This is a genomic window from Nonomuraea sp. NPDC050478 (assembly GCF_044458265.1).
Taxonomy (GTDB): Bacteria; Actinomycetota; Actinomycetes; order Streptosporangiales; family Streptosporangiaceae; genus Nonomuraea; species Nonomuraea ferruginea.
In genome coordinates this window covers 1-222,702 of record NZ_JBITHT010000001.1, presented here as the reverse complement: position 1 = coordinate 222,702, position 222,702 = coordinate 1, and the positions used below count along the sequence as shown (strand labels likewise).

Sequence of the window (222,702 nt, the reverse complement as noted above, 5' to 3'; positions counted from 1 at the left end):
CTGTGCCAGCCTTCCAGCGCGGCCAGCGCGGTGTCGATCTCGTCACGGTTGAGCAGCTCGGTCATGATGTGCTCCCTGCTGTAAGTGGCCGTCACCCTTGGCGTACCACCGGAACGGACCTTCACACACCGGGTAGATTGGCCGCCCATGCGAAGCTTCCGCGTCGTGACGGCGGCGGCGGTGCTCACGGCCGCCGCGGGCTGCGCCGCCCAGGAGAGCGCCGCCCCGCCGTCGGTCCCCGCGCCCACCACCGTCTCCGCCACCCCGGAGCACACCCCGACGCACACCCCGTCGCCGGAGCGCGACCTGCCCGATCCGGACGAACGCATCCCGAAGGATCCGGCGAAGCTGGCCGCGGCGCTGGAGAAGACCACCGAGGCCCTCGCCGAGGCCATCGACGGCTGGGACAAGAAGCGGGAGCCGCCCGAGGACGTCGAGCTCCTCGCCCTCCACCACCAGCGCATCCACCGGTTCGCCGCGCGCAACCCGGAGATCGCCGAGAAGGCGTTCGCCCGCCTGCCCGAGCGGCTGGCCGCCGGAGCCAGGGACGACACCCGGGCCATCCGCGAGCTGCTGGCCCTGGCCCACCCCGTCAAGAGCACGTCGGTCATCAGGACCCGCGACGCCCGCCCCGCCGCCGAGCTGCTCCGCTACTTCAAGCAGGCCGAGCGCCGCTTCGGCGTGGAGTGGGAGGTGCTGGCGGCGGTCATGTTCGCCGAGACGAAGTTCGGCCGGGTCAGGTCGGCCAGCCACGTCGGCGCGCAGGGGCCGATGCAGTTCATGCCCGCCACCTGGAAGGCGTACGGGATGGGCGGCGACGTCCAGGACCACCGCGACGCGGTCATGGCCGCCGCCAACTACCTGCGCGCCACCGGCGCGCCCCGCGACTACGGGCGTGCGCTGCACGCCTACAACCCCTCCCAGCGGTACGTGAACGCCATCCAGTCGCACGCCCGCCAGATCAAGCGGGATCCCCTGAACTACTACGTCTACTACAACTGGCAGGTGTACGTGATCACCACCAAGGGGGAGCGGCGCATCACCGGCCCGTCAGAGGGCTGACCGGACCGCCTCCTCGGTGCGGGCGACCACGGCGGCGCCGTCGGCGGCGGTGATGATCGGGCGCTGGATCAGGATCGGATGGCCCGCCAGCGCGCCGATCCAGCGGTCGCGGCTCTCCGGGGTGCGCGGCCAGGTCTCCAGGCCCAGCTCGGCGGCGACCGGCTCGCCGTGGCGGGTGATGTCCCACGGCTCCAGCCCCAGCCGGGCCAGCACGTCGCGGAGCTCCTGATCGGTCGGCGGATCGTCCAGGTAGCGGCGGACGGTGTAGCCGGCCTGCTCGGCGTCCAGGATCGACAGGGCGGCGCGGCACTTCGAGCAGTCGGGGTTGATCCAGATCTCGATCATTTCGGCAGTCCCGTGAGAGCGAAGAACTCGGCCCGGGCGCGGGCGTCGTCACGCAGCGTACCGAGCAGCGTGGAGGTGAGGGTGCGCGATCCGGGAGCCTGCACGCCGCGCAGCGTCATGCACGTGTGGTCGGCCTCGATGACGACGCCGACCCCCTCGGGGTCGAGCTGGTCGTGCAGCCATCCGGCCACCTGGCGGGTCAGCCGTTCCTGCACCTGCGGGCGGCAGGCGAAGTGCTCCACGACCCTGGCCAGCTTCGACAGCCCCACGATGCGCTTGCCCGGCAGATAGCCGACGTGCGCGAGCCCGGTGAACGGCAGCAGGTGGTGCTCGCAGATCGACCGCAGGGGGATGGACCGTACCAGGACGAGCTCGTCGTAGCCCTCGTCGTTGGGGAAGGTGGTCAGTTCGAACGGGCGCGGGCTCAGCATCTCGGCGTACGCGTGCGCCATCCGGCGCGGGGTCTCGCGCAGGCTCTCCTCTTCGGTGTCGACGCCCAGCGCCGCCAGGAACCGCTCGGCCGCGTGCTCGGCCTCGGCCAGGTCCATCAAGGGACCACCTCCTATTTTCACCAACAAGTGTTAGTCATATCCCTATATTTGGTCAATAGTGACCTGTTTCGCCAGCGGTCTTGGGTGTTAAACTGACGGCGTGACGATGTCGGAGCAGGCCCGTGCGGCCGTCGCGGTGCTCAGCGACGACCTGCGGCGGCGCATGTACGACTTCATCAGGCGCGCCGACCGGCCCGTCACCCGAGACGAGGCCGCCGAGAGCGTCGGCATCTCGCGCAAGCTCGCCGCCTTCCACCTCGACAAGCTGGTCGCGGTCGGGCTGCTCTCGGCCGGCTACGGACGTCCGGGGGAGCCGCGCCCGGTCGGCCGGGCGCCCAAGGTCTACCAGCCCACCGGCCTCGACGTGCGGGTCAGCATCCCGCCGCGCGAGCACGAGCTGCTGGCCGGCATCCTCCTGGAGGGCCTGCGCGTCCAGGGTCCGGAGGAGACGGGCCGCGAGGCCGCGCTCCGCGCCGCCGCAGCGCGCGGGCGCGAGCTGGGCGCGGCCGAGCGCGACCGGGCCAAGCCGGGCAGGCTGGGCGCCGAGCGCGCGCTGACGTGCGCCGGGCAGGTGCTCGAACGCCACGGGTTCGAGCCCGTACGAGAGGGCCCGACCCTGCTGCGGCTGCTCAACTGCCCCTTCCACCCGCTGGCCGCCAAGGACCCCGATCTGGTGTGCGCGATCAACCACGCGTTCCTGGCCGGGTTCCTCGAAGGGCTGGACGCGTCCACCGCCGAGGCCGTGCTGGCCCCGCGGCCGGGCGCCTGCTGCGTCGAACTGAGAGGAGCCTGACCGATGACCTACGTGATCGCCGGCGGCGGCCTGGCCGCCGCCAAGGCCGCGGAGGCGCTGCGCGAGCAGGGCTACGACGGCCGCCTGGTCCTGGCGGGGGCGGAGCCGCACCTGCCGTACGAACGTCCCCCGCTGTCGAAGTCCTACCTCCAGGGCAAGTCCGAGCGCGACAAGATCTTCGTCCACGACGCGGCCTGGTACGCCGAACAGCAGGTGGAGGTGCTGACCGGCACCTCGGTCACCGCCGTCGACCGCGCCGCCCACCAGGTCACCCTGTCCGACGGCGCGCGGCTCGACTACGCCAAACTCCTGCTGGCCACCGGCGCCACCCCGCGCCGCCTCCCGGGCGACGCCCTCTACCTGCGGTCGGTCGACGACAGCGAGCGCATCCGCGACGTGCTGGCCCGCGCCTCCCGGGTGGTGATCATCGGCGCCGGCTGGATCGGCCTGGAGGTGGCCGCCGCCGCCCGCGCCGCTGGCGTGGAGGTGACCCTGCTGGAGTCCGACGGCGCGCCGCTGCTGCGCGTCCTCGGCCCGCGGCTCGGCGCCGCCTTCGCCGACCTCCACCGCGACCACGGCGTCGACCTGCGGCTCGGCGTCAAGGTGGAGGAGATCGCGGGAGGCGTCCGGCTGGCCGACGGCACCCGCGTCGAGGCCGACGCCGTCATCGCCGGCATCGGCGTCGAGCCCGACACCCGGCTCGCCGTCGCGGCCGGGCTCAAGGTCGACGACGGCGTGGTGGTCGACGCCTCGCTGCGCACCTCCGACCCCGACGTCTTCGCCGCCGGCGACGTGGCCCGCGCCTACCATCCGCTGCTCGGCACCCACATCCGGGTCGAACACTGGGCCAACGCGCTCAACCAGCCGGCCGTCGCCGCCGCCGCGATGCTGGACAAGGAGGCGTCCTACGACCGGCTGCCCTACTTCTACACCGACCAGTACGACCTGGGCATGGAGTACACCGGCTACGTCCGCCCCGGCGAGGCCGACGACGTGGTGATCCGCGGTGACCTGGACTCCCGCGAGTACATCGCGTTCTGGCTGGCGGAGGGCAGGGTCGTGGCCGGCATGAACGTCAACGTCTGGGACGTCACCGACGACATCAAGACCCTGATCCGCGCCGCGGCCCCGGCCGACCGCGCCAAGCTGGCCGACCCGTCCGTCCCCCTCACCGAGACCCTGGCATGACGAGACGGCCGGGAAGCCAGGGCTACCCTGGCTTCCCGGCCGCCCGCGTCACACGGTGATGGCGATCTTCGATCGGGCGTGCCGTTCCTCGAAGTGACGCAGGGCGTCGGGGACCTCGCCCAGCGGGTACGCGCACTCGACGTGCGGGCGGACGGCGCCGGACTCGATGAGCTCCTTCAGCGTGGCCAGGTTGCCGGCGCTCCGGCCGGCGACGGACGACCGGAGCGTACGGTCGCCGAACGGCGACATCACGACGGCCCGGAGGATGCGGCCCATGGGCCCGAGCCACGTGCCGCCGCCTCCGGAGGAGAGCACGAGCACGCCGCCCGGGTTCAGCAGGCGCGTCAGCTCCCGCAGCGACCGGTTGCCGACCAGGTCGAGGATCACGTCGAAGCGCCGCCCCGCCTGAGCGAAGTCGGCACGGGTGTAGTCGATCACCTCGTCCGCGCCGAGCGACCGGACCAGCTCGACGTTCCTCGTCCGGCACACCCCGGTGACCTCGGCGCCCAGCGCCTTGGCGACCTGCACCGAGAACGTGCCGACGCCCCCGGAGGCGCCGTTGACCAGGACCGACTGCCCGGCCCGCAGCCTGCCCGCGTCGCGCAGGCCCTTCAGCGCGGTGTTGCCCGCGACGGGGACCGCGGCCGCCTCCTCGAAGCTCAGCCCGCCGGGCATGGCCGCCAGGAACTTCTCCGGCACCCGCGCGTACTCGGCGTAGGCCCCGGCCACGACCTCGCCGTACACCGCGTCACCCGGCCCGAACCGCGTCACGCCGGGCCCCACCGCCTCCACCACGCCGGCCAGGTCGTGGCCGGGCACCCGATGCCGGGGCCGCCGCGGGCCCAGCACCAGCCGGGCCGCGTACGGCACGCCCCTGGTGGTGACCAGGTCGCCGAAGTTGACCGACGAGGCGCGCACCCGTACCAGCACCTCGCCGTCACCGGGCACCGGCTGGTCCACCTCTCCGACTTCTAAGATCCCGGGCGGGCCGTACACCCGCTGCACGATCGCCTTCATGCCTTCCTCCTCCGTGCCCGGACGAACCCGTTGATCGAGTCGTTGACCGCCATGAGGACCACAACGATCACGACCACCCACGTCACCACGCCCTCGGGCCAGCCCATGGCCTCCAGGAACGCGTCGTTCAGCAGCGCCCCGCCCGCCGTCACCCACACGCCGAGCACGACGAACGCCAGTCCCATCACCGCGTGCGCCACCGCCTGGGGGACGCCCCAGCCCACGTAGTAGCCGACCAGGTCGAAGCCGATCCGTACGGCGGCGAAGACCACCGCCAGGTACAGCCAGCCGGACTCCCACAGCCCCGGCGAGATCACCGGGACCGGCCCGTAGAGCTGGACCAGCACCAGCAGGCAGATCAGCACCGTCGCGACCGAGGTGCCGCCGATCAGCGACGTGCGGTCGATCCGCCGCGCGGGCAGCTCGGGCAGCGTGGCCGGATCCCACCGGGCCGGCCGTCTGTCGCGCATCGACGGCGCCCGCTGGACGGCCGCGAACACCAGCGTCACCCAGAACGCGACGTGCATCGCCACCGTCAGCGCGATCCCGGTCGCCTCCCACAGCGCCCGCCCGGCGGGCCCGCCCCGCGCGAACCCCACCACGCTCGCACCCAGGAACACCAGCGGGACGGCGGTCGTCAGCAGCGTCTTCAGCAGGCGCGTGTAGCTCAGGTAGAGCGCGGGCCCGATCAGGTGGAGCGGCCGGCCCGCGTACTCGGCGGCCAGCCGGGCCGGGTCGCCGAGCGCGGTGAGCGCCTCCACCTCGGCCCGCGACTCGTCCTCGCCCGTCCGGAGCCGCACCTCGACGGCGTCCGCGATCGAGGAGCGCAGCTCCAGCTCGATGTCGCGGCGCTGCCCTTCGGGGATGCCGCGCAGCGCCTCGGCGACGTAGCGGTCGGTGAGCGTGGTCATTCGTCGTCCCTGAGCTTGGTGAAGGCGGTGTGCAGCTCGTCCCAGTCGCGGGACAGGATGTCGGCCAGCTCGGCCCCGTCGGGGCTGGTCACGTAGTACTTGCGCGGGCGCGACTCGTCGGTGTTCCACTCGGCGGTCAGCAGTCCCTGCTTCTCCAGCCGGCGCAGCAGCGGGTAGAGCGTGTTGGCGTCGACCGCGAACCCGCAGCTCTCCAGCGTCTCCAGCAGCGCGTAGCCGTAGCCGGGGCGCCGCAGGATCAGCAGGCAGGCCAGCACGATGGTGCCGCGCCGGATCTCCTGGCGGTGCGTGGCCAGTACGTCATCCTCTATCACGTCTCACACGATACTGTGTGCCGCACAGTACGGACAAGAGGGAAATTCCCGGCATGCCGCGGACGTTGATCAGGTCATGACCCAAGGACCGGCGCCTCGGCCCCTCTCTGACGAAGCCCTCTCCGACCTGCTCGGCAAGCAGCGGTTCGGCACGCTCGCCACCGTCAAGCGCAGTGGCCACCCCCATCTGACGACCATGTTGTACAGCTGGGATCCCGAAGCCCGCATAGTGCGCTTCTCGACGACGGCCGACCGGATCAAGGTCCGGCATCTGCGGCACAACCCGCGTGCGGCACTGCACGTGCAGGGCGGCGACGTGTGGTCGTTCGCCGCCGCCGACGGCGAGGCCGAGGTCTCCGAGATCACGACGGTTCCGGGCGACGCGGTGGGGCGGGAACTGCTCGCGATGATCCCGGAGGACGCGAGGCCCGAGGACGGAGACGCGTTCCTGGAGCAGTTGGTCGCCGAGCGCCGGATGGTCATCCGCTTGAAGGTGGACCGGTTGTACGGAACGGCGCTCGACGGTTAGGACCTGTCGCGTCCAGTCAGGCTCTCATTGATCCACAATCTGCTTCCAAGGCCGGCCGGAGATCCTTTCGTGTGTCTTACTCACGAAAGGAGATGACCGAATGAACAGAAAGCGCAAGGCCGTCATGGTCATGGCCATGTTCTTCTCGGTGGGCGCCGCGACCCTGATCAGCGCCGGTCCCGCCGCGGCCATGCCGCCGAACTGCGACTTCTATGTGTGCGAGGGGCAGGGCGGCGGAGGAGGCGGCGGCGGCACCCCCGGGGGTGGCGGCACCCCCGGTGGCGGTGGCGGCGGTGGTGGCGGCGGGACCCCCGACGGCGGTAGCGGAAGCCCCGACGGCGGGACCGGCGGCGGCGACCGATACCCCGATGGACCGCCCCCCTGGGACATCTGCGACATTGAGCGCAACGCCCCAGGATGTCGCTGAACGCCGACTGAGAGCACGTAACGCGTTCATCGTCGCGGCCTAGCGATACGCGGAGAGTGCGAACCCCTCCAGGGCGTCCGCACTCTCCGTCGCAGTCACCGTACGCGCAGGTCGGCGAAGAGCGCGCGGTGGTCGGAGCCCGGCACGTCGTGGACCCGCGTCGCCACCGCCGCGCCGCGGCCGTCGGTCAGCACGTGCGAGATGGCCACCAGCGGCGGCAGCACCCGATTCGGCCAGGTCGGCGCCAGCCCGTTCCCGGTGGCCGCCGCGGCGTCGGTGTAACCGGTGCCGAGCAGCCGCCGGAACACGACATGGTCCAGCGTCGCGTTGAAGTCGCCGGCCAGGACGCGCGGCGGACCCCCGGCCTGGGCGGGCGGCAGGTTCGAGAGCCCCGCCTCCCACTCGTCCACGGTCCACGGCACCGGCGCCACCGGGTGCACGACCACTACTTCCACGGCCGGGCCGCCGGGCAGTGCCACCTGCGCCACCGGCATGTGGTGCCCCACCCGCCGGAACAGCCCCGAACGCTCGCGCAGCGGGTGACGCGCGTAGATGCCGCTGCCTTCCGGCCCGCGCGGCATCGGCTGGGTGACCTCGTACGGCAGCAGCTTCTTCAGCCCCGCCGCCGTCAGGCGCTCCCGCGCGGCCCAGGTCAGCTCCTGCACGCTGAACACGTCCACGTCGAGCTTCCGTACGAGGTCGACGATCACCTGGGCGTCACCCCGGCCGCCGTTGAGGTTCGCGGTCAGCAGCCGCAGCGGCCGTCCCCCGGCGGGCGCCTCTCCCGCGACGGCGCGCGGCACCACCAGCCAGGCCAGGCAGACGCAGACCGCCAGCAGGACCGCCACGGCCGCCCGGCTCCTGGCCCACAGCGCGCACGCCAGCGCCACGAGCGCCGCCACCCCGAAGTACGGAGTGAACGACACCAGCGGCACCAGGAGGAACCCGGTCTCCAGACCGCCCAGCCGCATCGCCGTCCCGGCCGCGAACACCACCGCCACCACGACGGTCAGCCGCGCCGTCCGAGCCCGCCGCGGCCGGGCCCGCACCGGCCCCTCCACAACCTCTTGCTTGAGCACGGCCACGAATCTAGGCGGCCATTCTTAAACTCCCATGAGCGTCAGGCGGGTGCGGGCTCCTCGACCAGCGCGACGCGGACGGCCGACGGGTCGTCCCCGGTGAGCGGCACCGCGAACACCGCCGTCCGGGCGCCCGCGCTGTAGACCACGAACCGGGTCCCGTCCTCGTCCCACGTCTCCCGGATGTCCGAGGAGAGCCGCGAGGACGCCGAGCAGTACGCGGGGCTGAGGTAGAGCAGCCGCAGCGAGGTCTCCAGCGGCACGTCGCGCGGCGGCGGCGCGGAGAGCGGCCCGCGCATCCGTACGAGGAAGCGCCGCGACGGCGTGAGCCAGTAGCGGTCCAGCTCCGCCGAGAGCGCCAGCAAGATCACCACCTCCACCACCACGAGCGCCGCGACCGGCGGGTGCGGCCCCGCTGTCATCGACAGGAGGCCCGCGGCGAGAAGGAGCCCCGCCCTGCCGAATCCGCGCCGGTCGGCAGGGCGGGAGTGGGCGCCCAGGCAGCCGCACGACGAGGTGGGCGCGGCGACGTGGGCGTAGCCGAGATACGCCAGGAACCCGGCGGCGAGCACGGCGGCGGCCGCGCCCTCGGCGGCGGAGTACGGCGGCAGCACCAGCGCCGCGGCCACCGCCACCTCCACCAGCCCCACGGCGACGAGCGCCGGGACCGCGCGCGCCGCGCCGACGAGCCGGGCCAGTGCGGTCTGCCCGGCCTGCGCCCGCGTCCGGCGGCTGAACAGCTTCAGCAGGCCCGCCCAGCCGAGGAAGAAGGCCAGGACGTACGGCTGCGACGCGGCGATCCCGTGCATGCGGTGCCTCCTTAGTGGGGGGAGAAGACGGTGGCGATGTCGACCTCGTTCGTGTCGGGCCGCCAGGCGCCGAGGATCTGCACGTGCTGGCTCACCTTGAGCATCGACAGGTCGGCGGTCGGCGGCGCCTGCGCCTGGATCGCGACGGACTTGCCGGGCACGACGTGGCACAGCACTTCTTTGCCGTGGTGGTCCAGGTGGAGCTTGCCGTCGGTGATGTTCTTGATGTGGCCCTTGATGTTCACGATGTTGAGCCAGACCGACTCGGCGGCGAGCATCCCGTCGGGCATCCGCACCCCGCGGGCGTAGAGGCCGTCACCCGGCTTCGCCGCCTCGAACGGGACCGGGCCGAGCTTCCACAGGCTGGTCCCGTTCACGATCCGGATGGTGTGGAACACCATGTTCGAGCCCAGGACGAGCAGCGTGTCGTCCTTGATCGTACGGATCCTGCCCTCGGCGAAATCGGGGTCGGGGGCGCCGGGTTCGGCGTCGTACGCGGTCTCCGCGAAGGCCGCCTCCGGCCCGAGCGAGCCGAGCGCGGTCGCGGCCACGACGGTGGCGCCGCCGCCGAGCACGGCGGACTTGAGCAGATCTCTTCTGCTGGTCATCGCCGCCTCCTCAGCCGGTCGCGATCTCGCACGGCCGCAGGCCGGCGGAGAGGCTGGCGATGCGGCTGAAGGCCGCCGGGGTGAGGTCGATCAGCCGGTTGTCGGCGCAGGTGGCGCCGCAGCAGCTGCGCTCGCCGCAGAACAGGTCGGTCTGCGGCCCGCAGTCGGCGATCGTGGTGACGACGCTGGCGCCGCCGCACAACGCCGTGGTGCGGTGGCGGAAGCCGCAGGTCCGGCGCGACAGCCCGACGCCGCACCGGTCGGGCCGGGTGATCGACCAGCAGGCGTCGGAGGTGTTGGGCCAGGCGTGCTGGAGGCTGCCGGAGTTGCAGGTGCCGCACGCTCCCTTGCCGGTGCTGCTGCACGGCCCCCACGCGGTGCCGCAGCAGAACCAGGAGACTTCGCCTGTGACGGGGCCGAGTAAGTCGGCGGGCGGGTCGGGGGACTTGCTTCGAGCCATGCGAGTTCCTCTCTACGGGCGCGCTCGCTGCTGAAGGTTTCTGACTTGATCCATGAATAACATGTAAGAATTTTTCGTCAATGCCCTTTTTGCCCCGTCCCCGATCCAGCGCCACATCGGCACCGTGCCCCCCAGTTCGGCGGACTTGATGAGCCGCGCCTCGTCGAGCGCCTTGGCGTCGAAGCAGATCGGGCAGACGAGGAACGTGCCGCCCGCGTTCTGGTACCGCTCCAGCGCAGGGCAGCCCGCGCGGGTGAGGCGACCGTTACACTGAGTGTGCGATCCATCTCTCTCAGTGACTTCGGGAGTTCGCATGCGTAGGTCCCCTCGCTCGCTCGCCGTCCTCCTGACGGCCCTCTGCGTCGCCGTCACCCCGGTGACGCCCGCCGCGGCCGACCTTCTCGGCAAGCGCTACATCGCCTCCTACCACTCCGAGGCGGGCTGCCTCAAAGCGGGACAGGAGGGCGTGCGCAAGCGGCAGTGGACCAAGCCCCAGTGCATCAGGTCCTTCTACGCGCTGGGCACCTGGGACCTTTGGGTGGGCTAGCGCCCGCCGTCCGGTGGCAGGCGCGCGGCCCCCACCTCGCCGGGATGGCCGCCGCGCTGCTGCTGGCGGTGCTGGTGACCAGGGCCGCTGTGACGCTGCCGGAGTGGGGGCGGCTCTCCTCCGGCGCGGCGCTGATGACGGCCGAGGTGACCCGGCTGGTGGTGGGCCTGCCGGTGTGCGTCGTCGGGGTGCTGCTCCTGGCCGACCGCTACGCCCGGCGCAGGGGCGCGCTCGTGCTGGCCGCCGGAGTCGTGTGGATCGTTCCGCCCGCGATGTCCGACGTGCTCGCCGCCGTGGAGCGGCCGGGGACGCCCGTAGCCGCCGCCGCGATCCTGCTCGCCGCGGCCGGCACCGCCTGCCAGCCGCTGACGGTCCTGCTCTTCCCGCTGTGCCTGCTGCCCCGCCCGGCCGTGCGGTGGCCGAGGACCGCCGTGATCGTGACCGCCGCCGCCGCGAGCATCCAGTACGCGGTCGTCTGGGGGCTGGGCACCCCCGGCTCGGCCCGGTTCGCCAGCCCGTGGGCCGGCACCGCGCCCGCCATGTGGGCCGCCGGCCTGCTGCACGACAGCCAGGTCGCGCTCGACTGGCTGGCGCCGGTCGTGACGGCGGCGGTGACCGCCGAGCTGGCCCGCGCGGCGTCGAAGGCGGGGCGGGGGAGCGCGGCCCGGTGGGTGATCGCCGCGGCCTGCCCGCTCTACGCCTGCCTCCTGCTCTCCGACCTGTGGGGTGAGAGCTGGACGATGGTGGCCCGGTCGGCCGGGGTGGTGCTGTGGGTCGCGATGATCGGGCTGGCCGCCTCGCACGGCGGGCTGTGGCGCCTGGAGCGGGTGACCAGCCACCGCATGGCCCGCGCGTTCGTCCTGGCGGTGCTGGTCATCGCCGTCACCTGCGCCGCCATGGCGGCCTGGGCGGCCCTGCCCACCGGGCGCACCACCGTCACGGTCGTGGTCGCGGGCTGCGCGCTGGTGACAGGATGGGCCGCCCGGCCGCTCGTCCGGCACGCCGTCCTGGCCGTCGAACGCGCCTTCTACGGGCCGCGCGCCCGGCCGCACGAGGCGGTGCGGGCGCTGGCCGTCCGGTTGCAGCAGGCCCCGCACCCCGGCGACGTGCCCGAGCAGATCTGCCGCGGCGTCGTCGAGGATCTGGGGTTGTCCGGCGCGCGGATAGCGCTGGAGACCCGCGCCGGCGCCCGCCTGCTGGCCGCCGCCGGGGCCCCGGTCGACGGTCCGGCGCAGGTCTTCCCGCTGCGCCACCACGGGGAGGTGGTGGGCAGGCTGGAGGTGGCCCGCGACGGGGCGAGCACCCCGGCCGAGCGCGACAGCGAGCTGCTGGCGCTGCTGGCCGACCAGGCCGGGCCGGCGCTGGCCGCGCTGCGGTTCGGCGAGGAGGCGCAGGCGGCCCGTGAGCGGCTCGTGCTGGCGCGTGAGGAGGAACGCCGCCGCCTGCGGCGCGAGATCCACGACGGTCTCGGCCCTCAGCTCGCCGCGGTGCAGCTCCGGCTCGGCGTGGCGCAGGCGTGCGGGCAGGCGTCCCCGGCCGCGCGGGCCCATCTGGGCACGGCGGCGGAAGTGCTCGTCGAGGCGCTGGCCGAGATCCGTCGCATCACGGCGGGGCTGGCTCCCGCCACGCTGGTCGAGCGCGGCCTGCTGGACGCCACCCGCATCCTGGCGCACCGCCTCACCACGGACGCCGTACGGGTCACGGTCACGGCCGGGCCGCTCCCCGCGATGGCCCCGGCGGTGGAGACGGCCGCGTACCGCATCGCCGCCGAGGCCGTGACCAACGCGGTGCGGCACGCCCGCGCCCGCCACGTCGAGGTGGCCTTCACCACCGCCCCCGGCACCCTCACCGTCACCGTCACCGACGACGGGACCGGCTTCGGCGCGGACACGATCCCTGGCACCGGCCTCCTCTCGGTCACCGAACGCGCCGAGGAGGTCGGCGGCCACGCCGACCTCCGCCCCACCCCCACCGGCACCACCATCACCGCCACCCTCCCCACCCCACCCCCACCGGCCCTTCCAGACCACCCCGGACGTCCGGACCGTGGTCATCCCCCGCCCTCAGCAGTGGGATCGTGGCCGTCCCCCCGGACCTCCACCCCGCCTCCGGCGGTGGGGTCGTGACCCTCACCCCCTGCTCCTCCGGACTGACCTCGGCGGTGGGATCGTGAGCGCCGCTCTCTCGGTCTTTCGGACCGACCTCGGCGTCCGGATTGTGACCGTCACCCTTCCGGACCTTCGCCCCGTCCTCGGCGTCACCTTCCGGCTCCTCCGAACTGACCTCAGCGGTGGGATCGTGAGCGCCGCTCTCTCGGTCTTTCGGACCGTCCTCGGTGGCGGGATTGTGGCCGTTGCACTCCCGGTCCTCCGGACCGCCCCCGGTGTCCGGATCGTGATTGTCCCGATCCCGGACCTAGGCCTCGCCTCCGGCGGCGGGATCGTGACCGTCACCCCCCGCACCTCCCTGACTTCGGCGGTGGGATTGTGAGCGCTGCCCTCTCGGTCCTCCGGACCGCCCCCGGCGTCCGGAGGGTGATTGTCCCGCTCCTGAGCCTTCGCCCCGCCGCCGGCGGCGGGATCGTGACCGTCACCCCCCGGCTCCTCCGGACCGCCCCCGGCGGCGGAGTCGCTGGGCTTTCTGGTTTCCGTCGGTGTGCCGGGGTTCTTGGTTTGGGGGAGGTTGTTGATGATTGAGGGTGGGGCGATGGATGGTGCGGGGCCGTGGCGGGTGTTGGTGGTTGACGATCATCCGCTGTTCAGGGAAGGGCTGGTGGCGGCGCTGGGTCTGGACGGTGAGTTCGTGGTGGTGGCGCAGGCCGCCACCGGGGAGCAGGCGCTGGTGGAGGCCGAGCGGACGGGCCCGGATCTCGTGGTGATGGACCTGGGCCTGCCGGGACAGTCCGGCATCGAGACCACCCGCCAGTTGCTCAGGGCGCGGCCGGAGGTCAGGGTGCTGGTGATGACGATGTCGGAGGACGACGACAGCCTGCTCGCCGCCATGCGCGCCGGCGCCCGCGGATACCTGCTCAAGGGCGCCGTACGCGAGGAGATCCTGCTCGCCCTGCGCACGGTCGGGCTGGGTGGCGCGGTGTTCAGCCCGCACATGGCCGGACGGCTGGCCGGGTTGTTCGCCGCCCACTCCGCCGCGCCGGCCAGGGAGGCGTTCCCGACCCTGACCGGACGCGAGCGCGAGGTCCTCGACCTGCTGGCCCGAGGGCTCGGCTACGGGCAGATCGCCCAGCGGCTGTTCGTCACGGACAAGACCGTGCGCAACCACGTGGGCTCGATCTTCGCCAAGCTCCAGGTCCACGACAGGGCGGCGGCGATCGCCCGGGCGAGGGACGCGGGGCTGGGCTCGGGATGACCGGAGGGCCGCCATCCCGGGCCCGCCCGCCGGGTCACCGGTCGGTCCACAGGTTCCACAGCCAGCCCTCCGCGCACTGGTACCGCGACCAGTGGCCGCGGTCGATGCCCTGCTGGCCGGCGGTGATGCAGTCGCTGTGGAAGAGGAACTTGCCCCGGTGGATCGGCAGGTGGTCGGCGGCCGCGGAGGCGGCGAGAGGGGCGGCGGCCATCGTGACGACGAATCCGGCGATGGCGAGCAGCTGCTTCATGGTGATGTTCCCTTCTGGATGTCGGGGCCGGTGGTCACCGGCTCTTCCGGACATCTGAAGCTTCGCCCGCCCCCGTTCCCGGGCGCATGGGTCACCTGACCTGTCCGTTCCCGGGTTCTGATACACCCTTTTTCGTACCAGTGTTGTGACGGTGCGTTCACGAGCTGCCGCAATTCAGAGTGATTACGGTATTTGGCGTGGCAGGATTGTCGGTGAAGGGGTGGGGCGACGGAGGCATAGAGGAGCGCTTATGCCGACTTATCGCAATATGAGAGGTCTGACCGAAATTGTGGGCGGGGATTTCCAGCGGACCGGGCCGACCGCGTTGCGCATATTGGTGGGCTCGCAGCTGCGCAGGCTGCGGGAGGAGCGGAACATCACCCGCGAGCGTGCCGGTTACGCCATTCGCGGATCGCATTCCAAGATCAGCCGGATGGAGGGCGGGCGCTGCGGGTTCAAGATCCGCGACGTGGAGGACCTGCTCACCCTGTACGGGGTCGTCGAGCGGGCCGAGCGCGCGACGCTGCTGCTCCTGGCCGAGCAGGCCAACCAGCACGGCTGGTGGCACGACTACCGCGACGTGGTGCCCGACTGGTTCGAGGAGTATCTCGGGCTGGAGCAGGACGCGGAGCTGATCCGTACGCACGAGATCCAGTACGTCCCCGGCCTGCTGCAGACGGAGGACTACGCGCGCGCGGTGATCGCCAGGGGCCACGGCGGCGAGAGCCGCGAGCGGGTCGAGTCGCGGGTCCAGCTGCGGATGCGCCGCCGGGAGCTGCTGGATTCCTCCGGCCGCAGGCTCTGGGCCATCGTGGACGAGGGCGCGCTGCGCCGGCTGGTCGGTGGCCGCGACGTCATGCGCGCCCAGCTCGGCCACCTCGTCGAGATGGCCGGGCTGGCGCATGTCACCTTGCAGGTGCTGCCGTTCAGCGTCGAGGTCGCGGTCGGCGGCGTCGGCCCCGTCACCCTGCTGCGCTTCCCTCAGGCCGAGCTGGACGACATCGTCTACCTCGAACAGCTCGCCAGCGCCCAGTACCTCACGAAGGACGTGGAGGCGCATCCGTACCGGCATCTGCTGAACGAGCTCAGCGTGCACGCGCCCCCGCCGAAGGCCACGCCGGGCATCCTGCGCCGGATCATGGAGGAGCTGTAGGGCCTACGGCTTGCGGGCGACGCCGACCAGGGCGTCCACCTCCTTGAGCTCGGCCAGCGGGTCCGGGTCGGGCCGCCAGAAGGGGACGGACGCCACCCCGGGCTCCACCAGCTCCAGGCCGTCGAAGAACGCGCCGAACTCCTCCCTGGAGCGGAGGTTGTAGGGCACCGCGTCGCCCTCGTTGTAGTCCTCCTGGGCCTGGTCGAGGGCCTCCCCGGTGACGAGGTTGACGCCGTCCCACAGGGCCAGGTAGCTGCCGGGCGCCAGCCCGTCCATCAGCCTGGCCACGATCGCGTGCGCGCCCTCCTCGTCGGTCACGAAGCCCACGATGCCCATCAGCATCAGCGCGACGGGCTGGGTGAGGTCCAGCGTCTTGGCCGCGGCGGCGAGGATCGCCTCGGGGTCGCGCAGGTCGGCCTCGACGTAGTCGGTGGCGCCTTCCGGCGTGCCGACCAGGAGCGCGCGGGCGTGGGTCAGCACCAGCGGGTCGTTGTCCACGTAGACCACGCGGCAGGTGGGGTCGGCCCGCTGCGCGACCTCGTGGGTGTTGTCGACCGTCGGCAGCCCCGTCCCCACGTCAAGAAATTGGCGGACACCTGCCTCATTGACCAGATAACGCACGATACGGGCGAGCAAGTGACGAGATAGCCGAGCGATATGCACAATGTCCGGAAATGCTTGGCTGAACTGGTCACCCGCCACGCGATCGACGTCGTAGTGGTCCTTGCCGCCGAGCCAGTAATTCCACATCCGCGCGGCATGGGGAACGGTGGTGTCGATTCGGGAGCCGGGGGGAGGGGTTTCACCCGTCATGTGAGTTACTCCTCTTTTGTCGGGATGCGCCGATCTTCAACGTAGCCGCCGCACCCCTCCCTTTTCCAGCGGCCGGTGTCAGAGGGCTCCGGAGCTCTGCGCGGCCTGGTAGACCTCCATCGCCTCGTCCCCGAAGAAGGGGCCGAACATGAAGCCGGGCGCGAAGTCGTACGTGAAGCTGTTGACCGAGTTGAGCATGCCCAGCCCGGTCGACTCGTTGAACCCGAGGAACCAGCCGCCCCCGCTCGACCCGCCCGTCATGTTGCAGCGCACCCCCTGGCCCCTGGTCGCGACCGGGTCGTTGAACGCCCGCCCGCTGCAGTAGATCAGGGTCGAGCCGTCGAACGGCGCCGCCGCCGGATAGCCGAACGCGAACATCTGCCGCTGCCGCGCCTGGTTGAACGCCACCCCCTGCCCGCCCACGACGTCAGTCAGCGTCCGCCCTTGCAGCGGCGCGACCACGGCGGCGGCGATGTCGAAGTTGATGTCCTCGCGGGCGTTCCACTGCTGCGTGGTGAACAGCCTGGTCGCCACCCAGGTGCCGAAGGGGCGGCGGCCGTTGTCGAAGGCCGGCACGAAGGCCACGTTGCGGTGCGCGGCCCCGTTCAGCTTGACGCAGTGTCCCGCGGTCATCACCACGCTCTCGTTCGCGCTGGTCACGGCCGTTCCCGAGCAGGAGGCGTTGGCGCCCTCGGCGGTGGTGAAGAACAGCCGCCCGCTGGTGCGCACGACGGCCCCGCCGTCGGTCCACCGCAGGCCGGGGCTGTTGGGCACGGCCTGCTGGGTCTGGGCGCCGCGGGCCTGGTTCCCGGAGCCCTGGGTGCGCCACGGCGTCCGCTGTGTGGCCCGCTGCCCCGTCTGAGCCGCGTCGCCCCTGGCCGCCCATGGCTCACCCCGGGTGGGTCCGCTCGACCGGGCGGCGCGCCGGGGGGCCGCCATGGTGTCCATCGGCTGCGCGGCCAGCATCCGCTGCGTGGTCCAGTACTGCAGGACGGTCCTGCGCTCCGACGACGAGTCCGCGCCGGACCACCGGACGGGCCGGTGATCGGCCGTAACGGTTGCCTGTGCCTGTGCGGGGACGAGCGCGCCCGCTAAGGCGAGCGCGGCGACGGAGAGCAGGGCGACTCTGCGGTGCATGAAGTACCTCCCGAAGACCGGAATCTGCCATCAGGAGGTACGCACGGACCCGCCCATCTTTCTCAAGCCGATCACATATGGGTATGGCGGGACGCTCGGAACCAGGGCGCTCGTCGGCCCGTGAGGTAGGGTGGGTTCACCGCGCAAGCCGTTCGCTCACCTTGGAGCCCCAGCTCAGGTGACCGGCTTCGGGCAGCCGACCTCCCCGTCTTCGGCCCCGTCGCGCGCCCCCGACGCTTTTCATCTCCGAACGGAGAACCGCATGACCATCCGCACCACCGTCCAGGTGTCCGGTGAGATCGACCTTCACACGGGCGTGAAGCTGCGCCGGCAGCTGCTCAACGCGCTCTGCCACGCCACGGACACGCTCGTGCTCGACCTGTCGCGGGTCACCTTCTGCGACGCCTCCGGGCTGTCCGTCCTGGTCGAGCTCCGCAACCGGGCCCGGGCCAGGGGCGTCACCGTCCAGCTGACCAGGCCGAGCCCGTTCATGTCCCGGCTGCTGCGCATCACCGGCCTGTATGGCGGCCTCGTCGAGGCCGCCTGACCACGACCCCGCGGCGGCGGCACTTTGTCCAATCGGACGCGAAAGTCGGTCATCCCGCCGCCGATTGGGTCCTCCTCTATCGGCGTAACCCGGGTTACATTCACGTTGATCTGCCCTCACTTATCCCTCACGTTGACCGAAGGGAGAGGCATGAGAGCGAGAACCGCGATCGCGGCCATGACTGCTGCGGCGATCCTCATGCCGGCCGCGGCCGCCCAGGGCGCGGAGACCACCAGCGCCCCGCCCCCGGATGACCGGTTCCAGAAGGTGACGCTGAACGACAACCCCGGCGAGCCGATGGACCTGGCGGTGTTACCCGACTCCAGGGTGCTCCACACGACCAGGAAAGGCGAAGTCTGGTTACACGACCCGAAGACCGGGCTCAACACGCTGGCCGCCGACCTCGACGTCTACCAGCATGACGAGGAGGGCCTGCAGAGCATCGCCCTCAGCCCCGGCTTCGGGAAGGGATCCAAGAAGGACGACTGGGTCTACCTCTACTACTCGCCGCCGCTCGACACCCCGATCGACGACCCCTCGACGCCCGGCGTGAACGAGGGCGACGCCCCGTTCACCGGCGCCCCCGAGGACTTCGAGCCGTTCGAGGGCCTGATCCGGCTGTCGCGGTTCCGCTTCACCGGCGCCACCGTCGACCTGCGCACCGAGCAGCGCATCCTGGACGTGCCGGTGGACCGCGGCATCTGCTGCCACGTCGGCGGCGACATCGTCTTCGACGCCAAGGGCGACCTCTACCTGTCGACCGGCGACGACACCAACCCGTTCTTCTCCGACGGCTACACCCCGATCGACGAGCGCGCCGACCGGAACCCGGCGTTCGACGCCCAGCGCAGCTCCGGCAACACCGACGACCTGCGCGGCAAGATCCTGCGCATCAGCCCGCGCGACGACGGGTCCTACGCGATCCCGTCAGGCAACCTCTTCCGGCGCGGCACCCCCGGGACCCGGCCCGAGATCTACGCGATGGGCCTGCGCAACCCGTTCCGCATCGAGCTGAACCGGTCCAACGGTGACCTCTACGTCGCCGACTACTCGCCCGACGCCCGCAACGCCGATCCCGCGCGCGGCCCGGCCGGCACCGGGAAGTGGACGGTCATCCGCAAGGCCGGCAACTACGGCTGGCCCTACTGCGCGACCGCGCGGCTCCCGTACACCGACTACGACTTCGCGACCGGGACGTCCGGCGCGGCGTTCGACTGCGCCGCGCCCGTCAACGAGTCGCCGCACAACACCGGGCGGCGCGAGCTGCCTCCCGTCGTCCAGCCGGACGTGTGGTACTCCTACGGCCAGTCGGCGGAGTTCCCCCAATTGGGCACCGGCGGCATCGGGCCGATGGCCGGCCCCGCCTACGCCTTCGACGCGAGGGACACGCGCGGCCGCGACGCCGTGGGCTGGCCGCGTCACTACGACGGCGTCCCGCTGTTCTACGAGTGGACCCGCGACTACGTCAAGGCGTTCCACCGGGGCGGGCGGATCGAGGACGTGCTCCCCTCGTTCGTCTTCGACAACCCGATGGACATGGAGTTCGGCCCCGACGGGGCGCTCTACGTGCTGGAGTACGGCGACGGCTTCTTCCAGGAGAACCCGGACGCCCAGCTCGCCCGCATCGACTACATCGGCAACACCGGCAACCACACCCCCGTCCCGGCCGCCGCGGCGTCGGTGACCGCCGGGCAGGCGCCGCTCACCGTCCAGTTCACCGGCGCGGGCACCACCGACGCCGACGGCGACAGGCTCCGGTACGCCTGGGACTTCGACGCCGACGGCAGGGTGGACTCCCGCAGCCCCGAGGCCGCGTTCACGTTCACCGAGAACGGCCTGTACAACGCCACGCTCCGGGTCAGCGACCCGAGCGGCAGGTCGGCCTCGACGTCGGTGCGGATCGTGGTCGGCAACGACACCCCGGTCGTCGAGATCCTCCGCCCGGCCGAGGGCGACGCGTTCGCGTTCGGCGACGTGGTCGAGTTCGAGGTGCGGGTCACCGACGACCAGCCGGTCGACTGCGCCCGCGTGACCGTGGACTACATCCTCGGCCACGACGACCACGGCCACCCGCAGACCACGGCCCGCGGCTGCACCGGCTCCATCCAGACCACCGAGCCAGGCGGCCACGACCCGGAGAACGACGACCTCACCGGCGTCTTCGTCGCGGGCTACACCGACCCGGGCACCGGTGGCCTCCCCGAGCTGACCGGCACCGACCAGGTCGTCCTCCAGCCCACCCGTTAGGAGAACCCCATGTGCTACGGCTACGGCCCCAGCCGGCGGTCGCTGCTCGCCGCCGGGCTCGGCCTCGGCGCGGGCGCGCTCGCCGCCGCCTCCCCGGCCGCCGCGGCGTCGCCGCACCGGCCGCACCACAGGCACCGCGTCCCCCCGGGCCAGATCAGCATGCAGCTCTGGACCGTACGCGACGACCTCGCGCAGAACTACGACGCCACCCTCGCCTACCTCGCCGAGATCGGCTACCCGCGGATCGAGGTCGCGCTCGGCTACTTCGGGCGTACGGCGAAGCAGCTCCGCGAGTTCCTGGACGGGCTCGGCATCCGGGCCACCTCCAGCCACGACGGCATCAGCCCCGACGACGCCGCCCTGGATACCAAGATCCAGAACGCGCTGACCCTCGGCCAGACCTACATGGTCGTGCCGTACCTGAACTCCGACAGCCTGGACCAGTGGAAGGCCTGGGCCGAGCGGATGAACGTCGAGGCGCGGGCCGCCCGCAAGGCCGGGCTGAAGTACGGCTACCACAACCACGCCCACGAGTTCACCATCGACCTCGGCGGCGGCCGGACGCCGTGGGACGTGCTCACCGCCGAACTCGACCCGCGCCTGGTCCACCTGGAGATCGACATCTACTGGGCGGTGACCGGCGGCGTCGGCCGCGGTGTCCGTGACCCGGAGCGGTTCGCGATCGACGTCATCAAACGGGCGCCGCAGCGCGTGCTGCAGTACCACGTGAAGGACCGTCACCTGGACGGCGACATGGCCGACCTGGGGACGGGCACGATCGACTTCCGGAGGGTGTTCGACGCGCACCGCGTCAACGAGTACATCGTGGAGAACGACACCCCGGACGTGACGCCGAGGCAGACGTCCGAGGTCGGCTACCGCTACCTGAGGAAGCTCCGTTACTAGGGACGGCGACCGGGCGGCCCCCCTGCGGGCCCGCCCGGTCCACCCTCCGGGCGACACTGGAGCCGTGCTCGACGAACTCGGCTCCGTGCCCGCCTTCGACCGCTTCGCCACCGTCGACGAGGTGAACGCCCGCCTCGGCTCACTCGCCGACAGTCATCCCGGCGTGGCGACCCTGCGCAGGATCGGCACCTCCCGTCTCGGCGACCCGCTGCTCTGCCTCACCGTCGGCGACGGGCCGAGACACGCGATCGTCGCGGCCGGCCCGCACCCGAACGAGCCCATCGGCGGGCTGACCGTCAGCCACCTGGCCGCCCGGCTCTGCGCCGACGGCGAGCTGCGCCGCGACAGCGGCTACACCTGGCATCTCGTCGCCTGCCTCGACCCCGACGGCACCCGGCTCAACGAGGGCTGGTTCGCCGGCCCGTTCACCAGGACCCACTACGCGCGGCACTTCTACCGGCCCGCCCCGGACGAGCAGGTGGAGTGGACGTTCCCGTTCGCCTACAAGCGCTCCTACTTCGACCGGGTGCTCCCCGAGACGCTGGCCCTCATGCGGCTGATCGACGACACCCGGCCCGCCTTCTTCACCACCCTGCACAACGGCGAGACCGGCGGCGTCTTCTACTACCTGAACCGGCCCGTCCCCGAGCTGCACCAGGTGCTCAAGGAACTGCCCGGCAGGTACGGGGTGCCGCTGCACGCCGGTGAGCCGGAGCATCCCGCGGTCAGGTCGTTCGAGCAGGCGATCTACCAGGCGCCCACGATGGAGGACGCGTACGACTACCTGGAGGCCAACGGGCAGGACCCGGTCCCGCTCATCGGCGGCGCGGCCAGCGACTCGCACATCAAGAAGTACGGCACGCTCGGGCTGACCGCGGAGATCCCGTACTGGACCGACCCGTCGGCCGCCGACACCTCGCCCACCGGCCGCTCCTACCGCGACCTGATCGGGGCGCAGGCCGTGGGCCTGCGCGAGACCCACGAGGCGCTCGCCCGGACCCTCGCGGCGGCGCAGGGCGACCTGGTGACGTCCTCGCCGTTCCTGCGGGCGAGCAGGGCCTTCATCCCGATGCTGGCGGGCATGGCCGAGACCGACGCGGTGCGCGCGGGCGACCCGTCGAGCGACCGGCCGGCGACCGTGGCCGAGGTGTCGTCCTGCCGGGAGAGCCTGTCCAGCATGCGGCTGCGGTTCGGCGGGATCCTGCTGCGGGCGCTGGAGGGCGAGCTGGCCGTCGGCAACGTCGCCCCCGCCGTCCGGGCGGCGGCCGGTGAGCTGGCCGAGCTGCACGCGGCCTGGTGCGCGGAGGGCGAGAGCCCGGCCCGCGCGATCCCGATCCACGACCTGGTGGCCATCCAGTACGGCGCGGTCCTCGCGGGCGCCGCGCACGCTTGATCCGTTTTCGTACCCGTTGGTAGCTATACGCTGTCGCGCGTGACCATCGCCGTACCCGCCCAGCTGGGCTCCCGCCGCTGGACGGCGGTGATCGTGCTCGGCTTCGTCGGCCAGCTCGCCTGGACCGTCGAGAACATGTATCTCAACGTGTTCCTGTACGACACGATCAGCGACGACCCCACGGCCATCGCCACCATGGTCGCCGCCAGCGCGGTCACCGCGACGGTCGCGACGCTGCTGATCGGCTCGTTGTCCGACCGCACGGGCCGCCGCCGGGTGTTCATCGCCGCCGGTTACGTGCTGTGGGGGCTGTCCACGGCGGCGTTCGGGCTGGTCACCGTGGACACCGTGGCGAACCTCGCGCCGGCCGCGAACGCCGTGCTGGTCGCCATGGTCGCGGTCATCGTGCTGGACTGCGTCATGTCGTTCCTGGGCTCCGGCGCGAACGACGCCGCCTTCCAGGCGTGGGTGACCGACGTGACGCGGCCGGCCAACCGGGGCCGGGTGGAGTCCGTCCTGGCCATCATGCCGCTGGTGTCGATGCTGGCCGTCTTCGGCGCCCTCGACCCGCTCACCAGGGCCGGGCAGTGGCGGGAGTTCTTCGTGCTGATCGGCGCGGTCATCACGGTGGTCGGGGTGGTGGCCTGGTTCCTGGTCCGTGACCGGCCGTCCGTGCCCCGGGCCCGCGACGGCGCCCTGGCCGCCGTCTTCCACGGCCTGCGCCCGAGCGCCATGCGCGCCAACCCCGGCCTCTACCTGCTGCTGTCGGCGTGGGCGGTCTGGGGCGTCTCGACGCAGGTCTTCCTCCCGTACCTGATCATCTACGTGCAGCGCTACCTGCAGATCGAGGCGTACGCGGTCGTCCTCGGCGTGGTGCTGACCGGCGCGTCGGCGGTCACCGTCGGGTTCGGCCGGCTGATCGACCGCGTCGGCAAGGCGCGCTTCCTGCTCCCCGCCGTGGCCGTCTACGCGGCCGGGCTGCTGGCGATGTGGGCGGCACGCGGGATGGTGCCGGTCATCGCGGCCGGGCTGGTGATGATGTCCGGGTTCATGCTGGTCGCCGCGACCATCGGCGCGCTCGTGCGCGACCACACGCCGCCGGAGCGCGCCGGGTACGTGCAGGGGCTCCGGATGGTGTTCGCGATCCTCATCCCCATGCTGATCGGACCGTACGTCGGGGCCCTCGTCATCCGGGGCGCGGACGCGTACTACGAGGATCTCGGGGTGCTCAGACAGGTGCCCACTCCCGCGATCTTCCTGGCCGCCGCCGCGGTGCTGCTGCTGATCGCCGTCCCCGTCCGGATCCTGCGCAAGAGAGAGATCGCATGAGCACGCTCACCCGCTGGGGCCGGGACCTCGACCCCGACGCGGTCCTGCCCGAGTACCCGCGCCCCCAGCTCGTCCGCGACAGCTACCTCAACCTCAACGGCCGGTGGGAGTACGCCATCACCGGCGACGGCGAGGAACCGGCGACGTACGACGGGCCGATCGTGGTGCCGTTCTCGCCCGAGTCGGCGCTGTCCGGCGTCGACCGGCGGCTGATGCCCGGCCAGACCCTCTGGTACCGGCGCGGCCTCACCCTGCCCGACGGCTTCGGCACCGGCGGCAGGGTGCTGCTGCACTTCGGCGCGGTCGACCAGACCTGCCGGGTGCTGCTCAACGGCGTCGAGGCGGGCCGCCACACCGGCGGCTACCTCCCGTTCGGCTTCGACGTCACCGACCTGCTGCGCGACGGCGAGAACGTCCTGACCGTCGCGGTGCGCGACGACACCGACACCGGGCAGCACGCCCGCGGCAAGCAGAAGCTGGAGCGGGGCGGCATCTGGTACACGCCGCAGTCGGGCATCTGGCAGACCGTGTGGGCCGAGCGCGTGCCCGCCACGCACGTCGAGCGGCTCACCCTCACCCCGCACCTGGACGAGTCGTGCGTCGAGGTGACCGTGCACGCCGCCGAGGGGGAGGCGGACGTCGAGATCCTCGCCGAGGGGATCGTCGTCGCCCGCGCCACCGCCCCCGCCGGTCAGCCGGTGCGGGTCCCGATCCCGGACGTCCGGCCGTGGAGCCCGGAGGACCCCTTCCTCTACGACGTCACGGTGGAACTGGGCGCCGACCGGGTGCGGAGCTACGTGGGCATGCGCTCGTACGGGGTGGGGACCGACGCCGACGGGGTGCCCCGGCTGCTGCTCAACGGCCGCCCGTACTTCCACGCCGGGATCCTCGACCAGGGCTACTGGTCCGACGGCATGTACACGGCGCCGTCCGACGAGGCGATGATCCACGACATCGCCACCATGAAGCGGCTCGGCTTCACCATGCTGCGCAAGCACATCAAGATCGAGCCGCTGCGCTGGTACCACCACTGCGACCGGCTCGGCATGATCGTCTGGCAGGACATGGTCAACGCGGGCGGACGCTACCATCCGCTGGTGGTCACCGCCCCGGCGGTCGTGCCGTTCCATCTGCCCGACCGGTTCTTCGGGCGGGCGCACCGGGAGCGGTTCCTCGCCGAGCTCCGCGAGACGGTGGAGCACCTGCGCAACGTGGTGAGCATCGCCGTCTGGGTGCCGTTCAACGAGGGCTGGGGCCAGTTCGACGCCGCCCGCGTCGCGGCGGAGGTGGCCCGGCTCGACCCCACCCGGACCGTCGACCACGCCAGCGGCTGGCACGACCAGGGTGCGGGCGACCTGCGGAGCCTGCACGTCTACTTCCGCCGCTTCCGCGTGCCGCGCCGCCGCGACCGGCGGGTCCTCGTGCTGTCGGAGTACGGCGGATACGGTCTGCGGGTCGACGGCCACACCTTCAACGACCGCAACTTCGGCTACCGGCGCTACGACACCCCCGACCGGCTGGGCGCGGCCTTCGCCCGGCTGCACGCCGAGCAGATCGTCCCGGCCATCCCGCGCGGCCTGAGCGCCACGGTCTACACCCAGTTGTCCGACGTGGAGGACGAGCTGAACGGGCTGCTCACCTACGACCGCGAGGTGCTCAAACTCCCCGAGGACCTGGTCCGCGCGGTCAACCTGCGACTCACGCTCGACCGGACCCCCTGAGGAGAGCCCTGTGGACAACCCCCTGGACCTGCTCCGCGCCGACGACCGGACGGCCGCCTGGCTCGCCGGGCTGGAGGCCGACGACTCACCGGACGTCGAGGTCGTCCTGCCGGACGCCTTCACCCTGCTCGACCTGGCCGTGCCGCACGAGGACGTCAACGAGATCCTCGCGCTGGCCCAGACGATCAGGGCCGACCCCGGGCTGTGGTGGCTGCTGGAACGCTGCGCCCGGCGGCTGGTGCGCGGCATCGGGCTGATCGACCACCCCTTCGACCTGCCGTACCTGCCCGCCGGGCTGGGCGCGGCCGGCCGCTACTTCCACCTGTTCGTCTTCGTCGCGGCGCTCCCGCACGTGCGCGCCTACCACCGTGAGCGCGGCGTCCCGGCGGACGTCTCCCGGCACACCCTCGCCGACCTCGGCCGCAACGTCGCCGTCCACCGCAGGCGGCACGGCGTCGGCGGCGTGATCCAGCCCTCCTGGATCAAGATGCACTACCGGGGCGAGATCTACCAGCTGGGCCGGCTCCAGTACCAGCGCGCCACCCTCGGCACCCGCATGGGGACCCTCATCGAGGGCGTCATGCCCGGCGCCCCCTCACTGAATCTGCACATTCCCGACTTCTCCGGGCCGTTGACGCCCGCCGCCTGCGACGACTCGCTGGCCCGCGCCCGCGCCTTCTTCCCCCGCCACTTCCCCGACGAAGAGCCCACCGTCGCCACCTGCTACTCCTGGCTCCTCGACCCCCAGCTCGCCGACCACCTGCCGGAAAGCTCCAACATCGTCGCCTTCCAGCGCCGCTTCCGCCCCGGCTACCCGGCCGAGCAGCCCAACGACGGAGGCCCGATCGAGTTCGTCTTCGGCGACCCCGACCTGCCGCCCGACCAGCTCTCCCCGCGCACCACGCTGGAGCACGCGATCGTCGCCCACCTGCGCGCCGGCGGCCACTGGTACGAGGGCAACGGCTGGTTCCCGCTCTGACGGGGTCCGGAATCCCCCTGTCGGCAGGCCGTACAGGAGCACGCGGACGTGGTCCGTGGCGTCGTCCATGCCGCGCCGCAGGTCGCGTAGCAGCGTGTCGGTGGCGTGCGGGCAGTCCGCCGGCCCGCCCCGGGCCAGGTCGATCGTCCTGGCCATCGCGACGAGCGTCCGGCCGAGCCCGTCGTGCAGGCTGCGGCTCAACCGGCGACGCTCCTCTTCCCTGGCGGCCACGTCGAGCTCCTCGGCGCGCTTCAGCTCGCCGGCCGTCCACAGGGTGTGCGCGAGGCGGGCGGCGTACGGCACGAGCGCGGCCAGTGCCCGGTCCCGGCGCGCCCAGGGCAGGCGCCGGGGACCGACGAGCAGCCGTCCGACCCGTTCGCCGTGCCACATCAGCGGCACCTCGCGGGCCTCGGCGCCGACCCGCCCGCTCTCCACGGAGGTTTCGCCGTCCGCCACCTCCACCGCGACCCCTCGGACGGCCAGCGCGTCACGCGACACCGCCACCACCGAGGCCAGCGCCTCCTCCGGGGCGCTGTGCCGCAGACACCGGTTCAGCCGATCGGTCAGTTCCCGGACAGACATCCAGGGGAGGACCGGCAGCCGGGCCAGGCCCTTGCGCAACGGCAGGCAGAGCGTGCCCGCGAGGAGCACCGCCGCCAGGTCGTATCCGGCGAGCAGGCCGCTGATGCCGACGTAGAGGGCGCCGGCGATGGCCGCGGGCGCCAGCCGGTCCGTCACACCCGCGCGAAGAGCGGGCTGCCGATCCCGCCGCGCCACTCGGCGTCCGGCATGCGCAGCACGCGCAGCGCGATCCAGCCGTAGGCGGCCAGGTGCAGCAGGGCGCCGGTGGACTGCACGACCGGCGCCTGGTCCATGGTGACGAACGGCACGATGGTGCCCGCCAGCGCGGCGACCGGCACCCACCAGGGCGCGACCTTGACCACGGCCAGGGTCACGAGCAGCGTGATCAGGCCGACGTGCAGCAGGAACCCCGGCAGCAGCATCCCGAACACGAATCCCGGCAGCTCGCCGGCCCGCTGGGTGACCGCCTCGGCCTGCGCGTCGGGCAGGACCTGGGCCAGGGCGAGGTCGTAGAAGTCGGTGGTGAAGAGCGTCAGCCCGTGACCGGCGCCGACCAGCCCGAGCGCCGCCCCGATCCCGCTCGCCCGGGGGGCGCGCTCGCGCAGGAGGTGGGCCAGGGCCAGCACGACGGGGATGAGGGCGAGCGCCGCCCACACGTAGAGCAGCGCGCTGACCTGCACGGCCGTCTCGTGCGTACGGAAGACCTCGGGCGCGTGCTCGGCCCCGGGAGGCGAGGTCAGGAAGGCCAGGAACTCGAAGACGGGCCAGGCGAGGAGGGCGATGCCGGCGACGATCCGGCGGAACGAATCAGGATTTTTCAACACTCGCCCAGCGAATCCGAACCCCGTCCCGCCACGCCCGGGCACTCGTCCCCGTCCATCCGGGAGAAATGCCACGGAACTCCCGGGACACCGTCCCGGTGAACCGGGACACAGGACGTATACCGTTTGTCCCGAAATATGGTTTGACCAGGGCTGCGGCAGGCGTCCTGGACGGGAGGGACGGATGGCGACGGCGCGTGTCGCGTGGGCGTGGTGTGCGCTGACCCTGGTCCTGGCGGCGACGGCCGCCACCCTGGCCTTCGCCAACGGCGCCGCCCCGCTCCCGGTGGTCCACCTGCTGTTCGTGGCGGCGTGCGCGGTGGCGGGCGGGCTCATCGGCGCCCACCGGCCCGGTCACATGGTGGGCCGGCTGCTCGCGCTGAGCGCGTTCTGCTTCGCGCTGATGGAGGCCTGCGGCCACTACGCGATCCTCGGCCTCACCCACCCGGGCCTGCCGCTCGCGGCGGCGCTCGCCTGGCCGCAGACCTGGCTGTGGATACCGGCCAACCTGGCGGCCACCCTGATCCCGCTGTACTTCCCCAGCGGGCGGCTGCCCTCCCCGCGCCTGCGCCCGCCGGTCAGGGGAGTGGTGTCCGCCGCCGCGCTCGCCGCCGTGCCGAGCGCGCTCCGCCCGGGCGACAACCTCCAGGTGGGGATGGGCGCGGCGGTGCCCAACCCGCTCGGCGTCCCCGCCCTGGCCGCCCCCGCGTCGGCGGCCGAGGCGGTGCTGACCGTCCTGCTGGCGGCCGTGTTCGTGCTGGGCGCCGCGAACCTGGCCGTACGGGCCCGGCGCAGCGAGGACGCCGAGCGCCGCCAGATCGCGTGGCTCGTGTACGTGGTCGCGCTGGAGACGGTGGTGATCGGGGCGCGGCTGGTCGCCGGACTGACCGACGACGACCCCGCCTCGGTGTGGCCGTCGACCAGCGTCCTGTGGGAGCTGGTCGGCATCGCGGGCGCCACCCTCATCCCGGTCGCCATCTGCGTGGCCATCCTGCGCCACCGGCTCTTCGACATCGACCTGGTCATCAACCGCACCCTGGTGTACGCGCTGCTGTCGGGCTGCGTGACCGGCGGCTACATCCTCGTGGTCGGCTACCTCGGCGCGCTCTTCCCGGCCGGCGACCTGCCGGTCTCCGTGCTGGCGGCCGGGCTGGTGGCGCTCGCCTTCGCGCCGCTGCGCGAACGGCTGCAGAGCTGGGTCAACCTGCTGACCTACGGCGAGCGGAACGACCCGTACGCCGCGCTCACCCGGCTGGGCCGCAGGCTGGAGAGCACCGCCGACCCCGGCACCGTGCTGCCGGGGATCGCCCGGTCGATCGCCGAGGCGCTGCGCCTGCCGTACGTGGCGGTGGAGACCAGCCAGGGCGCCCGCCACGAACACGGTGAGCCGGCCAGGGCCGCCGATCCGGTGCGGCTGCCGCTGACGCACAACGGCGAGCGGGTCGGCGGCCTGGTGCTCTCGCCGCGGCCGGGCGACAGCGGGTTCGGCCCCCGTGACCTGCGCGTGCTCCAGGACCTGGCCCGGCAGGTCGCGGTGGCCGTGCACGCCGTGCGGCTCTCCGCCGACCTGCGACGCTCCCGCGAACGGCTGGTCATGGGCAGGGAGGAGGAGCGGCGGCGGCTCCGGCGTGACCTGCACGACGGGCTCGGCCCCACCCTGGCCGCGCTGACCATGCGGGCCGAGGCGGCGCACGACCTGGTCACCGACGAGCGGGCGCGGCGGCTGCTCGCCGAGATCGTGGACGACGCCGAGACCGCGCTGGCCGACGTGCGGACCCTGGTCGACGGGCTGCGCCCGCCCGCGCTCGACTCCCTCGGCCTGGCCGGGGCGCTGCGCGCGCACGCCATCAGGCAGCCGGCCGGCCTGCGGGTGGACGTGCAAGCGCCGCACGACCTGCCCGCGCTGCCCGCCGCCACCGAGGCCGCCGCCTACCGGATCGCGACCGAGGCCCTGGCCAACACCCGCCGCCACGCGGGCGCGACCCGCTCGTGGCTGCGCGTCGAGATCGCGGACGGGACGCTCAGGCTGGAGATCTCCGACGACGGCCGCGGCATCGGTCCGGAGGACCGGGACGAATCCGGAGTCGGGCTCGCGTCCATGCGCGAACGGGCCACGGAACTCGGCGGATCGTGCACGATCGAGGAACGCCCCGGAGGCGGCACCCGCGTCCGGGTCGAACTCCCCGCGGAAGCGGAGGGGACCGGCGATGACCCAGGATCCTGGTAGCCGACGACCATGCGGGCGGGGAAGGGGACGGGCGGTGACCCACGATCCTGGTGGCCGACGACCGTGCGGGCGCGGAAGGGGACGGCGATGATCAAGGTCTTGGTGGTCGACGACCATGCGGGGTTCCGCGCCGGGTTGCGGACTCTGCTGGCGACGGCCGAGGGGATCGACGTCGCGGACGAGGCGGGCAGCGGGGAACAGGCGCTCGCGCTGGCCGGGCGGATCCAGCCGGACGTGGTCCTGATGGACCTGGACATGCCCGGCATGGGAGGCATCGCGGCCACCGAGCGGCTGACCCGCGACCACCCGCACATCAGGGTCCTCGTGCTCAGCATGTCCGACGACGACGACTCGGTGTTCGCCGCCGTCCGGGCCGGGGCCCGCGGTTACGTCGTCAAGGGCGCGCGCCGGGCCGAGCTCGTCCGGTCGGTGCAGACCGTGGCCGAGGGCGGCGCCGTGTTCGGCCCGGCCCTCGCCTCCCGCCTCGTCGGCTACTTCTCCGCGGGCGAGCGCGCCGAGCCCGCCCTGCCCGGCCTGACCCCGCGCGAGCGGGAGATCCTCGCCCTGATCGCCGGCCACCTCACCAACCCGCAGATCGCCGCCCGGCTGGGGCTGAGCCAGAAGACCGTGCGCAACCACGTCTCGGCCGTCTTCACCAAGCTCCAGGTGGCCGACCGCGCACAGGCGATCATGCGCGCCCGGGAGGCGGGCCTCTGACGCTCAGCCGATGAGGCCGCGCCGGAAGGCGACGGCGACGGCCGCCGCGCGGTCGTTCACGCCGAGCTTCGCGTAGATGTGCAGCAGATGGCTCTTGACCGTGGCCTCGCTGACGAACAGGCGCGCGGCCACCTCGCGGTTGGTCGTGCCCTGCGCGATCAGGTCCAGGACCTCCAGCTCGCGGGCGCTCAGCGGGTCGGCCGGCGTGCGCACCTGCCCCACCAGGCGGGTGGCGACGGACGGGGACAGCACCGACTCGCCCCGCGCCGCCGTGCGCACGGCCCTGATGAGGTCGTCGCGCCGGGTGTCCTTGAGGAGATAGCCGGTCGCGCCGGCCTCGATGGCGGGCAGGACGTCCCTGTCGGTGTCGTACGTGGTCAGGACGAGCACCCGGGCCCCGATGCCGAGCCTGGTGAGCTCCTTGATGGCGGCGACGCCGTCCATCCCCGGCATGCGCAGGTCCATGAGGATCACGTCAGGGCTCAGCGCCCGCGCCAGCTCGACCGCCCGGGCGCCGTTCTCGGCCTCGGCGAGCACCTCGAAGTCCGGGTCGCCGGCGAACATGCCGCGGATGCCGTCGCGCACGATGGGATGGTCGTCGGCGATCAGCAGCCGGATCGGGTCGTCAGCCACGCGCCACCGCCGGGACGCTCGCGGAGATCGCGGTGCCGCCGCCGGGCTCGGTCTCGATCTCCAGGGTTCCGGCCAGGCGGCTGACGCGCCCGCGCATCGAGGTCAGGCCGAAACCGCCGCCCTCCCGTACGCGTTCGAGGTCGAAGCCCGCGCCGTCGTCGCGCACGTCCAGCGTCACCATGTCCTCCATGTAGGAAAGGGTCAGCCCCACCCGGGACGCGCCCGCGTGCCTGGCCGCGTTGGCCAGGGCCTCCTGCGCGGTGCGGAGCAGGGTCTCCTCCACCTCCGGGTGCATGGGGCGCACGGTGCCGGTGGTGGTGAAGTCGGCGCGCACCCCGTTGAGCTCGCTCCACCGGGCCACGACCTCGCGCAGCGCCTCGGGCAGCGGGGCGGCGTCCAGCTGGCCGGGGCCGACCGCCTGGACGGAGCGCCGGGCCTCGGCGAGGCTCTCCCGCGCCAGCCGCAGGGCGTTGTCCACGTTGCGGCGCCAGTCGCCGGCCTGGTGTGCCGCCTGGAGCTGGGTGATGATGCCGGTCAGGCCCTGGGCGAGGGTGTCGTGGATCTCCGCCGCCATCCGCTGCCGCTCGTCCATCACGCCCGCCTCCCGGGCCTGGACCAGCAGCTGCGCATGCAGGCCCGCGTTCTCCCGCAGCGTCTCCTCCAGCCGCGTCACCATCTGCTTCCGCTCGGCGCTGCGCGCGGCCGTGATCTCGCCGACGAAGCTGAACAGCCCGACCGCGGCCACGATGGCGGCGGTGAGCAGCAGGTACGAGAGGATCTTGGACGGGACGGGGTCCGGCGGCCCGCCGAAGAAGGCCGTGACGCTGATCGCCGCCGTGGCGGTGACCCCGGCGAAGCGCCACATCCCTTTCAGGTACTCCCATGAGTGCAGGTAGCCGATGAAGCCGAAGAAGCCGGCGAACCACACCGCCTGCGTGCACAGCACGCCGATCAGGACGATCAGCCCGATCACGTAGACGACGCCCCGCGGGACCAGCCGGAGCCACAAGGCGGCCAGCGCCGCCAGCGCCACGACCCGCCATGGCGGGCCGTCCTCCGTGAGGAGCGCGAGCATCGTGCTGGCTGCCAGCAGGACGTACGGTGCTGCCGTCAGCTGGCGCTCCAGCAGGCGCTCCCATCGATCGAGCTGCGCCGTCATGCCTTACTCCCAGCGAAAGAACCTGGCCGCGATCATACTGACGACCAGCGCGTACCCGGCCATCACCAGCAGCGGCAGCGGATCGGCCGGGCTGCCCGCCCAGATGTCCTGCAGACTCTGCCGGAAAGCCCCCAGAGGGGTGTATTCACCGACGCGCACCAAAATATCGGGCATCTGGTGCGTCGGCTGCATCAGCCCGGCCAGGAAGGCCATCGGGAAGTACAGCAGGACGCCGATCCCGTTGGCGGACCGCCCGTTCGGGGCCAGCGCCGCGATGAGCAGCCCGATGGCGAACAGGGAACCCGCCCCGAGCAGGAAGACCAGCGCGACCAGCGGCCACCGGGAGGGCAGGTGGGCCCCCAGGACGCCGCCCGCCACGCCCAGCAGCAGGCCGCAGGCGGCCACCGCGAGCACGAGCTGCAGGATCAGCTGCACCACCAGCATCCGCACCGGGCGCACCGGCGTGGCCGAGAGCCGGCGCAGGATGCCCCGCTCACGGTAGGTGGCCAGGGTGGTGGGCAGCATGTAGAGGCCGACGAGCCCCACCGCGATGGCCAGCGCCATCGGCACCAGCACGGTGTCGCCGGGCTCGATCGAGCTGCCGAAGACCACGAGGATGAACAGCGGGATGAGCAGGGCGAAGATCGCCCCGGGCTCCCTGGTGAGCAGCTTCAGTTCGACGAAGGTCAGCTTGGTCACGGGTCCTACTCCTTGGTGCCGAAGGAACGGCCGGTCAGGGCGATGAAGGCGTCGTCGAGGGTGCGCTTGTCGATGCGCAGATCGCTCACGAGGACGTGGTGCCTGGCGAGGTGGGCGGTGACGGCGGTGGCGAAGTCGGCCCGCCCGCTGACGACCACCCGGTCGCCGGTCCTGCTCACCCCGGTCACCCCCGGCAGGTCCGCCAGCCCGGCGGGCTCGCCGTCCATCAGGGTGAAGCTCATCCGGTGCTCGGCGTCGATCCCGTCGATCAGCCCCGCCGGGGTGTCGAGGGCGACGACGCGGCCGCGGTCGAAGACGGCGACCCGGTCGCAGAGCTCCTCGACCTCGTCCATGAAGTGGCTGACCAGCACCACCGTCACGCCGCTCGCCCGGACCCGCTTGATCAGCTCCCAGGTGGTGCGCCGGGCCTGCGGGTCGAGCCCGGTGGTCAGCTCGTCGAGGAAGGCCACCCGCGGGTTGCCGACCAGCGCCAGGGCGATGAACAGGCGCTGCTTCTGGCCGCCCGACAGCTTCCCGAACCGGGCGTCGCGCTTCTCGTCCAGCCCCCACTCGGCCATCAGCTCGCGCCAGTCGCGCGGCTGGGCGTAGAAGGAGGCGTAGAGGTCCAGGGCCTCCCACACCTTGATGTTCTCCGGCAGCTGCGTGTGCTGGAGCTGCACGCCGATCCGCTCGCGCAGCCGCCTGCCGTCCTTGGCCGGGTCGAGCCCCAGCACGCTGATCGACCCGTCGTCGGGCTGCCGCAGCCCTTCCACGCACTCCACGGTGGTGGTCTTGCCGGTGCCGTTGGGGCCGAGGATGCCGAAGATCTCGCCCTCTTCCACGGAGAACGACACCCCGTCCAGAACCGTCAGCTCCCCGTACGACTTGCGGAGCCCGTTGACTTCGATGACTGCCATGGCTCAAGCGTCGTCCGCCGGCGGCTCCGGCGAATCGACCCGCCGGCCATGATCCGCCGCGGATCCGGCTGGCGCGGAAATCAACCGATCGGTTGATGCGCGGCCGAATCCGGAGCTGAAAGTTTCACCGGCGGTTGACGAACGCACCGCCCGCCGCACATGATCACGCTTGTCTCCTGGTCAGGAGGAGGCGTCGAGTGATGACCGTCGAGTGATGACCGTCCAGTGATGACCACTGCCACGGCGAGGTGCACCGATGCCGAGAACCCTGCTCCGGGCCGCGTCCGCGATCGTGCTGACGCTGGCCGCCCTGAACATCCCTGCCGCCCATGCCCAGGACGCCGCCCCTGTCGAGGTGACCGTCAACACCCGTGCCGCCCTCGCGGCCGTACCCGAGACAGGCATCGGCACCAACCATGCCATCTGGGACACCCACCTGGGCTCGGACCAGACCGCCGACCTCCTCAAGGAGGCGGGCGTGAAGCTGCTGCGCTACCCCGGCGGCTCGTACTCCGACATCTACCACTGGGCCGACCACACCGCCCCCGGCGGCTACGTCGCGCCGAACACCGACTTCGACACCTACATGGCCGGCGTGCGCCGCACCGGGGCCAAGGCGATGGTGACCGCCAACTACGGCACCGGGACGGCCGAGGAGGCCGCCGCCTGGGTCAGGTATGCCAACGTCACCAAGGGCTACGGCGTGAAGTACTGGGAGATCGGCAACGAGAACTACGGCAACGGCCACTACGGCGCCGCCTGGGAGGCCGACGACCACCCCGACAAGAGCCCGGCCGAGTACGCCCGCCACGTCGTCGCCTACGCGGACGCCATGAAGGCCGTCGACCCCACCATCAAGATCGGCGCCGTGCTCACCACCCCCGCCAACTGGCCCGACGCGATCGTGGCCGAGGGCGACGCGGGAAGCTGGAACCAGGTCGTCCTGTCGGCCGCCGGATCCAAGATCGACTTCGTGGTCCTGCACTGGTATCCGGGGGCCCTCGACCGTACGGGACACGTACCCGACATGGTCCAGCTCGCCCGCGAGCAGATCGCCCGGTACGCCGGCCCCGGCGCCGAGCGGATCGGCATCGCGATGACGGAGTTCAACACCGGCTCGAGCAGCAACGGCACCAACACCCAGCCGGGCGCCCTGGCCGCCGCCGACGCGTACGCGACGCTGCTGGCCAACGGCGTGTTCACGGTCGACTGGTGGAACGTGCGCAACGGCATCGGCGCCGTCACCGAGGTCGAGGGGCACACCGACTACGGCGACTTCGGCCTGCTGTCGAGCGCGGCCTGCACGTCCGACGGCTCGGTCTGCGAGCCCGCGCTGAACACCCCCTTCGCGCCCTACTACGCGCTCCAGATGGTCAGCCGCTTCGCCCGTCCCGGCGACCAGTTCGTCCGGGCGGCGGCCGACCAGCCCGCGGTCTCCGCGCACGCCGCCCGCCGCCCCAACGGCGAGCTGGCGGTCATGCTGATCAACACCTCGCGCGACACCTCGTACGCGGCCGCCCTCGACTACGAGGGCTACACCCCCGCCGCGGGCGCGCCCACCGTGCTCACCCACACCAACGGCGCCACCGCGATCACCACCGAGACCGCGGGCACTCCCGCCGGCCGGCTCCTGCCGCCGCTGTCGCTCACCACGATCGTCCTGCGTCCCGCCGTCCCGCCGTCCGGCCCCGGCGCCCCCGGTCAGCCCACCGCCACCGCCGTGACCGACACCACCGCCACCATCACCTGGCCGCGCGCCACCCCCGGCGCCCGCCCGGTCGCCAAGTACGAGATCCACCGCCAGCACGGCGCCGTCACCGAGCAGCTCGGCGAGACGGGCGGCACCTCGTTCACGGCCGCCAACCTCAGGCCCGGCACCCGCTACACCGTCAACGTGATCGCCCGCGACAGCGGCGGCGGCCTCTCCTGGTCCTCCCCGCCGCTGACCTTCACCACCAAGGCCCCCGCCACAAGCTCCTGCACGGCGAAGCTGACCGTCCAGTCGGACTGGGCCAGCGGCTACGTCGGCAGCATCGAGATCACCAACACCGGCGCCCCGGTCAACGGCTGGACGCTGAACTTCGCCTGGCCGAGAGCCTGGCAGAGCCTCGGCAGCGGCTGGAGCGCGACCTGGACCCAGAACGGCCAGGACGTCAAGGCCGTCAGCGAGCCAGGGAACGGCGCGCTGGGCACGGGCGCGACGACCACGATCGGCTTCGTCGGCAACTACACCGGCCCGAACGTCCTGCCGTCGGTCTTCACCTTCAACGGAAGGGTCTGCGGCACCGGCTGACGCGTCATGAAAGGGCATCGAAGGCCGCCATTCGATCGACGGCCTTCGATGCCCTTCAAGTCTTTTTGAAACCGGTGGATTTGTAGTGATTGATCCCCATTTGGGTGCTAGCGTCCTAATTGAAGGATCAATCGAAAAGGGGGAGACGTCGTGAGTAGCGGATATGGCGGCTGCCGCCGCCGTCGATACCGTCGCTGCCGCCGCAGAAGGTGGTGGGGCTACTGGAACGACTGGGACTGGGACGACGACTGGGGCTACTGGTGGTGACCGCAGTCCCGATCTGACGGATCGCGACGGTCAACGCTCGGCGTCAGGTCGCCGTGATCCGTCCTCAACACCGGCCGGCTGCCGTTCGAGCAGGGTCTTGAGTTCGGACAGCAGGTCCGGCCATCCCCCCTTGATCATCTCCAGAACGGTGCTGCCCGGCTCGAACCCGTCGTGGACGACGGTGAGCTTGACCCGCTCCCCGGCCGGTTCGAGATCGAAGGTCACGCGAGAGCGGGGCTCGGCGGCGATCTCGGCGAGGACGTCCGGGGCGACGCCGGCGTCGTCGGCCCACTCCCGGGTGAAGGTGTGCCAGCTGTACGAGAGCCGCCGGTAGGGGTCGGACTCCAGGACCACGCTGCCGCCGTCGTCGACGACCGAGCCCTCGGTGCGCCAGACGACGGGGGCGCCCTTGGTCCAGGCCGACTCCAGGGTGAGACCCCAGTAGGCCCGGGTGAACTCCGGCTCGGTCAGCGCGCGCCACAGGCGCTCCGGCGTGGTGACGATGTAGGACGTGTAGACGAACTCGGGCTTGGACACAGCCGTCTCCTCAAGGGCTCGCTTCAGCGCCGACAGCGACTGGACGCGCCGCCGGTCGTAGCGGCGGATCCAGCGCTCGGCGATGTCGTTGATCGGGGCGGCGTTGAGGTAGTGGAGCTTCTCCCGGCCGTGCCTGACCGTGGTGATCAGCTCGGCGGCCTCCAGGACGGCCAGGTGCTTGCTGACCGACTGGCGGGCCATGTCCAGCCCGTCGCAGAGCTCGCTCAGGGTCTGGCCGTCACGGGCGTTGAGACTGTCCAGGAGCATGCGGCGGCTGGCGTCGGCCAGCGCCTTGAACACGTCGTCCACAGCTACCACCTCGAATGCGCAGCCGTTTGGCTGCCTATGAACGATAGGCAGCCAAACGGCTGCATGTCAACAGGTGCGCAGCATGTTGAGCAGGGCCGTCTTCTCCTTGCGGGTGACGAAGAGCCGGTAGTGACGCTTCACGGTGATCCATGACGTCGCGTACCGGCACCAGTGGGCGCGGCGCGGCGGACGCCAGCTTTGCGGGCCCTTGGCGCCCTTGGCGATGTTGGCGGAATGGCTCACGGTGAGCAGTTCGGGCCGCCTGATGTCGTTGGCGAACGCGCGCCGCTTGGCCGGGCTCCACCGCTTGGCGCCCGACCGCCAGGCGTACGCGAGCGGCACCACGTGGTCGACGTCCACGTACCTCTCGCTCTTCAGCTTCTTGCCGTCGTACGGGCTGAACCAGACTCCCTTGACCGGGTGGCAGGCCGCGTTCCGGCGGACGCGCCGCCCGTCGCGGGCCAGGACGAGCTCCCGCGTACTGCACCTCCCCTTGCGGTCCGCCCAGTGGGGACGGAACTTCTCGCGGCTGTAACCGCGGATGGACAACGGCCTGGCGACCTTGAGCTGCGCCAGCATGCTCCGGGCCCGGGCGGCGGCCTGCTTGCGGGATTCGGCCGCCGCGGGCGGGGCAGTGAGAACGGCGGTGATCGGGAGGACGAGGAGAGTGAGCACGGCGACGTTGGTCGCCCGCCGCAAGAAGATCATGGTTTCACCCATGACGAGCGGCATCCCCGCTCGCGGCGCGGCTAACCTCGCCGTGAAAGGATCGATGACGTGACGCGCCTGCTGATCGTGCACCACACCACCTCGCCCACGCTCCGCGAGCTCTTCGAGGCCGTCCGGGAGGGCGCCACCACCGACGAGGTCGAGGGCGTGGAGGTCGTCACCCGCCCGGCGCTGGCCGCCACCGCCGTCGACGTGTTCGCGGCCGACGGCCTCATCCTGGGCACCCCGGCCAACATCGGCTACATGAGCGGCGCGCTCAAGCACTTCTTCGACACGATCTACTACCCCTGCCTGGAGGAGACCCGCCGCCTGCCGTACGCCCTGTACGTGCACGGCAACAACGACACGACCGGCGCCGTCCGCGCGGTGGAGTCGATTGCCACCGGACTCGGCTGGGAGCGGGTCCGGCGCCCGGCGTCGGTGACGGGCGCCCCCGGCAAGGACGACCTGGAAGCCTGCTGGGAGCTCGGCGCCACGGTCGCCGCCACGATCAGCCCCGGCTGACGGCGGCTCAGCGGCTCACCGCGGTCTCCCGCTCCATGCGCGACAACTTCTCGGGATTGCGCACGGCGTAGAGCCCGGTGATGAGGCCGTCCTCGACGCGCACCGCCATGACGGTCTCGACCTCGCCATCGGCACGGATGACCAGCGCGGGGCAGCCGTTGACCAGCGCCGGCTGCGGCGACGCCGTGCGGGCGACCCTTTTCAGCAGCGCGGCCACCTGACCGGCTCCCACGACGGGCGCGGGCGCGGCCGGCACGAGCCCGCCGCCGTCCGCCAGCAGGACGACGTCGGGCGCGAGGACGTCGAGGAGCCGCCGCAGGTCGCCCGTCTCGACCGCCCGCCGGAACGCCTCCAGCACGTCGCGGGTCTCGGCCGGTGAGGCGGCCCCGCGCGGCCGGCGGGCGGCGACGTGGGACCGCGCCCGGTGGGCGATCTGGCGGACCGCGGCCGCGCTCTTGCCGACGGCTTCCGCGATCTCGTCGTAGGCCAGGTCGAACACCTCACGCAGCACGAACACCGCCCGCTCGGTCGGCGTCAGCGTCTCCAGCACCAGCAGCATCGCCATCGAGACGCTCTCGGCCAGCTCGACGTCCTCGGCCACGTCGGGCGCGGTCAGCAGCGGCTCGGGCAGCCACGGGCCGACGTAGGACTCCTTGCGCCGGCCGAGCGTGCGCAGCCGTTTCAGCGCCTGCCGCGTGACGATCCGTACCAGATAAGCACGCTGATCCCGCACCGTACCGAGATCGACGCCCGCCCACCGCAGCCAGGTTTCTTGCAGGACGTCCTCCGCGTCGGCGGCCGAGCCCAGCATCTCGTAGGCGACCGTGAACAGCAGGTTGCGGTGGGCGAGGAACGCCTCGGTCGCCGGATGCTCGCTGCCTTCGCCCATCACTGCTCCTCGCCTGTCCGTTCCCGACCGTGCCACGCATACGATCCCGGCCGCCGCCGCCGTGTGACACCCGGACTCGGTGACATACGTCACACCCGCCGTGCTGTCACAAGCGTCGCGCCGCCGGGATCTCTTGCTCGTCAGACCGCGTACGGAAGGAACATCATGAGTTCAGCACTGGAAACCCTGCGCCGCGACTTCGGCGGCGACATCGTCGAACCGGGATCGGCCGAGTACGCGTCGGCCAGTCGTTCCGTGCTGGTGACGGGCAGTCCTGCCTGGGTCCTGCGGCCCAGGAGCGTCGGGGACGTGCGGGCGGGTGTGAGATTCGCCGCCGGCGCCGGCCTCCGGCTGTCCGTACGAGGAGGCGGCCACGCCTTCGCGGGCTTCGGCACCAACGACGGCGGCGTGGTGATCGACCTCGGCGCGCTCGCGAGCGTGGAGGTCACCGACAAGGAGCGTCACCTCGTACGGATCGGCGGCGGCGCCACCTGGGGCCAGGTCGCGACCGCGCTGGCCCCGCACGGCCTGGCGATCTCCTCGGGTGACACCAAGGGAGTCGGGGTCGGCGGGCTGACCTTGAGCGGGGGCATCGGCTGGAAGGTCAGGAAGCACGGCCTGGCCCTGGACAACCTGGTCGCCGCGGAGCTGGTCACCGCCGATGGGGAGACCGTGCGGGCCTCCGCGCGGGAGAACCCGGAGCTGTTCTGGGCGATCCGCGGCGGCGGCGGCAACTTCGGGATCGTGACCGCCTTCGCGTTCGCGGCACACCCGACGACGGACGTCTTCTTCGGCCGGATCGCCTTCCCCGCGCGGGAGGCGGCGGCCGTGCTCCAGGGCTGGGCGGACCTCCTCCGCACCGCCCCTGAAGAGCTCACCTCCGTCGCGGAGTTCGCCAACCCCTTCGCGGGCGGCCCCGAAGCGCCCGTCGAGATCCGCGTCGCCTTCGACGGCGACGACCCGGAGCGCGCGGCCGGAGCCATCGACCCGATCCGCCGCCTCGGCACGGTCATCGACGACGACGTCGCACCGCGGCCTTTCGCGGACACGCTCGTGGAGGGCGCCACCCCGCCGCCGGGTTTCCGCGTGTTCACCCGGAGCGCCTTCACCGGCGGTGACGCGGCGCCCGCCGCGCTCAAGGTGCTGGCCGAGGCCGGGGCGTCGGAAAGGCCGCCGTTCATCGCCGTCCGCAGCGTCGGCGGCGCCGTGTCCCGCGTGGCCCCCGACGCCACCGCCTACGCGCACCGCCAGGCGGAGCTGATGTTCACGACCACCGTCGCGGGCCCCGAGCCGGTCGTCGAGGCCGCGCGTCCCGCCCTGGAAGCGCTCTGGGCGAAACTCGCGCCGCACGCCGGCGGCGCCTACGCCAACTTCCTCGCAACCGCCACCGAGGAGGACGTCGCCGCCGTCTACCCGGCGCCGACCTACGAGCGGCTCGCCGCGGTCAAGCGTCAGTACGACCCCGGCAACCTGTTCACCGGCAACCACAACATCCGGCCCCGGTAGACAGGAACCGGCCGGCCATGTCAGTGGCCGGCCGGCCGCGTCACTGGCGTTTGCGATCGATGAAGCGCTGGAGCACCAGGAGGACGATCGGCAAGATCAGCCCGAAGGCGAACTCCGTCAGCTGGATCAGCCGCGTCGCCAGCCCCACGGCTCCTCCCGCCACGAAGAGCGCCAGCGACACCCAGGCCCAGTGCCTCCGCAACCACCGCAGGGACCCGGCCCACCGGCGCCGCGGCAGCAGAGGACGCAGGACCTTCTCGATCGGCAGGTTCTTCCCGTCCTTCTGCCGGATCACGATCGCGCCTTCCATCCAGACGATCTGATCCCCGGCACGAGCGAGCCTGACGCTCCTGAGCGACGCCAGAGCCTCCACGCAGGGCCACACCCCCCACAGAGTGATGTGCGTGCTCATGCTGTTGGGCCAGGACCCGTCCTGACACTGCTCGGTGACGATCGTGTCGAAGGACTGCGCCAGCTTCCCCGCCACGTCGATGCTCTGGAACCGCGGATGGTGCATCAGCGCCGTGGTCGCCACCGGCAGCGCGTAGTGCGTCAGCGACGGCGGGAGCCAGTATTCCTCGCCCTTGTCCGTACGCAGGAAGAGGACGTTGGACCGTTCCTCCCGGTTGCCGATCTCCACCAGGGAGGAGGTGTCCAGGTTGGCGAGGAGCCAGTCGAAGCCCTTGGCCACCTTCTCGGACGCCGGGTCGACGCCGGCCTTCACCAGCGTGGTGAGCGCCGACGCGGTGTGGGCGACGCGTGCCTGGTTCTGGCGGGGCTCCGGGGCCCAGCCGCCGGAGGGCAGCTGCTGCTCGATCAGCCACGCCACCCCCTTGTCGACCGCCGGGTCCTGGGGCGCCGCCTCCAGCAGGGCCCGCAGGGCCAGGCACGTCAGCCAGACGCGGGGCGGGCAGCCGTGGAAGGAGCCCCAGCCGCCGGACCTGTCCTGGTTGTTGCGCAACCAGGACACCGCCCGTGAGAGGTCGGGAGTCGTCGGCTGGTCGTCGCACCGCAGCGCGGCCAGGCACCGCACCACCCAGGCGGTCGCCTCGACCACCGGCTTGTCCTTGCTGGTGTTGGTCCACCAGCCGCCGTCGACCTTCGGGTCCTCGTCCTTGATCTGGCGGACCCTGAGGAAGTTGAGCGCGTCCTCCAGGTGGGGCGGAGACTCACCCGCGACGTGGAAGGTCAGCAACGCCACGGCGGTCGCGGTCGCCCCCGGCGGGACGGTGTCGAGCAGGTGGTACCAGCCGCCCCCACCCGCGGGACTTTCGTTGTACATGTGGCGCAACAAGTCCATCGACTTGTTCAACGCGCTCTCGGACTGTGACAGATCGATCTCGTGCAACAAGGCCGTTCCCCCGTCGCCGCTTTTCCCGGAGCGTACCGTTCCCCCCATTGCAACTAACGTCACGCTTTGATATAGCCGAAGTGTCCGGTCGCCATACCTCATTCGGGACGGTGCAGATCGGTGGTTTCTGGCTTTCATATTGAGGACGGCGATATCCTCGCGATCGGCGGCACGACCGAGTGGGCCCGATCCCTTCCCCGGCGGGCTTCCCTGGCCCATCTCACCACCGCCACCGGGACCTGGGCCGCGGAGGAGGGCATTGTTACCCGCCCGATCCCGGGTGCCCTGCCGTATCCAGCGGGTTTCTACCGGCGCATTCACTGCGACATGGAGACGGCCGGTCATCTGCTGCCGGAAGCCTTCGAACTTCTCCCGCCCGGCGGAGTCCTCATTCCACGGTACGGCACGCCCGAAAATCGAGACGGCGCCGTCATGCTTTCTGAAAACGTGTCAAAAACCGGCCAAGAGGAGGATTGTGTATTTTGCGGTCGTTTCCGGTTTCGGATGAACCAGGACGCCGGTGTTCCCGGTGCGGCCGCCCTGCTGTGGGGTGACGAGTTCCTGTGGTGCGCGCCGGATCTGGCTCCTCTCACCGAGGGCCATCTCCTGCTGGTCTCCACCCGCCACTTCCCGTGCTTCGGCGCGTGCCCGCCCGGCCTGGCGCGGGAGGTCGCCCGGCGGAAGCGGGAGGTCACCCGGTGGCTGGAGGCGGTCTACGGCCGCCCCGTGACGGTCTTCGAACACGGCCCGGCCGGCCCGCACGGCGCGGGCTCCTGCATCGACCACGCGCACCTGCACTTCCTGCCCGGGGCCGGCCCGGTCCGCGCCGGGATCGAGCGCGAGGCCCTGTCCGGCACCTCCGCCGGCCCGGCGGAGCTGTTCCGGAGCGGCGTCTCCTACCTCTACCTGGAGGACGCCGAGGGAACGACCACCTACCCCTGCCCGGGATCGTTGCCCACGCAGTTCCTCAGGATGTGCGCCGCGCCGCCCGGCGAGCGGTGGCGCTGGCAGGACATCTACGGGCTGCCGGAGACGCGCGAGCGGTTCATGGCGACGCTCCGGAAGCTGCTCCCGTCCGCGGAGGCCGGGGCGAGCCCCGTTGACAGCAGCCAGCGCAGCTCACGCGCGGTGAGCAGGTCGCCGAAGCCCATGGGATCGGAGACGCGCTCGTAGCCGGTGGGGTAGTCGACGTGCAGGCGGTCCTGTTGGTAGATCGTCGACCGGCTCGCGCCACCGGCCCCCGAGCGGATCATCCACACCGGTGCGGCCTTGTGCACCGCGTCGAGCAGGGGAAACAGAAGTTCGGGGCCGCCGTCAGGGGCGTCCACCACGCCACGCAGCGTTTCCAGCTCGCCCACCACGACGTCCGCCGCCTCCAGGAGCGGCAGCAGCCGGGCCGGGGGGATCCTGCGGTGGATGTCGTGCGGCACCAGGTCGAGGCAGATCACCGTGGAGTGCGACCGGGCGACGGCCGCGGCTTCCAGCACGGCTTCGGCCGACCGGGCGTGCAGCAGCTCGTATCCCGTCAGGAAGAGGGCGTCCGCCGCGGCGATCTCCCGGATCGCCGCCCGCACGTCCGACACGCCCAGCATCTGGAGGTCCGACAGCGGTTCGGCGACCATCAGGCGGACCCCGTGCCCCTCCGAGGTGTCACGCATGACGAGCACCCGCGCGGTCGAGGCGCCTTCCACCACGGTCAGCCGCGGCGTCACCCCCATCGCGGTCACCTGGGCCCGTATCGGATCGGCGAACTCGTCACGCCCGATCCTCGACACCAGCGTGACGGTGGCGAAGAGGCCGATCGCCTGGCGGGCCATCTGCAGCGCGACGCCCGCCGGAGTGATGCGCACCGGCGCGTAATGGAACTGGTCGCCGCACACGTCGCGAAAGCGAAGGGAGTCGACCCGCACGCGGACGTCGATCCGGATCTCACCGATCGCGACCAGACTGAACCGGCGCTCTCCGTCGGCGGGAATCATGGTCAGCGGCGGCAGACGGCTTCGGACGGATGCGCGCCGCGCAGCCGCAGGAACCGCTCGACCGCCCCATCGATCCCGGGAATGAGCGGATAGCGGGCGACGGCGTCGAGCGGCACCCACCTCACCTCGTCGATGTGGTCGCCGGAGATCTGGCCGGAGGTGGTCACCTCGTGCGACAACGCCCGGCACTGCCGGGCCACGGCGATGACCCGGACACAACCGCCGTCGTCGGCCGGCATGGCCCAGTCCCACATGTGAAAGGGAGGGCCGGGCTCGATCTCGATGCCCGCTTCCTCGCGGACCTCGCGCACGATGTGCTCGTCGAGCCCTTCGTCCGCGCCCCGCATTCGCCCGCCGGGAACCTCCCACAAACCGGGGTTGTAGGGGTCGGATGGCGATTTGCGGACGAGCAACAGGCGGTTCCTGTCGGCCATGAAGGCTTTCTGCGCGACGACGATGCGCACTTTTTCCTCATTCGCCAGATCAGCCTCTGTCAGGCCGCCCAAGAGCCGGTCCACCATAGACTTCACCTTCGCCGAGTGGGAACGCCTGAACGCCGGTCGCGACACGGCCGGCGCCCCACACTAGCGCTTCTACCTCGTCCGTCAGGCAGTTTCCACCAGTCGTGAAGCGTTCGACAGCGCCTTGGCGGCGGTGGATCATCCGAAGTGCGGCTTTTTCAGTGTGGCAGTTCGGGTCGCCGACATCCAGACTCCGCAATAATGTTGCCCGAAAGCGACTTTATGTTGCCTGCCCTCTGAAGCCCCGTTTAAGACGCCCTTTCCGCGCTGCATCCGGGAACTCTTCGACGCCGACGAGCGTGAAGCCCTTCACCTATCGCCGGCCGCTCGGCCATGAAAGTGAAGAGGGCCGGGCGCTAGCGAGGCCCGAGCCCGGTCTTCCCGTCGATCAACTCGCGCACGACGTCGAGGTGTCCGGCATGACGGGCGGTCTCCTCGATCATGTGCAGCGCGATCTGCCGTAAGTCGGTGATCTGATCTCCCGGCGGATGGGGATGGCGCCCCCGGGGCCGCATCGACAGCGGCATGGTGGCGAGGACGGCGTCGGACCGCTCGCACTGGGCGCGGTAGAAGGCCAGCACCGTCGACGGCGAGCGCGGGGTCGTGAGCGGCTCGTGGTCGTCGGCCGGCCAGGGCAGGGGCTCGGCCGAACCCAGGGCGACCTCCTGGAACCAGTGCCGCTCGGCGTGACCGAGATGCTCGACGAGACCCAGCGGCGTCCACCCCGAGGGCAGGACGGCGGTCGTCAGGGCGTCGTCGCCGAGACCGTCGATGATCGCCAGCACGGCGGCGCGCTGCGCCTCCAGGAATGTCAACAGGGCCTGCTTCTCGCTGTCGCCCACCGGCCCACACCCTTCGCCGACCAGCCCGCCGCACCGCAGGCTAGCGGCCGCCCCCGACAGTTCTCGGGTTACGCGGTTGTGGTGGCTGGGCGCGGTGGATAGGTTGGCCCACCGTGCACTATTTGGACGTGGCCTGTCGGCTGCTGCTCGCGGCGGTCTTCGTCACGGCGGCCTGGACCAAGGTCTCGGGGAAGGCCGGCTGGGCCGCCTTCGTCGGTTCGCTGCGCCAACTGGACCAGGTGCCGGGCCCCCTCCTGCGGCCGGCGGCGTTCGCCGTGGTCGCGACCGAGATCGTCGTCGCCGTGCTGCTGCTCGTCCCGGTGCGGGTGGCGGGGTGGGTCGGCTTCGCCCTGGCAGGCTGCCTCCTGCTGTCCTTCACCCTGGTGATCGGGCGGGCGCTGTCGCGCGGCAACCGCGCCCCCTGCCGGTGCTTCGGAGCGTCGAGCACGCCTCTGGGCCCGATCCACATCGTGCGCAACCTGATCCTCGTCTGCGTCGCCGTCCTCGGGCTGGCCGCCGCCTCCGCGCCGGGCGCGTTCGAGGTGCCGTACGCCCTGCTCGCCGGTGTCGCCGGACTGGTCGCCGGCATCCTGATCACGGCGTTCGAGGACCTCGTCGCGTTGTTCAGGCCGACGGCGAGATAACAGCCGGTTTGATCCCTATGTCGTGTTATGCGCAGAGAATGCCCTGTCGATAATCATGGACCGCTTCGCCTGACTAGACCTGTACTATCCTGGCCGCTCCGAAAACGATCAACTCGGAGGATTACGCCGTGTCAGTCTTGTGGGCCGCGTTAGCGATCGTCTTCATCATCTGCCTGCTCAACCTGGTGCTCACCGTCGCGGTGATCCGGCGCCTGCGCGAGCACACCGAGCTGATCAACCGAGGGGGCGGGCATCCCCCCGGACAGGAAGAGATCACCCTGCCCGCCGGCGCCCGCGTCGGCGAGTTCAGCGCCGTCACGGGCGACGACCGGACGGTGACCCGGGACGATCTGCGACCGGGGATGCTCGTGGCCTTCTTCTCGCCGCGCTGCCCGACCTGCGAGGAGCAGAAACCCGCCTTCATCCGGTACGCGTCCGGCCTGCCGGGCGGACGCGACCAGGTGATCGCGGTGCTCCTCGGCTCGCCCGAGGAGCTCGGCGGACTGCGCGAGGAACTGGGCGGGATCGCGCAGATCGTCATCGAAGGGGACGTCGACGGCGCCATGGCCGCGGCGTTCGGCCTGCGCGGATACCCGGCCTTCTGCCTCATGGGCCAGGACGGCGTCCTCCAGGTGACCGGTTTCAAGGTCGACGTCCTTCCCGACTCCGTGGCCCTGTGACGACCGGTAGGCGGGTTGCTCTCGCCGCCTGGCGGCTGGCCTGGCGGTTCGCGGCGCGTACGACCATCGCCCAGCTCGTGCTCACGGTGCTGGGCGCGGGGGCGCCGGTCGCCGTCGCCTGGCTGACGAAGATCGTCTTCGACCAGCTGAGCGCCCCGGGCGGGCCCGCGGACCTGACGGGGCCGATCGCCGGCCTGGTCGCCGCGGGCATCCTGACGGCCCTGCTTGCGCAGGTGCTGCGCTACCTGCGGGCCGAACAGGGACGGATCGTCGCACTCGCCGCCCTCGACCAGCTCTACGCGGCGGTCAACCGGCTGGTCGGTCTGGGACGGTTCGAGGACCCGCAGTTCGCGGACCGGTTGCGCTTCGCCCGTCACGCCGGCGGCTCAGGACCGGCCGAGATCGTGGCCGTGAGCCTGAACCTGCTCCAGCAGGTCCTGGTGACCGCCGGGTTCGTCGTCTCATTGGTCACGGTCAGCCCCGTTCTGGCGGTCGTCGTCCTGGTCGGCGCGCTCCCCGCGGTCGGCGCCGAGTTCGCGCTCGCCCGCCGGCGGGCCGAGACCATGAACACCGTGGGGCCGCACGAACGGCGCGAGCTGTTCTACGGCCAGCTGCTGTCCGACGTCGAGGCGGCCACCGAGGTGCGGCTGTTCGGCGTCGGCTCCTTCCTCCGGGGACGGATGCTCGGCGAACGCCGTACCGCGAACCGGGTGGAGCGGGCCATGGACCGGCGGGCCCTGAGCACGGAAGCGCTGCTCACCATGCTCTCGACCGGGGTGGCGGGCGGCTGCCTGGTCTGGGTGGTCAACGCCGCGGCCGCCGGAACGGTCACCGTCGGTGACGTGGCCATGCTGGTCGCCGCGGTGGCCGCGGTGCAGGCGGCGCTGCTCGGCGTCGTGCGCGACCTGGCCGGAGCGCACACCCAGCTGCTGATGTTCGGTCACTACCTCGCCGTCGTGGAAGCGGAGCAGGACCTGCCGGTGCCGGCCCGCCCCCGTCCGGTGGAACCGTTGCGGCACGGCATCGAGCTGCGTGACGTCTGGTTCCGCTACCGGGAGGACCTCCCGTGGGTGCTGCGCGGCGTCACCGTGACGATCCCGAAGGGCCGGGCGGTGGCCCTCGCCGGATACAACGGCGCAGGCAAGAGCACGATCATCAAGCTCCTGTGCCGCTTCTACGATCCGGACCGCGGCGAGATCCTCTGGGACGGCGTCAACCTGCGCGACCTCGACCCGGCGCAGCTGCGCGCCCGGATCGCGGGCGTCTTCCAGGACTTCGTCTCCTACGAGCTGTCGGCCGCCGAGAACATCGGCATCGGTGACGCGGAGGCCCTGACGGACCGCCCACGCATCGAGGCCGCCGCGCGGGACGCGGGGGTGCACGACATCCTCAGCGGGCTCCCGCACGGGTACGACACGCTGCTCAGCCGCATCTACTTCGCCGGCGACGAGCTCAACGGGACGACCCCGGGCACCACGCTCTCCGGCGGGCAGTGGCAACGGGTCGCCATCGCCCGCAGCTTCCTGCGCGGCGGCCGTGACCTGCTCATCCTCGACGAGCCGAGCGCCCGCCTCGACGCCGAGGCCGAACACGAGATCCACCAGGGCTTCCGGCGGCTGCGCGACGGCGGCACCAGCCTGCTGGTGTCGCACCGGCTCGGCACGATCCGGGACGCGGACCTGATCCTGGTGCTCGACGGCGGCACCGTGGCGCAAGCCGGGCGGCACGACGAACTGGTCGAGGCAGGAGGGCTCTACGCCGAGCTGTTCTCCCTCCAAGCCGCCGGATATCGGGATTGACCCGGACCTGAATGGATCTTTACTGTAGGTCGAAACGGGTCAAGATCGGGCGACGCCTACCGGCGTCAAGGAAACGGCCCGTGAACCTCACAAGGGAGTAGAGCATGCTGCGACTCTTCAACACCCTCGGCGACCGTATGTTGTCGGCTTTCGTGCCCAAGGTCACCGCTCAAGCCGCCTGCACGACCTGGAAGGAATTCTGCTACTGCAGCGGCGTCTATTCCATTTCCCGGTGGTGCGACCGCGGTTGCGACAGCAGCCAGACGACCTGCGGCCCCTGCAACGTGAGAGGGGCCAAGTACAGCTGCTAGCCGACACGTAGGCGCGAGTGGCCGCCGGCACGGAGCCGGTGGCCGCTTCCGCGTCAGTGTCCCCCTACCCCGCAGTTCCGCCGACGAGTGAGGCGCCTTCCGTGCAGGTCGTGATCGCAGTGCTCCTGGCCGGTGCCGGCGTGGCGGCCTTCGCCGCGGTGCTGCGGCGCAGGTTCGTGCTGGCCACGGTCGCGGGCTTCAGCATGGCGCCCACCTTGCGCCCCGGCGATCGTCTCCTCGTACGCCGCACGCCCCTGTCACGCCTGAGCGTGGGCGACATCGTGGTGGTCGTGCCGGACGCCCGGATGGCGGACCCGCGCCACCCCGCGGGGTACGTGATCAAACGGCTGGCCGCCGTACCGGGGGACCCCGTACCGGATCACGTACCGTCGCCCGCGCACGAACGCATCCCACCGGGCCGGATGGCGATCCTGGGCGACAACCCCGACGCCAGCCGCGACTCGCGGGACTACGGCCTGGTCACCCAGGAGCAGCTCGTCGGCGTCGTCGTACGCGCCATCGGCACCTGAACCCCTGACGCCGATTCTGCGGCGAGAATTCTCGCGGAACCTGTCGAGGATCGGTGCCGCCCGTTCGTCACCCGGACGACGCAGTTCTGTCGACCACGAGGAGTGACGATGAAGTACGCGATGCTGATCTTCGGCGACGACCGCGAGTGGAGCGGGCTGTCCCCGGCCGAGGAGCAGGACGCGATGAAGCAGGTCTACGACTGGTACGAGCGGTGGCAGCCGACCGGCAAGATCGCTGACGGCGGCGCCGAGCTGCAGCCCCGGGAGACGGCGAAGACCGTGCGCGCCGACGGGACCGGTCAGCCGATGATCAGCGACGGACCGTACCTGGAACTCAAGGAGGTCATCGGCGCGGTCGTCATGCTGGAGTGCGACGACATCGACGAGGCCGCGCGGATCGCGGCCACCTGGCCGCTCACGGCCGGGATGAGCGCGCTGGAGGTCCGTCCCGTGATGAGCCGCGAACAGCTCTGACGCTGGGCGCCGGTCTCACAGCCGGCGCCTCAGCTCACCCACTCGACGCGACATCAGCTCCCGTTCTGCCGGGTTGGTCGCCAGCTCCAGAGCCCGCTCCGCCGCCGTCAGCGCCTCGGCCGTACGGTCGAGCGCGGCCAGCAGGTCGGCCCGGGCGGCGTGCCACAGGTGATAGCCGGCGAGCCGGGCCCCGAGCGCGTCGACCTCGTCCAGCGCCGGAGCCGGGCCCACCGCGAACCGCGTTGCCACCGCCCGGTTCAGCAGCACCACCGGCGACGGGTCCAACGCGTACAGCCGGTCGTACAACCCCCGCACGCCGGCCCAGTCGGTGGCCTCGTACGAGACGGCCAGGGCGTGGAGCGCGGCGATGCCCGCCTGCACCTGGTACGGCCCGGGCCGGCCCTGGCGCACCGCCGCCCGCAGCCGCAGCGCCGCCCGTCCGATCGCCGCCCTGTCCCACAGTCGCCGGTCCTGCCGGCCGAGCAGCACGATGCGGCCCCGCGAGTCGAACCGCGCGTCGACGCGGGCTTGGTGCAGCTCCAGCAACGCCGCCAGACCCGCGGCCTCCGGCTCACGGGGCAGCAGCCCGGCGAGCTGGCGCGCCAGCTCGACCCCCTCGCGGGCCAGCTCGCGCCGCTGGGCGGACCGGCCACTGGACAGATAGCCCTCGTTGAACACGAGATAGATCACCGCGAGCACGGTCGGCAGCCGGTCGACGTACTCATGCGGCTGGGGCACCTCGAACCGGATGCCCCGCTTCCGCAGCAGACGCTTGGCCCGGGAGAGCCGCTGCGCCATCGTCGGCAGCGGCACCAGGAACGCGGCCGCGATCTCGGCCGTACTCAGGCCACCGGCGGCGTACAGCGTCAGCGCGACCCGGGCCGGCTCGGGGAGGTCCGGGTGGCAACACGCGAACACCATGGCCAGCCGATCGTCCACACCCGGTTCAGGCGGCGCTTCCGCCGCCAGCCGCGCCATCTTCTCCCGGCCGACGGCGTCTCGGCGCAGCCTGTCCAGCGCCCTGCGCCAGCCCGTGGTGACCAGCCAGCCGGTGGGGCTGTCCGGCACGCCCTCGTCGGGCCAGCGCCTGAGCGCCTCGGCCAGCGCGTCCGACAACCCCTCCTCGGCCCGGTCGAAGTCGCCGAGCCGCCGGCTGAGCGCGCCGAGCATGCCGGCCGCGTCCGTCCGCCAGATCCGGTCCAGCAGTTCCGCCACGTCACTCACCGCACCAGTCTGCAGTCCTCGCAGGACGGCGCGATCACCTACCGCGGACGCGGTAGATTCGCGGTTCGTGCGGCGTCCGCGGTAGGGAGAGATGTCTCCATCAGTAGGATGACCGGCGGCGGGTGCAGCGGACATAGTTCTTGGCGTCCAGTCGCGGGAAGCGGAGGAGCGCCTCATGTCCGTCCTATTCGACCTCGCCGCACAGGTGGCCTCGCCCGTGTGCACGACACCGACAGAATGCGCGGGTCAAGGTGTCGACACGTTCCTCGGGACCCCTGAACGCGTCTGGGCCAGCGTGGCCGCACTGGTGGCGGTGGGCGGCGTGGTCATCGGCTGGCTGGCGTGGCGCTCCGTCCGCCGGGCCGGCAGCGGCGGGAGGAGGAGAGCCATCGCGGCCCTGGTGATGGGGCTCGTCGGCGGGCTCAACGGCGCGGTGAAACTGGCCGTCGCCGACGGCGGTCTCGGCACCGGCAACGGAGTGTTCGGGGCGGCCATGGCCCTGGCGCTGGGGCTGGCCGGCGCGGCCCTCGGCGGGCTGGCCCTGGCCCGCTCCCGCCGCGTTGAGACACACCCCGCGTCTCCGCGGGCTTCTGCCGGCAAGTGAACGGCCGACCGCCCATGACCGCGCCGCCACGGAGATCGCCATTACATTGGCCGCATGACCGACCCCGGACCCGTCGCCTGGCCGCCCGCCCCCATCAGGACCGAGCGGCTCGTCCTCCGTGAGCCCGAGGCCCGCGACCGTACAGCGATCATCGAGCTGTTCACCTCGCCCGAGGTGGGCGCCTACCTCGGCGGCCCTCGACCGCGTGACGAGTTCGAGCGCGCGTTGCCTGCCGTGCCCCGGCGCCGCCCCGGCCTGTTCGCGGTCGATCTCGACGGGTCGATGATCGGCGTCGTCGACATCAAGCGGCGCGAGGCCGATCGTCCGGGTCGCCTCCGCCCGGACGGCGGTGAGGTCGAGCTCGGCTACATGTTCCTGCCGGAGGCGTGGGGATTCGGATACGCCGCCGAGGCGTGCGCGGCGGCACTCGACTGGGTCGCCGGCGCGCTTCCCCGCGAGCCGGTGGTGCTCACCACCCAGACCGCCAACGACCGTTCGATGCGCCTCGCGGCGAAGCTGGGGTTCACCGAGGTGGCACGGTTCGAGGAGTTCGACGCCGAGCAGTGGTTCGGCGTGTGGTCCGGTTGAGCGGGGCCGGTACGTCACGCCCGCGCGGCCACAGGAGCCCCGTCGGTCGTCTCCAGCACGAACAGCCGTGCGGCCAACGGGGCCAGCGCGACACCCATCAGAGCGAACATCATGATCCCGGACACGGCGTCCGGCGCCGCGAAGTCGGCTGCCAGCGCCACCACCAGCGTCACCGCCGCCCACCGCGGTGCCAGCCGCGTCCGCCAGAAGGCGACGGCGAGGGTGAGAGTGCCCACGACGGTCGTCAGCAGCACCGGGACGATGAGCACGGCGAAGGGCGGCGCCGCGAACATCGCCCCGGCGATCTCGGCCGCACCCGCCCGGTCCGTGTGGTGGGCGAGCGGGTACTGGGCCATCACGTACGCGACGGGACCGATGTGGAGCGCCCACCCCAGCGCCGCGAGGACCGCCCCCGTGACGCCGAGCCGCGAACCCTGGGCGCGGAAGAGCCCGGTGAGCCCGAGCAGGGCACCGGCGAAGCACAGGAACGAGACGACGAGCAGCACGTTCGCACCCATCCAGAGGGCGGGCCGAGCCTCGATCAGGGCGAGCTGGCCGGCGGCGTCGGCGGACGACGGCAGGAGGATCGTGCCGGCCAGGCCGGCGACGGCGGCGGTGAGCAGTGCGACGGCGGTGCTTCGGCGTGACATGTGGACCTCCGGGGGAGCAGTGGTGGTGCCGCCGACGCTAGGGACGACCGGCGCCGGAATCGTCGGAGGTCACGCCGAACCGCGTACGAGCCCGCTCGTACGCGCCTACCTCCCCGGGGCGATGCCGCACGGGCAGCGCGCCGCTATGGTTCGTGCCATGACCGACGACGGCGCCGGCGCCCTGGCGCGGTGGCTGCGGGCCCGGCCGCGGCTCGTCGACTTCACGGTGGCCGCCGTCCTCGTCGCGCTCGGCGCCGGGCAGGTGATGGCCGGGGACGGCGGCGCGACGGCGCTGATCTTCTCGGTCGCCATGACGGCGCCCGTCGCGTGGCGGCGGCGACGGCCCCTGCCGGCCGTCCTGATCGGGTGGTCGGCCCTCTTCGTCGCGGAAGGCCTGGGCGCGGACGTCACGAGCCAGGGGTACGCGGCGGTGATCGCGCTCGTCATCACCGTCTACTCGGTCGCCGCCCACGCCCCGCTCCGCCAGGCGCTCGCCGGCCTGGTCGCGGCCCTGGCCCTGGTGTGGGGCGCGATCCCGTTCGCCGCGTCACAGACGGTGGCCGACTTCGCGTTCACCGGGCTGATCACGCTCGCGCCCTGGCTCGCGGGCCGCACCATCCGGGACCGGCAGCTGCGCATCACCGAGCTGCGACGCCTGGCCCGCGAACTGGAGCACGAGCGGGAGGAACGGGCCCGTGAGGCGAGGGACGCGGAACGTTCCCGCATCGCCCGGGAGATGCACGACGTGCTCGCCCACACGGTCAGCGTCGTGGTGGTCCAGCTCGGCGCGGTCGAGCGCATCGTGGAGTCCGATCCGGCCAAGGCCCGCTCCGTGGTCGCCTCGGTGCGCGCCACCGCGAAGTCCGCGCTCTCCGAGCTGCGGTTCCTGCTGGGCCTCGACGGCGTGCCCGCGGCCGGGCCGCGTCCTTCCCTGGCCCGGCTCGGCGACCTCGCCGACGACATGCGCGCCGCCGGCGTGCCGGTCGAGCTGACGGTCACGGGTCCGGTCGGCGGGCTGCCGCCGGCGGTCGACCTGGCCGCCTACCGCATCGTCCAGGAGTCCCTCACGAACGTCATGCGCCACGCCCCGGGCGCACCCACCCGTACCCTCGTGGTCGTGGACGAGCATGCCGTGCGTCTCACGATCGAGGACGACGGCGCCACCCGGCCAGGGACACCCGAGCGGGCCGGCTACGGCCTGATCGGGATGGCGGAGCGGGCCCGGCTGTGCGGGGGCGACCTCGAGGCCGGGCCCCGGCCGGGCGGAGGCTTCCGCGTCCACGCGCGGCTGCCCCTGGTGCGGGCCGTGAGCGTGGCGTGATCCGGATCCTGCTGGCCGACGACCAGTCACTCGTACGCGCCGGGTTCCGGCTCATCCTGGAGACCGAGGAAGATCTCGAAGTCGTGGGCGAGGCCGCCGACGGCCGGCAGGCGGTCGCCGCCGCCCGCGAGCTCCGACCGGACCTCGTGCTCATGGACATCCGGATGCCCGTGCTCGACGGGATCGGCGCGACACGTGAGCTGGCGAGGGCCGGCGCCACGGCCAAGGTCCTGATACTCACCACCTTCGACGACGACGCCCTCGTCCACGACGCGCTGCGCGCCGGCGCCAGCGGGTTCCTCCTCAAGGACGTGGACCCTCCCGACCTCGTCCATGCCTGCCGGACCGTCGTCCGTGACGAGGCGCTGCTCGCGCCGGCCATCACCCGCAGGCTCATCGAACGGTTCCTCGCCACCCCGCCTCCGGGCCGCCCGCCGGCCGCGTTCTCCCGGCTGACGGCGCGCGAGCTCGAGGTGTTCACGCTGATGGCTCGGGGCCTGGACAACCAGGAGGTCGCCGACCGGCTGGTGATCTCCGCCACGACCGTCCGGACCCATATCACCCGCATACTCGCCAAACTCGGCCTGCGCGACCGGGTGCACGCCGTGGTCCTCGGCTACGAGTCCGGGTTGGTCCGCCCCGGCGAGGGCGGCTGATCAGCCCGCTGCCGGTGATCGGACCTCGCTGCGAAAGCACTCCTGGAGCGCTTTTCAGTACTGCCACTTCTCATTTCGGCGGTGCCTGGTCGGCTCCGGCTCCTCACCCCGTAGCAGGGTCAGCCGCACGCGCTGCCGGGCCTTCCGCTCAGCGATGTTCGCGTCTTTCCCGATGCCCTCATAGGACCCGCCGACGTCATGCCTGAAGCGGCGGCCGTCCTGCTCCTGAATGCGTAGCGGCATGGTGTTATCGGTCCGGCTCACACCGGGAATTCTGGCAGCCGCACAGATGCACATGCCACCACCTGTTGCCGTCAACACAACGCAAACGCCCCGGAGCGACAATCGCTACGGGGCATTCTTGCTGTTCAGATGAGGTGGTCAGGGGCGGGGCCGAACCGCCGATCCGCGGCAACGTGATCAGTCGACGCACATCGCGTCATGGGTGGACTCGAAGACCCATGTGCCGCCACCTGGAGAGGAATAGATCAACAGCGTGCTATAGGTCCCAGGAGTGCAGTCGTGGCCGACCGCGAGGACGTCTTGTCGAGCCCGCTGTTCGGCCGCCGCTAACCCGGCCGCGTAGGTGTTGCCCGCCCCCCGAGCAGTGGCGCTGCGGGGAGTGTCATAGCCATCGGCGTGCGCGGCCATGGGCGCGGTCGCCAGGCCGACCGCCACCACCGCTGAGACGAGACCGAGCCGGCGGAGCCAACTGACTTTCTGCATGCTTCTCCTTACGAGGGACGGGCATTTGATATCGATCAAAACAGATTTAGCGCATATCGATCTAGCGGCGGTATCGGCCACTTCGTCAATAAGAATCCGGCGGCCGTTATCCTCACGGTGAAACGCATGGCCAAGGGCACTCTGGGGAGTCAGTCTTCGATTGTTCGTACGGGCCGGTTTCCGCACCCGATGATGTAAGTTTCATCCGCCGTTGGAAGTCATGCGGGGCAAGTGGAACGGCGGGTAGCTGATGCGCGGACGCCCTCAAGCTCGGTGGTTCATGGTGCTGCCCGCTGATCTCGGAGAGCTCGTCCAGAACCTTCGGGCGCTGGATGTGGACATCAGGCGACGTCGAGGTCAAGAAGGCGGAGGGCGGGCAGGGCCTGTATCGGAAGTCGGTCGGGAGTCGCTGAGCTGTGGCGGTCAACCCACCCGACCGGTTTCCTGCGATCTTCTGGTCGATCTTCACGTAGAGTGCGACCAAGAGGGTCCAGAGGCTTGTCCTCATGCACGGATCATTGAGGCCCTCGCTCCTGTCGCGGGCCGGAACTCGGGATCTCCTCCTCCGGATGACCGCCGATCACACCATCTGACAAAGCGGGCTGGGCCGCGTCCATGTCCGAGACATACGAAGGCGGTCGATGAAGCGCTACATCCTGACCGGCACCCCTGGAGCCGGGAAGACGACGATCCTGCGTTGGCTGGAGTGTGACGGCTGCACCGTCGTCGAAGAGGCCGCGACGGACGTCATCGCCCTGGAGCAGGCTCGGGGTGAACCTGAGCCATGGACGAAGCCGTCCTTCGTGGGGGCGATCGCCGCCTTGCAGCGCCGCCGGCAGGAACAGGCCGCGGCCCTTCCCGGTGATGTACAGATCTACGATCGATCGCCCGTCTGCACCTACGCCCTGGCCACTTACCTCGGCCATCCTGTCTCTCCGGCTCTGTCCCGCGAATTGGAACGCATCCAAGCTCAGCGGATCTACGCCAAGAAGGTGTTCTTCGTTCAGAGCCTCGGGTTCGTCAGACCAACCGAGGCGCGATCGATCACCTTCGAGGAGTCCCTGCGATTCGAGCAGATCCACCAGGACACCTACACCTCACTCGGCTACGAGTGCGTGCCGATCGCTCCAGGCCCGCTGCCGGACCGGGTGGCGACGGTCAAGAAGCTGCTCGAAGCCGCATCTTGACCGACCCACGGACCTGCGCAGTTTGTCCTGCCAGCTCGGCTTGTCCCAGGCCGAACTTCCACCTCAGCCAATAGGCTCTCGGCAAGCTGGAAGACGCCACCGTGCCGTCCACGCAGCATGTGGAAGCCGCATCTTCGTAGGCAGGCTGTTCAACGAAGGTCGGGGATGCGTTGGCCATTCTTCGCAGGGCTCCGGTTTGGCGATGAAGCCGGCCACGCAACGTCGTCGATCGCGAGCCACGGCGCGGCGGCCACCGCCGTGGGCGTGAGCCCGGCGAACGTCTTGACCTCACGGTGGAGGTGGGATTGGTCGACATAGCCGCTCTCGGCGGCGACGCCGGCGGCGGCGTTACCCGCCGCGAGAAGGTGGGCGGCGTGGTCGAAGCGCACCAGTTGGGCGGCGCGTTTGGGGGTGATGCCGAGCTGGGACCGGAATCGGGACCACAGGCGTTTGCGGCTCCAGCCGACCTCGTCCGCCAGGCCGTCGACTCGCACCCGCCCCCGGCTGGTGAGCGTCCGCCGCCAGGTGTAGGCGACTTCCGGATGAACCGGCGGGCGGGCGCGCAGCCGCCGGCCGAGGACATCCGCCACGATCGTGAACCGTTCGTCCCATGACGCAGCGGCGCGCAGCCTGTCCTCGGCTTGCTCGGCGTCGCGACCCCAGACATCCTCAAGGGCTACCAGCGTCCCGGTGAGCTCGATCGATGCGCCGAACACCGCGGCCGCCGCCACCGGCTCGAACCGGATCTGGAGGCACTGTCCGACTCCTCGGCCGGTTGCTCGAAAATCGCCTGGGAGGAGCCCGACGACGACACTGCCGCGCTCGCGTCGGCCGTGGATGTCGTAGACGATGCCTTCTCCGTCGCTCAGATCGACGAGCAAGGTGACAGACGGGTGCGCGACCATGGCGATGTCGACGAGTGCGGGGGAACGGTGATGGAACCCGGCCATGCTGATCCCCGGCAGCCGACCTGATGGGCGCGGGACGGCGACCTCCACCTGCGCCCAGTCGGGTGGTGCCCCTGTCGACAGCACATGACCACTCTAGGCGTCAGGGATCGCGGGCCTGGTGTCAGTGGTATGTTCCCGTGAAGTCCAGCAGCAGTTCGCTGGTCGTCTCGGGGGCTTCCAACATCGGTAGGTGCCCGACGCCGGGCAGCAGTTCGACCCGGGAGCTGGGCACCGCGTCGTACTGGTGTGCCGACGACGGCTCCCAGCGGGGGTCGGCGGCGCCGAAGATCACCATAACCGGCACCTGGAGGGCGGCCAGACGCTCGGGCACGCTTCGCTCGGCGATGTACGCGCTGTTTCGGCGCAGCGTCGTCCTGAACGCGCGGTAGGAGATCCCTCGCAGTTCGGCGACCATGTCGTCCGGGATCTGCACCGGGCGAGCGGCCGTCGCGCTGAGCCCTCTGCGGATCATCGCGTCCGAACGCCTCGACCACAACAAGGGACCGAGAGGCGGGCCCAACAGGACCCGGAGGATGAACGGCTGCGGAAGCAGCGCATCGGGACTCGGGCCGGTGCTGATCAGCACGAGCGACCTCACCAGGTCGGGGCGCTGTTCTGCCAGCGCGGTGGCGACGTAGCCGCCGCTGGAGTGCCCCACCGCGGCGACGGGACCAAGGCCGAGGTCGTCGAGCACCGCCGCCACCCGGACTGCTTGGTCGGGCACCTCGTACGATGGCGCGGGCAGGGACTGGCCGCAGCCTGGAAGGTCGACCCGGATGAGGTGATGGTGGCCGGCGAGTTCCGGGACCATCGGGCTCCAGGAGGCGCCCGAAGCCCCCGATCCGTGGATGAGCAGCAGTGGCGGCGCCTGTCGCGGGCCGTTGTGGACCACGTGCATCCGATGCGAGCGCTCGAACTCGTACTTACTCATGCATGGGACTATGCACGGACGCTCGACCATCAGTCTTGGACGAATGTTCCCGCAGGCTCGACGACCGACGGACCAGCATGGGGCACGATCGATCAACCAGCACTGCGTGCCCGCGGGCAGGGCGCGTGGGGACGGTGGCGCGGATGCGTCGGTGTGTGGGGACGTTGCTGTCAGCGCTGTGTCACCGCAGCCATGGTCACCGGATGACCAGCCACGGCGAGCGGCTGTTCGTCTTGGGCTGGGCTTGGGCGTTGTGCCAGCGTACGCAGGCGCCGATCGCTGTGTTCCGCTCGTCATGACTGCGGTGGTCGGTGCAGTTCAGCGCGTGCGACTCGGCTCCGTCTCGGGTCGCACCTCAGTGGCATGTCGGCTGACGGTCGCCGTCGGCGCCGAAGGTCAGCAGGCGCTCGGCCAGGCGCTGGACGGCGGTCCGCAGTTCCCTCGGCGACACGATCGTGAACCGGAAGCCGAGCCCGGCGAGCATGGCGGCCATGCCGTCCAGGGACTCGGCCCGCATCCGCAGGAGGACTCCGTCCGGGGCCTCGGTGAGGGTGGCCACCGACGGCGGGACGCGTCGGGCAGCCTCGGCGAGGGGAACGTGCAGGACGACCTCGACGACGTGCGCGTACGGCACCTGGGCCAGCGACGCGGTCACCTGGCGCACCGGGTCGGACTCCTCGGGAATCTCGTAGGAGGCAGCCCCCGGCACGACGGTGGAGATCCGGTCGAGCCGAAAGGTGCGGGTCTCGCCGGACCGGTGGTCGTGACCGGTCACGTACCAGCGGCCGGAGTGGAAGACCAGGCCGTGGCCGTCCAGTTCGCGTTCGGTCTGGTCGCCCTTCCAGGAGCGGTAGCGCAGGGTGACCCGGCGGCGGTCGCGGATCGCGGCGGCCAGGGTCAGCACGGCCCGGCTCGCGGGTGCCGGCGCCGCACGTTCGGCGAGGGTGAAGCCCAAGGTCTCCTCCAGCGCGCCGACCTGTTCCCGTAGCGTGATCGGCAGCACCCGCCGGATCTTGGCCAGGGCGGCCTCGGTGGCCTCGGCGGCGAGGCCGAGGCGGCGTCCGGCGAGCAGGCCGAGAACCACGGCGGTGGCCTCGTCGTCGGTGAGCATCAGCGGGGGCAGCTTGTAGCCGGGCATCAGGTGGTAGCCGCCGTAGCGGCCGCGCTCGGCGGTGACCGGGATGCCCAGTTCGGCGAGCCGGGCGGCGTAGCGCCGGACGGTCCGCTCGTCCACACCGAGGCGCTGCGCCAGGTCGCGGCCGCCCAGCTCGTGGTGTGCCTGGAGCAGTTCGAGCATCGCCAGCATCCGGGTCGCCGGGTATGACACAGGTCACCTCTTAATCCGGGCGGTTTCTGTCCGCTATCAGCTTTAGCGTAGCGACGTCGGCTCACTGGAAGGACGATGAGATGGCGAACTACGTGCTGGTTCCCGGCTTCTGGCTCGGCGCCTGGGCCTGGGACGAGGTGGCGCAAGAGCTGCGCGCCGCGGGACACCAGGTGCGGGCGGTCACCCTGACGGGGTTGGCGGAGCGGGCCGGGGAGCTGTCGCCGGAGGTCGGCGTGGAGACCCATGTCCTGGACATCCTCGCGGCGATGGACGGATGGGAGGAGGTGGTCCTGGTCGGGCACAGCGGGGCGAATGTCCCGGTGACCGCGGTCGCCGACCGGCATCCCGAGCGGCTCAGCCGGGTGGTCTATGTCGACACCGCGCCGCTGCCGTCCGGTGTGGCGGTGATCGACTTCAATGACGAGGCCACGCAGAAGGCCTGGCGCGCTCAGGTCGGGGACGGCTGTGCGCTCGACCCGCCCGCCTTCGAAGAGGGAGAGGGGATGTTCGCCGGACTGACCCGGGAGTATTGGGCGCAGATCAGCGCGAAGGCGACGGCGGAGCCGTGGGGCGCGGTCACCCAGTCGGTTCAGCGGCCGGGGCGGATCCCGGCGACGCCGAAGACCATGGTCGCCTCGACGATGCCGGTGGCGGTGATTCGCGAGCTGATCGCCTCGGGGAATCTGGCTTTCGCCGAGCTCGGCACACCCCAATGGACCTTCGTCGAGCTGCCGACCGGCCACTGGCCGATGTTCACGCGACCGGCGGACCTCGCCGCGTTGCTCTGACAATCTCCTCGTTCACCCTCGGGAGAAGCCCTTACGTGATGACGCGGACGAACCTCAGTGAACAAAGCCCACAGCGATTGCCACGATCGTGGGTGCGGCGTTGTTCGGCGGGCCGTCTCCTCCGCGCACGTCGGTGGTAGCCATCGCAGTCCGAACGTCCGATACCGCCGCACCCAGCAGGAACCGCTCTTCCCCCCACGCAGCGCAAGCGTCGACACCGCGCTCCGCCTCGGCCTGCGCCGTGGGGAACTCCTCGGGATCACAAAGCTGTCTGACTATATTGATTTACCACTCTATAAACCGATGTCAAGATATTGATTGCCCCGTAAACACATGAAATATCGGAGGCATCCCCTCAAGTAAGCACAGAGGAGCCTCCGGTGAAAATCCCCCCAATCACCGCACGCCTGGCCGTGGCGCTGGGAGTCGCCTTCGCCATGGTCGCAGTAGGCGCCGTCCAGGCCACCGCAGCCCACGCCGCCGTCAAGGACGCCGCCGACACCGCCGAGGTCCCGGGTGGTTTCGCCTCCTGGAAGGATCTGGTGGCCACCCAGGAGAAGCTGGTCAAGGCCGCCGACCGCGTCACCGCCGCCGTCAAGACGCGGGGCGACACCGGGTTCGCCGGCATCGTCGCGGCGCCGGAGAACCGTGAACTGCGCGTCTACTGGAAGGGAGACACCCCCGAGCGCATCGACGACCTGGTCGGCCGACTGCGCCGGGACGTCCCGGTCAGTGTCCTGCCCGCGGCCTACTCGGCCCGGGAACTGGAGAGCGAGATGAACCGCCTAATCCGCGCCTCCGGCGGCGCGATCACCTCGATCGCGCCGAACGTCGACGGCTCGGGCCTGACGGTCTCGGGCGCCGACCACGGCCTGACCCGCTCGAAGGTCGCCGGCTCGGCGGTGCCGGTCACCGTGGAGGCCGGCGTCACGCCGGCCCCGGCCAGCCGCTGGAACGACGACGCACCCTGGCTGGGCGGCGCGGCCTGGCGCAACGCCGGCACCGGGCTCGGCTGCTCGACGGGCTTCGCCGTCACTCTCGGCGGGGTGAGCTGGATGCTGTCCGCGGCCCACTGCGGCAGCGTCGGGCAGACGGCCACCGACCCGACCGGCCAGGTGATCGGCCCGATCGCCTACGCCAACACCAGCCGCGACGTGATGCTGATCCGCGCGAACACCGCCGGTCGTGTCTACAACAACGACCCCGCCGCCACACCCCAGGAGTTCAGCAACCCGGTCGTCGGCACCTCGGCCTCCTACGTGGGCATGTGGCTCTGCACCTCCGGCGCCTACTCGGGCACCGTCTGCCTCTGCCAGGTGAAGGCGATCAACGTCACGATCTTGGGTCCCAGAGACACATTCCGTGGCCTGGTCCGCGTCGAGAGTCCGACGTACAAGAACGCGGCCGGCCAGGGCGACAGCGGCGGCCCGGTGGAGACTCCGGAACCGTCCGGCATCACCCAGCAGTACGCGGTAGGGGTCATCTCCCTCATCGACACCAGTGCTCAGGTGCCCTGCACCGGCTACGTCGTCACCGGCCGGGTCTGCTCCTGGCGGCTGTACTACGCGCCGTGGAGCAACGCGACCTCCGCATTCCCGGGAATCGCCATCATGACCGGCTGACGTCTCGACCTGACGAGAGGCCGAACGGGTACGCGGGCGGGACCGAAGAACGCTCTTTGAAAACCGTCGGGTGTGGTGATGAGCAGGACGGGTGTGCCGATCGTCGTCGACGCCGCCCGTGCCCCGTTCGTCACCGTTGTTCCTCCTCGGCTCGTCGGTGCGCGTCGCTGCCCTCTCGGTAGAAGAGGTAGCCCCCGTGGTGCAGTACGTCTCCGTCGAACGTCCCGTCCGCGCTGAATCCGGTGTCGTCGGCGTACTCGATCCGGGTCCCGGAGACCACATAGGAACCCGTGTAGGCGCTCTCCCGCTCTCCGCGGGCCTCGTCGTAGCGGCCGTTCGCGAGCAGCTCCTGGCGGATGTGCCCGTCGGCCGTCACCCACATTCCGACGTACGGGTGCGGTGACGCCTCTCCGTTCTCGTCCGGGCGTGTCCGTGGTGTCGCCGTGGCGGGTGACGGCGTCTCCTGCCGGCCGTGCTGCGCCGCGTTGTCAGGGCCTGCGAGTCCTTCGCTGTCCGGCCCCGCGGAGCACGCGGCGAGACCTCCGGCGAGGAACACGGCGACGCCCATGCCGCCGACCATGGTTTCGAGGCGGGTCTTCACGAGGTCCTCCCTCGCATATCGTCCCGGTCTCCGGAGCGAGTCACCGTCAGCGAGCCGAGCAGACGCAGCGCGTTCGCGGTCCGGGTGCCCTCCTGAGCGTGGTAGACGATCAACTGCTGCCCTGGAGCGGAGCGTACGTCGAAGGCCTGTAGCTGCAGGGTCAGCTCGCCGACATCGGGATGAAGCAGGACCTTCGCGGCGTCACTCTTGCCGCGTGCGTCCCGCCGCCGCCAGAGGTCGGCGAACTCGCGGCTGTTCTCCATGGCAGTCCGCAGCACCTCCTGGATCCTCGGGTCGTGCGGCCAGGCGCCTTCGAGGAAACGGAATCCCGCGACCACATTGGCCGCGGCCTTCTCCCAGTCGATGTAGAACGAGCGAACCGACGGGTCGAGGAAAATCGTGAGCAGCAGGTTCGTGCCGGGTTGGAGGTGGTCGAAGACCGCGCGCCCCAACGTGTTCGCGGCCAGGACGTCGTAGGCCCGTCCCAGGAGCAGGGCCGGCGTGCGGTCCCACAGCTCGGCCAATGCCAGCAACTGGGGGGCCGCCTGCTCGATGCTGCCCTGCCGGCGTGGGGGCGGGATCACGCCCCCGATCCGGTACAGGTGCAGCCGGCCGTCGTCGTCCAGCAGCAGAGCGTCACTCAGTGCGTCCAGGACCTGCGGCGATGGCCGCCGCTCACGCCCCTGCTCCAGCCGCAGGTAGTAGTCCACGCTGATGCGGGCCAGCATCGCGACCTCTTCGCGGCGCAGGCCGGGGACGCGCCGCCGCCCGTCCTCGGGCAGACCGACATCGGGCGGTGCCACCTGCGCGCGCCGGGCCTGTAGGTAGTCACCCAGTCTTGAGGTTGTCATGCCGACCAGGCTATGTTTCCCCGCGGCCGGGAGCCTGGTCCCAGTGCACCCAGGACGAACACGGCCTTCTCCCCTGACCAGGCCCTGTCAACAATCAAACGCATGACCGAAATCTTCACTCCCGCTGACCTTGACGCCGTCCTCACGGGCGCCGCTCGTCCACTGCTGCTGACCGATGCCACCGTGCACACCCTCAACCCGGTCATCGGGACCATGGAGCACGCCGACGTGCTGATCGGCGCGGGACTCGTCGTCGGCGTCGGCCCGGGCATCATTACCGCCGCCGAAGACGACGACGCCGTGGTGATCCGTGCCACGGGTACCACGATCATCCCCGCCGTCCTGGACATCAGCGCCATGCTCGCGCACGCCCCGCACACGGAGGGTCCGGGCACAGCGGGTTCGGGCACGCTCACCCCGGGTGTCCCGGCGCACCTCGCCGTCCTGGACGACGCCGACGCGCCGGACCTGCCCACGGCGCTGCGTACCTCGCTGACCGATCCGGGGCGGCTGCGCGCGGTCCTGCGTGACGGCGTGCCGATCGCATGGGGCGGGACCGTGCTCGCCCCGTCGTCGCGGCACCCCGCGACGACGGACGCCGACGGAGGCGTCGCGGGCCGCGTCGACCCGGACCGGGTCGGCGTCTGGATCGACACCGAGGACTTCCTGCACCAGGAGCTGACCGCCGACGGCCGCTACGACGAGACCCGCGGCGGACGCGCGCACGCGTACCAAGGCCGCTACTGGATCGACGGCGAGCGCATCGACTATCTCGATGACCTCGGATTCTGGGCCTTCGGCCAATTCGACGGGGACACCCTGCACCACGCCGGCTACACGATGCGCCGTAAGGACGTCCGATGACAGAGAACCTCCTGCCCACCCTCGAAACGCTCACCACCGCCGAGCGTGATCCGGACCGTCTGGTCCTGCTCACCGGCGGTACCGTGGTGACCGTGGACCCCGCACTGGGGACGCTCGAAGACGCCGACGTGCTCCTGCGCGGCGATCGGATCGCGGAGGTCGGCCGCGGCCTGACGGCGGCGAACGCGATCGTCATCGACGTGTCGGGTTCCATCGTCGCACCCGGGTTCGTCGACACGCACCGGCACTCCTGGCAGGCCCAGATGCGGCGCACCATCCCCGACGTCAACGACCTCGCGGGCTATCTCCAATCCACGCTCATGCAGGTCGCGCCGCTGTACCAGCCGCACGACATGTACGTCGGAACCCGCCTGGCGGCGCTCACGGCGCTGGACTGCGGGATCACCACGATGCTCGACTTCTCCCACAACTCCCGAACCGGCGCGCACTCCGACGCCGCGATCACCGCGTTGCTCGAATCCGGCATCCGCGGCGTACACGCGTCGATGAGCCCGCATTTCGGCGACTGGGACCAGCAGTGGCCGCACGACCTGGCACGACTTCGGACGACCTACTTCTCCACCGACGACCAGCTGGTCACGCTGAGACTCGCCGCTCTCGCCACCCCTGATATCGCCGGGGCACGCCTCGCCTACGGCCACGACCTGGCCCGGGTCTCGGCTGACCTCGACATCGGAGTGAGCCTCGACGTCATGTTCGGGGCGGCGGCGTCCGAGGCGATCGTGCGGTGGGAGCGAGAAGGACTGCTCGGACCGCACATCGAGTCGATCCACTCGACGGCCCTGTCCGGCGACGCGTGGTCCGCGATGCGCGACACGGGCGTCACCGTGTCGCTCGCGCCGACCTCCGACATGCAGATCGGCCTCGAAGACGCCGTCCCACCGGTCGACGAGGCGCTCGAACACGGCATCCGGCCCGGTCTGTCGGTGGATGTCGAGGTCGCGCTCGCGTCGGACATGTTCACGCAGATGCGCACCCTGCTCGCCGTCCAACGCATGCGCGCCGTCCACGCCGCCTACGGCACCGACAACGAGCCCGTACGCATCACGACACGCGACGTCCTGGACTTCGCGACGCTGTCCGGCGCCCGAACGCTCCGGCTCGACGACACCACCGGGTCCATCACACCCGGCAAACAGGCGGATCTCATCGTCGTCGACGCGGAGGACCTCAACACCATGCCGCTGCACGACCCGGTCGGGACTCTCGTGCTCGGTGCCGACCGTGGCAACATCACCTCGGTCTGGGTCGCCGGTCGCGTCCGCAAGTGGGCCGGGCGCCTCGTCGGCGTCGACGTGGACGACCTGCGCACCCAGGTGCACGACTCGGTCGACGCCATCACCGGTCGGCAGGCCGCTTGATGCCCTGAGCGCCCGGCCTGATTCCGCCGACGGGTAGCGAGACGTTCGGGTCTTCATCAACCGCGTCCGGAAGGAATGCCAGTGCTGCAAGCACGGATGGGACGCCTCCCGTGAGCGGCCCACGTGCTGCGCCCTTGAGGCTCCGAAATGCTGCGGGGTCGTATCTGTCCACACGGATGATCCAGTCCATCCACGAGGTCCTTCGGAACGCACTCGAACGGGCCGTACGTGAGGAGATCATTCCGCGGAACGTCGCGAAGCTCGTCACGGTCTCCGTGCCCACGTACAAGGTGAACCATGGTCTGACGACCGAGCAGGCGCGACGCGTGCTGAAGGTCGCTCTGCCTCGGCCTGCGGCGCGGGGAACTGCTCGGCCTTCGATGGGAGGACGTCGACCTTGACGCGGGCACTTCGGAGGTGGTCCAGACTCTCCAGCGCGTCGATGGCGAGCTCCGGTTCGTCCGTCCCAAGACGGAGAACTCCGAGCGCACGATCCCGCTGCCCGAGATCGGTGTCGATGCTCTCAAGGAGCACCGTAGGCAGCAGTTCGCCGAGCGGTCAGACGCCTGGCCTGGCTGGGAGGATCATGGGCTCGTCTTCCCGTCTCGGCGGGAAACGCCGATGGAGCCCGACCTTTCCGCCGACGCTGGGGAGTAGTCCGCAAGGCCGCCGGCCTCGGTGGGAAACGCCTCCACGACATGAGGCACACCTGCGTGAGCCTCCTCCTGGACCTCGGCGTCCCGCCGCACATCGTGCGGGAGATCGCCGGCCACAGGACGTCGAGGTCACCATGACGATCTATGCTCACGCTTCTCTCGACGAGAAACGGAAAGCACTCCGACGGCTCGGAGATTCGCTCCAGTAAGAGATAAGGGCCTTCCCCGCTTGGGGAGGCCCTTATGTCTGTGACCTGGGGGCTCAGGCCGCCAGGATTACCAATCCTCTGTTTTCGGGCACGCTCAAGCCACCAAAGATGCTAGGACTTTTTAGGGCAACACCACGCTTGGACGACGATTTATCGCCGTGTCTCCACCGCGCCCCGCGCCAGGCGATCCAGCTGGTCATGCTGCCGGAGATGAGCATGAACACTACCTGGGATGGCGTCGGCACTTCATCGAAGCCAGCGGCTGCGGCGCCCATCGCGGCCAGGCCCGGTATGAGGGCATCGACAGGCCGCGGTTGTGTGGACCGCCGGTTCCGGCGGCGCGCGCGACCTCCCATAGATCACATTATGCCCATATCTCCCACGGGCCGCGCGAACTCTATGGAATCTCTCAACTGCTCGCGAGGCTGTAGGTGGAGGACGTTGCCGTCAGGGTTGCCGTCAGCAGACACAGAAACGCCCCGAAGCGATGATCGCTACGGGGCATTCTTGCTGGTCAGATGAGGTGGTCAGGGGCGGGGTCGAACCGCCGACCTTCCGCTTTTCAGGCGGACGCTCGTACCAACTGAGCTACCTGACCTAGAGCGGTCCTGACGGGACTTGAACCCGCGACCTCCACCTTGACAGGGTGGCGAGCACTCCAAACTGCTCTACAGGACCTTGCTTCGTTCGTTTTGCGCTCGCTTAGCTTACCAGCTCCCCGGTGGCCTCAGACCATCCGTTTCGCGGTGCGCTTCGCGCTCGCAGTGCCCCCAACGGGATTCGAACCCGTGCCGCCGCCTTGAAAGGGCGGTGTCCTAGGCCGCTAGACGATGGGGGCTCAGGATTCCCTGTCGCCTTCCGTCGGAGACCTCTGAAGCATAGGGGACGATCGCCCCTCATGCCAAAGCGGCATTCCGTTGGCCGGCGTGGTCGGGCCGTTGACCGTTCCCGATGGCGACGGGGCGCTCGTTGGCTCTGGGGAGATTGTACGTGCCGGGTCGGGTTCCACGTGACGTTGGACGTACACCGATTGCTCGCCGAGGCCGCCGAGGGTGATGTCGTCCCAGGCCTGCAGGCGTTTCGTCTCCTTGTCGAAGTACAGGACGGAGGCCTGGACGGGGGTGGGTTCCTCGTGTTCGAGTGCGCGCAGGCCGGCGCCGCCCGTGGAGCCTTGGACGATGACGCGGGTGCCGGTGGGCAGCATGGTGGTCTTGCGGACGTGGGCATGGCCGGACAGGACGAGCGGGGTGGTGCCGGAGAAGCCGCGGGCGACGATGTCGTCGTGCACGGCCACGAGGTCGGCGTCCTCGACGGCGGCCCGGTGGTCGCGGCCGAACTGTTCCATCGAAGCGGGGTCCGGGTTGACCGCGGTGGTCTTGTCGGGGGTGAAGCGGGGGTCGCCGAGGCCGTAGATGTCCAGGCCCTCCACGTTGCGCATCTTGTCGTCGAGGACGATGGCGTTCTTCTGTTTCGCGACCGCGCGCTGGGTGGCCTTGGAGTCGTGGTTGCCGCGGACGAACACGTAGGGGACGCCCAGGGTGCCGATCTCCTCGACGAACTTGTTCTCCGCCTGCGTGCCGTGGTCGGAGATGTCGCCGGTGTCGATGATCAGGTCGACGGAGAACTGGTCCTTCAGGGAGCGGATCACGTTCCAGGCGATCGGGTTGATGTGGATGTCGGAGACGTGCAGGACCCGGATGGACCGGTCGTCGGCGTCGTACAGAGGAAGGGTCGAGACGGCTTCGTACAACTTTGAGACATTCGTCACAAGCTTGGTGAGCTGCGCGCGGTACGACTCGAACCTGGTCACGATGGCCTCCGCGCTGCCCACCAGGGAGGGCGCGGCGGCGATCAGGCCGGAGTAGCGGGGCTCGACGAGCGAGCTCGGCTGGAATGTACGGACCGCGAACATCCCCGTGCCGGCCAGGGCCACCGACGCCGCGATCAGGCCCGCCAGGGCCACCAGCGGGCGTCTGAACACCATCAGGACCGCGAGCAGCGCGCCGGCGCCCGCGCACAGCAGTGAGCGGATCGCGAGCTCGCCCACGCCGTCCATCAGGTCGCGCTCGATGATGCCGGGCAGCCGGTCGGTCAGCCTGGGGTCCTCCAGGAGGAGGCGGGCGCGCTCCTGGTCGATGTTCTCCAGGGTGATGCGGAGCGTGAGGGGCGCGTCGTGGCTGCGGAACGTGAGCGTGCCCAGCGGGCTGGCGTCCACGATCGTCTCGCCGGTCCACGACGGCCGGACGGTCATGCCGGTCTCGACCGGGCCGATCTGCGCGCGTACGGTGCCGCTCAGGAAAATGCCCAGCCAGGCGCCGGCCGCGGCCACCAGGAGCACCGCCGCAGCCTTGGTCACTCTCGACTGGATGACCTTTTTGAGCACGTCCGAGAAGTTCATACGCTTTCTTGGATACCCGAGCCGAGAGGCAGAATGACAATTGTGATCGAGGTTTCGCCGGAGAAGTTCGATGAGCTCGTGTCCGAGGCGCTGGACACGATCCCGCCCGACCTGACCCGGGTCATGAGCAACGTCGTCGTGACCGTCGTCGACGATCCACCGGAACCCCACCTGCTAGGCCTGTACACCGGCATTCCTCTCACCGAGCGCGGCGACTGGTACTCAGCCGTTTTGCCCGACCGGATCGAGATCTACCGCAATCCGATCTGTCAGATCTGTGACACCGAAGAGCAAGTGATCGAGGAAGTACGGATCACGGTGGTTCACGAGATCGGCCACCACTTCGGCATCGACGACGCCCGCCTGCACGAGCTGGGCTGGTAACTCTTTGCACAGGACGCGCTGCTTTGGGTTGCACGTTGCCGATTGATCGGGCACCTTAGGTGACATATTCAACACTGTGAGTCAGGCACAGCGGAGTCCAGTGGGGGCCATGCGGGCGCGACGGCTGACGGGGCGGCACAGGCGATCCACTGAGCGCCAGGCCACCTATGGCGAGGTCATCGCCGTCAAAGAGTTCAGAGCGCTCTGGTACGCACAGGGCCTGTCGCTGCTCGGTGACCAGCTCGCTCAGGTGGCGCTGGCCGTGCTCGTCTACGACCGCACCAAGTCGGCGCTGGCCACCGCCGCCGTCTACGCGCTCACCTATCTGCCGTCGATCCTGGGCGGGCCGCTGCTGGCCGGGCTGGCCGACCGGTTCGCGCGGCGGAGCGTGATGCTGGTCTGCGACCTGCTGCGGGCCGGGCTGGTGTGCGTGATGGCGCTGCCGTTCATGCCCTTCCCTGTGCTGTGCGCGCTGGTGTTCCTCGTCGTGCTGCTCAGCGCGCCGTTCTCGGCCGCGCGCGCGGCCGTGCTGCCTGAGGTGCTCGCAGGCGACCGGTACGTGGTCGGCTCGGCACTGCAGAACATGACGAACCAGGCCGTGCAGATGCTCGGCTTCGCCGCGGGCGGCGCGATGATCGCCGCCATGGGCCCGTACCGCGCCCTGGCCCTGAACGCCGCCACCTTCCTGGCGTCGGCGCTGATCCTGGTCACCGGCGTGCGGCGGCGGCCCGCTCCGGGCCGTCCCGGAGCCAGGCCGTCCATGTGGGCGATGACCAGAGCCGGAGCCAGACTCGTCTTCGGTGACCGCAAGCTGCGCACGCTCGTGCTCTTCGCCTGGCTGTGCGGCTTCTACGTGCTGCCCGAAGGCATCGCGGTGCCGTACGCGGTCGCGCTCTACACCGGCGTCATGCCCATCCCCGTGATCACCGGTCTGCTGATGGCGGCGATGCCGGCCGGCACCGTGGTGGGCGCGTTCCTGTTCAGCCGGTTCGTCTCGCCGCCGGGCAGGCTGCGGCTGATGGGGTGGCTGGCCATGCTGAGCTGCGCGCCGCTCGTCGTGACCGCGATGCGGCCGCCGTTGGAGGTGGTGCTGGCGGCATGGTTTCTATCCGGGGTCGGGGGTGCCTACCAGCTCGCGGCGAACGCGGCGTTCGTCCAGCGGGTGCCCGACGGCCAGCGCGGGCAGGCGTTCGGCCTGGTGCACTCCGGCCTTATGGCGGTGCAGGGGATCGCCATCCTGATCGGCGGTTACGCCGCCGAACGACTCGGCCCCGAGCCGGTGGTCGCCCTGTCGGGCATCACCGGCCTCACGGCCGCCGTCGTGCTGACCGTGATCTGGGCCGACGCGCGCGGCGCCAGGATGCGCGCGCAGGCCACTGCCTGATCACTGCCGCGGCTTGTGGTCGTCCTCGGTCCAGGGGCTGCCGGTGCTGCTGCTCTTCTGCTGCTGCTTGGCCAGCAGGTCCTGCACGATCGAGGTGTCCTTGCCCTCCTCGGGCAGGAGCAGCCAGCCGATCGCGTAGACGCCGATGCCGAGGCCGCCGAAGAGCGTGACGATCGCCAGGCCGATGCGGATGATGTTGGGGTCGATGCCGACGTACTCGCCGACGCCGGAGCAGACGCCGCCGAGGATCCGGCCCTTGTGGGTCCTGCGCAACTGCTTGCTGCTGTGATATTCGCTCATGACTCAAGACTGCCCTCAACCCTGGCATTCGCACATCAGGATTGCCCCTGGTAGAACCCTGGTAGCCCCCTATAACGAGGAGAGGAGCACGTCATGGACGATCTGCTGCGCCTGGACGACCGCCTCGACGGTGACCAGAGGCTGATCAGCGACACCGTCCGCTCCTTCGTCGCCGACCGCGTCCTGCCGCACGTCGGCGACTGGTTCGAGGAGGCCACGTTCCCGGCGCGCGAGCTCGCGCCCGAGCTCGGCTCGCTCGGCCTGCTCGGCATGCACCTGCAGGGCTACGGCTGCGCCGGCACGGACGCGACCTCGTACGGGGTGGCCTGCCGCGAGCTGGAGGCCGGCGACTCGGGGCTGCGGTCGTTCGTGTCGGTGCAGGGCTCGCTGGCCATGTTCCCCATCTGGCGGTACGGGTCGGACGAGCAGAAATCGGAATGGCTGCCCCGGATGGCCAGTGGTGAGGCGATCGGGTGCTTCGGCCTGACCGAACCCGACCACGGCTCCGACCCCGCGAGCATGCGCACATACGCCAAGCGCGACGGCTCCGACTGGGTGCTCAACGGCTCGAAGATGTGGATCACGAACGGATCCGTCGCGGACGTCGCGGTGGTGTGGGCGCAGACCGACGACGGCGTGCGCGGCTTCGTCGTCCCCACCGACACCCCGGGCTTCTCCGCCCCTGAGATCCACAAGAAGCTGTCCCTCAGGGCATCGGTCACGTCATCGCTCTACTTCGACGACGTGCGCCTGCCCGAGTCGGCCGTGCTGCCCGGGGTCCGAGGGCTGAAGGGCCCGTTGTCGTGCCTGTCCGAGGCGCGCTTCGGGATCCTGTGGGGGGCGGTGGGCGCCGCTCGGGCCTGCGTCGAGGCGGCGGTCGAGTACGCCCAGACCCGCGTCCAGTTCGGCAAGCCGATCGGCGCCTTCCAGCTGACCCAGGAGAAGCTGGCGTGGATGTACGTGGGGCTGGCCCAGGCGGGGCTGACCGCGCTGCACCTGGGGGCACTGAAGGACGCGGGTGAGCTTGAGCCCCGGCAGATCAGCTTCGGCAAGATGGCCAACGTGCGCTCCGCCCTGGACATCGCCCGGCAGGCCCGGTCCATTCTCGGCGGCAACGGGATCACGCTGGAGTACCCTGTGATCAGGCACATGAACAACCTGGAGAGTGTGCTCACGTACGAGGGGACCCAGGAGATCCACACCCTGGTGCTGGGCGAGGCGCTGACGGGGCTGGCGGCATACCGGTAAAGGGCGTCGCGGGGTTGGCGGTAACCTCGGTACGCTTGGCTGTTGCTAGGGGGCGTTAGCTCAATTGGCAGAGCTGCGGACTTTTAATCCGTAGGTTCCGGGTTCGAGCCCCGGGCGCCCTACCAGCTATTACGTCTCTCCTTGATCTTGTCGGGTGGAGTCGTACAACCAGTTTTACAGCCAAGAGGGCCGGATTCCCGTGGAGGGAGTCCGGCCCTTGATCGTGCTGGAGATCATCCGAGCTGTGGCCGAGTGTCTTCATGACCGTGCGAGGGGACGCCCCGCTTGCCAGAAGGTAGGACGCGCAGGCAGGTCGCAAGTCGTGCAGCCGCAGCCAGTCAAGCGATGGCGCGGGGCATCGCCGCACGCCCGCCACGCCGCAACCCAACAAACGCGTCGACCACCGCCCTGCCGCCGCATGACTCCAGAACACTCACTCCGAACTCAATCGTCAACAACAGTTGACGCCCACGCGCTGGTCAATCTAAGTTGACGTCATGGGAAGGGATGAGAAACCCGGAAACAACGATGTACCGACGCCGGTACTGATCGACCTAGGCGATCATGCACTATGCGCCCAGGTCCGCGGGAAAGGCCCCACAGTGGTTCTCGAATGCGGTGGCTCAGGCCAGGGCGTGGGAACCTGGGGAGAGGAACTGGAACTCGCGTTGGCCGAACGTGTCACTGTAGTGACCTACGATCGGGCCGGCGTCGGCCGCTCCGGCGGATCGCAGGCCCGTACCGTCACCGAGATGGCCGACGACCTGCGTAGGCTTCTTCGCGCCCTGCACCTTGAACTGCCGGCGGTATTCGTGGGCTGGTCCTACGGTGGGCTCGTGACCCAGCTTTATGCCGCCCGCCATCCCACTGATGTGGCGGGGCTGGTCTTCGTGGATCCGACCGCCAGCGGAACACCGCCGGGCTCGGCGCTCGTACGCGCCCTCTCCTTCCTCCTAGCCCCAAGGCTGCTCCGTCTGCGTGCGATGTTCGGCGGCACCGATGCGCGGTCGCTGCGCGAACTGGCCGACACCCTGGCCGGGATGCAGAATGCCATGAACGAGGCTGCACAGGCGCGTCAGGAGAGCGGGTTGCCGCCTGTGCCCATCCGTGTGATCACGGCAGGCAAGCGGCCGCGCATGCCCAAAGCGCATCTGGAGCATCTGAACGCCGACCATCGCGCTCTGGCCAGCCAGTCCCCACATGGGCAAGTGATGGTCGCCGAGCGGGCCAGTCATCAGATTCCGTTCGAGCAACCCGAGATCATTATTCAGGCGGTCGATGAGGTGTTGGGCTGCCGCCGACATCACAGGAAGGCCTGAACGGGTGAGCCGCTGGATTTTCCGACGCGGCCCACCGAGCGCCGGGCTGCCTCGTGGGCCAGCTCCGGAAGCACTGTCGTGTACGTGTTCTCGGTCAGAATCGTCGAGCCGTGGCGCAGCATCGTGGACACCATCTCGTGTCGGCGCCGGCCGCATGAGCGAGCGTCGCTGCGCAGCGCCGTAGGTCGTGCAAACGGATCGGCGGCAGGCCTCGCCCTCCTCCAACTCCCATCCGACTTGGGCGAGTCGCTTCGCCACGACCAGCGTGCGCTCGTTCGTGTCGAGGTCCTCCCACCGGACGCCACAACCCTCGCCACGGCGCGGGCCACGGAAAGCAATGAGGGGGAAGAAGGAGTACAGCCGATGCTGGGCCGCGACGTCGAGGAATGCGCCGAGCTGGACCGGTGTCCAGACCATCACGGGTGACGGCGGCAGTTCGAGAGCCTCCCGGACCCGTACGGCGCTGATCTTCTTGCCGCCCTTCTCCGCCTTCACGGCCGCCAGGCGCTCGGCGAACTCGGCGACGAATGTCTCCCCCCGTTGCTTGGTCCACACCAGAGCCTGGGGCCGCTTGGCCTTGTCCAGCTTGATGGCACCGGCATTGTTGATGCTGCTGATCTCTTGCCGGACCGCTGGGAGTCCCCCACGCGCCGCTCACCCATTCGTTACAGCGACATGCTGCCCAAGATCATCGGAGTGCTGTTTTTGTGACCATTCCAGGAGCCAGGCCATGAGCCACCCTTCCACACCCGCCATCACCGGGGAAGCAGAGTCTCGCCCCGGAAGCCGGCACCCGACACTTTGATCAACTCGACCCCAAGAGGGCTCGGTCGCGATCGTGAGAGATCAGGGCCGAAACGCGCCTGCTGGGATTACCTCAATGAATGGCAGCTCAGAACACGAAACCGTTCACCGAATCGAACGTCCTTCAGGACCGGTCTCCCTCTTGCACCCTGATGAAGATGCGAGCTTCTCCACGCTCCGTTTTCGCCACCACACGCCAGCAACCTGGTGAAGGGAACTGCAACGACGCCGGTATGGGGCCCGGCAAGCCGTCCGCCGTAGGCATCAGCTGAGCCGAGCCCACGTTGTCACCCGCCACTTCTTCAACGGTAACCGTGGGAAGCCTCGTGCCGGTCGTCCATAGTGGACGCTTGATCTGATAGCCCTCCGGGACCCGCACGGCCGAGGAACTCCAACCTCCTGACACAGGAGCGACGAACCAGATGTCGGTTGCGCCTACCCCTGGCTGGCCATCGCTTCCGGGAATGTCCACGCGATCGCGCACCGTGTCATCACATGGTGCCGTGGCGGCATCTGTGGCCTCCGTGCGCGCCCCTCCTTGCGAACAGGCCGTCAGGCTCAACGCAGCTATGGTTCCGCATGACATGAGCGTTATGGCGGTAGCGGTTCGGTAGTTCAAAGCAGCCATGCGGAAGCCATCCATCCCGATATTGCGACCATGACGAGCACGCCGAGCGCCTGTGCGTAACGAACGCAGTGCCACCAGCGGTCCATCGCTCTCTTGCCGAGAGCTGAAACATCACCGGCGGTAACCGAAATGATAAGCGGAACGGCGAAGAACAGGCCGTAGACCGCGCCTGACCGCGACGGCGCTATCCCCAAGACGGCCGAAAGCAGGACCAGCCAGGAAGTGAACGACACTCGATAAAGAGCAAGGCTCTTCGCGGTTTGCCGACGCCATCCTATGGACATCGAGCCACGAAGAATCGCCCGGGTGTCGACGATGACTCCCTTGGCAGCGACAAGGGCGAACACTTTGAGCGCGTTTTCCACAGGGAGGACAAGCGCTACCGCCTGACCGATCTGCGACAGGAAGAACACCGGGCACGCCCTGGCACTGCCGGCCCGGGCATACCGGCCAGGTCATCACCACGCTGCGCAGGCCGCCACAGCCGTCGCGCCTGAAGCTCCGCGCTCTGATCGCCAATGGTGATCTCCACGACTCCTGGCGTTTTCACCTCGCCCGGCAACACGAACGGGTCCACCGGAGCGGCTACCAGGACGGATACTCCCTCACGGCTTGATCGATCAGTCACTGCGGAAGAGCTACACCCGTCCGGTTTGGTCGGCAGTGGGAGGATGGGGGGCATGTATGTCCGTGAGGCCGGTGACGCACACGCTCCTCCTATTCTGTTACTGCACGGTGGCGGCGTCGCGGGATGGATGTGGCGACCGACGCTGGAGCGGCTCGGAGCGAAAGCCCGAGTGATCGTTCCCGATCTGCCCGGTCACGGACGCAGTGCGGAGGAAGCGTATCGGTCACACGAGATGACCGCCCAGGCCGTGGCCAGGGTCCTGGAAGAGCGCGCACCGGGCGGCGCGATGGTCGCGGGGTTCTCGTTGGGTGCGCAGCTCACGATTCTCCTCGCCGCTACCCGGCCTGATCTCGTCACCAGTGCCGTCGTCGTGAGCGCGCAGGCGAAGCCTCTTCCGTTCCCGCAGGCGACCCTGGGGCTCCTCGGCGCGACCGCACCGCTCGCACGGCAACGGTGGTTCGCGAAGCTCCAGGCGAAGCAACTGTTCATCCCGGACGAACTCCTGACCGACTACCTTCGCGACAGCGCTCGCACAAGCCGTGAGACTCTTCTCGCGAGCGTCGGCGAGAACATCCGTTTCACCCTTCCCACCGGCTGGGCCGACTTCAAGAACCCGGCGCTGGTGATGGTGGGCGAGCACGAGCGGAAGCTCATGCACGACTCCGCACGGAACATCCACGACTCCCTTCCGGGCAGCCAAATGACCTTCGTGCCGGAATGCGGCCATGGCATACCCCTGCAGCGCCCGGACCTGTTCGCTGAGATTCTGGCCGACAGAATGTGAGTGTCCTGTTCTTGGGCTTCCGCGCCATCACGCTGCCTCCCGGGACCAACACGCCCAAGCTGAATCGGGCGACGTAAGCGGCAATGCACCCTGGCCCACGGCTATCAGGGCCGCCTCCTGCCAAGCCGCCAGGGCCGCCGCAACCGTGCCGGGCCACCTGCGGGTGATTCCGAGGGTGATCACCGCGGCCACTCCGCACGCGGGCGGGATGTCGATCCGCGCCCTGGCCGCTCGACGCGTCAGCAAGAGCAGGACATGAGGAATGCCGAGTCCTCAGAACGCGTGGGAGGGGCAACGTGCTCGCGTACAACGGCGTACCGGTGGACGGCCAGGACCAATCAGAACTCGCCGACGGCCGAGGGGACAAGGAGTTCGCGGAGCCGGCATCCGCGTTGCGCTTGGCGCGCTGTGTGGCCGTCGTCGTCGGCGTGGGATTCGCGCTCGGTGGTCTCGCCGGCCTTCTCGCGAACGAGCCGCCCGGCGTTCTGCTCGCGGCCGGGATCGGCGCCCAGGCAACGATGTTCGCGCTGTATCTGTACAGTTGCGTGCTGCCGGCGCGTGGGCGACGGCCGCGAGGCTGGCGCTGGTCGCTGCTTGCTCAGACCGCGCTTACGGGCGTCGGCCTGATCTGGGAGGCCGGCTCCTGGTGCGGCACTTCCGGCTTCCTGGCGGCCGCGGTCCTGCTGCTGGTCAGGCCGGTCCGCCTCGGTTGGGCGGGGTTCGCCGGCGTGCTGGCGGTGCAGGGATGGTCCTGGTGGACGGTCGATGCCTCTCCGGGCGAGGTGGCGAATCTGGTTTTCGGACATACCGCGTTCGTCGCCATCGCGCTGTACGGCAGCGTCCGGGTGGCCGATCTGGTTGCCGACAGGTACGACGCCCGTGCTGAGCTGGCTGCCGCCGAGGTGACGCGGGAGCGCCGGGCCTTCGCCGACGAGCTCAACGGCCGGGTGGGGAACAGCTTGCGTACGGTGATCGCCGCGGGCGAGGCCATGCTGGCCTCGACCGGCACCGAGCAAGCCCGCGGCCAGCTGGAGCGGGCACTGGATACGGCTCGGTCCACGCTCGATGAGACCAGGGCGATGTCACACGCCCGTCGCGACTCGCATGCCCGGGTCCGGCCGCCGGCCGATGACATGAGCCCGGCGTACGTGCACTTCCTCGGCGGTGTCACCGTTTGCCTGATGATCGTCCCGGAGTCGGCGCGTTTCGCGGTCGAGGCGGGGCTTTCCGCCGCCGGAGGATGGGCGTTCGGCCTGCTGCTGGTGTCCTTCACCGCGCTCTATCTGTGGCACTGTCTGATGGACGGGACTGGAGGGCGGCCTCCGCACTGGCCTTGGACGCTGCTGATCCAGGCGGTCATCGCGTTCGTTCCCGTTGCGTTCTACGGTCTGCAGGCGTGGCACGTCGTTGCCTTCTTGCCGGGGCTCACCCTGATATTGCTGCGTGGATGGCTGCGCTGGGCGGCCACGGGGCTCCTGCTTGTGCAGAACGCCGTGTATCTCTTGTGGGGTGGCGGCCTGGGCGAGGCCGACGTGTTCGACCAGCTCTCGCGGGTGGTGTGGGGTGGCGAGCGCGCTCTGGTCGTCTACGGCCTGGCGCGGATGGCGCGGATGACCTGCGAGTTGCGTGGTGTGAGAGAGGCGCTCGCGCGCACGGAAGTGGCTCGCGAGCGCCTGCGTTTCGCTCGTGACCTCCATGATCTGTTCGGCTACAGCCTGTCGGTCGTCGTGCTCAAGGCCGGCCTGGCAGGACGACTGCTGACGGTGGACAGGGAGCGTGCCGAACGTGAGATGGCCGAAGGCGTCGCCGCCGCACGCGAGGCCCTGGACGACATCCGGACCGTTGCACACGGTTACCGGCAGGAGTCTCTCGCGGAAGCCTTCGAGTCGGCCCGGTCCCTGTTGCTGGCAGGCGGTTTCGACGTGCGTGCCCACTACACCCATGTGCCGATGTCCGCTCATTTCCAGACAGAGCTGGCAGCGTTGTTGCGCGAGGGCGTCACGAACATCCTGCGGCACAGCAGCGGTGACAGGTGCGAAGTCCGTATCGAGCGCGATGGGAATCACGTCCGATTGGCGCTGTCGAACAATGGTGCGGGGGCGGGTGCCGGGAGCCAGGGCCTCGGCATGGAAAGTTTCGCCGCTCGCGTGCGCGTCCTGCACGGGTCGTCGGACCGGCGCGTCGTCGGTGACGTTCATGTCCTCACCACGGAGATCCCGCTCGACGACGGGTCAGAGCCAGCCCTCGTCCGTGGCGATGCGGATGGCGTCTATGCGGTTCCTGGCACTCAGCTTGACGACCGCGGAGGTGAGATAGTTGCGGACGGTGCCCAGGCTGAGAGACAGAGCGGCGGCGATCTCCTGAGGCTCCGCACCGGTGGCGGCCATCCGCAGCACGTCGGTTTCTCGCTCGGCGAGAGGGCTGGTCATCGTCTCCAACGCCCTCATCGCGAGTGAAGAGTCGACCACACGATCACCGGCGGCGACTTTGCGAATGGCCTTCACCAGATCCTCCGGCGGCGAGTGCTTCAGGAGGAAGCCGGCCACCTGCGCGGTCAGGGCGCGACGCAGATAGCCCGGCCGCGCCATGCCGGTGAGCATCAGGACCCGGCAGGAGGGCAGCAGCTCATGCACCTGGGCGGCGGCGGTCAAGCCGTCGATGCCGGGCAACTCGATGTCGAGAAGGGCCACGTCGGCGCGTAGGCGCGCGGCGGTCCCGGCCACGTCGTCCCCCCGCTCGACGGTGGCGACGACATCGAAATCGTCCTCAAGGCCGAGGACGGCGGCAAGGGTGTCACGCAGAATTCGGACGTCTTCCGCAATGATGATTCTTATCATATCCGTCCCCGACGAAAGAGGCTGGGTGACTTCAGTATTGACACGTTGATTTTAGCGCCTCGCTGCCAGGCGAAATGCATCACCTTTTGATTGACTCACAGGCGCCTCCGTGACGTATTCATCAAGGGCTGGTGATCAGCGCACTTACCTCCTTACCTGCTGCCGGGGGAAGCTCACATCGGTACACCTGAAATCACTGAAAGGATCGATGATGTTGCTGGCGAAAAAGAACATCGTCATCTACGGCGGCAGCGGGCCGATCGGCAACGCATTCGCTCTGACCTTCGCCCGGGAGGGCGCGCGGGTGTTCCTGGTGGGACGGACCCGGAAGCCGCTTGAGCGTACGGCGGCCGAAGTGGAGGCCGCGGGCGGCAGCGCTCACGTAGCCGTGCTGGACGCGCTGGACGAGCGATCGGTGAACGAGCACGTACAGGAGGTGCGAACGCTGGCCGGTTCGGTCGATGTGTCGGTGAACTTGGTCTCGCGTGGCGATGTGCAGGGCATTCCGCTGATCGACATGGCGACCGACGACTTCGTCCGGCCCATCACCGCAGGTCTGACGGCGGCGTTCGTCACCGCCCGGGCCGCCGCGCGGGTGATGGCCGACCAGGGCGATGGCGTGATTCTGACACTGAACAGCGGCTCGGCTCACGGCAGCCCGATGATGGGGGCCAGCGGCCCGGCCGACGCCGCCACCGACACCTTCATCCGCAATCTCGCCGCCGAGGTGGGCCCGCGCGGGGTGCGAGTGCTGGGCCTGTGGACGGCGGGCCTGCCCGAGAGCTTCGCCCCGCGATTCCTGGAGCACAATCCCACGCGGCGGGCCTCCGGCATGTCAGCCGAGGACATCGACCGGGTGATCAGTGGGCTGAGCATGCTGGGCCGCGCTCCACGGCTGGCGGATGTCGCCGAGACGGCCGCCTTTCTGGTCTCCGACCGGGCCGGCGCGATCACCGGCGCCTTCGTCAACGCCACCAGCGGCATCTTCCCCAGCTGACCCTTCCAGCCAGGCACTCGAGCAGAGATGAGAACGATGAACCACGGACACGACGAGACCGTCGCCTTCGAAACCGTCGCCCCGCAGCCCGTCATCAGCGTGCGTCGCACGGTCCCGGTCGCCGAGCTGCCCCGGACCCAGGCAGAAATCCTGGCGGCGCTGTGGGCTCACCTCGGCGAGCACGGCGTGCGCCCGGCCGGGCCGCCGTACGTGCGCTATCACGCCTTCGGCGACGTCGAGACCGACGTCGAGGTCGGTGTTCCGGTGCAGGGTGTGGCCGCGAGCCGAGGAGAAGTCGCCATGGGCGAGCTTCCCGGCGGGCCGGCCGTCACCACCTGGCATCTCGGCGCGCACGACCGGCTGGGCGGCGCCTACGACCGGCTGCAGGCGTGGACGCGGACCGCACCGTACAAGCCGGAGGGCGGCGCGTGGGAGATCTACACCTGGATCGACCTCGCTCACCGCCCTGATCCCGCGGCGTGGCCGGCCCCGTCCACATGGCGCACTCAGCTCGTCCAACCCCTCAACAGCGCATGACAGACATGATCGCCAGGTCCACGGCGGGCCGCCGGGAATGGCTCGCGCTGGCCGTCCTGTGTCTGCCCACGATGTTGACCATGCTGGACATCAGCGTGCTGTTCCTGGCCGTGCCTCAGATCACCGTGGATCTGGGTGCCGGCGCGACCGAGCAGTTGTGGATCACCGACATCTACGGTTTCCTCATCGCGGGCTTCCTCATCACCATGGGCAGCGTGGGGGACCGGATCGGCCGTCGCCGGCTGCTGCTGCTCGGGGCGACCGCGTTCGGCGCGCTGTCGGCACTCGCGGCGTACGCCCCCTCGACGGAGGTGCTCATCGCCGCGCGCGCTCTCCTGGGGGTCGCCGGCGCCACGATCATGCCCTCGACCCTCGCGCTCATCATCGGCATGTTCCGCGACCCGCGACAACTGGGCGTCGCCATCTCGGTGTGGGCGTCGGCCCTGACGGCGGGGGTGGCCCTGGGACCCCTCGTAGGAGGAGCGCTGCTGCAGGCATTCTGGTGGGGTGCGGCCTTCCTCGTCGCGGTGCCGGTGATGCTGCTGCTGGTCGTCACGGGTCCCCGGCTGCTGCCGGAGAGCCGGGACCCGGGCGCGCCCGGCGTGGACCCAGTGAGTGTGGTGCTGTCCCTGGTGGCGGTTCTGCCGCTGGTCTACGGGCTCAAGGAGCTGGCTCAATCCGGCTGGTCGCCCGGTCCGGTCGCGCTCACGCTGGCAGGGGCCCTCGCGGGTGTCGTGTTCGTGGTGCGCCAGGGCCGGCTGGCGCACCCGATGCTGGACCTCGGGCTCTTCCGGATCGTGGAGGTGAGAGGCGCGCTGCTGATCTCCCTGCTGGTCGGCGCCTTGCAGAGCGGGAGCGGCTTCTTCGTGGCCCAGTATCTGCTGTCGGTGGAAGGACTGAGTCCGCTGGCGGCCGGCCTGTGGATGCTGGTGCCGACCTTCGGCCTCGTCATCGGAATCTTCGTCAGCCAGGGGATCGCGCAGCGGGTACGTCCCGCCCACGTGGTGGCGGCCGGAGCGGCGATCGCCTCCGCAGGCATGGTCGTCCTGACGCAAGTGACACCCGGCGGCGGGCCGGCGATCCTGTTGCTGGGATTCACCGTGGTCTACGTCGGCGTCAGCCCGGTCGGTCCGCTGGCCGGACGTCTCGTGGTCCCTGCCGCGCCGCCGGAGAGGGCCGGCTCCGCCTCGGCCATGCAGTCCATGAGCGGGGAACTCGGCGTGGCCCTCGGCATCGCCGTCCTGGGCAGCCTCGGGGCAGCGATCTACACATCGGCGGTCGAGGTTCCCCCGGCGCTGGCGAACACGGCGCCGGGCAGAGCGGCCGCCGAGACCATGGCCGAGGCGGTGGCCGTGGCACAGCGACAGCCGACCGGCATCGGCGACGCACTGATCAGCTCGGCACGCGACGCGTTCGCCTCCGGCCTCAACGTCACAGCGGCGGTGTGTGCGCTGGCATTCGCCGGCATCGCGGTGCTGGCGTTGACGACCCTGCGGCGCATCCCACCCTTCGGACCGCCTGCCGCCCAGTAGAGGGTAGGAAGAACGACATGACAGCCCTCCCCACCAGTGACGTCTTCACCGAGCGATTGACGGCCCTGCCAGTGCCGGAAGGGCGCCGTGTTCGTATCTCAGAGCAGGGCGCCGTGCTCGGTGTCCGTATGCGCGACGTCTTCGCTCTCGCCAGAGAGTTCATCGACATGCCTCCGGACGAGATCGCCAATCTCCTCGAACGCGACGTGCACGAGGTCAGGGTCGGCGCGTGCAGCATCATGGACAAGCAGGCCCGCCGCAAGCGCACGCCCCAGTCGCGTCGCGCGCAGCTGTACGACCTCTATATGGGCCGCCACGATCGCATCAACACCTGGGACCTGGTGGACCTGGCCGCGCCCCATGTCGTCGGAGGCTATCTGTACGACAAGTCGCGTGCCCCTTTGTATACGCTGGCCCGTTCCCCGCAGTGGTGGGAGCGGCGCACCGCCATTGTCGCCACCTTCTACTTCATCCGGCACGACGATCTCGGCGACACCTTCGGCATCGCCGAGATCCTGGCCGATGATCCTGTTGAACTGGTGCAGAAGGCCTACGGCGGATGGATCCGCGAGGCCGGCAAGCGGGAGCCTGCGCGCCTGCTCGCCTTCCTTGACCGGCACGCCGCAACGATGCCCCGCACCGCCCTGCGTTACGCCGTCGAACACCTCGGCAGCGACCTCAGAGCGCATTACATGGGAGCGGCGAAACGATCTGCCGGGTCTCAATAGGCTTCGTGCTCAGTGCGCATCAGAGGCATTCCGGCGAGTCACGCCAGGGCCTCGATGCGCACTGCCATACTTCTACCCCGACGCCCACTCGCCGGCCCGGCACAGGAACACGGCGAGCCCACTCGACGGCCTCCGCTCTGTCCTTTGCTTGGATCAGCCAGAATCCGGCGATCCATTCAGTGTCGAGCGATGGCCGGGCAGTCACGACGGCCTCGCCACCGTGACGCGCGATCTGCGCCACCAGGCTCTCTGGACGCAGCCTCCCGGCGGTCAGAAGCACTCCGGCCCTGATCAGGGTCTCGTCATAGACCCGCAGTCTGGCGGCGAACTCGCGGCCGGGTGGAAAGCCCGCCTCGGTGTCTGCCCCGGCCCGGCGAATGATCATGAATCTCATCGATCTTCTCTCAGCTCGGCAGGCCGTTTTCTTTCATGTCGAAGTTCGTCGGGGCGTCTAGCTCCTGCCTCAGATTGCCGCTTCATCCGAGGGTTGTGTAGTGCGCTCTTCATCGGACACCAGTGAGATATTCATGTTCAGCCGGTTACTCATAGCGATGATTCCGTCACCTTATGCAGAAGGGGAGGGAACCGTTGCGACAGGAGTTGCCCGGCGTGAGGCCGGGGACGATCGGGGCATGGCGAGCACATTTCAGCGGGGCAAGGTGCAACTCGTTTTCGGTGCGATGGACGTCGACGGTGACGGCGTGCTGCGCGAGAGCGATTTCGATGCCCTAGCGGGGCGTTGGGCGTCCATCCGCGCGGCCGGTGATGAGGAGCACCTCATGGCGATCATGCATGGCTGGTGGGGAACGCTCGCCGAGCGCTCCCGCGACCCCGAGTCGGTCACGCTCGACGACGTCCTCACCGTCGTGGATCTGCTCGGCCGGACGCCGGACGCCGTGGACGCCACCGCCGAGGCCATGTTCGAGGCCATCGACGAGGACGGCGACGACCGGATCTCGCCGGCCGAGTACCAACGCATGATCGAGGCGTGGAACGGCAGCCCCACCGACACCACCGACGTGTTCGTCCGACTCGACGCCGATGGTGACGGCACGGTCTCCCGTGCGGAGTTCGTCCGCCACTGGAGAGAGTTCTGGGTGGGCGACGACCCTGCGGCGCCCGGAAGCCACGTCTTCGGGATACCTCCCGCGGCCTGATTCCTAGGAACAGGTCTCGAGCGATCGTCAGACGTTGGTGCGTGACCACTGCTGGTTGGTGCCGGTGTTGCACGGATACTGCTTGAGGATCACGCCGTCCGCGGTCGACGCGGCCGGTACGTCCACGCATTTGCCGCTGTGTCGTGCCCGGAGCTGGAAGTAGCTGCCGTTGGCGACCATCTGGAACTGCTGGTTGGTGCCGGTGCCACAGGTGTACTGGATGAGTTCGGCGCCGTCGGCGGTCGACGCGCTCACCACGTCGAGGCATTTTCCGCTGTGGCGGCTGACGACGCGCCAGTAGCCGCTGCCGGCGTCCTGGAACTGCCACTGCTGCCAGGCGTTGCCGCCGTACGTGTACTGGCCGACGCGCGCGCCGTTGTCGGTGTTCGGCTGCTGGACGTCCATGGCCTTGCCGCTGTGGCGCACGTCGATCCGGTAGTACGTCGGCGGGGGAGTGGGGCCGACGGCGTCGCCCCAGGCGTACCGGATCCGGTCGGCGCCGGAGGGGTTGCGGACGGTCAGGCCGAGATCGGTGCCGCTGCCGGTCAGGCCGTACATCGAGTAGTGGTCGTAGCCGCTGGTTCCGGTCGGTTTGCCGCCGAGGGCGGGCCAGTAGGTGCCGCCCATCTGGTTGTCCCGCATGACCTGGGCCATGGCGCGGATGTGGCGCACGAAGTTGTCGGCGCTGTTCGCGTCGCCGTAGTCGAGGCCGGTGGCCATCGGCGCGCCGAACTCGGTCGCGACCGCGCGGGAGGCGCAGTTGCCCAGACGCGTCTGGATGTGGCTGCGGAAGGCGTCGTAGGTCATCGCGCTGTAGAAGAAGGCGTAGTGGTGGAAGGACAGCAGCGTCGCGTTGAAGCGGCTGTCGTTGCAGACGTCCCGCAGGTCCTGGCTGTAGCCGGTGCCGCCGATGAGCACCCGGCCGGGCACCGCCGAGGTGTGATAGCCGAGCCAGTTCGCCGCGACGTCGCGCCACTCCGCCGAGGTGTAGCCGTGCGGCTCGTTCATCGGCTCGAAGTAGACGTTGCCGTTCGAGCCGTACGTGTTGGTCACGCTGGACCACATCGTGTTCCACGCGGCGAGGTCGGTGATTCTGCCGCCGGAGGCGGCGCCGTCCTCCCAGTACGCGAGGATGACCTTGAATCCACGGGCAGTGGCGGCGTCGATGGCGCCGCGGTAGGCGTTCCACCAGGTCGTGTTGGCCACGGTGTGGGTGTTGATGGGCAGCCGGACGGTGTTGACGCCCATGGTGGAGGCCATGTCGTCGTAGAGGGCGTTGGCTTTCGCCCGTACTGTCGCGTTGCTGTCGGACTGGCTCAGGCCGTGCAGGACGAGCGTGCCGGTGCTGAAGTTGTCACCCAGCACGGCCCAGTTCATGCCCCTGAACTGGCTGGTGGCGGCAGCGGCCGGCGACGCGGGGATGACGAGGCTCGCCGCCGCGGTGAGCGCCGCCACCACGAGGGCGATCAGCGACCGGCGTGACGACCGGGTGTTTCCCGAGGATAAGCAGCTGATCAGTCTCATGGCATGCCCAATCACTGGATCTGAATTCCTGGGTCAGACCTGGGTGCGGCTCCACTGCTGGTTGGTGCCGCTGCCGCAGGCGTACTGCTGGATGTCGGCGCCGTCGCCGGTGCCGGAGCCGACGACGTCGAGGCACTTGCCGCTGTGCCGTGCGACGATCCGGAAGTAGCTCCCGGTGGCCTGCCACTGCCATTGCTGGTTGGTGCCGCCGCCACAGGTGTACTGGATGACGTTGGCCCCGTCGGCGGTCGAAGCGCCGGCCACGTCCAGGCACTTGCCGCTGTTCTGGTTGACGACGCGGAAGTAGCCGCTGTCGGCGTCCTGGAACTCCCATTTCTGGTTGCCGCCGCCGTTCCAGGTCCACTGTTTGATCTCGGCGTTGTTCGCGGTGGAGGCCGACACGACGTCCATCACCTTGCCGCTGTTGCGGTTGGTCACGCGGTGGACCGGCGCGGGGGCGGGCACGTCGGCCACCGGCAGGATCGTGCCGTGGCGGCAACCGGGGCAGGTGATCTGGCTCAGGCCCGACCAGGAGTTCAGATTCGAGCTGGTGGCCGTCCAGATGCCGCCGTTGGTGTACTTGTCGATCCAGATGCGCCAGGAGCCGTCGCTCATCCGCAACACGGCCGGTCCCTCGTAGCCCGAGCTCCACAACTGGCCCTGGTTGCTCCACCCGCTGGTGAGGCTCGTGCTGGTCCAGTGCTCGATGTACTTGGAGGTCTCGTTCTTGGTGAAGGCGTGGTAGGTACTACCCGACTTCACCACGTACGTGTCGATGTAGTTGTAGCCGAGACCGCCCATCTGCGCCGGTCCGCTCCAGGAGGTGAGCGACGCGTTCTGGGCGGTGAAGATGTACGGACGGAAACAGTTGGAGCACGTCGTCTGGGCGATGCTCACGATGATCCGGACGGTGCCGCCCTCGACGTAGAACTCGGGCGCCCAGGTGAAGCGCGTGTTGGCGACGCCGGAGCTGACGCTGGTCACGTGGGTCCAGTTGACCAGGTCGGGGCTGGAGGCGATGTTGAAGTGGGTGGAGTTCGTGGTCCATGACTCGACGGTGTGGGCGATGTAGTAGAGCCCGTTGTGCTGGATGATGCTGGGGTCGCGCAGCACGCCGGACGGGCCGCGGTAGTTCGTGTCGGCCAGCACGCCGAAGTTCGTGCCGTTGGCCGACGAGTAGACCCAGAGCTCCTGGTCGGCGGCGGCGTCTCCCTTGAACGTGGTGTAGACGTAGCCGGGCGCGGCCTGTGCGGGTGAGGCGACCGACGCCCCGGCGGCGGCGGCGGTGAGCGCCACGAGGCAGAGCCGGGCCAACCAGCGTCTGACCTTCAGTCGTCTGTTCACGGGTGAATTCCCTCGCCATGAATTGTTAGCGCTAACATCATGCTGATCCATTCACGAAGGCAGTCGAATGGTGGTCGGTGCGCCAAGCGTGCGCGGGGATGCGGTCGTTACGTCGGCGTTACATCAGTGTGTTCGCTCATGTCGAGCCGGTCAATACCCCGTTCATTCGTGGACGGTTGACCGCAGGCGGAATCGTCTCGAGGCGAGGTATTGACAACCGGGCTGTCAGCCTTTTCCATGTGGGAAACACATCGTAAACACGCATGTGACCCTCGGGCCGGTGGTGATGTTAACGCAAACATTGTGCCCCCGTGGAACACCCGGTCGCCACGCCAACCGCCGGAACAGAGGGAAGTGATCAGCATGAACCGACTCGTGAGCTTACGCCGCTCGCTCGCGGCCATCCTCCTGCTCGCCGGTGCCGTCGTCGGCCATACCGCGACCGCGGCCCCGGCCGGCGCGGCTCCGGTGACCATCACCAACGGCACCCAGTTCCTGGACACCAGCGGCAACGCGCTGCACGCCCATGGCGGCGGCGTGCTGCGGGAAGGCGGCTACTACTACTGGTTCGGGGAGAACCGCAATCCCGACAACACCTTCCGGGCGGTCTCGGTCTACAGGTCCACGGACCTGCGGAACTGGGAGTTCCGCAACGACGTCCTCACCCAGTCGTCGCACCCCGAGCTCAACGTCGCGAACATCGAGCGGCCGAAGGTCATCTACAACAGCTCCACCGGCAGATTCGTCATGTGGATGCACAAGGAGAACGGCACCGACTACAGCGAGGCCCGCGCCGCCGTCGCCTCCTCCGCCACCGTGGACGGCGCGTACACCTACCACGGCAGCTTCCGTCCGCTCGGGCACATGTCGAGGGACATCACGCTCTTCAACGACAACGGCACCGCCTACATGATCTCGGCCGCGGACGAGAACTACGACCTGCACATCTACCGGCTCACGACGGACTATCTGAACGTCAGCACGCTGGTGGGCAATTTCTGGAACGACGCCCACCGCGAAGCCCCGGCCATGTTCAAACGAGGAAGCGTCTATTTCCTGCTGACCTCAGGGGCGACCGGGTGGAGTCCGAACCAGGCTCGATACGCGACCGCGTCGAGCATCTCCGGTCCATGGACCGGGTGGACCAACGTCGGCGACGGCACGACGTTCAGCTCCCAGCCGACGTACGTGCTGCCGATCCAGGGCTCGTCGACCACCAGCTACCTGTACATGGGGGATCGCTGGGCGGGGGCCTGGGGCGGGCCGGTGAACGATTCCCAGTACGTCTGGCTGCCGATCACGTTCCCGTCCGCCACCAGCATGAGCCTGACCTGGTATCCCCAGATCACCATCGACGCCGCCACCGGCGTCGTCTCCGGCGGCGGCACCTCCCCGTACTACCGGATCACCGGGCGCGGCAGCGGAAAGGTGATGGACGTCGTCAGCTCGTCGACGGCGAACAACGCCGAGGTGAAGCAGTATCCGTGGAACGGCGGCGGGAACCAGAAATGGCAGTTCCAGGACATCGGCGGCGGCTATCACCGGCTGGTCAACCAGAACAGCGGCAAGTGCCTGGACGTGGCCGGCGCTTCGACCGCCGACGGGGCCAACGTCATCCAGTACACCTGTGGCGGTGGCTCCAACCAGCAGTGGCAGTGGGTGGCCACCGGCAGCTACTTCCAGCTCAGGGTCCGTCACAGCGGCAAGTGCCTGGACGTCGTCAACGCGTCCACGGCTGACGGCGCCGACATCCAGCAGTACGCGTGCGGCAGCGGCACCAACCAGCAGTGGTCCCGTACCCAATCCTGATCCTCGGCCGTAGCGACATGACCAGGAAGCCATGCCATGAGAAGACTCGCACTCGCCGCGGCGCGCCTGCTCGCGGTGTGTTCACTGGTGGCGGCGACGTTGGTCGCCGGACCCGCCGCGCCTGCCCAGGCGTCGAACCCGATCGTGAACCGGTTCGCCGCCGATGCGTCGATGCACGTCTACAACAACCGCGTGTACGTCTACACCACGGACGACGAGAGCAACAGCGGCACGTACTGGGACTCGAACGCCTGGCGGGTGTACTCGTCGGCCGACCTGGTGAACTGGACCGACCACGGCGCGCCGTTCTCGGTCGGCGGGTTCGGGTGGGCGACGCGGTACGCGTGGGCGCCCTCGGCGACCCAGCGCAACGGGTACTACTACCTGTACCTGCCGACCGACCGGACCAGGATCGGCGTGGCCAGGAGCACGTCGCCCACCGGCGGGTTCAGCGACCCCCGCGGCACCCCGCTGATCGAGAAGGGGCGGGACGCCAACACCGGTGAGGAGCCCATCGACCCGGCGGTGTTCGTGGACGACAACGGGCAGGCGTACCTGTACTTCGGCGGCGCCCGCGCGCCGAAGGTGGTCCGCCTGAATTCGGACATGATCTCCACCACGGGCGCCATCCAGAACGTGACGATCAGCGGAGGCAGCGGCTTCGCCGAGGCCGGCTTCATGCACAAGAGGAACGGCGTCTACTACTACTCGTACTCCACGGGCTGGCCGGGTCAGATCGCCTACGCCACGGCGAGCAGCCCGCTGGGCCCGTTCACCTACCGCGGCGTCATCCTCGAAGGCGTCAACGTCAACACCAACCACCATTCGATGGCCGAGTACAACGGCCAGTGGTACATCGCCTACCACCGCAACGCCCGCGCCGGCGGTGGCGACTACAAGCGGTCGATCGCGCTCGAGTACCTGTCCTACAACGCCGACGGCACGATCCGCCGGGTGACGCAGACGAGCGCCGGGGTCGGCACCCCGACCATCGCCGCGAATCGGCTGCAGTCGTACAACTTCCCGGACCGGTACGTACGGCATGCCGACTACGACGTACGGATCGACCCGAACGTGAGCCCGGCGGCGGACGCGGAGTGGCGGATGGTGCCGGGGCTGGCCGACACGGGCGGCGCGTACGTGTCGTTCGAGGCGGCGAACCTGCCCGGCTACTACCTGCGGCACTACGACTACGACCTCGTGCTGGCGCGGAACGACGGCAGCGCGACGTTCCGGGCCGACGCGACGTTCCGGCGGGTGATCGGGCTGGCCGACTCGTCGGCGGCGTCGTTCCAGTCGTACAACTTCCCGGACCGCTACCTGCGGCACGCCGACTACCTGCTCCGGATCGACCCGGTCAGCACCACGACCGCCAGGGCCGACGCCACCTTCCGCGTCACCGGCTGAGACCAGAGGGCCGGAGTCCCGCCGGGGAGTCCGGCCCTCGGTCAGCGCCGGCGGGGATCCGTTGAGGATCTGTCAGGCGCCTTGCGGCAGGGCCTTCTCGGCGGCGGCCGTCTCCATGGCCGACGGGCCTTCGCCTGGGCGCCGGGGAGACGTCGGCGGCTCGCGGACGACGATCGGCATCCCCGCGGCGTGCCATGCCTGGAAGCCGCCGATCACGTCGGTGCTGCGGTGGAGGCCGAGGTCCTGGAGCGAGCGGGCGGCGAGGCTGGAGGAGTATCCCTCGTCGCACAGGATGATCCACTGGATACGGGTGTGTTCGGCCTCGGGGATGCGTGCCTCGCACCGGGGGTCCAGCCGCCACTCCAGCTGGTTGCGCTCGATGACGATGGCGCCAGGGACCTCTCCCGCGCAGCGCTGGAAAGCGGGCCGGGTGTCGACGATGAAGCTGTCGGTCCGGCCCGCCGCCGACCATGCCTGGGGTGGGCTCAGGCGGCGCAGCCCCGTGCGGGCCTGAGCCAGCACCTCGTCGATGTCTATCGAAGCTCCCTGGTCGGCGCGGGCGGACGGGAGTCGGACCCGCCACCTTGACGATCAACAAGGTTACCCGCGCGGGGCCTCAGAACGCGCGCGCGCCGCTCGTGGCGGCCGGTCCGTACGCGCCGCCGCTGTCCGCGACCGGCATGCGGCGTATCGCGATCATGGCGGCGTCGTCGCCGAGACGTCCGCCGGTATAGGCGAGGAGGTCGTCGCACACCCGTTTCAACAGCCCTTCCGGGGCTTCCTGCGTCCAGGCGCCGATCCGGTCGGCCAGCGGGTAGAAGACCCCGGCGGCGTCGCGCGCCTCGGTGACGCCGTCGGTGTAGAGCAGCAGGAGATCGCCCTCGTCGAACGGGAACGAGCAGACGGCGTACCCGTGGTCGCACAGGTCCCCCAGACCAAGCGGTGGCGCCGGGTTCTCGCACTGCAGCGGCGTGACCTCCCCGGCGTGCACCAGCAGCGGCGGCGGGTGGCCGCAGTTCACCAGGGTGAGCGCCGGTTCGTCGTCCGCGATGTCGAGGGCGATCGCGGTCACGAAGGTCTCTTCGCTCGCCGGCCATTCCCCGGCGAAATCGTACGGATTGAACCCGGCGCTGTCCTCAAGGTCGGCGACGAGCTCCGGCAGGGACAGACCCCGGCGGGCGGCTTCGCGGAAGGCGCTGACGAGAGCGGCGGCGTCGGAGATGGCGGTGAGGCCCTTGCCCCGGGCGTCGCCGATGATCAGGCGGGTGGCGTTCACGGTGCGTACGGCACCGTACAGATCCCCGCCGACCCGGGCCTCCGCCGCGGCGGCCAGGTAGACGGAGGCCAGCCGGAGCGTGCCCAGCGATTCCGGCAGTGGCCGCAGCAGAGCCCGCTGCGCGGCTTCGGCCACCGAGCGCACCTGCACCAGGACCCGCCGCTCGCGGTCCCGGATGAGGCAGAAGACCACCACGAACGCCGATACCGCGATCATGGCGATGAGCTGTGCCTGCATGTTCTCGGTGCCCAGGTGGTTGTGATGGACGCCGATCATGATCTCGGCGGCGATCGCGAGAAGCCCGATCACGCCCGTGAACCATGCTCCCGCGAAGGAGGCCGTGATCGCCGGGGCCGCCACCAGCAGAGATCCGAAGTGGATGTCGCTGGGGGACACCAGATCGGCGACCGTGATGACCACGATCATGGCCAGCGGAATCACCGCCAGCGCGTGATTCCGCAGTGAGAGACGCCCCCGAAGATGCGGGTTTCCCCCATATTTCACAGTTTCTGTCTACATGTTCCGATACGGGTGCCAAAAGGTAGATGGACAGGTCTTGGGAAAGGCTTTCATCCCAGTCGCTCACCTCTCGTGACGTCGCGATGACATTCGGTGGTGGCGTGCCTAGGCTCTCCCCGTGATCGGCTTTGCGGAAGTCGTGAAGCGTCTGCTGGTCGGCAGGGCGCTGCGCAGCGAGAAGCTGCACGAGAGGCTGCTGCCCAAGAGGCTGGCGCTGCCGATCTTCGCGTCCGATCCGCTGTCGTCCGTGGCCTACGCCACCCAGGAGATCCTGCTGGTCTTCTCCGTCGCCGGGCTGGCCTTCCTGCATCTGACGTCCTGGGTGGCCACAGCGGTGATCGTCCTGCTGGTCGTGGTGGTCGTGTCCTACCGGCAGGTGGTCCGCGCCTATCCCGGGGGCGGCGGCTCGTACGCGGTCGCCTCCGGCAACCTCGGCCCGACGGCCGGCCTGGTGGTGGCCGCGGCCCTGCTGGTGGACTACGTGATGACCGTGGCGGTCTCGGTCGCCGCGGGAGTGGACAACATCATCTCCGCGTTCCCCGGCCTGCACGAACACCGGGTGAGCCTGGCCGTGGGTCTCGTCGCCGTGCTCGCCACGGTGAACCTGCGCGGGGTACGGGAGTCCGGCCGCGTCTTCGCCGTACCGACGTATCTGTTCATCGGGGCCGTGCTGGTGATGTGCGCGACCGGCCTGTTCGGCTGGGTCACCGGGAACGCGCCGGTGGCCGAGTCCGCCGGGTGGGAGCTTCGTCCCGAGGCGGGGTACGAGCAGCTGACGGGCCTGACGTTGACCGTGCTGATCCTGCGGGCGTTCTCCAGCGGCTGCACGGCGCTGACCGGAGTGGAGGCGATCTCCAACGGGGTGCCGGCGTTCCGCCGCCCCAAGGCCCGCAACGCCGCCACGACCTTGGCCGTCATGGGCCTGATCTCGGCGACGATGTTCGCCGGGATCACGGCGCTGGCGCTGATCAGCCAGGTGCGGATCGCCGCCGACCCCTGCCAGTTCAGCGGCACCGGCCCGGACTGCGCGGACCTGCCCCAGCGCACCGTGATCGGCCAGCTGGCCGCCGCCGTCTTCGGCGGGCACGACAGCGTGGGGTTCTTCGTCGTCCAGGCGGCCACCGCGCTGGTGCTGGTGCTGGCCGCCAACACGGCCTTCAACGGATTCCCGCTCCTCGCCTCGCTCCTGGCCCGGCACCGTTACCTGCCCGAGCAGCTGCACATGCGCGGGGACCGGCTCGCCTTCTCCAACGGGATCATCGCCCTGGCGGCCATCGCAGCCGCGCTCCTGTGGGTCTTCCACGCATCGGTGACCGACCTCATCCATCTGTACATCCTGGGCGTCTTCACCTCCTTCACCCTGTCCCAGGCCGGGATGGTCCGCCACTGGGGCCGGGCGCTGGCCGTCGAGTCCGACGCCGGAGTGCGACGCCACCAGCGGCTGGCACGGACGATCAACGCCGTGGGGGCCCTGACGACCGGCCTGGTCCTGATCATCGTGCTGGCCACCAAGCTCACCGAGGGCGCCTATCTGGCGCTGGCCGCGGGCGTGCTGTTGTGGTCGCTGATGCGGGGCATCCGCCGTCACTACGACGTGCTCGCCACCGAACTCGCCGTCACCGACCCGATCGAGGAGTCCGTCGCCCCCGCGCGGGTCTTCACCATGGTCGTGGTTCCCCGGATGGACGCGGCGACCATGCGCGCCCTGGGCTACGCCCGTGCGCTCAGGGCCGACCACGTGGAGGCGGTCACGGTGGCCATCGACCGCGAGGACGCCCAGGACCTGCTGAGGCGGTGGGACACCTCGGGCATCAACGTCCCGCTGAAGGTCCTGGACTCGCCGTACCGCGAGCTCACCCGTCCGATCACGGCCTACGTACGCTCCCTCGTACGGAAGAGCCCGCGTGACGTGATCTACGTCGTCATCCCCGAGTACAGCGTCGGACGATGGTGGGAGAGCCTGCTGCACAACCGGACCACGCTGTGGCTCAGGAGCCGGCTCATGCTCATCCCCGGGGTCGTGATCATCAGCGTCCCCTGGCAGCTGCCGTCCTCCCGCCGTCTCACCCGCCGCCTGACCCGCCGGCCCCTCCGCCGGGCCCCGGGAGCCGTACGACGAGGCGAACCCGACCCCAGAGCGGACCGTGGCTAGAGCGAGTCGGCCGGGTCCCAGACCTTCACGGTCGCCCGCATGTTGTGGTACGAGTCGTCCTTCATCTTCATCGCCGCGATGCGCCCTTCGGAGGTCCGCAGGCAGAAGATCGCTCCGGTCTCCACCTCTTCCTTGCCTGACTCGCCCCATTCCGTCGTGCCCTGGGTCGAAAGTGCCTCGACGCACTGCTGCCGGGTGGGCGCGGTGGAGTCGCTCCACGGGGCGAGGGATTGTTCGTGCGCTTTGATCGAACTTACGAAAAAGGACGAGGACTCAGTGATGTCCGCGTTCTCGTCGGATGTGCGAATGGTCGGCGGGAGCTGGTCGAGGTCGACACCGGCGCCCAGGCGCACGACTCCGGTCCACCGGACGGAAGGCGCTGCCGACGGTTCTGGTGACGGGGTCTGGCTCGGCGTCGGAGCCGAGCTGCTCGGGGCCGTGCTGGAGGGGTGAGCCGAGGGGCTGGTGGTCGCGGCCGCCGGCGGTGGGTCGTCCTCGCCGCGGAACCATCCGTCACCGAAGAACAGGACGGTCACCGCGAGGGCTAACGACAGGACCGCGAGGATTGTCTCCTTGGTCCATTTTCTCGATGGCTGCTGACTGGGATCGCCGTAGTAGTGGCCTGAAGGGTCTGCCTGGTCGCCATCTTGTCGAGTCTGGCTCATCCGAGCATTCCCATCGCCGTCAGATGTTCCTTCGAAGTCCGGTGGACCCCAGAGTGCCACATCTGAGCTGTCGGCTTCGGGTCAGGCCGCGAATTCGCCCGGCCGGTCCGCCTTCCATGAGTAAGGCTGACCGGCGGGCGCCGAATGGTCTGGGCGTGTGGTGCCGCCCAGATTTTGTTAGCGCTCACATTCCGCGCTGCGGTCCTCCTTCGCACTCCGGCGTCTTCCGGTGGTGATGGCGGCGAGTAAATACAACACGCCGGGTGTCGTCAAGGGGTGGTGGTCTGGTGCGCGACGTGTCAGGTGGGTGTCGGGGCAGGTCTGCGGGTCCGTAAGTTGCGGGGATGGGTGAAAGTTTCATCTCCGCCGTCGCGGGGTGCTCGTACGATATCGCTCCTGGTGTCCGTGGCTCCGTGGCATCCGTGGTCAGGCATCGACCCCGCGTCGGGCGTTCCGAAATTTTCGTGAAAACGTTGACATGTTTCGGTTACGTTCCCACACTGATCTCCGAGGCGGTCGGTCCTGCCTGATGTGGTGATCGGCCAGGGCCGCCGGTCATGACGCCATCGTGGTGTGCGCCTCCGGCCTGGGGTGCGGCGTCGTCCGCCGGGGTTCCCGCACATCCCTCGTTCCGTAACTTCAGTATGGAGTCAGGCATGGGCTTGAAGGCTTTACCTTCGTCCGCGTACGAACGTTTCGGTGTCCTCCGCGGCATCGTGGGCGCCGTCGGCGCCCTGGGGATCGTAGGCGCGGCGCTGATGGTGTCCGTTCCCGCGGACGCGGCGGAGAGCACGCTCGCCGCCGCCGCCCAGCAGAGCGGCCGGTACTTCGGCACGGCCATCGCCGCGGGCAAGCTGGGCGACCAGCAGTACACGACGATCGCGAACCGCGAGTTCGACATGATCACCGCCGAGAACGAGATGAAGATCGACGCCACGGAACCCAACCGGGGGCAGTTCAACTTCAGCGCCGGCGACCGGATCTACAACTGGGCGGTGCAGAACGGCAAACGGGTACGCGGCCACACCCTCGCCTGGCACAACCAGCAGCCGGGCTGGATGCAGTCGCTCTCCGGCGGCAACCTCCGCCAGGCGATGATCGACCACATCAACGGCGTGATGGGGCACTACCGGGGCAAGATCTACGCCTGGGACGTCGTCAACGAGGCCTACGCCGACGGCAACTCCGGCGGCCGGCGCGACTCCAACCTCCAGCGGACCGGCAACGACTGGATCGAGGTGGCCTTCCGCACCGCGGCGGCCGCCGACCCGTCCGCCAAGCTCTGCTACAACGACTACAACATCGACAACTGGAGCTGGGCCAAGACGCAGGGCGTCTACAACATGGTCCGCGACTTCAAGCAGCGCGGCGTACCGATCCACTGCGTCGGCCTGCAGTCACACTTCAACAGCAACAGCCCCTACAACAGCAACTACCGCACGACCATCCAGAGCTTCGCCGCCCTGGGCGTCGACGTGCAGATCACCGAGCTGGACATCCAGGGCGGCTCGGCCACCACGTACGCCAACGTCGTCAACGACTGCCTGGCGGTGCCGCGCTGTACCGGCATCACGGTCTGGGGCGTCCGTGACAGCGACTCCTGGCTCGGCGCCGGCGCCAGCGCGCTGCTCTTCGACGGCAACGGCAACAAGAAGGCCGCGTACAACTCCGTCCTGAACGCGCTCAACAACGCGGACCCGGACCCCGACCCGGACCCGACCACGACGCCCACGCAGACCCCCGGCACCGTGGGACAGATCCGGGGTGTGGCGTCCGGGCGGTGTGTGGACGTGCCGAACGCCTCGACGGCCGACGGCACGCAGCTCCAGCTGTGGGACTGCCACTCCAACTCCAACCAGCAGTGGTCCTACACCTCCGCGCAGGAGATCCGCGTCTACGGCAACAAGTGCCTGGACGCCGCCGGCAGCGGCAACGGCGCCAGGGTGCAGATCTACTCCTGCTGGGGCGGCAACAACCAGAAGTGGCGCGTCAACTCGGACGGCTCCATCGTCGGAGTCCAGTCGAATCTGTGCCTCGACGCCGTGAACAACGGCACCGGTAACGGGACCCAGCTCCAGATCTACTCCTGCTGGGGCGGCGACAACCAGAAGTGGTCCTGGAACCGGGGCTAGGAGGTCAGATCATGAGACGGCACCAGCAGGTGCCGATCGGGTCAGGGACGGTGATCGCCGCCGTGGTCACCGCGGTGATCACCGTCCTGGCCGGTTGCGTCGCCATGGCGCCCCAGGCGAGTGCGGCGACGCTGACCAGGATCGGCGACTTCGGGGCGAACCCCGGCAACATCCAGATGCACCTCTACGTCCCTGACAACGTGGCCGCGCGTCCCGGCATCCTGGTGGCGATGCACGGCTGCAACGGCCGGGCGACCGACTTCCACCAGCAGACGGAGTTCGCGTCCCTGGCCGACCGGCACGGCTTCGTCGTCATCTACCCGCAGGCCAACAAGAGCGCCAACGGCCTGTCGAACTGCTTCGACGTGTGGTCGGACGAAGCACTCCGGCACGGCGGCGGCAGCGACCCCGTGTCGATCGTGTCGATGGTCAACTACGTCGTGCAGCGCCACAACGGCGACCCCGAGAAGGTGTTCGCCACCGGCTTCTCCTCCGGGGCGATGGAGACCGTCAACCTGCTCGCCACCTATCCCGATGTGTTCAAGGCCGGCGCTCCCTTCGCCGGTGTGCCCTTCGGCTGTCTCGGCCCGCCCGGTTGCGGCGACCGGACTCCGCAGCAGTGGGGCGACCTGGTCCGCGGCGCCTACCCCGGTTACACCGGTCCCCGGCCCCGGCTGATGGCCTGGCACGGCACCGCGGACGACGTGCTGAACTTCAGCATGTTGCAGAAGGAGGTCGACCAGTGGACCGACGTGCACGGGGTGAGCCGGACGCCCACCTCGACCACGAACCCGCAATCGGGGTGGACGCGCAGAGTCTTCGGGACCGGCCAGGTCGAGGCCTACACCATCAGCGGAGCGGGGCACAATCTGCCGCATCCCGGGATGGCCGTGCACGCGATCCGGTTCTTCGGCCTCGACGGCGCCGGCCCCACGCCGACGCCGACCCCTGGCGGCGACGGCCAGATCAGGGGCGTCGCCTCCGGGCGCTGCGTGGACGTGCCGAACTCGAGCACCGCCGACGGCACGCGGCTCCAGCTCTGGGACTGCCACGGCGGCGCCAACCAGCGGTGGGCCCTCACCTCGTCCCAGGAGCTGCGGGGCCTCGGCGGCAAATGCCTCGACGCCGCCGGGACGGGCAACGGAGCCGGCGTCCAGCTCTACTCGTGCTGGGGCGGCGCCAACCAGAAGTGGCGCGTCAACTCTGACGGGTCGATCGTCGGCGTGCAGTCGGGGCTGTGCCTGGACGCCGCCGGGACGGGCAACGGCGCCCGCCTCCAGCTCTACTCGTGCCACGGCGGCGCCAACCAGCGGTGGAGCCTGGGCGCCGCGTGACGCACCCCGGGTCTGGGCGGTCTCTTGTGGATCGCCCAGACCCGGGTCATGGCTCAGAGGCGGGTCCACCGTTGGTTGGCCGCGCCGCTGCACGTCCAGATCTGCAGGTAGACGCCGTTGGCGGTGGCGTTGCCCGGCACGTCCAGGCACTTGTTCGCACCGAGCGCGGTGATGCTTCCGTCGGTGTTGAAGCGCCACTTCTGGTTGTTCTGGCCGTTGCAGTCCCAGATGATCACGCTGGTGCCGTCGGCGGTGCCGTTGTTGTTCACGTCGAGGCACTTGTTCCCGTAGACCCGCAGTTCGCCGGCTGCCGTGGAGGTCCACTGCTGGTTGACCTGACCATGGCAGTCCCAGATCGCCACCCGGGTCCCGTTGGCCTGGGAAGCTCCGGTGACGTCGAGGCATCTGCCCGACCCCACGCCCTGGATCCGGGACACCGGGTTGGGCGTCCCGCCGCTGACCCGGAACACGACGGTGCCGTGGGACGGCACGCTCGCCGAGATGGCCCCGGTCGTCGAGGTGACGGCGTTCGTCCAGGCCTCACGCATGCTGAAGGAGCTGCCGGACAGGCCGATCGCCGAGGCGGTGGTGCTGATCGTCGTCGTGCCGCCGCCCTGGTTGAACAGCGCGACCGCGACGTCGCCGTTGCTCAGCCGTTTGGCCAGGACGCGGCGGGTGCCGTCGTTGCTGATCTGGGTCGCCTGGAGGCCGAGCGGGTCCTGGTTGATGGCGATCAGGTTCTGGTTCTTCATGATCGTGGCGGTCGCGGAGTCCATGTTCCGCATGTCGTTGCCCGCGATCAGCGGTGCGGCCATGATCGCCCACAGGGCGAAGTGGCTGCGCATCTCGGTGTCCGTCATGCCGCCACGGCCGACCACCATCATGTCGGGGTCGTTGAACTGTCCCGGCCTGGCGTAGCCCGACAGGGGCGCGTTGACGTTGACGATGTTCTGGATGCCCATCGGGTAGCCGTTGGTCTGACCGGAGTTCCACACGTTGGTGATGTCCTCGGTCGTACGCCAGATGTTGGCGACGTCACCCCAGTTCCGCTGCGGGCCGGTCTTCTCGTGGATGCTGTTGGGGTTGATGCTGTAGAGGATCGGCCGGCCGGTGGCCGCCAGGGCGTCGCGCATCTTCGCGAAGGTGCGGACCTGGTCGTCGATGGTGCCGGTGGGGGAGCACCAGTCGTACTTGAGATAGTCGACGCCCCAGGCGGCGAACTGCTGGGCGTCCTGGACCTCGTGGTTCAGGCTGCCGGTGGCGCCCGGGTAGGCGCCGAAGTACTGGGCGCAGGTGCGGTCCAGGGGTGCCTGGTAGAGGCCGAACTTCAGGCCCCGGGCGTGCAGGTAGTCGCCGAGCGCCTTCATGCCGCTCGGGAATCTCGACGGGTTGGCCCGCAGGTTTCCGGCGGAGTCGCGGGCCGGGTCGAACCAGCAGTCGTCGACGACGACGTACTGATATCCGAGGTCGCGCATGCCGGAGGAGACCATCGCGTCGGCGGTCTGGCGGATCAGCGTCTCGTTGATGTTGCAGCCGAAGGTGTTCCAGGTGTTCCACCCCATCGGCGGGGTGCGGCCCACGCCGTTCTCCAGCGCCTGCGCCTGGGTGGCGGGGGTGAGCGCCACGACCAGGGCCACTGCGGTCAGCAGCGCGCGGGTTCGTTTCCCGTTCATGGAGATCGCTCCTCAGGGGGTCGAAGGGAGGGCACTGCCGGTGAACTGCCACCAGTTGACGTTGAACAGGTAGCCGCCGCCGCCCGCGAAACGCAGGTAGAGGTCACGGGTGCCGGTCGCGCCGGACACCGGGCAGGTGACCGTGGTCCAGTTCTGCCAGCCGCCGGTGCCGTTGACGGCGCAGGTGCCCACGAGGGTGCCGGTGGCGCTGCCGAGCCGCAGCTCGATCCGGCCGCCGCTGGTGGCCGAGGCGACGCGGGCGGTGAAAGCGGTGGCCCCGTTGCCGAAGGCGACGCCCTTGACCTTCAGGTAGTCGCCGTTCTCGATGTAGCCGACGTTCATGCCGCCCTCGCTGGAGGGTTCGGTCTCCACCCCGGACGCCCAGGCGACGGTCTCGGCCTCCTGCCGGACGAACGGGTTGAGGGTGCCGACCTGAGGCGGACCGGCGGTGGTCATGTTGATCGTCGGGATGCTGCCGTCGGCGTTGTAGGTGAACTTCTCCACGGCCACTGACCTGGTGAAACCGCCGCCGCCCGGCAGGGCGCCGTTGTGGTAGAAGAAGTACGATCCTCCGGCGTAGTCGATGATCCCGGCGTGGTTGGTGAAGCTGCTGCCCTGCCGGGGCATGATCGTCCCCCGGTACGTCCACGGCCCGGTGGCGCTGGGGGCCGTCGAGTAGGCGATGAACTCCGAGCAGCATTCCGCGGCGAACACGTTGTAGTAGAGGCCGTTGCGCTTGTAGACCCAGGGCCCCTCTTCGTAGAGCGTGGGACGGCTGGGGTTGCCGTTGCGCGTGCCGAATCCCGCGCCGGTCAGCTGGATGTAGGTGATGCCGCCGGAGTAGGAGATCATGTCGTTGTTCAGGCGTACGTACGCGAGCCGGGGGTTGCCCCAGTACAGGTAGGCCTGGCCGTCGTCGTCGATGAGGACGTTGGGGTCGATCTCGTTGTTCTCGACCAGCGGGCGGCCCAGCGCGTCACGGAACGGCCCGGTCGGGCTGTCGCCGACCGCGACGCCGATGGCCATGCCGCCGGTCCTCCGGTTCCGTACGGGGACGTACCAGTAGAACTTGCCGTTGCGGTAGGCGACGTGGCCGGCCCAGGCGTTGGCGTCGGCCCAGGCGAAGGTGGCCAGGCTCATGGGCGAGCCGTGGTCGGTCCAGTTGGCCATGTCGGTCGAGGAGTAGACGCGCCAGTCGCGCATCGTGAAGTACGTGGAGCCGTCCTCGTCGTGGCCGGTGTAGAGGTAGACGCGGCCGTTGTGGACGAGCGGCGCGGGGTCGGCGGTGTAGATCGTCTGGACGATGGGGTTGTCGGCCATGGCCGGTGTCGCGGGCAGGAGGGACATGATGCAGAGCACGCTCATGATCCAGGCCAAGCGGCGTGATCGCGCGGGTCTCATGGGGTCCTTTCGGGGCGGCTTCGCGGAGTGTTAGCGCTAACATCAAATCGTGGAGTGCGTCGTCGCGGAGTACATCCGATGGCCCGGCGGGCGTCAACGGAGGCGACCCCCGCCGTGTGGGCGTCGTCGCCTGGACGCTTCCCGGCCTGCGGTTCCGTTCGGGAAGAGATCACGGCGCCGCACCGTCACGTGAAAATTTCACGTGACGGTGCGGCCGGCCCGTGGATCAGGCGATCTCGATGTGGTCCAGCTCCGCCCAGCGCGTCCGGTGCTGCAGGCGCAGGGTGTTCCAGCCGGCGTTCAGCGTGAGCGGGGCCCGGACCTGCGTCCAGTTGTCCCAGCCGCGGTCGGGGTAGTCCAGGGTGAACCGCGTGGTCCCGTTGACCGTCACCAGGTGCTGCGCGTCGCCGTAGCCGGCCGCGTAGGCCACGTGCGCGGTGTAGGCCCCGGCGACCGGCGCGAACACCCGGACGTCGACCCAGCTGTCCGCATGGTCGATCTTGGCCACGACGGCCCCCTGGGACGCCCCGGCCGCGCCGGTGCGGACGGTGGCGCGGTTGAGCGTGCCGCGCTCGGCCTCGTACCGTACGCGGCTGCCGCGCACGACCGGATAGTCGCCGGCCCAGCCCAGCGCCGCCGTGTACAGGTGGCGGGCATCGCCCACCCAGCCGTGGAAGAAGGCGCGGTCGCCGAGCACGTCGGTCCCACCGGGTCCCTGTACGGCTCCGTCGAAGGTGGCGGTCGTCATCAGCGGCCGGTACGCCTTGGTGTAGCGCCCGGTGAGCGACGGGGACACGGCGTAGCCGGTGAAGTAGCTGTTGCCGGTGTAGGAGCCGCCCGAGTAGAAGAGCACGTACTGGGAGGGCCGCTTGACGAGCACGGGCGCCTCGATGACGCCGGCCTCCTCGGCCCGGTCGTTCCGGATGAGCTCGGTGCGGCCGCCGACGAAGGTGACGCCGTCGGCCGCGACCTGCTGCAGCCACAGGATGGTGGGCCGGCCGACGGCGTTGCCGTCGTTCTTGTAGAGCAGATACCGCTTGCCGTCGGTGTCGACGAAGCTGGACGGGTCGATGTCGCCGCCCTCGTCCGCGTCGCAGACGAGCGGCGAGCCGCCGGCCGGCTGGAAGGGGCCGAGCGGGTTCGCCGAGGTCGCGGCGCCGACGCACATGCGCCCCGTGGCGGTGCTCGGGCCGGTGAAGTACATCAGGTAGCGGCCGTCGGAGAGACGGGAGACGTCGGGCGCCCAGAACCCGCCGTCGCCCGCCCAGGACGGCTTGGCCGGCAGCGCGTCCCCGCGCACGGTCCACGGGCCGGTGGCGGACGGGGCGCTGGCGACCGGGATGCGGCCGGGTCGGCTGCTGGTGGAGTAGGCGTAGAAGGTGGAGCCGACCTGGATGACGTCCGGATCGGGGAAGTCGGCGCGGATCACGGGCGCCGGGGCCACGGTGTCCGCCGCCGCGCCGGCCGTGGGGAGACAGACTGTGGCCGCGGTGAACGCCAGGAAGAGCCGGCCGAGGAGCCGCATGAGGACCTCCGATCATCCGTAATCAGTTCAGGTCCCCAGTGAAGTCCTCCGGCCGAGGTGTCCGACAGGGGTTCGGACGCACTCGGACAGACTCGGCCTCCCGTCGCGCTATGTCTCGGTCAGGAAGGCGCGGATGGCGGGGACGAACCGCTCGTGGGCGTCCTCCAGGAGGTAGTGGCCGGCTCGCCTGCAGACCTCGACCCTGGCGTGCGGCAGGCGGCGCCGCCACTCGGCCAGCATGGCGGGGTCGAAGACCGGGTCGCGCAGCCCCCAGCCGACGAAGGCCGGCAGCCCGGCGAACCGGTCGAGCCGCCGGCCGGTGCCTTCGAGGAGCGGCCACGCCCGGTCGCCCGGCCGCAGCGGGATGTCGTGCACGAACCGCTGGACGGCCACCCGGTGCTCGGGCCGGTCGTACGGGGCGAGGAAGGCGGCGCGCACGTCGGCGGGCATGCGGCGGCGCACGCCGAGCGGACGCCAGGTCGCGCCGCGGGCGAACAGGTTGTGCCGCAGGAACAGCCGCGCGCCGAGCCGGGTGCGGCGCAGCACCCACAGCGGCGCCCGCAGCGGGAGGCGGACCCGCTCGCCGTGCGGGCTGGGGAAGGCCGCCGTGTTGAGGACGACGAGCCGGGCGACGCGCCCGGGGTGGCGGCAGGCCCACGCCATGCCGATCGGCCCGCCCCAGTCGTGCATGACGAGCGTCCAGCCCCGCTCGGGGGCGCCCCGGGCGATCAGGTGCCCGACCAGCGCGTCGAGGTCGTCGACGCGCGAGGCGAAGGTGTGGTCGTACTCCCGGGCGGCCGGCTTGTCGGACAGCCCCATGCCGATGTGGTCCGGAGCGACGCAGCGGAACCGGTCACGCAGGGCCAGGATCGGCCGCCGCCACAGGTAGCTCCAGGACGGGTTGCCGTGCACGAACAGCACCGGGGCACCCGCCCCTTCGTCCACGTAGTGCTGGCGCAGCCCGCCGGGGTGGGCGTGCCAGTGGGAGGCGAACGGGTAGCCGGGGAAACGCGTCACGGGGACTCCGAGAGGTGGGCGGTCAGGCGGGCGAGCCCTTCGGCCATGCTCACGCGTGGCCGGTAGCCGAGGTCGCGGCGGGCCGCGGAGATGTCGAACCAGTGCGCCGTGGACGCCTGCTCCACCAGGAACCGGGTCAGGGGCGGCTCCCAGCCGCCCTGCGCCGCCAGGCGTTCCAGCATCCCGGCCGCCGCCATCGCCGGCCCGGCGGGCAGCCGCCGCCGCACCGGAGGCTGCCCGGCCGCCGCGAGCAGCGCGTTCACCCAGACGCCGAAACCGCACGGCTCGCCCTGGGTGATGAAGTACGCCCGCCCGCACAGCGGCGACCCGGGCCGCAGCCGGTCGAGGGCCAGCACGCAGGCGTCGGCCGCGTTGTCGACGTAGACGGTGTCGATGGTCTTGTCCGCCCTGCCCAGCAGCCACAGCCGGTGCCGGTTCGCCACGAACCGGGGTAGGAAGTGCGGGTCGCCCGGCCCCCAGATGAGGTGCGGGCGCAGCGCGACGGACGGCGCCGGCCCGGCCAGCACGAGCCGTTCGGCCGCCGCCTTGGTGCGCGGGTAGGGCGCGGTGAACCGGGTGGCGTACGGGACGGACTCGTCCACGCCGTCCAGGTCGCGCCCGTTGTGCACGACGCTCGGCGACGACACGTGGACCAGCCGGGCCCCGGCTGCCGCGCAGGCGTCCACCACGTTGCGCGTACCGTGCACGTTGACCTCGGCGAAGTCCCGGGACGCGCCGTGCGCCCCGGCCTTGGCGGCGCAGTGGACCACGGCCTCGCACCCGTCGACGGCGGCGCGGACGGCCGCCGGGTCGCGGATGTCGGCCAGGTACTGGGTGACGCCCAGCGCGTCCAGTTCGAGACGCGGGCGGCGGTGCAGCGCGCGCACGGTGTCGCCGCGCGCGACCAGGCGGCGGCACACGGCGCGGCCGAGGAACCCGCCGCCCCCGGTGACCAGGACGTTCACCGGCGGCCTCCGCGCGACCGCCGGGCCGCCCAGGCGGCGAGCACGTCCCGGCGGATCTTGCTGTTGTGCCGGGCGTCCACCGGGAAGCGGCGGTGGAACAGCACCTCGCGCAGGCCCGCCGTGCGCGGGTGCCGCGCGGCCTCCGCGAGGATCCCGGCCCGTACGAGGTCGCGCCGGAAGCCGGGCTCGGGCTCCACCACGAGGACGGGTCGGGAGCCGGCGCCCACCAGGGCGACGCGGCGCGCTCCCGGCACTCCGGCCAGGAGTGTCTCGACGTGGTCGGTGTAGAGGTCGCCGTCCGGGGCGCGGACGCGTTCGGACTTGCGGCCCGCGAACCACAGCCGGCCGTGCTCGTCCAGCCGGCCCAGGTCGCCCATGCGGTGCCAGACCCGGTCGCCGTCCGGGATCCTGGCCAGGGCGGTGGCCCCCGGGTCGTCCAGGTAGGGATCGCTGACGGCGGGGGAGGAGACGACGAACTCCCCGACGGTGCCGGGCGGTACCGTCAGGTTCTCGTCCCATCGGGCGATCGGCCCGTCGGTGACGCCGATGACCCGGACCTCGACCCCGGGCAGGGGCGGGCCCAGGCATGTCCCGGCCCCCCGGTGTGCGGCGTGCGCCGCGACCAGTTCGGCGCCCTCGATCGCGGCCACCGGCAGGCACTCGGTCGCCCCGTACACCGACAGCACCCGGGCCGCGCCGGGGACGCAGGCGCGGACGCGGTCCAGCGTCGGCAGCGGCAGCGGCGCCCCGGCGACCGCCACCGTCTCCAGCGAGTCCAGCACCAGGCCGCGGGCCACGCAGTGCCGGGCCAGCCGGTCCAGCAGGGCGGGCGCGGCGAACAGGGTGGACACCCGGTACCGGCGGATGTCCGCGGCCAGCGCCGCGGGGTCGAACCGCAGCGGGCGCCGCGGGTCCAGATCCGGCAGCACGGCGGTCGCGCCCAGCGCCGCCGCCCCCAGCGCGAAAGGGATGAACGTCGACAGCACGGGCGCGCCGGCCCGGATGAGCTCCAGCCCGGCCAGCAGGTCGAGCTGCGCCGTCAGGTGCCGGTGCCGCAACGGCACCCCCTTCGGCGGCCCCGTCGAACCGGAGGTGTACGCGATCAGCGCCAGATCACCGGCCCCCGGCGCCGGCGGCCCCGGCATCGAGCCACCGGCGGCGGCTCGCGGGTCCGGGGTCGGTCCGGCGTCGGTGACTCGCAGATCTGGTGTATGCGGGTCCGGGGTCGGTCCGGGGTCGGCAGCTCGCAGGTCCGGTGTATGCGGGTCCGGGGTCGGTGCGGGCGCGGCGGCTCGCGAGTCCCGTGTCAGGTCGCGGGCGGCGGTTCGTAGGGTGGCGAGGGTCGGGCCCGGCCAGGAGCGGCGGTGTCCGACCGTGATGACGACGCGGCTGGTGCGCCGGGCCCAGCCCAGGGCCAGCCGGGCCGCCTGGGCGAGCGGCACCCCGATGAACGCCTCCGGCGCGGCCCGCTCCAGGCACCGCCGGACGGCAGCGTACGGCAGTCCCGGATCGACCATGACCGGTACCGCCCCCAGCCGCAGCAGCGACAGCACCAGCACGCCGAGCTCCACGCCCGGACGCACCAGCAGCACCGTCCGCATGCCGGGCCGCACCCCGCCGAGCGCCAGCGCGGCCGCCGTCTCCTCCACCGATCGCGCCATCTCCCCGTAGCTGGCCGAGCGCGGCGTCCGCCCGCCGACCTGGCAGGCGAGGGTGTCCGGCCGGTCGGCGGCCCAGCGTTCGGCCCGGGTGACCAGCTCGCTCACCGGCACCGGGGTCACCACCGCACCACGACGGTGCCGGCGCTGAACCCGCTCGCCAGGCCGACGAACGCCACCAGGTCGCCGCGCCGCACCCGTCCGGCGGCGACCGCCTGGGCGAGCTGGACCGGTATCGTCGCCGCCACCAGGTTGCCGTGCTGGGCGATGGTGACGACGACCTTCTCCGGCGGGATCCCGACGTGGGCGCAGAACTTCCACAGCGCGGGCAGCGACGCCTGGTGCACGCACACGACGGCGAAGTCGTCCCAGGTGAGGCCGAGGTCGGCGAGCGGATCGGAGAAGACGGCGTGGTCGGTCGCCTCGATGCCGCGTATCAGTCCGATGGCGTCGACGGTGAGCGGGCGGATGACCGGCCAGTCGGTCGCCGGGTCGGACGTCAGGTTCCGCAGCGCCACGGTGGCGGCGTCCCACCCGTGGGACTGGGCGGCGAACCGGTGACCGAGCACCCCCGGCTCCGCCGCGGCCTCCAGCAGCAGCGCGGCCCCGGCGTCCGACACCGTGTAGGCGGCGGCGACCGTCATGAACTCGTCGGCGCCGGAGAGCGTCCACGGCATGAACGCGGTCGGCAGCTCGCCGCAGCAGATCAGCACCCGCCGGTGCCGGCCGGTGACGATCAGCGCCTCCGCCACCTGGATCGCGTTCAGCACGCTGTTGCAGGCGTTGCGCACGTCGAACACCGGGCAGCCGGCGCCCAGCTTCGCCGCCACGACGTGCGCCGTCGCGGGCTCGACGAGGTCGATGGTCACCCCCGCGTAGACGAGCAGGTCGAGGTCTCGGGCGTGCAGGTCCTGCTCGTCCAGCAGCGCGCGGGCGGCGTGCGCGGCCAGGTCCGACGGTTTCTCCCCTGGCGGGGCGACGTGCCTGCGGCGGACGCCGCTGCCGTTGTGGATCACTCCCCGGGGCAGGACCAGCCCGGGGTTGCGGGCGGCGAGCCGGTCCTCCACCTCCGCGGTGGTCATCGTGGTCTCGGGCAGGTGGGCGGCCACACCGGCCACCCGGGCGTGCACGGAAGCCATGGCGGTCTCCTCAGGAAGCCGGACGCGTGGAGTGCAGCCCCAGGTGGAGGAGCACCGTACGGGCGATGTCGGTGACGGTCCCGGCGCCGCGGATCAGCTCCATCGGCGGGATGTCCACCCCGAACGCGTGCCGCATCGACAGCAGCAGCTGCGTGGCCATGAGCGAGTCCAGGCCGTACTCGTCCAGCCGCCGGTCGGGGGCGATGTCGGCGGCCGGGACGAGCAGGACCGCGGACAGCAGGGCGGTGATCTGCTCGACGACGTGCTCGTGCGCCTCGTCGCCGGTCATCGCGGCCAGCTCCGACAGCAGGTCGCCGGTGTCGGGGGCCTGATCGGCGCCGGGCGGCAGCACCGCCGACAGCCACGGCCGTCGCAGGCCGGGGAGCGTCTGCCGCAGCCTGGCCCAGTCGCAGCGGCCCACCACGGCCACGTCGGCCCCGTCGGCCAGCATGGCGTCCACGGCGGCGAGCGCCACGGCGGGGTCCACCGAGTCGATGCCGAACCGCTTCAGCGCCTCGGCCTGCGTGCCGTGCGCCAGCACGCCGGTGCCGGCGAGCGCGCCCAGGCAGACCGCGAGCGCGGGCAGGCCCCGGGCCCGCCGCCGTCGCGCCAGCGCCTCCAGGAACAGGTTCGCCGACACGTACGGCGACTGCCCGATGTTGCCGATCGTCGTCAGCGACGAGTACAGCACGAACGCCTCCAGCGGCAGGTCCGCGGTGAGCTCGTCCAGCACCAGCGCGCCCGCGACCTTGGGGCGCAGGACCGCCCGGATCCGGTCGTCGGAGAGATCGGCCAGCGCCGCGTCGTCGAGATGCATGGCGGCGTGCACGACGCCGCGCACGGGGTGGCCGGAAGCGTCCAGTTCGCGCAGGATGTCCCGCATGGCGTCGCGGTCGGCCACGTCGGCCGCGTGCGCGGTGGCCTCCGCGCCGAGGCCGCGCAGCTCCTCCAGCAGCGTGTCCGCGCCCGGCGTGTCCGCGCCGCGCCGGCTGACGAGCGCCAGCCGGCGCACCCCGCCCCGCGCCAGGTGCCGCGCCGTCTCCGCGCCGAACCCGCTCAGCCCGCCCGTGATCAGGTACGTGCCCGCAGCCGGACGCCGGGTGGGCCGGGACCGCACCGTGACAGGGTCACCGAGGGAGACGACGACCTTGCCGATGTGCCGGGAGTGCCGCATCAGCGCGAACGCGTCGGCCACCCGCTCGGCCGGGAACACCGTGTGCGGCAGCGGGCGCTGGTCGTGCACGTGCTGGAACGCCGCCGTCATCCGCTCGGCCATCAGCGCCGGGTCCTTCCACATGAGGGTGCCCACGTCCACGCCGAAGAACGCGAGGTTGTCGCCGAACGGCCGCAGCGCCACGTGCCTGCTCTCGTAGATGTCGCGCTTGCCCAGCTCGACGAACCTGCCGCCGTGCCGCAGGCACTCCAGGCCGCGGCTGATGGCCTCCCCGGCCAGGGAGTTGAGCACGACGTCCACGCCGCGGCCCCCGGTCAGCTCCCTGACCTGCTCGCCGAAGCGCAGGCTGCGCGAGTCCAGCACGTGAGCGGCGCCCAGCGCCCGCAGCAGGTCGCGCTTGGCCTCGCTGCCCGCCGTGGCGATCACCCGCGCGCCGGCGTGCCTGGCGTACTCCAGCGCGGCCAGGCCGACCCCGCCCGCGCCGCCGTGCACCAGCAGCGTCTCGCCGGGCCGGAGCCGCGCGCACCCGTGCAGCGAGTGGTAGGCGGTCGAGAACGCCATCGGCAGCGTGGCCGCCGCGGCGAAGGTGAGACTGTCGGGGATCCGGACGGCCGTCCACTCCTCGGCCACCGCGTGGCTGCCGAAGCCCACCGGGCCCGCGGCCATCACCCGGTCGCCGGGCCTCAGCCGGACGACGCCCGGCCCCACGGCGGTGACGGTGCCGGCGCACTCCAGGCCCAGCTCGTGGCCGCCGAAGACCGCCTCGACCGCTTCCGACGGGAGCAGGCCGACCGTGAACATGACGTCGCGGTAGTTCAGCCCGATCGCCCGTACCTCGATCAGCACCTGACCCGGCCCGGGCTCCGGGATCTCGGCCCGTTCCCAGCAGAGCTCGTACGACAGCCCCGGGTCACGCACCGCCAGCCGGTACGCCCCCCGGCGGCCGGCGGGGACGGACGGCGGCGCCGACCTCACCAGACGCGGCGTGAACCGGCCCCGGCGAGTGAGGAGGATCTCGTCGTCCTCCCCGGCCGCCACCAGCTCCGCCACCAGCCGCGCCGCGTCTCGCCGGACGTCCCCACCGCGATGCAGGCACACCCGCCGGGCGTCCAACTGCGGCTGCTCGTTCCCGAGCGACCGCACCGTCCCCCAGGTGGCGGCATCCTCGGGGTGAATGGTCTGTACGGGATCGGTGGCGTTTTCAGGGTGGACGGTCTCTACGGAGTTGGCGGTGTTTTCGGGGTCGGCGGTCTCTAGGGGGTTGACGGTGTTTTCGAGCTGGGCAGCGCTCTTCTGGCCGGCGGCTTCGCGGTGGGTGGCGTTCTCGGGGTGGGCGGTGTCGCCGGGCGGTCCGGGCTCCGGGAGCGCGCCGCACGGGCGGGTCACCAGCCACAGCCTCACCTGGACGTTGTGCGGCAGTTGCTCGCAGGCCAGGGCGATCGCGCGGAGCGCCGCGGCCCGCCGGGTGATCCGTTCGACGGCGTCCTCCGGGCCTGTGCCGCCGAGGACGACCGCGAACGTGACCGTATTCGCCGACAAGGCCCCGGCCGCCCACGCGGCGGGATCATCGGCGAGAGGCGCCACATTCGCCCGCCCACCCCGCTCCCGCAGCGACGAAGCGAGCTCGACGGCGAGCGGATCCCCGTCGTCCTCCGCAGCGACAACCCACACGCCGTCCGCACCGCCGTCGGCGATCCTCTCCGCCATGTGGTCGGGGGGAGAAGTGGCGAGGAGTACGGAGAAGTCGCCTGCTTCCGGGTCCTGTTCAGGGCCGGTCTGGATGATGTCGGCGTATCCGGCTTCCGCCAGCAGTTCCGGCCACCGCTGGGCGGACGGCAGCGCGCCGGGGCCCCAGAGTTCCGGTGTCAGCCCCAGGAACGGCAGCAGCGGTCCGGCCCGGTGCGGTCCCGCGACGAGCAGTTTGCCGCCCGGGGCGAGGAGCCGTCCCAGCCCGCGGAGGGCGCAGGGCAGGTCACGCGCGAGATGCAGGCACCCGGCCGCCACCACGAGGTCGAACCCGCCGGTCGGCCACCCCTGCCCGGCCGGGTCGGCGTCCAGGTCGAGCAGGCCGAACTCGGCGACGTCCACCCCGGACAGCCGCTGCCGCAACCGGGCCAGCACCGGCTCGGCCACGTCGGTCACCGTGTAGCGAACCCGGTCGACCGGCAGGATCGGCAGCAACGTCACTGTGGTGCCGCCCGTCCCCGCGCCCACCTCCAGGACCCGCAGCGGCCGGTCGGCCGGCCACCCCTTGACGACCTGCTCCACCAGCGCCCGCGCGAGCCGGTTCGCGAACAGGCTCGCCGGCCCCACGTCGTGGTACTGGTCCAGCAGCTCCCCGGCCCCGTCCGCGCCGAGCACGTCGCCGACCGCGACCTCCCCGGCCAGCACCTCGCGCAGCCGCAGCCCGGCCCGCACCGCCAGCGCCGTCTGCGCGGGGAACGCCGCCCCCGCCACGGCCAGCCCCCGCAGCGCTGTCGTGACCGGTGCGGGCGGGGCCAGGCGCACCCCCCGCTCGCCGCGGCGTTCCAGCACGCCGTGCCGTTCCAGCAGCGGCAGCGCCGCCCGGACCAGCGCACGGTGGTGCGGCTCCCGGCAGGCGGCGGCCAGATCGTCGACGGTCAGCTCGCCCTCGCCGGTCAAGGCCGCCAGCGCCGCGCCGAGCGTACGGGCGAACGTCTCTTCCAGCTTGGCCGCGTACTCCGGGTAGCGCAGCTCCCGCCAGGCCGAGCGCACCTCGTCCAGTCGCGCGGAAGCCCCGGCGAGTATGCCCGCCGGATCGGGCCCCGGCCAGGCGTCCGCCGGCTCCCCGGGCCGGGGCACCGCCCGTAGTTCGACGTGGTAGCGCTCGGTCCGCGTGGCGTGCAGGCCGGGCGTCCTGCGCAACCGGACCCCCTCCATCTCGGCCGCCACCCGGCCGTCGCCCCCGGTGACCGTGATGTCCCAGCACACCTCCTCGACAGAACTGGAACGTTCCCGTACATGCAGGAAACCTTCCGGGGCCGGTCTGCCCCAGAGCCGGACCGACCCGATCGCGGCAGGCATGTAGCCCGTGCCGCCCACCAGCGCGTCCACCAGCCACAGCACGCCCGCCTGCAGGGCGCTGTCGAACAGCACGGGATGCGCCTGGTAGCGCTCGTCCCGCTGGTCAGGGCACGTGTACGCGCCCAGCACCTCGCCCGGGGCCCGCCACAACCCCGTCAGCACCCGGAACGCCGGACCCCACACCATGCGCCCCTCGGCGGCCCGCGCGTAGTAGGCGGGCACGTCCACGGGCTCGGCGACGCGGGCGCGCAGCTCCGCCAGATCGAGCGGCGCCGGGGCCGGCCGCAGCAGCGGCCGGACCCGCGCCCGGAAGTGCTCGCGCGGATGCTGCCCGCGCCGCGTCGTGCTCGCCACCGTGATCGTGCCCGTCTCGGCGGACAGCGACGTCTGCGCGCAGACCGGCTCCGCGCCCGGCCCCGGCACCACCAGCGCGCGGGTGATGCTCACCCGGTCCACCTCGACCGCCTCGGCGGCGTCCGGGATCGCCTGCCGGCCCGCCGCCAGCGCCATCTCCACGTAGCCGGTCGCGGGCATCACGGCGGCCCCGCCCGCCCGGTGGTCGGTCACCCAGGGCACCCGGACCTGGTCGATCTCCCCGTACCAGGAAGGGTCGAGCGCGGGCAGCCGCTGGCCCAGCAACGGATGCGTGATCTCGGGGTCGCCGATCGTGCGCACCCAGGTCAGCGGGCCGCCCAGCCAGTGCCGCTGCCGCTGCCACGGATACGCGGGCAGCGACCGTACGAGGCCCGGCCGCGGGAAGTAGCGGTCCCAGTCGACGTCACCCCCGGCCGCGACGACCGCCGCCACCGCCGAGCCGACGGCGGCGCTCGCGGCGGTCTCCTCCACCGCGGCACGCCGCAGGGCCGGCACCACGGCGGCGCGGACGCGGGCGGCGGCCGCGACGCGGCGCAGGTACGACTGCAGCACCGGGTGCGGGCCCACCTCCACCAGCACGTCGGAACCGTCGGCGAGCACCCGCTCGACCGCCGCCGAGAAGCGCACGGGCCGCCGCACGTTGCGCCACCAGTACGTCGCGTCGAGCTCCTCGCCGGTCAGCGGCTCGCCGGTCACGGTCGACACCATGGGGATCCGCGTCCGCGACGGCCGCAGGTCGGCCAGCGCCGCCCGGAGCGGCTCGCGCGCCCCGTCCATGGCCGCGCTGTGGAACGGATAGTCCACGTCCAGCTCGCGGAAGAACACCTCGCGCGCCGCCAGATCCCCGCCCAGCCTTCCGAGCGCCGCCCGCGGCCCCGCGACCGTGACGTCGCGGTCGGAGTTGACCGCGGCCACCTCCACCCCGGGGTAACCGGCCAGGAGTTGCCGGGCCTCGGCTTCGGGCAGCCCGACCGCCGCCATCCGGCCCTGCCCGCGTGTCGCGGCCTGCGCCAGGCCGCGCTCGGCGATCACCTGCGCGGCCTGGGCGGGCGACAGCGCCCCGGCGACGTACGCGGCGGCCACCTCGCCGACACTGTGACCGAGCACCGCCCCCGCCCGCACGCCCGCCGCCTCCAGCATCCCGGCGAGCCCGGCCTGGACGGCGAAGAGCAGCGGCTGGGCCCGCTCGGTCGCCGACAGCCGCCACCGGTCCGCGGGCAGCGTCAGCTCCTCCAGCACCGACCAGCCCAGCCGGGTCGCCAGCTCGTCGTCCACGGCCTCGACGGCCTTACGGAAGGCAGGATCACTCAACAGGCCGGCGCCCATCCCGGCCCACTGCGAGCCGTTGCCGCAGAACACCAGCGCCACCCGGCCCCGCTCCACCGCCTCCCCGATCACCGGCGACGAACCGTATAGACCGGACAGGCTGCCCGCCGCCTCCGCCGCGGACGCGGCGAGCACCACGGCGCGGTGCCGGTGCAGGCCGCGCCGCCGGGTGGCGGTGTAGGCCACGTCGTAGAAGTCACCCTCGTCCACCGACGCCAGGTGCTCGGCCGCCCGCGCGACGGCCTCCGGCAGCGCGCCCGCGGCCCGGGCCGACACGACGACAGGCACCGGCGCGGCCCCCGCCGGCCGCGCCGGCGCCGCTCGGAGGGGCGGTGCGGCCACCGCCACGTGCACGTTCGCGCCCCCGAACCCGAACGAGTTCACCCCCACCACCGTCCGGCCGCCCGTCTCGGGCAGCGGGCGCGGCCGGGTGACGACGCTCAGCCCGAGCCCGTCGAAGTCGATGGCCGGGTTGAGCGTCGAGGCGTGCAGCGACGCCGGGATCGTCCCGTGCCGCAGCACCAGCAGCGCCTTGAACAGCCCCGGCATGCCCGAGGCCGGCTCCAGGTGCCCCAGGTTCGTCTTGACCGAGCCGATCGGCAGCGGGCCGCCCGACCGCGCCGTGCCCAGCGCCCGCCCCAGCGCCCCGCACTCGGCCGGGTCGCCCGCCTGGGTGCCGGTGCCGTGCGCCTCCACGTACGCGACCTCGTCCGGGCTGATCCCGGCCTCCCGATACACCTGCCGCAGCAGCGCCTCCTGCGCCTCGGTACGGGGCAGCGCCAGCCCCATCGTGCGGCCGTCGTTGTTGGCGGCGGCGCCCACGATGACACCGTGGATCCGGTCGCCGTCGGCGAGCGCCTCCTCCAGCCGTTTGAGCACGACCACGCCGCCGCCCTCCGACCGGACGAACCCGTCGGCGTCGGCCGAGAACGCCCGGCACCGCCCGGTCGGCGACAGCATCGACGCCTGGCTGAACCCGACGAACCCGGTCGGGCTCAGCAGCACGTTCACGCCCCCGGCCAGCGCCGTCCGCGTGGAGCCGTCGGCCAGCGCCCGGCAGGCGCGCTCCACCGCCTGCAGCGCCGACGAGCAGGCGGTGTCGATGCTCATGCTCGGCCCGCGCAGGTCGAAGGCGTACGAGAGCCGGTTGGCCGCGATCGACAACGCGCTGCCCGACATCGAATAGGGGCCGATCCCGCCGGGCTCCAGCGCCTGCAGCACCCCGTACGAAGGATCGGAGACGCCGACGAACACCCCCGTGTCGGTCCCCGCCAGGCGTGCCGGGTCGATGCCTGCGTCGTCGAGCGCCTCGGCGGCCATCTCCAGGAGCAGCCGCTGCTGCGGGTCCATCGAGGCCGCCTCCTTGGGCGAGATCCCGAAGTAGGCGGCGTCGAAGCCGGTGAGGTCGTCGAGGAAGCCGCCCGCCCGCGTGTAGCTGCGGTCGGGGCGCGGGAGGGACTCGTCGACGTACCGCTCGGCCTCGAACCGGTCCGGCGGCACGGTGCCGACCAGGTCGTCACCGCGCAGCAGGGCCTGCCACAGTCCGTCGAGGTCGCGGATGCCGCCGGGAAGCCGGCAGCCCACGCCCACGATCGCCACCGCTCGCCCCGGCCACGTCCGCTCGTTCCCGCCTGCGCTCATATGCCACCTTTCCTGTTCGTCGGCGACACCCATGGCATCACAGCCGTACGTGGTCGAACAGCGACTGTTCGTGTTCCTTGCTGGTAAGCGTCATGCCTCCTGTTAAGGGATGGTGTGGTGCGCCGCGGAAACGTAAGGAATGTTGCCGAGAGTAGTCAACATTATGCAAAGAGTCCCTATACTGGGCCCGCCGGTTCACTCGTTCCGGCTTCCCCGTCCCGCGCCCGAGCGAAGGTGAGCGCCATGTCAGCCGAGACGCGGCTCGGCCGCACGCGGTGGCGGCGCTTCGCCGCGGTGCTCGTCCCCGCGCTGGCGGCGGCCGCGATCCTCGTCGGCGTGACCGGCGAAGGGGGTGTCGCGGCGTCGTTCGCGCTGTCCGGCGAGCGGTTCAAGATCTCGGCCGACCGGCTCGTGGGCAAGGGATTCGCCCAGTACGGAGACGTGGCGTCGACCGCCGAGGGGCGGCGCCCGGTCCTCGTCTCGGTGATCGGCCGGGCGCGGATCACCGGCCTGTGCCAGTCGGCGCTCGTGCGCACCCCGGTCGGCCCGGTCACGTTCCTGGTCAGGGCGGGCGACGGGGAGCGGCCCGTGGAGGCCGCGAACCTCGTGATCGACCTCCACCAGCTCTCCGGCGACGTGACGTTCGGCGACATCGAGATCGGCCGCGACGCCGCCACCCTCGACGCCCCCGCCGGTCTGGGCGGCCGTCCGGGCGACATCGGCCAGCAGGCGGCCACCGTGCGCATCACCGGCCTGCGGCAGACCGCCTACGCCGTCAACGCCGGCACCTTCCGGCTCAACGGGCTGCGGCTCAGCTTCGAGCCCGGCGACCACGAGTGCTTCTGACCATGCCTGACACCCGATTCCGCCGGTGGCGGCGTACCCGTCCCTTCTGGGGCGGGCTGTGGGTGGCCGCCGGTGGGGCCGTCATCCTGCTGGCGCCGCTCGCGCCGCTCCCGCTCCTGGTCCGGCAGGGGGTCGCCGGGATCTCCGGCTATCTGGCGGGGCTGCTTCTCGTCGCGGCCGGCCTGCTGAGCTGGTGGCAGCACGGGCAGCGGGTGTTCCTCGGGGTCGCCGCCATCGCGCTGTCACTGGGCTCCTTCGTCACGTCCAACCTCGGCGGTCTCGGCCTCGGCATGCTCGCCGGGCTCACGGGTGGCGCGCTCCTGTGCGCCTGGAGCCCTGACGGCCGCCCCGCCCGCCGTGGGGAGGAACCGCTGCGCGCGATCGCGGCCGTCCCGGTGGCTCTCGTTCTCGCCCTGCCGGCCCCCCACCCCTCCGGGCCCGCCGATTCCGGGCTCGAAGCCGCGCGGCTCACCCTGTGGGGCGGCCGGTTCGAAGGAGTGGTGAGCCGGCCCGCCGGTCCCCGTCTCAAGCTGTCCATGTCCGCCGTCGAGATCGAGGACGGCCTGCACCGGACGCGTGGTTCCGGTGCGGCCGTCCACCAGCGGTTCTCCCGGCTGCGGCTGTCGGGCGGTGTCGTCATGTACGTGACCCGGCTGCGTGCCCGGGTCGGCGGCGTCGCCCTCACGTTCACTCCCGAGCTGCCGCCGCCCCCGCTGCCGCTGCCGTCCATGACCGTCACGGACGTCGAGGCCGACCGGCTCCTCGTCCGTGCGGCCCGCGCCCGGGTCGAAGGGCTGACGCAGCGGGTCAGCTGACTCCGGCCGCCGTCTTCTCGGGCCTGTCCTCCAGGGCGGGACTGTCGGCGAGCTTGAGCCACACCACCCCGGCGATGATCACGGCCAGCCAGAAGGCGCGCGCCGGGGTCAGCACCTCGTCGAAGAACACCGGGCCCAGGAGTGCCGCGCCGACGGCCCCGATGCCGGCCCAGACGGCGTAGCCGATGCCGACGTCGATGCCCTTCAGGGCGACGCTGAGGCAGAACAGGGTGAGAAGGAAGAACACGACGGCGATCACCGACCAGCCCAGATTGGTGAAGCCTTCGCTGCCGTTCACGGTGAGGGCGTAGCCGACCTCGAACACTCCTGCCAGGAGCAGGACGAGCCAGGAGACGGTCTTGCTGGGGGTCATGGGAGAAGTCCTTCCGGGTGTGGTGTTCGTGGGACGCGCGGAGGTCATGCGCCACCGCTGAGCTGCAGGCCGATGACACCGGCGATGACGACGACGATGCCCAGGAGCTTCTTCCAGGTCAGCTGCTGGCCGAGCAGCAGGGCGCCGACGATGACGATCCCGACCCCGGCGATCGACGTCCACAGGGCGTAGCCGACGCCGACGTCGAAGGTCAGCAGCGCGAGGCTGAGGAAGAACGTGGCGATCCCGCCGGTGACGAGCGTGGCGACGGTCCACCACAGGTCGGTGAATCCCTTCGCGTTGCTCGCGCTGATCGCGACCGCGATCTCGAAGACGATGGCGATCGCCAGATAGAGCCAGCTCATGATGTTCCTTATCTCTCTGCATGTACATACATATTTATACGCGTGCGCATCTCACCGCGCCGGGCGCCGTCGCTCACGGGGTGACGACGTCCGCGATCTGTCGTAGTGCGGTGCCGAGCAGGCGGACGTCCACGTGGGGCGCCTCCGCCGACGCGCTGGCCAGGAGTTCGCCGATGCGCTCGTCATAGGACGCCCGCACCTCACGCGCGAGCGCCTCACCTTCCGGGGTGAGGACCGCATAGACCCCGCGGCCGTCGTCGGCGCAGACATCGCGCCGCGCGACGCCCTTGCTCTCCAGCCGGCTGACCAGCCGGGTGGCCGAGCTCTGGTTCAGGCCGATCTTCTGCGCGAGATCGTTGACCCGCAGCTCCTTGTCCGGCGCCTGCGTCAGATGGGCCAGCGCCCGATACTCCGTCAGCCCGATCCGATGCACATCCACGAGCCACTTGCCCAGAGCCGTGTCGATCGCGGACGTGAACGCCGCGACCTGGGACCACTGCGACCCGAGACCATCTATCTGCATGTGCATGCACTTACCGTAGCGCGACACCTGGCGCCGGCGCAAGCCGCGTGTCCCCCGTGCGAGCTACCGGCGGATGTCCACTGAGCGGTGACGATTCCGGGGCCGGCGTTGCGGTGTCCGGCCGCTTCCCGCTCCACTTGCATCGCAGAGGCATCCGTGCTGACCGCGCTCTGCGCCACTGTGGTCGGTGCGGGGCTCGCCGGCCGCGACAGCGACACGGTGGAGAACCGGGACCCGTTCGCCCCCGCCACCCAGACCGGCCCGCTCTCCGGAACCCGGAAGATCGAGGTCGCGGGCCGGTCGGTGTCCTGTTCGGAGGGCCCGCGAGCTGTGCGCCCAGAACCTAGCGGTGTTCCAGGGCCAGAACCCGGAGAAGCTCGTCATCCCCGACGGGAAAGTCCGTCCAGCAGGGGTGGAGGTGATCGAGCACGGTCAGCCGTACTTCGCGGCCGTCCCCGAGTACGGGCCGCGCCTGGAGAAGGCGTGGGTCGCCGGACAACGCGAGTGGCTCACGCTGTCCGGCGACAGCAAGCTGACCACGGCCGAGAAGAGCCGACACCACATCTATGCCGACCGGCCTGATATCGCTGTACGGGCGATCGAGCGCGTCCCCTCCCCGGCCGCACGCGCGGCGAGCGGCGGGTGACCGCCACCCAGGGCCGCCACCCAGGGCCGCCACCCAGGGCCGCCACCCAGGGCCGCCACCCAGGGCCGCCACCCAGGGCCGCGGCTCAGGACCGCGGCTCAGGACCGCCTCCTAGGACCGCCTCCTAGGACCGCCACCTAGGAGCGTCGCTCAGGGCCGTCGTCCAGGGCCGCCACCTAGGGCCGCCGCCCAGGAGCGCCGTTCAGGCCGCTCGCGGCGTGGCGTACTACGGGTGTTCGTTCGTCCAGCCCGTCTCCAGGATGGTGTGGGTGCTCCACACCGTTCCCGGCTCCAGTCCGGCCTGGAGGCCGCCCGGTTTGACGACCACGCTTTCGCGCGCCAGCGCGCGGCCGGACTTCTCGTCGATGATCAGCCGGACCTGCACCACGCCCTTGGCGGTGTCACCGGGCTTGCGCTGGGAGATGTCCGCGATGGCGATCGCGGTGCCCGGGCGCCCGGCGGCGTCGGTGACCTGGCCGAGTGAGGTGACCGACGGCAGGTCCGCCAGCATCCGGAAGGCCGCCGCGAGCACCTCCGGGCTCACCGGCATGTCGGTGATCAACCCTTCGGTCACCCGGAACAGCCAGGCGTCCTCCGCCATCGGAGCGCCGGACTCGGTGTCCTTGCCCTCGTAGAAACGGAGCAGGTCAGCCTTGAGCGCCGCCGGATCGGTCGGCAGGCTCCGCAGGTCGGCCATGGTGACATTGCGGCCGAGCCAGAAGATCTCCTGGCCCCGCGTGTGACCGGTGCGCGGCCGCTCCGCGCTCTCCTGGATCGAGATCCGCTTGCGCCCCGCGAAGGTCAGCTCTCGCGGTGATCCCGCCTTCTCCCAGGCGGCCCGGTCGGCGTCGGTCGCGGGCTTGACGCCCAGGGCGCGGGTGGAGCCCCACTGTTCGTCCGCGCCCACCCAGCTCTCGCTCTCCTGCTCTATGGAGATCACGAAGCCTTCGTTGACCGGATGGAGACTGCGGGAGCGGCTGGAGACGTGCCAGTAGTCTCCGGCGGCGGCGGGCCGGCGCTCCGCGCTGGTCGCGGCCACGAGCAGCACCTCCCTCGCCGACAGCGTAACCGGCTGCGCCGCGACGTCCGGCGCTCCCGGCGACACGACCGGGGCCGAACCGGCGGCCAGCGCGACCGCGGTCACGGCGGCCGCCGCCGCGCCCGCCAGGCCAAGGCCCAGGCCCCAGGTCAGCGACTTCCTGCCGCGGCGCGGCACCCGCGTGGGCTGGGCGAAGGCGTGGGCCAGTTCGGCCTGCCGGGTGTGCGGGTCCACCGGCCCGCCGGTCAGGTGGGCCGGGCGGGCGGCACGCAGCTCTTCCATCGGGTTCACGACAACTCCTCGACGAGCCGGGGCTGGGACAGCATGGGGGATTCGAGCTCGGCACGCAGGCGTTTTCTCGCCCGGTGCAGCCGGACCCGGAAGGCGGGCACCGAGCAGCCGAGCACCTTGGCGGCGTCTTTCGGACTCAGGCCCTGCCAGGCGACGAGAATGAGGATCTCGCGTTCGTCCTGGCTGAGTCTGGCCATGGCCTTGAGCACGCCCAGGCGTTCGGCCACGTGGTCGGCCACGTCGGCGGTGATCCACGCGCGCATCTCGCGCTGGATCCCCTCACGCCTGGCCTCGGCCCTGATGGTGTCGCGGAGCACGTTGCGCGCCACACCCAGCAGCCATGGCAGGGCGTTCCGCGGCATCTGGTCGAACTTGCGCCAGGCGATGGCGAACGTCTCGCTCACCACCTCGTCGGCCACCTGCCGGCCGGCGCGGCTGACCACGTAGGCCCACACGCGTTGTCGGCATTCGTCGTAGATGGTGGTGAAGCGCTCTCGATCGCTCGTCACCGCCCCAACCCCTCACGTGTCCCGGAACTGTTCACAGGAGGAAGTGGTCCGAGACCATCAGAAATTACAGCCGGCCGGCGATCCCGTCAGACCCGGCCCTGGGCACCTTGGACGCGTGACAGTGGTTCGCAAGGAGGCCAGTGTGAGATATGGGTCATCTCGACACCCCTGAAGCGGAGTATCGGTGCATCAAAGCATGACATGTCCGGACTGTGGGGCACCGCTGCCCGGCTCCGGTCCCGGTTCCGGCTCCGGTTCCGGTTCCGGGTCCGGTTCCGGTTCCGGTTCCGGGTCCGGTTCCGGTTCCGGGTCCTGGTCCGCGTCCGGCTCCGGGCCCCAGAAGCCGGTGTCCAGGTGCCCGAGGTGCGGCCTGACCCTTCAGGGACCCGCCGCGTACGAGCTCTGGCAGGTGGACCAGGCTCTCGCCGGGCTGCAGGACCAGCAGGCGCAGCTGCGGGCCCGCCGCACGGACCTGCTCGGCATCCTCCGCACCGGCGCAGGCAAAGGCACTGGCACCGGCACCGGCACCGGCACTGGCACCGGCACTGGCACCGGCACCGGCACAGGCACCGGCACAGGCACCGGCACAGGCACCGGCACAGGCACCGGCACAGGCACAGGCACCGGCACCGGCACCGGCACCGGCACAGGTGCAGGTGCAGGTGCAGGCGCTGATGCTGGCGTGGCGGGTCAGGCCGTCGGGGACGCGGCGCCGCCGGCGTACGGCGGCGCGCCGCATGCTGGCGTGCTCCCGCCGCACGGCGGCACGCCGTACGTCGGAGTGCTCCCGCCGCACGCTGGCGCGCCGCACGCTGGCGTGGTCCCGCCGTACGGTGGTGTGCCGCATGCTGGTGTGGTCCCGCCGTACGGCGGTGCGCCGCGCGCTGGTGTGGTGTCGCCGTATCCGGCGGTGGGTTACGCGGGCGGGGGGCCTGGTGCTGCGCCGCGGGAGGTCTCGCAGGCTGCTGCGAAGAACGTGCTGCTCATTCTCGGAGGGCTGCTGCTGACGGTGGCGGCGGTGGTGTTCACCGTGGTGAGCTGGGGGTGGCTGGGGATCGGCGGGCGCGCGGCCGTGCTGGCCGGGTTCACCGCGTTGGTCATGGTCGCGCCGGTCGTGCTGATGCGGCGCGGGCTCACCGCGACGGCCGAGACCGTGGCCGGGTTCGCGGTCGCGCTGCTGCTGCTCGACGGGTACGCGGCCAGACAGGCGGGATTCCTCGGGGCCGGCGCCCTCGACGCGTCGCATTACACGGCGGGGGTGCTCGGGGGCACCGCGCTCATCCTGGTGGCCTACGCCCGGGTCACCCGGCTGACTGGGCCGGGCCCGCGGAGCGGGGTGGCCTACGCGCGGGTCACGCGGCTTCGCGGGCCCGGTCCGGTTGCCGTGGTGCTGGCGCAGCCGGTGCTGCCGCTGCTGGCCGGGAGCCTGCCGGGGACCTGGCTGGTCGCCGCGCTGGTGGCCACCGCGGCGTTGGACGCGGCCCTGGTCCGTCACGTCCGGGGAGCGGTGCGGGTGACGGCCGCCCTGGTCGGCAGCGGGGTCGCCGCGGTCGCCCTGCTGGGTGGTACGACGTACGCGTTGGGGGCTCCGTCCGTCGGTCAGGCCCTGGTGAGGGTGGTGCCGCTGGTTGCGCTGGCTCTGCTGGGCGGGTTCGTGATCTGGCTGCTGGCCAGGCAGGGCGACGACGAGGGGGAGACCTGGGCCGCCGTGGTCACCGCCGGGACCGCGCTCACGCTGATCGCCGTGGTGGCCGCGCCCGCGCAGGCGGCGCTGGCCGGTCCGGGCGCGGGCTGGCGCTCCCTGGCCTATCTCGTGTCGGCGCTCGCGGTGGTGCTCGCCGCCACGTGGCTGCCCTGGCGGAGGGTACGGCTCGCGGGCATGACCACCGGTTGGCTGGTGGCGTTGCTGGTCACGCTGACGCTGCTGCCCCGGCTCGTGGTCACCCTGGGGTCGCCGCTCCCGTGGCTGGACGTGTTCTGGACGGGCACGTGGAGCGGGCCGCAGTGGCAGCCGTTCGCGACGGCGTCGCCTGCGGACGTGGTGGTGCTGGGCACGGTGGCCGCCGCCCTCCTGGTGGCGGCTGTGTGGGGCGCTGGCGGGCGGCCGGTGATGGAGGTGCTTCCCGGCACTGCTGGGCGGGCGGTGCCTCGTGGCGAAAGCGAGGGCGAGGGCGAGGGCGAAGGCAAGGGCGAAGGCGAAAGCGAGGGCAAGGGCGAGGGCGAAGGCGAAGGCAAGGGCGAAGGCGAAGGCAAGGGCGAAGGCGAAGGCAAGGGCAAAAGCGAAAGCGAGGGCGAGGGCAAGGGCGAAGGCGAGGGTAGGGGCGGGGGCAAGTGGCCGGTGCGGGTGGCGGCGTGTGGGGCGCTCGTGGTCGGGGCGCTCATGGTCGCCGTCGCGCCCCAGGCCTTCGCGATGGCCTACCCGGCCGTGGTGGCGGTCCAGGTGGCGCTGGCCGTCGCGCTGGCGGCCGCCGCCACGCTGGGCCGGGCGCCGTGGTGGGCCGGGGCGTGCGCGCTCGTCGCCGGGGCGGCCTCGACGCGGGCGGCGGCGTACGCGTTCGGCAGCGAGCCGGCGACGCTGATCGTGCTGCCGGTCCTGGCGTCGGCGGCCGCCGCCATGGCGCTGCTGGCCAGGACGAAGGAGCTCCGGGTCTGGGCGCCGGCCTTCGCCGCGCTGTTCCTCGGGCTGGAGGCGGTGGCGGCGGGGCTCTCGCTGGGCGTGCGCGTCCTGGTCGCCGCGAGCATGGGATTCGCCGTGGCCGGAGTGCTGGCGCTGCTCTGGTCGCTGCGGGCGGGCCAGGGCGGCGCGCGCGGTCTCAGATACACCGGCGCCGTCCTGCTGTTGCTGGCCTCGTGGCTGCGGCTGGGGGCGGACGAGGTCACCGTCGTCGAGGCGTACACGGTGCCGTGCTCGCTGGTCCTGCTGGGATCCGGCGGGTGGCGGCGGCGTGGCGCACCGGTCGGGTCCTGGGCGGCGTACGGCGCGGGCCTCTCCTTCACGATGCTGCCCAGCCTGGTCGCGGTCTACGCGGACGCCGAATGGCGGCGGTCGCTGGGCCTCGGCGTGGTGGCGCTCGTGGTGCTGGTCGCCGGGGCCAGGTTCCGGTTGCAGGCGCCCACGGTGATCGGAGCCGTCGTGCTCGCCGGTGTCGCGGTGCGGGAGCTGGCCCCGTACGTGTCGGAGATGCTCCTCGTGGTGCCGCGCTGGGCTCCGATCGCCGTGGGCGGGCTGCTGCTCGTGGTGGTCGGGGCGACGTACGAGGCCCGCATGCGGGACCTGCGCAAGGTGCGTGACACCTTGACAGCGATGGACTGACCTACCCGTGCCGCTTGGTGAACGGCAGGACGAGCCGGGACGGGTGGGCCGCGTCGCGGTAGATCTTGTGCGTGACGGGACGGCCCACCGGCAGGTGGAACGCGTCCGGCGGCAGCAGCGCGTTGTGCGCGTCGGCCAGTGGTTCGTCGTTGGACAGCTCCACCAGCAGCCGGTGGCCGGGGCGGAACGTCGCCGCGAACGGGTAGAGCCGCAGGACGTACTCCTCGATCTCGCCGGGCTTCACGGGCACGGCGCGGGTGTGCGGGTGGTACGGGTTGCCCTCGGTGGTCCGGTCGTCCAGCTCACGGTGCGACGCCTTGAGGAAGCCCGTGGTGATCAGCTGACGGCGGCCGTCCGGGGCGACGTCCCACAGCCGCATGATGAAGTTCGTGTCATCCTGGTCGATCTCGGCGAACAGGTGCGCCGCGCCGGTGCCGATGAGCTCCACGGGCTCCTCGAACGGCTCGGTGCTCCAGCTGACGATCTCCACCTTGTCGGTCACCGTGAGGGGCGCCTGGTAGAAGCCGTCCGGGGCGGCGTGCTCGACGCCCATCAGCTCGGGCTCGGGGGAGAGCTTGTGGCGCGGGCGCAGGTAGAGCGGCCTGTAGTCGATCTCCTTCGGCGGCCACTGCGCCGCGGTGACCACCTCGCGCGAGCCCTCCACGAAGACGCTCACGGCGGGTTCGTCCATGATGCCGTTGTCGATGCCCTTGAGCCAGTAGTCGTACCAGCGGAACATCTTGTCGTGCTCCTCGATCCAGGGGCGCGACTGCATCGGCGGGTAGGAGCCGATGTCGAGCTTCTTGGGGCCCTTCAGCACGTCGAAAAGCTCGATGTGGCCGTCGACGGTCCAGCCGCGTCCCTGGTCGATCTGCAGGTAGACCGGGATGTCGATGTTCTCGGCCAGCTTGACGGGGTTGCGCTCCTCGTACCACTCGCCGTCGAGGTCGTTCATCACGATGTCGAACCAGAACTCGCGGTTCTTCGGGTACCTCAGCACGTGCACGAGGTTCGGCCACGCGGCGACGTCCGGGTCCCGCAGACGCTCTTCGACGAGCTTCCTGAGCTCCTCGGGGGAGTGGACCTCCTGCATGCGGGACCGTACGTCGGTGTGGGCGATGCCGGAGTCGCCGCCGCGTCCCTCGCGGGCGGCCCGGGGCATGAACCACATGATGCCGCCGTGGTAGGTGGTCTCGTAGAAGTCGAAGTGGCCGCCGCTGACGAAGATCGCCTTCAGGTGCGGCGGGCGCTCGGCCGCGGCGTACACCTGCATCGACCCGAAGTACGAGATGCCGATCATGCCGACGTTCCCGTCGCACCACGGCTGCGCGGCGACCCACTCGACGACGTCGTACAGGTCCTGGCCCTGGGGGACGCCGCCGGCGTTGTAGTTGCCGATCATCACGCCGCCGGAGTCGCCGGTGCCGCGCATGTCGCCGATGACGTGGACGTAGTCCTCCTTGACGACGCGCGCGATGTCGCCGGCCTCGATGCAGCCGTCCCACATCGGGCTGGGGCGGCGCTGCGGCGGCGTGGTGAGCGCGAGGGCCTGCAGCTCCTTGCCGTAGGCGCTCATCGCGATCAGGGCAGGGCGCGGCCGGTCCTCCGTGCCGTGGTAGGCGTCCGCGGCGAGGGTGACCCCGTCGCGCATCGGCACCCGCAGGTCCTTGCGTACGGCGATCGCCTGCCCGCCTGCGTGGATCGTCTGGAAGTCAGCCATGAGGTTTTCCTAGTTCTGGTCGAGGTGCGTGCGGTAGCCGTGCATCGACGTGAAGAACGGCGACGGCTCCAGCGCCGGGTCGCCGGTGTAGCCGAGGCTCTCGGCGACGGGCGCGAACGGCGAGTACGGCGAGTCCGTCTCCCGCGGGCCGTCCAGGAGGCAGCGGCGGGCCGCCTCACCCACCCGCGCCTCGATGTCCAGGCTCTGCTGGAGCGCCTCGCGGGCCTGCCCTGCGTCGAGCTCGACGCCGTACGGGGTGCCGTCCGCGCGCCGGTACGGGTGACCGAGGTAGAGGTGGCGCGGCCGGATCTCGTCGCGCAGGAAGCGCAGGCTCTCGCGGTACGCGGCCGGGTCCGTGAAGCCGGGGAAGCCGTTGGCGGCCCCGTGAACCTGGACGGCGTCGCCGACGAACACCCGGCCGCCGGCCTCGTAGGCCACCGATCCGGGCGTGTGGCCGGGGATCGCGTGGACGGAGACGGTGACGTCGCCGCCGAGCGAAAGGGTCTCGCCGCCCTGGACCAGCACGTGCGGCTCCAGTTCGCCGGAGATGACCGCGTCCGCGGCGGCCGTCACCTTGGCCTCGCCCTCCGGGTCGTTCAGGTAGCGGCCCCGGCCCCGGAGGTACTCGTCCACGTGCGCCCGGCGCGAGCGCAGCATCGGGGCGTCGGCCTCGTGGATGACCACCCGCGCGCGGCGGCCGGTCAGCTCCCACAGGGCGTGGGCGCCGCCGACGTGGTCGATGTGCCCGTGGGTCAGCAGGATCCAGCGCACGTCCTCGATGCGCCGCCCGATGGCCGCCAGCGCGGGGGCCATGCCCTCGGCGGGCGAGGAGGCGATCCCCGTGTCGACGACGGCCGGTTCGGGCGCGTCGAGGAAGAAGCTGTACAGCCCGAACCGGCCCCACGGCGAGACCAGGGGATGGACGTTCATGACGTGCCCCTCAGGAAGGCGGCCGTCTCCTCGAAGACCCGGTGGTACTCCGGGATCCAGGAGAAATGCTGGACGAATCCGTGGCCGGCGCCCGGATAGCGGCTCACCGTCGCCGCCACGCCTGCCTCCTTGAGCCGCCGGCCGTAGAGCTCGCCCTCGTCGCGCATCGGGTCGTACTCCGCGGTCACGATCAGCGCGGGCGGCAGCCCGGTGAGGTCGGCCCGCTTGATCGGCGAGACCCGCGGATCGGCGGGGTCGGCGCCGCTGTCGAGGTAGAAGGCGTTGAACGGCTTCAGCCCTGCCGTCTCCAGGCCGTAGCCGACGGCGTTCTCGCGCAGCGAGGCGTAGCGGTCCACGTCGAAGTCGAGATCGAGCGACGGGTAGAACATCACCTGGTGGGTGATCCGGTCGAAGCCGTCGTCGCGCGCCAGACCGGCGACCGCGGCGGCGAACGTGCCGCCGGAGCTGTCACCGGCGACGGCCAGCGTCGCTCCCTCCCGGCCGAGGTTCCCGGCCGCCCAGCGGACCGCGGCGTAGCAGTCGTCGAGCCCGGCGGGGAAGGCGTGCTCGGGCGCTCGCCGGTAGCCGACGGAGACGACCTTGAGCCCGGTCTCCTTCGCCAGCGACCTTGCGACGTGGTCGTGGGTGTCCAGGCTGCCGAGGAAGAACGCGCCGCCGTGGAAATAAACGAGCAGGCCGTACGCGTCCGCCTCGTGCGGTGTGTAGACCCGTACCGGGACCTGTCCAGCGGTGAGGTCCTCGACGGAGTGGAGCGGCAGCCGGTCGGCCAGGGGCGGGACCTGGGCCTCCTCGGCGGCGCGCATCGCCGCAGGGTCCAGCGGGCCGGGAGGCGGCGCCGGCAGGCCGGCGAGGACGCGGGCGATGTCAGGGTGCAGTGGCATGTCAGACCTTCGGGATGTTCCGGGACGTGGGCGCTACGACGCGGGCGTCTGTGACGCGGGCTTCTGGCCGGGGAAGACGTCGCTGATCTCGTCCTCGGTCCAGCCCTGGCGCGAGATCCGCTGCAGCTCGTCGGTCACCGGCTTGCGGGCGGCCTGGTAGCTCGCCAGCGCCTCCTTGACGGAGCCGGCCTCCTTGAGCGCGTCGGCGAGGGCGCCGGCGTCCAGGATCGCCGAGTTGGCGCCCTGGCCCTGGTGGTGCAGCATCGAGTGGGCCGCGTCGCCCACGAGCACGACGGAGCCGGAGTGCCACGTGTCGACCGGGTCGATGTCGTAGACCGCGCGGCAGTTGACGGCGTCCATGTCGAGGCCGCGGGTGATGTTCACGATCCGCTCGTCGAAGCCCTCGACGCACTTCAGCAGGTCGTCCTTGGTGACCTTCGGCGCCCAGGTGCTGTCGGGGCACAGGGCGGTGATGTCGAACGAGACCTGGTCGCGGTGGCGCAGCGGCAGGAAGTAGACCTTCGTGCCCCGGCCGATGTACATCCGGAAGTTGTCGTCGACGGCCATCCCGTGGGCGTCGCCGACGGGGATCACGACGCGGTAGGCGTGCTCGCCGGAGAACACCGGCCGGTTGTCGCCGAACAGCCGCGCGCGCACGACCGACTTGATGCCGTCGGCGCCCACCACCAGGTCGGCGGTGGCCGACGCGCCGTTGGCGAAGGTCAGCGTCGCCCTGTCGCCCTCGTCCTCGACGCTCTCCAGCTTGTGGCCGAGGTGGACCATGCCCTCGGGGAGCACGCCCAGGAGGGCCTCGATGAAGTCGCAGCGGTGGATCAGCCGGGTCTTCTCGCCGAAGGTGTCGATCTCCGGCCAGGCCTCCTTGATGATCGGCTCGGCGGTGGCGGTGAGGATCTCGAAGTAGTCGCTCGGCGAGCTCACCTTCGCGATCGCGTCGAAGATGCCCCACTGGCGGAACCGGTCCATGGTGGACGGCCGCAGGCCGATGCCGGCGCCGACCTCGTGGATCCGGCTCGCCTGCTCGTAGACGTCGACGGTGGCGCCGAGGAGGCTCAGAGCCTTGGCCGCGGCGGCGCCGGCGTACCCCGCGCCGACGACGGCGATCTTCAGGTTCTTCAGGTCTGAGGGCTGCATGCTTGTGGTCCTTGTCAGTTCTGGATCGTCAGGAAGTCGGCGGGGTTGTCGACGAAGATGGTGGTGATCGTGGCCTCGTCGAGGCCGGCGGCACGCAGGTCCGGGATGAGGTCCTCGAAGATGTAGTTGACCGTGTGGCCCTTCACGCCCGGCCAGCCCAGCGGGCTGCAGTTGGCGTCGGCCGAGGCGAGCACCTTGCCCAGGTGCCCCTGACCGACGAAGCGCAGGAAGTGGTCCAGCCGCTCCTTGCGCGGACGGGCCCAGAAGGGCGGGTCCTCCAGCTCGGTCTCGTAGCCGAAGGTGTCGAACCCGATCCGGCCGCCCTGCTCCGCGATCCAGGTGTCACGGGTCTTGTCGGCGTTCACCCCGTCGTCGACGTGCCCGAACAGGACGCGGTCGAGCGGGAGGCCCTCCTCGGTGAAGATGGCGATGGCGTTCTCGGCGTCGATCGCCAGGTGGGTCAGGATGGGCACGCCGGTGGCCAGGGCCGCGCGGGCGGCGGCGCGGTAGATGCGCTTGTCCAGGTCCGTCATGCGGCCGCCGCGGCTCACGCCGACCTTGATGATGCCGGCGCGGCCGCCGGTGTCGCCGATGCCCACGGTGATCTCGTGGACGAAGTGCTCGGTCAGGTAGTCGACGCTCGCCCGGGCGAAGAACGGCAGCGCGGTGTCGCCGCCGACGAAGCCGGTGCTCGCCACGATGTGCACGCCGGTCTTGGCCGACAGCGACCTGTAGTAGTCGACGTCGCGGCCGTTGCAGATGCCGGTCGCGTCGACGAAGGTGCCGCCGCCGTACTCGTGGAACCGGCGCAGCTTCGGGACGGTCTCCTCGTACCGCTGCTCGGGGGTCTTCCACCACTTCGTGTCCAGCTCGGAGCCCGGCATGCCGTACCCGATGTGCTCGTGGACGGCCACGAGACCGAGTTCCTCGGCCGGGATCGGCCCCAGGACGGTGTTCACTCTCGACACAAAACTCACCTTCGAAGCTCTCTCGGGCTGTCGCGCTCAGCGCACCGACAGCAGGTCGCGGGGGTTGTCCACGAGGATCCGCCGGACGTCCTCGTCGCCGAGGCCCCGTGTCCTGAGGAGGGGGACGAACGTGGTGAGGACGTGGCTGTAGCGCACGTCGTTGGCGGGGTGTCCCTTGGCGACGCCGGTCGCGTTGCTGGAGAGCAGGATCCGGTCGCGGTGGCCGGCCTCGATCAGCTCGGCGACCAGGGCGGCGCGTCCGGCGTCGGTGACGTGGGCGTCGTCCTCGGTGCCCACGTGGTCGAGGGCGACGTAGGCGCCGCGGGCCGCGACCGCGAGCGGCGCGCCGGCCGCGACGGCGTCCCGGCGGTCGAGCCCGCCGACGACGACGCGCCCGGCGGGCAGCTTCTCGTCCAGGACGACCTCGAGATCGTGTACGGCGTCGCCGCCGTAACGGATGGACACCGGGACGCCGGTGGCGAGGGCGGCCCTGGCCGCGCCGCGGAACAGGCTCTCGTCGGTCGCGGTCATGCCCGAGGGGGTCGCGGCGGTGGCCATGAGGCCGGCGGCGCCGCGCCGCTCGACCCGGGGGACCACCATGCCCTCGGTGACCTCCTTGGCGAAGAGGTCGGCGAACTTCTCGGCCGGCCAGGGCGTCGGCGGGTTGGTCTGCGGTGTCAGGAAGTAGCCGCCGAGCATCTCCTCGGGGCCCTGGCCCGTCGACGCGACGATGTGCACGCCGGTGGCGCGCGAGAGGGTCTCGTAGAGCCGCACGTCGCGCCCGTGGAACATGCCGGTGCTGTCGACGATCGTGCCGCCTCCATGGCGGCGGAAGTCCGTCAGCTTCGCGGCCAGGGTCTCGAAGATCTCGGCGCGGTCGAGGGTGACGTCGAACGCCTGCTCCGCTCCCGGGAACACCGACAGCAGGGCCTCGTGCACCGCGACGACACCCAGCTCCCGCGCGGGAACCGGGCCGAGGACGGTGTTGACGGTGTCGGTCTGGGCACCCATCACTGCCACTCCTTTCGGGTTTCAGCTCGGGTCTCAGCGAGTGACCGCGTCACCCCGCACTGTGAATCGTGGCATCTGATTTTACATTGTGTCAAGCAAATGTCCGTCACGTAAATTTACCTATCCATTCGTACTGGACAGGTCGGCGTCGTGCTTCGGGCCGAAGAGCCCGAACAGGGTCAGAGCAGCGGCGGCGGCGGCGCAGAGGGCGGCGACCAGGAACGCGAGGCTGTAGGCGCTGCCGAGCGACTCGAGCGCGAGCGTGCGCAGGCTCTCGGGCATCGGCACCGGCGGCATGTCCGGGCCGGCGCCGGGCACGACCGGCATCGAGTTGATCGCCATGGCGCCGCTCCCGTTCGCGATCCCTCCGGCGATGTCGGTGTACGGCGGCTGGAGGCCGGACGCGCCGAGCGCCCCGCCGAAACCGGCGCTCATGTCGCTGTTCGCCCGGCTGACCGCGAACGCGGCGATGAGCACCGGGCCGAGGGCGAAGCCGAAGTCGCGGAGCAGGTTGGTGGTGGCGCTGGCCATGCCTGCGAGCCGCAGCGGAACGGTGTTGATCGCGACCGCCGTGATCGAGCCGACGGTGAGCGCGAAGCCGACGCCGAGCGCCAGCATCGGGGCGATGAACCGCGTCCAGTCCATGTCGTGGACGTCGAAGGTCGAGCACCAGACGCCGCTGACGGCGATGAGGGAGAAGCCGGCGGTGAGCACCCAGCGGGGCGAGAAGTTCCTGATCAGGTGGGAGACGATCGGCACCAGCACGAAGGCCGGGCCCTGGATGAACAGGAACAGCACGCCGATCTTCAGCGCGCTCTGGTGCTGGATCGCGCCGAGCCAGATGCTCATCGAGTAGCAGGTCGCGAGGAACGCGAACATGCCGACCACCGTGGCGATCGCGACGACCGCGTAGGAGCGGTTGGCGAAGATGCCGAGGTGCAGCAGCGGCACCTCGGTGCGCAGCTCGATGACGACGAAGGCGCCGAGGAGCGCGGCGCCCAGGACGAAGGCGCCGATGATCTCGGTGCGGGCGAACCCGGCTTCGGAGCCCTGCGTGGCGGCGAAGAGGATGGCGATCAGGCCGAGGGCCAGCGTGACCTGGCCGGGGACGTCCAGTTTGCGGCCCTCCGGCGCCGAGGAGTCGGCGGCGAACCGGGTGATCACGATCGACACGACCGCGGCGGCGACCACGACGAGGTACGACGCCCGCCAGTCGCCCTGCTCGGCCAGCCATCCGCCCATCAGCGGGGAGATCGCCGCACCGATCGAGAGGAAGCCGGCCCACACGGCGATGGCCTTGGACCGGGCCTCCTGCGACGGGCTGGCCGCGGCCAGCATGGCCAGCGAGATCGGGTAGAGGATCGCGGCCCCGAAGCCCGCCACGGCCTGCCCGATCCACAGGGCCTGGACGGTCTCGGCGACGTAGCTGACGAGTGAGCCGGCCACGGTCAGCAGAGCACCCGCCTGCAGCAGCCGCTTGCGGCCGAACAGGTCGCCGAGCACGCCGGTGGTCAGCTCGAAGACGACCATGGGGATGGCGAAGGCGGCCGTGACCCAGGTCAGTTGGGCGCCGGTGGTCTGGAACTCCTGGTGGAAGGTGCCGTTGAGGGCGCCGGGCAGTGAGTACGCCACCTGCGCGAGGAGGACGGCGAAGCAGCCGGCGATCACCGTGGCGGTGTGGCCCTGCTTGCGCGCAGCGGTCTGCGTCATCGCGGTTCTTTCTTGTCCACAGGCCGGACCGGTTCCGGCCGCGCTCGGGATCGGCCACCCGTGTGAGCCCGATCACCTCATTGGCGTGCAATGTGTCATATGACTTGACACTGCATCAAGTGTTTGAGCGGTACGTATTGAGAACGATCAGTGAGAGTGGAAGGCGGCCGGGGTGCTCTATGCTGGCCGCATGGCGACGCTCCGTGCGGCACAGAAGGAGATGACGCGCAAGCTCCTGCTCGACGCGGGTCTCGACCTGTTCGGGTCCAAGGGCTACGCGACGACGACGGTCGACGACATCGCGTCGGCGGCGGGGACGACGCGGGTGACCTTCTACGCGTACTTCCCGTCCAAGGTCGAGCTGATGAAGGCCCTCATCTCGGAGCGGCTCAACGCCGCGCTCGACCGGACCCCGTCCACCGAGCGCGGGTCCACCGAGCGCGAGCTGGTCGACGTGGTCGAGGACGGCTCGCGCGAGCGGATCCGCGCGTGGCTGGCGTCCACCTCCGAACGGTGGGACGTGATCCGCCCCTACACCACGGCCGCCTTCGAGGCCGCGGCCGTCGACCCCGACATCCGCGCGCTCCTCGACGAGTGGCTGAACGAGGCCACCGGCGACATCAAGGAAGGGCTCGACCGCGCCGGCCGGTTCCCCGCCGGCACCCGCCACTTCCGCGGCGTCGTCGCCATCACCGAGCTCGACCACGTCGCGCGCCACTGGAAGCCGGGCACCTGGGGCGTCGAGCGCGACGAGATGCTGGACGTCCTCACGGAGAGCTGGTTCGGCACGATCGGACGCCACTAGCCTGCCCCCATGAGCCGAACGCAGGGCCCCGCGTTACGCGGCGCCGCCTACCTGGGAGCGGTGCTGGTGTCCGCCGCCCTCCTGCTGGTCGCGCTCGTGGCCCTGGCTCCCACGGAGGACGACCGCTTCGCCGGCTCGGTCGCCGGCATGGAGGAGGTCGCCCGCTCGCTGGCCGAGGGCGAGGAGCTCGGTGAGCGGACCGTCGGCGGTCTCACGTTCGAGAGGGTCTTCCGCGAGAACGGCCTGGTCTACTTCGAGCTGGGCCGGGGGTGGCTGGGGGACCGCGCCCACGGCTATGTCAGGAGCCCCCAAGGGCGGCCGGACGGCGCCGATCACGTGGCGGGCCCGTGGTACCGATACCGGGATGCCGAGGGCTGACGCAACCGATGGTTGCGTGATGGGGGGTTCGGCTGCTAACTTGACGTGCAACCAAAGGTTGCGCGTCAAGGAGGAGCGGGCGTATGGAGTACGGCAGCATCGAACGGGAGATCCACGTCGACGCCTCGCCCGAGGTGGTCTTCGAGGTCGTCAGCCGTCCCGAGCACATCTCGCAGTGGTGGACGGACGACGCCGACTTCGAGGCGGCTCCCGGCGCCGTCGGGGAGTTCGTCTGGGGTGACAGGGCGGTCGTCTCCCCGATGACCGTGGTCCAGGTCGAGCCGCCCCGGCTGTTCTCGTTCCGCTGGTGCTATTCCGACGGCAAGGTCGCCGAATCCCTGCTGGTCACCTTCGAGCTCACCCCGTCGGGCACGGGCACGAGGATCCGGCTCACCGAGACCGGGTTCCGGGAGATGGGCTGGGAGGCCGCCAAGCTGGCCCAGATGTACCGCGAGCACGTCGAGGGCTGGGACACCTTCGTTCCCCGGCTCGGCGCGTACGCGGCGCGCCTGGTGTCGGCTCCATGACCGCCGCCGTCGACGACGACCTGTGGTCCGCGGTCGGTGACCCGACCCGTCGGCGGATGCTCGACCTGCTCCTGGCCGACGGCAGCGGCACCGCCACCAGTCTCAGCGAGCGGCTGCCCGTGACGCGGCAGGCCATCGCGAAACACCTCGTCGTGCTCGACCGCGCCGGCCTCGTCCACGCGGCGCCCGCCGGGCGGGAGAAGAGATACCGGGTGGACGAGGCGCAGCTCGCCCGCGCCGTGGCCCAGCTGTCCTCGGTGGGGGCGGCATGGGACGCCAGGCTCCGGCGCATCAAGCGGATCGCCGAGACGATCCAGCGCGAAAAAGATCACCAGTGAATCCATGGAAGGACCGGCAATGGCAGACATCTTGCACAGAGTGGGGATCAAGGCACCGGCGGCCGACGTCTATGAGGCCCTGACCACCGTCGAAGGGCTCGCCGGCTGGTGGACGGCCGACACCCGGGGCGAGGGCGACGTGCTCCGGTTCAGGTTCGGGACCGACGGGTTCGACATGAAGGTCCTCGACGCCCGCCCCGGCGAGCGCGTGCTGTGGGAGGTGGTCGGCGGGCCCGAGGAGTGGATCGGCACGCACGTCGGCTGGGACCTCGATCGGGCCGACGACTACACCGTCATCCTCTTCAAGCACGCGGGCTGGAAGGAGCCGGTGGAGTTCATGCACCACTGCAGCACCAAGTGGGCGGTCTTCCTCATGAGCCTGAAGTCGCTGGTCGAAACCGGGAAGGGCGCCCCGGCCCCCGACGATGTGAAGATCGACAACTGGAACTGACTGCCAAAAGTCAGTAACGCCCCTTTTGTCCCCGTTTGAGCGCTAGGTGACTTGGCCGTGGCCGGAGCTCCTCAACACTGGAGATCAGGGAATCCGTGGTCCGGAATCTCGGGCACGCCATACGGGCTCCGCCGTCGGGCGGGTCCCAAGGATCTCAGGGGGACCATCGTGAAGCACTTGCTCATCGCCGCGGCCATGACACTGGCCGCCACCGTGACGGGTACCGCCGGCGCGTCCGTCACCTCGCCCGCGCCTCAGCCCACGAACGGAGGCAGCCCGTCAGGCCCGGGGTGCGCGGCCATCGAGGGCAGCCTCAAGGACATCGCCGACAAGCCGGTCGGGACCGCACTCACCCAGGTGCCGGAGCTCTCCACGCTGGCCAAGGCAGTCGAGGAGGCCGGCCTGACAGAGAAGCTGAACTCCGCCGAGGACATCACCGTGTTCGCACCCACCAACGAGGCGTTCCAGGCTGTCCCGAAGGAGCAGCTGGACCAGCTCATGGCGAACAAGGAAGAGCTCACCAAGGTTCTCCAGTACCACGTCGTCCAAGGGAAGCACATGGCCGCCGACCTGGAGGGCGCGCCGCTCACCACCCTTCAGGGCGGGGACCTGACGGCGAAGGCCTCCGGCCAGGAGATCACGGTCAACGACGCGAAGGTGGTCTGCGCCGACGTGCCCACGCGTAACGCCACCGTCCAGGTCATCGACAAGGTCCTGATGCCCCAGTAGGGCAGGACAGACGCCCACGGCGCACGCGGCGCGGTCTCGCGCCGCGTGCGCCTCATCTTCCGGTCGGCATCGACTTCAGGCACAGCGCGGCCGCCCAGGTCCAGATGGCCGCGCCGCCGACGACCATCAGGCGGAAGTCCTGCGCGGGGAACGCGGCGAACCCCAGGACGAGGTAGGCCACCGGTGCCAGGACGCTGTAAAGAGCCCAGCCACGCTGACCGGCGCGGGCGAACCGGCGGGCGAACACCAGGCACGCCACGCTCAGCGCGAGGCCCATCCCGACCGGGGCGAGGTTGTGCAGCATGCCGTGCCAGCTGACCTCGCCGGGGCCGTCAGGGGTTCCGACGGGATATCCCTCGGCCGGGTCGGTGGGGAAGACGCCGGCCCAGATCAGGCTCGCGCCGTAGACCCCGATGAGCCAGGTGCCCCAGGCGCGGCCCGGCGTCCCGGGCCGGAGCGTACGGCGCAGACCGGCGACGGACGCCAGCACCAGCACCCCGCAGAGCAGGAAGTTGCACGTCTGGATCCAGCCGTAATCACCCAGGCTGAGCATGCTGAGCGGGTGGCGCCGGGCGTCGAACCCGTCGCGGGTCATGGCCTGCGCCACGATCAGCAGGACGAACAGCGGCCCCGCGGCCACTCCGCAGGCGAGCAGGGCGCGGGTCGTGCGCAGGGGTGGCCGGTCAACGGCGGTGTCGGAGGACATGGTCGATCTCCATCGGTCGTGGCTGATTGCAAAAATGAGCTTGTACGTAAAAATATCCTTTGTCAACAAGGTCGGCAGAAGGACGTCGATCAGCCGTGAGCAGTGATAGGTATGGCCCTGCGAGGGCCCGAGACAGCCGCCTCAGGCGGCGGACGAGAGGAAAGGGGAAGATCCGCGCCTTTCCACTTCCAACCTATAGCGCACCCCCGGGCTTGCGGCAAGACCCGGGTCGTGCCGCAGAATCGTCGGCCGGGGCCAGAACCTGCGGAAACTTGGGGGGCGCACGTGCGTTTCGGAGCTGTTGACACGAACCCGCTGACCACCAGCGCGTTCGACCTACCCGGCAACCTCGCGCCCAAGGCGGACCCGGCCTTGATCGCCGGCGACGAGCGGCACTTCGCGGCCATCGCGGAGAGCCTGCGGCAGACGATCGCCGAGCTGTCCGACCGGCTCGACGCCACGCGGAAGGCGCCGGGCGGCAAGGGCCGGGCGGCGCTGGACCGGGACCTGGAGGTCCACCGGCTGTCCGCCCGCCTGCGCGCGCTGCGCCGGTTCGGTCTCGACCTGTGCCTCGGGCGCATGGTCGGCGCGGACGACCCCGAGCCCGTGTACGTCGGACGGCTCGGCCTGACGGACGGCGAGGGTCGCCGGCTGCTGCTCGACTGGCGCTCACCGGCGGCCGAGCCGTTCTTCGGAGCCACCCACGCCAACCCGATGGGCCTGGCGAGCCGCCGCAGGTACCGCTGGACGCGTGGCCGGATCAGCGACTACTGGGACGAGGTCTTCACCTCCGACGGGTTCGACGGGCACGCCGCGCTCGACGACCAGTCCGCCTTCATCGCCAGCCTCGGCGGCAACCGGTCGAGCCGGATGCGCGACGTGCTCGGCACCATCCAGGCCGACCAGGACGCCGTCATCCGCGCCGGATCCCGTGGCGCCCTCGTCGTCGACGGCGGTCCCGGCACGGGGAAGACCGTCGTCGCGCTGCACCGTTCCGCCTACCTCCTCTACTCCGACCCCCGGCTCGGCCACCGCAGGGGCGGCGTGCTGTTCGTCGGCCCGCACCAGCCCTACCTGGCCTACGTGTCCGACGTCCTGCCCAGCCTCGGCGAGGAGGGCGTGCAGACCTGCACCCTGCGCGACCTCGTCGCCGAGGGCGCCGCCGCCGGGGTCGAGACCGACCCGGAGGTGGCCCGTCTGAAGGCGTCCGCGGACCTGGTGAAGGCGATCGAGCCGGCCGTCAGGTTCTACGAGAACCCGCCCACCGAGGAGATGACGGTCACCACCGACTGGGACGAGATCCGGCTGAGCGCCGACGACTGGGCCGAGGCGTTCGAGGCGCCGGAGCCCGGCACCCCGCACAACGAGGCGCGCGACCGGATCTGGGAGGAGCTGCTCACGATCCTGGTGGACAGGCACGAGGTCGAGGCCCCGGCCGACCTGATCCGCAGGTCGCTGCTGCGCAACCGGAAGCTGCTCACGACCTTCAACCGCGCGTGGCCGATCATCGAAGCCGCCGACCTCGTCGGAGACCTGTGGACCGTGCCCGCCTACCTGCGGATGTGCGCCCCCTGGCTCAGCCCCGAGGAGGTGCGGAAGCTGCGGCGCGCGGACGCCCAGGCCTGGACGGTGTCCGACCTGCCGCTGCTGGACGCGGCCCGGCAGCGGCTCGGCGACCCGGAGGCGTCACGCCACAGGCGCCGCCAGGAAGCCACCCTCGCCGCCGAGCGCGAGCGGATGTCCGCGGTCGTCGACCACATGATCGAGGCCGACGACGACGGTGAGGGCGCGGTGATGATGCTGCACGGACAGGACATCAAGGACGCCCTGGTCGACGAGAGCATGCTGCCCGGCGTCGAACCGGACCGGCTCGCCGGCCCGTTCGCGCACGTCGTCGTGGACGAGGCCCAGGAGCTGACCGACGCGGAGTGGCAGATGCTGCTGCTCCGCTGCCCGTCCAGGAGCTTCACCATCGTCGGGGACCGCGCCCAGGCCAGGCACGGGTTCACCGAGTCGTGGCAGGAACGGCTGGAGCGGGTCGGGCTCGACCGGGTCAGCCTGGCCTCGCTGACCATCAACTACCGGACGCCGGAGGAGATCATGGCGGAGGCCGAGCCGGTCATCAGGGCCGCGCTCCCGGACGCCAACGTGCCGACCTCCATCCGGAGCGGCGGCGTCCCCGTCGCGCACGGGTCCGCGGGGGAGCTGGACTCGATCCTGGACGGCTGGCTCGCCGCGAACGCCGACGGGATCGCCTGCGTCATCGGCGATCCCGCGTTCCGGGCGACGTCCCGGGTCCGGTCGCTGACCCCGGAGCTGGCGAAGGGGCTCGAGTTCGACCTGGTCGTCCTCGTCGACCCGGAGGCGTTCGGCGAGGGCGTCGAAGGAGCGGTCGACCGCTATGTCGCGATGACCAGGGCGACCCGGCAACTGGTCGTCCTCACGAGCCCCTGACGTCCGGGATCGAGGCGCGAAGAGCGGCCGAGATCCACGCGAGGGGTGGCTTCCCTGCCGGCGAGCTCGGCGGTCGCCCGCGCGAGGCGGACGGCCGGCTCGCGGGCCTGCGGAGAGTCCGCGGGAAGCCCGGAACAGCGGCTTGAGGCCCAACCCCTTCCGGTCTCCTGACGGCCGGACCGCAGGACGCCTTAAGGGATCCGTAAGCAGGTCCGGCGAAGCTGTCGGTACGACAGAACGGCGCGGCCGGACAGCCCCGCCCCTTCCCCGGAGGACCGTCATGAGGACGATCACCGCAAGCCTGTTCATCTCCCTCGACGGCGTCATCGACGAGCCGGCGGAGTGGCACTTCCCGTACTTCAACGAAGAGATGGGCGCCGCCGTGACGGAGGGCATGGCCGACACCGTGCTCGTGGGCCGCAAGACCTACGACAGCTTCGTGGGCGCGTGGCCGGAGCGGGAGGCGGCGGGCGGCGAGGACGCCGACTTCGCCAAGACCCTCGGCGACGCGCGGAAGATCGTGGTGTCGCGCCAGTCGCTGGAGTTCACCTGGCGCAACTCCGAGCAGCTGCGGGGCGACCTGATCGAGGGCGTGACCGCGCTGAAGAACGAGCCGGGCGGCCGGATCGCCATGAGCGGCTCGGTCTCGGTGGTCCGGCAGCTGCTGGCCGCCGGGCTGCTGGACGAGCTGCACCTGCTGGTGCACCCGATCGCCGTCCGCAAGGGCGAGCGGCTGTTCGACGAGGGCGGCGACGCCATCCCGCTGGAGCTGGTCAAGTCGCAGACGTTCACGACCGGGGTGCTGTCCCTGGTCTACAAGCCCGAGGGCGCCTGACCACGGCCAGCTCTACAGCCTGTAGAGTGAGCGCTTCCTCCAGGTGAAAGGGTGCGGCATGCTGCGCTGGTTCAGGATCGTTGCGGTGGCCGAGGCGTGCTCGTGGGCAGGGCTGCTGATCGGCATGTTCTTCAAGTGGGTGACGGAGACCACCGAGCTCGGGGTGAAGATCTTCGGGCCGGTACACGGAGCGCTGTTCGTGCTGTACGCGGCCGGGGTGGTGCTCGCGGCGCGTGAGGCCGGCTGGAGCCGCGGCACGGTGGTGCTGGGCCTGGCGTGCGCCGTGCCGCCGTTCACCTCGCTGTGGTTCGAGCGCCGCATGGCGTCGCGCATGGTGACGCAGTCCTGATCCGAGCCCTTCAGGCGCAGGTGTAGCCGGACGGCAGGGCGTCGCCGCTCGGGCGGCTCACCTGGAAGCCGACGCTGGTGGTGCGGGCTCCGGCGGCGAGGGTGCCGTTGTGGGCGACGTTCCTGATGGTCACGGTCTGCCCGCTGGTGGTGACGGTGCCGTTCCACGAGCCGGTCAGCGTGTGGCCGGCCGGGAGCGTGAAGGTCACCGTCCATCCGGTGATGGTCGAGCTGCTCGTGTTGGTGATGGTCAGCGGCTGCACGACGTAGCCGGTGCTCCACTGGGTCTGCACGGTAGGGACGGCCGCGCAGGTCCCGCCGGACGGGCCGGGCTGCGTGGTGACCTGGGCGGTGTTCGAGACCGGCGAGGTGTTGCCCGCGGCGTCGCGTGCCCTGACCTGGTAGCGGTAGGTGGTGTCCGGCGTCAGGCCCGTGTCGGCGTACGAGGTCGTGGCCGAGGTGCCGACCTGGGTGAACGTGCCGCCGCTCGGCCCGGGCGCGCGCAGGATGTCGTAGCCGGCCAGGCCGGTGTCGTCGGTCGAGGCCGTCCAGCTCAGGCTCGTGCCCGTGGCCGTGGTGCCCGAGGCGGCGAGGCCGGTGGGCGCGGTCGGCGGGGTGGTGTCGCCGGAGCCGCCGAGCGCCGGGGTCTGCCAGTCACGCCACTCGGCGAGGTTGCCCCGCTTGCTGGGGGAGATCCGCATCGAGCCCGTGTGGCTGCCCGTGTTCCGCAGGAACTTCTGGATGGTCTGCTGCAGCGGGGTGCGCCATTCGGACCGGGTGGCGCAGTGGTTGCCGTCCTGGACGTCGGACCAGTAGGTGATGTTCGCCTCCGCGCCGAGGGCCTTGTAGACCTCCGCCCCGCCGAGGGCGCCGACGCTCGCCGACCTGGCGGCCAGCCAGTCGATGTGCGGGTTGTCCATGACGAACAGGCCGCGCGGCGCGATCATCGCCACGACCGAGTGCGTGTCGACCGGCAGCCTGGCCGGGTTGCCGGTGAAGGACCCGAACGCGTCGCCCAGCCACGGCTGCTCCCCGTAGGCGCTGCTCAGCGGCTGGGCGCCGCTCTCGCCGGGGATCGCGCGGAAGGCCGCGAGGCCGCCGCTGCCCGGCTCGATGGGCATGGTCAGGGCGATGCGCTGGTCGAAGGCGCCGGCCACGAAGGCGCCCTTGCCGTACCGGGAGCAGCCCGTGACGCCGGTCGCGTCGGCGGTGAGCACGCTGCCGCCCGACTGCTCGATGACGTCGATGATCCGGCTCACGCCCCACGCCCAGGCGGCCAGCAGTCCCGTACCGCTGGAGGAGCCGTAGACGTTGTAGAACGCGCCCTGCTTGCTGGAGCGCGGCGTGCCCTCCCGCCCGACCGCGAGGGGGTCGTAGGTCACGACGGCCGCGCCGGCCGCCTTGATCGTGGCCGTGTCCGCGCCGAGCCCGCCCAGGACGATGACCGCGGGGAACGGGCCGGAACCGCTCGGCAGGTCGACGCCCGCCGAGAAGCTCGCGCTCCTGCCGTTGTGCGACACGTTCACGGTGATGCCGGTGCGTGACACCGTCCCCGTCACCCCGGACGGCTTCGCGGGCTTCTCGCCGTAGACGAACCTCTCCGCCAGCGCCTTGATCTCCGCCCGGCGGCACCGCCACTCGGACCTGGCCGAGACGCGCGTGCCGTTCAGCTTCATGAACGGGTCGGGAAGCCGGGAGACGGTGGGCAGGGACCCCTCGCCGGGCAGGCCGGACACCGCGCAGTCGGCGCCCTCGTCCTCGACCCCGGCGGCCGCGACGGCCTCGGCGGAGGTCAGCGCCACGGCACCGGCGGCCGCGAGCGTCACGGCCGCCGCCAGCGCGACGGCTCTCATACGGATCCCGATGATCACCGGAGCTCTCCCTTGCGGTGAGGGGTCGGTGATCAGTCTGAGAATCCTCCCGAAACATGTCAATCAAGAGCCGAAATTTTCGGTCCGTACGATCACGCAATCCGTCCATGAGCTGGCGAGATGCCTGTGGAAACCGGCTGAAACGAGTTCAGAGGCCCAGGTAGGCGCGGCGCACCCGTTCGTCGCCCGCCAGGTCGTCGCCCGACAGGGTGATGACCCCGCTCTCGATGACGTAGGCGCGGTCCGCGAGCGCCAGCGCCTGGGCCGCGTTCTGCTCCACCAGCAGGATCGCGACGCCGCTCTCGCGGATGCGCCCGAGCGCGGCGAAGACGGCGCGGACCATGAGAGGGGCCAGCCCGACCGACGGCTCGTCCAGCATGAGCAGTCTGGGCCGGGTCATCAGCGCGCGCCCGATGGCCAGCATCTGCTGCTCGCCGCCGCTCATCGTGTCGGCCCGCTGGTCCAGCCGTTCGGCGAGCCTCGGGAACAGCTCCAGCACCCGGTCGGCGGGCTCGCCCGTGTGGTAGGCGCCCATCGCCAGGTTCTCCGCGACGGTGAGCGGGCCGAACAGCGCGCGGCCCTCCGGGACCTGGACGAGCCCGCGCCGCACCACCGCGTGGACCGGCAGCCCGGACAGCTCCTCCCCGTCGAACACCACCCGGCCGGCGGTCGGCCTGAGCAGCCCCGAGGCGACCCGCAGCGTCGTGGACTTACCCGCGCCGTTGGCCCCGACGAGCGCGACGATCTCCCCGGCCGCGACCTCCAGCGACAGGCCGTGCAGGACCCGCAGGCCGCCGTATCCGGCGTCGACGCCGTCAAGCGAGAGCATCATCGGAGTCCTCTCCCAGATAGGCGGTCACGACGCGGGGATCGCGGGCGATCGCCGCGGGCTCCCCTTCGGCGAGCACGCTCCCGCGATCAAGCACCAGCACCCGGTCGGCCAGCCGCATCACCGCCGGCATCACGTGTTCGACCAGGACCAGCGTCATGCCCTCCGCGCGCAGCTCGCCCAGCAGGGTGATCATCGGCTCCCGCTCCGCCGGGGTGAGCCCGGCCAGCACCTCGTCCAGCAGCAGCACCTTCGGCCGGAGCGCCAGCGCCCTGGCCAGCTCCAGCTGCTTGCGCGCGGCGGCCGGCAGTTCCCCGGCGGGCCGCGACAGGTAGGCGCCGAGCCCGATCCTCTCGATCGTCCCGGTCGCGGCGGCGACGGCCTCCTTCCTGGTGCGGAGGTGCGCGCCGGCGGCCACGGTCACGTTGTCGAGGACGGACAGGGCGGGGAAGGGCCGGGTGAGCTGGAACGTGCGGACCAGGCCGGCTCTGGCGCGCAGATGGGCGGGCCGGGCGGTGACGTCCTGGCCGTCGAACAGGATCCGGCCGCTCTCCGGCCGCTGCTCGCCGGAGATCACCGAGAACAGCGTGGTCTTGCCCGCGCCGTTGGGCCCGATGACCGCGTGGATGGTGCCCCGCTCGACCTCGAACGTCACCGAGTCCAGCGCGCGCAGGCCGCCGAACGCCTTGCTCACCCCCTCCATGCGCAGGATCATCGCGACCTCCTGGCGAAGCCGCCGTACAGACCGCGTGGCATGGCCAGGACCACGACGATCAGGAGCACGGCGTACATGATCACGTCCAGCCCGCTGCGGCCCTGGAGGAAGGAGAGGAACTCGGGCGGCGTGCGGACCACCGTCGCGGCCACGTCCGACAGCGGGGCCAGCACCGCCGCGCCGATCAGCGGCCCCCACACCGTGCCGACGCCGCCGATCACCGCGGGCAGGATGGCCTGGATCGACACCGACGGCCCGAAGGCGAGGTCCGGGCTGACGAACAGGTAGTAGACGGCGTAGAAGCCGCCGGCGACCGAGGTGAGCGCGGCGGAGACGCCGATCGCCAGGATCTTGTGGCGGACCACCGCGACCCCGGCGGCCGCGGCGGCCGTCTCGTCCTCGCGCACGGCCACCAGGTTCAGCCCCGCCCTGCTGCCGAGCAGCACGATCACCGTCGCCACGCACGCGAGCGTCAGCAGCAGCGCGACCCAGAAGTACGCGGGGTCGCCGACGTCGAACCGGAGCGTCCACCACCCCTGCTCGCCGGTGACGGGCAGGGTGAGTCCGACCGCGCCGCCCACGAGCTCGGAGTTCAGCGCCGCCAGCCTGAGCATCTCCGCGAAGGCGAAGGTGGCCAGCGCGAAGTAGGCGCCCTTCAGCCGGTAGCGGACCGCCAGATAGCCGGTGACGACGCCGAACAGCGCGGCCACCGCCATCCCGGCGAGCAGCCCGAGCCACGGCGAGAGCCCCAGCTCGACGGTCAGCAGCGCGGTGGTGTAGGCGCCCAGTCCGAAGTAGGCGGCGTGCCCGAAGCTGAACAGGCCGCCGAACCCGCTCATCAGGTTCCAGGCCACGGCCATCATCGCGAACATCAGAGCGCGGACGGCGACCGCCTCCTGCGCGGGCGGCAGCAGCAGGGGCAGCGGGGCGAGGGCCACGCCGATCGCCGCGAGCACGACGAGCCTTCTGATCACGCCGGCCTCCCGAACAGGCCCTGCGGGCGCCAGAGCAGGACGAGCACGAACACCGCGAACACCGCCAGCAGCGGGCTCTGCCCCGGCAGGTAGATGCCGCCGAGCTGCTCGGTCAGGCCGACGATCAGCCCGCCCGCCACCGCCCCGGGAACGCTGCCCAGACCGCCGAGCACCACGACGACGAACCCGATGATGTTGAACAGCTCGCCGGCCGTCGGCTCGACGGTGACGAGCGGCGTCACGAGCGTCCCCGCGGCCCCGGCGCAGGCCGTGCCGGCGGCGAACGTCAGCGCGTGCAGCCGCCGCACGTCGAGCCCCACCAGCGAGGCGCCCTCCGGGTTGGCGGCCACCGCCCGGATCGCGGTGCCCAGCCTGGTCCTCGTCAGCAGCAGCCACACCGCCCCGGCCAGCCCCATCGCGCCGGCGAACGCCAGCACCCTGCTGAGGTCGGCCACCGCGCCGAGGACGCGCAGCGGGGTGTCGAAGGAGACCGCGACCGTCCTGGTGTCGCCGGAGAAGGCCAGCAGCAGGGCGTTCTCCAGCAGCATCGCGATGCCCAGGGTCAGCAGGAGCTGCGCGGCGAGCGAGCCGCCCATGGTCCGGCTCACCAGGTGGCGCTGCACGACGTAGCCGAGGCCGAACAGCAGCGGCACGCTCACCAGCAGCGACAGGTAGGGGTTCAGCCCGGCGCCGGTCGCGAGCAGCGCGGTGGCGTACATCCCCAGCGTCATGAAGGCGCCGTGCGCGAAGTTGACGATGTCGAGCACCCCGAAGATCAGCGTCAGGCCCATCGCGACCAGCGCGTAGACCCCGCCGAGCAGCAGACCGGTCAGCACCGCCTGGGCGGTGACCGATCCGCTGCCCGAGCGGGCCCACGCGCCCGCGACCACGGCCACCGCCACGAGGATGCCCAGGCCGGCGCGCGAGATCAGGTGGTTCACTCCGCGGCGGGCCTCGGCTCGGCCACGGCCTTGGCCGCGGGATGCACCGGGACGACCTTGCCGTCCTGGACTTGCAGGACGATCGGGGTGGCGTTCTCGTTCTGCCCGGACTCGTCGAACTGGACAGGGCCGTCGAACGCCATCAGCGTGTCGAAGGAGATCCCGGCGAGCGCCTCACGGATCTTCGCCGGGTCCCGGCTGGCCGCCTTCTCCAGGGCCGCGGCCACGAGCCTGACGCACTCGTACGAGGTGAAGGGGATGAAGCGCAGTTCCTCGCCGTACTCGGCCTGGAAGGCGTCGAGGATCGCCTTCGACTCCGGCTTGGTGGCGTCGTAGTTGAAGTTGGAGTCGTAGACGCCCTCCGCGGCTGCGCCCCCGTCGCGCGGGAAGACCGGCGAGCTGAAGGCGCCGTGCGAGACGCCGAGCACGATCTTCACGCCGGGCTGTACGGACGCGATGGCCTTGGCGGTGAGCAGGCCGTCGCGGTAGTAGCCGGTGACCGCGAGCGCGTCGACCCCGGCGGCCTTGACCTTGGTGAGCTCGGTGGTCAGGTCGGCGGCCTTGAGCGCGTCGTAGGTGATCCGCGGGCCGACCTGGAGGCCGAGCTTGGCCGCCTCGTCGGTGAACGACTCGTACGTCGAGGATCCGTAGTCGGTCTGCTCGTGCAAGTAGGCGACCTTGGTGATCTGCTGCCCGGTGCGGTCGGCCAGGTCCTTGAGGTAGCGCGCGCCGTACCTGCCGAGGGTGTCGGAGGAGGGCTGGAGCCGGAAGGTATAGGTGTAACCCTGCTTGAGTATGTCGTCGGCGGAGGCGACGTCGATGACGAACGGCACCTTGTTCCGCTCGGCCACCGTGGCGACCTGGGCGGCGACCGCGCTCTGGTAGGGCCCGACGAGCGCCACGGCGCCCGCCTGGGTGAGGCGCTGCGCCTCGCTCTGGCCGATCTCGGGCTTGCCCTGGCTGTCGGCGTCCAGGATCTCCAGCTTCGCGCCGCCGAGCGACTTGATGCCGCCGGAGTCGTTGATCGCCTTGGCGGCGAGTTTGATCGCCTTGGACATCTGCTGGCCGTCGAAGGCCAGGGCGCCGGTGAGGGGGTGGATGGAGCCGATCTTGATGGTGCCCGACGCGTCCGGCGAGGCCGGGGCGGCCCCGCCGGGAGCCGAGCCGCCGCAGGCCGTCAGGGAGAGAGTCAGGAGCGTGCCGATGGCGATACAGGACTTGATACGCATGGCGTCGTCCTCGGGGGGTTGCCTCGGTTCCATCTTCTGGAACGCTGTTTCGCTGATGTTGGCAGCAGGCGCGCGCCGCGGTCAAGCGACTTGTCCCGTTGATCCAGCGCCTGTCAACCTGCTGTGAAGTGGCGCAAGACGGGAAGGTTAGGACCGGTGATGTGGTACGAGTGTGATGGATACAGCAGGGGGAACACTCTGACATCTAGGTGTGATACACCCCCATAGGCGTATTAATGTCCCCGAACTTGTCGCACAGTGAGAAAGTCAGGTCAATGCGGATTCTGGTCCTCGGTGGTGACGGCTATCTTGGCTGGCCCACCGCCCTCCACCTCTCTCAGACCGGGCACGAGGTCGCCGTCGCCGATAACTTCGCCCGGCGGCAGTACGACTTCGAGCTCGGCGTGGAAAGCCTGGTGCCGATCGAATCCCTGCAAACCAGGATTTCCACCTGGCACCGGCTGACCGGCAAGACCATCCAGGCGTACATCGGCGACCTGATGGAGGCGGACTTCACCTACGACATGATCCGCGACTTCCGTCCGGACGCCGTGGTCCACTTCGCCGAGCAGCGGGCCGCCCCCTACTCGATGATCGACCGCAAGCATGCCGTCTACACGCAGGTCAACAACGTGGCGGGCACGCTGAACGTGCTCTACGCCATCGCCGAGATCGACCCCGAGATCCACCTGGTCAAGCTCGGCACCATGGGCGAGTACGGCACCCCCAACATCGACATCGAGGAAGGCTGGCTGGAGGTCGAGCACAAGGGGCGCAAGGACCGGGTGCTCTACCCCAAGCGGCCGGGGTCGTTCTACCACCTGTCGAAGGTGCACGACAGCCACAACATGGAGTTCGCCTGCCGGATCTGGGGCCTGCGCGCGACCGACCTCAACCAGGGCGTCGTGTACGGCCAGCAGACCCCGGAGACCGCGCTCGACGACCGGCTCGCCACCAGGTTCGACTACGACGCGGTGTTCGGCACGGTCCTCAACAGGTTCGTCGTCCAGGCGGTGCTCGGCCACCCCCTCACCGTCTACGGCAAGGGCGGCCAGACGCGGGGCATCATCGACATCCGCGACACCGTCCGCTGCATCCAGCTCGCCTGCGAAACCCCGGCCGACCGCGGCGAGTTCCGCGTGTTCAACCAGATGACCGAGTCCATGTCGGTCGCCGACATCGCCGAGACCGTCGCGCGGAGCTTCCCCGACGAGGTGACGATCAACAACCTCGACAACCCCAGGGTCGAGAAGGAGGAGCACTACTACAAGGTCGTCCACAGCGGCCTGGTGGAGCTCGGCCTCGAACCCCACCTGCTCTCCGACACGCTGATCACCTCGCTGTTCGACGTGACCAAGCGCTACGCCGAGCGGGTCGACCTCGACGCCATGCAGCCCCGGGTCGACTGGCGCGGCGCCCTGGGCGGAGAGAGGCGGTGAGCGCTGAGGAAGGCGCGTTCGCCCGGGCCACGGGCCGCACCGCGGAGCGGGAGGAAGGCGGCCACGACAAGCCGCGCTACCGCCGCTACCAGTTCGACCTGATCGCCCCCCACTGCGGGCGCAGCGTGCTGGAGGTGGGGGCCGGGCTGGGCGAGTTCGCCAGCCAGTTCACCGGCCTGGACCGGCTCGTGGTCACCGACGTCGACCCCGACGCGGTCAAGGTGATGAAGGCCCGCTTCGCCGGCCGCGGCGAGGTGGAGGCGGCCCAGTTCGACCTCGCCTGCGGAGCCAGCCTGGACCGCCCGGTCGAGACCGCGATCGCCATCAACGTGCTGGAGCACTTCGAGGACGACGCCGCCCTCCTCACCCTCCTCGGCCGCTCGGTCACCCCGGGCGGCACGCTCGTGCTGTGGGTGCCCGCCTACCAGAGCCTGTACGGCGACTTCGACCGCAAGGTCGGTCACTTCCGCCGCTACACCCCGGCCACGCTCAGGGACGCCGCGGTGCGCGCCGGGCTGGAGGTGGAGCTGTCCCGCCCGGTCAACCTGCTGGGCGGGATCGCCTGGTGGGCCGCGGTGCGGCTGGGCAAGGCGGGCTCGCCCAAGGCGGGCGCCGTCGGCCTGTACGACAAGGTCCTGGTCCCGGTCACCCGGGTGCTCGACCGGGTTCTGCCGATCCCGTTCGGCCAGTCGATCCTCGGCGTCTTCCGGGTGCCCGGCGACCGGGGGCACGCGGCGTCGTGATCCAGGTTCGTCGTCTTCTGCGGGGAGCTCTCCCGCGCATCTTCGGGCGCTACGCGATCGGTTCGGTGGTGGCGGGCGTGGTCAGCGAGATCACGCTGCTGACGGTCTACGGGCTGGAGCTTCTCGGCCCGTCGGCCGCCTCCGTGGTCGCGTGGGGGCTCGGCGCCGTCGTCAACTACGTGCTCAACCGGTGGTGGGCCTGGAAGCTGCGCGGCCGGCCCAAGCCGCTGCGCGAGCTGCTCCCGTACTGGCTGACCGCGGTGGTGGGGCTGGTCATCGCGTCATGGGGCACCGGGGTCGCCGACCGGGTGGGACACCAGATCTTCGACACCGACGGCCCCCGGGTGATCTTCGTGGGGGCCGTTTTCCTGGGGATCTACGGGCTGCTGTTCGTGGCGAAGTTCTTCCTGTTCCACTACTTCGTCTTCGCCGACACCCGCTCGGGTGAGGAGGGCGCCGAGCCCGCAGAGGAGGGCGACGAAGCCGGCCGGCGGCGCTCACGGAGCCAGGTCCCGAGCACGACCCGCGAGTAGCGGTAGCCGTAGACGAGGTTGCCGCCCTTCTTGGTGGTGCCGGCCGCGCGCAGTCGCATGGTGGCCGGCACCTCCACGACCCGGAACCCCCGCGAGATCACGCCGATCAGCAGCTCGGACGACTGGTACTGCGGCTGGGTGAGCGTGACCGCCCCGGTCACCTCCGCCCGCATCGCCCGCAGGCCGAACGAGGTGTCGGTGATCCGCTGGCCGGTGAACCGGCTGATCAGGAACGCGAACACGTGCACGCCGAGGCGGCGGACCCTGTCGTGGGTCTCCTGCCGCCCCAGCACGCGGGAACCGGTCGCGAAGTCGGCCTCCCCGCGCAGCACCGGGGCGAGCACCCGCTTGATGTCGGCCGGGTCGTACTGCCCGTCGGCGTCGGTGGTCACGATGTAGCGGGCGCCGCTCTCGCGGGCCAGACGGTAGCCGAGCCGCAGCGCGGCGCCCTGCCCGCGGTTCGCGGGGACGTCGCAGACCATGGCCCCGGCCTTGCGCGCCTCGGCCGCCGTGCGGTCGGTGGAGCCGTCGACGACCACGATGGTCGCGGTCTCCATCCCGTCGACGACCGCCGGGATGCCGTTCACCGTGGCGCCGATGCTGCGCTCTTCGTTGTACGCGGCGATGACGATCGCGATGGGAGGCAGATCCGAGCCGTATTCCGAGGTGAACTCCGCCATCGCGGCGGCGTCGATGTCCACCGGTGTCTCCGGGCTCGTCATGCGTCTTCCTCCGGTTTGTCGCTTTTAGCCGCAGATCATTCTGCTGCAGATGGCGTGAAGTCCGGCCATACTGTGGCCATTCCCGAGGTCAAATCGTGGCGAGGCTGATATCCGAGTGCCTTCGCCGCCGAGATGTCGAGCACGACCGCCGGCATCTCCCCCTGCTTCGCGGGGACGTGCTCGACCGGGATGGGCGCACCGGTGACCGTCCGCGCCGCGTCGATCAGGTCGTGCACGCTCACCGACGTCCCGGACCCGACGATCAGGGGACCGTCGTGGTCCTCGCGCCAGGCGAGCAGGATCGCCTGCACGACGTCGTCGACGTGGACGTAGTCGCGGAGCTGGGCGCCGTCGCCGTACACCTGGACCCCCCTACCCTCGGCGGCGGCCCGCATCAGCCTCGGGACGAAGCTGTCCTTGTGGAGCATCCCCGGGCCGTACACGTTGGCGAAGCGCAGCGCGCTCGTGCGCATGCCGTAGACGCCGGAATAGGCGCTGAGCAGCATCTCGCCCGCGGCCTTGGTCGCGCCGTACGGCGTGAGCGGGCGCAGCGCCAGGCTCTCGCTGATCCGGACGCCGCCCACGTCGCCGGTGACGGCGTTGGTGGACGCCAGCAGGAACCGCGGCACCCCGCGCTCCCTGGCGAGCTCCAGCAGCCCCGCCGTGGCCTCGACGTTGGTCTGGTATGTCCCGGCCGGGTCTTCCACCGAGCGGAGCACCGACGTGACGGCGGCGAGGTGGACCACCGCGTCGAGCCCGGCCGTCACCGCCCGCTCGCGCACCCCGGGATCGCGCAGGTCGCCCACGACGGACAGCACGCCGGGATCCGGGTGCGGGTTGAGGTCGACGACCGTCACCTCGGCCTTCTCGGCGAGCAGCGCCGCCACCAACCGCTTTCCGATGAACCCCGCTCCGCCCGTGACGAGCACGCGGGCCCCGGCCACCTCCGGCATCTCCTGGCATTCCTTTCCCTCAGGTCCCAGCGACGATACCGGCATCCGGAGGGTGGACCCGCATCGGTTCTGGCGATGTGCAGGGCATTCCCAGCAAACGCTTGGACTCCCTGCGTAGGCTACGGTCTTTGTCGTCCTGTCGACCGACCGCGAGGCAGTTGGAGGAGTGTACGTGAGCCCAGCTCTGGTGGTGGGCCCTCCCCTTGTGGCCGGCCTGGTCCTGGCACTGGCCGCGCAACGGCGCGGCTGGGCGCCGCCGCTGTGGGCGGCGCTGGCGGTCGGGGCCGTGCTCCGGATCATCGCGATGGCCTGGGCCGCGCAGGACCCCGCCCAGCCGTACGACTTCGCCAACGACTTCTCGATGGCGGCCGCCGAGGTGCTCGAAGGCCGCAACCCGACCACCCACATGCGCGACGGCGGCTGGCACTTCCTGCCGTTCCTCGCCTACGTGCTGGCGGGCCAGAAGGAGCTGGGCGACCTCATCGGGCTCTCCTGGAACTGGTCGGGCCGGATCGTCCCCGTGCTGGCCGACCTCGCGCTGATCCCGCTGGTGGCCAAGCTCGCCGGCGAGCGCGGGGCGCTGCGGGGCTTCCAGTACGCGTGCGTGCCGCTCGGCATCATGGTGAGCGGCATCCACGGCCAGTTCCCGCCGCTCACCCTGGTCTTCGGGGTGGCCGCGTTGGTCGCCGCCCGCGCCGGGCGCGCCCACTGGGCCGGCGTGCTCATCGGCCTGTCGGTGGCCTGCACCAACTGGTCGGTGCTGCTCGTGCCGGGAGTGGTGCTCGCCGTCGCGGGGTCGCGCCGCCTGGTGGTGCTCGGCTGGACCGCGGCCGTTCCCGGGCTGTGGCTGCTCAGCAGCGCGGTGTTCCTGGACACGCCGGTCACCGGGCTCGTCGACCTGGGCAAGGCCATCATGTCGACGCGCCCGGTGGTGGGCGACTGGGGCTGGACCGCCCTGGTCACGGGCGGCGACCAGGACGTCTCGTCCGTCCTCGGCCGGATCGGCACGCTCGTGCTGGTCGCCGGGCTGCTCGCGGCCGGGTGGTGGTGGCGCGGGGCCGACCCGGTCGACCTGACCCTGGTCCTGCTGCTCGTCTTCCTCATCCTGACCTACCGGCTCGGCGCCCAGTACCTGATGTGGCCGGTGCCCTACCTCCTGGCCCGCGCCGGCCGCGCCACCTGGCCGGTGATCACGGTGACCAGCGCCTGGGCGGCGGCCGGCTACCTGCGCGTCCAGATGTTCACCGGGATGGGCTGGTGGCAGTTCCACAGCGTGTGGGCCCTGTCCTCGCTCGTGGTCATCCCCTTCCTGATCGCCGCACTACCGCCCAGGAACCCGCCCCGTCCCGGCCCCGCCGAGCCCGTCCGGCCGACGGGAGCCATGTCAGAGCCGTAGCCGCCCCCGCGTCAGCGGCCGGTGCGCGTGGACCAGAGCGCCTTGCCGCCCGACCTGACGTAGATCACCACGTTGCCGTCGTTCTGCACGGCCAGGAAGGCACCGGGCGTGGTCGTGCGGCTGTGCCACACGGCCTTGCCGGCGGCGTCGTAGATGACGAAGTTGCCGTCGGTCTGCATGGTGGCGAACGCGCCCTTGCGGGAGCCGGTGGTCCTGGTGCTCCATAGCGCCTTGTCCGCGCTGGTGTAGAGGACGAGGTTCCCGTCGCGCTGCATCTCCAGCCGGTAGCGGCGGTCGGTGGACCGCCGCAGCTGACCGGGCCGGAGCGTGTCGCCGGGGCGCAGCAGGTTGTCCAGGCCGGACATGCGGTCCCACACGGCGTCGCCCGCCTTGCTGTAGACGACCAGGTTGCCGTCGTTCTGCACGGCCAGGAACGAGCCCGGCCTGGTGGTGCCGCTGTGCCACACGGCCTTGCCGGCGGCGTCGTAGACGACGAAGTTGCCGTCGGTCTGCATGGTCGCGAACGCGCCCTTGCGGGAGCCGGTCGTCCTGGTGCTCCACAGGCCCTTGCCGGTTCCGCGCCGGTAAAGGACGAGGTTGCCGTCCTCCTGCATGACCAGCAGGTAGCGGCCGTCGGGGGAGCGCCGGGACTGGCCGGCTTTGAGGGTCTCGCCGGCCCGCAGCAGCTCGCCGGCGGCGGAGACGGTCGTGGCGGAGGTGGACGCCGTGGCGGCGACGGCGACAGTCGCCGGGGTGAGCGTCAGCGCGCCGCCGAGCGCCACGACGGCCACCGTCTTCATGGATGTACGCATGGGTGTGCCCCTTGGGGAGAGTGGTGTCACGACCGGTACGCACCGGTCGATGGCACAACCTAGGGAAGAGGCACGGGGTATTCGATCTTTTCGAAACCCGCCTAACAGTCAGCTCATCAAATCGACCAGGGCCTCGCCCCGTGAGGTCAGACCGATGCGCACGTGGCGGCCGTGCCGCTCGCGCTCCAGGAGGCCCGCCGCCTGCAACTGGTCGCAGTGGTAGCTGGCCGTGGCCGGGGTGCAGCTCAGGAGGCCGGCCAGCTCGCCCATGGTGAGCGGCACCCGGCCCGCCCTCAGTATCGTGGCGCGCACCCGGCCGACCGTCAGGGCCAGGCTGTCCTTCTCGTCGCTCTCCGCCTCGTGGCCGGACCAGAGCAGGCCCACGGCGGGCACGGGGTAGCCGATCCACGCCAGCCCCGGCCGGTCGAAGGAGAACAGGCACGCGCCGTGACCGGAGACGACCGGCACGAACGTCAGCTTCCTGCCGCCCAGGTCGAACCGCCGGCCCTGCTGGTCCGGCAGCCTGATGGAGGTGCCGCCGAACCTGAACCTGCTGTTCAGGCCGGTGAGCACGGCCTCCAGAGCGCCGGTGACCGCCGCGACGCCCACCCGCTCGCGCTCCTTGCCGAGCAGCCCGCCGGCGCGGTGCCACGTCGGCGCGAAGTCCTCCCACAGCCTGCGCATCAGCCGCGCGTAGACGCGGAGCCACGCCCGCGGGCGGTCCACGACGGGCTGCCAGTGGACCGGCGCCCCGGCCCCGAACTCGGCCTCCAGTTCCCTGATCAGGGTCGCCGGGTCCAGGTCCTCAAGCATCTCCAGATAGGTCTCGACGTCGCCCTCGACCATCGTGGCCGTCGCCGTCAGGCAGTCGGGGATGATCGAGCAGTACGGGTCGAACAGCGGCTTCAGCGCGGCCGCGTCCTCGCCGATCACGCCGGCCACCCCGCGCCGCCAGTGACCGGGCACACCGTGCGGCCGGCCGCCCACGCTGCCCGCGGCCAGCGACAGCAGGCTGACGCCGGGGTGCAGCGCCACCGTCGCCCTGACCTCGTCCAGCGGTCCGAGTTGCAGTTCCGAGTACCCGTTCATCGTCCCCCAGCCGCCGGTCGAGCCCGGCCGATGGCTATTGTGCACAGAGCCTGGGGGACGCGGTCATCCGCCCGCAATCACTAAGAGAATCCTCGAAACGAGGGCCGACGGGCTACACGCGGCCCGGCCAGTCGGCGTAGCGGATCTCGCCGAGCACCGCGCCCTCGCCCGGCACCAGCGAACGCTCGTGCAGCTCGGCCCCGAAGTAGCGCGCGTCCGGGTCGGTGACCACCTGGCGGGGGTCGCCCCAGGCGGCGAGCGCGTCGCGGAAGAACTCGTCCATCCTGAACTGCTCCGGCCCGGCGACCTCGACCCTGCCGTTCAGCGGCGACCCCACCGCGGTCCTGCCGACCTCCTTGGCGACCTCGTCGCCCGCGATGGGCTGGTAGAGCACCGGCGCGATCCGTACGGTGCGGCCGTCGGTGGAGGCGGCGTCGGCGATCGTCCGGGTGAACTCGAAGAACTGGGTCGCGTGCACGAGCGAGAACGGGATCCCCGCCTTCTCGATCAGCCGCTCCTGGGCGAGCTTGGCCTGGAAGTAGCCGCTGTCCGGCAGCCGCTCGGTGCCCACCACCGACAGCGCGACGTGATGCCCGACGCCGGCTTCGGACTCCGCGGCGAGCAGGTTGCGGGTGGAGGTCTCGAAGAACTGCATGACGGCGCTCTCCTCGAACGACGGGGAGTTCGACACGTCGATCACCACGGCCGCGCCGGACAGGACCTCGGCGAGCCCTTCGCCCGTGAGGGTGTCGACCCCGGTGTTCCGCGCCGCCGCCACCGCCTCGTGCCCGTACTCGCCGAGCCTGGTCACGAGCTTCGACCCGATCAGGCCCGTCCCGCCGATTACCACGATCTTCATGACAACGCCTTCCTTGTCCCCCGGTGAACCAGGGTTCCCGCCCCTGGGACAAGGCAAGCCCGCAGTCCGTGCCAACTCCGGGGAAATTGTGCGGTCAGGAGGGAAGGCGGTAGACCGACACGTGCGAACGCGACTCGGCGGTGAAGGCGGCGCCGGACCAGTCGGCATGCCTGCTCTCCAGCTCGAACCCGGCCAGCTGCGCCATGCGGGCGACGAAGGCCATGTCGGAGCCGTAGCGATCACGACGAATCTTCCGGACGTCCCCCGAGATCATGCCGGGCTCGTGAACCGGCGCCCTTGTCGATCGACGTGTTCCGGCCGGGCAGGCCGAGTCATTAGGCTGCCTCACGACGAGGGCCGCGTGCGGTGGGGGCGAGGTGACCGGTGTGGCGGAGGAGGCGGCACGGCTGCTGGTGCGGTTCGGCCGCCGTTACGCGGCCGCCGTGCGCCTGGCGACGCTGGTGCCGATCTGCGCTGTCGCCCTGTTCAGGGCGTCCCCGGAGCACTTCGCGGCCACCGCCTCGATGGTCGCCGTCGCGGCGGTGTGGACGTGCGGCTACGTATGGTGGCTGCGCCGGGGCCGGGGGGACGCGCTGCTCGCCCCCGACGTGATCGTCCTGCTGACCCTGACTGCGAGCGTCACCTGGACCGGCGCCCTTGAGGACACCAATTTCGGATGGTCACGGCTCCTGGTCACCTTCGCGTGCGTGACGTGGCAGTGGCACACCTCGCTGCCCGTGGGAGCCGCCGTGGCTCTGGTGGCCGGAGGCGGGGCGGCCGTCATCGTCGCCATGGCGGTGCCGGACCCGAGTGTGATCAGAGGCAACCTCTGGGCGGTGCCGGCGGCCGCGCTGTCCAGAGCCGCCTGGACCCTCCTGCGGCAGGCCGCAGACAGGGCCGACCGGATGGCGGCCGAGGCCGCCCGGGCGCGTGCCGCCGCGCAGGCGGCGGCGGCCGTCCGCGCCGAGGAACGCGAGCTCGCCAACGCCCTGCACGACACGGCCGCGACGACCCTCCTGATGGTCGGCACCGGGCAGGTGCGCTCCGACTCCGCCTGGCTCGGCCCGCAGGCCCGCCGCGACCTCGACAGGCTGCGTTCCGACAGCAGGCGGACGCCCCGCCCCACCGACCTCGTCGACCTGCTCAGGGCCGACCTCGACGCCGCCCAGCTCTCCGTGGAGTTCGACCTGCCGGCACGCTTACCACTCCCGGCGGGGGTCGCGGCGCCCATCGCCGACGCGGCGCGCGAGGCGCTCACCAACGTGCGACGCCACTCGGGCACGACACGGGCGACCGTCCGCCTGCGCGGGGACTCCCGGTCGCTGCGGCTCGACATCATCGACGAGGGAAAGGGATTCTCCCTGGGAGACGTCCCGGGCCACCGCCGCGGCATCCGCGAGTCCGTGCGCGGCAGGATGACCCGCATCGGAGGCACGGCCACCGTCGTCTCCGCCGAGGGCGAGGGCACCCGAGTGCGGCTCGAATGGCCGGCCGGCCATGACTGACGCCGCCGGGGAGCGGACCGGAGCCCAGCTCAAACGCGGCCTCCGGATAGCGACGCTGCTCGTCGCCGTGGCGATAGCCGGCGGGCTCGGCGGCGCCAACCTGATGCGCCACTGGGACGTGTACGAGTGGCCGGTCGCCCAGGTCGTGGCTCTCGCGATGCTGGCGGCCGTGCTCGCCTGCGAGGCCGTGCTGCTGGTCCGGCGGCGCCCGTGGAACCGGCTGCGCTGGGCCGCCGTCGCCGTGGTGCTCGCCGCGTCCGCTCTCTCGTACGCGACGCTGCCGGACGGGCGGACGTCCACCACCACCGACTGGATCTTCGGCGCGGCGAACTGGGCGGGCTTCACCGTGCTGCTCGACCGCCCGTTGCGGACCTCGGCGGGGTTCCTGGCCGCTCACGAGCTCGTCGCCCTGCTCCACCTGTTCCTGTTCGACGAGCCCGACCGGCAGGCCCTGGCCCGGTTCGCCACCGGCTCGGTGACCGTGATCGGCTTTCCGCTCTGCGTGGCCGTGGGCGCGGCCGTGCTCCGCGGCCTCAGCGCGGCGGCGACCACCGCCCAGCGGGAGCTCGAACGGGTGCGCGTGGTGGAAGCCGTCGCGGCGGCGTCGCACCGCCGCAGGCAGCAGCGGTTCACCGAGCTATCGGCGAGCACGATCCCGCTGCTGGAGGGGTTCGCCGACAACTCGCTCCGGCCGGACGACCCTGCCGTCCAGCGGCTGTGCGCCATCGAGGCGGCCCGGATGCGGCGGCTGTTCGCCGAGACCGACACCGTCGCCGACCCCCTGGTACACGAGCTGCGCCACTGCGCCGACGTCGCCGACCGCAAGGGCGTCGAGGTGGAGCTGGACACGCGCGGGCAGTGGCCGACGCCCCCCGTGGCCGTCCGGCGCGATCTCACCGAGCCGGTGCTGACCGTGCTCGCCACCGCCGCCTCCCGGGCCAGGGTCACCGTCGTGGGCAGCGCGGACCTGGTGTCGGTGAGCGTCGTCGCCGACAGCGGCGAGGTGGACGTGCCGGATCCGGCGACGCCGGGAGTGCTGGTCGAGACGCTGCGCAATGACGAAACGGTATGGATGGAGGTCCGATGGCAGCCCACCGCGCCGGCGACGAGGTGATCACCGCGGTGATCGTCGATGATCACGCGGCCATCTCCGCGGGCGTCAGCGCCTGGTGCGCCGAGGCCGCGCCGCCGATCGACCTCATCGACGCGGGGGAGCGACTCGCCGACGTGTGGACCGGGCCGGGCGCCGCCGCCGACGTGGTGATCTTCGATCTGGAGCTGGTCCCCGGCAGGCCGGACTTCGGCGAGCTGCGCAGGCTGGTCCACAGCGGCAGGCGCGTGGTCGTCTACTCCCAGCACACCGACGACGCCACCGCGATCAAGTGCGTCGACCTCGGCGCGCTCGCCTACCTGACCAAGCGGGAGGGTCCCGAGCACCTGGTGACGGCCATCAGGGCCGCGGCGCGGGGAGAGCCCTACACCGCGCCGTCGCTGTCCGGGGCGCTCGCCGCGGACCAGTCCCCGGACCGGCCGCGCCTGTCCCAGCGCGAGACCGAGGTGCTGCGGGCGTGGTTCGTCTCCTCGTCCAAGGACCTCGTCGCCGCGAAGCTCAACATCACCGTCAAGACCGTCGAGACCTACATCGCGCGCGTACGCGTCAAGTACGCCAACGTCGGCAGGGCCGCCCGCACCAAGAGCGACCTCGTCACCCGCGCCATCGACGACGGCGTCATCACGCTCGCCGAGCTCAACCAGACGCTCGACCACACGGAGGCCACGCTGTAGGGCGTTCGCCGGACACCGGCCCGCCGCCCGCCTCCCTAGAGTTGCGATCAAGCTGCGGCCGACACAGGGGGGCCCGGATGGCACTGAAAATCAAGATCCTCGGACCATGGGAGGTCACGGCGGATGACGAACCGGTCAAGGTGGCCGGTGAGCGGCGGGTCGGCTTGCTGGCCCGGCTGGCGCTGAGCGCCGGCCACGTGGTTCCCGCCGAACAGCTGCTGGCAGACGTCTGGGGGCAGAGCACGGCGGCGACGGCGGCCAAGCAACTGCACATCGTCGTGTCGAAGATCCGCGACCTGCTCTCCAGGCACCAGGAGAACGAGGTCATCACGACCGTCGCCGGCGGATACCGGCTGAACGTGGAGCGGGAGAACGTCGACGCCCATCTGTTCACGCTGCTGAGCGGCCGGGCGGGCGCCGCGCGGGCCCGGGGCGAGGCGGCGACTGCCGACAGGCTGTTCCAGCACGCTCTGGCGCTCTGGCGGGGCGGCGCGCTGACCGGCATCACCGCTCCGTGGGCCCAGGTCGAGGCCGCACGCCTGGAAGAGGAGCGCCTCATGGCGCTGGAGGACCACGCCGACCTCCGCCTCGCCGCCGGTGACCACCGCGCGCTGGTGCCGATGCTCACCGCCCACACCCTGTCCCACCCGCTGCGGGAACGGCCCCGGGCCCAGCTCATGCTGGCGCTGTACCGGGCGTCCCGGGCGTCGGAGGCTCTCGCGGTCTACCGGGACACCCGGTCTGTCATGGTCGGCGACCTGGGCATCGAGCCGGGGCCGGGGCTGCGCCGGATGCAGGAGGCGGTGCTCCGCCGCGACCCGGCGCTGGACCTCGCCTCCCCGGCCATGCTCATGACGCTCACCGAGCGCGTCATCACCACCGCCCGGCGCTGACCGGTCAGCGGTCGGGGATTCCGTCCCGGGCCGGGCGTGACGGCTCCGGCGAGATCGTCCGGAACGGATCCGCGGTCAGCCGGGAAGGCGGTAGACCGACACGTGCGAACGCGACTCGGCGGTGAAGGCGGCGCCGGACCAGTCGGCGTGCCTGCTCTCCAGCTCGAACCCGGCCAGCTGCGCCATGAGGTCGAGCTCGGCGGGCCAGATGTAGCGGTGCGGGCTGCGGAACAGCCGGGCCTGCCTGCTGTCGTCGAACTCGAAGTGGTGCGAGACGACGTGCTGCGCCGGCACGTCGTAGGTGTCGAGACCGATGTAGCCGGGCTCGCTGTGGAAGACCGTGGCCCGCTGCCCTGGCGGGAGCTTGCGCAGCTCGGGCACCCAGAGCTCGATGACGAACCGGCCGCCGGGCGCGAGGTGACGGGCGGCGTTGCGGAAGCACGCGACCTGCCCGGCCTGCGTGAGCAGGTTGGAGATGGTGTTGTAGACGAGGTAGACCAGCGTGTACGTGCCCGGGGCGACGGCCGTCGTCATGTCGCCGGCGATCACGGGGATGGTCTCCTCGTCCGCTTTCGTCCGCAGTTGGTCGATCATCGGAAGGGAGAGCTCGATGCCGGTGACGCTCACCCCCCGCTCGGCCAGCGGCACGGCGACGCGGCCGGTCCCGATGGCGAACTCGAGCGCCCGGCCGCCGCCCGCGAGCTCGGCCAGGCGTCCGACCGTCGGCTCCAGCACCTCGGGCGCGAACATGCCGGTGCCCGGCGTGTCGTAGCGCCGGGCGGTCTCGGCGTCCCAGATGTCCTCCTGTCGCATGCGGCCCACGATCTCCCGCTCGTCCGCGCGCTGTCCAACGATTTCTAGCGCACCCGCTCGGCCAGGAACTCCTCCCACGTGCGCTTGCCCAGCTCGGCCTCCAGCGACAGGTTGTCGCCCGCCCGGTAGGCGCGGCCCGCCTTGCCCGGCATCCGGACCCGCAGCATCGGCCGCCGCTTGCCCCTGGCCGCCAGGTAGCCGCGCACCAGCTCGCCCATCCCGTACACCTTCGGCCCGGCGAGATCCGGCACCAGGTCGGACGGCGGGCCGACGGTCAGGTCCGCGAGGCGGGCGGCGACGTCGCGGGCGTCCACCGGCTGGAACCTGAGCCCGCCGGGGACCGGGACCACGGGGAGCTTGGCCATCGGCGTCACGGCCTTGAGCACGAGGTCGTGGAACTGGGCGGCGCGCAGCATCGTCCAGGGGACACCCGAGTCCATCACGGCCCGCTCGGCGTCCCGCTGGTAGCGGAACCAGGCCAGCGGCACGCGGTCGGCGCCGATCACCGAGATGTGCACCAGGTGCCGCACCTCCGCGCGCACGGCGGCCTGGACCAGGTTGCGGGTCAGCACGTCGTCGTTCTTGGGGCCGCCCGCCAGGTGCAGGACGGTGTCGGCGCCGTCCACGGCGGGCTGGAGGCCCTCGCCGGTGAGCAGGTCGGCGGTCACGTCGCCGCCGCGCCGGCCGAGGACGCGCACCTGGTGGCCGGCGGACCGCAGGAGCGGTACGACGAGGCGGCCGAGCGTACCGGTGCCGCCGGTGACCAGAATCAGGGATGTCATGGTTTGCTCCAGTAGTCCATCGGGTGGGGTCTACAACGCCGACACCTCGCGGGGAAGGAATGTGACACGGTGAACGAGCGCGAGCTGATGACGGCGTGTTTCGAGGAGGAGCGCGGCCGTCTGCGCGCGGTGGCCTACCGGATGCTGGGCTCGCTGAGCGAGGCGGACGACGCCGTCCAGGAGACCTGGCTGCGGGCGAGCCGCGCCGGCACCGGCGAGGTGGCGAACCTGGCGGCGTGGCTGACCACGGTGGTGGGCCGCGTGTGTCTCAACGTGCTGCGTTCGCGGCGGCGGCGCGACGAGGAGCCGCTCGGCGCGGGCATCCCCGATCCGGTCATCAGCCCGGAGTCGGGCGTGGACCCCGAGCACGAGGCGCTGCTGGCGGACTCGGTCGGGCTGGCGCTGCTGGTGGTGCTGGACACGCTGTCGCCGGCCGAGCGGCTGGCGTTCGTGCTGCACGACATGTTCGCGGTGCCGTTCGAGGAGATCGCGCCGCTGCTCGACCGGTCACCGGTGGCGGCCCGCCAGCTCGCCAGCCGCGCGCGGCGCCGGGTGCGCGGGCAGGCCCCGGTGCCGGACCCGGATCCGGCCCGCCAGCGCGACGTGGTGAACGCGTTCTTCGCCGCAGCCCGTGACGGCGACTTCGACGCGCTCGTCTCCGTACTCGACCCCGAGGTCGTGCTGCGTTCCGACGGCGGCGTGGCGCGCGCCCGCCACACGGTCGTCTTCCACGGCGCGGGAACGGTCGCGGAGCAGGCGGTCACGTTCGGGCGGCTCTCGCCGTTCGCCCGCCCGGCGCTCGTCAACGGTACGGCCGGCGTGGTCGTGGTGGCGAAGGACCGGCCGCTGTCCATCATGGCGTTCACCGTCACGGACGGCCGGATCGCGGCCATCGACGTGATCGCCGACCCCGAGCGTCTGGCGCGGCTGATCCCCGGCGTCTGACCCCAGGTCACGCGGGGGTTTCAGGTGCCCCCCGCCCATCGACAAGGAAATTAGGTGAGGCTAAGCTAACGCCTCATGAGACGTCCCCTCACTCTGACCGTGCTGCTCGCGAGCGCGTTGGTGCTCGGGCCGGCCGCCTGTGGTGGCGCGCCCGAGAGCGACTCCGCCTCCGGTGGAGACAAGAAGATCACCGTTTACAGCGGTCGCAGCGAGTCGCTGGTCAAGCCGCTTCTGGAACGTTTCAGCCAAGAGAGTGGCATCACCGTCGAGGCCAGGTACGGCAACACCGCCGCCATGGCCGGCCAGCTCCTGGAGGAGGGAGACCGCTCGCCCGCCGACGCGTTCTTCGCCCAGGACGCGGGTGCGCTGGGCGCGGTGGCCAAGCAGGGCATGTTCGCCCCGCTGCCCGACGACCTGACCGGCAAGGTGCCCGAGACGTACCGGGCCGGCAGCAAGGAGTGGGTCGGCGTCACCGCCCGCTCGCGGGTCCTGGTCTACAACCCCGACCTCGTACAAGAGGCGGACCTGCCCGCGTCGGTCTTCGACCTCACCGAACCGGAGTGGAAGGGCAAGGTCGGCGTGGCCCCGACCAACGCCTCCTTCCAGGCGTTCGTGACCGCGATCCGGGTCCAGCACGGCGAGGAGAAGGCCAAGGAGTTCCTGACCGGGCTCCAGGCCAACGAACCGCAGATCCGCGAGGGCAACGGCCCGATCCTGGAGGAGGTCGACGAAGGCAAGATCGCCATCGGCCTCATCAACCACTACTACCTGGGCGAGCTGGCCAAGGAGCGCGGCACCACGCCGGACACGCTCAAGGCCAAGCTGCACTTCTTCCCCGGCGGCGACACCGGCGCGCTGGTGAACGTGGCCGGGGTGGGCGTGCTCAAGAAGGCCGCCGAGGACCCCGACGTGCGGGCGTTCGTCACGTACCTGCTCGGCGCGGACGCGCAGAAGTACTTCGCCGAGCAGACGTACGAGTACCCGGTCGTGGACGGCGTGGCCCCGCCCGCGTTCGTGCCGCCGCTCGACCAGCTGACCGCGCCCGACGTGGACCTCAACGACCTCGACGAGCTGGAGGCCACGATCGCGCTGATCAAGGAATCGGGGCTCGTCCCGTAGTGATGCGCACGCGCACGCGCCGGCCGCTGCTGCTCGCCCTCTCGGTGGTGACGGTGGCGGTCGCGCTCGTCCCGGTGGCCTACCTGACGGTCAGGACGGCCGAGGCCGGATGGGCGCGGATCGCGGAGGAGGTGCTCACCGTCCGGACGGCCCGGCTGGCCGTCCTGACCGTGGGCCTGGCGGCCGTCGTGACCGTGGCCTGCACCGTCCTGGGCGTGGCGTCGGCGTTCCTCGTCGTACGCACCGACCTGCCGGGCAGGCGGCTGTTCGCGGTGCTGGCGGCGCTGCCGCTGGCCGTGCCCACCTACATCGCCGCGTTCGCCTGGCGGTCCTCGGTGGACGGGTTCGAGGGCTTCTGGGCGGCCGCGCTCGTGCTGACCCTCTGCTCGTACCCGTACGTCTTCCTGCCCGTCGCGGCGGCGCTCGTCAACGCGGACCCGTCGCAGCAGGAGGTGTCGCGCTCGCTCGGCAGGAGCGCGTGGCGCACGTTCACCGGCGTGACGCTGCGGCAGATCAGGCCCGCCTACGCCGGCGGGGCGCTGCTGGTGGCGCTGTACGTGCTGTCGGACTTCGGCGCGGTGTCGATCGTGCGCGCCGACACCTTCACCCGGGCCGTGTTCGTCGCCTTCGACCTGGGCTTCGACCGCACCGGCGCGCTGGTGCTGTCCACCGTGCTGGTGGTGCTGACCATGCTGGTGCTCGCGGGGGAGACCGTCACCCGCCGCCGCGGCGCCCGGTACGCGCACCTCGGCGGCACCCGCAGGACCGCGGCCAGGCAGCGGCTCGGGCGGGCCCGCTGGCCCGCCGCCGCCGCGCTGGCCGTCCTGGCAGGGCTCGCGCTCGGCGTCACCGCGCTCAGCCTCGGCCTCCGGATGCTCCAGGGCGTCTCCCGTCCGGGCGCCTGGGCGGAGGTGGCCGCCGCCATGGGCAACTCGCTCTGGCTGTCACTCGCCGGGGCCGCGCTCACCATGGCGCTCGCGCTGCCGCTCGGCCTGCTGACGGCCAAGGCTCCTGGACCTGTCGCGACTGTGCTCGACCGGCTCGCCTACGTCAGCCACGCGCTGCCGGGCGTGGTGATCGGGCTGTCGCTGGTGTCGTTCGGGGTCACGCTCGCGTACCCGCTCTACCAGACGACCTGGCTGCTGGCGCTCGGCTACGCCGCCCTGTTCCTGCCGCTCGCCCTCGCCGCCGTCGCCGGGGCCGCCGCGCAGGCGCCGCCGGTGCTGGAGGACGTGGCCCGCTCGCTCGGGCGCGGGCCGGTGGCCGTGCTGCGCACGGTGACGCTGCCGCTCGTCCTGCCCGGCATCGGCGCGGGCGCCGCGCTGGTCTTCCTGACCTGCATGAAGGAGCTGCCCGCCACGCTGCTGCTGCGGCCGACGGGCGTCGACACCCTGGCCACCGAGCTGTGGACGCACACCACCGTGGCCGCGTACGCGGCGGCGGCCCCTTACGCGGCGCTGCTCGTGCTGCTGTCATCGGTGCCCGCGTGGCTGCTCACCGCGCGCACCGGCATACTCACCGCGGAGACTTCACGATGAGCCAGTTGGACCTGCGGGGACTCGTCAAGCGCTACGGCGCGGTGACCGCGCTCGGCGGTGCGGACCTCGCCGTGCCCGGCGGCACCCTCACCGCCGTGCTCGGCCCGTCCGGCTGCGGCAAGACCACGCTGCTGCGGTGCGTGGCGGGCTTCGAACGGCTCGACGCCGGCGAGATCTCCGTCGACGGCCGCGTGGTCGCCGGGCCGGGCACGCACACGCCGCCCGAGCGGCGGCACGTCGTCACGGTCCCGCAGGAGGGCGCGCTCTTCCCCCATCTGTCCGTACGGGACAACGTCGCGTACGGGCTGACCCGCGAGGAGCGCCGCTCAGGCCGGGCCGAGGAGGTGCTCGACCTGGTCGGCCTGGCCGGGTACGGCGACCGGATGCCGCACCACCTGTCCGGAGGCCAGCAGCAGCGGGTCGCCGTGGCCCGCGCCCTGGCGCCGCGGCCCTCGGTCATCCTGCTCGACGAGCCGTTCAGCGCGCTCGACGCCGGGCTCCGCGCCGACCTGCGCAGGGACGTGCGGGCCGCGCTGCGGGCCGACAAGGCGACCGGCATCCTGGTCACCCACGACCAGAACGAGGCGCTGTCCGTCGCCGACCAGGTGGCGGTGATGCGCGACGGCCGCGTCCTGCAGAGCGGTCCTCCCGTCGAGCTCTACCGCGAGCCGGCCGACCCGTGGGTGGCGGCCTTCGTGGGCGAGGCCGTGTTCCTCCCGGCGACCGGCCCCGACCTGCTGACGCCGCTCGGCCCGGTCGCCGCGGACCGGGTCCCCGGCGGTACGGGCGAGCTGACGGTCATGGTGCGGCCCGAGCAGATCGTGCTCACGGAAGGGCCCGGCGTGTCGGCTACCGTGACCGGCCACGACTTCCACGGCCACGACGCCACCGTCGCGCTCCTGCTGGCGGACGGCACCCGCGTCACCGCCCGCGTGCCCGGCCACGCCGTCCCGGTCGCGGCCGGCTCGGCGGTGTCGGTGCGGGTCGAGGGGGCGTGCCGGGTGTGGCGCGGGGGTCACTTGGACAGGTAGAGGGTCTTCCAGGTGCCGGCGTACAGGCAGTTGAGTGACGGCTTGGACCGCTTGCCCTCGGCGCAGACCTTGAGCTCGACCTGGTAGACGTCGCTGTCGGTGAACGAGAAGCTCTTCGCCGTCCGGTACGTGCAGTCGCGGACGCTGCGGTGCTTGTGCGGCAGCTGGTTCCCGTCCCGGTAGGTGATGCGGAACACGGCCCAGCCGCAGACCTTGGACGAGGCGGCGTAGTCGTAGACCTTGCCGGTGATCTTCACGGTGTCGGCGGTGGGAAGGTCCGCGTGGTCCTCGCCCTTGGCGGTCAGCGTGCCGACGGCCTTGGCCTTCTGGCCGGGAGCGTAACGCGGGCCCCACGGGGCGGCGGCTTCGGTGGTGGCGGTCGCGGCCTGGGCGGCGGGGGCGATCGCGAGAAGGGTGCCTGCGGCGAGGGCGAGAACGGCGACGGGGCGGGAGAGCGACATCGGTGCGGTCCTTTCTCAAGTTTTCCTGACCGCACTGTGCGCCGCCCCGCTTTCAACCCCCTTGCCGGGTGGAATCCGCCGCTTTCAACATTCTTGCCCCCGTAGCGGCCATCTCCGTTGATCAGGTCCGGTAGCGTCCAGCCATGCTGAAGACGATCGCGTTGGTGGTGGCCGGTGCGCTGATGGCGCCCGCGCAGGCGCCCGCCATCCCGAAGGACTTCCTGCTGTACGAGAAGCAGGCGCGGCAGGACGACGAGCACTGGATCCTCGGCCTGGACGGGGCGGAGGACGTGTGGAACATCCAGTGCAGCCCCGTGATGCTCTCCGGGTGGAAGGAGAGCCGCGAGGTCTCGTACGACACGAAGATCGGCGGCGGTGAGCGCACCGACCGCAGGCGCGGCGAGCAGCTGTTCGTGTTCGCCAGTGCCAAGGGCGCGGGGAAGATGATGGACCGGATGCGCGCCCTGCTCAGGCAGTGTGGCAAGACGGTCAAGGTGGGCAAGCCCCGCATCGGCGACGAGGCGCTGCAGGCGGCGCGGACGATCCGGCCCACGAAGAAGGCGCCGATCCCGCAGACGCAGAAGTTCGTCGCCGTGCGCGAGGGCTCCGCCGTGGCGATCTACTGGGACATGCACAACGACGCCAAGCCGCTGCGCACCCTGGCCAGGCACCGGGCGGACGCCGCGAAGATGGCCGCCAAGATGGCCCGCTACTGGTCGAGGTAGGCCCTGCTGTCGTGACGGAAGAGGTGGACGATCACCCCGATCGCCAGGCCGAGCCCCACGATGGCCGGAAGGCTCAGCCCGCCGCCCGCGGCCAGGTTGGCAAGGTAGCCCAGGACGTTCATCGCCATGATCGCGATGAGGCCGAAGCGGGCCCAGCGCCTGCGGGCGGTCAGCTTGACCGTCAGGAAGGCCGTGAGCGCGAGGAGGGCGGCGCTCCACCCCGTGATCAGGTAGATCTGCGAGGTGTCCACCCCGGCCGGGGCGGACCCCGCGAAGAAGAGGATGAGGCCGGCGACCAGGGCCATCACCACGATGTAGATCCAGAGCAGGATCCGAGCGGTCCGAACCGGCCTGGGCATGGGGGTGGCTTCGTCCATGGCACGACCGTAGCCGCCCCGACCTCCCTCATCCGACGCTTCGCGAACGCTTCCTACTTCACGAACCTCGCCGCGATCCGCTTGCCCGCGCGCTGGGCGGGCGCCTCCACCAGCCGGTACGTCAGCGCCGCGCAGCCGAGCAGCGCCCCCAGCACCACCACGCCCAGCCCGGCCCGGTACGGCCACGCGACGGCGGCCGGGTCCGCCAGCAGCCCGTCCACGATCTCCAGCAGGATCGGGTGCAGCAGGTAGACCGAGTAGCTCACCATGCCCAGCCACGCCCACCACGCCGGCACCCGCCGCCCGGCCAGCAGCATCCCGGCCGCGAACGTGGCCCACGCCGCCACCACCGCGCTCACCCACGGCCACGGGACGCCGTCGCCGTGCCAGAGCGCCGCCGCCACCGCCGCGACCGGCACGCTCCCCGCCAGCGCCGCCGCCCGCCACGGCGCGACCTGCCCGTCCCGCACCCGGTACAGGGCCGTGCCGGCGAACATGGTGGCGAGGATCGTCAGGCTCTGCCAGGCCGGGATCCGCCCGTTCACCAGGATCAGCCCGAGCACCACCACCCCGAGCACCAGCGCCCCGGCCCGCCGCGCACCAGGACGCCCGCTCAGCACCCCCGCCAGCCCGCACCCCACCAGCGCTATCACGGCGAGCACGGTGCCGAGCGTCGCCCCGGCCCCGCGCGACAGCAGCACCGACGGCAGCACCCCACCCAGCAGCACGGCCGCGGCCCCGAACCCGAAGGCGACCTCCGCGCTGCGCCGGTGCACCCCGGCCACGTACAGGGCGGTGACCAGGAGGTAGAAGGCCATCTCGTACGAGAGCGTCCAGAGCACGTTGAGCACGTTCGGCACGTTGAGCAGGTCCTGCAGCATGGTCAGATGCCCGAGCACCGCCGACGCCGGCCGGTCGGTGAGCCAGACGTGCATCGGGTCGACGCCGGAGACGGCCAGCAGCAGGGCCGCCGCCACGGCCACCGCCCACAGCGGGTAGAGCCGGAAGAACCGGCCGGCCCAGAACCCGGCCACGCTGCCCCGCCGCTCCAGCGAGGCGGGGATCACGTAACCGCTCACCAGGAAGAACACCATGACGCCATAGATCCCTGCGTCGAACCAGGGCCCGGTGACGGCGCGCAGCTCCGGGTAGAGCGGGTTGAGCGCGTGCTCGTACACGACCACGAGCGCGGCGACGGCGCGCAGCGCGTCCAGCCAGCCCAGGCGGCTCTCGCGAGGAGGAACGGGCGCGAGGGTCTCCCGGGTCCCGGTGGAATTGGCCATCGAGGCCCGAGGCTACCGCGTGGTACGCCCCTTTTGGCCGGAACCGTAGAAGATCGAGCGAAGGGCGGGAGTTGTCCCGCCCATACCGATCACCCGTTCAGGGTCACATGTTGATCATGTGGCCGGCCAGGCCGTGGATCGCCTCCTTGACCGCCTCGCCCAGCGTCGGGTGGGCGTGCACGTTGCGGGCCACCTCGTGCACCGTCAGGTCCCACTGCTGGGCCAGCGTCAGCTCGGGCAGCAGCTCGGTGACCTCGGGGCCGATCAGGTGGGCGCCGAGCAGCTCGCCGTGCTCGTTGTCACTGACGATCTTCACGAAGCCGTTCGCGTCGCCCAGGCCGTGCGCCTTGCCGTTGGCGGTGAACGGGAACTTGACCACCTTGACGTCGTGGCCCAGGTCGCGGGCCTGCGCCTCGGTGTAGCCGAAGCTGGCCACCTGCGGCTGGCAGTAGGTGGCGCGCGGGATCATCACGTAGTCGAGCTCCATGGTCTCGGCGCCCGCGATGGTCTCGGCGGCGATCATGCCCATCGACTCGGCGGCGTGCGCCAGCATGAGCTTGGCGGTGACGTCGCCGATCGCGTAGATGTGCGGCACGTTCGTGCGCAGGCGGCCGTCGACCGCGATCGCGCCCCTGTCGGTCAGCTCCACGCCGGTCTTCTCCAGGCCGTAGCCGTCGACGCGCGGCTGGAAGCCGATCGCCTGGAGCACCTTGTCGGCCTCCAGCACCTGCTGCTGCCCGTCGCGCGACACGGTCACCTTGACCGAGGAGCCGGTGTCCTCGATGTTCTCCACCTTGGTGGAGGTGTGCAGCTCGATGCCGAGCCGCTTGTAGCGCTTGGCCAGCTCGGCCGAGACCTCCTCGTCCTCCAGCGGCACGATCCGGTCGAGGAACTCCACAATCGTGACCTTGACGCCGTAGTTGTGGAGCACGTACGCGAACTCCACGCCGATGGCGCCCGCGCCCGCGATGATGACGCTGCCGGGCAGGTCCTCCGAGAGGATCTGCTCCTCGTACGTCACCACCCGGTCCGACAGCGACGTGCCGGGGATCAGCCTGGTGGTCGCGCCGGCGGCGATGATGCAGTTGTCGAAGGTGATCGTCTCGTCGTTCACCTGGATGGTGTTGGCGTCGAGGAACGTGCCGCGCCCGTCGTACTCCGTGATGGAGTTCTTCTTCATCAGGTAGTGGATGCCCTTGACCCGGCCGTCCGCGACCTTGCGGCTGCGCGTGAAGGCGGCGCCGTAGTCGAACGTGACGTCACCCTGGATGCCGAAGGTCTTGGCCTCCTTGGTGAAGATGTGGGCCAGCTCGGCGTTGCGCAGCAGCGCCTTGGACGGGATGCAGCCCACGTTCAGGCAGACGCCACCCCAGTACTTCTCCTCGATGACCGCCGTGCGCAGCCCGAGCTGGGAGGCGCGTACGGCGGCCGTGTATCCTCCCGGGCCCGCGCCCAGGACCACGACGTCGTAGTGAGTGCTCATGGTTCGGACCATACCGCTCGCCGGAGGGCTCACCTGACCGTCACCCCCGCGGCTGGACGTCCACCTGGTAGGGCAGTGTCAGCTCGTCGGCGACCTTGCCCCGAATACCCCAGTTGACCTGCGGCATCTCGATGATTGTGATTTCCACGTCTTCTGGCTCGTACGGGAGCCGCTCGTAGATCGTCCGGATGAGCGCGCGCTTGGCGTCGTCGCTGCGGCCGGTGAAGCAGACGATCTCGATGATCAGGTACGAGCCGGAACGCCGCGGGCAGATGAGGTCGTCGGCGTCCAGCAGCAGGAACCGGTGGAACCGCTTGTCCTCCGGCAGCCCCCACGCCTCGACCAGGCATCCCTGGAGCAGGTCGGAGACCTCCCGCTGCCGCCCCGCCCACACCTCGCGCCGCCCGTAGACCTTCACCTGCGCCATGTCGGCCACTATAGAACCGTGATCCGCATACTGCTGGCCGACGACGAGGCCATGATGCGCGCCGGGGTGCGGGCCATCCTGGCGTCCGACCCGGAGCTCGACGTGGTGGCCGAGGCCGGCGACGGACGCGAGGCGGTCGACCTGGCGATCAGCCACCACCCGGACGTCGCGCTGCTCGACATCCGCATGCCGGTGCTCGACGGGCTGGCCGCGGCGGCCGAGATGCGCAGGGCGGCGCCGGGCACGGCGGTGGTGATGCTGACCACGTTCGGCGAGGACGACTACATCGCCAAGGCGCTGGAAGTGGGCGCGAGCGGCTTCCTGCTCAAGTCGGGCGACCCGCGCGAGCTGATCGCGGGCGTGCACGCGGTGGCCGGCGGCGCGGCCTACCTCTCGCCGAAGGTCGCCCACCGGGTGATCGCCCAGCTCGCCGGCGGCCGGATGGCGCGCGGCGCGCACGCCCGCGACCGGCTGGAGTCGCTGACCGAGCGCGAGCGCGAGGTGCTGGCCCTGGTCGGCGTCGGGCTGTCGAACGCGGAGATCGCCGGCCGCCTGCACATCGTCGAGGGCACGGTGAAGGCGTACGTGAGCGCGATACTCACCCGGCTGGGCGTCCGCAACCGGGTCCAGGCGGCGATCATCGCCTACGAGGCGGGATTGGTAGCCTGACACGTGATGTATCGCCTCGTGTTCACGCAGGTCTTGCGGCGGTTCGACGCCGAGGCCGTGCACCACCGGACCGTCAGGGGGCTGGCGTTGGTCGCCAGACTGCCCCTGCTCAAGCGCCTGCTCCACAGGGCGCTCGCCCCGCACGACCCGGCGCTGCGGATCACCGCGTTCGGCGTGCACTTCCCCGGCCCGCTCGGGCTGGCCGCCGGCTTCGACAAGGACGCCGCCTGCGCGGAGGCCGTGGCCGCGCTCGGCTTCTCGCACGTCGAGGTCGGCACGATCACCGCGCACGCGCAGCCGGGCAACCCGCGCCCGCGGCTGTTCAGGCTCGTACGCGAGCGGGCGGTGGTCAACAGGATGGGCTTCAACAACGCCGGAGCCCCGGCCGCCGCCCGCCGCCTGCGCCGCACCCGTGGGGTGCCCGCCGTGGTCGGCGTCAACATCGGCAAGACCAAGGTCGTGCCCGAGTCCGAGGCGGCCGCCGACTACGTCACCAGCGCCAAGGAGCTCGCGCCCCTGGCCGACTACCTGGTGGTCAACGTCAGCTCGCCCAACACGCCCGGCCTGCGCGACCTCCAGGCGGTGTCGCTGCTGCGGCCCCTGCTGACCGCGGTCAAGGAGGTCTGCGACAGCACGCCGCGGCGCACCCCGCTGCTCGTGAAGATCGCGCCCGACCTGGCCGACGACGACGTCGACGCCGTCGCGGACCTGGCGCTGGAGCTGGGGCTCGACGGCATCATCGCGACCAACACCACGATCGCGCACGACGGTCCCACCGGCGGGCTGTCCGGCCGCCCCCTCAAGGCCCGCTCGCTGGAGGTGCTGCGGCGGCTGCGCGCCCGCGTCGGCGACCGGCTCACCCTGGTGTCCGTGGGCGGCGTCGAGGACGTCGACGACGTCTGGGAGCGCCTCCTGGCCGGCGCCACCCTGGTCCAGGGCTACACCGGCTGGATCTACGGCGGCCCGCTGTGGGCGTCCCGCATCCACCGCCAGCTCTCCCGCCGCGTCCGCCGCCACCGCCTGACATCCATCACCGCCATAATCGGCCGCACGGCCCCTGCGGATTCCCGCCGTACGGACCCCGGATCCGGAGAGATCGGCCGCGCGACTTCCGGATCCGCGGCGACCGATCGTACGGACCCTGGATCTGGAGAGATCGGCCGCACGGCCCCCGACTCCGCGGAGGCCGGTCGTACGGTCTCCGACGACTCGCGGTGACAGGTCCGGTGGAGCTCGACGGCGGGGTCGTGCTGCGCCCGCTGGCGCTCGACGACGCCGAGCCGCTCGCGGACGCGTACCGTCGCAACCGCGACCACCTGCGCCGCTGGGAGCCGCGGCGGACGGAGGAGTTCTTCACCACGGCGGGCCAGGCCGCGCGGGTGGCGGAGATGCTCAAGATCCGCGACGAGCACCGGATGTTCCCGTGGGTGCTCGCCGACGGCCCGCTGATCGTCGGCATCCTCAACGTGAACGACATCGTGCTCGGCGCCTTCCGCAACGGCCACCTGGGCTACTGGGTCGACGCCGCCCGCAACGGCCGCGGCCTGGCCACCGGCGCGGTGCGGGAGGCCTGCCGCGTCGCGGCGGAGTCGCTGGGGCTGCACCGCCTCCAGGCCGGCACCCTCCTCGACAACCACGGCTCCCAGCGCGTGCTGCGCAAGTGCGGCTTCACCGAGATCGGCGTGGCCGAGAAGTACCTGCACATCGACGGCGAGTGGCGCGACCACCTGCTCTTCGAGAAGATCCTGCATGACGGCCCGCCCGGGTAGGACTGTCGGCACGGGCGGCTAATGTCCGAGCGTCGGATGCCGGACACGACGGCCGGGAGTTGAGTGGTGGCGCGCGCGAGACCCGACGAGGTCGAGGTCACGGTCGAGCAGCTCGTCCACGTCGGCGACGACGACTACACCGTCGCCCGGGTGAGCGCCGACGACCTGCCCTCCTTCATCGCCTCCGGCCGGACGCTGGCCGGGGCGCAGCCGGGGGAGCGGCTGCTGCTCGCCGGCGAGTGGGGCGAGCACCCCCGCTTCGGCGCCCGCCTGCAGGTCCGCCGGTGCGAGCGCATAGCGCCCTCGACCGTCCGCGCCATCGCCCTCTACCTCGGCTCCGGCCTCATCCGGGGCGTCGGGCCGCGACTGGCCCACGCCATCGTCAGCCACTTCGGCGAGGAGACGCTCAAGGTCATCGACACCGAGCCCGGCCGGCTGCGCGAGGTGGTCAACATCGGCGCCATCCGTCAGGCCCAGATCGTCGAGGCGTGGGCCGAGCAGAAGGCCGTCGCCGCCCTCATGGTCGCCCTGCAGGGCTTCGGGGTGAGCCCGCTGCTCGCCGCCAAGATCTACCAGGTGTACGGCGACGAGTCGCTGCGTGTCCTGACCACCGATCCCTACCAGCTCGTGGGCCGGGTGCGCGGCATCGCCTTCCAGAGCGCCGACCGCATCGCGCTGCGCTCCGGCGTCCCCGAGGACAGCCCGCAGCGCGTCAAGGCGGCCGTGGTCGACCGGATCGAGGCGGCCGCGGCCGGCGGCGGCCACTGCTTCGTGCCGCTGCGCGCGCTCGTCGCCCAGGTGGCCGCGCTGGTCGAGCAGGACGAGCCGAAGATCAGGCAGGCCGTCGACGCGCTCCACGCCGACCGCCGGGTGGTCGTCGAGGCGTCACCCTCCGACCCGGGCCGCCTGGTCGTCTACGGCAAGCAGGAACACAGCCGCGAGGTCGCGCTGGCCGCTCACCTCGCCCGGCTCGCCCGCGCCCCGTCCAAGCTGCGGCTGCGGCCCTTCCAGGAGGACGACCGGCTCCACGACGACCAGCGCGCGGCGGTCAACCTGGTGCTGACCAGCACGGTCTCGGTGCTGACCGGCGGCCCGGGCTGCGGCAAGAGCCACACGGTGGCCGCCATCGCCGCCACTGTGCGGGCGATGGGCGGCCGGGTGACGCTCACCGCCCCCACGGGCAAGGCGGCCAAGCGCCTGTCGGAGCTGACCGGGCTGCCCGCGATGACCGTCCACCGCATGCTCGCCCAGCAGCCGGAGGACGACGGCGCGCTGTTCCAGGAGCGGCCGGTCGAGGCCGACCTCATCGTGGTCGACGAGGCGTCCATGCTCGACCTGCAGCTCGCCACCCGGCTGGCGTCGGCCGTCCCGTCCGGCAGCCACCTGCTGCTGGTCGGCGACAGCGACCAGCTGCCCAGCATCGGCCCCGGCCGGGTGCTGGCCGACCTGCTGAGCGTCGAGGAGATCCCGCGCGTCCGGCTCACCCACATCTTCCGCCAGGCGCAGGGCAGCGGCATCGTCAGGGCCGCCCACCACGTGCGCGCCGGCGAGCTGCCCGGGCTGCCCGGCGGCGGCGGGTTCTGGTTCGAGGAGCTCGACGACCCGCAGGCGGTGGCCGACCGGGTCATCCACCTCGCCACCGAGGCCATCCCCCGCAAGCAGGGCATCCGCCCCGACCAGGTGCAGGTGCTCTGCCCGATGCGCAAGGGCGTCACGGGCACCGTCGAGCTGGGCCGCCGCCTGCAGGAGCGGCTCAACCCGCCGGGCGACGGGGTCGACGAGCACTGGTACGGCTCCTCGGTCTACCGGGCGGGCGACCGGGTCCTGCCCATCCGCAACAACTACGACAAGGGCGTCTTCAACGGTGAGACCGCCACGGTCACCGCCGTCGACCAGCGCGAGCGGCTGGTGGAGCTGCGCACCGACGACGGCCGCACGGTCGAGTACGCCTTCGGCGAGCTCGACGAGCTGACCCACGCGTACGCGATCAGCGTGCACCGCTCCCAGGGCAGCGAATACCCGTTCGTGGTCGCCCCGATCGTCGCCGAGTCGGGCGGCATCATGCTGCGCCGCAGCCTCCTCTACACGCTGGTGACCAGGGCCAAGTCGTGGGTGGTGCTGGTGGGCCGGCGCGAGGCCCTGGAGATGGCGGTCCACACCCTCGGCCGCAGACGCAACACCGCGCTGCCGCAGCGGCTGGCCCTCGCGCTGGCCTGACGGGTCAGATGCTGGGCCGGGTCGACTCGGGGTCGTGGGTCATGGCCTCGATGCGGTCCATCACCTCGTCGAGCCGGATGACGCCGGGGAGGTGCGGCCTGCGGCGCTGCCACGGGTGCGGCCCGGCCGGCGGGCGATACTCGACGCCGAGCGCGTCCAGCCGCCCCAGGTGGGCATCCAGGCGGCCGGGGAAGTCGTCCTGGGCGCCCCAGGCGATGTCGGCCAGCGCGCACGCCCTGGGCCACATCCGGTAGTCGAGGGTGCGCGGGTCGGGCACGCGCTCCGTCCAGAGCTGCGCCTGCACGCCGATGACCCGCTCACGCTCCCCCGGAGCCCAGTCGTCCGGGGCGGGGTCGAACGCGGCCACGTCGGCCACGGTGATCGTCTCGCCGATGGCCAGCGGCTCGTCGGGCGAGGCCGCCTCCGCGTAGTCGAAGTAGAGCGGGAAGACCGAGGTGGCCACCACGTCGTGGCCCGCGGCGGCGGCGCGGCGGGCCACGCCCTGCCCGCGCCACGGCATGACGACCGTGTCCGGCCGCAGCCCGCCGCTCACGAACGCCTCGTCCCACACCACCGCGCGGCTGCCCCGCTCGGCCAGCGCGTCGGCCAGCCGCCGCAGGAACCACGCCTGCAGGTCGTTGACCGTGGCCAGGCCGAGCGACTCGCGGTAGGCGTCGATCTCGGGCGAGGCGGCCCACTGGTCGAGCACCACCTCGTCGCCGCCGATGTGCACGTAGGGGGTCTCGCCCAGCGCCCCCAGCAGCTCGTCGAAGATCGTGGTGAGGAACTCGACCGTCGGCGGCAGCGGCGACAGGATGGCGGGGGAGATGCCCCACCGGTCGAGCACGTCATGCGGCTCGCCCGTGGCGCCCAGCGACGGGTAGGCGGCCAGGATCGCCGAGGCGTGTCCCGGCACGTCGATCTCCGGCACCACGGTCACCGCCCTGTCGCGGGCGTAGGCGGCGATCTCGGCCAGGTCGTCCAGGGTGTAGTAGCCGCCGTGCGGGATGCCGTCGAACGCCTCCGGCTGACCGTACGGGTGCACGGCCGAGCGCGGCCGGTGGGAGGACATCTCGTGCAGCAGCGGGTAGGCCCGGCTCTCCACCCGCCAGCCCTGGTCGTCGGCCAGGTGGAGGTGGAGGCGGTTGAGCTTGTGCAGCGCCATCAGGTCGACCAGCCGCATGACCTCCCGCTTGGGGAAGAAGTGGCGCGCCACGTCCAGGTGGAGCCCGCGCCACGGGAAGCGGGGTTCGTCCTCGATCCGCGCCCCGGGCACGGTCCACGACGTCGCGGCACCGTACCGGAAGGCCTCGTCGGGCAGCAGCTGGCGCAGCGACTGGGCGGCGTAGAACGCGCCCGCCCGGCCGCCGGCGGCGATCTCGACGCCGCGCGAGCCCACCGTCAGCCGGTAGGCCTCGCCGCCGAGCGAGGGGTCGAGCCGCAGGTCGATCGCGCCGTCGTCACCCGGCAGCAGGTCCAGCCCCGGCATCGCGGTGCGGACGGCGCCGATCAGGTCGGCCGGCCCCGAGACGGCGGCCCCGGCGGTCAGCTCGTAGGAGGCGGACAAGGGACGGCTGAGCTTCGGGCGAGGGATCATGACTTCAGATAGTGCTGCAAGCCGTTCGCCAGCGCCAGCGCGATCTTCTGGCGGAACGCCGGGTCGCGGAACTTCGCCGCCTCACCCGCGTTGCGCATGTTGCCGGCCTCGATGAAGACCTTCGGCACCGTCGACAGGTTGAGCCCGCCCAGGTCGCCCCGGTAGTCGAGCCCCTTCTTGCCGATGTAGGTGGAGTACGGCAGCCCGGTGCCCTCGCGGAAGGCGCCGCGCACGGCCTTGCCCAGCCTGGCCGAGGCGCCCACCACGGGGTCGACCGGGCCGCCGATCTTCTTCGGCATGATGACGTGGAAGCCGCGGTTTCCTGGGCTGGAGCCGTCGGCGTGGACCGAGATCGCGGCGTCGGCCTCGCTGCGGTTGCCGATCGCGGCCCGCTCGGTGATGCACGGGCCGACGCCGGTGTTGCTGGAGCGGGTGAGCTTCACCGTCGCGCCGCGGCTCCTGAGGATCTTGGCCATGCGCGTGGACACGTCCCAGTTGAAGGCCGCCTCGGAGTAGCCGCTGTTGGTGGAGGTGCCGGTGGTGTCGCAGGCCTTCCACTGGGTCAGCACGTTGACCTTGCGGTTGATTTCCTTCGGGGCGCGGGCGTTGCCTCCGTTGTGTCCCGGGTCGATGACGACGACCCTGCCGTCGAGCGGCCGCACGGAGGGGGCCTTCTCGGCGGGCCGGGCCGAGCCGGCCGACCGGGCGGGCTCGGCGGCCGTGGCGCTCGACGTGGGCCCGGCGTCCCGGCGCGCCATCTGGTCCGCCACGGGGGCACCGGGAACGGCGCCGCCGCACGCGGAGGCGACCAGGCCGCAGGCAGCGAGAAGAGAGGCGGGAAGCGCACGCATGCGCTCCAACTTACGGCAACCTCGTCCGCGGGGTGCGGAACGCCGCGAACCCGCTCACCACACGTGCTCGCCGACCTCCTGACGCTGGAGGAGGGCGGCCAGCTCCCGCGCGTCCTCGGCGTCCAGGCCGAGGACGACGCGGGGCCGGCCCCACGGGTGGTCGAGCGAGTGGGCGACGTAGCTGGCGACGGACTCCACGCCGACGTCGGTGCCCCGGCCCCGCCCGGCGCGCCACTGCGCCCAGGCGCGCTCGAGCTCGGCCGCGGCACGCTGGGCGCACGACACCAGTTCCGGATCACGCATGGCTGTCCCCCCGGATCAGATCGTGGCCGGACCGCAAGTCCGGCCACAATTAGCATGACCCTGGCGAGTTAACCGCCGGGCGGGGCGTCACGGAGCGTGTTGACCGACCTTTGACATCCTCTTAGGCAGGACCCGTGCTGCGCCGCACGATCAGCTCCGGTGTCACCTCGCGTAGCCGGGCGGCCTTGGCCGGCTCGGAGATGCGATCGCTCAGCAGCGCCGCGGCCGTCCGCCCCATCGCGCGCCGGGGCTGGTCGACCGAGGTCAGGGAGATGTGGTCCGACGCCGCCAGGTGGGTGTTGTCGTAGCCGATCACCGAGAGGTCTTCCGGCACCCGCAGGCCGAGTTCGGCCGCGGCGATCAGCACGCCGAGCGCGACCACGTCGTTGGCGGCGAAGATGGCGGTGGGCCTCGGTTCGCGGGTCAGCAGGGCGAGTGCCGCCGTCCTGCCGCCGTCCTCCGAGGCGTCCGCCGCCTCGACCATGATGTAGGGCGCCAGCGAGTGCCTGCGCATGGCCACGAGGTAGCCCTCGCAGCGGGAGGGGCGCGGGCCCTCAATGTGCGCGATGCGCTTGTGCCCGGCCGCGACCAGGTGGTCGATCGCCAGACGCGCGCCGTGCTGGTCGTCGTCGACCACGATGTCGACGCCGTCGAGCTCGATGTCACGTTCCCCGACGACCACCGTCGGGGTGTACGAGGTCGCCTCGATCAGGGTTTCGCTGGTGGGCGCGATGCCTAAGAGCACCAGCCCGTCGACCCGGAGTTCCAGGAAGGCCTCCACGGCCTCGTCCTCGAACGCCGGGTCCCACTGGCTGTTGCCGATCAGCATGCGCAGCCCGTCGCCGTGCAGGCTCTCCTGCAGGCCGTCGAGGAACTCGGCGTAGAACGGGTTGTGCAGGTCGGCGACGAGTGCGCCGACGAGGTGCGTGCGGCCTTCCACGAGGCTGCGCGCGACGGCGTTCGGCCGGTAGCCGAGTTCACGGGCCGCCTGCAGCACGGCCTGGCGCCGGTGCTCGCTCACGTGCGGGGATCCGCGCAGCACGAGTGAGACCAGCGATTTCGAGACGCCGGCTCGCTCGGCGACGTTGCGGATGGTGGGCCTTGGTCGAGGCAGCGCGTCTACCTCTCTCAGCTCGGTGATGGTCGATGACTTCACTGGCGGTCCTGGCATGTGTCTCCCCCGCGATGCGGATGTTGGGGCACCTGTACCACCAAACGATCGAGTTCGCCGCAGGGTACGGCCTGGGTTCCGGAAGCCCGTCATTGCCCGGATGTCCGCAGGTCGGCAAGGGATGAGGCCGGAGCGTTCAGAAGCTCGACGGCGTGCGACGACTGCGTTTCGACCGCGCGACGCTCAGTCGCGCATGGGTCCGCGCGCCTCGGCGGGCGGCGCGGGTGGCGTGGGAAGGAAACCGGGGAAGGATGGCGCCGGGCGGGCGGCGCCAACTCCCCTGTATGACGTCCGAGTCGTCACTGGGGTGGACCGGGCCACGCCGACCTGGCCCACCGTGAGAACCCCCCTGAGGTTGGTGACGACCCTGGTCTCACTCCGAGCGCTGCTGCGGAATCCCCGCCAGCAGTGCGCGAACCTCGGTCTCCCGGTAGCGCCGGTGACCGCCGAGGGTGCGGATCGACGTCAACTTGCCCGCCTTGGCCCACCGGGTGACGGTCTTGGGGTCGACCCGGAACATGGTGGCGACCTCGGCGGGCGTGAGCAGCGGCTCGGCCTCGGGTGTACGAGCTGACATTTGTGCGGCCTCTCCTCCGTGTGGACCGGCTTCGCGATCCTGCGACTGCCTTTGCGCGTGTCACGGATGTCCCTCTATGACCCAGAGCGTGCGGCTTTTCTGGGCCATATACGGCATCACCCGATGTGACCATACCGCCACGCAGAGCGATTGGCGAGCCCTTCTTTGACCCAACTGCCCGCCCCTGCGGCGATGTCACGCTCGGTGATTCTAGCGACACGTTTCGTGGTATCGCAGTGAAAACGGCAAACTACTCAGTTCGCAGAAGTGAGCAGCCGCGACTCATGACCTACTCATGCAGGTCAGACGGTCGTATTGGGGTTCAGTTGGAAGATTCCAGGAGTTGCATTGACTTCCAGCGAAGGATGACCCTCTGGTACATGGCATAGGCAAGCTCTTCTTGACCCGTGTCCAGCCCCGTCAGGGCCGCGGAAAGCTCCGCCACCGACTGGTCGGCCTGCAGCGCCTCGTCGTTCATCAGATGCACCAGGCCGCCGTAGTCGAGCTCCACCAGCGAGTGGGGGTGGAACTCCTCCAGCCACCGCGCCACGTCCTCCACGTCGAAGTTGGGCGCGGTGTCGCCGAGGTTGCGCCGCAGCACCTGCAGCGCCCGCGCGGCCCGCCTCCTGGCCTGGGCCATGGACGTGACGTAGATGAGGTTGCGCCCGGTGGCGGTCGTCACGTCCTGTCCGGGCACGGAGGCGCCGAGCACCAGCCAGCGCTCGTTGCCGTCGAACGGCACGAACCACGAGGGTGGCACGTGCCAGGCCGTGGTGCGGATGTGGGTGCGCAGTGCGTCGGAACCGGCGCCGCGCTTGTAGCGGTCGAAGTCGTCGGCCGTCTGCTCGGCGATGGCATTCGGGACGAACCGGTCCATCAGCTTCACAGGGACACTGCCCCGGAGCCTTGAGAAGGCCAGCCACGAGCGCAACCGGGTCTGCCAGGGGCAGACGTACAGACGGTCCTCGACACGCCGCAGGTAGGCGTTGGGGCTCTCCTGCGCGGGTACGACTTGAGGAGGCATGCCAAGCAGGCGCCTGACCGACTCCCCGTGCTCGGCTTGGAGCGCGTTGGCCCGGCGCGGACGGTCGCGAGAATCGGCATAGTCGGCCCAGACCTTGCGCTCGGATTCGGAGAACGCGGTCAGCGGCTCATAGACGCGGAGGTAGGCGGCATAGGGCAGCACGGAGGCATCGTGTCATGAAGCCAACCCGCCGTGCATCGTCGTGCCGACTACGCTTGAGTGATCTCCGCCGCGAAGGGGCGGCGGACCGGACAGGGAGTCACTACCGTGACCGACGTCTTCGGTGCGTCCCACAAGGACGTTCACGAGCAGGTCGTCTTCTGCGCCGACGAGCAGAGCGGCCTTCGCGCCATCATCGCCATCCACAACACCGCACTCGGCCCCGCTCTCGGGGGCACCAGGTTCTACCCGTACGAGAGCGAGCAGGCCGCCCTGGCCGACGTGCTCAACCTCGCCAAGGGCATGGCCTACAAGAACGCGCTGGCCGGCCTCGACCTCGGCGGCGGCAAGGCCGTCATCATCGGCGATCCCGCCCGCGACAAGAGCGAGCCGCTGCTGCGCGCGTACGGGCGCTTCGTCGAGTCGCTCGGCGGCCGCTACATCACGGCCTGCGACGTCGGCACCTACAGCGAGGACATGGACCTCATCGCCCGCGAGTCCCGCTTCGTCGTGGGCCGCACCGTCGCCCACGGCGGCGCCGGCGACTCCTCCATCCTGACGGCGTTCGGCGTTTTCCAGGGCATGCGCGCCTCGGCCGAGCGGGTCTTCGGCGCCCCGACGCTGCGCGGCAGGCGGGTCGGCGTCGAGGGCGTCGGCAAGGTCGGCCACCGCCTGGTCAGCCTGCTCCGCGACGACGGCGCCGACGTGGTGATCTGCGACGTCAGCGAGCGGGCGATCGACCGCGTCAAGCGGCTCCACCCCGAGGTCGACGTGGTCGCCGACGCGCGGGAGCTGACCGCGGCGGACATCGACGTGTTCGCGCCGTGCGCGCTGGGCGGCGCGCTCGACGACGCCACGGTGTCCACGCTGCGCGCCAAGGTCGTCTGCGGCGCGGCCAACAACCAGCTCGCCCACTCCGGCGTGGAGAAGCAGCTCGACGAGCGCGGCATCCTCTACGCGCCCGACTACGTCGTCAACTCCGGCGGCGTGATCCAGGTGTCCGACGAGATCGGCGGCTTCGACATGGAGCGCGCCCGCGCCAAGGCGATGGGGATCTACGACACGACCCTGAAGATCTTCGCGATCGCGTCGGAGGAAGGCGTACCCCCGGCGGTGGCAGCGGATAGGCTGGCAGAGCGCAGAATGTCGGAAGTCGGGCGGATTAGGGGCATTTGGCTAGGGCGCTGACGCCCCGCGCTCATACGACGTACCGAGCTGGGCACAAAACAGGTACGGTAATAGGCGAACGATAGGCTGACGCCCGATGCAAGGGCGGCGTCAGCGTGTGGTGCGTTAGCGACGAGGGGTCGGGAGACGACCCCACACGAGGGGGTCGAGCCAATGGGGCGCGGCCGAGCAAAGGCCAAGCAGGTCAAGGTTGCTCGCCAGCTGAAGTACAACAGCGGTGGCACGGATCTCGACCGACTTCGCGACGAACTCGGGGTCGGAGACTCCAGCAACGACGACGCCGACGACCTCAACGACGAGCTGGCGGATCGCTATGCCGATTACGCCGACGACTACGGAGACGACGACGGCGGACGATCGTCCGGCCGCCGCTAGCCGTTCTCACTCTTCCCGTTGACCGTGGCGAGTGCCCGGCATCCGCCGGGCGCCCAGCCCGAAGCGCGCAAGCCCCACGGGCCACCCGTGGGGCTTCGTCACGCTCGCGTCGTGCCGGGTGAGAGGTGTACGTGTCCGGCGACACGGGATGGCCGGGCGCGATCAACCGGTAGCGCCCGGCACACCGGAAGCTGTTCAGCGGTAGCGGGCGCGGCCCTCGCCGGGCACGACCTCGCCCAGCACCCACGCGGGCAGCCCGCGCCCTTCCAGCAGGCGGACCGCCTCGTCGGCGACCTCCGCCGGAACGATCGCCGCCATCCCGACACCCAGGTTGAACGTACGGTCGAGGTCGGCCTGCGCGATGCGGCCGTGGCCCGCCAGCACCTGGAAGATCGCCGGAGGAGTCCACGACGAGCGGTCGAGCACCGCGTCCAGATGGCCGGGCAGCGAGCGGGACACGTTGCCCTCCAGCCCGCCGCCGGTGATGTGCGCGTAGGCGTGCACCTCGACCGTGCGGGCCAGCTCCAGGCAGTCGAGCGAGTAGATGCGCGTCGGCTCCAGGAGCTCCTCGCCCAGCGGCCGGCCCAGCTCGGGCAGCTCCGCGTCGAGGGAGAGGTCGGCCAGCTTGAGCACGTGGCGCACCAGCGAGTAGCCGTTGGAGTGGACGCCCGACGACGCCAGCCCCAGCACCACGTCGCCCTCGCGGACCCGGTCGGGACCGAGCATCGCGTCGGCCTCGACGACGCCCGTGCCGGCGCCCGCCAGGTCGTACTCGTCGGGCCCCATCGCACCGGGGTGCTCGGCCGTCTCTCCGCCCACCAGCGCCGCGCCCGCCAGCCGGCAGCCCTCGGCCACCCCGCCGACGATCTCCGCGACCCGCTCGGGCACGACCTTGCCGCAGGCGATGTAGTCGGTCATGAACAGCGGCTCGGCCCCGCACACCACCAGGTCGTCGAGGACCATGCCGACCAGGTCGACGCCGATCGTGTCGTGCTTGCCGTAGCGCTGCGCGATCATGACCTTGGTGCCGACCCCGTCGGTCGACGTGGCCAGCAGCGGCCGCCGGTAACGCAGCAGCGCCGACGCGTCGAACAGCCCGGCGAAGCCGCTGGCGTCGTCGACCACCTCCGGGCGGCGCGAGCGGGCCACCTTGTCCTTCATCAGCGCGACCGCGCGCTCGCCCGCCTCGATGTCGACGCCCGCGGCCTCGTAGGTGGTCACGCCTTGCTCTCCAGGACGAACTTGCCGACGTTGTCTTCGTCGATCGGGATCGGGTAGGAGCCGTCGAAGCAGGCCCGGCAGAGCCGCTCGGCGGGGATCGTGGTGGCCTTGGTGAGCCCTTCGAGCGAGATGTAGCCGAGCGAGTCGGCGCCGAGCGAGGCCCGGATCTCCTCCACCGACAGCGAGCCCGCGATCAGCTCGGCGCGGGTGGCGAAGTCGATGCCGTAGAAGCACGGCCACGCGACCGGCGGCGACGAGATCCGTACGTGCACCTCGCTCGCGCCGGCCTCCCGCAGCATCTTCACGATGGCCCGCTGGGTGTTGCCGCGCACGATCGAGTCGTCGACCACGACCAGGCGCTTGCCCTCGACGACCTCGCGCAGCGGGTTGAGCTTGAGCCGGATGCCGCGCTGGCGGATCGTCTGCGACGGCTGGATGAACGTGCGGCCGACGTAGGAGTTCTTCACCAGGCCCTGGCCGTAAGGGATGCCGCTCTCCTGGGCGTAGCCCACGGCGGCGGGGGTGCCGGACTCGGGCGTCGGGATCACCAGGTCGGCCTCGACCGGATGCTCGCGGGCCAGCACCCGGCCCACCTCGACCCGGGTGACCTGCACGCCGCGCCCGGCGATGGTCGTGTCGGGGCGGGCGAGGTAGACGTACTCGAACAGGCAGCCCTTGGGCTCCGCCAGCGCGAACCTGCGCGAGCGGACGCCGCGCTCGTCGATCGTGAGCAGCTCGCCCGGCTCGATCTCGCGGACGAACGTGGCGCCGACGATGTCGAGCGCCGCCGTCTCCGACGCCACCGCCCAGCCGCGCTCCAGCCTGCCCAGCACGAGCGGGCGGATGCCCTGCGGGTCGCGCGCGGCGTAGAGCGTCGTCTCGTCCATGAACACCAGTGAGTACGCGCCCTTGACCTGCGGCAGCAGCTCGGCGGCGGCGTCCTCGACGGACCGGCTGCGATCCTGCGCGAGGAGCGTGGTGAGCACCTCGGTGTCGGTGGTCGCCCGGGTCGTGCCGGGCTCCAGACGCTGGGCCAGCGCCGGGGTGTTGATCAGGTTGCCGTTGTGGGCCAGCGCGAGCCCGCCCACGTCGGTCGAGCTCAGCGTGGGCTGCGCGTTCTCCCACACGCTGGAACCGGTCGTGGAGTAGCGGCAGTGGCCGATGGCCAGGTGGCCGCGGAGGGTGCCGAGCACGGACTCGTCGAAGACCTGGGCCACCAGGCCCATGTCCTTGTAGACGAGGATGCGGCTGCCCTCGCTGACCGCGATGCCCGCGGACTCCTGGCCGCGGTGCTGCAACGCGTACAGCCCGTAGTAGGTGAGTTTGGACACTTCCTCGCCTGGCGCCCAGACGCCGAACACGCCGCAGGCGTCTTTCGGCGCGCGGTCGTCGGGGTCCAGGTCATGGCCGAGCCGGCCGTCGCCCTTCAGCACGTAGTTCAGTCTAGGTCGGCCGGCTTCGTGCTCGCGCACCCGGGGTGCGTCCTCGCCGGACCGCGCCCGTTTGGACGGAAGATGACCGGGGGGTTACCCGTGTCGTCAGGTTTCAAGTGCCGCTCCTGCGAAAAGGTGAAGTATCCGGCATGCAGACCCCGTCGGGAGAGCGGAACGTGACCACACCTGGCGACCCGAACGACCACCCCGAACCGGACCGCCCCTGGTGGGCCGAAGGCGCCCCGGATGACCCCGCGGACGAGCGTCCTCAGGGGGCCGCCGGCGATGACGGCGGCCGGACGGAGGAGCCCGGCGAGGGTGAGGAACCTCTCGCTCCTAAGCCTCCCGTCGTGCCCGAACCCGACCGGCCCTACCGCCCCGAACCGGGTCCCATAGAACCGGAACCCTCGCCCGGTCCGGGTCCCGTGGAACCTGAACCCTCGCCCGGTCCGGGTCCCGTGGAACCTGAACCCTCGCCCGGTCCGGGTCCCGTTCCTGGGGAACCCTCTCCGGGGCCGGCGCCCGGGGGAGGGCCTGGGGAGCCGCGGCATCCGGACCTGCCCGAATCACCGGAGACGCCGCCACCCGCCCAGGTGCCCGACGAGAGTGACGCCGAGCGGACGGCGGTGTTCGAGGTCCCGCCCAGGGACGACGACAAGGGCCGCGCCTATCCCACCCCTGGCGGCACTCCGCCGTACCCCGGGTGGGAGGGCACCTCCGAGGACCAGCCCACCACCCCCGGTGCCCGGCCCCCGTCCCGCTACGAGGAGCCCGAGGACCGCACCCCGTCCCGCTTCGAGGAGCCCTCCACGGGTGAGCCCCTGCCGTTCGCGGAACCTTCGTACGAGAGCGGTCCCGACGTCCCCCGTCCCGGCCGGCCGGAGGGGGACGAGCCTCACGGCGCGCGTCCGGGTCGTCCGGAAGGCGAGTCCTACGGCGCGCACCGTCAGCAGCCCGGCAGCGGTCCGCAGGCCTACGGCGCGCACCGTGTCCCGCCGCCCGATGACACTCCCAGGTACGGCGAGGACTGGCCCGAGGGCGAAGCCGGTGCAACTCCCGGCCAGCGCCCCGCCACCGGCGAGGGGCCGGGCCCACGCGGGGCCGAGCAACCGCCGTACTGGGCGCACGGCGAAGGCCGCGGGGCCTTCGCCGACAGCGGAAAGCATCCCGAGAGCGGAGAACCCACCGGCGGCCGTCCGCCCTCCGAGGGCCGGCCCACCGCCCCCGGAGCCACCCCACCACACGAAGGAACTGCAGAAGGAGCCCCCGAGCCGCACGGCGGACCGGAGCGCGGAGCGCCGCCTCACGGGGGGCCGGAGGGCGCGGAGTCGCCGTACGGCAGACCGGAGGGGGCGGAGTCGCCTCACGGCGGGCCGGAGCGCGGAGGCTCGCCGTACGGCAGACCGGAGGGGGCGGAGTCGCCTCAGGGCGGGCCAGAGGGCACGGAGCCGCCGTACGGCAGACCGGAGGGGGCGGAGTCGCCGTACGGGAGGCCGGAGGGTGCGGAGTCGCCGTACGGGAGGCCGGAGGGTGCGGAGTCGCCCTACGGGAGGCCGGAGGGTGGGGCGTCGCCTTATGGAGGGCCGGCGTCGCCGTACGGGGGGCCGTCGCCGTACGGGGGAGCCGGGGGTGGGCCGTACGGGGAGCAGGGGCCGGTGCCGGGGACGTCGCCGTCGAGTCCGTACGGGGGGCCGCCGGGTGGGGGACCCGGGTACGGCGAGTGGCAGGCCGCGCAGCCCGGGAGCGGGCTGGCGACCGCGTCGCTGGTGCTCGGGGTGGCGAGCCCGTTCCTGGTGTTCGTGTGCTTCATCGGCCTGCTCACGGCGATCCTGTCGATCGTGTTCGGCATCATGGCGCTGGTCCGGCGGGTGGGCAAGGGCAGGGCGATCACCGGGATCGCCTTCAGTGTGCTGGCGTTGCTGGTGTTCGGCGCGGTGTCCCTCTGGTTCTGGGACATCGTGCAGGATTGCGGCCGGTTGCCCCAGGGCCTCGCGGACCGGTGCTTCGAGGAGCGGATCCCGTGGATGCGGGGCCCGCGCTAGACCGGCAGGTGGGCTGACAGGTCGGCGCGGGCGCCGCTGGCCGAGACGGTGCCGGCGGCCACCGCTTCCGCCCAGGTGAGGCGGCCGGTGGCCAGCTCGATCCAGGTGCGCGGGTCGGTCTCGACGACGTTGGGCGGGGTGCCGCGGGTGTGGCGGGGGCCGGCGATCGCCTGGACGGCAGCGTACGGGGGGACGCGGACCTCGACGGTGCGGCCGGGCGCGGCGGTGACGAGCCGGTCGAGCAGGTGACGCACGACCAGACGGGCCGCTGAGCGCTCGGGCTGGAGGCCGCGGTCGTAGGCGGCGAGCACGGCGGCGACGAGCGCCCCCGTGAGGGCGTCGGCGGGCCCGTCGTAGGGCGGCCGGTCGAGCGCGACGAGCTGGTCGTCGAGGGCGGATCTCAGCTTCTCGGGGTCGATTCTGCGTGGTGGCACCGCCCCATTGTCCTCTGACGGGCGACGGTAAAGCGTTCATCGAGGCGGTGGCGTTCGTTCATCCCGGGTTGGTGCGGTGACCGTAACGTCCCGGCGGGAGAACCGCGCAACCTTGGAGGACCCTGTGGCGAACCTGTCGCCGCGCCGGCTGCTGCCGCTGCTTTCCACCCCGCACAAGGGTGGCCGATCCGCGATGACCTGTCAGTTCCGATGCGGCAACCAGTGCGCGCACGACGTGGCCAACACCAGCGGCAACCCGTACTTCGGCGAGGTGGCCGAGCAGGCGCTGTCCCGCCGGGGCGTGCTGCGCGCCGGTGCGCTGGGCGCGCTGGTGGCCGGCGCCGGCGTGACGATGGGGGCGGCCCCGGCGATGGCCGACCCGGGCAGGTCCGGCCCCCCGCGTGGCAAGGGCGGGCTCGGCTTCGAGCCGGTGGCGCCCAACAAGGCTGACGCGCTGACCGTGCCCAAGGGGTACAGGTCGTCGGCGGTGGTGCGCTGGGGTGACCCGGTGCTGCCGGGCGCGCCCGCGTTCGACTTCGACAACCAGACGGCCGAGGCGCAGGCCATGCAGTTCGGCTACAACTGTGACTACGTGACGCTCTTCGAGATGAACCGCAACCGCGGGCTGCTGTGGGTGAACCACGAGTACACCGACGAGAACCTGATGTTCCGCGGTTACACCGGCGGGACGGCGGCCACCGAGGAGCAGATCAAGATCGCGATGGCGGCCCACGGCGGCTCGGTGGTCGAGGTGGAGCGGGTCCGCAACACGGGCGAGTGGAAGCTCGTCACCAACGGGCGCCGCCGCTACAACCGGCGGATCACGGTGTCGACGCCGATGCGGTTCTCCGGTCCGGCCGCCGGCAGCGACCTGCTGAAGACGGCCGCCGACCCCAAGGGCGTCAAGCCGGTCGGCATGCTCAACAACTGCGCCGGCGGCACCACCCCGTGGGGCACGGTGCTGACCGCCGAGGAGAACTTCAACCAGTACTTCGTCAACGGTGACAAGGTCCCCGAGGCGCAGAAGCCGTACATCACCCGCTACAGCATCCCGTCGGGCACCGCGGGCCGCCGGTTCGACCGCATCGAGGAGCGGTTCGACCTGGAGAAGCACCCGAACGAGGTCAACCGGTTCGGCTGGATCGTGGAGATCGACCCGTTCGACCCGGACTCGACCCCGATCAAGCGGACCGCGCTGGGCCGCTTCGCGCACGAGGCCGCGACGACGACGATCTCCCGTGACGGCCGCCTGGTCGCCTACATGGGCGACGACTCGCGCTTCGAGTACGTCTACAAGTTCGTCTCCAAGGGCCGCTACATCAAGGGCCACGACCGGCACAACCGCACCCTGCTGGACGAGGGCACGCTGTACGTCGCCAGGTTCACCGGCGACAGCCCGAAGGAGGAGCTCGACGGCTCGGGCAGGCTGCCGTCGGACGGCGCCTTCGACGGCTCGGGCGAGTGGATCCCGCTGGTGAGCGGCGACAGGTCGTTCGTCGAGGGCATGACCGCCGCGGAGGTGCTGGTCTACACCCGCGCCGCCGCCGACAAGGTGTCGGCCACCAAGATGGACCGCCCCGAGGACATGGAGCGCAACCCCGTCACCGGCGGCGTCTACATCGCGCTGACCAACAACTCCAACCGCACCCCGGCCCAGGTGGACGAGGCCAACCCGCGCGCCGCCAACAAGCACGGCCACGTGGTGGAGCTGATCGAGCAGCGCGACGACGCGGCGGCCAAGAAGTTCTCCTGGTCGGTCCCGCTGGTCTGCGGCGACCCGAACGACCCCTCGACCTACTTCGCCGGGTTCGACAAGACCAAGGTGTCGCCGATCTCCTGCCCGGACAACCTGGCCTTCGACCCCGACGGCAACCTGTGGATCTCCACTGACGGCAACGCCCTCGGCACCAACGACGGCCTGTTCGTGATGCCGGTCAAGGGCAAGGAGCGCGGTTACGTACGCCAGTTCCTCACCGTGCCGGTCGCCGCGGAGACCTGCGGTCCGCTGATCAGCGACGACCAGCTCAGCGTGTGGGTCGCGGTGCAGCACCCCGGCGAGGCGGACGGCGCGACGCCCGACCGGCCCGCCAGCCGCTGGCCCGACGGCGAGGGCAGCCAGCCGCGGCCGTCGGTGGCCGTGGTCTGGCACGAGCGCGGCAAGAAGATCGGCGCTTGACCTAAAGAGAGGTTCAGGTTTTAGCCTCCATGCCATGAGCATGGAAGTGACTGCCTGGCATCAGCTGTATTCACTGAACAACGAACCGGAGCGTCGCCAGATCTCGAAGGCGACGCTCCGCCGCGTGTGGGGGTTCGCCCGGCCGCACCGCCGGAAACTGACGCTGTTCCTGGGCCTGAGCGTGGTGATGGCGGCGCTGGCGGTGGCCCCGCCGGTGCTGGCCGGCCGGGTGCTCGACGCGATCGGCGCGGGCGAGCCGGTGGGCGTGGTGATCGGGCTGGCGGGCCTGATCGCCGGTCTGGCCCTGGCCGAGGCGGGGCTGGGGCTGGTGGCCCGCTGGCTGTCGGCCGGCCTCGGCGAGGGCCTGATCCTGGACCTGCGCACGGCGGTCTTCGACCACGTGCAGCGCATGCCCGTCGCGTTCTTCACCAGGACGCGTACGGGCGCGCTGGTGAGCAGGCTGAACAACGACGTGATCGGGGCGCAGCGGGCGTTCACCGACACGCTCTCGGGCGTCGTGGGCAACGTGGTGACGCTGGTGCTGGCGATCACCGTCATGATCTCGCTGTCGTGGCAGATCACGCTGCTGGCGCTGCTGCTGCTCCCGGTGTTCGTGCTGCCGGCCCGCCGGATGGGCACCAGGATCGCCCGGCTGCGGCGGGAGGCCGCCGACCACAACGCGGCCATGGGGTCCCAGATGACCGAGCGCTTCTCGGCGCCGGGGGCGACGCTGGTGAAGCTGTTCGGCCGGCCTGTCAGGGAGTCGGCCGAGTTCGCGGCGCGGGCCGGGCGGGTGCGCGACATCGGGGTGCGCACGGCCATGACCCAGTCGGCGTTCATCACCGCGCTGACGCTGGTCTCGTCGTTGGCCCTGGCGCTGGTCTACGGGCTGGGCGGCTTCTACGCGCTGGCCGGACGGCTGGACGCGGGCTCGGTGGTGGCGCTGGCACTGCTGATCACCCGGCTCTACTCGCCGCTGACCGCCCTGGCCAGCGCCCGGGTGGACGTGATGAGCGCGCTGGTCAGCTTCGAGCGCGTCTTCGAGGTGCTCGACCTGGAGCCGCTGATCAAGGAGAAGCCGGACGCGCGGGCCGTGCCCGAGGGGCCGGTGTCGATCGAGTTCGACGACGTGCGCTTCGCGTACCCGTCGGCCGACAAGGTGTCGCTCGCCTCGCTGGAGGAGGTGGCCGCGCTCGACACCCGCGGCGGCGTCGAGGTGCTGCACGGCGTCTCCTTCACCGCCGCGCCCGGCCAGACGGTCGCCCTGGTGGGCTCGTCGGGCGCGGGAAAGTCGACGATCGCCCAGCTCATCCCGCGGCTGTACGACGTGGACGCGGGCGCGGTGCGGATCGGCGGCGTGGACGTGCGCGACCTGGCCGCCGACTCCATCAGGGGGACGCTCGGCATGGTCACCCAGGACGGTCATCTGTTCCACGACACGATCAGGAACAACCTGCTGTTCGTCCGGCCGGACGCCGCCGAGGAGGAGCTGTGGGACGCGCTGCGCCGGGCCAGGCTCGGCGACCTGATCGAGTCCCTGCCCGACCGGCTGGACACGGTCGTGGGCGAGCGCGGCTACCGGCTGTCGGGAGGCGAGCGCCAGCGGCTGACGATCGCCCGGCTGCTGCTGGCCGGGTCGCGGGTGGTCATCCTGGACGAGGCCACGGCCGCGCTCGACTCCACCAACGAGGCGGCCGTGCAGGAGGCCCTGGCCGAGGCGCTCGACGGGCGCACCGCGGTGGTGATCGCGCACCGGCTGTCCACGATCCGCGCCGCCGACGTCATCCTGGTCATCGAGGACGGTCGGGTGGCCGAGCGTGGCACGCACGCCGAGCTGCTCGCCGCCGGCGGCCGTTACGAGGAGCTGTACCGCACCCAGTTCGCCGAGCCCGTCGTCGCCGTGTGAGCCCGCGGCTCAGCGGCGGGGGGAGCGGGCCAGGGCGGCCAGGGCGGCGCCGGCCAGGGCGACCGCGAACAGCACCGCGTACGTCCGCTGGAAGCCGGCCATGAGCTGGTCGAGCGCCACCGGTGAGAGCCGTGACAGCGTCCCCGCGTACACCTGGGCCCGGACCTCGGGGCCGACGGCGCTGCCGAGCACGCTCAGCGACAGCCCGACGCTGAGCACCACGCCGACGTTCATCACCATGAGCCGGAACCCGTTCACCACGCCCAGGCTCCCGCTCGGCAGCGCGCCCATCACCTGGGTGGTGTTGCCGGTCAGGAAGGTCCCGCTGCCGCAGCCGGCCACGAACAGCCCGAGCCCGATCACCCAGTACGGGGTGCCGGGGTCGGTCGCCAGCAGGAGCGCGCCGAGCCCGGCGGAGCTCATCAGGGCCCCGCCGATGCTCAGCGCGTACGGCGACACCCTGCGCCCGAGCGCGCCCACGATCGGCGAGGCCAGCCCCATGCCCACCGGCACAGGCAGCACGCTCAGCCCGGCCTCGAAGGGACCGAGTCCTCGGGCCGCCTGGAAGTAGAGCGCCACCACGAGGATCAGCGAGGCCCTGGCGACCGCGTTGCAGAAGGAGGCCAGGTTCGCGCAAGCCAGCATCCGCCCGCCGAACAGGCGCAGGTCGAGCACCGGGTGGGCGGCCCGCCGCTCCACGATCACGATCAGCGGCACCAGCAACGCGAACACGCCGGCCCCGGCCAGCACCACCGGGCTGGTCAGCCCGCCCGACCCGGCCTCCGACAGGGCCAGCAGCACCGCCGACAGGGCCGAGAACACGAGCGCGTTGCCCAGCGCGTCCACCGGGCGCCGGGGCCCGCGCGGCATCTTGCGCAGCGTGACCGCTCCCCAGACGACCGCGGCCAGCCCGGCGGGCACGTTGACCCAGAAGATCCACTGCCAGCCCGCGGTGGACGCGATCAGCCCGCCCAGCGTGGGCCCGGCGAGCTGGGCGACCGACAGGGTGCCCATGTAGACGCCCATGCCCTGGCTCAGCCGGTCGGGCGGGAAGGCCTCGGTGATGATGACGGTGCCGTTGGCCAGGATCATGGCCGCGCCCACGGCCTGCAGCACCCGCATGGCGACCAGGAACCACACGTCCGGCGAGAACCCGGCCAGCAGCGAGGCCAGGGTGAACAGGGCGAACCCGGCCAGATAGACCTCCCGCCGGCCGAGCAGGTCGGCGACCCGGCCGAAGAACATCAGGCTCGCGGTGTTCGTCAGGAGGAAGGCCAGCAGGATCCACCCCGACTGGAACGGGGTGGCGTGGAAGTGGCGCACGACGGTGGGGAGCGCCACGTTGAGCGTGCTGCCGGCCATGCCGATGAGGATCAGCCCCAGACTGGTGACCGAGCACACACGCCACGCGTAACGTAACCGGGCCTGATCGGGGGAGACGGCGACCATGCCTTCCACTATGACGTACGACGTACGTCCGCGGTCAGCTGGGTGAGGGGTATTCTAGAATTCTGTTCACCGAGCGCGTTTGCGCAGTCCCTCCAGGTCGTGGATGACCACCCGGCGCCGCCCGGTCTCGATCAGCCCGCGGTCGCGTAACGTGCGCAGCGCCTTGCTGACCGCCTCCCTGGACGCGCCCGTCCACCCGGCGAGCTCGTCCTGCGACAGCGGCAGCGCCACCCGCACCCCGCTGTTGGTCTTCTCGCCGTAGCGCTCGGCCAGCTCGATCAGCCGGGTGGCCACCCGGCCCGTGGTGTCGAACGCGCCGTACTCGATGCGCTTGCGGTCGGAGTCGCGCAGCCGGTCGGTGACCATCCGCATGAGCAGCACCGCGATCCGCCCGTGCTCCTGGAGGAAGCCGGGGAAGTCGCGGACGACGATGCCGGAGATGGGCTCCAGCGCCGTCACCGTGGCCGAGCGGGGCGAGCCGTCGATGCTCGACATGTCCCCGAGCAGCCCGCCCGCCCCGCGCACGGCCAGCACCACCTCGGTGCCGCCGCTGGTGTGGGAGGACACCTTGACCCGGCCCTCGGTCAGCACGAGCACCCAGTCGGAGGTGTCGCCTTCCGACATGACCGTCGCCCCGCGGTCCCACCTGCGCGGCCGTCCGGCCGCGCGCAGGGCCTCGATCTCGTCGTCGGTGAGCATGGAGAGGAACTCGCCCGGCTCTGCCTTCATGCGCCCGATTATGTCCGTACGACGAGCGTCGTAGCTATCGCATTGACGTGAGAACGTACGCCTCGACGAGTTCCTGCTTGCCCTTCAGGCTCAGCTTGCCCAGCGGCCGCACGGTCACGCCGTCGCCGAGCCCCTTGAGCGTGGCCGAGCCGATCACCACCGTGCCGGGTTCGGCCAGCGACTCCAGCCGGGAGGCCACGTTCACGCAGTCGCCCATCGCGTTGAAACCGCGCAGTTCCGGGCTGCCGATGTTGCCCACCAGCGCCGGCCCGGTGTTGACCCCCACCCGGAACGTCGGCCACGGCTCCTGGCCGGTCCGCCGCCACGCCATCTCCTCGGCCACCTCGGCGGCGGCCCGCTGCATCGCCAGCGCGGCCGCGCAGGCGGCCCTGGCGTGCCCTTCCTGCGTGGCCGGGGCGTTGAACAGGGCCAGCATCGCGTCGCCGACGAACTGCACGATCGTGCCGCCGTTGGAGAGGACGCACGGCACCGCGGCCGTGTGGTAGCGGTTGAGCATCTCCACGATCTCGCCCGGCGCGACCCGTTCGGAGAACGAGGTGAACCCCTTCAGGTCGGCGAAGAGCGCGGTGACCTCCTTGACCTGGCCGCCCAGCTCGGCCTGGGCCGGGTCGGCGAGCAGCGCGTTCGCCACGTCGGGCGACATGTACTGCCGGAAGAGCGTGTGCAGCTCGCTGTAGAGGCGGGCGTTCTCCAGCGAGATGGACAGCTGCCCGGCCAGGGTGGCGGCCAGCGCCTCGTCCTGCTCGGTGCGGCCGATCGGCACCTCCAGCACCCCGGCCAGCCGGTTCTTGACGGTCAGCGGGAAGGCGATGCGGCCGTCCCCCCTGACGGGGACGTCGCCGGGGAACTCGTACGAGCGCGACCCGATCTGCGCCTGACCGTCGGACACCAGCCCGATCCGCACGTCACCGTACGCCTGCCTGACCCGGTCCAGCGCCGCGGCCAGCAACGCCTGCTCCGGCAGGCCGACGCGGGTCTGGGCGCTCACGTCGACGAGCGCGCCCAGCCGCTCGGACAGCTCGCGCTCGTCGGCCAGCGCCCGGCCCGCCCGGTCGAGCACCGCCGCCTGGCCCTCGCTCAGCCGGAACTTGCCCGACAGCCGGGAGGCGGCCAGTGGCTCGCCCCGCCGCACGTGCTCGACCAGCTCCTCCAGCGCGCGGTCGTAGTCGCGCTGGATGCGCCGCACGGTCGCCGAGAGCGCCACCGAGTCGAACAGCCCCGCGCTCGACCCCTCCCGCCTGAACTGCAGGTAGGCGCTGTAGGCGACGAACCCGAAGGCGAACGTCAGCAGGACGTGCCACTCCCACCAGGTCAGGTGCCAGTTGAGCTGCGGCATCCCGGCGATCATGCACTCGGCCAGCAGCGCGTACGCCGTGATCAGGCTGATCAGCATGGCCGACGGCCGCCGCCGGTGGAGTACGAACATCATCACGGCGGCCGCCGCGTAGAGCGCCAGCCCCGGCACCGACAGCCACACCACCCAGACCACCGGGTCCGTGAGCGGCGGCCGGCTGAGCGGGGTCACGTCCGGGACCAGCGAGGCCAGCCCCCACAGCGCCATGAACCCGAAGAGCACGCCGCGGATCACGTGCTGCGCCCTGAACACCTGGCCGGCCGCCCGCTCGTCCAGCGGCAGCGCCGAGGCGAACGCGAACCCGGAGGCGATCGTCAGCCCGACCGTCTGCCCCAGGTCGAAGCCGAGCGACCCGGTGGGCAGGATCACCTTCGGGGTGGCCAGCCCGTGCAGGAAGAAGAAGCCCGCGCTGCTGATGAACACCATGGAGACCAGGAACAGGCGGGCGTCCTGCCGCTTGCGCGAGGCCTCGCTGATGAGTGTGCCGAGCCCGACGTTCAGCCCGGCGACGATCACGATCATCCAGAAATGGCTGGGGTTGTGCTGCCACTCGACGTTCAGGTGCGGCTGCGCGAGCAGCAGCCAGAACCCGAGCAGCGGCAGCGAGAGGTGGATCACCCAGACGACCCCGCGCACCGGCTGGGTGGCGGGAGGAAGGTAAGGCGCGGGCGTCGGCACGCCCTGATTATCCCTGCGGGACCGGGCCTGCCAATGCGTCTTTTTACGCGCATCAACCTTCATGACAGGTCAAGTAACGTCAGAACATATTGTCACGCACTGTTTCGTAATCGACACGTTATGTGAGAGCTGTCATCCATTGGAACGGTTGACGCGTGAGAACCATGAGCAACATCCGTATCTGAGAGGGACCATTCGATGAAGATTCTGCGCGTGGCCGCGGTGGGCGCGCTGGCCGCCTCACTTCTCACCGTGGGGGGCGCCGCCACCGCCTCTTCCGCCACCACCACCGCCGCGGCCGCGGCCGCGGCCGGCGAGGTCACGGCCTGCGTGCACAAGAAGTCGCGGTACGTCCGGATCATCAACGCGTCCGGCAAGTGCAAGCCGGCCGAGATCCGGATGAAGATCGGCGGTGGCGAGACGGTGACCCAGACCGCGGTCACGTCCGGTCCCAAGGGCGACACCGGGGCGCAGGGCCCCAAGGGTGACACCGGCGCCCAGGGCCCGCGCGGCATGCGCGGCCCCCAGGGCAAGCAGGGCGCCCAGGGCCCGAAGGGCGACGCCGGGCCGCAGGGCCCGAAGGGGGAGCAGGGCGACAAGGGCCCCAAGGGTGACACCGGCCCGGCCGGTCCCAAGGGCGACAGCGGCCCGGCGGGGCCGAAGGGTGAGAAGGGCGACAAGGGCCCCAAGGGTGACACCGGGCCGGCGGGTCCCCAGGGCAAGCAGGGCGTCCCGGGCCCGAAGGGCGAGAAGGGCGAGCCGGGCAGGGACGGTAAGGACGGCGGCGGCAGCTTCACGACCTACACCAAGACCCAGCAGTTCTCCCGCAGCGGCGCCAGCGCCAACTGCAACCAGGGTGACCTGGCGACCGGCGGCGGCTTCGCCGTCAGCTCGGGCACGCAGGTCATCGCCAGCGCCCCCACCGGCTCCGGCACCTGGACCGTCACGATCCAGGGCCATGGCCAGACGAGCGGCACCGTCTACGTGGTGTGCCTGAAGAAGAGCTCCTGACACACCGAAAGGGCCGGTACGGGGCGCGTACCGGCCCTTTCTCGCGTCCGGTCTCAGCCGAAGAGCGCCGGCAGCGTGGCCGCGTGCGTCTCCCGCAGCTCCTCGACCGGCACCTCCAGCACGCCCTCGACCACCAGCGACGTCCCGCCCGTGACGCCCAGCCCGTAGCACGGCACGTCGTGCTCGGCGCAGAGCTTGGCCAGGTCGTCGAACGCCTCCGGCCGCACCGCGACCAGCGCCCTGGCCGCCGACTCGCTGAACAGCTCGGTGAACGGGTCGCCGGTGAGCGTCACCCGGGCGCCCACGCCGCGCGCCATGCAGGACTCCGCCAGCGCGATGGCCAGGCCGCCGTCGGACAGGTCGTGCGAGCCCTCCAGCAGGCCCCGCGCGGCCGCCGTCACCAGCACCCGGCCCAGCCCCTGCTCGGCCTCCAGGTCCGCCTCGGGCGGCAGGCCGCCCAGGTGGCCGTGCTCGACGTGCGCCCACTCCGAGCCGCCGAACTCGGCCCGCGTCTCACCCAGCAGCGCCACCCGCAGACCCTCGCCGGTGAACCCGGTCGGCACCCGCCTGGCCACGTCGTTGATCACGCCGAGCACGCCGACCACCGGGGTCGGGTTGATCGCCGTCGACCCGGTCTGGTTGTAGAAGGACACGTTGCCGCCGGTCACCGGCACGCCCAGGATCCGGCAGGCGTCGGCCAGGCCGCGCACCGCCTCGGCGAACTGCCACATCACCTCGGGGTCCTCCGGCGAGCCGAAGTTGAGGCAGTTGGTGACGGCCAGCGGCCTGGCGCCGGTGACGGCCACGTTGCGGTACGCCTCGGCCAGCGCGAGCTGCGCCCCCGCGTACGGGTCGAGCTTGGCGTAGCGGCCGTTGCCGTCGGTCGACAGCGCGATGCCGCGGGTGGTCGGCTCGGCCCCCTCGATGTCCTCCGCCACACGCAGCATCCCCGCGTCGGCGGGCTGGGCGAGGACCGTGTTGGAGCGTACGTACCGGTCGTACTGGCCGGTCACCCACTCCTTCGACGCCAGGTTGGGCGAGCCGAGCAGCCGCAGCAGCGTCGCGCGCAGGTCGGACGGGCGCTCCAGCCGGTCGGGGGTGTCGGCGTTCAGCGCCGCCTGCCCCGACGGCTCGTGGTAGGGGCGCTCGTAGACCGGGCCGTCGTCGGCCGCGGTGCCCGGCGGGATGTCGACGATGACCTCGCCGTTCCAGGTCATCACGAGCCGGCCGGTGTCGGTCACCTCGCCGATCACGGTGGCGGGGACGTCCCACTTCTCGCAGATCGCCATGAACGCCGGGATGTCGGAGGGCCGGACGACGGCCATCATCCGCTCCTGCGACTCGCTCATCAGGATCTCCTCCGGGCGCAGGGAGGGATCGCGGAGCGGGACCAGGTTGAGGTCGACGTCCATGCCGCCGGTGCCCTTGGCGGCCAGCTCGGTGGTCGCGCAGGACACGCCGGCCGCGCCGAGGTCCTGGATGCCGACGACCACGTCGGCCGCGTACAGCTCCAGGCAGCACTCGATGAGCAGCTTCTCCATGAACGGGTCGCCCACCTGGACGGCGGGCCGCTTGGCCGCGGACTCGTCCTCGAACGTCGCGCTGGCCAGCACGCTCGCGCCGCCGATGCCGTCGGGGCCCGTCGAGGCGCCGAACAGCACCACCTTGTTGCCCGGCCCCGGCGCGGTCGCCAGCTTGATCTGGTCCTTGCGCAGCAGGCCCACGCAGAGCGCGTTGACCAGCGGGTTGCCGATGTAGCACGGGTCGAAGACGACCTCGCCGCCGATGTTGGGCAGGCCGAGGCAGTTGCCGTAGTGGCTGATGCCCTCCACCACGCCGGGCAGCACCCGGCGGGTGTCGGCCTGGTCGGCGCCGCCGAACCGCAGGGAGTCCATCACCGCGATCGGCCGCGCGCCCATCGACATGATGTCGCGGACGATCCCGCCGACACCGGTGGCCGCACCCTGGTGCGGCTCGACGTACGAGGGATGGTTGTGCGACTCGATCTTGAACGTGGCGGCCCAGCCGTCGCCGATGTCGACCACGCCCGCGTTCTCGCCCATGCCCACCAGCAGGGCGTCGGAATGCGGGGCCTTGGTGGCGAACTGCTTGAGATGCACCTTCGACGACTTGTACGAGCAGTGCTCGGACCACATGACGCTGTAGATGGCCAGCTCGGAGCCGGTCGGGCGGCGGCCCAGGATCTCGCGGACCCGGTCGTACTCGTCCTGCTTCATGCCCAGCTCGGCGAAGGGCATCGGCTCGTCGGGAGTGACCTCCGCACGCTTGACGGAGTCGGTGCTCATGCGTCCACCAGCTTCTTGAGAATGGAGGTGAAGAAGCCGAGGCCGTCGGTGCCCGGCGCGCCGACCAGCTCCTCGACCGCGTGCTCGGGATGCGGCATCAGGCCGACGACGTTGCCCGCCTCGTTGCGCACCCCGGCGATGTCGTTGAGCGAGCCGTTGGGGTTGCCGCCCACGTAACGGACCACGACCCGCCCGGTGGCCTCCAGCTCGGCCAGCGTCTCCGGGTCGGCCACGTAACGGCCCTCGCCGTGCTTGACCGGCAGCGTGATCTCCTGACCGGCCGCGTACGCGTTCGTCCACGCCGTGTCGGCCGTCTCGATCCGCACCCGCTGGTCGCGGCAGACATAGTGGAGCGAGGCGTTACGCGTCAGCGCGCCGGGCAGCAGATGGGCCTCGCACAGGATCTGGAACCCGTTGCAGGTGCCCAGCACCGGCAGCCCCGCCCGCGCGGCGGACACGATCTCCTCCATCAGCGGCGCGAACCGGGAGATGGCCCCGCACCGGAGATAGTCGCCATAGGAGAACCCGCCCGGCAGGAAGACCGCGTCGACCCCCTTGAGATCCCGGTCGGCGTGCCACAGCGGCACCGGCTCCCCGCCCACGAGGCGCACGGCCTTGGCGGCATCCTGGTCGTCGAGTGTGCCTGGAAACGTCACTACGCCCACGCGGGCAGCGCTCATGACTGTCGTCCCCTCCGAGGAGTTGCGCAGCCGCCATCTCCGTGGCAGGCGGCGGTCACTTCAGGCTATCGGGTGCGCCCCGATGCTCCTCATCACCCTCCGCCCTTCGTACGCCCACCCAAGGCCCTCGCTCCGCTCGGACGCCCTCCCAGAGGGCAACCGCCCGACGCCCCACAAGCGGCCATAGGCATCAGGAGATCCGGGGCCCGGCGTCGAATGCGCGAGCGGACGAAAACAGCAGTTGATCATGGACGTTTCTGACATGAAGCGGGGGACGATCCTGATATTGCTCTGCGGACGTTTCCCGCCCAACGCGTGCAGAGCCAGGTCAGGCGGGGCTCCTCGGTGGACGTGGACTCGCTCGTACATCGCGATCTCAAGGACATCATTCGCCGACGTCCGGCCAGTCCCGGTCGTCGATCCCTGACCGCAAGAGGCGGTCGCTCAGGAAACCGGGGGTTGAACGGAGCTTTCTGCTGCTGCGGGTTAGCGGGTCTGGCGGGGGGCAGCCGAAGGGGGAGGCGTCCATCGAAGGAGGGGCATCATGGTCGTCAAGCCCGCTGAGGACGAGCACCCCAAGCAGTTCACCCTGCCCATGGTCGGCACGATCACCGTGCCGGAGTGCCCGCACCTCGCCTTCTACGTGGTCCTCGTCTCCATGGGCGCGCTGGGAGTCGTGGAATGGCCCGTCGTGGCCATCGTCGGCGTGGGCCATCTGCTGGCCAGCCAGACCCGCTTCCCCAGGCTGCAGCAGGCCGGAGAAGCCGTCGAGTCAGCGTGAGCCGGGCGGGCGCTCAGCCCACGTGGCCCAGCGCCAGAGCCACTCCAGAGGCCCTTGGCGGTAGCGGCGCAGCCAGAGGGCGGAGAACAGCCACTGGGCCGCCAGGACGGCTCCCGCGGTCAGGAACGCCACCTGAGAGGACTCGCCGATCGGCAGGCCGAGGAGGTGGGCGGCGGCCAGGACGAGGACCGTGGCGGTCAGGTAGTTGGTCAGGGCCATCTTGCCCAGCGGCGCGAAGACGACCCGCAGCACAGGTCGCAGCGGCGTTCTGAGCAGGACCAGCAGGGCGCACACGACCACGCCGGCGACCAGCAGATCGGCCAGGCCGGTCGCGAAGGACGGGCCCGCCCCGGGCCTCGTCCACAGTGCGGCGGCCGCCCCCGCCGCGAAGACCAGCCCCAGGAGGAGCGGCCACAGGGTGGACCGTTCGATGTGCTCGATCACCCCGTACCGGACCAGCGCCGAGCCCAGCAGGAACAGCCCGGCGATCAGCAGGGGCCCGCCCCCGGCGACCAGCGCCGCGGGGATGAACACGGCGGCGAGGCCCGCCACGGCCCACCGGGGCAGCCAGGAAGAAGGCAGCAGCACCAGCAGGCCGACGACGGCGTACTTGGTCAGGATCTCGCCCGGCCACAGCAGCATGTGCAGCAGGCCGATCGCGAGCAGCGCCGCGAGCCGGCGCAGGAGGACCAGCCACGGGCGGGCGGCGCGGTCGGCGGCGGAGTCCAGCAGCAACGAGAACCCGATGCCGAACAGCAGGGAGAAGATCGGCAGCCCGAGCCAGGGGTCCCAGTCGCCCAGCGGCTGGGTCACGACGGCGGTGCCGCCGGTGGCCATCAGCTGGATGTTGGCGAGCAGGATCTCGCAGAGGGTGAACCCGCGGAGCACGTCGAGCGCGATGATGCGGGGCCGCCCGGACGCGGGCGCCGCGGGCGTGAGTGGGTGGTCGGGAAGGCGTTCTGGGGGGAGTTCTGCGCTTGGCATGGGGCCTCATCCTGCAAGGCCACCGAGAGGACGACACCGGCCGGAAGCAGGATTCACGGCGTCCGTGATCATACTTTCGGCCGGTTCGGCGCGAGACGCCGGGCGCTGTCAGTAGCTGTCGCGCCAGCGGTACCAGTGGCCCCGCAGATGCTTGAAGGACGAGGCGACCGACGGGTTGGAGTCGTCCACGGGCGCCCGGTCAGGGCTCCACACGTAGCCGTACGGGTCCACGCCGGGCCCGTGCTCGCCCACCTGGAAATAGACCCGGTCATCCTTCCGGAAAACGGCCTGGAACCCGACCTCCCCGACCTTCCGCGGCCGGACCGCGTCGTCGGGACCGGTGGCCCGGGCCACGCGCTCCATCGCGGTGAGGGATCGTACGACGAGCTGGTCGTCGCCGTGCCCGCAGGACGCCAGGGACACCAGCGCGACGCAGGCGAGCGCTTTCCTCATGCGTTGATCGTAAGCGGGAGGGATCAGACCGCGGCGAGTTCGCGGGAGCGGGCGGGCTCTTCGTTCTCCCAGGCGAGCTGCTTGCGCAGGTGGACCGTCGTGCCCCGGCCCGGCGTGATGCCGAAGGAGATCTCGTCGACCACCGAGCGCATGATGAGCAGGCCGCGGCCGTTCTCGGTGTCGGGGGGCGGGAAGCGGAGCGGCATCGACGGCAGGCCGCCGCCGTTGTCGGCCACGCGCACGTCGCAGCGGCCGTAGCCGATCGACGCGGAGACCTCGTAGCGGTTGGCGGGGCCGCCGTGGCGCACCGCGTTGGAGCATGCCTCGGAGACAGCGAGCAGCATGTCGGCGATGCACGACTCACTCACGTGCAGCGAACGCATCGCATCGCCAAGCACTCGCCTGACCATCGGGATGCCGATCGCATCCCGTGGCAGTGCCAACGAGAACTCAATGTCCACCGGACTCCTCCGGGCTCCGGAATGTCACCTGGAGTAGGTTTCCCCGTGAAATCGGGGCTAACCGCAAAATCACGCGGTTGTTATTTACTGTTGGCATGCCCGTGGCATTGTGGTACGCCGGAATGCGGCTTTAGCCACGTCAGGCCCTATGTGAAATGTGCTGTCCTACTCTTCCACTCTGACCGTGAAGTCCTCGATCACGGTGTTGGCGAGAAGAGTCTCGGCCATCTTTCGGACGTCCGCAATGGCCGCCTCGTCGGCGGGGCCGTCGAGCTCCAGCTCGAACCGCTTGCCCTGGCGCACGGCCGACACACCGGAGAAGCCCAGCCGGGGCAGCGCTCGGGCGACCGCCTGGCCCTGCGGGTCGAGGATCTCGGGCTTCAGCATCACGTCAACGATCACGCGCGCCACTGCGTTCCTCCTGGGTACGGCGGGGTTGGCAAACCACAGCCTACCGGCGTGTGTTCGCCGCCAGAACGTGGGGAACGGGGAGGGCATGGGGCTTGCGCGAAGGACTGTGACGTCTGCCACCATGGCCTCAAGCGCGTACGAACCACCATCACACGGTCCGACGCACCCAAAGGCCGGTCAGAGGTGGAAAACCCATCGACACCGGTCCCGATTGCACAGGAGTGGCACGTGACCATCGACGCCTCTCGTGGTGCCGAAGCACCCCCGGAGCTCGTCCAGCTACTCACCCCCGAGGGCGAGCGGGTCCAGCACCCCGACTACGACATCGACCTGACACCGGAAGAGGTCAGGTCCCTCTACCGCGACCTCGTCCTCGTGAGGCGCGTCGACCTGGAGGCCGTCGCCCTGCAGCGCCAGGGCGAGCTCGGCATCTGGGCCTCGCTGCTCGGCCAGGAGGCCGCGCAGATCGGCTCCGGCCGGGCGCTGACCGACGCCGACATGGCCTTCCCCACCTACCGCGAGCACGGCGTGGCGTGGTGCCGCGACGTCGACCCGGTCAAGCTCCTGGGCCTGTTCCGCGGCGTCAACCACGGCGGGTGGGACCCGAAGGAGCACAACTTCCACCTCTACACGATCGTCATCGGCAGCCAGACGCTGCACGCCGTCGGCTACGCCATGGGCATCCAGCGCGACGACGCCGACGCCGCGACGATCGTCTACTTCGGCGACGGCGCCACCTCGCAGGGCGACGTGAACGAGTCGTTCATCTGGGCCAGCGTGTTCAACGCGCCGATCGTGTTCTTCTGCCAGAACAACCAGTGGGCCATCTCCGAGCCGCTGGAGAAGCAGACCCGCATCCCGCTCTACCGCAGGGCGTCCGGGTTCGGCTTCCCCGGCGTCCGGGTCGACGGCAACGACGTCTTCGCCTGCCTCGCCGTCACCCGTCAGGCGCTCAAGAACGCCCGCGAGGGCCAGGGGCCCATGCTCATCGAGGCGTTCACGTACCGGATGGGCGCCCACACCACCACCGACGACCCCACCCGCTACCGCGTGGCCAGCGAGCTGGAGGCGTGGAAGCTCAAGGACCCGATCGAGCGCGTCAAGGCCTACCTGTTCAAGAACGAGCTGGCCGACCAGGAGTTCCTCGACGCCGTCGAGGCGGAGGCCGACCAGCTCGGCGCCGACCTGCGCCGGCGCTGCCTGGCCCTGCCCGACCCCGAGCCGACGGCCATCTTCGAGCACGTGTACGCCGAGCCGCACGCCCTGATCGACGAGGAACGCGCCCAGTTCGCCGCCTACCTGGAGGGGTTCGAGCGATGACGGTGATGAGCCTGTCCAAGGCGCTCAACGAGGGCATGCGCAAGGCCATGGAGGACGACCCCAAGGTCCTCATCATGGGCGAGGACGTCGGCAAGCTCGGCGGCGTGTTCCGGGTGACCGACGGGTTGCAGAAGGACTTCGGCGAGGACCGCGTGATCGACACGCCGCTGGCCGAGTCCGGCATCATCGGCACCGCGATCGGGCTGGCGCTGCGCGGCTACCGGCCGGTGTGCGAGATCCAGTTCGACGGGTTCGTGTTCCCGGCCGCCGACCAGATCATCACCCAGCTGGCCAAGATGCCGATGCGCTCGCTCGGCGCGATCAAGCTCCCGGTGGTCGTACGGATCCCGTGCGGGGGCGGCATCGGCGCCGTCGAGCACCACAGCGAGTCTCCCGAGGCGTACTTCACGCACACCGCCGGGCTGCGCGTGGTGGCCTGCTCCAACCCCGCCGACGCCTACTCGATGATCCAGCAGGCGATCCGCTCCGACGACCCGGTGATCTTCTTCGAGCCCAAGCGGCGCTACTGGGAGAAAGCCGACGTCGACACCGCCGACACCGGCTGGTGGACCCCCATGGACAAGGGCCTGGTGGTGCGCCCCGGCACCGACCTCACCCTGCTGACCCACGGGCCGATGGTCAAGACCTGCCTGGAGGCCGCCCAGGCCGCCGAGGAGGAGGGCCGCTCCCTTGAGGTGATCGACCTGCGCTCGCTCAACCCGCTCGACCAGCCGCTGGTGATGGATTCCGTACGGAAGACCGGGCGGGCGGTCGTGGTGCACGAGGCGCCGGTCAACAACGGGTTCGGCGCCGAGCTCGCCGCCAGGATCACCGAGCGGTGCTTCTACCACCTGGAGTCCCCGGTGCTGCGGGCCGGCGGCTTCTCCACCCCCTACCCGCCGTCCAAGCTGGAGGAGCACTACCTTCCCGACCTGGACCGGGTGCTCGACGCCGTCGACCGCGCCTTCGCGTACTGACAGGGGGTTGTGCAGATGAGACGCGAGTTCAGGCTCCCCGACGTCGGCGAAGGGCTGACGGAGGCGGAGATCGTCCGCTGGCGCGTCCAGCCGGGCGACGAGGTCAAGGTCAACCAGATAGTCGTCGAGATCGAGACGGCCAAGTCCATCGTCGAGCTGCCCATCCCGTGGGACGGCGTGGTGGCGGCCCTGATGGCGGAGGAGGGCCAGACGGTGGACGTCGGCGTCCCCGTCATCGCGGTCGACACCCTGGAGGAAGCCGGCACCCAGGAGAGGCTGGCGGAGGACCTCGTCCCCAACCCGCCCGAGGAGGGCGCGGTCGAACCGGGCGCCCACGGCAGCCCCGCGCCCAAGGAGGAGCGCCAGGCGGTCCTGGTCGGCTACGGCGTCAAGACCGGCACCACCAGACGCCGTCCCCGCAAGACGCCCACCCCCGCCACGATCCCGGCCCCTCCCGTGGCCAACCCCGCCAGGACCGCCACCCCGGGCGCGGGCGAAACCGCCGAGGCCGAGGAAGCGGCGCCCACGGCGCCGGGCCGGGTGGCCGTGCTGGCCAAGCCGCCCGTCCGGAAGCTGGCCAAGGACCTGGGGGTGGACCTCGCCACCCTCGCCGGCACCGGCCCCCAGGGGACCATCACCCGCGAGGACGTGCACGCGGCCGTCGCCCAGGTGACCCCTGCGGAGACCCCGGACGAGGAGCGCGTCCCCGTCAAGGGCGTGCGGAAGATGACCGCCCAGGCCATGGTCGGCAGCGCCTTCACCGCTCCGCACGTCACCGAGTTCCTCCAGGTCGACGTGACGGAGACGATGACCGCCGTCCGCCGCCTGCGCGCGATGCCCGACTTCGCCGAGGTCAGGGTCTCGCCCCTGCTCCTGGTGGCCAAGGCCGTCCTGGTCGCGGCCGCCCGCCACCCGATGATCAACTCGGTGTGGGACGAGGCGAGCCAGGAGATCGTGGTCAAGCGCTACGTGAACCTGGGCATCGCCGCCGCCACCCCGCGCGGCCTGCTGGTGCCGAACATCAAGAACGCCCACCGGCTCCCGCTCCCCGCCCTGGCCCGCGCGCTCAACGAGCTGGCGGAGACGGCGCGGGAGGGCCGGACCCAACCGGCGGAGATGGCCGGCGGCACGATCACGATCACCAACGTGGGCGTGTTCGGCGTCGACACCGGCACTCCGATCCTGAACCCGGGCGAGAGCGCCATCCTCGCCTTCGGTCAGGTGCGGGACATGCCGTGGGTGGTCGACGGCGAGCTGGCGGTGCGCAAGGTGACGACGCTGGCCGTCTCCTTCGACCACCGGGTCGTCGACGGCGAGCTGGGCTCCCTGTTCCTGCGCGACGTCGGCGCCATGCTGGAGGACCCCCTCCACATGCTCGCCTGGAGCTGACTCCCGTCATCGGATCGCCTCCTCCCTCGCCGGTCTGAGCAGCGGCGGGTGGAGGAGGCGGGCGTCGCCGGCCCGGTAGAGCCTGGCCCGGGGGCCGCCGCGCGTGCCGCCGGTCTCGGTGGTCTCGCCGGTGCCCTCGACGAAGCCCGGCACCGAGAGGACCTTGCGGTGGAAGTTGCCCGCGTGCAGCCGCGTCCCCCACACGGTCTCGTAGATCAGCCGCAGCTCGGAGACGGTGAACGTGGCGCCCGCGAAGGCCGTGGCCAGCGGCGTGTACTCCAGCTTGGCGCGGGCCCGCTCGACCCCGTCGGCCACGATCCGCGCGTGGTCGAACGCCAGCGGGGGCAGGTCGTCGACGGCGTGCCAGCCGGCCGTCGCCGCGTCGGCCCCGGCCCGGGGGTCGGGCAGGTCGGGGGCGAAGGCGAGGTACGACACGGACACGACCCGCATGCGGGGGTCGCGCGCCGGGTCGCCGTAGCTGCCGAGCTGCTCGATGTGGGCGGGCCGGGTGCCGAGCCCGCGCTCCTCGGCCAGCTCCCGCGTCGCCGCCTCCGCCAGGTCCTCGCCGGGCCCGAGGAACCCGCCCGGCAGCGCCCAGGATCCCGCGTACGGCTCGGCGTCGCGCTCGACGATGAGCACGTGCAGCCGCCGGTCGCGGATGGTCAGCGCCACCACGTCGACGGTCACCGCGACCGGCGCGTGCGGCCGGGAGGCGAGGGAGTCTTCCATGCACCATCGTCTTTCTCAGTACGAGTAAATCTCGGAGTGAGAATAATCAGGCGGTCGATCGTTGTCGATAGGGTTCGCCCATGATTCGTCACGTGGTGCTGTTCACCTGGTCACCGGAGGCAACCGAGGAGCAGAAGGCCGCGGTCGCGGCCGAGCTGCGCGAGCTCCCCGGCCAGATCCCCGAGATCCGCTCCTACCTGCTGGGCCCCGACGCCGGCATCAACCCCGGCAACCACGACTTCGCCGTCGTCGCCGACTTCGACAGCGAGGACGACTACCGTGCCTACCGCGACCACCCGCGCCACCAGGCGGTGATCGCGGAGCACATCAAGCCCATCCTGGCGACCCGGGCCGCCGTGCAGTTCGGCTGTTAGATCTCCGGCGGGTGGTTCTCCCGGTGCATCAGCCGGCTCTCCGAGGTCTGGCCGCGCCTGGGCGCCAGCACGATGCTCAGCACGACGCCGACCCCGCCCACGATCATGAAAATGAGACCGATGACGTCCATGTGGACGCTGTCGCCGAACACGTCGGGCTCGATCGCGAACCTCAGAATGGCGCCGAGCGTGAGGAAGAAGATGCTGACCCCGACACCCATCACGACCTCCAGACGGCAAACAGTGCGTACGCCCACGGTCATACCCGAGTATGGGCGATCACTACCTCGTCTGGAAACGCGGGACGCCCGCTCCGTATCCGGAACGGGCGTCCTGGGCTGGAGATCCGCTAGAAAGCCTCCTCCGGAAGCTCCATGAGCTCCAGGCCGGTCCCGGCGAGCACGCGGCGCTCGACGGCCAGGCGCGGCAGCACCGTCTCCGCGAAGAACCCCGCGGCGGCGACCTTGCCCTGGTAGAACGGGTCCTCGCCGTCCGCCAGCTTGGCCAGGGCCACCTCGGCCTGGCGCAGCAGCAGCCAGCCGATCACCAGGTCGCCCAGCGCCAGCAGGAACCTCGTGCTGTTCAGGCCGACCTTGTAGACCTCCTGGGGCTTCTCCATCGAGCCGAGCGCCCAGCCCGCCATGGTGTCGCCCATGACCTTGACCTCGGCCGCGGCCTCGGCGAGCAGCTTGCGCTCCTCCTTGAGCCGGCCGTTGCCGGCCTCGGAGGCGGCGAACTCGTTGATCTCGGTCAGCAGCTTGCCGATGGCCGAGCCCTGGTTGCGCAGGATCTTGCGGAAGAACAGGTCCAGGCCCTGGATCGCGGTCGTGCCCTCGTACAGGGAGTCGATCTTGGCGTCCCTGATGTACTGCTCGATCGGGTAGTCCTGCAGGTAGCCGGAGCCGCCCAGGGTCTGCAGCGAGCGCGACAGCAGCTCGTACGAGCGCTCCGAGCCGACCCCCTTGACCAGGGGCAGCAGCAGGTCGTTCATCTCGTGCGCGTGCCGGTCGTCCGGGTCGATCTGGACGGCGTCCTGGAAGGTGGCCGTGTAGAGCACGAGCGCCCGCATGCCCTCGGCGTAGGCCTTCTGCAGCATGAGCTCGCGGCGCACGTCCGGGTGGTGGGTGATGGTGACCCGGGGCGCGGTCTTGTCGGCCTGCCTGGTCAGGTCGGCGCCCTGCACCCGCGACCTGGCGAACTCCAGGGCGTTGAGGTAACCGGTGGACAGGGTGGCGATGGCCTTGGTGCCGACCATCATGCGGGCGTGCTCGATGACCATGAACATCTGCTTGATGCCCTCGTGCACCTCGCCGACCAGCCAGCCGACCGCCGGGTGCTTCTCGCCGAAGGTGAGCTCGCAGGTCGTGGAGACCTTCAGGCCCATCTTGTGCTCGACGTTGGTCACGTACACGCCGTTGCGCTCGCCGAGCTCGCCGGTCTCCAGATCGACGTGGTACTTCGGCACCAGGAACATCGACAGGCCCTTGGTGCCGGGGCCGTGGCCCTCGGGCCTGGCCAGGACCAGGTGGAAGATGTTCTCCGTCATGTCCTGCTCGGCGCTGGTGATGAAGCGCTTGACGCCCTCGATGTGCCAGGTGCCGTCGTCCTGCCGTACCGCCTTGGCGCGGCCCGCGCCGACGTCGGAGCCCGCGTCGGGCTCGGTGAGCACCATGGTGGCGCCCCAGTTGCGCTCGATGGCCAGCTCGGCGAAGCGCTTCTGCTCGGGGGTGCCCACCTTCCACAGGGTGTAGGAGAAGCTGGGGCCGGCCGCGTACATGTAGAGCGCGGGGTTCGCGCCGAGCACCAGTTCGGCCGTCGCCCAGGCGAGGCTGCGCGGGATGCCGGGGCCGCCCAGGTGCGGAGGCAGGTCGAGGTGCGCCCAGCCGCCGTCGACCAGCGCCTTGTACGACTTCTTGAAGCCTTCGGGCAACGTCACCGAGCCGGTCGCGGGGTCGAACACGGGCGGGTGGCGGTCGCCCTCCTCGAACGAGTCGGCCAGCACGGTGGTGGACAGCCGGTTGACCTCGTCCAGGATGCTGCGCGCGACGTCCTCGTCGATCTCCGCATAGGGACCGCTGCCGAGGATCTCGCGGCGCCCGAAGACCTCGAAGAGGTTGAATTCGAGGTCACGAAGGTTGCTCTTGTAGTGGCCCATGGGTGCAGCTCTCCTTGAACCGGTGCGTTTCTCTACTGGCCAGTAACCTTACTAGGAATGCTACCCGCGGGTAACCAGAGATATGCATGGCATGCTCGACTCCATGGACGCCGATGAACTCGCCGCGCTGTGGCGAGAGCGCCTGGGATCCTGGGCCATTCCGGAGGAGATCCTGGCCGCCGCGCCGGCCGATCCCTGGTCCTATCCGCTGGCGCGCTTCACCAGCCGCACCGACAGGGCGCTCGCCGAGCGCGACGACGGCCCCACGCTGACCCGGATGTCGGAGGCGCTGCCCGCCGGGGGCACGCTGCTGGACGTCGGATCCGGCCCTGGAGCCGCGTCCCTGCCGCTGCACGAGCGGATCGGTCACCTGTACGCGGTCGACACCTCGGGCGAGATGCTGGAGGAGCTGGCGGCCCGCGCCGACAAGCTGGGCGTGCCCGCCACCACCGTCGAGGGCCGCTGGCCCGACGTGGCCGGGCGGGTGCCCGAGGTCGACGTGACGGTGGCCGCCCACGTGGTCTACAACGTGCCCGACCTCGACCGCTTCCTGCTGGCGCTGGACGACCGCACCCGCGGCCGGGTGGTGCTGGAGCTGCCGAACCGTCACCCGATGAGCTGGATCTCGCCGCTGTGGGAACACTTCCACGGCATCGTCCGCCCGGTGCGGCCCATCGCGGAAGACTGCGTGGCGCTGGCGGCCGCGCTCGGCTTCGACGTGCACGTCGAGGAGCGCGAATCCCCGCTGGAGCGCTTCGACTCGCTGGAGGAGCTGGCGGCGAGCGCCTGCCACCGCATCTGCCTGGAGCCGGCCAGGGCCGAGGAGGTCGGGCGGACGGCGCTTGAGCTCGGCATGTGGCCGCTGCCCCGCGACCGCTGGGTCACCGTCTGGTGGGACCGACCGGTTTGACGCGGTCGCCGGTGCCGCGATTGGGTGGACGACATGATCGAGCTTCAGTGCGTGAGCGTCGACTGTGCCGACCCGTACAAACTCGCCTCGTGGTGGGGTGAGGCCCTCGGGCTCCCGCTCGGCGAGGGCGACGTCCCGGGTGACGACGAGGTGATGCTGGAGACCGGCCGCTACCCGTTCCTGCTCTTCATCCGCGTCCCGGAGGGCAAGCAGGTCAAGAACCGGCTCCACCTCGACGTCAGCGCCACCGCGGGCAGCACCCGCGAGCAGGAGGTCGAGCGGCTGCTCGGGCTCGGCGCGACCGTGTACGAGGACCACCGCACCGAGGACGGCAAGGGCTGGGTCACGATGCTCGACCCGGAGGGCAACGAGTTCTGCGTGTGCCGGAGCCAGGCCGAGCGCGAGGCGTGAGAGGTCATCGCGTCAGGGCGCGCCCCTTGAGTGTCGTCGTCAGGATGCCCGCGATGACGTACACGAGCAGGCCGTGCCACCCGGCGTCGAAGAGCCCGCCGAGCCAGTGCGCGTCGTCGAAGACGAGCTGCACCGGATAGTCGAGCACCGCGGCCATGCCGGCGGGCATCAGCGCGAACTTCCACGGATGGTTCAGCCCCCACTGGCGTGCCTGGCGGGTCACGCGGTCGCCCTCGTTCGGCTTGGTCACCGCGCCGATGGAGGCGATGAGCGCGAACAGGGCGATGCCCAGGCCCAGCGCCCACGACAGGTCACCGCCGCCGGTGATGAGGCCGGTGCCGAAGCTCGCCGCGGCGATCGCGCCGCCGCCGACGGCGGCGGCCTTCCACGGGGCCCCGCGCAGCGCCGCGCCGGACAGGGAGACTTCATCGCGTCGGGTGATTTCGTTCATGTCCTCAGCGTGCCTTTCGGCGTCCCTTGCCCACATCGGGGATGCACCCTGATTTCGACCCTGGTACGACGGTGTTGGCATGATGCGGGCCATGAGCGAAGTCGTGATCGAGCGGTTCGGCGCGGACGAGTGGGAGCGGTTGAAGGCGGTCCGGTTGCGGGCGCTGCGGGACGCGCCCGATGCCTTCGGGTCGTCCTACAAGAGGGAGAGCGGGTTCACGCCCGATACGTGGCGGGAGCGGCTGTCCGGGTCGTGGTGGCGGGTGGCCGTCGCCGAGGGCGGCGACGTGGGGCTGGTCTGCGTGCGGGTCGAGGAGGGCCGGGCGCACCTGCTGTCCATGTGGGTCGCGCCGGAGGCCAGGGGCCGCGGCGTCGGCTCGCGGCTGGTGGACGCGGCGATCGGGCGGGCCCGGGAGGAGGGCCTGGACGAGGTCGAGCTGTGGTGCGTCGACCACAACACCGCCGCCAGGGCGCTCTACGCGGGCAAGGGGTTCACACCCAGCGGGAAGACCATGGGCCTGCCGTCCAACCCCGACATCCCCGAATCCCACTATGTCCTGTCACTGCTCTTCCGGACGGCCCGTGCGGACGACGTGCCCGCGATCGTGGCCATGCTGGCCGACGACCCGCTGGGGGCCGAGCGCGAGGGCGACCCCGGCGACCCGCGCTACCTGGCCGCGTTCGAGCGCATCGACGCGGACCCGTGGGACGAGCTGATCGTGGCCGAGCGTGACGGGAAGGTGGTCGGCACCATGCAGCTGACCTACCTGGCCGGGCTGTCGCGGCTGGGCGCCGAGCGCTGCCAGATCGAGGCCGTTCGGGTCGCCGCCTCGACCCGGGGACAGGGGCTGGGCCGGAAGATGATCCAGTGGGGGATCGACCGGGCCCGCGCCCGCGGCTGCGCGATGGTGCAGCTCACCTCCGACAAGTCACGCGCCGGCGCGCACCGCTTCTACGACGCGCTCGGCTTCACCGCCTCCCACGAGGGCTACAAGCTCTCGCTGAGCTGATCGAGCATCCACCTGCACCACTCGGCCCGGTGGCGCTCGTACCCGAGTCCGCAGCGCAGCGCCGCGTAGTTGCCCCAGCGCGGGTCGCCGAACCCGGGCGGCCCACCGATGGCCTCCTCCTCGCGCTCGTACTCGGCCAGCCGCGCCTCGTGCTTGGCGAGCTGGTCCGCGAAGAGCCGGCGCAGCGCCGCCGGGTCGGCGAGCGCGGCGGCGTACGTCTTGAGCACCAACTCGTCACGCTCGGGCCGCTCGCGCGGCGGATCGGTGATCCACCCGCGCAGCGCGGCGGTGCCCTCGCCGGTCAGGCGGTAGATCTTCTTGTCCTGCGGCCCCGGCCCGGCCTCCGTCTCGTACGACACCAGCCCTTCGGCCAGCAGCTTCTGCAGCTCGGTGTGGATCTGGCTGTGGCCTGCCGTCCAGAAGTACGACAGCGGCCTGCGCATGGACGCGGCGATGTCGTACCCGGTGCGCTCGCCGCGGGCCAGCACGGCGAGGATCGCGAATCCCAGCGTTGAGGTCATGGTCCGTCCAGGGTATTGTGCCGGACACTATGTCAGAACTGACATAGTTTCCGATGGAGAGGGGCGGCCATGCGGGTGATCGCGGGCTCGGTGTTACTCGTCTTGGCGTTGACCGCTTGCGGGGGCACGGACCGGGCCGCACAGCCGGCGCCGAGTCCGCCCGTGGCCTCTCCGACGCCCACCACGCCCGCGCCCACCCCCACGCCCACGAAGACCAAGGCCAAGGGGCCGAACGTGAGCGGCTGCTACACCCGCGACGATGGCGAGATCTTCACGTACGGGGACGGCCTGCCGGGCGTCATCACGGGCGACGGCGAGATCGGCGTGGTCATCTCCTACGAGAACAACGGCAACGTGTGCACCTGGCGCCCGCTCTCCGACCGGCTGGTCGCCGCCGGCTACCGCGTGCTGCTCTACGCCAGGAAGTTCGACGCCAGCCCCGAGGACACCGCGCTGGCCATGGCACGCAGGCTGGCCAAGAAGGGCGCCGAGCGGGTGTTCTTCGCCGGCGGCTCCATCGGCGCCACCACCGCCGTCCCCGCCGCGACGAAGTTCGGCGAGCGCGCGGCCGGGGTGATCGCCCTGTCCGGCGCCATCGACGCCGAGGACGCGGCCGAGCTCACCGTGCCGTTGCTCCAGATCGGCACCGAGAACGACGGCTACGGCGGCGCCGACGACCTCCAGGCGGCCCATGACGCCGCCACCCGCGCCCCCGACCGGCAGATCCATGTCATCCAGGGCGAGAGCGTGCACGCCTCAGAGCTGTTCCGCGGCTCCTACGGCGGCGAGGTCATCGACCGGATCGTCGCGTTCATGGACCGGCACAGGGGATGAGCTCCACCCGGTTGTCGTGGTAGACCGCGCCCCTGCCCAGGTCGGCGTCGCGCTCCTCGACCACCGCGTTCGCGTTCGCGCCGCCGGGGCTGAGCTTGGGCCAGCGCCCCTTGGGCGAGGCCACCACGCCGGGCGCCACCCGGTCGCTGACCTCCACGTCGGCCAGGAACTCGCCGAAGGCGTTGCGCACCCGTACCCGCTGCCCGTCCGACAGCCCGCGGGCCGCCGCGTCGGCCGGATGCACCAGCACCACCGGGTCCTTGGCCCGCCGCAGCAGCTCCGGGTTGTTCGCGAACGTGGTGTTCAGAAAGGTGTGCGGCGCCGGGGTGATCAGCACCAGCCCGCCGTCGGTCCGGGAGGACCGCGACGGGACGTACGCCTTGCCGCGCGGCGGGAAGCGCATCCGGCCGGACCTGGTCGGGAAGCCCTCGGCGAACGGGGTGAAGGGCTCGGGGTAGTTCATCCGCACCCAGCCCTCCTTGCGCAGCCGGTCGACCGTGATGCCCTCCAGCGACGGGTGGCCGCTCGACAGCAGGTCCTCGGCCAGCTCCAGGTCCGAGTCGAACAGCGACGGCTCGGTCATCCCCATGTGCGCGGCCAGCCGCCGGAACGTCTCGGTGGTGGACAGGCACTCGCCGGGCGGGGACGCCGCGGGCTCGTTCCACAGCAGGTAGAGGTGCCCGTAGCCGGCGTGCAGGTCGAAGTGCTCGGTCTGCATGGTGGCGGGCAGCACGATGTCGGCGTAGTCGACGGTGTCGGTCGGGAACTGCTCCACGACCACCGTGAACAGGTCCTCGCGGGCCAGGCCCGCCCGCACGGCGTTGCCGTCGGAGGTCGAGCCCGCCGGGTTGGCCGCGTACACCCACAGGCACTTGACCGAGTCCGGCTTGGCCAGCTCCGAGCCCAGCCGGGTCATGGTGAGCGTGCGCACCGGGCCGGGCAGCAGGTCGTCGCGGGTGTCGATGGAGAGGTGCGCGTGGCCGCTGGTCGAGTAGGCCACCCCGCCGCCGGGGTGGCGCCAGTCGCCGGTCACGCCGGGGATCGCGGCGATCGTGCGCAGGGCGGTGCCGCCGCCCGCGTGCCGCTGGATGCCCATGGTGGCGCGGATGGCGGTGGGGCGGGTGCGCGCCAGCCTCGTCCCCAGCCTGTGGACCGCCTCGGCCGGGATGCCGGTGATCTCCGCCACCCGCTCGACCGGATACTCCAGGATCTCCTCCCGGAAGCTCTCCCAGCCCTCGGTGTGCGCGGCCAGGTACTCCTCGTCCTGGGCGCCCTCGGCCAGCACCACGTTGAGCAGGCCGAGCGCGAGCGCCGCGTCCGTGCCGGGCCGGATCGCCAGGTGCTCGTCCGCCTGGTCGGCCGTGCGGGTGCGGATCGGGTCGATGGCCACGACGTGGGCGCCGTCCGCGCGCGCGTCCTGGATGAACTTCCACAGGTGGTGACCGCTGGTGAGCGGGTTCGTGCCCCACAGCAGGATCAGCTTCGCCTGCGCGAAGTTCTCCGGGTCCATGCCGCCGGGGGTGCCATTGGTCAGCGTCAGCCCGGAGTTGCCGGCGGTCGAGCAGATGTTCAGCCAGTGACGGGACGCGCCCAGCATGTTCCAGAATCGCCGCCCCGCCACGCCCTCGCAGCCCTGGAGGTAACCGAGCGACCCGGTGCCGAGGTAGGGCCAGATCGCCTGGCCGCCGTGCTCCTCGACGATGCCGCGCAGCCGTACGGAGATCTCCTCGAGCGCCTCGTCCCAGCTGATGCGCTCGAACCGGCCCGACCCCTTGGGTCCGACCCGCCGCATCGGGTAAAGGATGCGGTCGGCAGCCCTGGAGTGTTCCAGATAACGGTTGACCTTCACGCACAGCGCGCCGCGGGTGTAAGGATGATCGGGATTGCCGCGCATCGAGACGGCCTGACCGTCACGCACGGTGACCACCCAGGAGCAGGTGTCAGGACAATCGAGCGGACAGGCCCCCAGAACCCTCAATTCACCTGGCATAAGAGACAGACTACGGGCAAGAGGTCGGGTACCCGATGCCCGATCCCAGGTGACGATTCGGGACACTAAGGCCGCAAGAACGTACGGTCCCGCGAGGAAGGTGCAGAATCGCTGTCGGTGGCCGAAATCAATGAACACGAGGACGCGGAGGGATCTCCCGAGAGGAGCCCGTCCGCCGCCGGAGCGCGCGCCGAGCCTGACGTGTACGTCGTCGAGCCGCTCCTGCCGCAGCGCCTGCGCCGCCCCTCCGACCTGCTGCGCCTGCTGGCCACCCTGGCCGCGCTCGGCGCCGTGATCCTGCTGGCCCTCGTCGCCAAGCAGACCCTGTACGGACTGGAACGGGACGTCACGGAGGGCACCACCCTCGTCCCGCTGCTCAGCCGGATCGCCACGTTCATCGGCGGCGCCGCGGTGCTCATCGTGCCCGTCGCCTTCGCCGTGGAGCGCGTCTTCCACCGCGACGGCCTGCGCGTCGCCGAAGGGCTGATCGCCGCCATCATCGGCATGGTCGGCGCGTTCCTGACGGGCCAGTGGCTCCTCGCGGGCAACGCCGACGACCTCAGCCAGCTGCTCACCGGCGGCCGCAGCATCGAGCCGCTCAACACGCTGCTCACGTCCGTCCTCGCCTACACCACCGCGGTGCGCGTCTCCCGCCGGCCGACCTGGCGCGCGCTCATGTGGACGGTGATCGCGCTCTACATCCTCGCCCTCTACTCCGGCAGGCAGATCACCCTGCCGGGCGCCATCGTCACCGTCCTGGTCGGCATGGCCATCGGCTACGCCACCCTGTACGGGATCGGCAGCCCCAACACCAGGCCGCCGGGGAACGCGGTGGTGGCGGCCCTGCGCAAGCTGTCGTTCGCGCCGGTGTCGGCCCGCCGCATCGAGGACGACCACCAGGGCAGCCGCCGCTACTCCGTCGGGCTCGCCGACGGCGCCCGGATCGACGTCACCGTGCTCGACCGCGACCGCCAGGTGGCGGGCCTGCCGTACCGGCTGTGGCGGCGCTTCCGGCTCAGCACCGAGACCAGGCGAAGAGCCATCCGCTCGCTCCGCGCCGAGCTCGAACGGGAGGCCCTGATGGCGTACGCCGCGCAGGCGGCGGGAGCCAGCACGCCCAGGCTGCTCGGCACCAGCGAGATCGGCACCGAAGCGGCGCTGCTCGCCTACGAGCACATCGACACCCGCCCGCTCGACGAGGTGCCCACCGAGGAGATCGACGACGACATCCTCCACCAGATCTGGGAGCAGGTGTCCCTGCTGCAGATCCAGCGCCTCGCCCACCGGCGGCTCACCGGCGAGGGCATCCACCTCGACAAGGCCGGCCGGGTCGTGCTCACCGACGCCCGCAGCGGCGAGATCGCGGCCGGTGACCTGCTGCTCCGGCTCGACATCGCCCAGCTCCTGGTCTACCTGTCGCTGCGCGTCGGCGCCGAGCGGTCGGTGCGCGCGGCGAACGCGGTCATGGGGACGGAGTCGCTCGCCGCGGCCATGCCGCTGCTCCAGCGCATCGCGCTGACCCGCGAGACCCGCTCGGCCCTGGCCAAGGACAAGAACCTCCTCGGCGTCATCCGCGAGCAGATCGTCGCACTCGAACCCGAGGTCAAGGTCGAGGAGATGCGGCTGGAGAGATTCCGGCCGCGCACCCTGGTCACCATCATCGCCAGCACGCTCGCCGCCTACTTCCTGCTCTCCCAGCTCAGCCAGGTCAACCTGGTGCAGGTGGTCGTCCAGGCCAACTGGGCCTGGTCGGTGCTGGCACTGGTCGCCTCGTTCGTCAGCTTCGTGGCCGCCGCGGTCATGCTCAGGGGCTTCGTGCCCTACTCCCTGCCGCTGTGGCGGACCACGCTCGTGCAGTTCGCGGCCTCGTTCGTGAAGCTCGTCGCGCCCGCCGCCGTCGGCGGCGTCGCCATCAACACCCGCTACCTGCAGAAGCGCGGGATCGCGCCGGCCCTCGCGGTGGCCAGCGTGGGCGCCTCGCAGCTCGTCATGCTGGCCTTCCACATCGGGCTGCTGCTGCTGTTCGCCTACATCACCGGCTCCAACACCGCCAGCACCTTCACCCCGTCACGCGGCCTGGTCGTGGCGCTGCTGGCGGTCGCCCTGCTGGTCGTGGTGCTGCTGGGGGTGCCGCCGCTGCGCCGCCTGGTGACCCGGCGGATGAAGCAGCTGTTCTCCAACGTGCTGCCCCGGCTGCTGGACGTGCTCCAGTCGCCGCGCAAGCTGATCGAGGGCTCGATCGGCACCCTCATGATCACGCTCACGTTCGTGCTCTGCCTGTACGCGTGCGTGCACGCCTTCAACTGGGAGATCGGCTTCACCACCGTGGCGGTCGTCTACCTCACGGCCAACGCCATCGGCTCGGCCGCGCCCACGCCTGGTGGCCTGGGCGCGGTCGAGCTGTCGCTCACGGCGGGCCTGACCGTGGCCGGGGTGCCCGCGGAGCTGGCGACCTCGGCCGTGCTGCTCTACCGGCTGCTCACGTTCTGGCTGCCGGTGCTCCCCGGCTGGGCGGCGTTCACCTACCTTCAGCGGCACGAGGCGCTGTGATCGCGTCGATCGCCTTCAGCTCGTCCTCCGTGAACACCGGGCCCTCCACGCACGCCACGTTGTCCTCCAGCTGACGCACGCTGCTCGCGCCGATCAGCACACTCGTCACCCGCGGGTCCCTGAGCGTCCACGACAGCGCCATCTGGGCCAGCGTCTGGCCCCGCTCCCCGGCCAGCTCGTTCAGTGCGCGGGTCAGCTCCGCGTCGATCCGGTCAGGGCTGAGGAACCGGCTGGTGGCCGCCCGCGAGTCCGCCGGCACGCCCTGCAGATAGCGGTCGGTCAGCAGGCCCTGCGCCAGCGGCGAGTACACGATGCACCCCATGCCCGCCTCCTCCAGCACGTCCAGCAGCCCGTCCTCGATCCACCGGTTGATCATCGAGTAGGACGGCTGGTGGATGAGCAGCGGCGTGCCCAGCTCCCGCATGATCCTCGCGGCCTGCGCCGTCCGCTCCGCCGGATAGTTGGAGATGCCCGCGTACAGCGCCTTGCCCGAGCGCACCGCCCGGTCCAGCGCCCCCATCGTCTCCTCCAGCGGCGTGTCGGGATCCGGCCGGTGGCTGTAGAAGATGTCGACGTACTCCAGGCCCATCCGCTCCAGCGACTGGTCCAGGCTGGCCAGCAGGTACTTGCGCGACCCCCACTCGCCGTACGGGCCGGGCCACATGTCGTAGCCGGCCTTGGTCGAGATGATCAGCTCGTCCCGGTACGGCCTGAAGTCCCGCCGGAAGATCGCGCCGAAGTTCCGCTCCGCCGACCCGTACGGCACCCCGTAGTTGTTGGCCAGGTCGAAGTGCGTGACGCCCAGGTCGAACGCGCGGCGCAGGATCGCCCGCGAGTTCGACAACGGGCGGTCGTCGCCGAAGTTGTGCCAGAGCCCCAGCGACACCGCCGGCAGCCTGAGCCCGCTGCGCCCGCTCCGGTTGTACGGCTGCCGCTCGTAGCGCCCCGGATCGGCCAGATAGGTCATGCCGTGCCCCTCTCCACTATCCAGGAGAGCGCGAACGCCTCTTCCCGCCAGGCGTCGTAGCGCCCGCTGCGCCCGCCGTGGCCGGCGCCCATCTCCGTCTTGAGCAGGAACGGCCCGCCCGCGGCCGTCTCACGCAGCCGCGCGATCCACTTGGCCGGCTCGTGGTACAGCACGCGGGTGTCGTTCAGGCTGGTGATCGCGAGGATAGGCGGGTACGTCCTGCCGTCGACGTTCTCGTACGGCGTGTACCCCTTCATATAGGCGTACACCTCCGGATCGTGCAGCGGATCGCCCCACTCGTCCCACTCGATCACGGTGAGCGGCAGCGACGGATCCAGGATGGTGTTGAGCGCGTCCACGAACGGCACCTCGGCCACCACGCCCGCGAACTCCTCCGGCGCCAGGTTCACCGCCGCGCCCATGAGCAGCCCGCCCGCCGACCCGCCGCGCGCGATCACCTTCGAGCTCCACCCGGCCTGCTTGACGTGCCGGGCCACGGCCACGAAGTCGGTGAACGTGTTCCGCTTCCTGGTGAGCTTGCCGTCCTCGTACCAGCGGCGGCCCATCTCACCGCCGCCGCGCACGTGCGCGACCGCGAACACGAACCCCCGGTCGAGCAGCGACAGCCTGGGTACCGAGAACGCCGGGTCGATGGACGTCTCATAGCTGCCGTACCCGTAGAGCACCGTCGGCGCCGGGAGCGTGCTGTCCTTGCGCTTGACGATCGAGACCGGCACCTCGGTGCCGTCCTCGGCCGTCGCCCAGTCGCGGAACTGCTCGTAGTCGTCCGGGTCGTAACCGCCCAGCACCGGCCGCCGCTTCAACAGGATCAGCTCGCGGGTGGCCAGGTCGTAGTCGTAGACGCTGGCGGGCGTCACCATGCTGGTATAGGCCAGCCTGAGCCGGTTCGTCACGAACTCGGGGTTGCCGGCCGGCCCGACGTCGTACAGCGGCTCGGGAAACTCGATCTCGTACGGGGGCTCGCCGTTGTGCGGCAGCACGCGGAGCCCGGTCAGCCCGTCACGGCGGAAGTGCAGCACGGCGTGCCCGGCGAACGCGTCGATCTCCAGCAGGCGGGTGTCGTCGCGGTGCGGGACCAGCGGGGTCCACTCGCCGGGGTCGTCGAGCGGCGCGGTGGCCAGCTCGAAGTCGCGCGCGTTCTCGTTGTGCAGCACGTAGAAGAAGCCGCCCGCGTGGTCGACGCCGTACTCGACGCCGGTCTTCCTGGGTCGCACGAGCTGGAACTCGCCGGACGGCGTCGCCGCGTCGAGGAGGCGCACCTCACTGGTGATCTTGCTGCCCGCGCCGAGCACGAGGTAGCGCTCGCTGCGCGTCAGCGCGATGCCGACCCAGAACCGCTCGTCGTCCTCCTGGTAGACGAGGGTGTCCTCGCCGGTGCCCAGGGTGTGGCGGTAGACCTGGAACGGCCGCCAGGCGTCGTCGACGCGGGTGTAGAAGAACGTCGAGCCGTCGGCCGACCAGGCGCCGCCGTAGAAGATGCCCTCGATCTCGTCGGGCAACAGCTCACCGGTCCGCAGGTCCTTGAACCGGAGCGTGAACCGCTCGTCGCCGGTGAAGTCGGTCGAGTAGGCGAGCATCGTGCCGTCGGGGGAGACGGCGCTGGTGCCCATGGAGAAGAACGGGCTGTCGCCGGCCAGCTCGTTGCCGTCGAGGAGGGTCTGCTCGTGGTCCAGGCGCTCGCCGACGGTGATGTCCGGAGGCGTCTCGCTGTCGGCGGGCACCCGGCACGACACGGCGTACTGCTTGCCCTCCTCGGTGCGGGTGAAGTACCACCACGCGCCCTTGCGGCTCGGCACCGACAGGTCGGTCTCCTGGGTGCGGCCCTTGATCTCCTGGAATATTCGCTCGCGCAGCTCCGTCAGATGAGAGGTCTCCTGCTCCAGGTAGGCGTTCTCCGCCTCCAGGTAGGAGATCGTGTCGGGGTCGTCTTTGCCGGCCAGCCACGCGTACTCGTCGATCACGGTGTCGCCGTGATGGACGCGTTCAGCCGGGATCTTCTTCGCCACGGGCGGCGTGTAGCTGCTCACGTGGGGAGTCTATGGTCGGCCGTGATCGATTCGTGGCCTACGTGGCGGGTGAACGCGGCGTGAGCACTCGGAGGCGCTGCTAATCTTATGGAGTCGGCGCGTCCGGCGACATTCCTCCACCTTTAAGGATTCGAGTCAATTTGACACGGATTCGAGGGGGTGCGAAGATAAAGACGAAGCGAAACGCCCGCAAGCGTCCGTTTCTTGAGAACTCAACAGTGTGTTAAAAGCCAGTGCATGATGCACAACCCCGTCATGTATTTCTGTGACGGATTCCTTTTTGGTTGGGATTCAAATTCATTTTATGGAGAGTTTGATCCTGGCTCAGGACGAACGCTGGCGGCGTGCTTAACACATGC

211 protein-coding genes, 4 tRNA genes, 1 rRNA gene and 3 pseudogenes (1 of these 219 only partly in view) are annotated in these 222,702 nt (G+C 71.1%); 103 read left to right on the top strand and 116 right to left on the bottom strand.

Going from position 1 to position 222,702, the window contains the following annotated elements:
* On the bottom strand, nt 1-65 hold the start of the coding sequence (locus tag ACIBF7_RS01095) for a 4a-hydroxytetrahydrobiopterin dehydratase (RefSeq protein WP_148035354.1). Its footprint begins 238 nt before the window's first position; the window shows 65 of its 303 coding nt (coding positions 1-65); its start codon is at nt 63-65; the stop codon falls past the left edge of the window.
* 82 nt (nt 66-147) lie between these two features.
* Between ACIBF7_RS01095 and ACIBF7_RS01090 the strand changes: the two genes are divergently transcribed.
* Nucleotides 148-1,062, top strand: coding sequence for a transglycosylase SLT domain-containing protein (locus ACIBF7_RS01090; RefSeq protein ID WP_397196072.1), 915 nt, complete (start codon nt 148-150; stop codon nt 1,060-1,062).
* On the opposite strand, the gene ACIBF7_RS01085 is transcribed toward ACIBF7_RS01090, so the two are convergent.
* The gene (locus ACIBF7_RS01085; protein WP_397196071.1) at nt 1,051-1,407 is read right to left on the bottom strand and encodes an ArsC/Spx/MgsR family protein; all 357 of its coding nucleotides are present in this window, start codon (nt 1,405-1,407) and stop codon (nt 1,051-1,053) included. The genes ACIBF7_RS01090 and ACIBF7_RS01085 overlap by 12 nt on opposite strands.
* The gene (gene folE, locus ACIBF7_RS01080; RefSeq protein ID WP_271277968.1) at nt 1,404-1,955 is read right to left on the bottom strand and encodes a GTP cyclohydrolase I FolE; all 552 of its coding nucleotides are present in this window, start codon (nt 1,953-1,955) and stop codon (nt 1,404-1,406) included. Before folE ends, ACIBF7_RS01085 begins: the two co-directional genes overlap by 4 nt.
* A 109-nt stretch (nt 1,956-2,064) precedes the next feature.
* Between folE and ACIBF7_RS01075 the strand changes: the two genes are divergently transcribed.
* Together ACIBF7_RS01075 and ACIBF7_RS01070 are read left to right on the top strand one after the other, a co-directional pair.
* On the top strand, nt 2,065-2,751 hold the full coding sequence (locus ACIBF7_RS01075; RefSeq protein WP_333485724.1) for a helix-turn-helix domain-containing protein: 687 nt from the start codon (nt 2,065-2,067) through the stop codon (nt 2,749-2,751).
* A 3-nt stretch (nt 2,752-2,754) separates the two neighbouring features.
* Nucleotides 2,755-3,939: an NAD(P)/FAD-dependent oxidoreductase gene (locus tag ACIBF7_RS01070; protein ID WP_397196070.1), complete on the top strand. Its 1,185-nt coding sequence runs from the start codon at nt 2,755-2,757 to the stop codon at nt 3,937-3,939.
* A 48-nt stretch (nt 3,940-3,987) separates the two neighbouring features.
* Here the strand turns inward: ACIBF7_RS01070 and ACIBF7_RS01065 are convergent, their stop codons facing one another.
* From ACIBF7_RS01065 to ACIBF7_RS01055, 3 genes are read right to left on the bottom strand one after another with little or no spacing between them, the layout of a single operon-like run.
* On the bottom strand, nt 3,988-4,956 hold the full coding sequence (locus ACIBF7_RS01065; protein WP_397196069.1) for an NAD(P)-dependent alcohol dehydrogenase: 969 nt from the start codon (nt 4,954-4,956) through the stop codon (nt 3,988-3,990).
* Nucleotides 4,953-5,867 (bottom strand): HAAS signaling domain-containing protein, encoded by a 915-nt coding sequence (locus ACIBF7_RS01060; protein WP_397196068.1) that lies wholly within the window; start codon nt 5,865-5,867, stop codon nt 4,953-4,955. The genes ACIBF7_RS01065 and ACIBF7_RS01060 overlap by 4 nt, the downstream gene beginning before the upstream one ends.
* On the bottom strand, nt 5,864-6,199 hold the full coding sequence (locus tag ACIBF7_RS01055) for a PadR family transcriptional regulator (RefSeq protein ID WP_148035348.1): 336 nt from the start codon (nt 6,197-6,199) through the stop codon (nt 5,864-5,866). Before ACIBF7_RS01055 ends, ACIBF7_RS01060 begins: the two co-directional genes overlap by 4 nt.
* A gap of 76 nt (nt 6,200-6,275) precedes the next feature.
* Between ACIBF7_RS01055 and ACIBF7_RS01050 the strand changes: the two genes are divergently transcribed.
* Both ACIBF7_RS01050 and ACIBF7_RS01045 read left to right on the top strand, forming a co-directional pair.
* Entirely contained in the window at nt 6,276-6,728 is a 453-nt protein-coding gene (locus ACIBF7_RS01050) for a pyridoxamine 5'-phosphate oxidase family protein (RefSeq protein WP_397196067.1), read from the top strand.
* Between the two features lie 100 nt (nt 6,729-6,828).
* On the top strand, nt 6,829-7,155 hold the full coding sequence (locus ACIBF7_RS01045; RefSeq protein ID WP_187281493.1) for a hypothetical protein: 327 nt from the start codon (nt 6,829-6,831) through the stop codon (nt 7,153-7,155).
* Nucleotides 7,156-7,250: 95 nt separating this feature from the next.
* On the opposite strand, the gene ACIBF7_RS01040 is transcribed toward ACIBF7_RS01045, so the two are convergent.
* The 5 genes from ACIBF7_RS01040 to ACIBF7_RS01020 are packed head-to-tail and all read right to left on the bottom strand — an operon-like array spanning nt 7,251 to nt 10,426.
* A complete protein-coding gene (locus ACIBF7_RS01040) occupies nt 7,251-8,234 on the bottom strand; it encodes an endonuclease/exonuclease/phosphatase family protein (RefSeq protein WP_261808941.1) in 984 nt (327 codons plus the stop codon).
* Nucleotides 8,235-8,275: 41 nt separating this feature from the next.
* Nucleotides 8,276-9,043: a MauE/DoxX family redox-associated membrane protein gene (locus ACIBF7_RS01035; RefSeq protein ID WP_364229517.1), complete on the bottom strand. Its 768-nt coding sequence runs from the start codon at nt 9,041-9,043 to the stop codon at nt 8,276-8,278.
* A gap of 11 nt (nt 9,044-9,054) precedes the next feature.
* The gene (locus tag ACIBF7_RS01030) at nt 9,055-9,651 is read right to left on the bottom strand and encodes a cell wall protein (RefSeq protein ID WP_148035345.1); all 597 of its coding nucleotides are present in this window, start codon (nt 9,649-9,651) and stop codon (nt 9,055-9,057) included.
* 10 nt (nt 9,652-9,661) lie between these two features.
* Nucleotides 9,662-10,111: a hypothetical protein gene (locus tag ACIBF7_RS01025; protein WP_148035344.1), complete on the bottom strand. Its 450-nt coding sequence runs from the start codon at nt 10,109-10,111 to the stop codon at nt 9,662-9,664.
* A 12-nt stretch (nt 10,112-10,123) separates the two neighbouring features.
* A complete protein-coding gene (locus ACIBF7_RS01020; protein WP_397196065.1) occupies nt 10,124-10,426 on the bottom strand; it encodes a hypothetical protein in 303 nt (100 codons plus the stop codon).
* Here ACIBF7_RS01020 and ACIBF7_RS01015 point away from each other — a divergent pair.
* From ACIBF7_RS01015 to ACIBF7_RS01000, 4 genes are all read left to right on the top strand, one after another.
* Nucleotides 10,425-10,658: a hypothetical protein gene (locus tag ACIBF7_RS01015; protein ID WP_148035343.1), complete on the top strand. Its 234-nt coding sequence runs from the start codon at nt 10,425-10,427 to the stop codon at nt 10,656-10,658. The two genes, ACIBF7_RS01020 and ACIBF7_RS01015, sit on opposite strands and share 2 nt — an antisense overlap.
* Nucleotides 10,646-12,784, top strand: a complete 2,139-nt coding sequence (locus ACIBF7_RS01010) for a sensor histidine kinase (RefSeq protein ID WP_397196063.1) — start codon at nt 10,646-10,648, stop codon at nt 12,782-12,784. The genes ACIBF7_RS01015 and ACIBF7_RS01010 overlap by 13 nt, the downstream gene beginning before the upstream one ends.
* Nucleotides 12,785-12,827: 43 nt before the next feature.
* Entirely contained in the window at nt 12,828-13,148 is a 321-nt protein-coding gene (locus ACIBF7_RS01005; protein WP_397196062.1) for a hypothetical protein, read from the top strand.
* A gap of 246 nt (nt 13,149-13,394) precedes the next feature.
* Nucleotides 13,395-14,024, top strand: coding sequence for a response regulator (locus tag ACIBF7_RS01000; RefSeq protein ID WP_397196061.1), 630 nt, complete (start codon nt 13,395-13,397; stop codon nt 14,022-14,024).
* Between the two features lie 34 nt (nt 14,025-14,058).
* Here ACIBF7_RS01000 and ACIBF7_RS00995 read toward each other — a convergent pair whose 3' ends face one another.
* Nucleotides 14,059-14,274, bottom strand: a complete 216-nt coding sequence (locus tag ACIBF7_RS00995; protein ID WP_148035339.1) for a hypothetical protein — start codon at nt 14,272-14,274, stop codon at nt 14,059-14,061.
* Nucleotides 14,275-14,542: 268 nt separating this feature from the next.
* Between ACIBF7_RS00995 and ACIBF7_RS00990 the strand changes: the two genes are divergently transcribed.
* The gene (locus ACIBF7_RS00990; protein WP_397196059.1) at nt 14,543-15,427 is read left to right on the top strand and encodes a helix-turn-helix domain-containing protein; all 885 of its coding nucleotides are present in this window, start codon (nt 14,543-14,545) and stop codon (nt 15,425-15,427) included.
* A gap of 3 nt (nt 15,428-15,430) precedes the next feature.
* Here the strand turns inward: ACIBF7_RS00990 and ACIBF7_RS00985 are convergent, their stop codons facing one another.
* Both ACIBF7_RS00985 and ACIBF7_RS00980 read right to left on the bottom strand, forming a co-directional pair.
* Nucleotides 15,431-16,240 carry an SAM-dependent methyltransferase gene (locus tag ACIBF7_RS00985; RefSeq protein ID WP_271277951.1) on the bottom strand — a complete coding sequence of 270 codons (810 nt, stop codon included), beginning with the start codon at nt 16,238-16,240 and terminating at the stop codon, nt 15,431-15,433.
* A 78-nt stretch (nt 16,241-16,318) separates the two neighbouring features.
* Nucleotides 16,319-17,377, bottom strand: a complete 1,059-nt coding sequence (locus ACIBF7_RS00980; RefSeq protein ID WP_397196058.1) for a trypsin-like serine peptidase — start codon at nt 17,375-17,377, stop codon at nt 16,319-16,321.
* A 262-nt stretch (nt 17,378-17,639) separates the two neighbouring features.
* Between ACIBF7_RS00980 and ACIBF7_RS00975 the strand changes: the two genes are divergently transcribed.
* The 7 genes from ACIBF7_RS00975 to ACIBF7_RS00945 all read left to right on the top strand — a co-directional run bounded on the left by ACIBF7_RS00975 (nt 17,640) and on the right by ACIBF7_RS00945 (nt 26,499).
* The gene (locus ACIBF7_RS00975; RefSeq protein ID WP_397196056.1) at nt 17,640-17,924 is read left to right on the top strand and encodes an STAS domain-containing protein; all 285 of its coding nucleotides are present in this window, start codon (nt 17,640-17,642) and stop codon (nt 17,922-17,924) included.
* Nucleotides 17,925-18,074: 150 nt separating this feature from the next.
* Nucleotides 18,075-20,171: a PQQ-dependent sugar dehydrogenase gene (locus tag ACIBF7_RS00970; RefSeq protein ID WP_271277948.1), complete on the top strand. Its 2,097-nt coding sequence runs from the start codon at nt 18,075-18,077 to the stop codon at nt 20,169-20,171.
* Between the two features lie 9 nt (nt 20,172-20,180).
* Nucleotides 20,181-21,077 (top strand): sugar phosphate isomerase/epimerase, encoded by an 897-nt coding sequence (locus ACIBF7_RS00965; RefSeq protein ID WP_345483007.1) that lies wholly within the window; start codon nt 20,181-20,183, stop codon nt 21,075-21,077.
* A gap of 64 nt (nt 21,078-21,141) precedes the next feature.
* The gene (locus ACIBF7_RS00960; RefSeq protein ID WP_397196054.1) at nt 21,142-22,470 is read left to right on the top strand and encodes a M14 family zinc carboxypeptidase; all 1,329 of its coding nucleotides are present in this window, start codon (nt 21,142-21,144) and stop codon (nt 22,468-22,470) included.
* 39 nt (nt 22,471-22,509) lie between these two features.
* Entirely contained in the window at nt 22,510-23,799 is a 1,290-nt protein-coding gene (locus ACIBF7_RS00955; protein ID WP_364229531.1) for an MFS transporter, read from the top strand.
* On the top strand, nt 23,796-25,520 hold the full coding sequence (locus ACIBF7_RS00950) for a glycoside hydrolase family 2 protein (RefSeq protein ID WP_397196053.1): 1,725 nt from the start codon (nt 23,796-23,798) through the stop codon (nt 25,518-25,520). The genes ACIBF7_RS00955 and ACIBF7_RS00950 overlap by 4 nt, the downstream gene beginning before the upstream one ends.
* Before the next feature lie 10 nt (nt 25,521-25,530).
* Nucleotides 25,531-26,499, top strand: coding sequence for an acyltransferase domain-containing protein (locus ACIBF7_RS00945; protein ID WP_397196052.1), 969 nt, complete (start codon nt 25,531-25,533; stop codon nt 26,497-26,499).
* An 81-nt stretch (nt 26,500-26,580) separates the two neighbouring features.
* Here ACIBF7_RS00945 and ACIBF7_RS00940 read toward each other — a convergent pair.
* Both ACIBF7_RS00940 and ACIBF7_RS00935 read right to left on the bottom strand, forming a co-directional pair.
* Nucleotides 26,581-26,655, bottom strand: a pseudogene (locus ACIBF7_RS00940) (hypothetical protein); the annotation flags it as partial.
* Between the two features lie 578 nt (nt 26,656-27,233).
* Nucleotides 27,234-27,905: a hypothetical protein gene (locus tag ACIBF7_RS00935; protein WP_397196051.1), complete on the bottom strand. Its 672-nt coding sequence runs from the start codon at nt 27,903-27,905 to the stop codon at nt 27,234-27,236.
* A gap of 181 nt (nt 27,906-28,086) precedes the next feature.
* Here ACIBF7_RS00935 and ACIBF7_RS00930 point away from each other — a divergent pair, with 181 nt between their 5' ends.
* A complete protein-coding gene (locus ACIBF7_RS00930; protein ID WP_397196049.1) occupies nt 28,087-30,129 on the top strand; it encodes a GAF domain-containing sensor histidine kinase in 2,043 nt (680 codons plus the stop codon).
* Between the two features lie 87 nt (nt 30,130-30,216).
* A complete protein-coding gene (locus tag ACIBF7_RS00925; RefSeq protein ID WP_187281489.1) occupies nt 30,217-30,846 on the top strand; it encodes a response regulator transcription factor in 630 nt (209 codons plus the stop codon).
* 3 nt (nt 30,847-30,849) lie between these two features.
* Here the strand turns inward: ACIBF7_RS00925 and ACIBF7_RS00920 are convergent, their stop codons facing one another.
* The 4 genes from ACIBF7_RS00920 to ACIBF7_RS00905 are packed head-to-tail and all read right to left on the bottom strand — an operon-like array spanning nt 30,850 to nt 34,254.
* Complete coding sequence (locus ACIBF7_RS00920; protein ID WP_148035327.1) at nt 30,850-31,479, bottom strand: response regulator transcription factor; 630 nt, start codon at nt 31,477-31,479, stop codon at nt 30,850-30,852.
* Nucleotides 31,472-32,638 (bottom strand): sensor histidine kinase, encoded by a 1,167-nt coding sequence (locus tag ACIBF7_RS00915; protein ID WP_364229542.1) that lies wholly within the window; start codon nt 32,636-32,638, stop codon nt 31,472-31,474. The genes ACIBF7_RS00920 and ACIBF7_RS00915 overlap by 8 nt, the downstream gene beginning before the upstream one ends.
* A 3-nt stretch (nt 32,639-32,641) precedes the next feature.
* Nucleotides 32,642-33,337, bottom strand: a complete 696-nt coding sequence (locus tag ACIBF7_RS00910; protein WP_364229544.1) for an ABC transporter permease — start codon at nt 33,335-33,337, stop codon at nt 32,642-32,644.
* Nucleotides 33,338-33,342: 5 nt separating this feature from the next.
* On the bottom strand, nt 33,343-34,254 hold the full coding sequence (locus ACIBF7_RS00905) for an ABC transporter ATP-binding protein (RefSeq protein ID WP_271277379.1): 912 nt from the start codon (nt 34,252-34,254) through the stop codon (nt 33,343-33,345).
* 256 nt (nt 34,255-34,510) lie between these two features.
* On the opposite strand from ACIBF7_RS00905, the gene ACIBF7_RS00900 reads away from it, so the two are divergent.
* A complete protein-coding gene (locus ACIBF7_RS00900) occupies nt 34,511-36,547 on the top strand; it encodes a cellulose binding domain-containing protein (RefSeq protein WP_397196047.1) in 2,037 nt (678 codons plus the stop codon).
* A gap of 297 nt (nt 36,548-36,844) precedes the next feature.
* Here ACIBF7_RS00900 and ACIBF7_RS00895 read toward each other — a convergent pair whose 3' ends face one another.
* Both ACIBF7_RS00895 and ACIBF7_RS00890 read right to left on the bottom strand, forming a co-directional pair.
* Nucleotides 36,845-37,660, bottom strand: coding sequence for an ArsR/SmtB family transcription factor (locus ACIBF7_RS00895; RefSeq protein ID WP_397196046.1), 816 nt, complete (start codon nt 37,658-37,660; stop codon nt 36,845-36,847).
* Nucleotides 37,661-37,726: 66 nt separating this feature from the next.
* Nucleotides 37,727-38,368 (bottom strand): HNH endonuclease family protein, encoded by a 642-nt coding sequence (locus ACIBF7_RS00890; protein ID WP_148037119.1) that lies wholly within the window; start codon nt 38,366-38,368, stop codon nt 37,727-37,729.
* Nucleotides 38,369-38,437: 69 nt separating this feature from the next.
* Here ACIBF7_RS00890 and ACIBF7_RS00885 point away from each other — a divergent pair, with 69 nt between their 5' ends.
* Nucleotides 38,438-38,893, top strand: a complete 456-nt coding sequence (locus ACIBF7_RS00885) for a flavodoxin family protein (RefSeq protein WP_148035321.1) — start codon at nt 38,438-38,440, stop codon at nt 38,891-38,893.
* Nucleotides 38,894-38,900: 7 nt separating this feature from the next.
* Here ACIBF7_RS00885 and ACIBF7_RS00880 read toward each other — a convergent pair whose 3' ends face one another.
* A complete protein-coding gene (locus tag ACIBF7_RS00880) occupies nt 38,901-39,782 on the bottom strand; it encodes an RNA polymerase sigma-70 factor (RefSeq protein WP_148035320.1) in 882 nt (293 codons plus the stop codon).
* A gap of 165 nt (nt 39,783-39,947) precedes the next feature.
* Here ACIBF7_RS00880 and ACIBF7_RS00875 point away from each other — a divergent pair, with 165 nt between their 5' ends.
* Nucleotides 39,948-41,288 (top strand): FAD-binding oxidoreductase, encoded by a 1,341-nt coding sequence (locus ACIBF7_RS00875; RefSeq protein WP_271277382.1) that lies wholly within the window; start codon nt 39,948-39,950, stop codon nt 41,286-41,288.
* 40 nt (nt 41,289-41,328) lie between these two features.
* Here the strand turns inward: ACIBF7_RS00875 and ACIBF7_RS00870 are convergent, their stop codons facing one another.
* The 4 genes from ACIBF7_RS00870 to ACIBF7_RS00855 form a co-directional block, all read right to left on the bottom strand.
* Nucleotides 41,329-42,570 carry a prenyltransferase/squalene oxidase repeat-containing protein gene (locus tag ACIBF7_RS00870; protein WP_271277383.1) on the bottom strand — a complete coding sequence of 414 codons (1,242 nt, stop codon included), beginning with the start codon at nt 42,568-42,570 and terminating at the stop codon, nt 41,329-41,331.
* Between the two features lie 1,085 nt (nt 42,571-43,655).
* The gene (locus ACIBF7_RS00865; protein WP_271277384.1) at nt 43,656-44,618 is read right to left on the bottom strand and encodes a carbohydrate kinase family protein; all 963 of its coding nucleotides are present in this window, start codon (nt 44,616-44,618) and stop codon (nt 43,656-43,658) included.
* Nucleotides 44,619-44,620: 2 nt separating this feature from the next.
* Nucleotides 44,621-45,139 (bottom strand): NUDIX domain-containing protein, encoded by a 519-nt coding sequence (locus ACIBF7_RS00860; protein WP_271277385.1) that lies wholly within the window; start codon nt 45,137-45,139, stop codon nt 44,621-44,623.
* A 356-nt stretch (nt 45,140-45,495) separates the two neighbouring features.
* A complete protein-coding gene (locus tag ACIBF7_RS00855) occupies nt 45,496-45,981 on the bottom strand; it encodes a DinB family protein (protein WP_397196045.1) in 486 nt (161 codons plus the stop codon).
* Between the two features lie 113 nt (nt 45,982-46,094).
* Here ACIBF7_RS00855 and ACIBF7_RS00850 point away from each other — a divergent pair, with 113 nt between their 5' ends.
* From ACIBF7_RS00850 to ACIBF7_RS00825, 6 genes are all read left to right on the top strand, one after another.
* Nucleotides 46,095-46,625, top strand: a complete 531-nt coding sequence (locus ACIBF7_RS00850) for a MauE/DoxX family redox-associated membrane protein (protein ID WP_397196044.1) — start codon at nt 46,095-46,097, stop codon at nt 46,623-46,625.
* 128 nt (nt 46,626-46,753) lie between these two features.
* Entirely contained in the window at nt 46,754-47,305 is a 552-nt protein-coding gene (locus tag ACIBF7_RS00845; protein ID WP_187281486.1) for a redoxin domain-containing protein, read from the top strand.
* A complete protein-coding gene (locus tag ACIBF7_RS00840) occupies nt 47,302-49,104 on the top strand; it encodes an ABC transporter ATP-binding protein (RefSeq protein ID WP_308248738.1) in 1,803 nt (600 codons plus the stop codon). Before ACIBF7_RS00845 ends, ACIBF7_RS00840 begins: the two co-directional genes overlap by 4 nt.
* Before the next feature lie 104 nt (nt 49,105-49,208).
* Nucleotides 49,209-49,415, top strand: coding sequence for a hypothetical protein (locus ACIBF7_RS00835; protein ID WP_148035312.1), 207 nt, complete (start codon nt 49,209-49,211; stop codon nt 49,413-49,415).
* Between the two features lie 110 nt (nt 49,416-49,525).
* Nucleotides 49,526-49,945 (top strand): S26 family signal peptidase, encoded by a 420-nt coding sequence (locus tag ACIBF7_RS00830; RefSeq protein ID WP_222709224.1) that lies wholly within the window; start codon nt 49,526-49,528, stop codon nt 49,943-49,945.
* Nucleotides 49,946-50,053: 108 nt separating this feature from the next.
* Nucleotides 50,054-50,419 (top strand): YciI family protein, encoded by a 366-nt coding sequence (locus ACIBF7_RS00825; RefSeq protein ID WP_148035311.1) that lies wholly within the window; start codon nt 50,054-50,056, stop codon nt 50,417-50,419.
* 15 nt (nt 50,420-50,434) lie between these two features.
* On the opposite strand, the gene ACIBF7_RS00820 is transcribed toward ACIBF7_RS00825, so the two are convergent.
* The gene (locus ACIBF7_RS00820) at nt 50,435-51,643 is read right to left on the bottom strand and encodes an RNA polymerase sigma factor (protein ID WP_397196042.1); all 1,209 of its coding nucleotides are present in this window, start codon (nt 51,641-51,643) and stop codon (nt 50,435-50,437) included.
* A 175-nt stretch (nt 51,644-51,818) separates the two neighbouring features.
* Between ACIBF7_RS00820 and ACIBF7_RS00815 the strand changes: the two genes are divergently transcribed.
* Together ACIBF7_RS00815 and ACIBF7_RS00810 are read left to right on the top strand one after the other, a co-directional pair.
* Nucleotides 51,819-52,247, top strand: a complete 429-nt coding sequence (locus ACIBF7_RS00815) for a DUF6223 family protein (RefSeq protein WP_397196040.1) — start codon at nt 51,819-51,821, stop codon at nt 52,245-52,247.
* A gap of 54 nt (nt 52,248-52,301) precedes the next feature.
* Nucleotides 52,302-52,835, top strand: a complete 534-nt coding sequence (locus tag ACIBF7_RS00810; RefSeq protein ID WP_397196039.1) for a GNAT family N-acetyltransferase — start codon at nt 52,302-52,304, stop codon at nt 52,833-52,835.
* A 14-nt stretch (nt 52,836-52,849) separates the two neighbouring features.
* Here ACIBF7_RS00810 and ACIBF7_RS00805 read toward each other — a convergent pair whose 3' ends face one another.
* Nucleotides 52,850-53,485 carry a hypothetical protein gene (locus ACIBF7_RS00805; protein WP_397196037.1) on the bottom strand — a complete coding sequence of 212 codons (636 nt, stop codon included), beginning with the start codon at nt 53,483-53,485 and terminating at the stop codon, nt 52,850-52,852.
* Nucleotides 53,486-53,642: 157 nt separating this feature from the next.
* Between ACIBF7_RS00805 and ACIBF7_RS00800 the strand changes: the two genes are divergently transcribed.
* Nucleotides 53,643-54,806 (top strand): sensor histidine kinase, encoded by a 1,164-nt coding sequence (locus ACIBF7_RS00800; RefSeq protein ID WP_397196036.1) that lies wholly within the window; start codon nt 53,643-53,645, stop codon nt 54,804-54,806.
* Nucleotides 54,803-55,462 carry a response regulator transcription factor gene (locus ACIBF7_RS00795; protein ID WP_271277394.1) on the top strand — a complete coding sequence of 220 codons (660 nt, stop codon included), beginning with the start codon at nt 54,803-54,805 and terminating at the stop codon, nt 55,460-55,462. Before ACIBF7_RS00800 ends, ACIBF7_RS00795 begins: the two co-directional genes overlap by 4 nt.
* Before the next feature lie 54 nt (nt 55,463-55,516).
* Here the strand turns inward: ACIBF7_RS00795 and ACIBF7_RS00790 are convergent, their stop codons facing one another.
* Nucleotides 55,517-55,726: a hypothetical protein gene (locus ACIBF7_RS00790; RefSeq protein ID WP_219543003.1), complete on the bottom strand. Its 210-nt coding sequence runs from the start codon at nt 55,724-55,726 to the stop codon at nt 55,517-55,519.
* A gap of 156 nt (nt 55,727-55,882) precedes the next feature.
* Entirely contained in the window at nt 55,883-56,188 is a 306-nt protein-coding gene (locus ACIBF7_RS00785) for a hypothetical protein (protein WP_397196034.1), read from the bottom strand.
* Between the two features lie 641 nt (nt 56,189-56,829).
* Between ACIBF7_RS00785 and ACIBF7_RS00780 the strand changes: the two genes are divergently transcribed.
* Nucleotides 56,830-57,375 carry an AAA family ATPase gene (locus tag ACIBF7_RS00780; protein ID WP_397196033.1) on the top strand — a complete coding sequence of 182 codons (546 nt, stop codon included), beginning with the start codon at nt 56,830-56,832 and terminating at the stop codon, nt 57,373-57,375.
* A gap of 149 nt (nt 57,376-57,524) precedes the next feature.
* Here ACIBF7_RS00780 and ACIBF7_RS00775 read toward each other — a convergent pair whose 3' ends face one another.
* The 3 genes from ACIBF7_RS00775 to ACIBF7_RS00765 form a co-directional block, all read right to left on the bottom strand.
* On the bottom strand, nt 57,525-58,409 hold the full coding sequence (locus ACIBF7_RS00775; protein WP_397196032.1) for a helix-turn-helix domain-containing protein: 885 nt from the start codon (nt 58,407-58,409) through the stop codon (nt 57,525-57,527).
* 37 nt (nt 58,410-58,446) lie between these two features.
* A complete protein-coding gene (locus ACIBF7_RS00770; RefSeq protein WP_397196030.1) occupies nt 58,447-59,256 on the bottom strand; it encodes an alpha/beta fold hydrolase in 810 nt (269 codons plus the stop codon).
* 355 nt (nt 59,257-59,611) lie between these two features.
* Entirely contained in the window at nt 59,612-60,583 is a 972-nt protein-coding gene (locus ACIBF7_RS00765; protein WP_397196029.1) for a helix-turn-helix transcriptional regulator, read from the bottom strand.
* Between the two features lie 80 nt (nt 60,584-60,663).
* Between ACIBF7_RS00765 and ACIBF7_RS00760 the strand changes: the two genes are divergently transcribed.
* Together ACIBF7_RS00760 and ACIBF7_RS00755 are read left to right on the top strand one after the other, a co-directional pair.
* Nucleotides 60,664-61,371: an alpha/beta fold hydrolase gene (locus ACIBF7_RS00760; protein WP_397196028.1), complete on the top strand. Its 708-nt coding sequence runs from the start codon at nt 60,664-60,666 to the stop codon at nt 61,369-61,371.
* Between the two features lie 380 nt (nt 61,372-61,751).
* Nucleotides 61,752-62,993: a trypsin-like serine protease gene (locus ACIBF7_RS00755; RefSeq protein WP_397196027.1), complete on the top strand. Its 1,242-nt coding sequence runs from the start codon at nt 61,752-61,754 to the stop codon at nt 62,991-62,993.
* A gap of 130 nt (nt 62,994-63,123) precedes the next feature.
* Here the strand turns inward: ACIBF7_RS00755 and ACIBF7_RS00750 are convergent, their stop codons facing one another.
* A complete protein-coding gene (locus ACIBF7_RS00750) occupies nt 63,124-63,594 on the bottom strand; it encodes an Atu4866 domain-containing protein (protein ID WP_261808934.1) in 471 nt (156 codons plus the stop codon).
* The gene (locus ACIBF7_RS00745) at nt 63,591-64,445 is read right to left on the bottom strand and encodes a helix-turn-helix transcriptional regulator (protein ID WP_219543009.1); all 855 of its coding nucleotides are present in this window, start codon (nt 64,443-64,445) and stop codon (nt 63,591-63,593) included. Before ACIBF7_RS00745 ends, ACIBF7_RS00750 begins: the two co-directional genes overlap by 4 nt.
* Before the next feature lie 102 nt (nt 64,446-64,547).
* On the opposite strand from ACIBF7_RS00745, the gene ACIBF7_RS00740 reads away from it, so the two are divergent.
* From ACIBF7_RS00740 to ACIBF7_RS00730, 3 genes are all read left to right on the top strand, one after another.
* Nucleotides 64,548-65,309 carry an Atu4866 domain-containing protein gene (locus ACIBF7_RS00740; protein WP_397196026.1) on the top strand — a complete coding sequence of 254 codons (762 nt, stop codon included), beginning with the start codon at nt 64,548-64,550 and terminating at the stop codon, nt 65,307-65,309.
* Nucleotides 65,306-66,691, top strand: coding sequence for an amidohydrolase family protein (locus ACIBF7_RS00735; protein ID WP_397196024.1), 1,386 nt, complete (start codon nt 65,306-65,308; stop codon nt 66,689-66,691). The genes ACIBF7_RS00740 and ACIBF7_RS00735 overlap by 4 nt, the downstream gene beginning before the upstream one ends.
* 351 nt (nt 66,692-67,042) lie before the next feature.
* Entirely contained in the window at nt 67,043-67,348 is a 306-nt protein-coding gene (locus ACIBF7_RS00730) for a tyrosine-type recombinase/integrase (protein ID WP_397196701.1), read from the top strand.
* A gap of 732 nt (nt 67,349-68,080) precedes the next feature.
* On the opposite strand, the gene ACIBF7_RS00725 is transcribed toward ACIBF7_RS00730, so the two are convergent.
* The 4 genes from ACIBF7_RS00725 to ACIBF7_RS00710 form a co-directional block, all read right to left on the bottom strand.
* Nucleotides 68,081-68,154, bottom strand: a tRNA-Phe gene (locus ACIBF7_RS00725).
* Between the two features lie 5 nt (nt 68,155-68,159).
* Nucleotides 68,160-68,234, bottom strand: a tRNA-Asp gene (locus tag ACIBF7_RS00720).
* Nucleotides 68,235-68,321: 87 nt separating this feature from the next.
* Nucleotides 68,322-68,394, bottom strand: a tRNA-Glu gene (locus ACIBF7_RS00715).
* Nucleotides 68,395-69,954: a metallophosphoesterase gene (locus ACIBF7_RS00710; protein WP_148035281.1), complete on the bottom strand. Its 1,560-nt coding sequence runs from the start codon at nt 69,952-69,954 to the stop codon at nt 68,395-68,397.
* A 33-nt stretch (nt 69,955-69,987) separates the two neighbouring features.
* On the opposite strand from ACIBF7_RS00710, the gene ACIBF7_RS00705 reads away from it, so the two are divergent.
* A complete protein-coding gene (locus tag ACIBF7_RS00705) occupies nt 69,988-70,338 on the top strand; it encodes a metallopeptidase family protein (RefSeq protein ID WP_378525304.1) in 351 nt (116 codons plus the stop codon).
* A 109-nt stretch (nt 70,339-70,447) separates the two neighbouring features.
* Complete coding sequence (locus ACIBF7_RS00700) at nt 70,448-71,722, top strand: MFS transporter (protein ID WP_397196022.1); 1,275 nt, start codon at nt 70,448-70,450, stop codon at nt 71,720-71,722.
* On the opposite strand, the gene ACIBF7_RS00695 is transcribed toward ACIBF7_RS00700, so the two are convergent.
* Complete coding sequence (locus tag ACIBF7_RS00695) at nt 71,723-72,022, bottom strand: PspC domain-containing protein (RefSeq protein WP_148035278.1); 300 nt, start codon at nt 72,020-72,022, stop codon at nt 71,723-71,725.
* Between the two features lie 93 nt (nt 72,023-72,115).
* Here ACIBF7_RS00695 and ACIBF7_RS00690 point away from each other — a divergent pair, with 93 nt between their 5' ends.
* From ACIBF7_RS00690 to ACIBF7_RS00680, 3 genes are all read left to right on the top strand, one after another.
* Nucleotides 72,116-73,270, top strand: a complete 1,155-nt coding sequence (locus tag ACIBF7_RS00690) for an acyl-CoA dehydrogenase family protein (protein ID WP_397196021.1) — start codon at nt 72,116-72,118, stop codon at nt 73,268-73,270.
* Between the two features lie 49 nt (nt 73,271-73,319).
* Nucleotides 73,320-73,395 (top strand) — tRNA-Lys (locus ACIBF7_RS00685).
* Between the two features lie 372 nt (nt 73,396-73,767).
* Nucleotides 73,768-74,589 carry an alpha/beta fold hydrolase gene (locus ACIBF7_RS00680; RefSeq protein ID WP_148035276.1) on the top strand — a complete coding sequence of 274 codons (822 nt, stop codon included), beginning with the start codon at nt 73,768-73,770 and terminating at the stop codon, nt 74,587-74,589.
* Here ACIBF7_RS00680 and ACIBF7_RS00675 read toward each other — a convergent pair.
* Together ACIBF7_RS00675 and ACIBF7_RS00670 are read right to left on the bottom strand one after the other, a co-directional pair.
* Entirely contained in the window at nt 74,574-74,711 is a 138-nt protein-coding gene (locus ACIBF7_RS00675) for a hypothetical protein (protein WP_222709223.1), read from the bottom strand. The genes ACIBF7_RS00680 and ACIBF7_RS00675 overlap by 16 nt on opposite strands.
* A 1,297-nt stretch (nt 74,712-76,008) precedes the next feature.
* Entirely contained in the window at nt 76,009-76,434 is a 426-nt protein-coding gene (locus ACIBF7_RS00670) for a hypothetical protein (protein ID WP_219550606.1), read from the bottom strand.
* A gap of 267 nt (nt 76,435-76,701) precedes the next feature.
* Here ACIBF7_RS00670 and ACIBF7_RS00665 point away from each other — a divergent pair, with 267 nt between their 5' ends.
* Both ACIBF7_RS00665 and ACIBF7_RS00660 read left to right on the top strand, forming a co-directional pair.
* Complete coding sequence (locus ACIBF7_RS00665; RefSeq protein WP_271277083.1) at nt 76,702-77,433, top strand: alpha/beta fold hydrolase; 732 nt, start codon at nt 76,702-76,704, stop codon at nt 77,431-77,433.
* Between the two features lie 518 nt (nt 77,434-77,951).
* Nucleotides 77,952-79,289 (top strand): annotated as a pseudogene (locus ACIBF7_RS00660) (histidine kinase); the annotation flags it as partial.
* A gap of 375 nt (nt 79,290-79,664) precedes the next feature.
* Here ACIBF7_RS00660 and ACIBF7_RS00655 read toward each other — a convergent pair.
* Nucleotides 79,665-80,270, bottom strand: a complete 606-nt coding sequence (locus ACIBF7_RS00655) for a DNA-binding response regulator (RefSeq protein WP_148035272.1) — start codon at nt 80,268-80,270, stop codon at nt 79,665-79,667.
* A gap of 208 nt (nt 80,271-80,478) precedes the next feature.
* Between ACIBF7_RS00655 and ACIBF7_RS00650 the strand changes: the two genes are divergently transcribed.
* From ACIBF7_RS00650 to ACIBF7_RS00635, 4 genes are read left to right on the top strand one after another with little or no spacing between them, the layout of a single operon-like run.
* On the top strand, nt 80,479-81,267 hold the full coding sequence (locus ACIBF7_RS00650) for an SDR family NAD(P)-dependent oxidoreductase (RefSeq protein ID WP_271277084.1): 789 nt from the start codon (nt 80,479-80,481) through the stop codon (nt 81,265-81,267).
* 36 nt (nt 81,268-81,303) lie between these two features.
* Nucleotides 81,304-81,804, top strand: coding sequence for a GyrI-like domain-containing protein (locus tag ACIBF7_RS00645; protein WP_148035271.1), 501 nt, complete (start codon nt 81,304-81,306; stop codon nt 81,802-81,804).
* Nucleotides 81,801-83,336, top strand: a complete 1,536-nt coding sequence (locus tag ACIBF7_RS00640) for an MFS transporter (RefSeq protein ID WP_271277085.1) — start codon at nt 81,801-81,803, stop codon at nt 83,334-83,336. The genes ACIBF7_RS00645 and ACIBF7_RS00640 overlap by 4 nt, the downstream gene beginning before the upstream one ends.
* Before the next feature lie 17 nt (nt 83,337-83,353).
* Entirely contained in the window at nt 83,354-84,064 is a 711-nt protein-coding gene (locus ACIBF7_RS00635; protein WP_271277086.1) for a DNA alkylation repair protein, read from the top strand.
* Between the two features lie 19 nt (nt 84,065-84,083).
* On the opposite strand, the gene ACIBF7_RS00630 is transcribed toward ACIBF7_RS00635, so the two are convergent.
* On the bottom strand, nt 84,084-84,458 hold the full coding sequence (locus ACIBF7_RS00630; protein WP_148035268.1) for a YciI family protein: 375 nt from the start codon (nt 84,456-84,458) through the stop codon (nt 84,084-84,086).
* Between the two features lie 385 nt (nt 84,459-84,843).
* Between ACIBF7_RS00630 and ACIBF7_RS00625 the strand changes: the two genes are divergently transcribed.
* Complete coding sequence (locus ACIBF7_RS00625; RefSeq protein WP_397196020.1) at nt 84,844-85,221, top strand: EF-hand domain-containing protein; 378 nt, start codon at nt 84,844-84,846, stop codon at nt 85,219-85,221.
* 27 nt (nt 85,222-85,248) lie between these two features.
* On the opposite strand, the gene ACIBF7_RS00620 is transcribed toward ACIBF7_RS00625, so the two are convergent.
* Both ACIBF7_RS00620 and ACIBF7_RS00615 read right to left on the bottom strand, forming a co-directional pair.
* Nucleotides 85,249-86,745 carry an RICIN domain-containing protein gene (locus ACIBF7_RS00620; protein ID WP_397196018.1) on the bottom strand — a complete coding sequence of 499 codons (1,497 nt, stop codon included), beginning with the start codon at nt 86,743-86,745 and terminating at the stop codon, nt 85,249-85,251.
* A gap of 33 nt (nt 86,746-86,778) precedes the next feature.
* Nucleotides 86,779-88,089, bottom strand: a complete 1,311-nt coding sequence (locus tag ACIBF7_RS00615; protein ID WP_397196017.1) for an RICIN domain-containing protein — start codon at nt 88,087-88,089, stop codon at nt 86,779-86,781.
* A gap of 363 nt (nt 88,090-88,452) precedes the next feature.
* Here ACIBF7_RS00615 and ACIBF7_RS00610 point away from each other — a divergent pair, with 363 nt between their 5' ends.
* Nucleotides 88,453-89,898: an RICIN domain-containing protein gene (locus tag ACIBF7_RS00610; RefSeq protein ID WP_397196015.1), complete on the top strand. Its 1,446-nt coding sequence runs from the start codon at nt 88,453-88,455 to the stop codon at nt 89,896-89,898.
* Between the two features lie 36 nt (nt 89,899-89,934).
* A complete protein-coding gene (locus tag ACIBF7_RS00605) occupies nt 89,935-91,305 on the top strand; it encodes an AbfB domain-containing protein (protein ID WP_397196013.1) in 1,371 nt (456 codons plus the stop codon).
* A gap of 72 nt (nt 91,306-91,377) precedes the next feature.
* Here ACIBF7_RS00605 and ACIBF7_RS00600 read toward each other — a convergent pair whose 3' ends face one another.
* Both ACIBF7_RS00600 and ACIBF7_RS00595 read right to left on the bottom strand, forming a co-directional pair.
* Nucleotides 91,378-91,827 (bottom strand): rhodanese-like domain-containing protein, encoded by a 450-nt coding sequence (locus ACIBF7_RS00600; protein ID WP_397196011.1) that lies wholly within the window; start codon nt 91,825-91,827, stop codon nt 91,378-91,380.
* Nucleotides 91,828-91,921: 94 nt separating this feature from the next.
* Nucleotides 91,922-93,022: a PP2C family protein-serine/threonine phosphatase gene (locus ACIBF7_RS00595; RefSeq protein WP_397196010.1), complete on the bottom strand. Its 1,101-nt coding sequence runs from the start codon at nt 93,020-93,022 to the stop codon at nt 91,922-91,924.
* A 196-nt stretch (nt 93,023-93,218) separates the two neighbouring features.
* Between ACIBF7_RS00595 and ACIBF7_RS00590 the strand changes: the two genes are divergently transcribed.
* Nucleotides 93,219-95,252, top strand: coding sequence for an APC family permease (locus ACIBF7_RS00590; protein WP_397196008.1), 2,034 nt, complete (start codon nt 93,219-93,221; stop codon nt 95,250-95,252).
* Here the strand turns inward: ACIBF7_RS00590 and ACIBF7_RS00585 are convergent.
* A complete protein-coding gene (locus ACIBF7_RS00585) occupies nt 95,249-95,917 on the bottom strand; it encodes a hypothetical protein (RefSeq protein ID WP_397196006.1) in 669 nt (222 codons plus the stop codon). The genes ACIBF7_RS00590 and ACIBF7_RS00585 overlap by 4 nt on opposite strands.
* 656 nt (nt 95,918-96,573) lie before the next feature.
* On the opposite strand from ACIBF7_RS00585, the gene ACIBF7_RS00580 reads away from it, so the two are divergent.
* Both ACIBF7_RS00580 and ACIBF7_RS00575 read left to right on the top strand, forming a co-directional pair.
* On the top strand, nt 96,574-98,049 hold the full coding sequence (locus ACIBF7_RS00580) for an endo-1,4-beta-xylanase (protein WP_271277096.1): 1,476 nt from the start codon (nt 96,574-96,576) through the stop codon (nt 98,047-98,049).
* Between the two features lie 11 nt (nt 98,050-98,060).
* Complete coding sequence (locus ACIBF7_RS00575; protein WP_271277097.1) at nt 98,061-99,383, top strand: PHB depolymerase family esterase; 1,323 nt, start codon at nt 98,061-98,063, stop codon at nt 99,381-99,383.
* Between the two features lie 53 nt (nt 99,384-99,436).
* Here the strand turns inward: ACIBF7_RS00575 and ACIBF7_RS00570 are convergent, their stop codons facing one another.
* The 8 genes from ACIBF7_RS00570 to ACIBF7_RS00535 form a co-directional block, all read right to left on the bottom strand.
* On the bottom strand, nt 99,437-101,056 hold the full coding sequence (locus ACIBF7_RS00570) for a glycoside hydrolase family 27 protein (protein ID WP_397196005.1): 1,620 nt from the start codon (nt 101,054-101,056) through the stop codon (nt 99,437-99,439).
* Nucleotides 101,057-101,068: 12 nt separating this feature from the next.
* Nucleotides 101,069-102,421 (bottom strand): glycoside hydrolase family 43 protein, encoded by a 1,353-nt coding sequence (locus tag ACIBF7_RS00565; protein ID WP_397196004.1) that lies wholly within the window; start codon nt 102,419-102,421, stop codon nt 101,069-101,071.
* A 262-nt stretch (nt 102,422-102,683) separates the two neighbouring features.
* Nucleotides 102,684-103,982 (bottom strand): family 43 glycosylhydrolase, encoded by a 1,299-nt coding sequence (locus tag ACIBF7_RS00560; protein ID WP_397196002.1) that lies wholly within the window; start codon nt 103,980-103,982, stop codon nt 102,684-102,686.
* Between the two features lie 108 nt (nt 103,983-104,090).
* A complete protein-coding gene (locus ACIBF7_RS00555; RefSeq protein WP_397196000.1) occupies nt 104,091-104,999 on the bottom strand; it encodes an alpha/beta fold hydrolase in 909 nt (302 codons plus the stop codon).
* Complete coding sequence (locus ACIBF7_RS00550) at nt 104,996-105,964, bottom strand: NAD-dependent epimerase/dehydratase family protein (protein WP_219546753.1); 969 nt, start codon at nt 105,962-105,964, stop codon at nt 104,996-104,998. The genes ACIBF7_RS00555 and ACIBF7_RS00550 overlap by 4 nt, the downstream gene beginning before the upstream one ends.
* A complete protein-coding gene (locus ACIBF7_RS00545; RefSeq protein WP_397195998.1) occupies nt 105,961-107,745 on the bottom strand; it encodes an AMP-binding protein in 1,785 nt (594 codons plus the stop codon). The genes ACIBF7_RS00550 and ACIBF7_RS00545 overlap by 4 nt, the downstream gene beginning before the upstream one ends.
* Nucleotides 107,742-108,761 carry a 3-oxoacyl-[acyl-carrier-protein] synthase III C-terminal domain-containing protein gene (locus tag ACIBF7_RS00540; RefSeq protein ID WP_364229673.1) on the bottom strand — a complete coding sequence of 340 codons (1,020 nt, stop codon included), beginning with the start codon at nt 108,759-108,761 and terminating at the stop codon, nt 107,742-107,744. The genes ACIBF7_RS00545 and ACIBF7_RS00540 overlap by 4 nt, the downstream gene beginning before the upstream one ends.
* 10 nt (nt 108,762-108,771) lie before the next feature.
* Nucleotides 108,772-116,322, bottom strand: a complete 7,551-nt coding sequence (locus tag ACIBF7_RS00535) for an SDR family NAD(P)-dependent oxidoreductase (RefSeq protein WP_397195997.1) — start codon at nt 116,320-116,322, stop codon at nt 108,772-108,774.
* Between the two features lie 243 nt (nt 116,323-116,565).
* On the opposite strand from ACIBF7_RS00535, the gene ACIBF7_RS00530 reads away from it, so the two are divergent.
* A complete protein-coding gene (locus tag ACIBF7_RS00530) occupies nt 116,566-117,168 on the top strand; it encodes a DUF6230 family protein (protein WP_148035249.1) in 603 nt (200 codons plus the stop codon).
* A gap of 2 nt (nt 117,169-117,170) precedes the next feature.
* Nucleotides 117,171-117,983 (top strand): DUF6114 domain-containing protein, encoded by an 813-nt coding sequence (locus ACIBF7_RS00525; protein ID WP_397195996.1) that lies wholly within the window; start codon nt 117,171-117,173, stop codon nt 117,981-117,983.
* Here the strand turns inward: ACIBF7_RS00525 and ACIBF7_RS00520 are convergent.
* The 3 genes from ACIBF7_RS00520 to ACIBF7_RS00510 all read right to left on the bottom strand — a co-directional run bounded on the left by ACIBF7_RS00520 (nt 117,976) and on the right by ACIBF7_RS00510 (nt 119,250).
* Entirely contained in the window at nt 117,976-118,356 is a 381-nt protein-coding gene (locus tag ACIBF7_RS00520) for a DMT family transporter (RefSeq protein ID WP_397195994.1), read from the bottom strand. The two genes, ACIBF7_RS00525 and ACIBF7_RS00520, sit on opposite strands and share 8 nt — an antisense overlap.
* A gap of 44 nt (nt 118,357-118,400) precedes the next feature.
* Nucleotides 118,401-118,721, bottom strand: coding sequence for a multidrug efflux SMR transporter (locus tag ACIBF7_RS00515; protein ID WP_148035246.1), 321 nt, complete (start codon nt 118,719-118,721; stop codon nt 118,401-118,403).
* Nucleotides 118,722-118,794: 73 nt separating this feature from the next.
* Nucleotides 118,795-119,250, bottom strand: coding sequence for a MarR family winged helix-turn-helix transcriptional regulator (locus ACIBF7_RS00510; RefSeq protein ID WP_246640452.1), 456 nt, complete (start codon nt 119,248-119,250; stop codon nt 118,795-118,797).
* 343 nt (nt 119,251-119,593) lie between these two features.
* Between ACIBF7_RS00510 and ACIBF7_RS00505 the strand changes: the two genes are divergently transcribed.
* The gene (locus tag ACIBF7_RS00505; RefSeq protein WP_397195993.1) at nt 119,594-119,890 is read left to right on the top strand and encodes a hypothetical protein; all 297 of its coding nucleotides are present in this window, start codon (nt 119,594-119,596) and stop codon (nt 119,888-119,890) included.
* Nucleotides 119,891-120,116: 226 nt separating this feature from the next.
* On the opposite strand, the gene ACIBF7_RS00500 is transcribed toward ACIBF7_RS00505, so the two are convergent.
* Together ACIBF7_RS00500 and ACIBF7_RS00495 are read right to left on the bottom strand one after the other, a co-directional pair.
* Nucleotides 120,117-121,211 (bottom strand): CU044_5270 family protein, encoded by a 1,095-nt coding sequence (locus ACIBF7_RS00500; RefSeq protein ID WP_397196700.1) that lies wholly within the window; start codon nt 121,209-121,211, stop codon nt 120,117-120,119.
* Nucleotides 121,212-121,216: 5 nt separating this feature from the next.
* A complete protein-coding gene (locus ACIBF7_RS00495; RefSeq protein ID WP_397195992.1) occupies nt 121,217-121,729 on the bottom strand; it encodes an RNA polymerase sigma factor in 513 nt (170 codons plus the stop codon).
* 346 nt (nt 121,730-122,075) lie between these two features.
* On the opposite strand from ACIBF7_RS00495, the gene ACIBF7_RS00490 reads away from it, so the two are divergent.
* The gene (locus ACIBF7_RS00490; RefSeq protein ID WP_397195990.1) at nt 122,076-125,042 is read left to right on the top strand and encodes an SCO7613 C-terminal domain-containing membrane protein; all 2,967 of its coding nucleotides are present in this window, start codon (nt 122,076-122,078) and stop codon (nt 125,040-125,042) included.
* A gap of 1 nt (nt 125,043) precedes the next feature.
* Here ACIBF7_RS00490 and ACIBF7_RS00485 read toward each other — a convergent pair whose 3' ends face one another.
* The 7 genes from ACIBF7_RS00485 to ACIBF7_RS00455 all read right to left on the bottom strand — a co-directional run bounded on the left by ACIBF7_RS00485 (nt 125,044) and on the right by ACIBF7_RS00455 (nt 133,435).
* Nucleotides 125,044-126,762: a CocE/NonD family hydrolase gene (locus ACIBF7_RS00485; protein WP_397195988.1), complete on the bottom strand. Its 1,719-nt coding sequence runs from the start codon at nt 126,760-126,762 to the stop codon at nt 125,044-125,046.
* A 9-nt stretch (nt 126,763-126,771) separates the two neighbouring features.
* Nucleotides 126,772-127,692 (bottom strand): MBL fold metallo-hydrolase, encoded by a 921-nt coding sequence (locus tag ACIBF7_RS00480; RefSeq protein ID WP_397195986.1) that lies wholly within the window; start codon nt 127,690-127,692, stop codon nt 126,772-126,774.
* Nucleotides 127,689-128,594 carry an alpha/beta hydrolase gene (locus ACIBF7_RS00475; RefSeq protein WP_397195985.1) on the bottom strand — a complete coding sequence of 302 codons (906 nt, stop codon included), beginning with the start codon at nt 128,592-128,594 and terminating at the stop codon, nt 127,689-127,691. The genes ACIBF7_RS00480 and ACIBF7_RS00475 overlap by 4 nt, the downstream gene beginning before the upstream one ends.
* 33 nt (nt 128,595-128,627) lie before the next feature.
* Nucleotides 128,628-129,746, bottom strand: a complete 1,119-nt coding sequence (locus tag ACIBF7_RS00470; RefSeq protein WP_397195984.1) for an FAD-dependent monooxygenase — start codon at nt 129,744-129,746, stop codon at nt 128,628-128,630.
* Nucleotides 129,747-129,760: 14 nt separating this feature from the next.
* Nucleotides 129,761-130,714, bottom strand: a complete 954-nt coding sequence (locus tag ACIBF7_RS00465) for a phosphotriesterase (RefSeq protein WP_397195983.1) — start codon at nt 130,712-130,714, stop codon at nt 129,761-129,763.
* Nucleotides 130,715-130,750: 36 nt separating this feature from the next.
* Complete coding sequence (locus tag ACIBF7_RS00460; protein ID WP_397195981.1) at nt 130,751-131,725, bottom strand: phosphotriesterase; 975 nt, start codon at nt 131,723-131,725, stop codon at nt 130,751-130,753.
* Between the two features lie 120 nt (nt 131,726-131,845).
* Nucleotides 131,846-133,435: an MFS transporter gene (locus ACIBF7_RS00455; RefSeq protein ID WP_397195980.1), complete on the bottom strand. Its 1,590-nt coding sequence runs from the start codon at nt 133,433-133,435 to the stop codon at nt 131,846-131,848.
* Nucleotides 133,436-133,625: 190 nt separating this feature from the next.
* On the opposite strand from ACIBF7_RS00455, the gene ACIBF7_RS00450 reads away from it, so the two are divergent.
* The 6 genes from ACIBF7_RS00450 to ACIBF7_RS00425 all read left to right on the top strand — a co-directional run bounded on the left by ACIBF7_RS00450 (nt 133,626) and on the right by ACIBF7_RS00425 (nt 136,663).
* A complete protein-coding gene (locus ACIBF7_RS00450) occupies nt 133,626-134,240 on the top strand; it encodes a TetR/AcrR family transcriptional regulator (protein WP_148035235.1) in 615 nt (204 codons plus the stop codon).
* Nucleotides 134,241-134,249: 9 nt separating this feature from the next.
* Entirely contained in the window at nt 134,250-134,618 is a 369-nt protein-coding gene (locus tag ACIBF7_RS00445; protein ID WP_271275647.1) for a hypothetical protein, read from the top strand.
* A gap of 83 nt (nt 134,619-134,701) precedes the next feature.
* A complete protein-coding gene (locus ACIBF7_RS00440) occupies nt 134,702-135,145 on the top strand; it encodes an SRPBCC family protein (RefSeq protein WP_271275648.1) in 444 nt (147 codons plus the stop codon).
* On the top strand, nt 135,142-135,483 hold the full coding sequence (locus ACIBF7_RS00435) for a winged helix-turn-helix domain-containing protein (RefSeq protein ID WP_148035232.1): 342 nt from the start codon (nt 135,142-135,144) through the stop codon (nt 135,481-135,483). Before ACIBF7_RS00440 ends, ACIBF7_RS00435 begins: the two co-directional genes overlap by 4 nt.
* Nucleotides 135,484-135,502: 19 nt before the next feature.
* A complete protein-coding gene (locus ACIBF7_RS00430) occupies nt 135,503-135,934 on the top strand; it encodes an SRPBCC domain-containing protein (protein ID WP_271275649.1) in 432 nt (143 codons plus the stop codon).
* 168 nt (nt 135,935-136,102) lie between these two features.
* Nucleotides 136,103-136,663 carry a fasciclin domain-containing protein gene (locus tag ACIBF7_RS00425; protein ID WP_271275650.1) on the top strand — a complete coding sequence of 187 codons (561 nt, stop codon included), beginning with the start codon at nt 136,103-136,105 and terminating at the stop codon, nt 136,661-136,663.
* Nucleotides 136,664-136,715: 52 nt separating this feature from the next.
* Here the strand turns inward: ACIBF7_RS00425 and ACIBF7_RS00420 are convergent, their stop codons facing one another.
* The gene (locus tag ACIBF7_RS00420; RefSeq protein ID WP_271275651.1) at nt 136,716-137,369 is read right to left on the bottom strand and encodes a DUF998 domain-containing protein; all 654 of its coding nucleotides are present in this window, start codon (nt 137,367-137,369) and stop codon (nt 136,716-136,718) included.
* A gap of 285 nt (nt 137,370-137,654) precedes the next feature.
* Between ACIBF7_RS00420 and helR the strand changes: the two genes are divergently transcribed.
* The 3 genes from helR (at nt 137,655) to ACIBF7_RS00405 (ending at nt 141,007) form a co-directional block, all read left to right on the top strand.
* A complete protein-coding gene (gene helR / locus ACIBF7_RS00415; RefSeq protein ID WP_397195979.1) occupies nt 137,655-139,823 on the top strand; it encodes an RNA polymerase recycling motor ATPase HelR in 2,169 nt (722 codons plus the stop codon).
* A gap of 280 nt (nt 139,824-140,103) precedes the next feature.
* Nucleotides 140,104-140,658 carry a dihydrofolate reductase family protein gene (locus ACIBF7_RS00410; protein ID WP_219546733.1) on the top strand — a complete coding sequence of 185 codons (555 nt, stop codon included), beginning with the start codon at nt 140,104-140,106 and terminating at the stop codon, nt 140,656-140,658.
* A 58-nt stretch (nt 140,659-140,716) separates the two neighbouring features.
* Entirely contained in the window at nt 140,717-141,007 is a 291-nt protein-coding gene (locus tag ACIBF7_RS00405; protein WP_219546732.1) for a DUF3817 domain-containing protein, read from the top strand.
* A 10-nt stretch (nt 141,008-141,017) separates the two neighbouring features.
* On the opposite strand, the gene ACIBF7_RS00400 is transcribed toward ACIBF7_RS00405, so the two are convergent.
* The 6 genes from ACIBF7_RS00400 to ACIBF7_RS00375 form a co-directional block, all read right to left on the bottom strand.
* Nucleotides 141,018-142,877 (bottom strand): cellulose binding domain-containing protein, encoded by a 1,860-nt coding sequence (locus ACIBF7_RS00400; protein ID WP_397195977.1) that lies wholly within the window; start codon nt 142,875-142,877, stop codon nt 141,018-141,020.
* 148 nt (nt 142,878-143,025) lie between these two features.
* On the bottom strand, nt 143,026-143,706 hold the full coding sequence (locus ACIBF7_RS00395; RefSeq protein WP_378525313.1) for an ABC transporter ATP-binding protein: 681 nt from the start codon (nt 143,704-143,706) through the stop codon (nt 143,026-143,028).
* Nucleotides 143,693-144,421, bottom strand: coding sequence for an ABC transporter ATP-binding protein (locus ACIBF7_RS00390; protein WP_271275655.1), 729 nt, complete (start codon nt 144,419-144,421; stop codon nt 143,693-143,695). The genes ACIBF7_RS00395 and ACIBF7_RS00390 overlap by 14 nt, the downstream gene beginning before the upstream one ends.
* Nucleotides 144,418-145,395, bottom strand: coding sequence for a branched-chain amino acid ABC transporter permease (locus ACIBF7_RS00385; RefSeq protein WP_271275656.1), 978 nt, complete (start codon nt 145,393-145,395; stop codon nt 144,418-144,420). The genes ACIBF7_RS00390 and ACIBF7_RS00385 overlap by 4 nt, the downstream gene beginning before the upstream one ends.
* Complete coding sequence (locus ACIBF7_RS00380; RefSeq protein WP_271275657.1) at nt 145,392-146,336, bottom strand: branched-chain amino acid ABC transporter permease; 945 nt, start codon at nt 146,334-146,336, stop codon at nt 145,392-145,394. The genes ACIBF7_RS00385 and ACIBF7_RS00380 overlap by 4 nt, the downstream gene beginning before the upstream one ends.
* Nucleotides 146,333-147,565, bottom strand: a complete 1,233-nt coding sequence (locus ACIBF7_RS00375) for an ABC transporter substrate-binding protein (RefSeq protein ID WP_271275658.1) — start codon at nt 147,563-147,565, stop codon at nt 146,333-146,335. The genes ACIBF7_RS00380 and ACIBF7_RS00375 overlap by 4 nt, the downstream gene beginning before the upstream one ends.
* A gap of 275 nt (nt 147,566-147,840) precedes the next feature.
* Here ACIBF7_RS00375 and ACIBF7_RS00370 point away from each other — a divergent pair, with 275 nt between their 5' ends.
* The 3 genes from ACIBF7_RS00370 to ACIBF7_RS00360 are packed head-to-tail and all read left to right on the top strand — an operon-like array spanning nt 147,841 to nt 150,280.
* Complete coding sequence (locus ACIBF7_RS00370; RefSeq protein WP_148035220.1) at nt 147,841-149,004, top strand: NAD-dependent epimerase/dehydratase family protein; 1,164 nt, start codon at nt 147,841-147,843, stop codon at nt 149,002-149,004.
* Nucleotides 149,001-149,747 carry a bifunctional 2-polyprenyl-6-hydroxyphenol methylase/3-demethylubiquinol 3-O-methyltransferase UbiG gene (locus tag ACIBF7_RS00365; RefSeq protein ID WP_271275660.1) on the top strand — a complete coding sequence of 249 codons (747 nt, stop codon included), beginning with the start codon at nt 149,001-149,003 and terminating at the stop codon, nt 149,745-149,747. Before ACIBF7_RS00370 ends, ACIBF7_RS00365 begins: the two co-directional genes overlap by 4 nt.
* On the top strand, nt 149,744-150,280 hold the full coding sequence (locus ACIBF7_RS00360; RefSeq protein ID WP_148035218.1) for a GtrA family protein: 537 nt from the start codon (nt 149,744-149,746) through the stop codon (nt 150,278-150,280). Before ACIBF7_RS00365 ends, ACIBF7_RS00360 begins: the two co-directional genes overlap by 4 nt.
* Here ACIBF7_RS00360 and ACIBF7_RS00355 read toward each other — a convergent pair.
* Both ACIBF7_RS00355 and ACIBF7_RS00350 read right to left on the bottom strand, forming a co-directional pair.
* Nucleotides 150,163-151,002, bottom strand: coding sequence for a glycosyltransferase family 2 protein (locus ACIBF7_RS00355; RefSeq protein WP_397195976.1), 840 nt, complete (start codon nt 151,000-151,002; stop codon nt 150,163-150,165). The two genes, ACIBF7_RS00360 and ACIBF7_RS00355, sit on opposite strands and share 118 nt — an antisense overlap.
* A gap of 35 nt (nt 151,003-151,037) precedes the next feature.
* On the bottom strand, nt 151,038-151,955 hold the full coding sequence (locus ACIBF7_RS00350) for an NAD-dependent epimerase/dehydratase family protein (protein WP_397195974.1): 918 nt from the start codon (nt 151,953-151,955) through the stop codon (nt 151,038-151,040).
* A gap of 172 nt (nt 151,956-152,127) precedes the next feature.
* Between ACIBF7_RS00350 and ACIBF7_RS00345 the strand changes: the two genes are divergently transcribed.
* A complete protein-coding gene (locus tag ACIBF7_RS00345; protein ID WP_364229708.1) occupies nt 152,128-153,351 on the top strand; it encodes a hypothetical protein in 1,224 nt (407 codons plus the stop codon).
* An 11-nt stretch (nt 153,352-153,362) separates the two neighbouring features.
* Here ACIBF7_RS00345 and ACIBF7_RS00340 read toward each other — a convergent pair whose 3' ends face one another.
* From ACIBF7_RS00340 to ACIBF7_RS00325, 4 genes are all read right to left on the bottom strand, one after another.
* On the bottom strand, nt 153,363-154,163 hold the full coding sequence (locus ACIBF7_RS00340; protein WP_397195973.1) for a hypothetical protein: 801 nt from the start codon (nt 154,161-154,163) through the stop codon (nt 153,363-153,365).
* Nucleotides 154,164-154,271: 108 nt separating this feature from the next.
* Nucleotides 154,272-155,252, bottom strand: coding sequence for a winged helix-turn-helix domain-containing protein (locus tag ACIBF7_RS00335; RefSeq protein ID WP_364229710.1), 981 nt, complete (start codon nt 155,250-155,252; stop codon nt 154,272-154,274).
* Nucleotides 155,253-155,364: 112 nt separating this feature from the next.
* Nucleotides 155,365-156,111 carry an SDR family oxidoreductase gene (locus ACIBF7_RS00330; RefSeq protein ID WP_148035212.1) on the bottom strand — a complete coding sequence of 249 codons (747 nt, stop codon included), beginning with the start codon at nt 156,109-156,111 and terminating at the stop codon, nt 155,365-155,367.
* A gap of 94 nt (nt 156,112-156,205) precedes the next feature.
* On the bottom strand, nt 156,206-156,334 hold the full coding sequence (locus ACIBF7_RS00325) for a hypothetical protein (RefSeq protein ID WP_378525309.1): 129 nt from the start codon (nt 156,332-156,334) through the stop codon (nt 156,206-156,208).
* A gap of 154 nt (nt 156,335-156,488) precedes the next feature.
* On the opposite strand from ACIBF7_RS00325, the gene ACIBF7_RS00320 reads away from it, so the two are divergent.
* The 4 genes from ACIBF7_RS00320 (at nt 156,489) to ACIBF7_RS00305 (ending at nt 160,294) form a co-directional block, all read left to right on the top strand.
* Entirely contained in the window at nt 156,489-157,616 is a 1,128-nt protein-coding gene (locus ACIBF7_RS00320; protein ID WP_397195971.1) for a sensor histidine kinase, read from the top strand.
* Nucleotides 157,609-158,730 carry a hypothetical protein gene (locus ACIBF7_RS00315; protein WP_219546722.1) on the top strand — a complete coding sequence of 374 codons (1,122 nt, stop codon included), beginning with the start codon at nt 157,609-157,611 and terminating at the stop codon, nt 158,728-158,730. The genes ACIBF7_RS00320 and ACIBF7_RS00315 overlap by 8 nt, the downstream gene beginning before the upstream one ends.
* Nucleotides 158,700-159,401, top strand: coding sequence for a response regulator transcription factor (locus ACIBF7_RS00310; RefSeq protein ID WP_219546721.1), 702 nt, complete (start codon nt 158,700-158,702; stop codon nt 159,399-159,401). The genes ACIBF7_RS00315 and ACIBF7_RS00310 overlap by 31 nt, the downstream gene beginning before the upstream one ends.
* Nucleotides 159,402-159,478: 77 nt before the next feature.
* Nucleotides 159,479-160,294: an AfsR/SARP family transcriptional regulator gene (locus ACIBF7_RS00305; RefSeq protein WP_148035208.1), complete on the top strand. Its 816-nt coding sequence runs from the start codon at nt 159,479-159,481 to the stop codon at nt 160,292-160,294.
* 75 nt (nt 160,295-160,369) lie between these two features.
* On the opposite strand, the gene ACIBF7_RS00300 is transcribed toward ACIBF7_RS00305, so the two are convergent.
* Both ACIBF7_RS00300 and ACIBF7_RS00295 read right to left on the bottom strand, forming a co-directional pair.
* Nucleotides 160,370-161,107, bottom strand: a complete 738-nt coding sequence (locus ACIBF7_RS00300; RefSeq protein WP_148035207.1) for a bifunctional 2-polyprenyl-6-hydroxyphenol methylase/3-demethylubiquinol 3-O-methyltransferase UbiG — start codon at nt 161,105-161,107, stop codon at nt 160,370-160,372.
* A gap of 44 nt (nt 161,108-161,151) precedes the next feature.
* On the bottom strand, nt 161,152-161,889 hold the full coding sequence (locus ACIBF7_RS00295) for an NAD(P)H-binding protein (protein WP_364229718.1): 738 nt from the start codon (nt 161,887-161,889) through the stop codon (nt 161,152-161,154).
* Between the two features lie 69 nt (nt 161,890-161,958).
* Between ACIBF7_RS00295 and sigJ the strand changes: the two genes are divergently transcribed.
* The 4 genes from sigJ to ACIBF7_RS00275 all read left to right on the top strand — a co-directional run bounded on the left by sigJ (nt 161,959) and on the right by ACIBF7_RS00275 (nt 166,522).
* Entirely contained in the window at nt 161,959-162,834 is an 876-nt protein-coding gene (sigJ, locus tag ACIBF7_RS00290) for an RNA polymerase sigma factor SigJ (protein WP_397195970.1), read from the top strand.
* 75 nt (nt 162,835-162,909) lie between these two features.
* On the top strand, nt 162,910-163,953 hold the full coding sequence (locus tag ACIBF7_RS00285) for an iron ABC transporter substrate-binding protein (RefSeq protein ID WP_148035205.1): 1,044 nt from the start codon (nt 162,910-162,912) through the stop codon (nt 163,951-163,953).
* Nucleotides 163,954-163,955: 2 nt separating this feature from the next.
* Nucleotides 163,956-165,491, top strand: a complete 1,536-nt coding sequence (locus ACIBF7_RS00280; RefSeq protein WP_148035204.1) for an iron ABC transporter permease — start codon at nt 163,956-163,958, stop codon at nt 165,489-165,491.
* The gene (locus tag ACIBF7_RS00275; RefSeq protein ID WP_397195968.1) at nt 165,488-166,522 is read left to right on the top strand and encodes an ABC transporter ATP-binding protein; all 1,035 of its coding nucleotides are present in this window, start codon (nt 165,488-165,490) and stop codon (nt 166,520-166,522) included. Before ACIBF7_RS00280 ends, ACIBF7_RS00275 begins: the two co-directional genes overlap by 4 nt.
* Here the strand turns inward: ACIBF7_RS00275 and ACIBF7_RS00270 are convergent.
* A complete protein-coding gene (locus ACIBF7_RS00270) occupies nt 166,507-166,983 on the bottom strand; it encodes a hypothetical protein (RefSeq protein ID WP_219546713.1) in 477 nt (158 codons plus the stop codon). The two genes, ACIBF7_RS00275 and ACIBF7_RS00270, sit on opposite strands and share 16 nt — an antisense overlap.
* 143 nt (nt 166,984-167,126) lie before the next feature.
* Here ACIBF7_RS00270 and ACIBF7_RS00265 point away from each other — a divergent pair, with 143 nt between their 5' ends.
* Nucleotides 167,127-167,708, top strand: coding sequence for a hypothetical protein (locus ACIBF7_RS00265; RefSeq protein ID WP_148035201.1), 582 nt, complete (start codon nt 167,127-167,129; stop codon nt 167,706-167,708).
* Here ACIBF7_RS00265 and ACIBF7_RS00260 read toward each other — a convergent pair.
* The 4 genes from ACIBF7_RS00260 to ACIBF7_RS00245 form a co-directional block, all read right to left on the bottom strand.
* A complete protein-coding gene (locus ACIBF7_RS00260) occupies nt 167,693-168,085 on the bottom strand; it encodes a hypothetical protein (RefSeq protein WP_364229728.1) in 393 nt (130 codons plus the stop codon). The two genes, ACIBF7_RS00265 and ACIBF7_RS00260, sit on opposite strands and share 16 nt — an antisense overlap.
* Before the next feature lie 53 nt (nt 168,086-168,138).
* Nucleotides 168,139-169,368: an acyltransferase family protein gene (locus ACIBF7_RS00255; RefSeq protein ID WP_397195966.1), complete on the bottom strand. Its 1,230-nt coding sequence runs from the start codon at nt 169,366-169,368 to the stop codon at nt 168,139-168,141.
* Between the two features lie 103 nt (nt 169,369-169,471).
* Nucleotides 169,472-170,851, bottom strand: a complete 1,380-nt coding sequence (gene lpdA / locus ACIBF7_RS00250; RefSeq protein WP_397195964.1) for a dihydrolipoyl dehydrogenase — start codon at nt 170,849-170,851, stop codon at nt 169,472-169,474.
* Nucleotides 170,852-170,891: 40 nt separating this feature from the next.
* Nucleotides 170,892-171,278 (bottom strand): tautomerase family protein, encoded by a 387-nt coding sequence (locus tag ACIBF7_RS00245; RefSeq protein WP_271275681.1) that lies wholly within the window; start codon nt 171,276-171,278, stop codon nt 170,892-170,894.
* Between the two features lie 18 nt (nt 171,279-171,296).
* Between ACIBF7_RS00245 and ACIBF7_RS00240 the strand changes: the two genes are divergently transcribed.
* The 4 genes from ACIBF7_RS00240 to ACIBF7_RS00225 all read left to right on the top strand — a co-directional run bounded on the left by ACIBF7_RS00240 (nt 171,297) and on the right by ACIBF7_RS00225 (nt 175,933).
* Nucleotides 171,297-171,947 (top strand): response regulator, encoded by a 651-nt coding sequence (locus ACIBF7_RS00240; RefSeq protein ID WP_397195963.1) that lies wholly within the window; start codon nt 171,297-171,299, stop codon nt 171,945-171,947.
* A 3-nt stretch (nt 171,948-171,950) separates the two neighbouring features.
* Nucleotides 171,951-173,165 carry a quinone-dependent dihydroorotate dehydrogenase gene (locus tag ACIBF7_RS00235; RefSeq protein ID WP_261808925.1) on the top strand — a complete coding sequence of 405 codons (1,215 nt, stop codon included), beginning with the start codon at nt 171,951-171,953 and terminating at the stop codon, nt 173,163-173,165.
* Nucleotides 173,162-173,716 (top strand): GNAT family N-acetyltransferase, encoded by a 555-nt coding sequence (locus ACIBF7_RS00230; RefSeq protein ID WP_148035193.1) that lies wholly within the window; start codon nt 173,162-173,164, stop codon nt 173,714-173,716. Before ACIBF7_RS00235 ends, ACIBF7_RS00230 begins: the two co-directional genes overlap by 4 nt.
* A 66-nt stretch (nt 173,717-173,782) precedes the next feature.
* Complete coding sequence (locus ACIBF7_RS00225) at nt 173,783-175,933, top strand: ATP-dependent RecD-like DNA helicase (RefSeq protein ID WP_261808924.1); 2,151 nt, start codon at nt 173,783-173,785, stop codon at nt 175,931-175,933.
* A gap of 4 nt (nt 175,934-175,937) precedes the next feature.
* Here ACIBF7_RS00225 and ACIBF7_RS00220 read toward each other — a convergent pair whose 3' ends face one another.
* The 6 genes from ACIBF7_RS00220 to ACIBF7_RS00195 all read right to left on the bottom strand — a co-directional run bounded on the left by ACIBF7_RS00220 (nt 175,938) and on the right by ACIBF7_RS00195 (nt 181,618).
* Nucleotides 175,938-177,530, bottom strand: coding sequence for a beta-N-acetylhexosaminidase (locus ACIBF7_RS00220; protein ID WP_148035191.1), 1,593 nt, complete (start codon nt 177,528-177,530; stop codon nt 175,938-175,940).
* Nucleotides 177,527-178,381, bottom strand: coding sequence for an N-acetylmuramoyl-L-alanine amidase (locus ACIBF7_RS00215; RefSeq protein ID WP_148035190.1), 855 nt, complete (start codon nt 178,379-178,381; stop codon nt 177,527-177,529). Before ACIBF7_RS00215 ends, ACIBF7_RS00220 begins: the two co-directional genes overlap by 4 nt.
* Nucleotides 178,382-178,435: 54 nt before the next feature.
* Nucleotides 178,436-178,684, bottom strand: coding sequence for a hypothetical protein (locus ACIBF7_RS00210; RefSeq protein WP_148035189.1), 249 nt, complete (start codon nt 178,682-178,684; stop codon nt 178,436-178,438).
* A 121-nt stretch (nt 178,685-178,805) separates the two neighbouring features.
* Nucleotides 178,806-179,840 carry a LacI family DNA-binding transcriptional regulator gene (locus ACIBF7_RS00205; RefSeq protein ID WP_261808923.1) on the bottom strand — a complete coding sequence of 345 codons (1,035 nt, stop codon included), beginning with the start codon at nt 179,838-179,840 and terminating at the stop codon, nt 178,806-178,808.
* 388 nt (nt 179,841-180,228) lie between these two features.
* Nucleotides 180,229-180,432, bottom strand: a complete 204-nt coding sequence (gene bldC, locus ACIBF7_RS00200) for a developmental transcriptional regulator BldC (protein ID WP_013133571.1) — start codon at nt 180,430-180,432, stop codon at nt 180,229-180,231.
* Nucleotides 180,433-180,754: 322 nt separating this feature from the next.
* Entirely contained in the window at nt 180,755-181,618 is an 864-nt protein-coding gene (locus tag ACIBF7_RS00195; protein ID WP_148035188.1) for a hypothetical protein, read from the bottom strand.
* 105 nt (nt 181,619-181,723) lie between these two features.
* Here ACIBF7_RS00195 and ACIBF7_RS00190 point away from each other — a divergent pair, with 105 nt between their 5' ends.
* Together ACIBF7_RS00190 and ACIBF7_RS00185 are read left to right on the top strand one after the other, a co-directional pair.
* Nucleotides 181,724-182,803, top strand: coding sequence for a Glu/Leu/Phe/Val dehydrogenase dimerization domain-containing protein (locus tag ACIBF7_RS00190; RefSeq protein ID WP_219546702.1), 1,080 nt, complete (start codon nt 181,724-181,726; stop codon nt 182,801-182,803).
* Nucleotides 182,804-182,956: 153 nt separating this feature from the next.
* The gene (locus ACIBF7_RS00185) at nt 182,957-183,178 is read left to right on the top strand and encodes a DUF3073 domain-containing protein (protein ID WP_148035186.1); all 222 of its coding nucleotides are present in this window, start codon (nt 182,957-182,959) and stop codon (nt 183,176-183,178) included.
* 195 nt (nt 183,179-183,373) lie between these two features.
* Here the strand turns inward: ACIBF7_RS00185 and purM are convergent, their stop codons facing one another.
* Nucleotides 183,374-184,399, bottom strand: coding sequence for a phosphoribosylformylglycinamidine cyclo-ligase (gene purM, locus ACIBF7_RS00180; RefSeq protein WP_148035185.1), 1,026 nt, complete (start codon nt 184,397-184,399; stop codon nt 183,374-183,376).
* Nucleotides 184,396-185,832, bottom strand: coding sequence for an amidophosphoribosyltransferase (purF, locus tag ACIBF7_RS00175; protein ID WP_364229745.1), 1,437 nt, complete (start codon nt 185,830-185,832; stop codon nt 184,396-184,398). Before purF ends, purM begins: the two co-directional genes overlap by 4 nt.
* A 593-nt stretch (nt 185,833-186,425) precedes the next feature.
* Here purF and ACIBF7_RS00170 point away from each other — a divergent pair.
* Complete coding sequence (locus ACIBF7_RS00170) at nt 186,426-187,874, top strand: hypothetical protein (protein WP_271275685.1); 1,449 nt, start codon at nt 186,426-186,428, stop codon at nt 187,872-187,874.
* Here ACIBF7_RS00170 and ACIBF7_RS00165 read toward each other — a convergent pair.
* The gene (locus ACIBF7_RS00165) at nt 187,871-188,308 is read right to left on the bottom strand and encodes a sterol carrier family protein (protein ID WP_148035182.1); all 438 of its coding nucleotides are present in this window, start codon (nt 188,306-188,308) and stop codon (nt 187,871-187,873) included. The genes ACIBF7_RS00170 and ACIBF7_RS00165 overlap by 4 nt on opposite strands.
* Nucleotides 188,309-188,432: 124 nt before the next feature.
* On the opposite strand from ACIBF7_RS00165, the gene ACIBF7_RS00160 reads away from it, so the two are divergent.
* The gene (locus tag ACIBF7_RS00160; protein WP_271275686.1) at nt 188,433-190,484 is read left to right on the top strand and encodes a PhoX family phosphatase; all 2,052 of its coding nucleotides are present in this window, start codon (nt 188,433-188,435) and stop codon (nt 190,482-190,484) included.
* A 34-nt stretch (nt 190,485-190,518) separates the two neighbouring features.
* The gene (locus tag ACIBF7_RS00155) at nt 190,519-192,390 is read left to right on the top strand and encodes an ABC transporter ATP-binding protein (RefSeq protein ID WP_271275687.1); all 1,872 of its coding nucleotides are present in this window, start codon (nt 190,519-190,521) and stop codon (nt 192,388-192,390) included.
* Between the two features lie 9 nt (nt 192,391-192,399).
* Here the strand turns inward: ACIBF7_RS00155 and ACIBF7_RS00150 are convergent, their stop codons facing one another.
* From ACIBF7_RS00150 to ACIBF7_RS00140, 3 genes are all read right to left on the bottom strand, one after another.
* Complete coding sequence (locus ACIBF7_RS00150) at nt 192,400-193,839, bottom strand: MFS transporter (RefSeq protein ID WP_271275688.1); 1,440 nt, start codon at nt 193,837-193,839, stop codon at nt 192,400-192,402.
* Between the two features lie 66 nt (nt 193,840-193,905).
* A complete protein-coding gene (locus ACIBF7_RS00145) occupies nt 193,906-194,568 on the bottom strand; it encodes a Crp/Fnr family transcriptional regulator (protein WP_148035179.1) in 663 nt (220 codons plus the stop codon).
* Nucleotides 194,569-194,602: 34 nt separating this feature from the next.
* Nucleotides 194,603-196,621, bottom strand: coding sequence for an adenylate/guanylate cyclase domain-containing protein (locus ACIBF7_RS00140; protein WP_397195962.1), 2,019 nt, complete (start codon nt 196,619-196,621; stop codon nt 194,603-194,605).
* 198 nt (nt 196,622-196,819) lie between these two features.
* Here ACIBF7_RS00140 and ACIBF7_RS00135 point away from each other — a divergent pair, with 198 nt between their 5' ends.
* On the top strand, nt 196,820-197,632 hold the full coding sequence (locus tag ACIBF7_RS00135; RefSeq protein ID WP_397195961.1) for a hypothetical protein: 813 nt from the start codon (nt 196,820-196,822) through the stop codon (nt 197,630-197,632).
* A gap of 53 nt (nt 197,633-197,685) precedes the next feature.
* Here the strand turns inward: ACIBF7_RS00135 and purL are convergent, their stop codons facing one another.
* The gene (purL, locus tag ACIBF7_RS00130; protein WP_219546696.1) at nt 197,686-199,938 is read right to left on the bottom strand and encodes a phosphoribosylformylglycinamidine synthase subunit PurL; all 2,253 of its coding nucleotides are present in this window, start codon (nt 199,936-199,938) and stop codon (nt 197,686-197,688) included.
* Nucleotides 199,935-200,618: a phosphoribosylformylglycinamidine synthase subunit PurQ gene (purQ, locus tag ACIBF7_RS00125; protein WP_148035175.1), complete on the bottom strand. Its 684-nt coding sequence runs from the start codon at nt 200,616-200,618 to the stop codon at nt 199,935-199,937. The genes purL and purQ overlap by 4 nt, the downstream gene beginning before the upstream one ends.
* A gap of 544 nt (nt 200,619-201,162) precedes the next feature.
* Here purQ and ACIBF7_RS00120 point away from each other — a divergent pair.
* A complete protein-coding gene (locus ACIBF7_RS00120; protein WP_148035173.1) occupies nt 201,163-201,399 on the top strand; it encodes a hypothetical protein in 237 nt (78 codons plus the stop codon).
* Here ACIBF7_RS00120 and ACIBF7_RS00115 read toward each other — a convergent pair.
* The 4 genes from ACIBF7_RS00115 to purS all read right to left on the bottom strand — a co-directional run bounded on the left by ACIBF7_RS00115 (nt 201,391) and on the right by purS (nt 203,708).
* On the bottom strand, nt 201,391-202,383 hold the full coding sequence (locus tag ACIBF7_RS00115; protein ID WP_397195960.1) for a DUF418 domain-containing protein: 993 nt from the start codon (nt 202,381-202,383) through the stop codon (nt 201,391-201,393). The two genes, ACIBF7_RS00120 and ACIBF7_RS00115, sit on opposite strands and share 9 nt — an antisense overlap.
* 108 nt (nt 202,384-202,491) lie before the next feature.
* The gene (locus ACIBF7_RS00110) at nt 202,492-202,836 is read right to left on the bottom strand and encodes a hypothetical protein (protein WP_397195959.1); all 345 of its coding nucleotides are present in this window, start codon (nt 202,834-202,836) and stop codon (nt 202,492-202,494) included.
* Nucleotides 202,837-202,859: 23 nt separating this feature from the next.
* Nucleotides 202,860-203,246, bottom strand: coding sequence for an ATP-binding protein (locus tag ACIBF7_RS00105; protein ID WP_219546758.1), 387 nt, complete (start codon nt 203,244-203,246; stop codon nt 202,860-202,862).
* Nucleotides 203,247-203,462: 216 nt separating this feature from the next.
* The gene (gene purS, locus ACIBF7_RS00100) at nt 203,463-203,708 is read right to left on the bottom strand and encodes a phosphoribosylformylglycinamidine synthase subunit PurS (RefSeq protein WP_219546690.1); all 246 of its coding nucleotides are present in this window, start codon (nt 203,706-203,708) and stop codon (nt 203,463-203,465) included.
* Between the two features lie 228 nt (nt 203,709-203,936).
* On the opposite strand from purS, the gene pdhA reads away from it, so the two are divergent.
* Genes pdhA through ACIBF7_RS00085 form a run of 3 tightly spaced genes read left to right on the top strand, consistent with a single transcriptional unit; the run spans nt 203,937 to nt 207,394 of the window.
* Nucleotides 203,937-205,028, top strand: a complete 1,092-nt coding sequence (gene pdhA / locus ACIBF7_RS00095; RefSeq protein WP_148035169.1) for a pyruvate dehydrogenase (acetyl-transferring) E1 component subunit alpha — start codon at nt 203,937-203,939, stop codon at nt 205,026-205,028.
* Nucleotides 205,025-206,005 carry an alpha-ketoacid dehydrogenase subunit beta gene (locus ACIBF7_RS00090; protein ID WP_148035168.1) on the top strand — a complete coding sequence of 327 codons (981 nt, stop codon included), beginning with the start codon at nt 205,025-205,027 and terminating at the stop codon, nt 206,003-206,005. The genes pdhA and ACIBF7_RS00090 overlap by 4 nt, the downstream gene beginning before the upstream one ends.
* A gap of 15 nt (nt 206,006-206,020) precedes the next feature.
* On the top strand, nt 206,021-207,394 hold the full coding sequence (locus tag ACIBF7_RS00085; RefSeq protein ID WP_397195958.1) for a dihydrolipoamide acetyltransferase family protein: 1,374 nt from the start codon (nt 206,021-206,023) through the stop codon (nt 207,392-207,394).
* 6 nt (nt 207,395-207,400) lie between these two features.
* Here the strand turns inward: ACIBF7_RS00085 and ACIBF7_RS00080 are convergent, their stop codons facing one another.
* Nucleotides 207,401-208,123: an NUDIX hydrolase gene (locus ACIBF7_RS00080; RefSeq protein WP_397195957.1), complete on the bottom strand. Its 723-nt coding sequence runs from the start codon at nt 208,121-208,123 to the stop codon at nt 207,401-207,403.
* 80 nt (nt 208,124-208,203) lie between these two features.
* Here ACIBF7_RS00080 and ACIBF7_RS00075 point away from each other — a divergent pair, with 80 nt between their 5' ends.
* A complete protein-coding gene (locus tag ACIBF7_RS00075; RefSeq protein WP_148035165.1) occupies nt 208,204-208,497 on the top strand; it encodes a Dabb family protein in 294 nt (97 codons plus the stop codon).
* On the opposite strand, the gene ACIBF7_RS00070 is transcribed toward ACIBF7_RS00075, so the two are convergent.
* Nucleotides 208,494-208,718, bottom strand: a complete 225-nt coding sequence (locus ACIBF7_RS00070; protein ID WP_397195956.1) for a hypothetical protein — start codon at nt 208,716-208,718, stop codon at nt 208,494-208,496. The two genes, ACIBF7_RS00075 and ACIBF7_RS00070, sit on opposite strands and share 4 nt — an antisense overlap.
* A gap of 128 nt (nt 208,719-208,846) precedes the next feature.
* Complete coding sequence (locus tag ACIBF7_RS00065) at nt 208,847-210,652, bottom strand: acyl-CoA dehydrogenase (protein WP_397195955.1); 1,806 nt, start codon at nt 210,650-210,652, stop codon at nt 208,847-208,849.
* Between the two features lie 103 nt (nt 210,653-210,755).
* Between ACIBF7_RS00065 and ACIBF7_RS00060 the strand changes: the two genes are divergently transcribed.
* Together ACIBF7_RS00060 and ACIBF7_RS00055 are read left to right on the top strand one after the other, a co-directional pair.
* A complete protein-coding gene (locus tag ACIBF7_RS00060) occupies nt 210,756-211,562 on the top strand; it encodes a methyltransferase domain-containing protein (RefSeq protein WP_364229766.1) in 807 nt (268 codons plus the stop codon).
* Nucleotides 211,563-211,595: 33 nt separating this feature from the next.
* A complete protein-coding gene (locus ACIBF7_RS00055; protein WP_148035161.1) occupies nt 211,596-211,973 on the top strand; it encodes a VOC family protein in 378 nt (125 codons plus the stop codon).
* Nucleotides 211,974-211,977: 4 nt separating this feature from the next.
* On the opposite strand, the gene ACIBF7_RS00050 is transcribed toward ACIBF7_RS00055, so the two are convergent.
* The gene (locus ACIBF7_RS00050) at nt 211,978-212,424 is read right to left on the bottom strand and encodes a hypothetical protein (protein ID WP_219546683.1); all 447 of its coding nucleotides are present in this window, start codon (nt 212,422-212,424) and stop codon (nt 211,978-211,980) included.
* A gap of 79 nt (nt 212,425-212,503) precedes the next feature.
* Between ACIBF7_RS00050 and ACIBF7_RS00045 the strand changes: the two are divergent.
* Together ACIBF7_RS00045 and ACIBF7_RS00040 are read left to right on the top strand one after the other, a co-directional pair.
* Nucleotides 212,504-212,920: pseudogene (locus tag ACIBF7_RS00045) on the top strand (GNAT family N-acetyltransferase); the annotation flags it as partial.
* A 114-nt stretch (nt 212,921-213,034) separates the two neighbouring features.
* Nucleotides 213,035-213,433 carry a GNAT family N-acetyltransferase gene (locus ACIBF7_RS00040; RefSeq protein ID WP_246640455.1) on the top strand — a complete coding sequence of 133 codons (399 nt, stop codon included), beginning with the start codon at nt 213,035-213,037 and terminating at the stop codon, nt 213,431-213,433.
* Here ACIBF7_RS00040 and ACIBF7_RS00035 read toward each other — a convergent pair.
* Nucleotides 213,412-213,954, bottom strand: coding sequence for a PadR family transcriptional regulator (locus ACIBF7_RS00035; protein ID WP_148035159.1), 543 nt, complete (start codon nt 213,952-213,954; stop codon nt 213,412-213,414). The genes ACIBF7_RS00040 and ACIBF7_RS00035 overlap by 22 nt on opposite strands.
* 162 nt (nt 213,955-214,116) lie before the next feature.
* On the opposite strand from ACIBF7_RS00035, the gene ACIBF7_RS00030 reads away from it, so the two are divergent.
* Nucleotides 214,117-214,788, top strand: a complete 672-nt coding sequence (locus ACIBF7_RS00030) for an alpha/beta hydrolase (RefSeq protein ID WP_397195954.1) — start codon at nt 214,117-214,119, stop codon at nt 214,786-214,788.
* Here ACIBF7_RS00030 and ACIBF7_RS00025 read toward each other — a convergent pair.
* Entirely contained in the window at nt 214,766-216,778 is a 2,013-nt protein-coding gene (locus ACIBF7_RS00025) for a molybdopterin-dependent oxidoreductase (protein WP_397195953.1), read from the bottom strand. The two genes, ACIBF7_RS00030 and ACIBF7_RS00025, sit on opposite strands and share 23 nt — an antisense overlap.
* Before the next feature lie 117 nt (nt 216,779-216,895).
* Here ACIBF7_RS00025 and ACIBF7_RS00020 point away from each other — a divergent pair, with 117 nt between their 5' ends.
* Nucleotides 216,896-219,328, top strand: coding sequence for a lysylphosphatidylglycerol synthase transmembrane domain-containing protein (locus ACIBF7_RS00020; protein WP_364229773.1), 2,433 nt, complete (start codon nt 216,896-216,898; stop codon nt 219,326-219,328).
* Here the strand turns inward: ACIBF7_RS00020 and mgrA are convergent.
* Both mgrA and ACIBF7_RS00010 read right to left on the bottom strand, forming a co-directional pair.
* Nucleotides 219,297-220,295, bottom strand: coding sequence for an L-glyceraldehyde 3-phosphate reductase (mgrA, locus tag ACIBF7_RS00015; protein ID WP_271275704.1), 999 nt, complete (start codon nt 220,293-220,295; stop codon nt 219,297-219,299). The genes ACIBF7_RS00020 and mgrA overlap by 32 nt on opposite strands.
* The gene (locus ACIBF7_RS00010) at nt 220,292-222,343 is read right to left on the bottom strand and encodes a S9 family peptidase (protein ID WP_148035155.1); all 2,052 of its coding nucleotides are present in this window, start codon (nt 222,341-222,343) and stop codon (nt 220,292-220,294) included. Before ACIBF7_RS00010 ends, mgrA begins: the two co-directional genes overlap by 4 nt.
* A gap of 301 nt (nt 222,344-222,644) precedes the next feature.
* Between ACIBF7_RS00010 and ACIBF7_RS00005 the strand changes: the two genes are divergently transcribed.
* Nucleotides 222,645-222,702: ribosomal RNA gene (locus ACIBF7_RS00005) — 16S ribosomal RNA — on the top strand; the annotation flags it as partial.

Bases quoted from the DNA above. Each gene is read 5' to 3' on its own strand.
- ACIBF7_RS00500 (WP_397196700.1), bottom strand. From the start codon at position 121,211: ATGGAAGAGCTGCGTGCCGCCCGCCCGGCCCACCTGACCGGCGGGCCG.
- ACIBF7_RS00975 (WP_397196056.1), top strand. From the start codon at position 17,640: ATGACCATCCGCACCACCGTCCAGGTGTCCGGTGAGATCGACCTTCAC.
- ACIBF7_RS00070 (WP_397195956.1), bottom strand. From the start codon at position 208,718: ATGGGTGTCGGGGTCAGCATCTTCTTCCTCACGCTCGGCGCCATTCTG.
- ACIBF7_RS00285 (WP_148035205.1), top strand. From the start codon at position 162,910: ATGAGACGTCCCCTCACTCTGACCGTGCTGCTCGCGAGCGCGTTGGTG.
- ACIBF7_RS00040 (WP_246640455.1), top strand. From the start codon at position 213,035: ATGCTGGCCGACGACCCGCTGGGGGCCGAGCGCGAGGGCGACCCCGGC.
- ACIBF7_RS00890 (WP_148037119.1), bottom strand. From the start codon at position 38,368: ATGATCTTCTTGCGGCGGGCGACCAACGTCGCCGTGCTCACTCTCCTC.
- ACIBF7_RS00410 (WP_219546733.1), top strand. From the start codon at position 140,104: ATGAGGACGATCACCGCAAGCCTGTTCATCTCCCTCGACGGCGTCATC.
- ACIBF7_RS00390 (WP_271275655.1), bottom strand. From the start codon at position 144,421: ATGATCCTGCGCATGGAGGGGGTGAGCAAGGCGTTCGGCGGCCTGCGC.
- ACIBF7_RS00065 (WP_397195955.1), bottom strand. From the start codon at position 210,652: ATGGGCCACTACAAGAGCAACCTTCGTGACCTCGAATTCAACCTCTTC.
- ACIBF7_RS01090 (WP_397196072.1), top strand. From the start codon at position 148: ATGCGAAGCTTCCGCGTCGTGACGGCGGCGGCGGTGCTCACGGCCGCC.
- ACIBF7_RS01075 (WP_333485724.1), top strand. From the start codon at position 2,065: ATGTCGGAGCAGGCCCGTGCGGCCGTCGCGGTGCTCAGCGACGACCTG.
- ACIBF7_RS00780 (WP_397196033.1), top strand. From the start codon at position 56,830: ATGAAGCGCTACATCCTGACCGGCACCCCTGGAGCCGGGAAGACGACG.
- ACIBF7_RS00710 (WP_148035281.1), bottom strand. From the start codon at position 69,954: ATGAACTTCTCGGACGTGCTCAAAAAGGTCATCCAGTCGAGAGTGACC.
- ACIBF7_RS00665 (WP_271277083.1), top strand. From the start codon at position 76,702: ATGTATGTCCGTGAGGCCGGTGACGCACACGCTCCTCCTATTCTGTTA.
- ACIBF7_RS00865 (WP_271277384.1), bottom strand. From the start codon at position 44,618: ATGATTCCCGCCGACGGAGAGCGCCGGTTCAGTCTGGTCGCGATCGGT.
- ACIBF7_RS00275 (WP_397195968.1), top strand. From the start codon at position 165,488: ATGAGCCAGTTGGACCTGCGGGGACTCGTCAAGCGCTACGGCGCGGTG.
- ACIBF7_RS00860 (WP_271277385.1), bottom strand. From the start codon at position 45,139: ATGGTGGACCGGCTCTTGGGCGGCCTGACAGAGGCTGATCTGGCGAAT.
- ACIBF7_RS00445 (WP_271275647.1), top strand. From the start codon at position 134,250: ATGAGCCGAACGCAGGGCCCCGCGTTACGCGGCGCCGCCTACCTGGGA.
- ACIBF7_RS00450 (WP_148035235.1), top strand. From the start codon at position 133,626: ATGGCGACGCTCCGTGCGGCACAGAAGGAGATGACGCGCAAGCTCCTG.
- ACIBF7_RS00985 (WP_271277951.1), bottom strand. From the start codon at position 16,240: ATGACGGGTGAAACCCCTCCCCCCGGCTCCCGAATCGACACCACCGTT.
- ACIBF7_RS00625 (WP_397196020.1), top strand. From the start codon at position 84,844: ATGGCGATCATGCATGGCTGGTGGGGAACGCTCGCCGAGCGCTCCCGC.
- ACIBF7_RS00695 (WP_148035278.1), bottom strand. From the start codon at position 72,022: ATGAGCGAATATCACAGCAGCAAGCAGTTGCGCAGGACCCACAAGGGC.
- bldC (WP_013133571.1), bottom strand. From the start codon at position 180,432: ATGTCAGCTCGTACACCCGAGGCCGAGCCGCTGCTCACGCCCGCCGAG.
- ACIBF7_RS00735 (WP_397196024.1), top strand. From the start codon at position 65,306: ATGACAGAGAACCTCCTGCCCACCCTCGAAACGCTCACCACCGCCGAG.
- ACIBF7_RS01015 (WP_148035343.1), top strand. From the start codon at position 10,425: ATGCGTAGGTCCCCTCGCTCGCTCGCCGTCCTCCTGACGGCCCTCTGC.
- ACIBF7_RS00075 (WP_148035165.1), top strand. From the start codon at position 208,204: ATGATTCGTCACGTGGTGCTGTTCACCTGGTCACCGGAGGCAACCGAG.
- ACIBF7_RS00120 (WP_148035173.1), top strand. From the start codon at position 201,163: ATGGTCGTCAAGCCCGCTGAGGACGAGCACCCCAAGCAGTTCACCCTG.
- ACIBF7_RS00260 (WP_364229728.1), bottom strand. From the start codon at position 168,085: ATGGACGAAGCCACCCCCATGCCCAGGCCGGTTCGGACCGCTCGGATC.
- ACIBF7_RS00340 (WP_397195973.1), bottom strand. From the start codon at position 154,163: ATGCGTACATCCATGAAGACGGTGGCCGTCGTGGCGCTCGGCGGCGCG.
- ACIBF7_RS00585 (WP_397196006.1), bottom strand. From the start codon at position 95,917: ATGAGCCAGACTCGACAAGATGGCGACCAGGCAGACCCTTCAGGCCAC.
- ACIBF7_RS00745 (WP_219543009.1), bottom strand. From the start codon at position 64,445: ATGACAACCTCAAGACTGGGTGACTACCTACAGGCCCGGCGCGCGCAG.
- ACIBF7_RS00525 (WP_397195996.1), top strand. From the start codon at position 117,171: ATGCCTGACACCCGATTCCGCCGGTGGCGGCGTACCCGTCCCTTCTGG.
- ACIBF7_RS00565 (WP_397196004.1), bottom strand. From the start codon at position 102,421: ATGAGCGTGCTCTGCATCATGTCCCTCCTGCCCGCGACACCGGCCATG.
- ACIBF7_RS00055 (WP_148035161.1), top strand. From the start codon at position 211,596: ATGATCGAGCTTCAGTGCGTGAGCGTCGACTGTGCCGACCCGTACAAA.
- ACIBF7_RS00255 (WP_397195966.1), bottom strand. From the start codon at position 169,368: ATGGCCAATTCCACCGGGACCCGGGAGACCCTCGCGCCCGTTCCTCCT.
- ACIBF7_RS00110 (WP_397195959.1), bottom strand. From the start codon at position 202,836: ATGAGGAAAGCGCTCGCCTGCGTCGCGCTGGTGTCCCTGGCGTCCTGC.
- purL (WP_219546696.1), bottom strand. From the start codon at position 199,938: ATGAGCACCGACTCCGTCAAGCGTGCGGAGGTCACTCCCGACGAGCCG.
- folE (WP_271277968.1), bottom strand. From the start codon at position 1,955: ATGGACCTGGCCGAGGCCGAGCACGCGGCCGAGCGGTTCCTGGCGGCG.
- ACIBF7_RS00800 (WP_397196036.1), top strand. From the start codon at position 53,643: ATGACCGACGACGGCGCCGGCGCCCTGGCGCGGTGGCTGCGGGCCCGG.
- ACIBF7_RS00875 (WP_271277382.1), top strand. From the start codon at position 39,948: ATGAGTTCAGCACTGGAAACCCTGCGCCGCGACTTCGGCGGCGACATC.
- ACIBF7_RS00580 (WP_271277096.1), top strand. From the start codon at position 96,574: ATGGGCTTGAAGGCTTTACCTTCGTCCGCGTACGAACGTTTCGGTGTC.
- ACIBF7_RS01085 (WP_397196071.1), bottom strand. From the start codon at position 1,407: ATGATCGAGATCTGGATCAACCCCGACTGCTCGAAGTGCCGCGCCGCC.
- mgrA (WP_271275704.1), bottom strand. From the start codon at position 220,295: ATGACCTATCTGGCCGATCCGGGGCGCTACGAGCGGCAGCCGTACAAC.
- ACIBF7_RS00470 (WP_397195984.1), bottom strand. From the start codon at position 129,746: ATGCAGCCCTCAGACCTGAAGAACCTGAAGATCGCCGTCGTCGGCGCG.
- ACIBF7_RS00245 (WP_271275681.1), bottom strand. From the start codon at position 171,278: ATGGCGCAGGTGAAGGTCTACGGGCGGCGCGAGGTGTGGGCGGGGCGG.
- ACIBF7_RS00990 (WP_397196059.1), top strand. From the start codon at position 14,543: ATGAGAGGTCTGACCGAAATTGTGGGCGGGGATTTCCAGCGGACCGGG.
- ACIBF7_RS00610 (WP_397196015.1), top strand. From the start codon at position 88,453: ATGAACCGACTCGTGAGCTTACGCCGCTCGCTCGCGGCCATCCTCCTG.
- ACIBF7_RS00645 (WP_148035271.1), top strand. From the start codon at position 81,304: ATGAACCACGGACACGACGAGACCGTCGCCTTCGAAACCGTCGCCCCG.
- ACIBF7_RS00085 (WP_397195958.1), top strand. From the start codon at position 206,021: ATGAGACGCGAGTTCAGGCTCCCCGACGTCGGCGAAGGGCTGACGGAG.
- ACIBF7_RS01065 (WP_397196069.1), bottom strand. From the start codon at position 4,956: ATGAAGGCGATCGTGCAGCGGGTGTACGGCCCGCCCGGGATCTTAGAA.
- ACIBF7_RS01070 (WP_397196070.1), top strand. From the start codon at position 2,755: ATGACCTACGTGATCGCCGGCGGCGGCCTGGCCGCCGCCAAGGCCGCG.
- ACIBF7_RS00310 (WP_219546721.1), top strand. From the start codon at position 158,700: ATGGCAGCCCACCGCGCCGGCGACGAGGTGATCACCGCGGTGATCGTC.
- ACIBF7_RS00700 (WP_397196022.1), top strand. From the start codon at position 70,448: ATGCGGGCGCGACGGCTGACGGGGCGGCACAGGCGATCCACTGAGCGC.
- ACIBF7_RS00675 (WP_222709223.1), bottom strand. From the start codon at position 74,711: ATGCTGCGCCACGGCTCGACGATTCTGACCGAGAACACGTACACGACA.
- ACIBF7_RS00785 (WP_397196034.1), bottom strand. From the start codon at position 56,188: ATGCAGAAAGTCAGTTGGCTCCGCCGGCTCGGTCTCGTCTCAGCGGTG.
- ACIBF7_RS00395 (WP_378525313.1), bottom strand. From the start codon at position 143,706: ATGCTCTCGCTTGACGGCGTCGACGCCGGATACGGCGGCCTGCGGGTC.
- ACIBF7_RS00965 (WP_345483007.1), top strand. From the start codon at position 20,181: ATGTGCTACGGCTACGGCCCCAGCCGGCGGTCGCTGCTCGCCGCCGGG.
- ACIBF7_RS00835 (WP_148035312.1), top strand. From the start codon at position 49,209: ATGCTGCGACTCTTCAACACCCTCGGCGACCGTATGTTGTCGGCTTTC.
- ACIBF7_RS00980 (WP_397196058.1), bottom strand. From the start codon at position 17,377: ATGCACCGCAGAGTCGCCCTGCTCTCCGTCGCCGCGCTCGCCTTAGCG.
- ACIBF7_RS01060 (WP_397196068.1), bottom strand. From the start codon at position 5,867: ATGACCACGCTCACCGACCGCTACGTCGCCGAGGCGCTGCGCGGCATC.
- ACIBF7_RS00485 (WP_397195988.1), bottom strand. From the start codon at position 126,762: ATGGCTGACTTCCAGACGATCCACGCAGGCGGGCAGGCGATCGCCGTA.
- ACIBF7_RS00090 (WP_148035168.1), top strand. From the start codon at position 205,025: ATGACGGTGATGAGCCTGTCCAAGGCGCTCAACGAGGGCATGCGCAAG.
- ACIBF7_RS00870 (WP_271277383.1), bottom strand. From the start codon at position 42,570: ATGTACAACGAAAGTCCCGCGGGTGGGGGCGGCTGGTACCACCTGCTC.
- ACIBF7_RS00680 (WP_148035276.1), top strand. From the start codon at position 73,768: ATGGGAAGGGATGAGAAACCCGGAAACAACGATGTACCGACGCCGGTA.
- ACIBF7_RS00690 (WP_397196021.1), top strand. From the start codon at position 72,116: ATGGACGATCTGCTGCGCCTGGACGACCGCCTCGACGGTGACCAGAGG.
- ACIBF7_RS00930 (WP_397196049.1), top strand. From the start codon at position 28,087: ATGGCGACGGCGCGTGTCGCGTGGGCGTGGTGTGCGCTGACCCTGGTC.
- ACIBF7_RS00540 (WP_364229673.1), bottom strand. From the start codon at position 108,761: ATGGCTTCCGTGCACGCCCGGGTGGCCGGTGTGGCCGCCCACCTGCCC.
- ACIBF7_RS00535 (WP_397195997.1), bottom strand. From the start codon at position 116,322: ATGAGCGCAGGCGGGAACGAGCGGACGTGGCCGGGGCGAGCGGTGGCG.
- ACIBF7_RS00880 (WP_148035320.1), bottom strand. From the start codon at position 39,782: ATGGGCGAAGGCAGCGAGCATCCGGCGACCGAGGCGTTCCTCGCCCAC.
- ACIBF7_RS00520 (WP_397195994.1), bottom strand. From the start codon at position 118,356: ATGACCCCCAGCAAGACCGTCTCCTGGCTCGTCCTGCTCCTGGCAGGA.
- ACIBF7_RS00305 (WP_148035208.1), top strand. From the start codon at position 159,479: ATGGCACTGAAAATCAAGATCCTCGGACCATGGGAGGTCACGGCGGAT.
- ACIBF7_RS00185 (WP_148035186.1), top strand. From the start codon at position 182,957: ATGGGGCGCGGCCGAGCAAAGGCCAAGCAGGTCAAGGTTGCTCGCCAG.
- ACIBF7_RS00650 (WP_271277084.1), top strand. From the start codon at position 80,479: ATGATGTTGCTGGCGAAAAAGAACATCGTCATCTACGGCGGCAGCGGG.
- ACIBF7_RS00135 (WP_397195961.1), top strand. From the start codon at position 196,820: ATGAAGATTCTGCGCGTGGCCGCGGTGGGCGCGCTGGCCGCCTCACTT.
- ACIBF7_RS00355 (WP_397195976.1), bottom strand. From the start codon at position 151,002: ATGACGAGCCCGGAGACACCGGTGGACATCGACGCCGCCGCGATGGCG.
- ACIBF7_RS00300 (WP_148035207.1), bottom strand. From the start codon at position 161,107: ATGCGACAGGAGGACATCTGGGACGCCGAGACCGCCCGGCGCTACGAC.
- ACIBF7_RS00440 (WP_271275648.1), top strand. From the start codon at position 134,702: ATGGAGTACGGCAGCATCGAACGGGAGATCCACGTCGACGCCTCGCCC.
- ACIBF7_RS00420 (WP_271275651.1), bottom strand. From the start codon at position 137,369: ATGTCCTCCGACACCGCCGTTGACCGGCCACCCCTGCGCACGACCCGC.
- ACIBF7_RS00270 (WP_219546713.1), bottom strand. From the start codon at position 166,983: ATGTCGCTCTCCCGCCCCGTCGCCGTTCTCGCCCTCGCCGCAGGCACC.
- ACIBF7_RS00460 (WP_397195981.1), bottom strand. From the start codon at position 131,725: ATGGGTGCCCAGACCGACACCGTCAACACCGTCCTCGGCCCGGTTCCC.
- ACIBF7_RS00370 (WP_148035220.1), top strand. From the start codon at position 147,841: ATGCGGATTCTGGTCCTCGGTGGTGACGGCTATCTTGGCTGGCCCACC.
- ACIBF7_RS00430 (WP_271275649.1), top strand. From the start codon at position 135,503: ATGGCAGACATCTTGCACAGAGTGGGGATCAAGGCACCGGCGGCCGAC.
- ACIBF7_RS00405 (WP_219546732.1), top strand. From the start codon at position 140,717: ATGCTGCGCTGGTTCAGGATCGTTGCGGTGGCCGAGGCGTGCTCGTGG.
- ACIBF7_RS00145 (WP_148035179.1), bottom strand. From the start codon at position 194,568: ATGAAGGCAGAGCCGGGCGAGTTCCTCTCCATGCTCACCGACGACGAG.
- ACIBF7_RS00315 (WP_219546722.1), top strand. From the start codon at position 157,609: ATGACTGACGCCGCCGGGGAGCGGACCGGAGCCCAGCTCAAACGCGGC.
- lpdA (WP_397195964.1), bottom strand. From the start codon at position 170,851: ATGAGCACTCACTACGACGTCGTGGTCCTGGGCGCGGGCCCGGGAGGA.
- ACIBF7_RS01035 (WP_364229517.1), bottom strand. From the start codon at position 9,043: ATGCACGGGATCGCCGCGTCGCAGCCGTACGTCCTGGCCTTCTTCCTC.
- ACIBF7_RS00705 (WP_378525304.1), top strand. From the start codon at position 69,988: ATGACAATTGTGATCGAGGTTTCGCCGGAGAAGTTCGATGAGCTCGTG.
- ACIBF7_RS00215 (WP_148035190.1), bottom strand. From the start codon at position 178,381: ATGCGTGCGCTTCCCGCCTCTCTTCTCGCTGCCTGCGGCCTGGTCGCC.
- ACIBF7_RS00530 (WP_148035249.1), top strand. From the start codon at position 116,566: ATGTCAGCCGAGACGCGGCTCGGCCGCACGCGGTGGCGGCGCTTCGCC.
- ACIBF7_RS00620 (WP_397196018.1), bottom strand. From the start codon at position 86,745: ATGAGACTGATCAGCTGCTTATCCTCGGGAAACACCCGGTCGTCACGC.
- ACIBF7_RS00510 (WP_246640452.1), bottom strand. From the start codon at position 119,250: ATGCACATGCAGATAGATGGTCTCGGGTCGCAGTGGTCCCAGGTCGCG.
- ACIBF7_RS00025 (WP_397195953.1), bottom strand. From the start codon at position 216,778: ATGCCAGGTGAATTGAGGGTTCTGGGGGCCTGTCCGCTCGATTGTCCT.
- ACIBF7_RS00035 (WP_148035159.1), bottom strand. From the start codon at position 213,954: ATGACCTCAACGCTGGGATTCGCGATCCTCGCCGTGCTGGCCCGCGGC.
- ACIBF7_RS01045 (WP_187281493.1), top strand. From the start codon at position 6,829: ATGAACAGAAAGCGCAAGGCCGTCATGGTCATGGCCATGTTCTTCTCG.
- ACIBF7_RS00825 (WP_148035311.1), top strand. From the start codon at position 50,054: ATGAAGTACGCGATGCTGATCTTCGGCGACGACCGCGAGTGGAGCGGG.
- ACIBF7_RS00480 (WP_397195986.1), bottom strand. From the start codon at position 127,692: ATGAACGTCCATCCCCTGGTCTCGCCGTGGGGCCGGTTCGGGCTGTAC.
- ACIBF7_RS00950 (WP_397196053.1), top strand. From the start codon at position 23,796: ATGAGCACGCTCACCCGCTGGGGCCGGGACCTCGACCCCGACGCGGTC.
- ACIBF7_RS00050 (WP_219546683.1), bottom strand. From the start codon at position 212,424: ATGAACGAAATCACCCGACGCGATGAAGTCTCCCTGTCCGGCGCGGCG.
- ACIBF7_RS00740 (WP_397196026.1), top strand. From the start codon at position 64,548: ATGACCGAAATCTTCACTCCCGCTGACCTTGACGCCGTCCTCACGGGC.
- ACIBF7_RS00605 (WP_397196013.1), top strand. From the start codon at position 89,935: ATGAGAAGACTCGCACTCGCCGCGGCGCGCCTGCTCGCGGTGTGTTCA.
- ACIBF7_RS00295 (WP_364229718.1), bottom strand. From the start codon at position 161,889: ATGACATCCCTGATTCTGGTCACCGGCGGCACCGGTACGCTCGGCCGC.
- ACIBF7_RS00475 (WP_397195985.1), bottom strand. From the start codon at position 128,594: ATGCCACTGCACCCTGACATCGCCCGCGTCCTCGCCGGCCTGCCGGCG.
- ACIBF7_RS00265 (WP_148035201.1), top strand. From the start codon at position 167,127: ATGCTGAAGACGATCGCGTTGGTGGTGGCCGGTGCGCTGATGGCGCCC.
- ACIBF7_RS00060 (WP_364229766.1), top strand. From the start codon at position 210,756: ATGGACGCCGATGAACTCGCCGCGCTGTGGCGAGAGCGCCTGGGATCC.
- ACIBF7_RS01020 (WP_397196065.1), bottom strand. From the start codon at position 10,426: ATGCGAACTCCCGAAGTCACTGAGAGAGATGGATCGCACACTCAGTGT.
- ACIBF7_RS00570 (WP_397196005.1), bottom strand. From the start codon at position 101,056: ATGAACGGGAAACGAACCCGCGCGCTGCTGACCGCAGTGGCCCTGGTC.
- ACIBF7_RS00810 (WP_397196039.1), top strand. From the start codon at position 52,302: ATGACCGACCCCGGACCCGTCGCCTGGCCGCCCGCCCCCATCAGGACC.
- ACIBF7_RS00280 (WP_148035204.1), top strand. From the start codon at position 163,956: ATGCGCACGCGCACGCGCCGGCCGCTGCTGCTCGCCCTCTCGGTGGTG.
- ACIBF7_RS00350 (WP_397195974.1), bottom strand. From the start codon at position 151,955: ATGCCGGAGGTGGCCGGGGCCCGCGTGCTCGTCACGGGCGGAGCGGGG.
- ACIBF7_RS00335 (WP_364229710.1), bottom strand. From the start codon at position 155,252: ATGAACGGGTACTCGGAACTGCAACTCGGACCGCTGGACGAGGTCAGG.
- ACIBF7_RS00635 (WP_271277086.1), top strand. From the start codon at position 83,354: ATGACAGCCCTCCCCACCAGTGACGTCTTCACCGAGCGATTGACGGCC.
- ACIBF7_RS00220 (WP_148035191.1), bottom strand. From the start codon at position 177,530: ATGATCCCTCGCCCGAAGCTCAGCCGTCCCTTGTCCGCCTCCTACGAG.
- ACIBF7_RS00455 (WP_397195980.1), bottom strand. From the start codon at position 133,435: ATGACGCAGACCGCTGCGCGCAAGCAGGGCCACACCGCCACGGTGATC.
- ACIBF7_RS00515 (WP_148035246.1), bottom strand. From the start codon at position 118,721: ATGAGCTGGCTCTATCTGGCGATCGCCATCGTCTTCGAGATCGCGGTC.
- ACIBF7_RS00915 (WP_364229542.1), bottom strand. From the start codon at position 32,638: ATGACGGCGCAGCTCGATCGATGGGAGCGCCTGCTGGAGCGCCAGCTG.
- ACIBF7_RS00900 (WP_397196047.1), top strand. From the start codon at position 34,511: ATGCCGAGAACCCTGCTCCGGGCCGCGTCCGCGATCGTGCTGACGCTG.
- ACIBF7_RS00905 (WP_271277379.1), bottom strand. From the start codon at position 34,254: ATGGCAGTCATCGAAGTCAACGGGCTCCGCAAGTCGTACGGGGAGCTG.
- ACIBF7_RS00995 (WP_148035339.1), bottom strand. From the start codon at position 14,274: ATGAAGCAGCTGCTCGCCATCGCCGGATTCGTCGTCACGATGGCCGCC.
- ACIBF7_RS00155 (WP_271275687.1), top strand. From the start codon at position 190,519: ATGAGCATGGAAGTGACTGCCTGGCATCAGCTGTATTCACTGAACAAC.
- ACIBF7_RS00330 (WP_148035212.1), bottom strand. From the start codon at position 156,111: ATGAAGATCGTGGTAATCGGCGGGACGGGCCTGATCGGGTCGAAGCTC.
- ACIBF7_RS00105 (WP_219546758.1), bottom strand. From the start codon at position 203,246: ATGGTCAGGCGAGTGCTTGGCGATGCGATGCGTTCGCTGCACGTGAGT.
- ACIBF7_RS00770 (WP_397196030.1), bottom strand. From the start codon at position 59,256: ATGAGTAAGTACGAGTTCGAGCGCTCGCATCGGATGCACGTGGTCCAC.
- ACIBF7_RS00115 (WP_397195960.1), bottom strand. From the start codon at position 202,383: ATGCCAAGCGCAGAACTCCCCCCAGAACGCCTTCCCGACCACCCACTC.
- ACIBF7_RS00630 (WP_148035268.1), bottom strand. From the start codon at position 84,458: ATGAGATTCATGATCATTCGCCGGGCCGGGGCAGACACCGAGGCGGGC.
- ACIBF7_RS00640 (WP_271277085.1), top strand. From the start codon at position 81,801: ATGACAGACATGATCGCCAGGTCCACGGCGGGCCGCCGGGAATGGCTC.
- ACIBF7_RS00080 (WP_397195957.1), bottom strand. From the start codon at position 208,123: ATGGAAGACTCCCTCGCCTCCCGGCCGCACGCGCCGGTCGCGGTGACC.
- ACIBF7_RS01030 (WP_148035345.1), bottom strand. From the start codon at position 9,651: ATGACCAGCAGAAGAGATCTGCTCAAGTCCGCCGTGCTCGGCGGCGGC.
- ACIBF7_RS01025 (WP_148035344.1), bottom strand. From the start codon at position 10,111: ATGGCTCGAAGCAAGTCCCCCGACCCGCCCGCCGACTTACTCGGCCCC.
- ACIBF7_RS00925 (WP_187281489.1), top strand. From the start codon at position 30,217: ATGATCAAGGTCTTGGTGGTCGACGACCATGCGGGGTTCCGCGCCGGG.
- ACIBF7_RS00375 (WP_271275658.1), bottom strand. From the start codon at position 147,565: ATGCGTATCAAGTCCTGTATCGCCATCGGCACGCTCCTGACTCTCTCC.
- ACIBF7_RS00760 (WP_397196028.1), top strand. From the start codon at position 60,664: ATGGCGAACTACGTGCTGGTTCCCGGCTTCTGGCTCGGCGCCTGGGCC.
- ACIBF7_RS00970 (WP_271277948.1), top strand. From the start codon at position 18,075: ATGAGAGCGAGAACCGCGATCGCGGCCATGACTGCTGCGGCGATCCTC.
- ACIBF7_RS00435 (WP_148035232.1), top strand. From the start codon at position 135,142: ATGACCGCCGCCGTCGACGACGACCTGTGGTCCGCGGTCGGTGACCCG.
- ACIBF7_RS00655 (WP_148035272.1), bottom strand. From the start codon at position 80,270: ATGATAAGAATCATCATTGCGGAAGACGTCCGAATTCTGCGTGACACC.
- ACIBF7_RS00575 (WP_271277097.1), top strand. From the start codon at position 98,061: ATGAGACGGCACCAGCAGGTGCCGATCGGGTCAGGGACGGTGATCGCC.
- ACIBF7_RS00805 (WP_397196037.1), bottom strand. From the start codon at position 53,485: ATGTCACGCCGAAGCACCGCCGTCGCACTGCTCACCGCCGCCGTCGCC.
- purQ (WP_148035175.1), bottom strand. From the start codon at position 200,618: ATGAGCGCTGCCCGCGTGGGCGTAGTGACGTTTCCAGGCACACTCGAC.
- ACIBF7_RS00325 (WP_378525309.1), bottom strand. From the start codon at position 156,334: ATGGCCTTCGTCGCCCGCATGGCGCAGCTGGCCGGGTTCGAGCTGGAG.
- ACIBF7_RS00815 (WP_397196040.1), top strand. From the start codon at position 51,819: ATGTCCGTCCTATTCGACCTCGCCGCACAGGTGGCCTCGCCCGTGTGC.
- ACIBF7_RS00210 (WP_148035189.1), bottom strand. From the start codon at position 178,684: ATGCGTGATCCGGAACTGGTGTCGTGCGCCCAGCGTGCCGCGGCCGAG.
- ACIBF7_RS00560 (WP_397196002.1), bottom strand. From the start codon at position 103,982: ATGCGGCTCCTCGGCCGGCTCTTCCTGGCGTTCACCGCGGCCACAGTC.
- ACIBF7_RS00150 (WP_271275688.1), bottom strand. From the start codon at position 193,839: ATGGTCGCCGTCTCCCCCGATCAGGCCCGGTTACGTTACGCGTGGCGT.
- ACIBF7_RS01050 (WP_397196067.1), top strand. From the start codon at position 6,276: ATGACCCAAGGACCGGCGCCTCGGCCCCTCTCTGACGAAGCCCTCTCC.